General features: G+C 34.7%; 174 protein-coding genes and 2 pseudogenes (2 of these 176 running past the window's edge). 92 read left to right on the forward strand and 84 right to left on the reverse strand.

What is annotated here, in order from left to right; genetic code table 11:
• On the forward strand, nt 1–357 hold the final stretch of the coding sequence (locus NEF87_RS15385) for a hypothetical protein (RefSeq protein ID WP_457916503.1). It extends 777 nt beyond the left edge of the window; 357 of the gene's 1,134 nt are visible here — the last part of the coding sequence; its start codon lies off the left edge, out of view; its stop codon occupies nt 355–357.
• A gap of 181 nt (nt 358–538) precedes the next feature.
• Here the strand turns inward: NEF87_RS15385 and NEF87_RS15390 are convergent, their stop codons facing one another.
• Nucleotides 539–2,992 carry a GH36-type glycosyl hydrolase domain-containing protein gene (locus NEF87_RS15390; protein WP_457916504.1) on the reverse strand — a complete coding sequence of 818 codons (2,454 nt, stop codon included), beginning with the start codon at nt 2,990–2,992 and terminating at the stop codon, nt 539–541.
• A 212-nt stretch (nt 2,993–3,204) separates the two neighbouring features.
• Between NEF87_RS15390 and NEF87_RS15395 the strand changes: the two genes are divergently transcribed.
• From NEF87_RS15395 to NEF87_RS15425, 7 genes are all read left to right on the forward strand, one after another.
• The gene (locus NEF87_RS15395; protein WP_457916505.1) at nt 3,205–5,136 is read left to right on the forward strand and encodes an ABC transporter substrate-binding protein; all 1,932 of its coding nucleotides are present in this window, start codon (nt 3,205–3,207) and stop codon (nt 5,134–5,136) included.
• A 124-nt stretch (nt 5,137–5,260) separates the two neighbouring features.
• Nucleotides 5,261–6,325 (forward strand): ABC transporter permease, encoded by a 1,065-nt coding sequence (locus NEF87_RS15400; RefSeq protein WP_371802287.1) that lies wholly within the window; start codon nt 5,261–5,263, stop codon nt 6,323–6,325.
• A 2-nt stretch (nt 6,326–6,327) separates the two neighbouring features.
• Nucleotides 6,328–7,266 carry an ABC transporter permease gene (locus NEF87_RS15405; RefSeq protein WP_457916506.1) on the forward strand — a complete coding sequence of 313 codons (939 nt, stop codon included), beginning with the start codon at nt 6,328–6,330 and terminating at the stop codon, nt 7,264–7,266.
• Between the two features lie 35 nt (nt 7,267–7,301).
• Nucleotides 7,302–8,891 carry an ABC transporter ATP-binding protein gene (locus tag NEF87_RS15410; RefSeq protein WP_457916507.1) on the forward strand — a complete coding sequence of 530 codons (1,590 nt, stop codon included), beginning with the start codon at nt 7,302–7,304 and terminating at the stop codon, nt 8,889–8,891.
• Complete coding sequence (locus tag NEF87_RS15415; protein WP_371802290.1) at nt 8,881–9,681, forward strand: ABC transporter ATP-binding protein; 801 nt, start codon at nt 8,881–8,883, stop codon at nt 9,679–9,681. Before NEF87_RS15410 ends, NEF87_RS15415 begins: the two co-directional genes overlap by 11 nt.
• An 87-nt stretch (nt 9,682–9,768) precedes the next feature.
• Nucleotides 9,769–12,735, forward strand: a complete 2,967-nt coding sequence (locus tag NEF87_RS15420; RefSeq protein WP_457916508.1) for a GH36-type glycosyl hydrolase domain-containing protein — start codon at nt 9,769–9,771, stop codon at nt 12,733–12,735.
• 322 nt (nt 12,736–13,057) lie between these two features.
• A complete protein-coding gene (locus NEF87_RS15425) occupies nt 13,058–18,241 on the forward strand; it encodes an outer membrane protein assembly factor BamB family protein (RefSeq protein ID WP_457916509.1) in 5,184 nt (1,727 codons plus the stop codon).
• A 129-nt stretch (nt 18,242–18,370) separates the two neighbouring features.
• Here the strand turns inward: NEF87_RS15425 and NEF87_RS15430 are convergent, their stop codons facing one another.
• The 3 genes from NEF87_RS15430 to NEF87_RS15440 all read right to left on the reverse strand — a co-directional run bounded on the left by NEF87_RS15430 (nt 18,371) and on the right by NEF87_RS15440 (nt 23,125).
• Nucleotides 18,371–20,962 carry an FtsX-like permease family protein gene (locus tag NEF87_RS15430; RefSeq protein ID WP_457916510.1) on the reverse strand — a complete coding sequence of 864 codons (2,592 nt, stop codon included), beginning with the start codon at nt 20,960–20,962 and terminating at the stop codon, nt 18,371–18,373.
• A gap of 118 nt (nt 20,963–21,080) precedes the next feature.
• On the reverse strand, nt 21,081–22,397 hold the full coding sequence (locus tag NEF87_RS15435) for an ABC transporter permease (protein ID WP_457916511.1): 1,317 nt from the start codon (nt 22,395–22,397) through the stop codon (nt 21,081–21,083).
• On the reverse strand, nt 22,397–23,125 hold the full coding sequence (locus NEF87_RS15440; RefSeq protein ID WP_457916512.1) for an ABC transporter ATP-binding protein: 729 nt from the start codon (nt 23,123–23,125) through the stop codon (nt 22,397–22,399). The genes NEF87_RS15435 and NEF87_RS15440 overlap by 1 nt, the downstream gene beginning before the upstream one ends.
• Before the next feature lie 237 nt (nt 23,126–23,362).
• On the opposite strand from NEF87_RS15440, the gene NEF87_RS15445 reads away from it, so the two are divergent.
• The 4 genes from NEF87_RS15445 (at nt 23,363) to NEF87_RS15460 (ending at nt 26,220) form a co-directional block, all read left to right on the forward strand.
• Nucleotides 23,363–23,662: a hypothetical protein gene (locus tag NEF87_RS15445; RefSeq protein ID WP_371802296.1), complete on the forward strand. Its 300-nt coding sequence runs from the start codon at nt 23,363–23,365 to the stop codon at nt 23,660–23,662.
• A 21-nt stretch (nt 23,663–23,683) separates the two neighbouring features.
• Nucleotides 23,684–24,430, forward strand: a complete 747-nt coding sequence (locus NEF87_RS15450) for a hypothetical protein (RefSeq protein ID WP_457916513.1) — start codon at nt 23,684–23,686, stop codon at nt 24,428–24,430.
• Between the two features lie 120 nt (nt 24,431–24,550).
• Nucleotides 24,551–24,895, forward strand: coding sequence for a hypothetical protein (locus tag NEF87_RS15455; protein WP_371802298.1), 345 nt, complete (start codon nt 24,551–24,553; stop codon nt 24,893–24,895).
• 152 nt (nt 24,896–25,047) lie between these two features.
• Nucleotides 25,048–26,220 carry a hypothetical protein gene (locus NEF87_RS15460; protein WP_457916514.1) on the forward strand — a complete coding sequence of 391 codons (1,173 nt, stop codon included), beginning with the start codon at nt 25,048–25,050 and terminating at the stop codon, nt 26,218–26,220.
• On the opposite strand, the gene NEF87_RS15465 is transcribed toward NEF87_RS15460, so the two are convergent.
• Entirely contained in the window at nt 26,217–27,080 is an 864-nt protein-coding gene (locus NEF87_RS15465; RefSeq protein ID WP_457916515.1) for a hypothetical protein, read from the reverse strand. The two genes, NEF87_RS15460 and NEF87_RS15465, sit on opposite strands and share 4 nt — an antisense overlap.
• A gap of 96 nt (nt 27,081–27,176) precedes the next feature.
• On the opposite strand from NEF87_RS15465, the gene NEF87_RS15470 reads away from it, so the two are divergent.
• From NEF87_RS15470 to NEF87_RS15515, 10 genes are all read left to right on the forward strand, one after another.
• Nucleotides 27,177–27,701, forward strand: coding sequence for a gamma carbonic anhydrase family protein (locus NEF87_RS15470; protein WP_457916516.1), 525 nt, complete (start codon nt 27,177–27,179; stop codon nt 27,699–27,701).
• Nucleotides 27,702–27,997: 296 nt separating this feature from the next.
• The gene (gene hisC / locus NEF87_RS15475) at nt 27,998–29,179 is read left to right on the forward strand and encodes a histidinol-phosphate transaminase (RefSeq protein WP_457916517.1); all 1,182 of its coding nucleotides are present in this window, start codon (nt 27,998–28,000) and stop codon (nt 29,177–29,179) included.
• Nucleotides 29,180–29,184: 5 nt separating this feature from the next.
• Nucleotides 29,185–29,772 (forward strand): imidazoleglycerol-phosphate dehydratase HisB, encoded by a 588-nt coding sequence (gene hisB, locus NEF87_RS15480; protein ID WP_457916518.1) that lies wholly within the window; start codon nt 29,185–29,187, stop codon nt 29,770–29,772.
• A complete protein-coding gene (hisH, locus tag NEF87_RS15485; protein WP_457916519.1) occupies nt 29,773–30,363 on the forward strand; it encodes an imidazole glycerol phosphate synthase subunit HisH in 591 nt (196 codons plus the stop codon). It abuts the gene before it with no gap.
• Entirely contained in the window at nt 30,357–31,121 is a 765-nt protein-coding gene (gene hisF / locus NEF87_RS15490) for an imidazole glycerol phosphate synthase subunit HisF (RefSeq protein ID WP_457916520.1), read from the forward strand. Before hisH ends, hisF begins: the two co-directional genes overlap by 7 nt.
• Nucleotides 31,121–32,344, forward strand: a complete 1,224-nt coding sequence (hisE, locus tag NEF87_RS15495; RefSeq protein WP_457916521.1) for a phosphoribosyl-ATP diphosphatase — start codon at nt 31,121–31,123, stop codon at nt 32,342–32,344. Before hisF ends, hisE begins: the two co-directional genes overlap by 1 nt.
• Nucleotides 32,344–33,339 carry an ATP phosphoribosyltransferase gene (hisG, locus tag NEF87_RS15500; protein ID WP_457916522.1) on the forward strand — a complete coding sequence of 332 codons (996 nt, stop codon included), beginning with the start codon at nt 32,344–32,346 and terminating at the stop codon, nt 33,337–33,339. Before hisE ends, hisG begins: the two co-directional genes overlap by 1 nt.
• Nucleotides 33,340–34,602, forward strand: coding sequence for a histidinol dehydrogenase (gene hisD / locus NEF87_RS15505; protein ID WP_457916523.1), 1,263 nt, complete (start codon nt 33,340–33,342; stop codon nt 34,600–34,602).
• A 39-nt stretch (nt 34,603–34,641) separates the two neighbouring features.
• A complete protein-coding gene (locus tag NEF87_RS15510; RefSeq protein WP_457916524.1) occupies nt 34,642–35,133 on the forward strand; it encodes a GNAT family N-acetyltransferase in 492 nt (163 codons plus the stop codon).
• A 165-nt stretch (nt 35,134–35,298) separates the two neighbouring features.
• Nucleotides 35,299–50,016: a hypothetical protein gene (locus NEF87_RS15515; protein ID WP_457916525.1), complete on the forward strand. Its 14,718-nt coding sequence runs from the start codon at nt 35,299–35,301 to the stop codon at nt 50,014–50,016.
• A 531-nt stretch (nt 50,017–50,547) separates the two neighbouring features.
• On the opposite strand, the pseudogene NEF87_RS15520 reads toward NEF87_RS15515, so the two are convergent.
• From NEF87_RS15520 to nadE, 6 genes and pseudogenes are all read right to left on the reverse strand, one after another.
• Nucleotides 50,548–51,204 (reverse strand): annotated as a pseudogene (locus NEF87_RS15520) (peroxiredoxin).
• 1,255 nt (nt 51,205–52,459) lie between these two features.
• A complete protein-coding gene (locus NEF87_RS15525; RefSeq protein WP_457916526.1) occupies nt 52,460–53,374 on the reverse strand; it encodes a 4Fe-4S double cluster binding domain-containing protein in 915 nt (304 codons plus the stop codon).
• Nucleotides 53,375–53,740: 366 nt separating this feature from the next.
• Nucleotides 53,741–55,672, reverse strand: coding sequence for a tetratricopeptide repeat protein (locus NEF87_RS15530; RefSeq protein ID WP_457916527.1), 1,932 nt, complete (start codon nt 55,670–55,672; stop codon nt 53,741–53,743).
• A gap of 170 nt (nt 55,673–55,842) precedes the next feature.
• Entirely contained in the window at nt 55,843–56,322 is a 480-nt protein-coding gene (locus NEF87_RS15535) for a winged helix-turn-helix transcriptional regulator (protein ID WP_457916528.1), read from the reverse strand.
• A gap of 35 nt (nt 56,323–56,357) precedes the next feature.
• The gene (locus tag NEF87_RS15540; RefSeq protein WP_457916529.1) at nt 56,358–56,957 is read right to left on the reverse strand and encodes a class I SAM-dependent methyltransferase; all 600 of its coding nucleotides are present in this window, start codon (nt 56,955–56,957) and stop codon (nt 56,358–56,360) included.
• A gap of 404 nt (nt 56,958–57,361) precedes the next feature.
• On the reverse strand, nt 57,362–59,332 hold the full coding sequence (gene nadE / locus NEF87_RS15545; protein ID WP_457916530.1) for an NAD(+) synthase: 1,971 nt from the start codon (nt 59,330–59,332) through the stop codon (nt 57,362–57,364).
• Between the two features lie 161 nt (nt 59,333–59,493).
• On the opposite strand from nadE, the gene NEF87_RS15550 reads away from it, so the two are divergent.
• A complete protein-coding gene (locus tag NEF87_RS15550; RefSeq protein ID WP_457916531.1) occupies nt 59,494–59,919 on the forward strand; it encodes a hypothetical protein in 426 nt (141 codons plus the stop codon).
• 36 nt (nt 59,920–59,955) lie between these two features.
• On the opposite strand, the gene NEF87_RS15555 is transcribed toward NEF87_RS15550, so the two are convergent.
• Nucleotides 59,956–60,312 carry a hypothetical protein gene (locus NEF87_RS15555; RefSeq protein ID WP_457916532.1) on the reverse strand — a complete coding sequence of 119 codons (357 nt, stop codon included), beginning with the start codon at nt 60,310–60,312 and terminating at the stop codon, nt 59,956–59,958.
• A gap of 62 nt (nt 60,313–60,374) precedes the next feature.
• Complete coding sequence (locus tag NEF87_RS15560; RefSeq protein WP_457916533.1) at nt 60,375–61,466, reverse strand: cobalamin B12-binding domain-containing protein; 1,092 nt, start codon at nt 61,464–61,466, stop codon at nt 60,375–60,377.
• Nucleotides 61,467–61,879: 413 nt separating this feature from the next.
• Between NEF87_RS15560 and NEF87_RS15565 the strand changes: the two genes are divergently transcribed.
• Nucleotides 61,880–62,467: a DJ-1/PfpI family protein gene (locus NEF87_RS15565; protein ID WP_457916534.1), complete on the forward strand. Its 588-nt coding sequence runs from the start codon at nt 61,880–61,882 to the stop codon at nt 62,465–62,467.
• Between the two features lie 74 nt (nt 62,468–62,541).
• On the opposite strand, the gene NEF87_RS15570 is transcribed toward NEF87_RS15565, so the two are convergent.
• Nucleotides 62,542–67,020 (reverse strand): carboxypeptidase-like regulatory domain-containing protein, encoded by a 4,479-nt coding sequence (locus NEF87_RS15570; protein WP_457916535.1) that lies wholly within the window; start codon nt 67,018–67,020, stop codon nt 62,542–62,544.
• Between the two features lie 569 nt (nt 67,021–67,589).
• Here NEF87_RS15570 and NEF87_RS15575 point away from each other — a divergent pair.
• The gene (locus NEF87_RS15575; protein ID WP_371802322.1) at nt 67,590–67,799 is read left to right on the forward strand and encodes a histone; all 210 of its coding nucleotides are present in this window, start codon (nt 67,590–67,592) and stop codon (nt 67,797–67,799) included.
• A 260-nt stretch (nt 67,800–68,059) separates the two neighbouring features.
• Nucleotides 68,060–69,133, forward strand: coding sequence for a DUF4079 family protein (locus NEF87_RS15580; RefSeq protein ID WP_457916536.1), 1,074 nt, complete (start codon nt 68,060–68,062; stop codon nt 69,131–69,133).
• On the opposite strand, the gene NEF87_RS15585 is transcribed toward NEF87_RS15580, so the two are convergent.
• The 4 genes from NEF87_RS15585 to NEF87_RS15600 form a co-directional block, all read right to left on the reverse strand.
• Nucleotides 69,120–69,635 carry a hypothetical protein gene (locus tag NEF87_RS15585; RefSeq protein WP_457916537.1) on the reverse strand — a complete coding sequence of 172 codons (516 nt, stop codon included), beginning with the start codon at nt 69,633–69,635 and terminating at the stop codon, nt 69,120–69,122. The genes NEF87_RS15580 and NEF87_RS15585 overlap by 14 nt on opposite strands.
• 184 nt (nt 69,636–69,819) lie before the next feature.
• Nucleotides 69,820–70,581, reverse strand: a complete 762-nt coding sequence (locus NEF87_RS15590; RefSeq protein WP_457916538.1) for a hypothetical protein — start codon at nt 70,579–70,581, stop codon at nt 69,820–69,822.
• A 98-nt stretch (nt 70,582–70,679) separates the two neighbouring features.
• Nucleotides 70,680–71,792 (reverse strand): aminopeptidase, encoded by a 1,113-nt coding sequence (locus tag NEF87_RS15595; protein WP_457916539.1) that lies wholly within the window; start codon nt 71,790–71,792, stop codon nt 70,680–70,682.
• Nucleotides 71,793–71,896: 104 nt separating this feature from the next.
• Complete coding sequence (locus NEF87_RS15600) at nt 71,897–72,376, reverse strand: hypothetical protein (RefSeq protein WP_457916540.1); 480 nt, start codon at nt 72,374–72,376, stop codon at nt 71,897–71,899.
• Between the two features lie 98 nt (nt 72,377–72,474).
• Here NEF87_RS15600 and NEF87_RS15605 point away from each other — a divergent pair, with 98 nt between their 5' ends.
• Nucleotides 72,475–72,810, forward strand: coding sequence for a hypothetical protein (locus tag NEF87_RS15605; RefSeq protein WP_371802329.1), 336 nt, complete (start codon nt 72,475–72,477; stop codon nt 72,808–72,810).
• A gap of 123 nt (nt 72,811–72,933) precedes the next feature.
• On the opposite strand, the gene NEF87_RS15610 is transcribed toward NEF87_RS15605, so the two are convergent.
• The 7 genes from NEF87_RS15610 to kynU form a co-directional block, all read right to left on the reverse strand.
• On the reverse strand, nt 72,934–76,266 hold the full coding sequence (locus NEF87_RS15610) for an FtsX-like permease family protein (protein ID WP_457916541.1): 3,333 nt from the start codon (nt 76,264–76,266) through the stop codon (nt 72,934–72,936).
• A gap of 20 nt (nt 76,267–76,286) precedes the next feature.
• The gene (locus tag NEF87_RS15615; protein WP_457916542.1) at nt 76,287–77,327 is read right to left on the reverse strand and encodes an ABC transporter ATP-binding protein; all 1,041 of its coding nucleotides are present in this window, start codon (nt 77,325–77,327) and stop codon (nt 76,287–76,289) included.
• A 16-nt stretch (nt 77,328–77,343) separates the two neighbouring features.
• Nucleotides 77,344–80,721, reverse strand: a complete 3,378-nt coding sequence (locus tag NEF87_RS15620) for an FtsX-like permease family protein (RefSeq protein WP_457916543.1) — start codon at nt 80,719–80,721, stop codon at nt 77,344–77,346.
• Between the two features lie 42 nt (nt 80,722–80,763).
• A complete protein-coding gene (locus tag NEF87_RS15625) occupies nt 80,764–81,021 on the reverse strand; it encodes a hypothetical protein (protein WP_457916544.1) in 258 nt (85 codons plus the stop codon).
• A 23-nt stretch (nt 81,022–81,044) separates the two neighbouring features.
• On the reverse strand, nt 81,045–82,568 hold the full coding sequence (locus NEF87_RS15630) for a hypothetical protein (protein ID WP_457916545.1): 1,524 nt from the start codon (nt 82,566–82,568) through the stop codon (nt 81,045–81,047).
• Between the two features lie 385 nt (nt 82,569–82,953).
• Nucleotides 82,954–83,457, reverse strand: coding sequence for a tRNA (N6-threonylcarbamoyladenosine(37)-N6)-methyltransferase TrmO (gene tsaA / locus NEF87_RS15635; protein ID WP_457916546.1), 504 nt, complete (start codon nt 83,455–83,457; stop codon nt 82,954–82,956).
• An 85-nt stretch (nt 83,458–83,542) separates the two neighbouring features.
• Complete coding sequence (gene kynU / locus NEF87_RS15640) at nt 83,543–84,847, reverse strand: kynureninase (RefSeq protein WP_457916547.1); 1,305 nt, start codon at nt 84,845–84,847, stop codon at nt 83,543–83,545.
• 154 nt (nt 84,848–85,001) lie between these two features.
• Here kynU and NEF87_RS15645 point away from each other — a divergent pair, with 154 nt between their 5' ends.
• Complete coding sequence (locus NEF87_RS15645; protein WP_457916548.1) at nt 85,002–86,174, forward strand: hypothetical protein; 1,173 nt, start codon at nt 85,002–85,004, stop codon at nt 86,172–86,174.
• 25 nt (nt 86,175–86,199) lie between these two features.
• Here NEF87_RS15645 and NEF87_RS15650 read toward each other — a convergent pair whose 3' ends face one another.
• The 4 genes from NEF87_RS15650 to NEF87_RS15665 all read right to left on the reverse strand — a co-directional run bounded on the left by NEF87_RS15650 (nt 86,200) and on the right by NEF87_RS15665 (nt 89,313).
• On the reverse strand, nt 86,200–87,468 hold the full coding sequence (locus tag NEF87_RS15650) for an MFS transporter (RefSeq protein ID WP_457916549.1): 1,269 nt from the start codon (nt 87,466–87,468) through the stop codon (nt 86,200–86,202).
• Between the two features lie 67 nt (nt 87,469–87,535).
• On the reverse strand, nt 87,536–87,709 hold the full coding sequence (locus NEF87_RS15655) for a hypothetical protein (protein ID WP_457916550.1): 174 nt from the start codon (nt 87,707–87,709) through the stop codon (nt 87,536–87,538).
• A gap of 152 nt (nt 87,710–87,861) precedes the next feature.
• Entirely contained in the window at nt 87,862–88,680 is an 819-nt protein-coding gene (locus NEF87_RS15660; RefSeq protein ID WP_457916551.1) for a class I SAM-dependent methyltransferase, read from the reverse strand.
• 108 nt (nt 88,681–88,788) lie between these two features.
• Nucleotides 88,789–89,313, reverse strand: a complete 525-nt coding sequence (locus NEF87_RS15665) for an N-acetyltransferase family protein (RefSeq protein ID WP_457916552.1) — start codon at nt 89,311–89,313, stop codon at nt 88,789–88,791.
• Between the two features lie 185 nt (nt 89,314–89,498).
• Here NEF87_RS15665 and NEF87_RS15670 point away from each other — a divergent pair, with 185 nt between their 5' ends.
• A complete protein-coding gene (locus NEF87_RS15670) occupies nt 89,499–90,680 on the forward strand; it encodes an aldo/keto reductase (RefSeq protein ID WP_457916553.1) in 1,182 nt (393 codons plus the stop codon).
• Nucleotides 90,681–91,149: 469 nt separating this feature from the next.
• Here NEF87_RS15670 and NEF87_RS15675 read toward each other — a convergent pair whose 3' ends face one another.
• The 3 genes from NEF87_RS15675 to NEF87_RS15685 form a co-directional block, all read right to left on the reverse strand.
• A complete protein-coding gene (locus NEF87_RS15675) occupies nt 91,150–92,706 on the reverse strand; it encodes an acyl-CoA dehydrogenase family protein (RefSeq protein WP_457916554.1) in 1,557 nt (518 codons plus the stop codon).
• A gap of 201 nt (nt 92,707–92,907) precedes the next feature.
• The gene (locus NEF87_RS15680; protein WP_457916555.1) at nt 92,908–93,885 is read right to left on the reverse strand and encodes an MASE3 domain-containing protein; all 978 of its coding nucleotides are present in this window, start codon (nt 93,883–93,885) and stop codon (nt 92,908–92,910) included.
• Between the two features lie 90 nt (nt 93,886–93,975).
• Entirely contained in the window at nt 93,976–95,058 is a 1,083-nt protein-coding gene (locus tag NEF87_RS15685) for a DUF5700 domain-containing putative Zn-dependent protease (protein WP_457916556.1), read from the reverse strand.
• A gap of 136 nt (nt 95,059–95,194) precedes the next feature.
• Here NEF87_RS15685 and NEF87_RS15690 point away from each other — a divergent pair, with 136 nt between their 5' ends.
• The 4 genes from NEF87_RS15690 to NEF87_RS15705 all read left to right on the forward strand — a co-directional run bounded on the left by NEF87_RS15690 (nt 95,195) and on the right by NEF87_RS15705 (nt 99,001).
• Nucleotides 95,195–95,974, forward strand: coding sequence for a winged helix-turn-helix domain-containing protein (locus tag NEF87_RS15690; RefSeq protein ID WP_457916557.1), 780 nt, complete (start codon nt 95,195–95,197; stop codon nt 95,972–95,974).
• Between the two features lie 554 nt (nt 95,975–96,528).
• Complete coding sequence (locus NEF87_RS15695) at nt 96,529–96,693, forward strand: hypothetical protein (RefSeq protein WP_457916558.1); 165 nt, start codon at nt 96,529–96,531, stop codon at nt 96,691–96,693.
• A 226-nt stretch (nt 96,694–96,919) separates the two neighbouring features.
• Nucleotides 96,920–98,161, forward strand: a complete 1,242-nt coding sequence (locus tag NEF87_RS15700) for an MFS transporter (RefSeq protein WP_457916559.1) — start codon at nt 96,920–96,922, stop codon at nt 98,159–98,161.
• 138 nt (nt 98,162–98,299) lie between these two features.
• Nucleotides 98,300–99,001 carry a hypothetical protein gene (locus tag NEF87_RS15705; protein ID WP_457916560.1) on the forward strand — a complete coding sequence of 234 codons (702 nt, stop codon included), beginning with the start codon at nt 98,300–98,302 and terminating at the stop codon, nt 98,999–99,001.
• Nucleotides 99,002–99,208: 207 nt separating this feature from the next.
• Here the strand turns inward: NEF87_RS15705 and NEF87_RS15710 are convergent, their stop codons facing one another.
• On the reverse strand, nt 99,209–99,691 hold the full coding sequence (locus NEF87_RS15710; RefSeq protein ID WP_457916561.1) for a hypothetical protein: 483 nt from the start codon (nt 99,689–99,691) through the stop codon (nt 99,209–99,211).
• A gap of 427 nt (nt 99,692–100,118) precedes the next feature.
• Here NEF87_RS15710 and NEF87_RS15715 point away from each other — a divergent pair, with 427 nt between their 5' ends.
• The 4 genes from NEF87_RS15715 to NEF87_RS15730 all read left to right on the forward strand — a co-directional run bounded on the left by NEF87_RS15715 (nt 100,119) and on the right by NEF87_RS15730 (nt 102,792).
• Complete coding sequence (locus tag NEF87_RS15715; protein WP_457916562.1) at nt 100,119–100,742, forward strand: DUF2202 domain-containing protein; 624 nt, start codon at nt 100,119–100,121, stop codon at nt 100,740–100,742.
• 155 nt (nt 100,743–100,897) lie between these two features.
• The gene (locus NEF87_RS15720; RefSeq protein ID WP_457916563.1) at nt 100,898–101,305 is read left to right on the forward strand and encodes a hypothetical protein; all 408 of its coding nucleotides are present in this window, start codon (nt 100,898–100,900) and stop codon (nt 101,303–101,305) included.
• Nucleotides 101,302–101,598, forward strand: a complete 297-nt coding sequence (locus NEF87_RS15725) for a hypothetical protein (protein ID WP_457916564.1) — start codon at nt 101,302–101,304, stop codon at nt 101,596–101,598. The genes NEF87_RS15720 and NEF87_RS15725 overlap by 4 nt, the downstream gene beginning before the upstream one ends.
• 18 nt (nt 101,599–101,616) lie before the next feature.
• Nucleotides 101,617–102,792, forward strand: a complete 1,176-nt coding sequence (locus NEF87_RS15730) for a hypothetical protein (RefSeq protein WP_457916565.1) — start codon at nt 101,617–101,619, stop codon at nt 102,790–102,792.
• Nucleotides 102,793–102,838: 46 nt separating this feature from the next.
• On the opposite strand, the gene NEF87_RS15735 is transcribed toward NEF87_RS15730, so the two are convergent.
• Both NEF87_RS15735 and NEF87_RS15740 read right to left on the reverse strand, forming a co-directional pair.
• Nucleotides 102,839–103,258: a hypothetical protein gene (locus tag NEF87_RS15735; protein WP_457916566.1), complete on the reverse strand. Its 420-nt coding sequence runs from the start codon at nt 103,256–103,258 to the stop codon at nt 102,839–102,841.
• Nucleotides 103,259–103,337: 79 nt separating this feature from the next.
• A complete protein-coding gene (locus NEF87_RS15740; RefSeq protein ID WP_371802357.1) occupies nt 103,338–103,823 on the reverse strand; it encodes a MarR family winged helix-turn-helix transcriptional regulator in 486 nt (161 codons plus the stop codon).
• 186 nt (nt 103,824–104,009) lie between these two features.
• On the opposite strand from NEF87_RS15740, the gene NEF87_RS15745 reads away from it, so the two are divergent.
• The 5 genes from NEF87_RS15745 to NEF87_RS15765 all read left to right on the forward strand — a co-directional run bounded on the left by NEF87_RS15745 (nt 104,010) and on the right by NEF87_RS15765 (nt 109,600).
• Nucleotides 104,010–104,825 (forward strand): ABC transporter ATP-binding protein, encoded by an 816-nt coding sequence (locus NEF87_RS15745; RefSeq protein WP_457916567.1) that lies wholly within the window; start codon nt 104,010–104,012, stop codon nt 104,823–104,825.
• The gene (locus NEF87_RS15750; RefSeq protein WP_457916568.1) at nt 104,809–107,148 is read left to right on the forward strand and encodes an ABC transporter permease; all 2,340 of its coding nucleotides are present in this window, start codon (nt 104,809–104,811) and stop codon (nt 107,146–107,148) included. Before NEF87_RS15745 ends, NEF87_RS15750 begins: the two co-directional genes overlap by 17 nt.
• Before the next feature lie 223 nt (nt 107,149–107,371).
• Nucleotides 107,372–107,917: a GNAT family N-acetyltransferase gene (locus tag NEF87_RS15755; protein WP_457916569.1), complete on the forward strand. Its 546-nt coding sequence runs from the start codon at nt 107,372–107,374 to the stop codon at nt 107,915–107,917.
• Between the two features lie 110 nt (nt 107,918–108,027).
• Entirely contained in the window at nt 108,028–108,777 is a 750-nt protein-coding gene (locus NEF87_RS15760; RefSeq protein WP_457916570.1) for a DUF6790 family protein, read from the forward strand.
• Nucleotides 108,770–109,600, forward strand: coding sequence for a hypothetical protein (locus tag NEF87_RS15765; RefSeq protein ID WP_457916571.1), 831 nt, complete (start codon nt 108,770–108,772; stop codon nt 109,598–109,600). The genes NEF87_RS15760 and NEF87_RS15765 overlap by 8 nt, the downstream gene beginning before the upstream one ends.
• Before the next feature lie 127 nt (nt 109,601–109,727).
• Here NEF87_RS15765 and NEF87_RS15770 read toward each other — a convergent pair whose 3' ends face one another.
• Nucleotides 109,728–110,162 (reverse strand): SRPBCC family protein, encoded by a 435-nt coding sequence (locus NEF87_RS15770; protein WP_457916572.1) that lies wholly within the window; start codon nt 110,160–110,162, stop codon nt 109,728–109,730.
• Nucleotides 110,163–110,434: 272 nt separating this feature from the next.
• Here NEF87_RS15770 and NEF87_RS15775 point away from each other — a divergent pair, with 272 nt between their 5' ends.
• The 3 genes from NEF87_RS15775 to NEF87_RS15785 are packed head-to-tail and all read left to right on the forward strand — an operon-like array spanning nt 110,435 to nt 115,599.
• A complete protein-coding gene (locus NEF87_RS15775; protein WP_457916573.1) occupies nt 110,435–112,978 on the forward strand; it encodes a hypothetical protein in 2,544 nt (847 codons plus the stop codon).
• Nucleotides 112,979–113,018: 40 nt separating this feature from the next.
• Nucleotides 113,019–115,073 carry a tetratricopeptide repeat protein gene (locus NEF87_RS15780; protein WP_457916574.1) on the forward strand — a complete coding sequence of 685 codons (2,055 nt, stop codon included), beginning with the start codon at nt 113,019–113,021 and terminating at the stop codon, nt 115,071–115,073.
• 25 nt (nt 115,074–115,098) lie between these two features.
• Complete coding sequence (locus NEF87_RS15785; RefSeq protein ID WP_457916575.1) at nt 115,099–115,599, forward strand: ADP-ribosylation factor-like protein; 501 nt, start codon at nt 115,099–115,101, stop codon at nt 115,597–115,599.
• 376 nt (nt 115,600–115,975) lie between these two features.
• On the opposite strand, the gene NEF87_RS15790 is transcribed toward NEF87_RS15785, so the two are convergent.
• From NEF87_RS15790 to NEF87_RS15825, 8 genes are all read right to left on the reverse strand, one after another.
• Nucleotides 115,976–116,836 carry a hypothetical protein gene (locus tag NEF87_RS15790; protein ID WP_457916576.1) on the reverse strand — a complete coding sequence of 287 codons (861 nt, stop codon included), beginning with the start codon at nt 116,834–116,836 and terminating at the stop codon, nt 115,976–115,978.
• Nucleotides 116,811–118,184 (reverse strand): MFS transporter, encoded by a 1,374-nt coding sequence (locus tag NEF87_RS15795; protein ID WP_457920132.1) that lies wholly within the window; start codon nt 118,182–118,184, stop codon nt 116,811–116,813. Before NEF87_RS15795 ends, NEF87_RS15790 begins: the two co-directional genes overlap by 26 nt.
• 78 nt (nt 118,185–118,262) lie before the next feature.
• Complete coding sequence (locus NEF87_RS15800) at nt 118,263–118,586, reverse strand: TIGR04076 family protein (RefSeq protein ID WP_371802366.1); 324 nt, start codon at nt 118,584–118,586, stop codon at nt 118,263–118,265.
• A gap of 61 nt (nt 118,587–118,647) precedes the next feature.
• On the reverse strand, nt 118,648–118,977 hold the full coding sequence (locus NEF87_RS15805; RefSeq protein ID WP_457916577.1) for a TIGR04076 family protein: 330 nt from the start codon (nt 118,975–118,977) through the stop codon (nt 118,648–118,650).
• Between the two features lie 29 nt (nt 118,978–119,006).
• Nucleotides 119,007–119,858 carry an L-2-amino-thiazoline-4-carboxylic acid hydrolase gene (locus NEF87_RS15810; RefSeq protein ID WP_457916578.1) on the reverse strand — a complete coding sequence of 284 codons (852 nt, stop codon included), beginning with the start codon at nt 119,856–119,858 and terminating at the stop codon, nt 119,007–119,009.
• 16 nt (nt 119,859–119,874) lie between these two features.
• Nucleotides 119,875–120,186, reverse strand: a complete 312-nt coding sequence (locus NEF87_RS15815) for a TIGR04076 family protein (RefSeq protein WP_371802369.1) — start codon at nt 120,184–120,186, stop codon at nt 119,875–119,877.
• A 212-nt stretch (nt 120,187–120,398) separates the two neighbouring features.
• Nucleotides 120,399–120,773 (reverse strand): nuclear transport factor 2 family protein, encoded by a 375-nt coding sequence (locus NEF87_RS15820; RefSeq protein ID WP_457916579.1) that lies wholly within the window; start codon nt 120,771–120,773, stop codon nt 120,399–120,401.
• Between the two features lie 37 nt (nt 120,774–120,810).
• Nucleotides 120,811–121,317, reverse strand: coding sequence for an L-2-amino-thiazoline-4-carboxylic acid hydrolase (locus NEF87_RS15825; protein ID WP_457916580.1), 507 nt, complete (start codon nt 121,315–121,317; stop codon nt 120,811–120,813).
• A gap of 117 nt (nt 121,318–121,434) precedes the next feature.
• Here NEF87_RS15825 and NEF87_RS15830 point away from each other — a divergent pair, with 117 nt between their 5' ends.
• Complete coding sequence (locus tag NEF87_RS15830; protein ID WP_457916581.1) at nt 121,435–122,163, forward strand: ArsR family transcriptional regulator; 729 nt, start codon at nt 121,435–121,437, stop codon at nt 122,161–122,163.
• A 43-nt stretch (nt 122,164–122,206) separates the two neighbouring features.
• Here NEF87_RS15830 and NEF87_RS15835 read toward each other — a convergent pair whose 3' ends face one another.
• Nucleotides 122,207–122,800 (reverse strand): hypothetical protein, encoded by a 594-nt coding sequence (locus NEF87_RS15835; protein WP_457916582.1) that lies wholly within the window; start codon nt 122,798–122,800, stop codon nt 122,207–122,209.
• A gap of 96 nt (nt 122,801–122,896) precedes the next feature.
• Complete coding sequence (locus NEF87_RS15840; protein ID WP_457916583.1) at nt 122,897–123,499, reverse strand: hypothetical protein; 603 nt, start codon at nt 123,497–123,499, stop codon at nt 122,897–122,899.
• A 66-nt stretch (nt 123,500–123,565) separates the two neighbouring features.
• Here NEF87_RS15840 and NEF87_RS15845 point away from each other — a divergent pair, with 66 nt between their 5' ends.
• Together NEF87_RS15845 and NEF87_RS15850 are read left to right on the forward strand one after the other, a co-directional pair.
• Complete coding sequence (locus NEF87_RS15845) at nt 123,566–124,513, forward strand: DMT family transporter (protein ID WP_457916584.1); 948 nt, start codon at nt 123,566–123,568, stop codon at nt 124,511–124,513.
• A 50-nt stretch (nt 124,514–124,563) separates the two neighbouring features.
• Complete coding sequence (locus NEF87_RS15850) at nt 124,564–126,012, forward strand: MASE3 domain-containing protein (protein ID WP_457916585.1); 1,449 nt, start codon at nt 124,564–124,566, stop codon at nt 126,010–126,012.
• 67 nt (nt 126,013–126,079) lie between these two features.
• Here NEF87_RS15850 and NEF87_RS15855 read toward each other — a convergent pair whose 3' ends face one another.
• Together NEF87_RS15855 and NEF87_RS15860 are read right to left on the reverse strand one after the other, a co-directional pair.
• A complete protein-coding gene (locus NEF87_RS15855; RefSeq protein WP_457916586.1) occupies nt 126,080–129,868 on the reverse strand; it encodes a cobaltochelatase subunit CobN in 3,789 nt (1,262 codons plus the stop codon).
• Nucleotides 129,869–129,955: 87 nt separating this feature from the next.
• Nucleotides 129,956–132,145 (reverse strand): VWA domain-containing protein, encoded by a 2,190-nt coding sequence (locus NEF87_RS15860; RefSeq protein ID WP_457916587.1) that lies wholly within the window; start codon nt 132,143–132,145, stop codon nt 129,956–129,958.
• A 301-nt stretch (nt 132,146–132,446) separates the two neighbouring features.
• Between NEF87_RS15860 and NEF87_RS15865 the strand changes: the two genes are divergently transcribed.
• The 3 genes from NEF87_RS15865 to NEF87_RS15875 all read left to right on the forward strand — a co-directional run bounded on the left by NEF87_RS15865 (nt 132,447) and on the right by NEF87_RS15875 (nt 136,601).
• Nucleotides 132,447–133,073: a class I SAM-dependent methyltransferase gene (locus NEF87_RS15865; RefSeq protein WP_457916588.1), complete on the forward strand. Its 627-nt coding sequence runs from the start codon at nt 132,447–132,449 to the stop codon at nt 133,071–133,073.
• Nucleotides 133,074–133,462: 389 nt separating this feature from the next.
• A complete protein-coding gene (locus tag NEF87_RS15870) occupies nt 133,463–133,810 on the forward strand; it encodes a DUF5320 domain-containing protein (RefSeq protein WP_457916589.1) in 348 nt (115 codons plus the stop codon).
• 307 nt (nt 133,811–134,117) lie between these two features.
• Nucleotides 134,118–136,601: a M1 family metallopeptidase gene (locus tag NEF87_RS15875; protein ID WP_457916590.1), complete on the forward strand. Its 2,484-nt coding sequence runs from the start codon at nt 134,118–134,120 to the stop codon at nt 136,599–136,601.
• Between the two features lie 161 nt (nt 136,602–136,762).
• Here NEF87_RS15875 and NEF87_RS15880 read toward each other — a convergent pair whose 3' ends face one another.
• Together NEF87_RS15880 and NEF87_RS15885 are read right to left on the reverse strand one after the other, a co-directional pair.
• Nucleotides 136,763–137,980, reverse strand: a complete 1,218-nt coding sequence (locus NEF87_RS15880; RefSeq protein ID WP_457916591.1) for a M24 family metallopeptidase — start codon at nt 137,978–137,980, stop codon at nt 136,763–136,765.
• 72 nt (nt 137,981–138,052) lie between these two features.
• Entirely contained in the window at nt 138,053–138,571 is a 519-nt protein-coding gene (locus NEF87_RS15885; protein ID WP_457916592.1) for a DinB family protein, read from the reverse strand.
• 53 nt (nt 138,572–138,624) lie between these two features.
• On the opposite strand from NEF87_RS15885, the gene NEF87_RS15890 reads away from it, so the two are divergent.
• A complete protein-coding gene (locus tag NEF87_RS15890; protein ID WP_457916593.1) occupies nt 138,625–139,230 on the forward strand; it encodes a histidine phosphatase family protein in 606 nt (201 codons plus the stop codon).
• A gap of 87 nt (nt 139,231–139,317) precedes the next feature.
• Nucleotides 139,318–139,854, forward strand: a complete 537-nt coding sequence (locus tag NEF87_RS15895) for a hypothetical protein (protein ID WP_457916594.1) — start codon at nt 139,318–139,320, stop codon at nt 139,852–139,854.
• A gap of 45 nt (nt 139,855–139,899) precedes the next feature.
• Here the strand turns inward: NEF87_RS15895 and NEF87_RS15900 are convergent, their stop codons facing one another.
• The 6 genes from NEF87_RS15900 to NEF87_RS15925 form a co-directional block, all read right to left on the reverse strand.
• The gene (locus NEF87_RS15900; RefSeq protein WP_457916595.1) at nt 139,900–140,652 is read right to left on the reverse strand and encodes a hypothetical protein; all 753 of its coding nucleotides are present in this window, start codon (nt 140,650–140,652) and stop codon (nt 139,900–139,902) included.
• 9 nt (nt 140,653–140,661) lie between these two features.
• Complete coding sequence (locus NEF87_RS15905) at nt 140,662–141,990, reverse strand: hypothetical protein (protein ID WP_457916596.1); 1,329 nt, start codon at nt 141,988–141,990, stop codon at nt 140,662–140,664.
• A gap of 43 nt (nt 141,991–142,033) precedes the next feature.
• Nucleotides 142,034–142,867 (reverse strand): ribonuclease H-like domain-containing protein, encoded by an 834-nt coding sequence (locus NEF87_RS15910; RefSeq protein ID WP_457916597.1) that lies wholly within the window; start codon nt 142,865–142,867, stop codon nt 142,034–142,036.
• 113 nt (nt 142,868–142,980) lie between these two features.
• Entirely contained in the window at nt 142,981–144,303 is a 1,323-nt protein-coding gene (locus NEF87_RS15915; protein ID WP_457916598.1) for an MFS transporter, read from the reverse strand.
• Between the two features lie 236 nt (nt 144,304–144,539).
• Complete coding sequence (locus NEF87_RS15920) at nt 144,540–145,391, reverse strand: MBL fold metallo-hydrolase (RefSeq protein WP_457916599.1); 852 nt, start codon at nt 145,389–145,391, stop codon at nt 144,540–144,542.
• Nucleotides 145,392–145,610: 219 nt separating this feature from the next.
• A complete protein-coding gene (locus tag NEF87_RS15925) occupies nt 145,611–145,772 on the reverse strand; it encodes a hypothetical protein (RefSeq protein ID WP_457916600.1) in 162 nt (53 codons plus the stop codon).
• A 124-nt stretch (nt 145,773–145,896) separates the two neighbouring features.
• On the opposite strand from NEF87_RS15925, the gene NEF87_RS15930 reads away from it, so the two are divergent.
• The 4 genes from NEF87_RS15930 to NEF87_RS15945 all read left to right on the forward strand — a co-directional run bounded on the left by NEF87_RS15930 (nt 145,897) and on the right by NEF87_RS15945 (nt 152,720).
• Nucleotides 145,897–146,310: a winged helix-turn-helix transcriptional regulator gene (locus NEF87_RS15930; RefSeq protein ID WP_457916601.1), complete on the forward strand. Its 414-nt coding sequence runs from the start codon at nt 145,897–145,899 to the stop codon at nt 146,308–146,310.
• A 268-nt stretch (nt 146,311–146,578) separates the two neighbouring features.
• The gene (locus NEF87_RS15935) at nt 146,579–150,835 is read left to right on the forward strand and encodes an acyl-CoA dehydratase activase (protein WP_457916602.1); all 4,257 of its coding nucleotides are present in this window, start codon (nt 146,579–146,581) and stop codon (nt 150,833–150,835) included.
• A 105-nt stretch (nt 150,836–150,940) separates the two neighbouring features.
• Nucleotides 150,941–151,906, forward strand: coding sequence for a NosD domain-containing protein (locus NEF87_RS15940; RefSeq protein WP_457916603.1), 966 nt, complete (start codon nt 150,941–150,943; stop codon nt 151,904–151,906).
• A 160-nt stretch (nt 151,907–152,066) separates the two neighbouring features.
• Nucleotides 152,067–152,720, forward strand: coding sequence for a class II aldolase/adducin family protein (locus tag NEF87_RS15945; RefSeq protein WP_371802395.1), 654 nt, complete (start codon nt 152,067–152,069; stop codon nt 152,718–152,720).
• On the opposite strand, the gene NEF87_RS15950 is transcribed toward NEF87_RS15945, so the two are convergent.
• Nucleotides 152,717–153,550, reverse strand: a complete 834-nt coding sequence (locus tag NEF87_RS15950; protein ID WP_457916604.1) for an EFR1 family ferrodoxin — start codon at nt 153,548–153,550, stop codon at nt 152,717–152,719. The genes NEF87_RS15945 and NEF87_RS15950 overlap by 4 nt on opposite strands.
• A gap of 101 nt (nt 153,551–153,651) precedes the next feature.
• Here NEF87_RS15950 and NEF87_RS15955 point away from each other — a divergent pair, with 101 nt between their 5' ends.
• A complete protein-coding gene (locus NEF87_RS15955; RefSeq protein ID WP_457916605.1) occupies nt 153,652–154,593 on the forward strand; it encodes a hypothetical protein in 942 nt (313 codons plus the stop codon).
• Between the two features lie 138 nt (nt 154,594–154,731).
• A complete protein-coding gene (locus NEF87_RS15960; RefSeq protein ID WP_457916606.1) occupies nt 154,732–156,126 on the forward strand; it encodes an alpha-amylase family glycosyl hydrolase in 1,395 nt (464 codons plus the stop codon).
• A gap of 70 nt (nt 156,127–156,196) precedes the next feature.
• Here the strand turns inward: NEF87_RS15960 and NEF87_RS15965 are convergent, their stop codons facing one another.
• From NEF87_RS15965 to NEF87_RS15980, 4 genes are all read right to left on the reverse strand, one after another.
• Nucleotides 156,197–156,556 carry a hypothetical protein gene (locus NEF87_RS15965; RefSeq protein ID WP_457916607.1) on the reverse strand — a complete coding sequence of 120 codons (360 nt, stop codon included), beginning with the start codon at nt 156,554–156,556 and terminating at the stop codon, nt 156,197–156,199.
• 551 nt (nt 156,557–157,107) lie between these two features.
• Nucleotides 157,108–158,256 (reverse strand): hypothetical protein, encoded by a 1,149-nt coding sequence (locus NEF87_RS15970; RefSeq protein WP_457916608.1) that lies wholly within the window; start codon nt 158,254–158,256, stop codon nt 157,108–157,110.
• A gap of 41 nt (nt 158,257–158,297) precedes the next feature.
• Complete coding sequence (locus NEF87_RS15975; RefSeq protein WP_457916609.1) at nt 158,298–158,771, reverse strand: hydrogenase iron-sulfur subunit; 474 nt, start codon at nt 158,769–158,771, stop codon at nt 158,298–158,300.
• A 1-nt stretch (nt 158,772) separates the two neighbouring features.
• Nucleotides 158,773–160,776, reverse strand: a complete 2,004-nt coding sequence (locus tag NEF87_RS15980) for a 4Fe-4S binding protein (RefSeq protein ID WP_457916610.1) — start codon at nt 160,774–160,776, stop codon at nt 158,773–158,775.
• Between the two features lie 100 nt (nt 160,777–160,876).
• Between NEF87_RS15980 and NEF87_RS15985 the strand changes: the two genes are divergently transcribed.
• Genes NEF87_RS15985 through NEF87_RS16000 form a run of 4 tightly spaced genes read left to right on the forward strand, consistent with a single transcriptional unit; the run spans nt 160,877 to nt 167,398 of the window.
• The gene (locus NEF87_RS15985; protein ID WP_457916611.1) at nt 160,877–162,112 is read left to right on the forward strand and encodes a (Fe-S)-binding protein; all 1,236 of its coding nucleotides are present in this window, start codon (nt 160,877–160,879) and stop codon (nt 162,110–162,112) included.
• 43 nt (nt 162,113–162,155) lie between these two features.
• The gene (gene nuoE / locus NEF87_RS15990; RefSeq protein WP_457916612.1) at nt 162,156–162,668 is read left to right on the forward strand and encodes an NADH-quinone oxidoreductase subunit NuoE; all 513 of its coding nucleotides are present in this window, start codon (nt 162,156–162,158) and stop codon (nt 162,666–162,668) included.
• Nucleotides 162,665–164,479, forward strand: a complete 1,815-nt coding sequence (locus NEF87_RS15995) for an NADH-quinone oxidoreductase subunit NuoF (RefSeq protein WP_371802408.1) — start codon at nt 162,665–162,667, stop codon at nt 164,477–164,479. Before nuoE ends, NEF87_RS15995 begins: the two co-directional genes overlap by 4 nt.
• Nucleotides 164,480–167,398, forward strand: coding sequence for a molybdopterin-dependent oxidoreductase (locus tag NEF87_RS16000; RefSeq protein WP_457916613.1), 2,919 nt, complete (start codon nt 164,480–164,482; stop codon nt 167,396–167,398). It abuts the gene before it with no gap.
• A gap of 163 nt (nt 167,399–167,561) precedes the next feature.
• Here the strand turns inward: NEF87_RS16000 and NEF87_RS16005 are convergent, their stop codons facing one another.
• Both NEF87_RS16005 and NEF87_RS16010 read right to left on the reverse strand, forming a co-directional pair.
• A complete protein-coding gene (locus tag NEF87_RS16005; protein WP_457916614.1) occupies nt 167,562–168,911 on the reverse strand; it encodes a 4Fe-4S binding protein in 1,350 nt (449 codons plus the stop codon).
• Nucleotides 168,912–168,926: 15 nt separating this feature from the next.
• Nucleotides 168,927–169,409, reverse strand: coding sequence for an FAD-dependent oxidoreductase (locus NEF87_RS16010; RefSeq protein ID WP_457916615.1), 483 nt, complete (start codon nt 169,407–169,409; stop codon nt 168,927–168,929).
• Nucleotides 169,410–169,758: 349 nt separating this feature from the next.
• Here NEF87_RS16010 and hdrB point away from each other — a divergent pair, with 349 nt between their 5' ends.
• From hdrB to hdrC, 3 genes are read left to right on the forward strand one after another with little or no spacing between them, the layout of a single operon-like run.
• Nucleotides 169,759–171,519 carry a CoB--CoM heterodisulfide reductase subunit B gene (hdrB, locus tag NEF87_RS16015; protein ID WP_457916616.1) on the forward strand — a complete coding sequence of 587 codons (1,761 nt, stop codon included), beginning with the start codon at nt 169,759–169,761 and terminating at the stop codon, nt 171,517–171,519.
• Nucleotides 171,520–171,526: 7 nt separating this feature from the next.
• The gene (locus NEF87_RS16020) at nt 171,527–172,288 is read left to right on the forward strand and encodes a 4Fe-4S binding protein (RefSeq protein WP_457916617.1); all 762 of its coding nucleotides are present in this window, start codon (nt 171,527–171,529) and stop codon (nt 172,286–172,288) included.
• 11 nt (nt 172,289–172,299) lie between these two features.
• Nucleotides 172,300–172,851, forward strand: coding sequence for a CoB--CoM heterodisulfide reductase subunit C (gene hdrC / locus NEF87_RS16025; protein WP_457916618.1), 552 nt, complete (start codon nt 172,300–172,302; stop codon nt 172,849–172,851).
• A 53-nt stretch (nt 172,852–172,904) separates the two neighbouring features.
• Here the strand turns inward: hdrC and NEF87_RS16030 are convergent, their stop codons facing one another.
• From NEF87_RS16030 to NEF87_RS16070, 9 genes are all read right to left on the reverse strand, one after another.
• The gene (locus NEF87_RS16030; protein WP_457916619.1) at nt 172,905–174,278 is read right to left on the reverse strand and encodes a TldD/PmbA family protein; all 1,374 of its coding nucleotides are present in this window, start codon (nt 174,276–174,278) and stop codon (nt 172,905–172,907) included.
• Between the two features lies 1 nt (nt 174,279).
• Nucleotides 174,280–175,722 carry a TldD/PmbA family protein gene (locus NEF87_RS16035; protein ID WP_457916620.1) on the reverse strand — a complete coding sequence of 481 codons (1,443 nt, stop codon included), beginning with the start codon at nt 175,720–175,722 and terminating at the stop codon, nt 174,280–174,282.
• Between the two features lie 227 nt (nt 175,723–175,949).
• Nucleotides 175,950–176,804, reverse strand: a complete 855-nt coding sequence (locus NEF87_RS16040; protein WP_457916621.1) for a hypothetical protein — start codon at nt 176,802–176,804, stop codon at nt 175,950–175,952.
• A 10-nt stretch (nt 176,805–176,814) separates the two neighbouring features.
• Nucleotides 176,815–178,923: a hypothetical protein gene (locus NEF87_RS16045; RefSeq protein ID WP_457916622.1), complete on the reverse strand. Its 2,109-nt coding sequence runs from the start codon at nt 178,921–178,923 to the stop codon at nt 176,815–176,817.
• A gap of 103 nt (nt 178,924–179,026) precedes the next feature.
• Complete coding sequence (locus tag NEF87_RS16050) at nt 179,027–180,067, reverse strand: serine hydrolase domain-containing protein (protein ID WP_457916623.1); 1,041 nt, start codon at nt 180,065–180,067, stop codon at nt 179,027–179,029.
• A gap of 327 nt (nt 180,068–180,394) precedes the next feature.
• The gene (locus tag NEF87_RS16055) at nt 180,395–180,742 is read right to left on the reverse strand and encodes a toxin-antitoxin system TumE family protein (protein ID WP_457916624.1); all 348 of its coding nucleotides are present in this window, start codon (nt 180,740–180,742) and stop codon (nt 180,395–180,397) included.
• Nucleotides 180,742–180,987, reverse strand: coding sequence for a hypothetical protein (locus tag NEF87_RS16060; protein WP_457916625.1), 246 nt, complete (start codon nt 180,985–180,987; stop codon nt 180,742–180,744). The genes NEF87_RS16055 and NEF87_RS16060 overlap by 1 nt, the downstream gene beginning before the upstream one ends.
• Before the next feature lie 85 nt (nt 180,988–181,072).
• Nucleotides 181,073–182,059, reverse strand: a complete 987-nt coding sequence (locus NEF87_RS16065; RefSeq protein WP_457916626.1) for an alpha/beta hydrolase — start codon at nt 182,057–182,059, stop codon at nt 181,073–181,075.
• 10 nt (nt 182,060–182,069) lie between these two features.
• A complete protein-coding gene (locus NEF87_RS16070; protein WP_457916627.1) occupies nt 182,070–182,771 on the reverse strand; it encodes an HTH domain-containing protein in 702 nt (233 codons plus the stop codon).
• A 147-nt stretch (nt 182,772–182,918) separates the two neighbouring features.
• Here NEF87_RS16070 and NEF87_RS16075 point away from each other — a divergent pair, with 147 nt between their 5' ends.
• Together NEF87_RS16075 and NEF87_RS16080 are read left to right on the forward strand one after the other, a co-directional pair.
• Entirely contained in the window at nt 182,919–184,337 is a 1,419-nt protein-coding gene (locus tag NEF87_RS16075) for an NAD(P)H-dependent oxidoreductase (RefSeq protein ID WP_457916628.1), read from the forward strand.
• 269 nt (nt 184,338–184,606) lie between these two features.
• Nucleotides 184,607–185,101: a leucine-rich repeat domain-containing protein gene (locus tag NEF87_RS16080; RefSeq protein WP_457916629.1), complete on the forward strand. Its 495-nt coding sequence runs from the start codon at nt 184,607–184,609 to the stop codon at nt 185,099–185,101.
• 94 nt (nt 185,102–185,195) lie between these two features.
• Here the strand turns inward: NEF87_RS16080 and NEF87_RS16085 are convergent, their stop codons facing one another.
• Nucleotides 185,196–187,199, reverse strand: a complete 2,004-nt coding sequence (locus NEF87_RS16085; protein ID WP_457916630.1) for a hypothetical protein — start codon at nt 187,197–187,199, stop codon at nt 185,196–185,198.
• Between the two features lie 129 nt (nt 187,200–187,328).
• On the opposite strand from NEF87_RS16085, the gene eda reads away from it, so the two are divergent.
• From eda to NEF87_RS16115, 6 genes and pseudogenes are all read left to right on the forward strand, one after another.
• On the forward strand, nt 187,329–187,979 hold the full coding sequence (gene eda, locus NEF87_RS16090; protein WP_371802426.1) for a bifunctional 4-hydroxy-2-oxoglutarate aldolase/2-dehydro-3-deoxy-phosphogluconate aldolase: 651 nt from the start codon (nt 187,329–187,331) through the stop codon (nt 187,977–187,979).
• 5 nt (nt 187,980–187,984) lie between these two features.
• Nucleotides 187,985–189,025, forward strand: a complete 1,041-nt coding sequence (locus NEF87_RS16095; protein ID WP_457916631.1) for a PfkB family carbohydrate kinase — start codon at nt 187,985–187,987, stop codon at nt 189,023–189,025.
• A 49-nt stretch (nt 189,026–189,074) separates the two neighbouring features.
• A complete protein-coding gene (locus tag NEF87_RS16100; RefSeq protein WP_371802428.1) occupies nt 189,075–190,217 on the forward strand; it encodes a Gfo/Idh/MocA family protein in 1,143 nt (380 codons plus the stop codon).
• A gap of 111 nt (nt 190,218–190,328) precedes the next feature.
• Nucleotides 190,329–190,616: a hypothetical protein gene (locus tag NEF87_RS16105; RefSeq protein ID WP_457916632.1), complete on the forward strand. Its 288-nt coding sequence runs from the start codon at nt 190,329–190,331 to the stop codon at nt 190,614–190,616.
• A gap of 194 nt (nt 190,617–190,810) precedes the next feature.
• Nucleotides 190,811–192,136 carry an MFS transporter gene (locus NEF87_RS16110; protein WP_457916633.1) on the forward strand — a complete coding sequence of 442 codons (1,326 nt, stop codon included), beginning with the start codon at nt 190,811–190,813 and terminating at the stop codon, nt 192,134–192,136.
• 475 nt (nt 192,137–192,611) lie between these two features.
• Nucleotides 192,612–193,904: pseudogene (locus NEF87_RS16115) on the forward strand (CPBP family glutamic-type intramembrane protease).
• A gap of 471 nt (nt 193,905–194,375) precedes the next feature.
• On the opposite strand, the gene NEF87_RS16120 reads toward NEF87_RS16115, so the two are convergent.
• Nucleotides 194,376–195,938, reverse strand: a complete 1,563-nt coding sequence (locus NEF87_RS16120; RefSeq protein ID WP_457916634.1) for a hypothetical protein — start codon at nt 195,936–195,938, stop codon at nt 194,376–194,378.
• A gap of 314 nt (nt 195,939–196,252) precedes the next feature.
• Here NEF87_RS16120 and cysS point away from each other — a divergent pair, with 314 nt between their 5' ends.
• Both cysS and NEF87_RS16130 read left to right on the forward strand, forming a co-directional pair.
• Complete coding sequence (gene cysS, locus NEF87_RS16125; protein ID WP_457916635.1) at nt 196,253–197,641, forward strand: cysteine--tRNA ligase; 1,389 nt, start codon at nt 196,253–196,255, stop codon at nt 197,639–197,641.
• 66 nt (nt 197,642–197,707) lie between these two features.
• The gene (locus NEF87_RS16130) at nt 197,708–197,860 is read left to right on the forward strand and encodes a hypothetical protein (protein ID WP_457916636.1); all 153 of its coding nucleotides are present in this window, start codon (nt 197,708–197,710) and stop codon (nt 197,858–197,860) included.
• A gap of 120 nt (nt 197,861–197,980) precedes the next feature.
• Here the strand turns inward: NEF87_RS16130 and NEF87_RS16135 are convergent, their stop codons facing one another.
• Nucleotides 197,981–198,838 (reverse strand): helix-turn-helix transcriptional regulator, encoded by an 858-nt coding sequence (locus tag NEF87_RS16135; RefSeq protein ID WP_457916637.1) that lies wholly within the window; start codon nt 198,836–198,838, stop codon nt 197,981–197,983.
• Nucleotides 198,839–199,067: 229 nt separating this feature from the next.
• Between NEF87_RS16135 and NEF87_RS16140 the strand changes: the two genes are divergently transcribed.
• Nucleotides 199,068–199,853 (forward strand): ABC transporter ATP-binding protein, encoded by a 786-nt coding sequence (locus NEF87_RS16140; protein ID WP_457916638.1) that lies wholly within the window; start codon nt 199,068–199,070, stop codon nt 199,851–199,853.
• Between the two features lie 22 nt (nt 199,854–199,875).
• The gene (locus NEF87_RS16145; RefSeq protein ID WP_457916639.1) at nt 199,876–202,365 is read left to right on the forward strand and encodes an ABC transporter permease; all 2,490 of its coding nucleotides are present in this window, start codon (nt 199,876–199,878) and stop codon (nt 202,363–202,365) included.
• Here NEF87_RS16145 and NEF87_RS16150 read toward each other — a convergent pair.
• From NEF87_RS16150 to NEF87_RS16160, 3 genes are read right to left on the reverse strand one after another with little or no spacing between them, the layout of a single operon-like run.
• The gene (locus tag NEF87_RS16150) at nt 202,362–204,365 is read right to left on the reverse strand and encodes an FAD-binding protein (RefSeq protein ID WP_457916640.1); all 2,004 of its coding nucleotides are present in this window, start codon (nt 204,363–204,365) and stop codon (nt 202,362–202,364) included. The genes NEF87_RS16145 and NEF87_RS16150 overlap by 4 nt on opposite strands.
• A 9-nt stretch (nt 204,366–204,374) precedes the next feature.
• Nucleotides 204,375–205,157, reverse strand: a complete 783-nt coding sequence (locus NEF87_RS16155; protein WP_457916641.1) for a 3-ketoacyl-ACP reductase — start codon at nt 205,155–205,157, stop codon at nt 204,375–204,377.
• Complete coding sequence (locus tag NEF87_RS16160) at nt 205,154–206,551, reverse strand: oxidoreductase (protein ID WP_457916642.1); 1,398 nt, start codon at nt 206,549–206,551, stop codon at nt 205,154–205,156. Before NEF87_RS16160 ends, NEF87_RS16155 begins: the two co-directional genes overlap by 4 nt.
• Nucleotides 206,552–206,848: 297 nt before the next feature.
• On the opposite strand from NEF87_RS16160, the gene NEF87_RS16165 reads away from it, so the two are divergent.
• The 6 genes from NEF87_RS16165 to NEF87_RS16190 all read left to right on the forward strand — a co-directional run bounded on the left by NEF87_RS16165 (nt 206,849) and on the right by NEF87_RS16190 (nt 211,027).
• The gene (locus NEF87_RS16165) at nt 206,849–208,444 is read left to right on the forward strand and encodes an alpha/beta hydrolase (RefSeq protein ID WP_457916643.1); all 1,596 of its coding nucleotides are present in this window, start codon (nt 206,849–206,851) and stop codon (nt 208,442–208,444) included.
• A gap of 60 nt (nt 208,445–208,504) precedes the next feature.
• Complete coding sequence (locus NEF87_RS16170; protein WP_457916644.1) at nt 208,505–208,738, forward strand: hypothetical protein; 234 nt, start codon at nt 208,505–208,507, stop codon at nt 208,736–208,738.
• A 143-nt stretch (nt 208,739–208,881) separates the two neighbouring features.
• On the forward strand, nt 208,882–209,106 hold the full coding sequence (locus tag NEF87_RS16175) for a hypothetical protein (protein WP_371802444.1): 225 nt from the start codon (nt 208,882–208,884) through the stop codon (nt 209,104–209,106).
• The gene (locus NEF87_RS16180) at nt 209,107–209,361 is read left to right on the forward strand and encodes a type II toxin-antitoxin system RelE family toxin (RefSeq protein ID WP_457916645.1); all 255 of its coding nucleotides are present in this window, start codon (nt 209,107–209,109) and stop codon (nt 209,359–209,361) included. It abuts the gene before it with no gap.
• A gap of 38 nt (nt 209,362–209,399) precedes the next feature.
• Nucleotides 209,400–210,350, forward strand: a complete 951-nt coding sequence (locus tag NEF87_RS16185; protein ID WP_457916646.1) for an rRNA adenine N-6-methyltransferase family protein — start codon at nt 209,400–209,402, stop codon at nt 210,348–210,350.
• A gap of 215 nt (nt 210,351–210,565) precedes the next feature.
• Nucleotides 210,566–211,027, forward strand: coding sequence for a hypothetical protein (locus NEF87_RS16190; RefSeq protein WP_457916647.1), 462 nt, complete (start codon nt 210,566–210,568; stop codon nt 211,025–211,027).
• A gap of 136 nt (nt 211,028–211,163) precedes the next feature.
• Here the strand turns inward: NEF87_RS16190 and NEF87_RS16195 are convergent, their stop codons facing one another.
• Nucleotides 211,164–211,508, reverse strand: coding sequence for a hypothetical protein (locus tag NEF87_RS16195; protein ID WP_457916648.1), 345 nt, complete (start codon nt 211,506–211,508; stop codon nt 211,164–211,166).
• 413 nt (nt 211,509–211,921) lie between these two features.
• On the opposite strand from NEF87_RS16195, the gene NEF87_RS16200 reads away from it, so the two are divergent.
• Entirely contained in the window at nt 211,922–218,653 is a 6,732-nt protein-coding gene (locus NEF87_RS16200) for a right-handed parallel beta-helix repeat-containing protein (protein ID WP_457916649.1), read from the forward strand.
• Between the two features lie 202 nt (nt 218,654–218,855).
• Here the strand turns inward: NEF87_RS16200 and NEF87_RS16205 are convergent, their stop codons facing one another.
• Together NEF87_RS16205 and NEF87_RS16210 are read right to left on the reverse strand one after the other, a co-directional pair.
• A complete protein-coding gene (locus tag NEF87_RS16205) occupies nt 218,856–220,559 on the reverse strand; it encodes a hypothetical protein (RefSeq protein ID WP_457916650.1) in 1,704 nt (567 codons plus the stop codon).
• Nucleotides 220,560–220,622: 63 nt separating this feature from the next.
• Complete coding sequence (locus NEF87_RS16210) at nt 220,623–221,933, reverse strand: MFS transporter (RefSeq protein WP_457916651.1); 1,311 nt, start codon at nt 221,931–221,933, stop codon at nt 220,623–220,625.
• Between the two features lie 604 nt (nt 221,934–222,537).
• Between NEF87_RS16210 and NEF87_RS16215 the strand changes: the two genes are divergently transcribed.
• From NEF87_RS16215 to NEF87_RS16225, 3 genes are all read left to right on the forward strand, one after another.
• Nucleotides 222,538–222,852 carry a hypothetical protein gene (locus NEF87_RS16215; protein WP_457916652.1) on the forward strand — a complete coding sequence of 105 codons (315 nt, stop codon included), beginning with the start codon at nt 222,538–222,540 and terminating at the stop codon, nt 222,850–222,852.
• Nucleotides 222,853–223,027: 175 nt separating this feature from the next.
• Nucleotides 223,028–225,256 (forward strand): right-handed parallel beta-helix repeat-containing protein, encoded by a 2,229-nt coding sequence (locus tag NEF87_RS16220; protein ID WP_457916653.1) that lies wholly within the window; start codon nt 223,028–223,030, stop codon nt 225,254–225,256.
• A gap of 166 nt (nt 225,257–225,422) precedes the next feature.
• Entirely contained in the window at nt 225,423–225,923 is a 501-nt protein-coding gene (locus NEF87_RS16225) for a hypothetical protein (RefSeq protein ID WP_457916654.1), read from the forward strand.
• Nucleotides 225,924–225,946: 23 nt separating this feature from the next.
• Here the strand turns inward: NEF87_RS16225 and NEF87_RS16230 are convergent, their stop codons facing one another.
• Together NEF87_RS16230 and NEF87_RS16235 are read right to left on the reverse strand one after the other, a co-directional pair.
• The gene (locus NEF87_RS16230) at nt 225,947–226,579 is read right to left on the reverse strand and encodes a class I SAM-dependent methyltransferase (RefSeq protein WP_457916655.1); all 633 of its coding nucleotides are present in this window, start codon (nt 226,577–226,579) and stop codon (nt 225,947–225,949) included.
• A gap of 21 nt (nt 226,580–226,600) precedes the next feature.
• Nucleotides 226,601–227,542, reverse strand: a complete 942-nt coding sequence (locus NEF87_RS16235) for an FHA domain-containing protein (protein WP_457916656.1) — start codon at nt 227,540–227,542, stop codon at nt 226,601–226,603.
• A 120-nt stretch (nt 227,543–227,662) separates the two neighbouring features.
• On the opposite strand from NEF87_RS16235, the gene NEF87_RS16240 reads away from it, so the two are divergent.
• Nucleotides 227,663–228,181 carry a hypothetical protein gene (locus NEF87_RS16240; protein WP_457916657.1) on the forward strand — a complete coding sequence of 173 codons (519 nt, stop codon included), beginning with the start codon at nt 227,663–227,665 and terminating at the stop codon, nt 228,179–228,181.
• A 138-nt stretch (nt 228,182–228,319) separates the two neighbouring features.
• Here the strand turns inward: NEF87_RS16240 and NEF87_RS16245 are convergent, their stop codons facing one another.
• On the reverse strand, nt 228,320–228,727 hold the full coding sequence (locus tag NEF87_RS16245; RefSeq protein ID WP_371802462.1) for a hypothetical protein: 408 nt from the start codon (nt 228,725–228,727) through the stop codon (nt 228,320–228,322).
• A 161-nt stretch (nt 228,728–228,888) separates the two neighbouring features.
• Between NEF87_RS16245 and NEF87_RS16250 the strand changes: the two genes are divergently transcribed.
• The 3 genes in view from NEF87_RS16250 to NEF87_RS16260 are tightly spaced (at most 58 nt apart) and all read left to right on the forward strand, a layout consistent with a single transcriptional unit that may run on beyond the window.
• On the forward strand, nt 228,889–229,794 hold the full coding sequence (locus NEF87_RS16250) for a hypothetical protein (protein ID WP_457916658.1): 906 nt from the start codon (nt 228,889–228,891) through the stop codon (nt 229,792–229,794).
• A 58-nt stretch (nt 229,795–229,852) separates the two neighbouring features.
• The gene (locus NEF87_RS16255) at nt 229,853–230,617 is read left to right on the forward strand and encodes an ASCH domain-containing protein (RefSeq protein ID WP_457916659.1); all 765 of its coding nucleotides are present in this window, start codon (nt 229,853–229,855) and stop codon (nt 230,615–230,617) included.
• 56 nt (nt 230,618–230,673) lie between these two features.
• A protein-coding gene (locus NEF87_RS16260) for a hypothetical protein (RefSeq protein ID WP_457916660.1) crosses the window boundary here: on the forward strand, nt 230,674–230,686 show its start. 239 nt of this gene lie beyond the right edge of the window; the window shows 13 of its 252 coding nt (coding positions 1–13); it begins with the start codon at nt 230,674–230,676; its stop codon lies beyond the right edge, outside the window.

The following is a 230,686-nucleotide window of genomic DNA, read 5'->3' on the forward strand; positions in this document are numbered from 1 at the left end:
TCCACTTCAGGACTTCTATTATTTTCAAAATCATTTCGCAAAGATATAACGCAAGATAATATGTCTCTTTTTTCAGGTGCTTTTTCAGCGATTACCATTATGTTGAAAGAAACGACCAAAATTGATGAGTCCATAAAAATGATTCAGTATGAAAATAAAGAAATGCATGTTGTCACTAAGGAGCATTTTATATGTGTTTTAATGCAAGATTACTCCACTCAAGCTTCTCAGAATGCATTGAAAGAATTTGTAAACGATTTTGAAACTAAATTTGCAGAAAATCTTTCAAATTTTACAGGAAATATCACTCCTTTTTCAGAATCTAAGATAATTGCCGAGAAATATTTTACCTATTAAGTTGATTCAATCCTTTTCTTTATAATTTTTTCATTTATCAGATTAACTCAATATAAAAATGAATTTTGTCTGTGATTAAATCTCTATTTTATGAAAATTGAAAAAAAAATCCAAGTCAAAATATTAGTGGTGCAATGATCTTGACTTGGAATAGAGTGAATAGTTGAGGAATTTTGCAGCATTAGGGAATTTTTATTAAAACTTTTACTTCTTTTTTTGACACATCTGGCAAGGGGATTGTTGAGGAGTTTACTTGGATTCCATCGACTTCACATGAAGGATTTTCTCCCTCTTCCACTCGCTTAACTTCTATTGAATATATTACTCCGCGGAAGAGTCTAGATACTTTGTACTCTAACCAAGTTTGGGGTACTTTAGGTTCAATCGTTAATCCATTAAAAGTGGGGTGAATTCCGAGAATATATTGTGAAATTGCAACAAAATTCCATGCTGCCGTCCCAGTAAGCCAAGAATTCTTAGCTTCACCAAACGTTGGGGCATCATAACCTGCTATTGTTTGGGCATAAATGTAGGGTTCACACCGGTGAAGATCACTAAGGTGCTCACGAGCTGATGGATTAATTCGTAAATAATAATTGTAGGCTTGTTCAGGATTTCCATTCATTGCTTCAGCAATCATAATCCATGGATTCGTATGACAAAATATACTCCCATTTTCCTTATAACCTGGTGGATAGGAAGAAATTTCTCCTAATTCTAAGTGGTATCTTGTATAGGGAGGATGATGAAGCATAATTCCATGAGGAGTAGCTAAATGACGGTGTACAGATGCCAATGTTTTTGTTGCCAACTTCATTTTTTTTCCAACTTCAGCCATTAGACACATTCCTTGGGATTCAATGTAGATTTGACCTTCATTATTCTCATGTGAACCTACTTTATGGCCCCTATCATCATAAGCTCTCAGAAACCATTCTCCATCCCATCCATGTTGTACTATTGCTTCTTCCATTTTTTGAATCGCACCACTATAATGATTGGCTTTATCAACCATCTTCAAATAAATAAAAAGTTCATTCATTTGTTTTGCTGCATACACGAATTGACCAGCAATGAAAAGTGATTCGGCAATTTTTCCCTCTTTATTGGCGGTAGTCTGAAAAGATTGGTTTGGTTCTTCAGAAAAACAATTTAAGTTCAAACAATCATTCCAATCTGCTCTTCCAATTAAAGGCAATCCATGGGGTCCAAGTCGATCGAGTGTATATTTTAAACTCAATTCTAAATGAGTTAACAGTGATTTTTCACTATTTTTTTGATTTTCAAATGGAATGTCTTCTTTTAGGATATCAAAATCACCTGTTTCTTTTAAATAAGCCACTGTACTTAAAATCAACCACAAAGGATCATCATTAAAATTACTCCCCAATTCATGATTTCCTCTTTTGGTCAAAGGTTGATATTGATGATAGGCACCTCCACTAGGCATTTGGGTTGATGCAAGATCTAAAATTCGTTGACGGGCTTTTTCGGGGATTAGATGGACAAATCCTAAAATATCCTGATTGGAATCACGAAATCCCATTCCTCGCCCTATTCCAGACTCAAAAAATGAGGCCGATCTTGATAGATTAAATGTAACCATGCATTGATACTGGTTCCATATATTCACCATCCGATTTGTATGGACATCAGGAGTATCAATAGTAAATTTACTTAGTAACTGATCCCAATATCTTTTCAATGCAATGAACGCATCCTCAACATTTTTTGGATCCTTGTAATAGGTGATTTTTTGATTGACTTTTTCTTTGTTTAAAATCTGTGAATCAGGAGGAGAGAATTTTTCTGACTTCTTATTTTCTGAATAACCTAATATGAAGATTATTTCTTTTGTTTGTTCAGGCTCCAAGGTCACTTCTATATGATGAGAACCTATTGGAGCCCACCCATGAGCATGGGATTTTAAAGAATTTCCATTTTCAACAACGACTGGACTTTCCATACTATGATAAGATCCAATAAATTTTTCTCTTTGCGTATCATAGCCTTTCAAGGGTTCTGAACATGAGAAAAAAGCAAAATGATTTCGGCGTTCGCGATATTCGGTTTTGTGATAAATAGTACTTGTTGCTGAATCGATTTCTACTTCTCCTATGTTGAAATTGCGTTGGAAGTTAGTTGCATCTCCTTGAGCATCCCACAAGCAAAATTCAACAAACGAAAACAAAGAAAGATCTACAGTATGAGTGTGATGATTGGTTATTTTGATCTTCCAGATTTCCAAATTTTCATTCAATGGGACAAAATAAGTGACGTTGGAATGAATTTTTTCAGCTTGGGATTGAATTGTTGTATAACCCAATCCATGTTGGCATTGATACATTTCCATTGTATGTCGTGTAGGTTGCCAAGTTGTTGACCAAAATTTACCGGTTTTATTTTCCCGAATATAGATATATTTGCCATTAGAATCAAAAGGAGTATTATTGTATCGATATCTCGTTAGTCGTCGATATCGAGCATCTTTATAAAAAGAATACCCTCCTCCAGTGTTTGAAATTAAGCTAAAGTAGCTATCCGTTCCAAGATAATTAATCCAAGGAAGGGGAGTATCGGGGTGAGTAATTATGTATTCCTTCCGCAAATCATCAAAATAACCATATTTTTTCATTAGAATCTCTTTCTCCGAAATTTCGTAAAAATCCTTTTAATATAAATTGCAATACATTTGTTTTTCATTTAAATATAAGACGTAATACGAAATCACAAGCTTTATATATTAATTGTAATACAGATAAATATAAGGTTTTTGAATTCTCCTTTTGGAGAGTTTTTTTTTGGATGATACTTTTTTCAAAAAACAATTGGTTGTTGGTAAAAAAAATGAAATTACGACGAAACTTATGGATGGCATTGTTTATGATGGCCTTCATAGTTCCAGTGATTGCCTCTGTGAGCGCTACAACCGCTCCAGAACGGGCAACAATTGTCTGGTCCACTGGCTATGATACTCAACATGACAATTACAATCCTTGGACAGGTTCTCCTGCCTTCGGAATTGCTCTAATGTATGAACCTCTTTTTGGTTTAAACGGAGCTATGAACGATACTTTAATTCCTGTCATTGGCACCGAATATTCTTGGAATGCTGATGGTACCGAATTGACTGTAAAGATTAATGAAAAAGCCAAATGGTCTGATGATGAAGTTTTAGATGCTGATGATGTTATTTACAGCTATGAAATCGCTCAATATCAACCACGATGGACTGGTATGCAAGATATCATTGCTTCTATGGAAAAAATTTCTGCAACAGAAATGAAATTTGTTATGACAGCAGAAAAGAAATTTTCCTACCGTATGGAACAATTCTTATACACTGAAATTCCAATCGTTCCTGAACATGTATGGTCAGAAATTAATGATGGAAATGTCACCAAAGATTTAGATCTCTTTAAGAATGATTGGCTAAATGCCTCCTTCAATGAAGATTGGAAAGTCGCTTCTGGTCCATATTTCCCATACTTCCGTGATTTAACCGCGGGAGAAGAAATTTATAAATTACGTGATGATTGGTGGGGTATAAATACTCTACACATGGATATTCCTAATTACTCTGGAACTCCTGAAGCAGAGTATATCGGAATGCGAAAATATGCAGATAATACTGCTAAAGATGCAGCTATTTTAACTGATGAAATTGATTTACATGCTGGATTTTACTCAAGCGTTTGGACTGCCTTAGGTCGAAATGATAATATTGAAACTTGGTTTGGAAAAAGCTTTGATGAATATTACTTAGCCCTCGGGGCTATTATTGAAGTGGCTCCAAATCACATGAAATTTCCATTCAATCAGTTATGGTTCCGACAAGCCTTAGCTTATTCTATTGATTATGATTCAATCGAGGTAGCTGCTTCTGGTGGATATTGGAATCGAGCTCGACAAGGAGTTATTGATAATCGTTCTGCAGGTCATAAATCACTTTACAATGAATCCATTCAAGAAGAATATGGTATTGACTTGGATGTAGCAAAAGCTATTGATATTCTTAATGAAAGCTGTTATCAAGTTGATGGTGTTTGGTATACTGATGATGTTCCAGTAGAATTCCAAGGAACATTAGGTGCAGAAGCTGATGAAGATTCTGGTCATGCTGGATTCAATATTGCCTTAGGGGGCTATGAAATTTTAGTTCCAGCTGGGTGGACCGATGTCTGCATTGCAACATCTATGTGGGCAGGTGATTTCTCTGATATTAACATTACTACCACCAAGCGGGAAGTAGATTTCTGGAATGGTTGGAGAGTGAAAATTATGGAAGGCGATTTTGATATGGTTATGCAATGTTGTACTCCTCATTTAGTAAATGATCCATACACCGTTTTAGGTGGGTGGAGAGGAACTGCCAACTTACCATGGGATAATGCTTCTCACTGGGAAAGTCCTGAATATGAAGCACTCTATCAAGAGTTTGATACCGCCAAAGGAGATGAGCGTGTTGCTGTTGCTTCTCAAATGCAAGAATTATTAGCATCTGAATTGCCAACAATTGTTTCCCATGCAAATGGATTCTGGTATTTGACCAACACAAAGTATTGGGATAATTGGCCAAGTGCAGAAAATGAATATCAAGATGCTCAAACTGCGTATTCAATAAATCGAATGGCTTTGAAACAACGAATGTATTTGGGTTTAATTCAATCTGAATCTACCGGTGCAAGCATTCCATGGAATGGATTTACAGCTTCCTTAATTGTCGGAGTTCTTAGTGTGCTCTCAGTTCAAATAATTCGAAGAAGAAAACAAAATTAATTTAATCAAACCAAATCTTATAATTTATTTTTTTTCATTTTTCACCACTTTTTTTTATAGATTTTTTTTTCTTAATTAGCATTAAATAATGGTTAGTTAGCTTACACAATATAAGGTTTTAAAAATGGAAACGACTGGACTAGAAATCACCCCGATGCTAACCGACAATAAGTTGGTTGATGAAAAAAGGGGATTTAGTATAAAATCAATTACATCTAATTCATACTTTAAATTCATACTACGAAAAGCATTGTTTTATGCTTTTGTATTCTTCATCGCAATTTCACTTGCATTTTGGATACCAAGAATGCTACCTGGAGATCCTATTGCTGGATTACTTACTCCTCCTGCAACTGTAACTGATATTGAAGCGTGGAATGAACGTAAGGCTGTTTTAGAATCATATTTAGGATTAGATTTGCCGCTGTGGCAGCAATATCTTAACTTTTTAATCAACTTTCTTAAAGGGGATTTGGGTTATGAATACATTAATTTAATACCTGTTAGTGACATTGTTCGTCCACGCTTGATGTTTAGTTTAATTCTTGTTGTTCCAACAGTTGCCCTTACCTTCGTTTTAGGCAATAGTATTGGTGCAAAAATTGGGTACAAACCAAGTAGAAAAAATAATATTATCTATTATGTCTTCGTTTTTCTGCAATCTGCGCCTTTTTTCTGGATTGCGTATATATTTTTTGATATTTTTGTTTTGGGGTTAAGATGGGTTGTAGCTGATCCACCCTCTGCCATTGATCCCTTTTTTTCAAAGTTTAAATTATTTTTAATGTGCTTTATTATTCTAACCCTTGCATTCACTGGAGGTTGGGCAACAGGGGCTCGTTCAATGATGATTTATGAAGCTGATTCTGATTATATTCTTTATTGTCGAAAGTTAGGTTTCACAGATGAGAAAATGCGGGAATATGCTAAACGTAATGCAATGTTACCTCAACTAACGGGCTTGAATCTTCGTTTTAATGAAATTTTAGGTGCTACTTTCATTATTGAATTTGTATTTAATTGGCCTGGGTTAGGTTGGACAACTATTGAAGCTATGACTCAGCAAAATTATACACTGATTGTAGGTACTTTTGTTGTGAATATTATGATAGTCGTTATCGGAAATTTTTTCATTGACATATTATATGGATTTATAGATCCTCGAATTAGAATCGGAGGAGACAAGTAAAAATGACAGAAATTGCAGCAGAAAAAATAATACAGCCAGATCCAAACGCATTAACAATTAAAACCCTCAAAACTGAGAGAAAATTTGAGTTATTTTTAAAGAGATATAAAAAGCAAATTATCCCTCTGTCTATATTTCTTTTGGTAGTCCTTTTCGCATTCATTGGTTCAGCAGTAGTCGGAGATCCTGAATATGTTTACGAAGTCATCATTGACGGTAGATCCACCGGTCTTCCTTTATTTTTTGCAGAACCGCAATCAGGATTACCTCTTGGAACAAACCAACAAGGATATAGCTGGTTTGCTGTACTCCTTCATTCCTTTAAGAACTCATTAAAAATAGGATTCACGGCAGGGATTGTTTGCGTAGTCATTGCAGTCTTCGTCGGTCTAATTGGTCCATTTTTAGGTGGTGCTATCGATGATTTCTTTGTTTTTATTACCAATATTTTCTTAGTTTTTCCAGTAATTCCATTTATTTTGCTTTTGGGGACAATGATGGAAAAAACGAGTGTATTGACTATAGAAATTGTAATTGCTCTATTTAATTGGCCATGGGCCGCTCGATCAATTCGTTCTCAAGTATTAAGTCTCCGGGAACGGGATTTTGTTAAGGTATCCAAAACATCGGGCCTTAGTGAAGTTAAAATCGCAATAGTGGATATAATTCCAAATATGTTTTCCTATATCTTCTTGGTTTTCACTATTTTAATCAATGTTGCCATTTTAACGGAAGCCGGTATCGCTATATTGGGATTAGGTCAAAGTGATATGTGGACATTAGGACGAATGTTAGATTTGGATAGGAAGGCTCATATTATTCCGGGTTATTACCACCTATGGATACCTACTGGATTGTCATTAACGTTGTTTTTAGTCTTAATGTATGTCATTAATACAAATCTAACGGAAGTATTTAATCCTCGATTAAGGGAAAAATAAGTTGGAGAATAGAACAATTAAAAAAGGTAAAAAAAATGGTTCAAGAAATATTAAATGTCAATAATCTCGTTGGTTGTTATAAAGGCACATTTGGAAAAGTATATGCAGTAGATCATGTCTCCTTGAAAGTAAATCGAGGGGAAATAGTGGGCATTGCGGGAGAATCTGGTTCTGGCAAATCCACTTTAGCTGAATTAATTTCAGGAATGCCTCGACCTCTCCTTCACTTTGAAAGTGGGTTAGTTGAAGTCAAAGGTTATGATATCTATCGAATCGATCAAAACACTTTGAGATCTGAAGTGTTAAGCCAAATTATTGGATATGCACCTCAAGCGTCTATGAATTCCCTTAATCCTGTCCTCAAAGTTAAAAGATTTCTATTAGATGTAATGAAACAAAGAACAGCTCAACAGTTGGGAATTGGAAGAAAAATTCGATTGAGTAATTCAATTTTGTTGGAAGGCATAAAAAACAAGGATGCAATTGGAATCAAGGATGCAGAAATTCATAACTTTATTGAACTCTTCTTAAGATATTCCAAAATTGCGAAAAATCCTACTTATGAATTCTTACTCTTCTTAACCAAGATTTTGGTAAAAGATTTCGAGTTTCATTCATTCAAATTATTGAAGGATAAAGTACCTCTTCATATTCAAAACAAAATGAATAATAAAATTGATCTTGAAGAAGATGAAGAACTTTCGGCATTTCTAACCAAATTAATTAAAAACGCTAGCTCAACAACAATCCATGATCTGTTTTTGAATTGCATTAAGAATCTTAAACAGTGGGAAATCGAAGAAGATTTCATAAAAATGCTTCACATTTCGATTAACAAGAAAGTATATAAAAAAATTCAACCAGCGATTGATCCCATGCTTACAATAGTATTTGCAAATCAAGATGATGTACGAATCAATCCTAATTGGGGAGAACTCTTCCCAGAATCTATTTCGGGGGTTCCTCCTATTCCATTGAAATCTGATGCAGAAGTTCTTCAAGATGCTATCGTTCATATGGAAAAATTAGGATTAGATCCAAAAGTTTTAGACCTTTATCCCCATGAACTGAGTGGAGGGATGAAACAAAGAACAGTAATTGCTATCTCGACACTTTGGAATCCGAAATTATTAATTGTTGATGAACCTACTAGTGCTCTTGACGTTTCAACTCAGAAGAAATTATTAGATTTATTTGTTCAATTACAAAGGGATAAGATTGTTGAATCGATCTTGTTTATTTCACACGACATTCCGACTTTACGTCAGTTATGTACTCGATGTATTATAATGTATGGAGGACAAATTGTTGAGGATGCAGATATGGAAACAATTATCAACAATCCGAGCCATCCATACTCTAAAAGTTTGGTTGGGTCAATTGTATCCTTCAATCCTGATGGGTCAGTAGAAGCAGAATTATCTCGAATTGAGGGTGCCCCTCCTGATTTGAGGGAACCTCCATCAGGTTGTAGATTTCATCCGCGATGCAAACGTGCCATGGATATTTGCAAGAGGGAAGTTCCTAACTCATATTATCCTAATGGAGAAAACCATCCTGTAAAATGTTGGTTATTTGATAAAAAAATTCGAGAGAATCAAATGGAGAATGAAAATGATGAGTAAAGAAGCAAGTATTTTGCGATTTGACGGAGTGAGTAAAATTTTTACCTCTGGATTAATCAAAGTATCTAAAACTACTGCAGTAAACGATGTTTCCTTTGAAATTAAAGAAGGTGAAATTCTGTCTCTTGTTGGAGAAAGTGGAAGTGGGAAATCAACCATCGCCAACATGATTCTCCGAATAATTAAACCTAACCTTGGTCAGATATATATTAATGATCAAGAAATAGAAAAGATACCAATAAATGATTATTATAAACAAGTACAGATGGTTTTTCAAGATCCATTTAGTTCCTTTAATTATTTCTATAAAGTAGATCGGGTTTTGCATCAAGCAGTCAATTTCCATTATGGAAAAAAAATATCTGATACTGAAAGAACCAAACATATACATAACGCCTTGAAGTTAGTTAGTTTAAATCCTGAAGAAGTTTTAGGGAGATATCCTCATCAATTAAGTGGAGGACAACTTCAAAGATTTCTTTTGGCTCGTATTTTAATAATTGAGCCATCTGTCTTAATTGCAGACGAGCCTACTAGCATGGTAGATGCATGTGCTCGAGCAGAAATATTAAATTTACTTAAGAGATTGCGTAAAGAAATCAATATATCCATTATATTTATTACGCATGATATCGGACAAGCCCAATTTATATCGGATAGAGTTATTGTAATGGAAAATGGGTTGTTAGTTGAACAAGGTCCAACAAAAAAAGTATTTTTGGATCCTCAACATCGATACACTCAAAATCTTTTGGCGAGTGTTCCAAGTTTGTATCGAAAATGGAATTAATTTTAAGTTCACTTTTTTTTTTAATATCCTGTTTTAATGCTCATATAATTCATATAGGAAAATCCAAAAAAATTGTTGAGAAATATAATGGACACACGAATAGCTACTCGAAATTTAAAAAATTCTCCAGAATCTCAAGCACAAAATATATTTTCTTCAATTATAAAAGAAAATTCACAAATTGATGCTATTTTTACCGACAGTCGTTTTAATCATGTTTTTGCCGCTATTAACATTCCTAAAAAAGCTCCAATTGTCATTGAAATATTGAAAAGTGAAATTTTTACATATTTCTTTGATCCAAACTGTTCATTACTATTCAAATATTCAGATCGTGGTAGAGATGTTTCGTTGTATCAGTTTAAACTAGGAAAAACAACCCATTTGGCATTGAACACACCTCAAAAGCAGATATTGCTTACTATTTATAATAAGGTATCTTCATGGGGGGGCAAATTAACTACAAAAGGGGAATTGGTTGTTGATTTGCTCTCGCCGTTACCAGGACCTCATTATTACACGAATTTATTGATTGGAAATCGAATTGGGTTTGATTTTCCATTGCAAAGTACTCCCAAAGGAGTTGTGGATCGCTTGGGTCGCGGTAGTTTTCGTTCACATGCTGCAACTCAAGTTTTAGCCACTCGTTGGGATATGCTTCCTGAAGAGAATGGATTCCCAGCAAATCGGCAATTTTATCTACTTGAAAATGGCAAACAAATCTTTTTTTCAGCTAATCCTTCGGATGACAATATACTCGAAGCAAAGTGTGTTCACTCCCAAAATTATACAACAATTTCATATTCTACCAAATGTGGAATAAAAATTTTGCGAAAAATTTGCATTTTGCCACAAGAAAAGGGAATGCCTTTAGCTACTGAATTGCAGCAAATTTATATTGAAAATAATTCAGATTCAAATCGAGACTTAAAATTAATTTATGTAGGCATGTTTGGTTCTGCCACTCCCCATGCAATGAAGGAGGATGTCATTTATTCTAATATTATAATGCAATCTCAATTAGTAAGGAATGAAGATGGTAGTATTAAAGCTGTAGGGTGGGATTATTATCCTGAATTCTGTCGTGAGGATCTTCTTTTTCATTCTTCCATTGCTCATATTGATAAGCAAGTAATTTATCCGACTGAATTTTGCTTTAATTATAACGATTTTGTTGGAAATGGAAATTTAAGTCATCCTCAAAATATTTATCCTCTTAACAATAAAATGCAACGAAAAGGTCCTGGTTTTTTTGCAGTTGCCTCTAATTTGTTAGTATCTGCAAAATCTTCAGTTTATATTGATAATTTTACTGGGATTGTATCCAGCAAACTTAATCCGAAATTTGATGATCTCCAAACCTATGAGAAAGAAATCTCAAGTTTAATCCATAAATATTCGCAGAATGGGGCATCTAATTCTGTTCTATCATCAATTATTCAATTTCAAGAAAAGTTCTCTGAATATCTTCAAGTTGAATCAGAAGATAAATATTTTCAATCTTATTTCAACAAAAATTTACCATTTCAAATTGCGTATCAGACCTTTGTATCACGTTCGTTTGCTCAAACTCAGAAAGGATATCGGGAAATTGGATTCCGGGAAATTCAAGATTTATTTGCATCCATGTACTATTTTAGTGCCATGGGTCAAAGTGAATTTGTAAAAACACTAATAAAAATATGGGCTAGCAAGGTTTTTGAATTTGGATTTGCTTATCATAATTTCTTTTGGAATGGTAAAGAACCTGGAAAATGGTCTGATGATGCACTTTGGTTATTACAAGCGATTGATCGCTACATCAAATTAACTGGTGATAATTCTATTTTGGATGAAAAATGTGCCATTGCTGGAACTAACCCAAAAAAAAGTCGATCGATTTATGAGACAATTCAGGCAATAATTCAATTTTCTGCTGAGATTTCTGTGGGCCAACATGGTCTTCCCTTGTTAGATAAAGCAGATTGGAATGATTGTCTTCAGTTAGAAGGAAACCCAATAGATGGACCAACAAAAGAAAAACTCTATAAGAAACAAATTAGAGGAAATCCCACCTTAATAGAACCTTTGGAAAATAATTTTGCTGAGAGTGTTATGAATGCTTGTTTATTACAAATTGCACTAGATATTTCCATTAGATTTGCAGAATCACGTCAAGATGATAAAATACTCCAGAAATGGACTAATCTATCGACTAAACTTAAACATAATATTCAAACACATGGTTGGAAAAATGATTTTTATGCGCGTGTATTGTTTAATCAAGATTCAACTCATAATTATTCTTATTTAGGTGCTCAAAAGGATGGAATTTCCGCTGATCCTCATATTGATGGCTCATATTTCCTCAATTCATTTAGTTGGGCAGTAATGGCAAATATTGCTTCCGAAGATCAAATAGATATCATGTTAGATCGAATTGAAAAGTATTTGAAATCCCCTTTTGGAATAAAATTAGTCACTCCCACTAATTTAGAAAAAATACATAAAGGAACTGCTACGGGACATTATTTTCCTGGAGATCGAGAAAATGGGGGCGTTTTTAAGCATGCATCAATGATGTTTACTGCCTCCCTCTTCAAAGCGGCAAATAATGTTGAAAAGGAAGAACTTGCTCGTAAAATGTGTCGATTAGCATATTGGATGATAGATTTAGTCTTACCTTACTATACAATAGAAAATCCATTCGAAATCTGTGGAAATCCACGGTTTTGTACTCAATATAATAATAGCCAAACAGGTGAAAATATCGGACCTATTTTAAGTGGGACTGCAACTTGGTTGAACATCAGTTTGATCTCAGCCTTTGGTATAAATTATTCAAAAGATAAATTGCAATTAAATCCAATCCTTCGAGAACAAGAAGAATATTTTCATTTTACGCTTAATACTGGGTCAACCATTTTAAATGTGAATATTTCTAAGCCCAAAGGATTTTATCGGATGAAAAATGCACAAGTTGAAATCAAATTAAATGGTAAAATTCAGAAAGGAACAATTTTCCCTTCCCTTCATGATCATCAAGAACATTTAATTGAAATAATATATCTATAACTTTTTTTTCCCTTTTTTTGTACATTTACACACTGTTATTTAGTTTGGCTATCCTAATAATACATCACTGATTATCATGGTAATTTAATTCGTTGAAAATACTCTTAATATTTTGTTGGTTATATAGGTTCTCTAACGCTCCTTCATGCTAGAAAAAATGAGGGTCTATCCTGCAATTCTTCTTATGTATTTCAAAATCTCGTTCTTTTTAAATTTCAGTTCCATATAAAAATTCAAGAAATATTTAAAAAATACAAAATTTAAGTAGTGATCAAAGCATTTTTGAAAAATTTAGACAAAAAAGTTGATATGTGAAATTCTAATGAATAATAGAAAAGTTTTAAGAAAACCCCAGAAATTTGTATATTTTATGATTTTGATGGGTTGTATCTGTAGTTCTTCTTTAATAACCAGTCGTTTAATAATTAGAGAAGAAATTTCAATGGAAAAAACTAACCCAATATCTATTGAATTTACTGAAGAAGAAATGTCATTTTCATCGATAGCAAGTTTATCTGCAAGTGATATAACACTATGGGATGAAAAATGGGCATTGAATTTATTTGAGCCTGAAAATGAATATTTTTGGACCCGTTCAAGCCCTGGTGCTTATGATGTGGATAAGGATGGAGTTCTAGAAATAATTATGAATTATGAGGAAATGTATTGTATAAATGGAGAAACTGGAGAGATTGAGTGGATATTTGAATCTTTTTCACATTTGTATTATTCAAGTCCTGTTATCAACGATATTGACAGTGATGGTACCTTTGAAATTGTAACTGGTTCAGGGGGGAATCAAATCTATTGTATTAATGGAGAAGATGGATCACTTCAGTGGGCGAATTACGATACTCATAGTGGTGCACAGACGGTTCCAGCTCTTGGAGATATTGATGGGGATGGAATCCAAGATGTACTCGTTGGTGTGAATGATGATAATCTTTATTGTTTGAATGGAAGTGATGGTGAAGTATTGTGGTCATATTCAGGAAAGGATATGATAAAATGTAACCCCTCAGTAGGTGATATTGATGGTGACGGATATTTAGAAGTGATGTTTGGGGATGATTCTGGTGTTTTATATTGCGTAGATCACGAAGGCAAATTACTATGGACTTCTTCATTCAATGAGGAATTTAATTGGAACTCTCTTCTACTTGGTGATATTGATTCATCTGGATATTTAAATATTATTTGCTCGGTAGGTTCGCTAACTTATTGTTTGAATGCAAATGATGGTTCAATTTTATGGGATTTTAATCATGGTTATTCAAATTATTTTGGAATTACTCCAGTTCTTGGAGATGTCACAGGAGATGGTAATTACAATGTTGTTATTCCTGGCCAAAACTCTGTTTATTGCTTAGATTCTTCTTCTGGGGAATTAATATGGGAGCATAATGTTGATTGGAGTGATAAAACCTCTCCTGTCCTATGTGACTTCGATGGAGATTCATTCATCGAAATTATCTATGGTGATGAAACTGGGAGTATAATCAGTCTAGACGGTTTAACTGGAAACGAAGAATGGAATAGTTTAAGTTATGGAAGTATACATTCAAGTCCAATTGTTTGTGATGTTGATTTTGATGGGCTTGCAGATCTAGTCTTTGGTACTGATTTAGGTGATTTATATTGTTTAAATGGTTTAGGTTCTCCGCGTTCACAACCAATTCCATGGCCATGTTATGGCGGTTCATCCTTACATTGTTCAAATTTAGTTGATTTAAATAATGACTTCATACCAGATTATTATGAAATGTCATTAGGACCTCTAGATAGTGATCATGATAGATTAAGTGACAACGATGAAGCCATATATTTCACTGATCCATTAAATCCTGATACTGATGGAGATGGAATGATTGATGGTTGGGAAGTCCGATATTTTCTTAATCCTTTAGTAGATGATGGATTACTTGATAAAGATAACGATGGTCTGGTAAATATTGATGAATTACTCTATGAATGTGATCCGACAAATCCAGATTCGGATTTCGATCAATTATTAGATGGACAAGAAATATTCATTTATTTTACAAATCCACTGTCACCAGACACTGATCAAGATGAATTAAATGATTATTTTGAAGTAAATTACTTTGGTTCAAATCCAAACTATTTGGATAGTGATTATGATGGAATACCCGATGGTTGGGAAGTTGATTTCGGTTTTAATCCTTGTAATATAAGTGATGCTACTACTGATGATGATAACGATGGCTTAATTAATTTAATCGAATTTATACTCAATTCTGATCCATTAATATCAGATTCTGATAATGATGGAATAATTGATGGAAATGAATATTTCAATTATGCTTCTTCCCCAATTATTTATGATACCGACAATGACAATCTTGGAGATGGACAAGAAATTCTTAACTATTTTACTTCACCAGTGAATGAAGATACAGATAACGATGGTTATCAAGATGGTCTGGAAATTAATTTGGGTTTAGATCCACTTAATTCGCATGACCCAATTGTTGGATTTTCTGGAGATATTGGAGAAGAAGCTTGGATGTCCCAAGTTTACTATACCAATGATGAAAACTTTTGGACACGATCAAATCCGGTGATTTTTGATGTTGATAATGACGGTCAACTTGAAGTTATTATCAATTTTGAGAGTGTTTATTGCTTGAATAGTTTAACAGGAGAAATTGAATGGAAATTTGATGGTGTTTTGCATATGCAATATTCAAGTCCCGTAATTGATGATGTTGATGGAGATGGGACATTTGAAATTCTAACTGGCTCTGGAGGCAATCAAGTTTATTGCATCAATGGTGAAGATGGTAGTCTTCAATGGCTAAATTATGATACTCAAAGTGGTGCTCAAACAGTTCCAGCTATTGGCGATGTCGATGGTGATGGAATAAAAGAAGTATTTATTGGAGTAAATGATAACCGTTTATATTGTTTAAATGGAGAAAACGGTGATTATAAATGGTCTTTCAATGGATTTGGGATGATTAGATGCAATCCATCCTTGGGAGACATCGATAATGATGGCTATTTAAATATTTTATTTGGCGATGATTCTGGAACACTATTCTGTTTAAATCCAGATGGTTCTTTAGTGTGGAATAAATATTTGGGTAATTCCTTCTCTTATAATACAGTTATTTTAGGAGATATTAATAATAATGGGATGATAGAAGTAATTGTTTCTGTTGGATCAAATACATATTGCATAGATGGTCATAATGGAGATACCAAATGGGTCTTCAATCATCAATATCAAGATTGGATGGGCATTGACCCAGTGATTGGAGATGTAGATAATGATAACAACAATGAAATTATTATTGCTTCGCCTGGAACTATCTTCTGTGTGGATAGCGAAACCGGAATTCAAGAATGGGAACGATCTGGTTCTTGGGCAGAAAAAACTTCTCCTTTCATAGTAGATGCTGATAGTGATGGCATAGTTGAAGTTTTGATTGGAACTGAACAAGGGGAACTGATGTGTCTAAATGGGATAGATGCTAGTTTGGAATGGTCCTTTTATGTTCCAGGATCTATTCAGTCATCCCCTATGGTTGCAGATTTAAATTCAGACGGATATGGAGAGATTATTTTTGCTTCTAATGATGGGACGGTACATTGTATTAATGCACGAGCAGATATGAATTCGATTGGTCTATTATGGCCTTGTTATGGAGGTTCTCTGATTTCTGGATCAAATATAATTGATCTTGATCATAATTCTATACCAGATCGAATTGAAAGGACAATTCCGCCTCTTGATACTGATCATGATGGTTTAAGTGATATTGACGAATCGAAGTATTTCACTGATCCATTAAATCCTGATACTGATGGAGATGGAATGACAGATGGTTGGGAAGTTCAGAATTTTCTTAATCCAATAAATTCTTCTGATCAATACCTTGATTTCGATAATGACGGATTATCTAATCTTTTAGAATATAGCATTAACACTGAAGCAGATAATGAAGATTCAGATAATGATGGACTTTCTGATGGCGACGAATATTATATTTATTACACTGATCCTGTTGATAGTGATTCAGATAATGACTTTGTAAGTGATGGGGAAGAAATAATCGATCTTCAAACAGATCCTGCTAATTCTGATTCAGATAATGATTTTATTTTGGATGGAATTGAATTATGGATATCTACAGATCCTTTGAATCCAGATACTGATGTTGATGGTCTTTCTGATGGCTGGGAAGCATTTAATGGTTTAGATTATCATGATTTTGATAGTGATGCTGATGGTCTTTCTGATGGTTGGGAGATTACTCATGGTTTTAATCCTAGCAATCCTGATATGGATGGTGATAGTTTGATAGATGGATGGGAAATTGTTAACAATTTCAATCCATTTAATCCTTTTGATGCGGACTATGATCTTGATTCTGATGGCTTATCTAATATTGAAGAAATCTTGATTGGAACAGATATGAATAACAACGATACAGATTTAGATACCCTCTCTGATGGTTGGGAAGTAGCAAATGGTTTAAATCCCCTATTATTTGATACTGATAATGATACCCTCTCTGATGGCTGGGAAGTAGCAAATGGTTTAAATCCACTCGCATTTGATACTGATAATGATACCCTCTCTGATGGCTGGGAAGTAGCAAATGGTTTAAATCCACTCGCATTTGATACTGATAATGATACCCTCTCTGATGGCTGGGAAATAGAATATGGATCAAATCCTTTACTAGAAGATAGTGATTTTGATGGATTATTTGACAGCTGGGAACTATATTTAGGGACCGATTTAATTTGTAATGATACGGATCAAGATGGAATGGCTGATGGTTGGGAATACTTCAATAATTTATCCCCTCTAAATCCCATTGATGCCAACATTGATCTAGATGGAGATGGTTTTTCGAACTTGGAAGAATTTTTAGCTGGGACGAATCCTCATGTGGAGCAATCACTACAACCATATGTTCAGTTTTTATCATCTTCAATCGATATAATGGATGATAAGAAGAACAAAGACTATAGTTTGAAATGGAAGGTTGATCGAAACAATGTTGATATTCTACCATACAAACTTGCTATATTTAATCAAGTGATTTTTGAAAATGTGGATAATTCTTCTAATCAAGAATTTATTTATGAAATTGAAGATGTGTCTTATAAGATGAATTCCAAATCAATCGTTGTTCATTGGATGCTAAATGGTCAAGAATGTGAACTTACGATTAATGATGAGATTGTAATTCTAAAGATCGAAGAAAAATCATATATATGGGAACCCGACCAGTTTACCTATTTCAATTTTGAGACGAATGTACTTGATTTATCCTTTACATTAGCTGTTGGCGACTCAGAAGTGAGTGAAATTGAAAGTTCGTTGTCAATTTCGTTCGAAATAAAATCAAATTTCAAGATTTTAGAAGATTCTATCAATGCAAATATTTTAGCCATCATTAATATCTTTGGTTCAATAGGAATTTTTGCATATACACTTTTTAAACGAAGATCAAGAAATAATCTCTAATTTTTTTTTTATCATTTATTTTGAATTGCTCATCATCCCTATAATTGATCTGGGTTAATTCTCATGGATATTGAACATTTTTTTTACACTAAATAAATATAAAAAAATATTGAAGTAATTATGCAAATATCAAACTAAAAGTTCTGATACTGTATCTGATTTTTGATGGGATTCAATCGATTTCCCTTTTTTGACTCCAATATAGAAAATAAGTGATGAAATCACAAACAGAACCGCTAGCTGAAGAATCAATGGAACATATGTGATAGTTAGAAAATTCTGCCAGATTAAATCTGGGGAGATCATCAGGTTTTCTACTTTGATAACAAAATCCATAAAGAAAATGAGAATTCCAAACAAAGTACCAAAAATTATCCCAATGAATACTCCGATCACATAAATTATTGTGGTTTCAAAGAACATTATTTTCCAGAAAGATTTATTGTCCAAACCTCGAATGAAGAGGGTTTTATTAATCACTTGGTTTTCTTGAAACAACAAAACCTCGGCAATACCAACTAAAATTGCGATTATAATTAGTGAAAATTGTAAAAATTGTGCTAAAATTTGATAGAATTCATAGGTTCCTAACATAGCTTGTAATGAGGCATCCGTTTCAATTTCGGTCAAAAATGTTACTGAAAGTCCAAATTTTGAGTTGAATAGTATACTGATTGAAATAAGCAACGCAGAAATTGTGCTAATCGACATCAAAATATTTCGCCATTTCCTTTTTCCAATTATCTCCAAACTCACAAACACATTAAGATCCTTTAGAAAAACATAGGAACTCGTTTGAATTAATTTAGCAAATATCTGAGGTTTCTCCTCAATTATAATCCGGGAAATTCCAACAATAAGGCATATCATTCCTAGTAAGGGTAATAATTCGAGGGCTGGTCCCCAAAATATGAAAAATCTCACAATATCCTTAAAAAAATCCGATAGGGTAATGTTGTAAGAAAGGTAAATAAGAAGATAGACTAAAAGTGAGAATATTCCAAGTAGAAATAGAGCAAATGTTAGTTTAGTATAATTTGATTTGATTTTCAAGGGGGTTTTTTGAAATTTGGATAAATTATGGTAAGTTTCGAAAGGGTTATCTAATTCATTCGAATCATCTGTTTGGTCGGGTAAATCGTTGTCATCTCCCAAATCATTAAAAATTTCATTTTCTTCACTATTTTTCGAAGAATATCGCGAAGTTAAAGTTCGGTTAAATCCATCGTAATGGGTTTTTTTAATTTTTCTTAGAAGGGGGGTAGAAATAAGCATATTTAGAATGATCCCAAAGAGAAATGAGAGTAAAATAGTTCGAAGGGTTATAAAGGGTAACAATATTGAAGGGGTATCATTATAAAATTGCTCTCCGACGATAAACCAATACCCGTAAAACAAGGCAAACCCAAGAATATCCCCCAATATTGCCTCTCCGATACCTACGATGCACGATTCCGATAAAATTTGATTTCGAATGGTTTTAATGGGGACTCCTTTTAACCGAAGGAAGAAAATTTCTTCCATACGTTTTTTTTCAAATGAGTTCTGAAAACTTAATCCAAAAATAATAGAAAAACAAATAATAGGTAAATTCATTAATTGCAGAATCGTCCTGGTTTGACCAACATCCCGCAAAAAATTGTCAAGATTCATTCCTAATACAAATTGGATTCCCATGTTAATCGGAATTTGTTTAGTTATATTGGCAATCTTTACATCCAAAACCTTGGTTTCAGAAGAAATTTTCCTATATTGAATGTTCTCTCTATCATAAATTAAAAAATAGCCTGATTTGGTGATCACTCTGTCTAAATACCCAAAATATGACGTATTCTTGATTTCCGCAAATAAATTTTGAACCGGATGCCCTATATCTGGACCCGAAAAATTATAATATGTGAAAATTGCGGGTTTATCAATCAGCGCATTTTCTTGATAGGGTTTTTCAACAAGGTAATCATCTTGGGAATAAGAATATCGAAAATCTTCTTGATTAAGTGAGAAGGTGTATTCTTGAGGAACATATATTCCCGCTATGGTGATTTTATCGAGTGAAAAATTGCCTAAATTGATGTACAACCGAGCATACCGCCAATAGCGAACAAACATAGAGCCAATTCGGATTGATAAATTAGTTGTATCACCCGCGTTTAAACCATATTTTGTGGCTGTTCCGTAGTCTATCAAAATTTCATTTGGTGATTTTGGACTCGAACCGTTTATTATTTGGAAGTAATTAGTAAAACGTGATGAATTGTATAAATCGGTATCAGCAAACACAAATGAGAGTTCTGTCGCATTGGATCTTTTCTTATATCCTAATTCTGAAGAAATATCTGTGAAGTTGAGATCAGGATAATTCGGATCAGATATAAATGCTGCATCCCAAATACTTAATCCATACTTACATGTTTTTATAAGATCCAACTCGGTTTCATTTAAGATCGTATCAATTCTTTCATTGGTTTCATTGAAAAGATTAGTATAATGCATATTGGTGGTGCAATACCTTGTTCCTTCTAGATCATACCAAATTGCGTGAGAATGCGAAATCTCAATATCAGAGATATCTTTGAAAAAGGAATCATAGTTATTTTTTAGACTGTCTTCATAAAAGTAGTTTAAACCCGAAACCACTGCAATAGAGAGAATCAAGCAGATCGCTGTAGGGATATGAATTTTCTTTTTTAACGAAAGGAGCTGGAATTTAATTGCTTTCACCTGGTAAAAATGTAACCTTTGTAGAAAACAAAGATTGATTTCTTATTAATTAACCATAAAAAATACTCACAATTTTGAGAAAAAAAAAATAAAGTGTATTTTTTTATATCATTTAAGATTACTCCATTCTTAAGGTTTCTACGGGGGGTTTTTGGGAAGCCCTATAGGCAGGTAAGAATCCAAAAATAACCGTCGTACCCAACCCGAATCCAATTGCCGAGAAAACTAAGCTCAAAGAAAGTGTGATGGTAATTCCTCCTCCCCCACTCAAGTGGCCTAAAATTCCCGAAGTTCCATCTACACTTCCTAGAAATGAACTAGCAACGTTTCCAAATATAAAACCCAATCCAATACCTAAAATAGATCCAAGAAGCCCGATGAGAAGAACCTCAGTGAGAAAAATACTCAAAAGGGTCCTGTCCTTCATTCCTAATGCCTTCAATATTCCAATTTCTCGAGTGCGTTGCATCAGGGAGATCGTCATAATATTCATAATACCTATTCCCGCCACAAATAAGGATATGGCTGCAATTCCTGTCAAGAAAAGCTGAATAGTTTCAAAGGTTGATGCCATTGTACTAATGATTTGAGTCGCAGATAAAATTCTGACCTCATTATCAAACATAGTTTCAATCACTTCAATAGTACTTGCAATTACTTCCTCACTGTCTGAATCCAATTTAATTAAGTAGTAGGAAACAATTTCCGTATCTTCAGGATCAAATAAAAATCGATAATAATCAAGCGGAACATAAATCCCTAAATCTGAGGTTCCCCCAATAAAGCTAGAACCTCCTATTTCTTGCAGCGATGCTGATATATTTAATGTAATTTCTTGGGATTGTATTCCTGTTTCTGTAAAAGTTTGGACTGTAAATGTGATATTATCTCCTGCGCTATAGAATGTAGTTCCATTTTCCCAAGGATCATGAAGCGTGTTTCCAATTATTGCCTCTGTTGCATTATTTTCCAATGGTATTTCTCCTACATTCGCTTTAAATGAAGAGGTGACAGTAGAATAATCCTCGAAATCGAAGCCGTAAATAGTTACCATCTCATCAATCCCATCCATGGTTATTTTTCGCGTAATAACTGGTACTACTTTTTCAACATGAGCGATTTCATCCAATATATCGCTAGTGTTCAAATATAGTTCAAAACTTTCATCAACTGTCTCTGTTGCACTTGATGGGGGTTTTCCTCCACCCCCCATTCCTCTTCTATCACTGATTGCAATAGATTTACTCATAACAAGGGTGTCTGCATCCAAAGTATCAAAATTTGATGCAACATTACGTTCAAACCCGGCTCCAAGGGATTGCAATGAAACAATTGCAGCAATACCAATGATTATACCAAGCATGGTTAGGAAGGTTTGACGTTTCCGAGTTTTTAGTGTTTTCAAAGCACTTTGAAAAATATCCGCGATTAGCATTAGATTTTTTCCTCCACATGCAACAAATCTTTTGGTGTTTCAAATTCTTCCACCGTGATATCTTGGCTGATTTTTCCATCAAGAAAATATATTGTCCGATGTGCATATTTTGCCACGATTGGGTCGTGAGTAACGATGATGATTGTTGTCTGAAATTTGCTATTCAAGTTATTAATGAGGTTCATTATATCATCTCTTGTACGGGTATCAACATTCCCTGTTGGTTCGTCGAGTAACAAGAAATATGGATCTTGAGCTAAAGCACGAGCGATAGCTACTCTTTGCTTTTGGCCCCCGCTCAATTCGGATGGTTTATGGCTACTTCGATCCGCCAAGCCAACATCGCTCATGATTTTTTGTGATTTGAGTCTTCGTTCTTCCCTTGGAATTTTCTGGATACTCATAGCCAGTTCCACATTTTCCAAGGCATTCAGCCTTTCTATTAAATTATAAGATTGAAAAACGAAACCGATCCGCTGTCTTTGTTCTGCGAGTTCATCTTTCGTCATCTTAGATATATCTTTTCCAGATAACTTAATTACTCCCTCTGTTGGTTTGTCCAATGCTCCGATCATATTAAGAAACGTAGATTTGCCTGATCCGGAAGGACCAAGAATGGCCACAAATTCTCCTTCGTTTATTTGAGCGTTAACACCCGCTAATGCTTGTATAGATATTTTGCCTTGGGAATAAAATTTTTTTAAATTAATTGTTTCAATAACTGCCATTGATTTACTTCTCTCCCTTTTTTTACCAAACCGTACTCTTTGTAATATTAGGTTGTTTTTTTTAGCCTTTCTAACACCATAAACATAAATTTATTCTTTTCTATCAAAAACCGATGATTTTTGAGGAATCCTAGATTAACATAATTGGGATCTCTATTTAAACAGTGTCGGACCAAAGGTTCATTTTGGAGGAACAATGGTCCCGATACAATTAAATTGGTTCGCGGGATTGATCGTATGGGAGCCACAAAATATCGCACATCAAATTTGATAATTCAAGATATTTTGGAGGGAATTCTTCGAGTTGAACAAGAAAACTTACATGTAAAAAACGGGATCATCAAATCGCATCTAATTAAATATACTGCTCTGAAAACTGCTACTGCCGAAAAATATCTCCAAAAAATGGAGAAAGCAGGTTATATAACATCTCAAGAAGAAGCGTGGGGAGAACGAAAAATAATCGTCTATCATACCACCCCCACCGGTCGCGAACGCTATCAATGGTTTGTAAAAATTAATGCTGAAATCGAATGAAACAAATTGGGAGAAAAATCAATGTCTAATCCAACTGAAAAGGTGCAACCAAAAATTGAAAACTCAGAGGAAACTAGCCCTAATCTCAAAGACTATTTTTCTACGGGGACTTATTCGAGAATTGAAAAGGGAGGTTTAGACTATATTCAAAAGAAGAAATGGTATCTTATTATTTCCGCAGTTTTCCCGATCTATATTTTTATTGTTGAAATTCTCACTACTCTCTTCTATTTGAGATCACTAAAAATGGAAGTGGAATTTCATGGAAGAGTGATATCCTATATACTTACTTCAAGTTTTGGAACGATGTTCATATTAATTCTGTTATTATTTCAGTTTCTTTTTCTTCTGGGTTGGAGAAAAAAATTACAGCAATATTTGGAACAAAAAGAGGGTAATCACTCACGGGATGCGGATCCAAATATTACAGATGGGGATTTAAACCAAACAACAGAACAAAGAGTTTCCTTAACAAAACTCTTTTATGGTATTGTGAATCACATGGAAAAAATTCGGACTTTATTTTTCTTCCTCAATTTCTTAGCTCTTTACATGATTTTTTCCAGCACCCGGATTTTCTGGCTTAACAAACGGCCATTTCAAATGGATAATCTCCAGTTTGGGATGATGAAATGGTTGAAAATAACATCATCAATCTTGCTTCTCTTCTATTTAGGCTTTGAATGGTTTCATTTTCTCAAATGGAACCAAAAATTCTCTCAACTTCGGGCTTTTGAAAAACGTGTGTATGAAGAATTGGATCTTTAATTCGAGCCATTTTCTTCATAACTTTTTCTGTGCTTTTCTTTTTAAATTGTAAGGTTTAACTCATTTAGGGAAATATCTCGTAAATAGAACACTTATATTGAAAAGCGACAAAATTAATTTATGGCAGGTAAATATTTATCTTTGTCAAAAATTCTCTCCATTATCGGAGGGTTGCTCATGCTTATCATTGGGGTTCTTAGCCTTTTGAGCCATTTAAATATCTTTTCCTATTCAGTACCTCTAGGCTATGCTGGTTTGGGCTTATTGGGGGCACTTGTGGGTGCGATAGTGCTTATTGCTGTAGGAGTGCTGACGTTAATGGCAACTGGAACAGTAAAAAAATCTAGTTCAAAAGTTGGTTTTAATGGTGTAACGATCTTAATTCTGGGTATAGTAGGCCTTTTATTTGGTGGTGGAGTTTGGGCTATTTTGCTTATCATCGCTGGAATTTTAATGTTAATTTAAAATTGATTCCATTTTTTGTTTTTTCTTTCTCTTCTCAATCTGGATATATTAATTTTTATGGGGAGAACTATCCTTTAGACTTTATATAGTGATCACACTAATTCTTTCTTAACTCCCCAGTAAAACTAAAATTGGGAAGAAAAGTGATAAAAATGAAAAAAATTATAACAATGCCTCTTATGGCTTTGATTATTGTCAGTATGTTTAGTTCAATGGCATTTATATCTGCGGATGAGGTCGGTGTAAATCCAGAAAATGGCAACCGTTATCAAGGCACTATAAAAGGAAATGAATCGGCTCAATTTAAATTTCAAAATCGTCTAACATTTCAAATTCGCACCAATATGAGTCTTGATGTGGATATAACCTGTGACTGCGAAAATCCGCAGCTGAAAAATATGACTATGCTGTTAAATACGACCCAAAATCGCAAAATGACCATGAATATTTCCAATAGTGAACCAGAATTAGGATTGTATAATGGAACAATTGTCATGGCCCAAAATCAACACCAATATCAATTTCGAAACCAATATATCTACAATATCTCTTTGAATGGGACCGATGCCGTAAAAGCTCAACTTCGAACTCAGTGCGATGATCCAATGGCCACTTGGGCTTATTTAAATGAAGAAACCAACGTATGGGTACCAGTGCAATCCCAGTATGAAAATGGTGAAGTATTTGCTGACACCACTCACTTCTCTATTTGGACTGTGCTTTCCTCTTTACCCCAAGGGCCAAAAGATGTTGATGTAGATCACAAATTCAATGGTAAAGTTAATGCAAATGAGACCAATCAATTCAAATTCAAGAACAATTTCCAATTCAATTTTCGTGCCAATAATAGCATGGAAGTAGACATTGAATGTGATGAAGCAGTTCAAGCAAAAACCATGGAAATGAATATGAATACCTCTGAACAAGTGCGATTACAAATCCGAATTAATAATTCTAACAGCGATTTGGGATTGACGAATGGGAGCACAATAAAAACACAAAACCGCTATCGATATCAGTTTATGGAAGGAGCAATCTTTAATTTCAGCTCAAATGCTACAGATCCTTTTATGGCTCAATTAAGATATCAAGTAGGAGAACAAAATTGCACTTGGGCCTACTATGACGAAGATAAAGGTGAATTTGTGATGGTACAATCTCAATTGGAAGATGGATATTTAATTGCCAACACCAATCACTTTTCAATCTGGACAATTCTAACCATCAACGAAATTGAAGATGAATCTACCATTCCAGGATATGCTTTCTTAGGTGTTTTTAGCATCTTGGGCTTAGCAGCAATAATTCTAAAGAAAAAACACTAATAAACAAGAAATTTTTTTTTTTTTCTCTTTTCTAAACTGTGTTTCATGATATTATGATTGCGAATGGTTTGAGGATCATGATACGGTGTGATATCATCAAAAATAACATATAGCCCAAAACGGATAGTACTATTGGAAGAATTTAAATCGATGATATCACAAATCCCTTTGCCCCCGTATAGTGGAGTAACGAAATAATCTAAAAAACTCTCGAAAATCCCTGCTTGTATGAAATAATGTGCGTATCCGTTTCCATTTATAACTTCTTCTCCCAAATAGGTACCTTGTAAAGAAATTGTGGCAACTAATTGTGTATAAGGATCTGGAAAGCCTGTCTTTGAATCAATTTTGGATTCTAAGTGGTATTCCTCCAAACATTTCAGCTCTCCAAGTAATTGGCGAATATAAATGAAGAGATCCTTTTTGTGAAGTGTATCAAGACTCAATTCGTTTAAATTTGTATAATAATGCTTTAATTTTGGGAATATTGCTTTTCCCAGCTGTTTATATTTATTTTGTCCTTCTATTGTTTGAATATTCCAATTTTCTCCCCCAATTTTTGCGATTCCTTGTAATATCGCTTGATATTGATGTCCGGAGACGCGAGATCGTAATCGATTGTGATGAATTGAATATATCTTGTCAGGACCTCGTTCAATCACTTTTTCTAGTTCAAGTTGATTGAGATATTTATATAATGTATTTCGAGAGCAAGGAATATTATTATTTAAGTTAGCAAATTTTAATCCATCGGGATTTCGATTGAGTGTGGATAATATTTTTTCACGAATTAAAAGACCTTTGGGAGTATGCACAATCAAAAAATAGAAAATTATCGTTTTAAATATTACTATTTTCATTTTTTAGTAATTCATATTTACTATATAAAAAATGAAGTCACATCCACAAAAAATCAATTTGCAAAGTTTCTAAAATTATTCCGTGATATGCTCCTTATGGCTATTTACAAATATGGTGAATTTACTCCCAAAATTGATCCATCAGCATGGATTTTTCCTTCAGCTGATATTATTGGAAATGTGGAAGTCGGAAAAGGGGTGTATATTGGAGCTGGTGCGGTATTGCGCGGGGATTATTGTAAGATAATTATTGAAGAGGGTGCGGCAATAGAAGAGCAAGTTTGTATTCATGCATCGCCAGGTAGCGAAACGATTGTAAAAAAAAATGCTGTAATCGGTCATAAAGCCATGTTGCATAAGTGCATAATTCATGAAGATGCTGTCATTGGAATGAATGCGGTTGTAACTAATAATGCAGAGATTGGTGAAGGTGCCATCATTGCTGAAGGTGCTGTTGTGAAAAATCGCGATATAATTCCCCCTCATATGATTGCTGCAGGTGTTCCAGCGAAAATAAGAGGCCCGGTACCAAAATCAACTCAAAGAGTGTGGTTGCAAGCAGGAAAAATTTATCGCCAACTCGCCATTGATTACAAAACAAAATTGATAAAATTGAAATAACTTGTTATTTTTTTCTATTTGGAGTTTATTGTGATAGGTAATCAAATTAACCAACTTTCTACTTCTGTTCGCCCCTATTCACAGATAGTTTTCTCCGAGCATCATCATCATATGCATCATCATTGTTAAATGATGATTAGCTGCAATGCAACATTCGTTCGTTTCTGATTTTCCGTAGTAATTCTATTCAGCTATGACATTTTTACAAAGAAAATCAGTGATTTTTTTTACACAAATTAAAACCAACTCTTGAAAAATGGAGGTTAAAATCATGCAAAATACAAACCCAGGTGAATATGTTCACCTCAAATTCAAATATGCAAACCAAGCCTAATACCCCGACAATTCGTCCAAGATCTATTATAGATCGAATCGTAGATTACGTCCCTCCCATTGAAAACCGGATGGGAAAGTTACGATTGGACTTTAATGAAAATACGATTGGTTGTTCTACCAAAATTTTGGAAGCCATACGTGAACTAACTGTTGAAGATTTCGCAGTATATCCGAATTATTTGCCCTTTAAACAGAAACTTTCAAATTATCTTGAAGTTTCACCAAAAAATCTTCTGTTAACCAATGGAACCGATGAAGCGATAAAACTTGTCCTAGAAACTTATCTCGAAGCCCAAGATGATATTATTCTTCCCTCTCCGACCTTTTCCATGTTTGAAGTTTATGCTTCAATAGTTGGGTGTAAAATTACGAAAGTCCTTTACAAAAAAGATTTATCGTTCCCTTTTGATCAAACAATTGCCTCCATTACTTCGGATACTAAATTAGTAGTGTTGGTAAATCCAAATAACCCCACAGGTACTGCAATATCCGAGGAAGAAATTTCTCAAATTCTCCAATTTACTCAAAAGAGAAATATTTTGGTGTTGATTGATGAAGCTTATTATCAGTTTTATGGTAAATCGGCTATAAAATATTTGAATGAGTTTAAAAATCTAATAATATTGCAGACTTTTTCTAAAGCATTTGGATTAGCAGGTATTCGATTAGGATATATAATCTCCAATCCATCCACAATCCAAACCTTACAAAAAGTACTATCTCCCTATAGTGTAAATAAATTAGCAATAGTTGCTGGTTCTGCAGCATTATCCGATTTAGAATACATATCTGCATATACTAGGGAAATTCGTAAGAATCGACTATTTTTAGCTTTAGAAATTCAAAAACTTGGATTTAGTACTTTTCCATCTCAAGCTAATTTCATAGTGGTGAATTTCAAAGAGAAATGTGAGTTTTTATGTAATCAGTTAAAAATGGGTGGAATATTGACCCGAAATCGATCTAAATATCCTTTATTACAAAATTGCTTGCGAATCACTATTGGAACCAAGTACCAATGTGAGTTTTTACTAAAAGAAATTAAATTTCTCTTAGATCAATGGGATTTTTTTACAAAAAAAGGGTATTCCATCCCTGATAATTTAATTAAAATACGAAATCAAAATGGTGCATGGAGATAAATAAAATGAGAACAACCAAATTAACACGAAATACAAATGAAACTCAAATTGACATATCCATTAATTTGGATGGAACCGGAATTTATGATGTCAAAACACCAATAGGATTTTTAACTCACATGTTAGAATCTTTTGCAAAACATGGCCTATTTGACTTAGAATTAAATTCTATGGGGGATTTGGAAGTCGATCAACACCACCTAGTGGAGGATGTTGGAATTGCTTTAGGGGAAGCTTTCGATCAAGTTTTAGGGGATAAAAAAGGGATCAATCGAAATGGATTCTGTATTTATCCTATGGATGATTCTCTTGTCACTGTAGCTTTAGATCTCGGAGGAAGGCCTTATTTCTCTTTTTTGGGAGAATTCCGACGAAGATACTGCGGAGAGTTGGATCTTGATTTACTTGAGGATTTCTTTAGAGGTTTTTCGAGTGCATTGAAAATAAATTTGTTTATTGAGATAAATCAAGGTACAAATGATCATCACAAAGTAGAGGCGATTTTCAAAGCCCTTGCCAAAAGTTTGATGCAAGCATGCAGTATTAATTCTCGTATCAAAAATATTATTCCGAGTACAAAAGGTGTGATCTAAATGGATGATAACATTGCAATAATTGATATTGGGAGTGGAAATCTCCAAAGTGTTCAAAAAGTCCTCAAATACTTAGGAAAAGATTCAGAAATTATCGTTAATCCAGAGAAAATATCCAAGTTTGACAAAGTGATTTTACCTGGCGTAGGAAATTTTGGAAAAGTGATGGAGGGTATAAGATCAAGAGGATTTGAGACGCCAATCAAAGAAATTATCAATCAAAATACAAAATTCCTTGGGATTTGTGTAGGGATGCAAGTTTTGTTTGAAAGTAGTGATGAGAGTCCGGGATGTCCAGGGCTATGTTCATTCAAAGGAAAAGTCCTCAAATTTCAAAAGGGAAAAATTCCCCAAATTGGATGGAACCTCCTTGAACCACGCGAATCTAAAATAATTTCTAAAGGGTATGTGTATTATGTCAATTCTTATTATGTTCAGCCTGAAAATGAATCCTTAATCTCTGCAACATCAGATTATTATGGAGAATTTACTGGTGCTATTCAATTCAAAAACCTCACGGCAGTACAATTCCACCCAGAAAAAAGTGGGGAATATGGTATTGAATTTTATCGGAGATGGTTATCGTGCTAACTAAACGCATTATTCCTTGCCTTGATATTAAGGACGGCAGAGTAGTCAAAGGAATCAATTTTGAAAACTTCAACGATGCAGGAAATCCTGTAGAACTCGCAAAGTACTATAATAATCAAGGTGCGGATGAGTTATCAATCTTGGATATCACTGCTTCATATGAAAAACGAGATATCATATATGATATTGTTGAGAAGGTAGCCAATGAAGTTTTTATTCCTTTATCTGTGGGGGGCGGTATTAAGTCATTAGACGAAATACGAAAACTTCTCTCTCTTGGGGCCGAAAAAGTCAGTCTTGGCAGTAGTGCTGTTCAAGATCCTAGTTTAATCAAGAAAGCTTCCGAAGAATTTGGAACGCAAGCGATAGTTACTTCCCTCGATGTGAAAAAAAATCATTTCATGAAAAATGGGTGGGAAGTCTATATCCACGGAGGTAGAACTGCTACCGGGTTGGATGCTCTGAATTTTGCCCAGCGAATGGAGAGATTTGGAACAGGAGAAATTTTATTGAATTCCATAGATAGTGATGGTACGCAACAAGGGTTTGATTTAACTCTAAATCGATTATTTAGTGAAACTTTAAATATTCCGATTATTGCATCTGGTGGGGCTGGATCTGTTGAGGATATCTACAATGTTTTCACAGCCGGTAAGGCAGATGCGGCCTTAGCTGCCAGTATTTTTCACTACCACAAAATTACAATCAAAGAGGTTAAAACTTTTTTAAAAGAAAAAAACATCGAGGTCCGAATATAATGATAATCCCAAGCATAGATTTAATGAATGGAAAAGCAGTGCAGTTACAACAAGGAAAAAAACTGATCTTAGAAAGAGAAGACATTTTTGAATTAGCTAATGAATTTAAAAAGTATGGTGAAATCGCAGTTATTGACTTAGATGCTGCCCTAGGTAAAGGAGATAATATAGATATTATCAAAAAACTTTGTTCGATTGCACCTTGCCGTGTGGGTGGTGGAATCCGATCTTTGGAAAGAGCTAATGAATTATTACAGGCTGGAGCTCAAAAAATCATCATTGGGACGGCTGCGACTCCTGAATTTCTACAAAAGTTGCCAAAGGATCGTTTAATTGTTGCAATTGATACTAAAGGGGATAAGGTGGTGAACCGAGGATGGCAAAATAAAACCAATATCACCCCTCAAGCAATGATTGCTCTTGTTGACTCTTTTTGTTCTGAATATTTATTTACGAATGTTGATGTCGAAGGAATGATGCAAGGTCTCGAGTTTAAGATTGTAGATGAACTTCAACAACTCACAAAAAATCCCATGACCGTTGCAGGTGGAACAACAACAATCTCCGATATAAAAGATCTTGAAAAAAGGAACTTGAATTCACAAATTGGAATGGCAATCTATACAGGAGCTATAGAATTATCAGAAGCTTTTGTTGAAATGATTGATTTCGATAAAGGTGCTGGATTAGTACCCACTATTGTCGAAGATGATAAAGGCCAAATTCTAATGCTGGCTTATTCTAATCGCCAATCGTTGTTGCAAACGTTTAAAACGGGTTTAGGCACCTATTTTAGCAGATCTCGAAAGGAAATATGGATCAAAGGAAAAACTTCTTCCAATATGCAAACTTTCATCACTGCCCGATACGATTGTGATCGAGATACTTTGTTGTTTCGAGTAAAGCAGGAAAACCGAGCTTGTCATTTGGAGCAATATAGTTGTTTTGGAGATCAACGTTTTTCGTTGTCAAATCTTTATGAAGTGATCACTGATCGTATTGATAATCCTTCGCCACAATCCTATACCTCAAAAATTGTTCAACAAGAATCCTTAATTATGGCAAAAATTCAAGAGGAATCTGCAGAAGTTGTGAATTATGTTGATAGAGATAATTTAGTGTGGGAAATTTCTGATTTGACTTATTTTCTGATGGTTTTAATGGCAAAAAAAGGGATAACTCCTGCAGAAATTAGAAATGAACTATGGAGGCGACGACGATAATGCAAATACCCTCAAATAAAATTCGATTTGCTTTACCTTCTAAAGGAAGAATGGGCAAATCTACTCTTGAATTTCTTGAAAAATGTGGGTTGCGAATCCACCGAAAAAATAGGGATTATATTGGTTCTATTGCGATGTTTCCTGATGTTCAAATTGTGTTTCAAAATCAATCGGATATTATCAGAGGTATTGAGGGTGGTTCTCTTAATTTTGGTATCGTTGGATTTGATCTGGTGAGTGAATTGATGAATTCATATAGCTCCGAAACGGTTATTATTCATGAAAATCTTGAATTTGGGCGATGCAATCTTGAACTTGCTATTCCAGAAGAATGGAGCGCGCAATCACTTGAAGAAGTTTTCGTTTCAAATAAAAAAATTCGTATAGCAACTAAATTTCCCCGGTGTACCGAGCGGTTTTTAGAAAATTATAGAACACAATTTGAAATTATTGAAGGTAAAGGAGCTCTTGAAGTGTATCCTGCCCTAAATTATTGTGATATTATTGTTGATTTAGTATCTTCTGGTGAAACTTTGCAAGCCAATCGATTGAAACAAATACAAAATGGTTGTATTTTGTCTTCACAAGCCGTGTTCATTGGAAATCGCTTCAGCCTGGAACAACCAGAAGTGTTGGAAATTGCACGTCAATTATTAGAATATTTTGAAGCTTATTTACGGGGAAAAAAATATGTACAGATATTTGCTAACATGAAAGAGGCCGATCCACGGGAACTTACGCGAAAATTATTTGCTCTCCCCGAATTAAGTGGATTGCAAGGACCAACAATTTCTCCTGTTTATACTCCTTCAGGACAAACATGGAATGCTATTCACATCATTGTGCCTAAAAATCAACTACAAAAAGTGATCCGTGCTTTGAGATCAATTGGTGGGAGTGGTGTAATTGTTTCTCCAACCCTCTATATTTTCGAAGAAGAACCATTATGTTATCGACAATTGCTCCTAACTATCAATGGAAAGGGTGTTAATTAAATGGAAATATGCCGAAATTTAGAGGATCTAGATCACTATATTCAGAAGAATCAATTATCTGAAATTGATTCAGTGAAAAATATTGTATCAAAGGTGAAACGAGAAGGAGATGCTGCAGTGAAATATTTCACTTCTCTCTTTGATCAGAAGACTATGGATCAATTTGAAGTTGAAAAGATAAAGATTGAAGAAGCATATTTAAAAGCCGATAAATCGACTATTTCTGCAATAAAGAAAGCAGCGAAACGAATTGAAATATTTGCAACTAAACAAATGGGTTGTTTTCAGGATTTTTCCTATGAAGATGATGTTTCAGAGCTAGGCCAAAAAATAGTTCCTTTGGATTCAGTTGGATGCTATATTCCTGGAGGTCGGTACCCTTTATTCTCTACTGTTTTAATGACTGTAATTCCCGCAAAAGTTGCAGGTGTTAAAAACATAATTGTTTGTTCTCCAAACATTCACCCTCTAACATTAATTGCTGCAGATATTGCAGGAGCATCACAAATTTTTCAAGTTGGTGGTGCTCAAGCAATAAGTGCGATGGCTTATGGAACAGAAAGTATTCCAAAAGTATGTAAAATAGTTGGACCTGGTAATCAATATGTTTCTTATGCTAAAAAATTAGTTTATGGAGAAGTAGGAATTGATTTTATCGCAGGACCAAGTGAAGTATTAGTCATTGCAGATGAAACCGGGAATTCTTCCTACATTGCAGCCGATTTACTTGCTCAAGCCGAGCATGATCCGTTAGCAATACCTATTTTGCTAACTACATCAGAGAATATAGCGCAAGCTGTGAATAAAGAAATCAATTATCAACTCAATGAATTAAAAACCAAAGCCGTTGCAGATGTTGCTCTTTTAAATGGAAAAATTTTTCTCGTAGATTCGATAACAACTGCAGTCACAATATCCAATCGTATCGCTCCAGAACATTTAGAGCTTCAAGTCCACGACATTGATAAGATTGTGCCACTGTTGACAAATTATGGCTCTTTATTCATTGGAAATAATTCTGCTGAAGTGTTTGGAGATTATTGCTCTGGGACAAATCACGTTCTTCCAACGAATGGCGCTGCCAGATATTCTGGAGGTTTGTCAGTAAAGGATTTCCTAAAAATTCTTACTTATCAAAAAATGAAGGAGAACATTTCTACGGATTTTATCGAAATTGCTACGAATATGGCTAAACAAGAAGGATTGGATGCGCATCATAATGCTGCATTTTTGCGACAAAAACATAATCAGAATCTTAAATAAATTAGCAATTTTTTTTAGGTTCCATTTTTTCCTAAATATATGAAAATAATACCTTATGAATCTAGTTTGGAATCACAGATTGTAAAACTAATGGCCGATTTCCGTGTTACTCTGTCATCCTTCAAAAATGTTAAACGAAATCCAAATCTCATTATTGCCAAAGAGGAATTATGTGAGTATCTTTCTAATAATTTTCCAATTTTTATTGCAATTGATAATCAAGGTATACTACATGGGTACATCGTCTGTCGTATTCAAGATCAGGTTGTGTGGGCTGAATCAATTTATGTTAAACATAATTCTCGTAAACAAGGTATTGCATCTAAGCTCTATTTAGAAGCAGAAAAAATAGCTGTTTCGTTAAATTCTGATACTGTTTATAATTGGGTGCATCCAAACAATACCAAAATCATCCCATTTCTAAAATCCCGAGGATATAATGTCTTAAATTTAATCGAGCTCCGGAAACCACATTTAGGTGAAAATCTATCTATGCATATCTCAATTTTAGATAATGTATTTGATTACTGAACAATCCATTAAATAAATGAACTACTTAGTTTTTCTCAATGTTCAATTGATTTTACTTATTTGCGGAGAATTTTGCTACATGATTCAATATGCGGAGATATTTTCCATACCAATTTATAAAGAATCCGACGAAGAATTATTTATAAAAAAATCCAAATGAGAAAAATGCAAAGTCAAGAAAAACCTAATAATGAGCAACCTCAGCAATTTGTAAAATGGACTAATATTATTACAGAGCTCGCATTTCTTTTACTATTCCTACTTGCACTTCCAGGTGTCGCAGGTCTTGTTTGTTCTGGTATCTCCTTTCTTTTTATTTCAGGAAATGAACTTTTTTTTGCGGGAGAAATAAATCTTGGCATGTTTATTTTAGGATTTTTAGTCAGTTTACCCATCTTCTTCTATTTGTATCTTAAAACTCGAAGAAAAAAGATATACAGTTTCATAACTCCCATGGTTTTCCGGAAAAAACTATCCTTAAGTTTAATAATACTCTATTTCCCTGCGATATTTGCTTCTACAGTGTTTTCGATTCTTGGGACTACCTTAGGCTATGATCTTTATCTAACTACATTTCAAATTGCCATATTTACCATCTTTCCGTTAATTTCAATATTTTTCCAAAAATTCTTTCTCCTTCGTGTTCGAGTTACTGATTCATTGAAGGAAAATCTTACCGTTCCAATTAATTCAAAATTTATTACCGAATTAAAAAATGGGCAAATATTTCTTCTTTTCTTGAAATCTGCAGTTATAAATATTGCTGTCAATCTATTATTGCTCATTCTTGGTGGTTTGTATTCAACCGTTCTTTCAATAAATCTAACCTTTAGTATTCTTTCCTTAATTGCTGTTCAAGTTATTGCAGTTAAATTTAACGAAGCCAAAGCTTTAGGTTTAGGAATTTTGGTGAAATTGTTATCAACTTTATTAATTCTTGCTAGTTTTATCTCCTTATCTGTCTTAGTTTACTCTGAAACTATACCTATTGCCTTATATGTGACATTGGTTTTACTATTGACCATAAAACTTGCGCTACTCAATTTCAAATTCTCTATTCAGAAATTCCTTAATCAGATCAGCTATACTAAAAATCTCACTTGGTTAGTGGTTCTTAATACATGTTCGTCTATTATTATCAATCTGGGTATCATTATTACTTCCTACGTTTTAATTGATAACCCTTTTATCCAATTAGTCATTCAGATTGGATTGATCATTGAAAATCTATTTGAAAGTAAAATGGGGTTGATTCATCAAAAAATCTCACCTCTATTTTTAGTTGCGCAATTGCTTCTTGCTAATATTCATCTGTCATTTTTTATTGTAATGGACCTTTCTGAAATATTCTGGGCTGGACTTCTCACTTTTACTGCACTAGGGATTGGTATTCTTGAACTCCTAAAATATCAGAATTTTCTTTCCCAAAAACAAACTTATATTTTGCGCAATTGTATATATATTGCAATCTTATTAGAATTAGCATTATTATTTTCAACATTGGCTGTAGCTAATGATTTAAACATCAACAACGTACCCTTTTTAACGTATCTCTTTTTTATATCTGTGTCAACTCTTATTTCTTCTTTTCTTCTTAATAAAATCTATTTTGCAGACAAACCCTCCAATATCTTTACTGGTTTCTTGTATTGTAATCTTGCAATTATCTTATTTTGCTTTTTTGTCATGATTCAGAATATTATTCTCCCATTTTCAACAGATTTCGTATCTGGAGGTAAGAGATTTTCCAGAATATTCTTATTCTTTTCACCAAGTGGTGTTTTATCTAACATTGAAGAAGTTCTTTTAAGTATTTTTGATGGTATTGGAAGTTTATCTAATGACCAGAGTATTTTGTTTAAATCTAGTGAAGGGATGGTTAGTTTATTTAATGTATCTCTTTCCTCTCTTCTTTCTGTCGGATTGAATCTCGTTATTTTCAAATTTTTGAACGGTTGGAAACTAATTTCCAACGAATTATATAAAAAACTTCAAATTATTCTTCAAATATTATCTATTGTTGCAATTTCCAATCTTATTGTTCTTATTACATTAGATCTAACGGGATTCGTTTTTTCCCTGATCGTGACCAATGTCTTAGTTAAATTATCGATATATTACCTTTACAAATCACACACGATCATTAAATATCCTTCTGTTTATCATGATCTTCAAAATAATTTCTCTTGTGTGATTTTAGGGCAAGTTATTCTTTGGTTTGGATTCTTATTAGGAGAATCTTTCAACGTTCCTTTTCTCTATATCATGGTTGCATGTATTATCTTGTTTCTGCTTGCCCAAAACAATATTCACCTTATAATAAAAAAATATGAATCGATAAAATCTCCCTATCATATTCTAAAAGTAAGCAACGCAATTTTATTTGGAATGCTCGCTTTGCTTGTTATTTTGATTCCAGTGATTGAGTTAAATTACATATTTGAAGATACGGGTATTTTTGTTCTATTTTTTTCCGGTATTATATCTTATGTAAGTTTACGCTTTCTCTATAAAACAGGACAAAACCTACATCAAGGATTAGTAATTCCAAACAAGTTATGGAAAAGAATTCAATATATACTCTTCAACTTCAGACTTCTCTCATTATTCGCATCTCTTATTAGTTTCATTCTTGTCTCTGGTATTTTTGATTTTCTTTATGGGCTTTTTAGAAATGCTGAGAATGTGATTCCTGAGATTAAATTTGCTATATTCTTCATCTCACTTTCCTTGTTTATATTTTCCCTTAGATTGAAGCCTCTCCTAAATCGATCGAACGAAATTGAAGATAATCTTCTTAGTAAAATTACCATCTTGCAAGTTATTATGGTGCAGCAAATGAGTGTGCTTGGAATTCTTTTCATTTTTCTTCCAGTTTCATCATTCAAACTTACGATAACTGCATTTCTAATAATCTTGCTTCTCTACTCCTTCATGTTTTCAATTAATCAGTACTTGAAACATTTTAATCGTTTTTGCAAATTTTTAGAGTCCATCAATTTCGTAATCTATAATTTTAATGGACTTTTATTCTCTTTCTTCTTATTTTCCATAATAACAATAGATTTATCCCAAAATTGGATCTTAGGATTATTGGTGGGGATTCTTGCTCATTTTGTAATTAATAATGTAATTCAATGGGTTAAAAGCAATTATTCGGAAAAAATCCTCCATATTATTAATCTTATTGAACGAAGCTTGGTGTTGATTCTTGCTTTTCCTGCTTTATATCTATTTTTTAGTTCTCTCTCTTTCCCTAATGAATCAAACATAGTTTTACTCTCATATCTATTTGAATCAAAATTTGTTGTTATTGCATTTTTGTCCCAATTTTTATTCATTATTACCACAGTCCTAAGTATTTCAAGGGGTCTGCATAAACTTGGTCGTATTAAATCTACGATGCATGAAAACATTTTGATTGCTTCTATTGAATCGTATTTGCTATCCATTGCCTCCATTTTTGCTTCAGGGATACATCTTATTTTTAGAGCTGCCTTTAATCATCGATATGCTGAATATATTAACCTGATTTTGTGCTTTGTGGTTTCTACAGCTATTTTAACTGTCATGATTTTCTCAAACTTCTATAAAAAACGGATTTACGGCGTCCACAACTCAAAATGGAGAGGTTTTTGGACTCTTCAACATCTAATTTCTTGGACCCTTTTCTGGATCGCTTTATCTTTTGGCTTTGTTTTCTTATCTGAATATTCACTTACAGTCATTGTTGTATCAATTTCTGTTAATTTACTCGCCTTCAATTTTACTCTTTCCAGCTTTTCAAAACTCTATCCTGAACTTGCCTTAAAATTCCAATCGTTAATTTACGGAATTCAAATCACCATTTTTATCCTAATCGCAGCTTCGGGTGCTGTTTTATTCTATGATCTCTTCCAATTCATTTTACCCTTGGTCGTTCTTATTGGTTGCAGTTTATTTTTAGTAGAAATTCACGTTGTTCCTTTGTTTTCCAAAGGTCTCTTCAAGAATCGCAAGCATCTCATGAATAGCATAATTGGAGTAACTAATGTTGGGTTAGCAGTTGTGACTATTCTCCAATATCTTGCAAGATCTGATATATATTTATTCGCTATAAATCCATCTGCTACAATTTCTGGGATATTGGGAATTTTTGCTCTTGGATTGATATTTGCGAATTATCAAGTTTTCTTGGGTAATCGTATATCTCCTGAAACTAAAACAACGAATAATTTTATCCTCGTTAATGGATTTATTTATGCTTCTTACTCTTTGGTGGTGTCTATATTTATCCAAGTGACCCAAGTAGAGCATTTTTATTTGTTTAAGATTGCGAACTATCTTTTTATTTTCTTCCTTCCCTTAATTCTTCTTTATGGTGTCCTCAGAGTCATGGTGTATTTTAAAGCCTATGAGAGTTCTCCTAAATTCTTCAAAATTCTCCAATATCAAGAATTTGCCCTCTGGACTGTATCTTCCAATTTACTCTTAGTTTTAATATTGGTGTTCTTAGAATTCAATCCTGTGATAAGGGGATATAATGTGGTTTTAATCTGCTATAGTTTAATATATTCCCTCGATATCTTACGAACAATCAATCCGCATATTTCCAAACATACAGAGTTTTGGAAAAATATCTTGAAACAAGCATCTATTGTGATTATGGCGTATTCATCTTACATAAATTTCAACCGAGTACTTGAATATAGTCCTGAAATATCCTTAATCCTGACCCTCAGCTCCCAACTTTTCTTTATATTTTTATTAAAACCATATCGGAAGTTACTCGCAAAAATATTAATTCAACTCACTGCAATGGTTACTTTCATAATTTCGGTATGTGCTGCATTCGAGCTTTATGGTTTAGCGATTCATTTTGGACAATTTAAAGCATCTTATACGTGTTTGCTCTTGTTGATACCACTTGTCGGATCTTTTATCACTATTTTAATTCTCTCCAAATTAACTTCCATTAAAAGGATTGCATCTCAGATCCATGCTTTGCTTTACAGTCTGGTGATTGTCGATTTAGCGGGTCTAGTATATTTTGCTGCAGTAACTTACTTTTTCCCAATAGATTCCATTTTCTTCGCTTCATTAGTCATCCCGGTGTTGTTAATTGTTGATCGCTATACCTTCCGGTTATTAATGACTGATAAATTATTTATTCTTTGCTTAACCATCACTTATTCTATTGTTTCGAGTTTATTTTCAATAATTCTTGTTAAAAATGTAGTGGATCGTTTGAAATATCAAATTCCTATTGCATTCATCTTAGAAATATTATTCGTTACTGGTTTATTGATCTATATTGTTTGGCATTATGATAAGAATGAAGAATACGAATTTGTTACCGAATCTGATACACAACCAAATAATGACGATGAAAATGGAGATGAATTTGAAATTCCATTCATTCAGGCACGTTCTGAAAATCCTAGTCAGAAGTTGTCTCACTCTATTTTTACTCATCTTTTCCAAATTAAAGTCGCTTTAATGATTGTGCTATTCATCAATACTTCTTTGATCGTCATATTCAATTCTCTTGACTCTGAAATTGCCCATACTCCTTTCAATGTCGCTTCCCTCGGAATTTTAGCTCTCTATGCTCTATCCATGATTCCCAAGCAACAAGTTCAGCTTTTGAAATTTTATATCATTGCCGGATTAACTGTATTCTTAAGTATCCAATCTTATTGGTTTGGAACAGGAATACTCTCTTCAATTCTTATTATTAGTAATCTTATCGCAATTAACTGGGTTGTGTCTTCCCGAAAATCTACTTCATTCAATGGAAAACTGTTACTAAATCTTTTAGTACTTGGGTTGTACTTCTTCAACTTCAAGTCTTTTAACATTGATTTCTTTACATTGAATGGCAATAACATGCTAGAACTCTCTATTCTCGCCTCTATTATCTGCTATGAGTTGGGAACTACCAAACATTACAAGAATTTAATGTTTAAATCTTTGAAAAATGGAGCCATAGCTTATTTCATTTCAATTCTTACCCAATATTTTCTGGAACCTTCCTTTAAAAATGAAGTACTTGTTCCCATACTCGTTCCCATTGCGATTTTTCTAACCATTTTTGCAACATTGGAATGGTTTCTGGTTGAAATTTCATATCCTGGATACAAATCAATTCCCAAATCTATTTGTGGATATGTTTCCCTCATCGGGATATTCTTTGTATATAGTCAATTTTACAAAACTTTTTCTACCGTTTTTGGATATATCACCGCTCCCGTTCTACTATTCGTCATCATTGGGGCGATCCTCTTAAAAAATGTCGATCGATTACGACATCGGAAAAATTTATTAAATCAGGTTGTTTTAGTTGCCACCTTTGGATTTTTCTTGTTCAGTGGATTAAATTATATTTTCACCAGTTTTGAAAATCCTCTTATTTTAAGTATCCTATTGAGCACTGCTATTGGGGGATATTTATATACTTTTATGTATAATTGGCTTGAAATAAAGACATCTAAAAACTTGATCATTACAACCCTGACTTCTGGAGCAGTTTCCGCAGGGGCATTCTTTTATTTCTTTTTAACTGATCTAAAAATATATTTTAAGCCCACTCACTCCTTCGCGGTTGCAATCGATTTTTGTGTATTAATGTTTTTCATCGCCCTTGGAATTTATTATAAGTCTTTTCAGAAAGTCTGGTCTATTGGAGCTTATGTGTGGATAATTGTGCCCATTGCAAACTTCATCATAATATCATATAGTCTTCAAGATATTGACTACATCATTGAGGCGATTCATATTGGTTCAAACTCGGTCAATGGATCAATAATTCTTGCCGTAGTTGTTTGTTCGTTGTTGTACTTGCCTGTGTTATTAACGAAGTTGAAAAAACATTTCAACAAAATTATCTATATTTTCTGGTTGGAAATGTTTATGTGTGCCTATTGGGCCGCTACAAATATATTTCCAAGTGAAACTCTTCTGCAATGGGTTTTTGCAGGTGCAATTGGCCTAATTCTTATTCTCCCGATTTTGTATATCTACAAAAAATGGAATTGGATGTCCTTGGCATGGCCTTCGTTATGTGCGACGAATATTGTTTTTATTTCGAACTATTTATCCTACCTTCCTCCTCACTATTTGATTCCTATTGATGTTCTGATTGGAGGGATTTTCTTACTTTCCTTAGGATATTTCCCAAATATCAAGAAAATTAAATCCAACTGGCAAAATATCATAATTATTTCCGGATATATGACTATCCTTGGCGGTTTATTTGCATTGATTAATCCTGCCATGATTTTCTTACTTGAAGATAAGATCATTTCGGCTGCTGTGACCACACTGATAATGTCTTTTGTCCTTCTTTCTGGTAAACAATTCCGAATTCGAGATGATATTGTAAAACATTTCCATGCTTATATCTTGATATTAGACATTGCCGTAATCATCTGGCGTACTTTTTATCTTGTTGGAGTGTCTTTATTATCTCCTGAAGCGATTGTGATAACCCATTTTAGCGTATTTGGACTTTTATTGGGTTTATCTTTTGCTTTTGGAACCGCTCTTTCCTTCCAAGCCAGAAATTATCTAAAGAAAAGTTATCACTTTGTGCTCTGGTTTTTCATGGCTTTATTCTTTGGTTTATCGGTATTTCAATTATTGTTAGCTATTTTTGAAGTAGGTCCTTGGGCTTCAACAGGTGTTTTGATTCTGGCCACATCGCTAATATGTTTCAATTTCTTCAAAAAGAAAATTGCTTTATTCAATATGGTGATGCTTTCTGGTACCAGCTTAGTATTAATGAATTGGTTAAGTCAAATTGATATTTTCCAAAACTATATTGGCTTGATTTTCATAGATTTGGTGGTATTGCTTGAATTCATTTATCTGTATTTAACACAAGATTCTAAATATCAACTAGTTAATCAAACAACACTGAATAAACAATTAGTTGCCAGTGTATGGTTAATCCTTAGTATTGCTTTATCTATCACTACCAGTCTGATATTAACAAGTATCCAAGCTGGGGGAGTTCCATCGAAAATACTTCTCGGAATCATTGTTTTCAACTTTCTGAATATTCCAACTTATAATTACATTCAAAAGAATAATCTCTTTGCCATGTTTACTCGGATGAATGAGATTTTAAAAGGGATCAAAATTTTCCTCTTTCAGAGCATTGTTTTATCGGGCACTCTCTTAATTTCTCTCAATATTCCCTTTTTGATTCAACCGAATACAAGTCATGCACTTTTCCAAACCTTCCTTCATCATACTGGGCTATTCCTCCTGCTTCAATTCATCTATTACGAGTTTGTTGAAAAATATTGGGTTCATTTAATTCCTGAAAAAATCCGGCTGCAAGTGAGTTCGGGGATCTTCTTGATATTCTCCTTAAGTTTTTATGGTAACTTGTTATATATTCCCGATTCTTGGCAACTATCAACAATTATTCTAGGAATTTTATCCTTTTACACCATTGAACTAAATGTTAAAGCTAAGAATATTCAAAATTCAAAAGTTTTCCGGGTTGTTGTTCTTTCTGCTATGAATATATGTCTCTTTTTCATGCTGTGGGATCCTTTAATGATCGGATATTGGCTATCCAGAGGCAGATTTGAGTCACTTTCGCTCAGTTTATTTATTATTGCACTCATTTATTTTGTGGGAATGAAAATACACTTCATTTCTTCTAAGTTCGTTATTCCTGCATATGTCGTTACCAACTCACTCTTTGGGATATTTGTCGAAGAAATCCTTCGAAATGTTAGTAAAGCCTCGATATTTACAATATTGGGTACATTTTTCATTATTCTCTGCCTTTCAAATTTCTTCTTAATTAAAAATCCGAAATCAGTGCATCTATATTGGTTAGTTGCCAGTTTTGCCATTACTTGTCTAATTCATGGAGGAATACAAAATTATCTAATGTCTGATTTTGGAAAGAGTCTATTTTTCTTCTGCACTCTAGGGACTATTTTGACTGTTATTTATTATATTTTAGCTTCACAATCCCATACTCCCGCTTCTTTATCAAATCTTGATATTGGGGATCAACAGGTTTCAAAATCAGAAAAAAGCCTTACTGCTTCGAATTTATTAAGGATTCCAATGAAAAACCGTTCGCAATTGTGGTTTATCAACACCTATCTTATTAGTTCTTTTTTAATCTCAATCGGGATAAATCAAGGCTGGTATTCTTTACTCACGAAACAATTAATTGAGCTCAGTCCATTATCAAGTTTCAGTTCCTTCATTTTATACAGCTGTAGCGCGATGATTGGATTTCTTCTTGGTTTAATCCTAATAGCTCAATATATTGAAAATGAAGATCAAAAATCTCAGAAACACCTTCAAGCTCTATCAACTAAAAGTAATCAAATTGCTATCCGTTATGGTGTTACCTTCGTTACGGCTTTAACAATCTTTATTGATTTATGGTTCATTTTAGACATTTGGACCTCCATTCTCGATAGAAATTTCGATTTACTTACATTAAATTTGGTAATTGCCTTAGTACTTGTTTATCTTTGTATGCGGTTGAAATTTATTCCTAAGAAAGGAACGGCTCTAGTTACCTTAATTATTTCAATCCTTATTTCCTTGTATATTGAAGAACTTGTCCGTATTAATCTTTCGATAGGTCCAATCTTTAATAGTTCTATTTTTAAATTCCTGTTCAATAGCTCCGTTTTCATTGTCCTTTTTATCCTGTTTAATTGGCAAAAAACATATAATTCCATTTTGGCTTATACGTTCTGGAGTTTGATGTCATATTCACTCACTACGTTCATCAATACTTTGATTCGCTTAGTTTTACCTTCAAGTTTTTCACCCTTCAATGAAATAGTGGTGTTTTCATTCATTTTTAGTATCCTTACAACGATAATATTTGGTCGCTTAGCGATTCCGAGAAATGATAAATTGGATGTGTCTTCCCCTTCAAATTCTCTCCCAGATGGAGATCTAAACACATCCACTGAAAATGATAGACAGAAAATCCCAACTCGTACCTACTTAAAATATGGACATCCAGATCAACGGATTTCACAACACATTTTCGTTTATTGGGTGGTATTAATTGCGAATCTCGTCATCAGTTTTACCTTAGCTTATGCATGGAATCAATTAACTCTAACGAAAATGTTTTATTATGAAGCGTTAAGCGGGTTTATGAATTTTATTATCAGTTTTACCTTAGCTTTTGCAATTTTTGCAGGTATTTTCCGCTTAGTTATAAAATATACTCGCAAAAACTCAATATCTTTCTCCAACCGTTTTGAAACAATAAACAATCCTGTTCTAGATGTAATTCTGGGGTATTTGGGCACTCTGTGCTTTAATATTACACTTTTCATTCATCTTTGGTACCAATTTGATACTGCTCTATCTTTAGAACAATTGAATTTCATGAGTTTATTGCTTAATGTCACTATAAACACAATGATTGTCTCTTTGTTGATGAAATTCGCAGTAATCAAACCTTTCAAGCCAGACTTTTTTAGTTTTATTAATTCCATTGTGTTTTCTCTATTGATTGAAGAATTAATTCGTATGGTATTTGCGGATACTCTGTTTAATATTTCCGTCTTCCTCTTTTTATTCACGGTAATCAATTGGCGAAAAACTTACAATTCAGTTCTTGCTTATATTTTCTGGTCGGTGCTCTCATTCTCATTCTCTTCATTCCTCTATACATTTATCCGTCTTGCATTACCTGAAAGCTTCTCACCCTTCAATGAAGTGGTTGTTTATTCATTCATTATTTGTATCTTCACTTCAGTTATATATGGACGTATGGCAAACCATCCGGTTGATAATCCCGATGTTCCGTATATGATAGGCCCCACTATGGAAGAAAAAACACCTCAGTTCTCCGAAAATAACAATCAGAAAGTCCCTAGTATTATATTCTTAAAATATGGTCATCCTGATCAACAGATTTCAAAACGACGTTTTGTTTATTGGACTCTATTCGCAAATTTCATAGTTAGCAGTATTTTAGCTTATGCCTGGAATCGATTAATACTCACCAATTTATCATTTTACGAAGATTTACCCTTGTTTATGGAAGTACTAACATGTTTAACTCTTGCTTTTGCGATCTATGCAGGGATAACTCGGTTAATTCTGAAATATAATCGAAAAGAATCGGTTATTTTTGCAAATATTTTTGAAAACATGAACAAACCATTAGTAGACATTGTTTACGGATATGTAGGAACTTTTGCAATGAACGTTACTTTATTTATCCACTTATGGTACTTGTTTAACACTGCTTTTTCACTCGAAAACTCCAATTATACAAGTTTATTATTCAATCTTTCAATTAACACACTAATTGTATCTCTTTTGATGAAAAATGCCATAATCAAACCATTCAAGCCAGCAGCATTTAGTTTCATTAACTCAATTGTATTTTCACTATTCATTGAAGAACTAATTCGCACGAATTTAGAAACCGAACTTCTTCTCAATATTTCAATCTTCGTGATTTTGTTCACGGTAATTAATTGGAGAAAAACTTACAATACTATACTTGCCTATGGATTTTGGACTGCAATCTCCTTTTCTCTCTCCACTTTTCTGTATGAACTGCTTAATTTAACATTTCCCGCATCCTATACAAGATTTAATAAAGTGCTTGTGTTTGCATTCATTTTCTGTTTAATCACCACTTTCTTATTTGGAAGCCTCGCAAATCGCTTTGTTGATCGATTGAATTTCAAGGTCCTTTCAGTTTCTGATTCTGAAGATGAAAACAAGCTTGCTTTAACAACTACTTCCAATCCTAACAAGGAAATTCTTTTATTGAAATACGGTCATTCAAATCAATTGATAGCGCAGCGTATTTTTGTATATTGGTTACTGTTGGCGAGTGTGATTAATACATTTATTTTGACCTATGGTTGGAATCAAGGAATTCTATCTCAACTTTCCCTTTTTAGTGATGTGGGTGGATTTATGAATTTTGTAATGAATTTCTCTCTAGCATCTGCTATTCTAATGGGATTTTTACGCTTGATTATCCAATATAACCAGAAGATGGAAATAACTCTTAATCGAAACTGGAATAAATTGAATTCACCTATTACGGATGAATTATTGGGATATTTAGGGACTTTTGCGTTCAATATTTCCCTATTCTTGCATATTTGGTATCTGTTAGAGATCAATTCTTATCTCATTCTATTAGATTTCACTGGTCTTGTTTTCAATCTTGCAGTGAATTTCCTCATTATCACATTATTAATGGAGTTCAATGTTATCAAACCGTATAAGCAAGTACTTGCAAGTATATTTACAACACTCTTATTCTCGCTTCTCCTCGAAGAAGTGGTAAGAATAAGTAATCCTGATATTAACTGGGCTCTATTGGTTGCAATTACCACACTTAGCTTTACCATACTCAACACACTTAAAATTAAAACTTCTAAGATGGTTTATAGTTATTGGGCAAGTCTGATATTGTGCATTACTGTGTTCATTATGAATTCGGTGATTCTCAATAATCCTGAAATGATGCCTTTGACTGTGCTTTATTTCTCAGTAATCATCTTTTCATCCTTCGCCTTGATTGTGTCTCTTTCGCTCGCTCACCGCTTCTGGATCAAAATCGCACCTTGGATTGGTGAAAAATATAATTCCGTCAATAATAAATCCAGTAACCAAAAAGAATTTCCCTTTAAATTAGAAACCTCAATAGAAGCTCCAAAAGAAATTCTCTCCAATTCTTCTCCAGAAAATGAATGGGTAGAAAGTCATCCCAATTTTCCCCTTCTCTTATTGGGTAATCGATCTCACTTACCTGTCAAAAAAATTTTCTCCATTTTGGTTTTTGCAGAAATTCTGTTAACCATTCCATACCTTTCTCACCTCCTTAATGGAGCCTATATCCATAGCATCAAAAATATTGCATTAGAAAGTATATATTCTGACTTTTCGTTCCTGTCTCTCTTTGCAGTGTTTATTACTTTCAGTTTTACCTATCTTTTTGGAAAGCTCGGAAAATATATTCAAAAATATCAATTATGGGCTGAAAATCCTAAACTCTATAGTAATATTCAACGATTTTTTACGCTTAGTGGGATCATTTATTATATTATTCTTCCGTTAATGTTAATGGGCTATTTGAATCAATTATTTGGATTAATCCCAAACTTGACGCTTTTCATTCGTACCGCATTAGATATTCTAATAGTTGTGTTAGGACTTTATATCGGAATTTATCTCCTTGATATCAAGAAAAATCACTTCATCCCTCAAAAAATTGCTTTCAAATGTACTATTATTCTGTCTATACTCATGGCGTTAGATATAAGTACTTTGTACATAAGTATTTTGTGGGGCAAAATTCCACCATACTTTGTTATTGCCTCTGCTCTCATTATATTTTCACTCTCTCTAAATATATTGCATATAATCAAGGAATTTTCAGAGGATTTGAAGGGAAAGATCAGAGTGGGTGTCATCGGCAGCCTTTATATTGAGATACTTCTTCTCTTAGGAGGTCTATTCGCGAATTTTGAAGATGTTGCTAAAATATTCAGAAGCGTTCTGATAATAGTTCTTGTTATCTACCTCGCCATCGAGCTGGAACATCATGTAAAATGGATCAAACCAATTACTTCATTTATCACAACTATTCGACCTTACAGTTACATCATAGCTACTGGTTCAATTGCCATTTTAATTGGATTTTGGGGATTTACCGTGTTTAATCTCTCTTTAGTTATCTTTTCACTCATGTTATTCACTGCATCATTAATATTGTGGAGCTATCTTGAGTTTAGAAAGGATAATCCTGAAAAATTCCTAAAAAACCGAAAAGTTCTTGGAATTGCTCTATATGCAGAAATTTTACTTCTTATCAATGCTCTCACTTTAAACTTGTATATAGATAAAGTTATTCGCTTTGATATTGTTAAATCAGATTTACTTGCTGTATTTTGTGCCATTACTCAATTTTTCATTGTAAGTTATCTTATTTTACTTGTTGATCACCGGGTTCTCAAATTAATCAAAGAATCGGTTTTGAAAATATTAGAATTAGGTTGTTTCTTTGTTTCAATCATTTTGGGTGCCTTTGATATTCTTTTTTATATTATATCAAAAACTAGCTCTCGACCCAGCACACCCTCTTCTGGTTTTGCAATCCCAAATACTTCCATTTTAATTCCAATCTTAATTGTGAGCGCCATTATTGGATTTGTATTGCATTTACGATTCAAAAATAAGATCGTCAATCAAGTCTCCTATTTTGTTGGATTTTTCGAATTAGCACTAATAATTTTCAAGTTTGGGGAACAAAATAATAATAGCAATAATATTTTGCTTGCAATTTGTATTTTTGTTGCTCTTCTCTTATATCCATTTATTTTCTTTATGGATAAAATGCGAGTTCTCATAAAAAAACTTATAATGGATCTCAAAAACCTAGTGATTCGCATTAAAAACTGGTTCATCCAAGCTTGGCACACTTTGGTCCATTTATATCACAAGTATCGAACGATTGTGTTTGTAGTCATTGCAAGTATCATCGGTGCTATTCCGCCCATCATTCTTGCTGAATCTAACCTCATTATTGGATTATTTATTGGTGGCTTAATCTTCCTAATTGTTGTTTATCCAGTATCACCCGAAAAATTAGATGATATTTCAGCAAAAACGTTTACGAAAAAGATAATTTACCGTTCCATGATATTACTCTCAGCTTTCGGAATAATAATTAGCTTATTTGAAGATCCAGAATCATGGATATTTTCATTGTTAGTTTGGGCTCTATTTGGGTATATTCTTGTAATTGTAAAGCGTCGCGAAGAACTATATAAATTGCCTATTTATTGGCGCTTTTTCAGCGCATTAGCTACAATATTGCTATCAATTCTGACTGTAGTTTTAGTAATTATTTCCTTTATTTAATCTTTAAAACAAAGGTTTTTTTTTCTTTCTCGCTGTCTTTTACCCATTTTAGATCTGTAAATAAAACATTACTAGATTTCGCTGGATTAAATCAAAGATGCAGAAAAAGTGGGAAATATGCTCGTTTTTTTTCAAACTCACTTGTTTTTTTTATAATAAAAAAATTATAAAAAAAAATTGAAATTCCTAAAAAAAATGAGCACATATAACTTAGCACGCAGCCTATCTTTAAATCTAAGTGAATTCTATATCAAATAAGAGGCTAAAACAAATGAACTTCCAAAAACTCAAGTGACATGGAAACAAGAATTTTTAATATTTTAGTATAGTTTTAGTTGTTCTAAAATGATAAACTATTAAACAACTATTCCGTTTTTCAAAATTATATTACTAAACAAACTCAAAATCCAAAAATTCTCTACTCAATGAAGAGCGGAACTTCTTGATTAATTTATCGATATCCTAAAGTTGTAAAAAAAAAAAAATTAGATGCAATCAATAGTGTAATATTATATTACTATATTTGCAAATCTATTCTTCTAGTTTCTTATGGCACAACCACCAATCATAGCATTCATGATCTTTTGATTTCAGGCGCTCTTTTGCCGTTTTAACATCCTTTGCAGGAGGTACGATTACATGATCTCCAACCAACTCACTATTTGGCCAATTGGCGGGGATAGCTACTTTATTTTTGTCTGCTATTTGAAGAATTTTAACAATTCGAACAATCTCATCCATATTTCTTCCAATCTCTTGAGTATAATAGAGGATTAATCGTATAAATCCTTCAGTATCGACAACAAATACTGCTCTGACTGTATTGGATCCTTTGCCAGGATGGATCATTCCTAAGGTTTTACCAATCAATCCATGGTCCGCGATAATCGGAAATTGGATTTCCTGATGTAGATTTTCTTCAATTCACTCGGTCCATTTGATATGACTAAAAACTTGATCAATCGAAAGTCCCAAGAGTTCACAGTTGTAACTTTTAAATTCTTCGTAATGCTTTGCGAAACTATAAAATTCGGTGGTGCACACAGGTGTAAAATCGGCAGGATGAGAAAATAACACAAAATATTTTCCTTTATAATCTCCCGGAAGATTTTTCATCCCGTGCGTGGTTTGTACTTTCATATCGGGGAATTTGTCCCCAATTAATGGAAAACTTTGATTTTCAGACATTTTTTTCACTTTTTAGTTTTTCAATTTAATTTTCAATGATAATTTCAAAACTACCATTGAGTATTCAAATATCTATTCACAATGAATGTTAATTCAATCCTTAAGACTTAAAATTAGATTTTAAAAAATTCTTTAATTTTATTATCACACTTTCGTTTGCATCCTAAATCAAAGTTTTACATGAAGTTCCCGGTGAGAATTCCTCTATTTGGAGATTTAATCATGGAATTTAGGTTCTTTATTACGCAATTTAGTTTTCTAGGTAGTAGATTAAATATAATACTTCAATCCTTGTTTTTTGAAAGGCTTGGGTTTTTACTTTCGGTTGACTCCTAGGTTTCGCAAACAATGGGCAAAAGTGATCTAACATATAAACATCGATTGAGACGAACTTTTTTCACTCAGTAGAGATCTCACTACATAATAAAGAATTGTCAATAGATATGAAGAAATCTCTATTCTGTGGGCTTGTTGTTGATTTATATATTAAATTCGGGTTAAATCATTTTATGAGAAGTAAAAGGTAGGTTTGAAAAATCAGAAGTATAGTTGGTTGTGAATTTGATTCCAGATTGATTGGGTTGTTTTTTTCATTATACTCTGTCATCTCCTGATAATTTTCTTGTTGGTTTTAATAAATTTTAGTAGTATTGGGTTTGGGTTGAGACTAAGCTCCAGATATTTTCCGTTTTTTGAGTGTGAGTTTTCATTTTTTAGGTTCTCCAGGGGGTTAGTGTGTGAAAAAAGTTTAGTAGTATTGGGTTCGGGTTGAGACTAAGCTCCAGACATTTTCTGTTTTTTGAGTATGAGTTTTCATTTTTTAGGTTCTCCAGGGGTTTGTGTGTGAAAAAAGTTTAGTAGTATTGGGTTCGGGTTGAGACTAAGCTCCAGACATTTTCCGTTTTTTGAGTGTGAGATTTCATTTTTTTTTGCACCGTATTTTTTATGTATAAGAGATGTGTTTCTAATTATATTAAGGTGTATCTAATATATAAAGATATGTATTTTTAGTGTGTATCATTTTTCTAAATTTTCTTGGTTAATTCTCTAATATCCCTAAAATCATCCAATTGTTGTAAAATAATTTTTTCTGAACAAATGAACAAATTTATTAATAGTTCAATTCCATTTAACTTATGAAATTGATGAATAAGGAACTATGGTGAATAAGTTAACATTCAATGTTAGTGTGTATTCTATGATTCAATAAATGTACTAAAAAAAAGCGAGAAAAATATATGCTACGAACAAAAACTTACTTTAAGAGTACTTTAAGATTTCGACTAATTATTGGAAGCATGGTCTTGGAATGTTCAGGTTTAAACATCTTCAATTTATTACAGATATTCTGCAGTTTATCTTCTGGTATTGATTGATTTAAAATCATCCGGGTTTCTTCGGCCGATAATTCTCCTAAATTTATTAAATCCTTTGCAGCTATTCTATTACCTGGACATTTATACTGACATCGTAAGCATCCCATCATAGCATTGTGTACTGAAGGTTCAATCCATTTTGGAAACTCTCCTTCTACTTCATTATACAATGTTACACATTTTGCCACATCAATTACAAAATTTTCTTTACGAATTGCATTTGTGGGACAATTATCAAGACAGAAATTGCACGTTCTACAATATTCCATCAGCTGTCGTTCACCCCAATAATCATCCAAAAATTCATGCTCGGTGAAAAAACCTAAAAGGGTTATAAAACTTCCCATTTCGTCAACATAACAGATATTATTACGGCCATATTTTCCGAGCCCACTTCGAACTGCTGCATTTTTCATTAAAACGCCATTAGCGCGTATCAACGGTTGAGTTGAATCTTTCAACACATCTTGCCTCAAAGAATCTTCGATCATTTCAGCTGTCACTCCATCATAATAATATTGGGGAGGTATGAACATTGGCTGCTTGCTTTCATTATAATTAACCGTGATTCGTGCGAGCTTCGTATAAGATGCTACGATTATCAGAAATTTTGCGTTTGGCATTTCATCAGGTAATTCAAAGGTTTTGTTTTCAATATAAGATAAAAATGTCTCATTATGGCTGAGCTTATCGTCTTGCTTTAATTTGTCAATATCATCTCGTAAATCTTTTAAATGTTTCACAGAGACTGTAGTATATTTGTATTTCATGGGAATTTTTTCGATTGTTGGCATGCTATTGTCACCTAAATATGAGATAGACCATTCAATATGTTAAAAGTGTCAATAAAATAAAATGATTGTCCAATTTAAGAAAAACTCTTATGAAATATCACAAGTTCAGCCAGATTAGCCCTTCAATTTATCTTTTCTAGATCCTTTTTCATCATTCGAGGTATTATTGTAGTCCTGCTGCTAATTTTCTCAAGAATTACTTAATATTAGAATTGGTGCGAGTAATTACTTAGAAAACAGAAATTATTCTTTAAACAAATCAACCTATTAGTTAACCAGAATATTAAAAATTCAAAGATGACCTGTGTAAATTGAAGAGCATCGTGGTTAATTTAGCAAAACTATAAGTGCTAGCTTGACGTTTTTCTAACGACTAAATACTCGTTCAAGTATTTTTTCCAGTTGAGGAACTTGATCTGGCTGAAGAAGATTGTTAGATTCTGTCGCAAAAATTAATTGCTGCCAAGTTTCGCGAGAAGCGAATACATCATTAATAAATTGCTCTAGGTGTTGTTGGGCGGCAAATGTTGGACCCATATACAGATATATTATGATTATTGGAGAATTGAAGGAAACAATTACATTGTACTTCCCAAAACGTGCTCGATCAAAGGATTCTTTAAATAGATCATTGCAAAATGAATGAAATGCACTCATTAATCCTCCAAATAATTGATCGTCATAATTCCAATCTTTTAAAAATTGGTGCGAATATATCGTTGGACCTGATTCATTGATGATAGACAATAAGACTGGGGTTTCACTTGGATATTGTTCATTTTCTGCAAAATTTTTCCGTAGAATTCGATCAACATGCTCTCCTAAATTTACTTTTTGGAGGCGTTTACTTAGGGGCGCTTTTTCTGCTTTCAAATTTCGCCAAAATAATTCTTCTTCTAATAAAGAATCATGATAATTAGATATATTTAGAGCCAACCGGGTTAATCCATGGGATTGGGCGATCTTTTGGGCTATGGCTAAAAATCTTCGAGAATTGTCAGGATTTAATTGAATTAGTTCTACTTTGGCCTGCAAAAAACGTGTTTCTGCCTCAATATAGTGGGAATGCTGCTGATTCGTCTTATTAAGCAATTTATCAATTATTTTTTGAATATCATCGATAATTTCAAGATTCTCTTCAATCTTCAGTTCTTCAATGTATAAGTCACATAAATTAAGCATAACCGACAGTATTTTTTCATGTTCGAGAACATTATCTTGAATTAATTGATCAAAAATCTCTTGAGCCTTGAATCTATCCCGCGGACGATTACTTCCTTTTAATATAAGTCCTTTACTCAGAAGAAATCTCTGTTTCACCCGCGGATTTTCCGTAGATTCACAAATTTTTTCAAATTTTTCAAAATATGTATTCGCTTCTTCATTCCTTTTTATTTCAACCAATACCTCAATTAAATTGAGGAGAACCGTTGAGATATCAAAATCATTACCATGGATGATATTCAACTCGAAGCTTTCTTCCAAATATTCCAAAGCCATCTCCGGATCACCTTTTTGCCAGTATACTGCTCCAATATTGTTTAGAAGCGATGCAATTCGGTATTTATTTCCTATTTTATGTGCAATTTCGATAGCGTTTTGAAATTCAACAAGAGCATATTCTAATTCTCCGATTTGGCGATAAAGCCATCCAATATTATTATGGATGCGCGAAATTTGAGGTGGATTTTTTAATTCTTCGGCTATTTTTAATGCTTTATTAAAATTATTCAATGCGTCCTGCATATTTCCTTGACAAGTGTATAAAATTCCAAGATTTGCCTGATTTTTTGCTAAATCTGATAGAAACCCATATTTTTGAAGGATTCTCATGCATTCCTTGACCAGTTCAATCGCTTCATCGATTTTTCCTTGTTGCCAGAAAATTCCTGCTTTGGTATTGAACAATTTGGATTTTTTTAACGCATATTCTTTGGAATCAATGTGTGGCAATGAATGGAGAACAGTGAAACTCTTTTCAATTTCGGTTAAAGCTGCTTCAAGTAATCCTTGACGAAACAAATTATCCACTTGAATTGTTTTTATTTCCATCAAAGTTAATAAGTCTTTAAGAACATAAGTCAAATCTGCAGCCTTTTCTAACACATCTTGCGATGGGATAAAGAACCCTAGTTTATTATAAGCCGATCCTTTCATCACAATTAATTTTAAGTACTTCGGGAGATCTTCATTTTGATAGATGGTTTCAATGCTGTTAATATGAGAAATTATGCCTTTGAAATCCCCGTCTTCATACAATTTCTCTATCTTCTGGAATTCCCCTTCGAAATTTTCCATTACCATCCCTCATCGTTTTTAGTAAAACTACTCAACTCATTTAAGGTATTTAGGCTATTTAAGTTCTCTCGACAGATTCAGCGGAAAACTAACATAAATAGGAATTCGACTTTCACCCTTGGGATTTACTTTTTTGGAACTATATTGAAATTAATTGAGTGTGACTGTCGTCATGTTGGGGAAAAAGACTCGTCTGTTATTTTATTTATTTTATTTTTCATATTCCATTGTTCCTGGGAAAAGAAAAACAGTAAGGGAAGAACAAGTTCATACACTCCAGTCCCTATATCCGTTAATTCGTAGCTCACTCGAATAGGTTGAGTGTTTTCAATTTTTCGATTAACGATTCCAAGATGTGCAAATTCTTTCAGACGTGTAGTTAAGGTACGAGAATTAATCTCTGGTAGTGCACGCCGAATATCATTAAAAAAAGATTTTCCTTTAATGCGGATTATGTAAATTAGATCGAGAGTCCACTTCTTTTGAAGAAATTTGAGGGCATTACCAAGAGAATCTCTTTCTTCGCGAATTCGTTTATCATCATGAACGAAAGCTGTTAAATCTCTTTTGAGTCCTTTCGCCACCGCTTTTCGCATAACGGGGATAGTATCCCATACTTCTTTCCAAATTTCTTCCGAATTTTTTTCCATATTGGTTCTTATCCTGCTAAATGAGGTAAAAAAAACTAATTCTTGATAAATTCTATGAAATAGACAAGATCGTGGATTTCTTTCTGTTTAACGGTAAAACCACGTTCTTCTGCAAGTGAAATAAACCAACTCATCTTTTGACGGTGGATTTTTGCTCCATAGCCTGTACTGATACTGTTACCATTTGGTAAGTTGACTTTGAGATATGAAGCAATCACTTGTTTTTCAATCCCCTCAGGATAATCGAAAACAATATCCCATAAAAAGAATTTTCCTCCTGGTTTTGTAACACGGGCGATTTCATCCATTGTTTTATTGATATCCTCCTTAGTATGGGCAATATACATTAATGTGAAAAATGCTGTAACTGTTTCAAATGAATTGTCTAAAAATTGCATATTTCGGGCATCCATAGTAATTTTTAAAGCTTTATTATCTGTTTCTTCTAATTCCTCCTTACGAAAATCAATTGCGATAACTTGATCTCCTTTAATCTGTCCAATTATTCCTTCTCCTCCTCCTCCAATATCCAAAATCCATCCATCTTCACATTCAAAGTCCTTAACTGTTATTTCCTGCTTTTCAATGAAATAAACCTTTTCCATTTCCTTTTCTTCCTCTTCGTGGTTTGACATGTTTTTCCCTTAGTATATTTTTTATGTTAGGTGTATATTTTAAACCTACTTTCATTATGATGACTTTCCTATAAAAACCAAAAAGTGTTTTGAAATCCACTAAGTGAAAAAAAGTAAACTTACTTTTGATAAATCAGTTTCCGAGGACTTGTTTTTTTAAACGTTGGAATGCAATATTTTTTCGAATAGAAGGCATATTACTAGGTATAGGCTAGTTAAGATTTTCAAATCGCCATTTTTCATGAACCCATTGTTTTCGATAAGAATAAAAATATTCGGAAAGATCTCCAAGATCAGGGCCCAAATAATATAACTCCCTTGATATTAGGGTTGCTTAACACGAATTTAAAATCGTTAGTGATTTGCTCTATTAATTCTGAGCTAGCCATATCTCAATTTCCTCTTTAAACATGTGTAATATTGCCATTGATTCCAAAATTATCTAATATTTGTTTTTTTAAACGTTGGAACGCAAATGATGGCGTCCAAACAAATTGGCTCTCCCTAATATCAAATCCGTATGCACTTTTACTCACAAGTACGATAGGAGGTGATTGAATTCTTTTGAAAATATTTTTTCGAATCGTTTTTGTGAACCATTCCAAATCGGCAATGAATGCCTTGACATCTCCCAACTGATATTTTTCAAATAAAGTAGGGGTAATTCCAAGTTTTTCGCAGAAAAATGGCTCTCCCTTTTGATACCATCGTAGAATATCTTCTGGTGTCTTTTTCTGATAATCGGTGAATGCTACTAATAAGGCATCATGATATCCGAACTTCATGGGATCGAGTTGATTATGCTTCAGTTCTGCCGTGGGGGGTATTCCATCTTTGGTAAATGTGAAATTTTCATCGGGAATGACTTCTGGAGGGATTAATTCTCCAAATTGCTGATTAATATCTCGAGCCATTTGAAATACTTCAGTTTTAGTTAGATCACCTATGGGTGCAATCGCTCCGTTTACATCTCCATACAATGTTGCATATCCTAAGGCTATTTCCAATTTATTTCCATTATTTGTCATTACGCCATTATGCATCCCAGCTAAATTGGATAGTATGGATGTTCCACGGATTTTCGCTTGTATATTTTCTGCCGCCAGGGAAGGGATGGCCCCGGTTTTTTCTAACAATTTTGTATTTTCCTGAACCAACTCGGATATTGGTAATTCATAGTATCGATTAATCTTTAGATTTTCAACCAACTTGGCCGCCGAACTGCGAGTTTTGGCACTATTGTATTCCGTAGGGAGATTTGATGCAATAATTCGATCCGATCCCACTGCATGGGCGACTAATGTAGCAACAAGACTGCTATCGACACCTCCGGAGAGACCAATAATATAATTTGGTTTCCAATCCATCATCTCATCAAAGGATCGAATGCCCTGTATTATTGCTTCATATTTTTGGGTGAGTTTTGGTTTTCTCCTGTGGTAATGGATACCTCTATCTTTAAGAGTTATGGAATGATCCACGGTGATTAATTGTTCTTGAAAGTCCTCCGCCCGATATTCGAATATCTGGCTACCAAATTGATTATAAATCGTTGATCCTCCATCAAAAGTTATAATGTTTTTTCCATTATTTTGCACTCCACAAGCATTAACATAATAGACTGGAACAAATTGCGAGTTTAAATCTTTTTGAAGTGATTGAATTCGATTATCACGCGCTTGTTCTTTTCCAAAGGTCCAAGGGGAAGAAGAGATATTAACTATGAAATCGGCTCCATTCCGAACCAAGGTTCCCAGCGGGTTATAAGGAATTTGCCGGTTCTTATTATAAATTCTGGAATAATCTTCATACCACATATCCTCACAAATACTTAAACCAATATTGTAGTATTTACCATCCACAGACAACTTGAATGGTTGATAAGCTTTTTCGATAGATACGCCCATTTCCTGAACTAAATCTATGAAGGGGTAAAAATATCGTTTATCATCGAAGTATCGATAATTGGGTAGAAGAGACTTAAAGGAAACTCCATTCGGAATTCCCAATGTGGAGTTTACGGGATGATTTATCGGTTGTTTGTTTTGAAAGATATATGCTGCATTATATTTTCGAAATCTCCCATCGGTATTTCGTTTCGATTTGTCAATGAAGATATTTCCATATATAAGAATAATTCCCTCGGATGCCTCCTGTAAGATAGAATTGCATTCCATCAAATAGTCACACCATGATTCTTCTAACCAGACATCTCCGACCAGATACCCTCCCACAGCCATTTCGGGAAAAATTATCATATCTATTTGAGTACTTTTCGCTTGTTCAATCAATTCCAGCATTTTTTGGAGATTTTTTTCGGGACGACCCGCTTTAACATTTAATTGACATAACCCGATTTTCATTTTTTTATTCATACATCCCTATTTTCCAAAGATTGATAGATATAAACGCCCCATCTGGTTAAAAAAATTTGGGATCGGATAGGAAAATTGGAAATTGAGGGGAGATTAGGTACGGAGACTGATAATCATATTTATTACAGAAGTAGTAAATATCACTTGAGGAATAAATATTTATGTCAAATGCAACAGTTAGCACCATTACAGCAACCCTTTCTACAATTTTGTTAATAATTGGGATGATATTTGTGATTCGGAAAATAATTACTAGGAAAACTCAGAAATCAAATTCTGAACTATCTGCAATTAAATCAAAAAAAATTCTTTATAATCTTCACATGTCTACTACCGCTCTCGCCACGATCTTGGGATTTGTCCATGGGTTTACCGTTGAGACAATTAATCAAACCTATGTTATCACCGGATGGATTTTGGGTTTTTCCATGATAGTGATGACAAGTCAAGGCATCTTTCTTGGATTTCAAAATAGATGGCACCCATTTTCGGAAGAAGAAGATCAAAAATATAAATATAGTCGAATAATTAAATGGATTTTAACATTTATAATGATTATTGCCTTGGTTGGGCATTTCGTTTTCTAAGAATGGTTTTTTTTTTTTTTTCCCCACTGGAGATTTTTACTTCTTTTTTCTTTCCTCATTCTCCCTTTCTGCAATGATGTCTTCTGCCATATCTGGAAATAGTTTCCTTAAACATGAATCACAATAGCCATGACTGAACCCAGTATCCGTTTTCTCAGTAATGTATTGATCAATTTGCATCCACGCGCCTTCTTCGGTGAAAACACTTTTACAATTCGAGCATATCACTAAGAAGGATTTTAGAATCTTGATTTCTGAATTTTTTTTCTCCAATTCATCATTTAGCAATTGAAGATGTTGGTTTTTTTTATGTAAATCTCGTTGGACATTCACCAGCTCGTTATTAAGCTTCATAAGCTCGGTAAGATATTCTTCTTCAGTTTTTTTTGGCATCAAGCAGTCATTCCTAAATCATCATTAGATGATCTTTAAAATATTGGAAAAAAAAGTAACGATTATGACCCCTTTTTTATCAGTTCATCAGCAATCTGCAATGCAGATTCAATGTCTTTGCCCATTCCATCAGCTCCCACTTCTTTCCATAAATTTTTATTTACCATGAATGGAAATCCACCAACCATTATTTTGATGTTTGGGTTCTTCGATTTACGAACATTATTAATCAAGCTAACCACTAAGGGGATATTTTGGAACATAGTTGCAGAAATACATAATAAGTCATGATGCTGTAATTCTATAATCTGAATTAAATCCGGGGTTGGAGTGTTGGCTCCTAAATAATACGCATCCCATCCATGTAGTTCAAAAATATCTGTCATCAATCGCAATCCCATTTCATGTAATTCTCCAGAGATGCATGTTGCGATCAGCGATTTTTCTTTCTTCTGGGGTGTAAAAATATGGAAGTATATCTTTGAAATCACCAATTGAGATAAGGATGATGCATAGTGCTCTTGAGCTACTGAAATTTTATTGATCTGCCATAATCTCCCAATTTCATATTGTACTGGCGTAATTACTTGAAGAAATATATCTTCAGCAGGAACTCCTTCTTCAAGTTTCGTCATAACTAATTCTATCAATTCATTTTTTTGATTTTTTAAGACTAAATCGAGATAATGTCTCGCCAAGTCATAATACTTTGTCCCTTCTTTAAGTACTGTTTCTTCTCCATCATAAGGTTCCTTCGTTTTTTCCTTTCCTAAACGTATATAATTTTCCAATTTCTTATGATAAGAGACGGGAAGAATTCTTTTTAGTACTTCTTCTAGATATTCAAGGCTTTGGAGAAGGGTGTCTTTTGGAACTCCTCGATAAACAAGAAGCGATTGTAACCATCCAATATAGTGCGAGAAAGAATTGGGTACATTAAATTCCAATGATTCAATTAGATAAATAAGAGTACGTTTTACATCGCGAAAAGCGAGATCACGGTCCAGTTTTGAAAAGGACTGCAATAATTGAGGATAATCTTTGTATTGCAACTCCAATATTTCTTGCGAAATTTGATTTAAATTTTGTAAATGCCCTTCTAAATATTGTGCGATAGATCCTTCTAATTTACTTTCGATGACAGTTGATTCCATTTCACTCATTTTTTTTGATTTTTATTATCAATATCTATTTGGTCAAATTTAATTCGGTATATATGGAATATACTCGCTATATCCAATCCGAAACAAAATACAATAGTAAGAAAGTTCAATTGAACCTTAAAGAATTGTCATCTGCTAAAAAAAAATGAAAAATGTTGAATGTTTCCAACAATCTACTATTCGATAACCAAAAAAAGGGGTATTTGGTAGATCCTTTTGTTTACTTCTCATGTTTACTCAAAGTATATAGGTTAAACCTATGTCGTTCAAATACTTTTTAATAAGAAATACCCATTGCCTCAATGAATATCAATAGAGAACCTTATTTTTAATGAATTCCCTCCTGAAATGAAATCAATTTAGTACTAAATTTTAAAAACTTTCAAAATTCAATTTGAAATATTATGAAAAGAATCTTACTTCTCTTGCCAGAAGGGTTTGAATTTCTTGAAGCCAGTGTGTTTATTGATGTCTTTGGTTGGAATCTCGTGGATGGAGATGGAACAACCAAACTATTTACTTGTGGAATGACCAAAGAGGTTACTAGTGCTTTTGATCAAAAATTAATTGTCGATTACTTGATTGAAGAAATAAATATGGATGATTTTGATGCACTCGCAATTCCTGGGGGATTTGAGCAATGCGGATATTATATTGACTCTTTCAAAGAACCGATACTGAACTTAATTCGGGAATTTCATTCGAAAGATAAATGGATTGCATCCGTTTGTGTTGCAGCTATTGTTTTAGGAAGAAGCGGAATCTTGAAGGGGAAAAAGGCTACGACCTATAATATGAACCCTGAAAGACAAGCAATGCTGTCCAAATTTGATGTAAATGTTGTTCAAGAACCTATTGTAGTTGATGGAAAAATTATCACTTCGTGGAATCCCTCCACAGCTATGGATGTTGCACTCACTTTATTAGAATTTCTCACGTCATTACAAAACGCAGCGTATATTCGAGAAATTATGGGATTTAAAAAAATTTAGACTCAAGTGAGGAAGATCTCGTTTAAATTCAGTATAAATAGTATTATTTGGAGAAAAGATAAAAAAAAAATAAATTATCTATCAAGTGGAACTATAATTCCTCCTCCTCCTCCACTCGGAGTCTTTAGCAGGGCAAAATTCTGTGCATAATTTGAGGTTGTGCTTGAAATTGTTGCAGATTTAGAAAGATACCCTGGTTTTGATACATATATGTTATATGAACTCGTTAAACCTGCATCAATCGTAACAGAATAATATCCATTACTTGATGTTAATACACTCGCAAGTTGAGAACCACTTGATGTTTTTATTCGTACTGAAGCCCTATATAAACCCGAACCGTATTTATATGATACATATCCTCGGATGGTTATTTGACTGGTAGTTCTTAAGACAGTGTTATATCTACGACTTCCGGCATCTGCATCCACAGATTTTGTTTGTGTCTTATAGCCAGATTTAGAAATTCGCATTTGATAATTTCCATTCAATATCGATGGGAAATTTTTTGTAGCAAAGTAGCCTGAGCTCGCTGTCTGAACTGTTTGAAGAATAGTTCCTGATGGAGAGATAATCTCTACTTGTGCACTATAAATCTTACTTCCAATAATATTGCTAACATATCCATTATATGAAACAGGAGTTTTACAATAAACTGAAATAAAATCTAGTTCTACTTTCTGATGCCAATTTGTGCTCCAAGCATCGTTAAATCCCCACATTAATTTTACAGATCCTTGTCCTGGAATTAGCCCTTTACTTCTAAGTGTTGCTTCAGAAATGATAATAGAACGAGATTTCCATCCACTATCTTTACCACTTTCAAATCCATCCCCACCGTAATTAGTAGATCTATGTTCATAGTGTTGGAACACATTGAAACCTGAATTTGGATCTGTCGTTAATCCGACAGCAAAGTTTGTTACTGAGCTAGAAGCATAATTGGATGTGGCACGAATTTTGAAGTCAATTTGAATATCTCCACCACACCAATTACTTAAATCTATTGTATTATAAGTATATCCTTGGCGAGGTGAACTATATCCAGAGGATGTTTCCTCCATTTTCAGAGAGATATCAGTTTCAGATAGTGAATTCCGAGATGAAGTTCTTAAGGACCAACCACTTGTTGAATCTCCAAATTCACTTAATAACAGCGATAAACTTCTATCATCTTTTACAAATATCCAATAAGTTTTTTCTTGAATGTTCCCAACTTTATCTCGAATAGATGTTGAGACATAGTATTCCCCTGTAGACAATGTGTTGAAGTCAAATTGTGCATAATAATGAGTCCAATCACTCGATATTGAAGAAATACTTCCCTTTTTACTCATTAATTCATCACCAGTAGTGCTCATAATGGTGATTTGGAACCCATATTCAGAATCAATTCCCGAATCTATTCTATACGTTGTAGGATTCCCATTATTAAACTGAGGAAAATAAACAACGGATTCAGCAGGATCACATACCATAAATCTCAATGTGGTTAATCCATATATTGGATGCGATGGATCAAGAGTTGATCCCAGCACAAATTCTTGTATACTCATTTCTTTTTCAATAACAGGAGCTATTGAATCAACAGGGTTTTCAATGTAAAAGCTTGCTGAATGTGTAGACTCCAATCCTGCATTATCTAACGCGGTAAAATATATTTTATGCCATCCATTCTTTAACCCATAATATTCACGGGCATAATATAATCCCATATGAGCTTTCCATGATGCAAAATAATCTTCTGTTGCACTACCAGGTGTGACTGACATCTGTTCAATATATCCATGAACATCTGATTGATCATCATCTGAAGAATAAATTACCGGAGTTCTATATTCCACAGCTTTTATTTCAAAAGAATCATCACCCACCATTTTAAAATGAGATATTCCTGATTCACCATCTATCCATGGAGTCCAAATATAAACATCATCGAGTGTAATAGCATCATATAATTCTTCGAACTCTTCACAATCTATATCCATAAGCATGTTTAAAGCAGATATCAGATTGTTACGTTTAACGGGATCTTCCCACATGCTATAGCTAAATCCAAAGTACGGATCATAGTTATTTGTAGTAATCAAATAACTATACATCTGTTGATATAAAGCCTCGACTTTTTTGATACTATATTGAGGTAGAGCTACAGATAATGGATAAATCGTCCCATAACTATGTTCATCATTACCTTCTATTGAAATATAACTTCTAAAATCATCAATATGAAGTTTAAGTAAGTATCGAACCATTACGGACTGTGATTTTTCAGGTAAATTTATTTCCGTTCTACCAACATAATTAGTTCCAGAATATGAATAACCACTCAATTGATCTCGAAATTTTAATTTATTTGGTGCTGCATCAATACTAACTGTTACTTTCTTCACGCTCGAATCTGTGTTGTAAGTATTATGATCGTCTGTAGTCTCGAAGGTCAAACTCTCCTCATCTCCTGATAATGGATTCACAAGCTTAATAAGTTCACAATCCAAACTCCCAACTTGAACAGATTCATCTGTTGTGAGATAATTTTGCCCTGTAGGGAGATTTGCATGAATTATTATATCACCAATTACTAAATCATTGGTTAAAGTTTGGGAATATATGTAATCCGTTGCTGGCATTGACACAAGATTAATTGATGGTGTTTCTCTATCAAATGCTGATCCGGGTTCAATCTCTCCAACACCAGATAAAACTGATTTAATTAAAGGTGGAAGATCAAAGTTTACAAACTCGGTTATAGAAGGTCCAATTCTTGCTTGATTAGTATAATCCAACAGAATATTTCCAGGGTGAATATCAAGATCTACCTGTGGGGAACCATAAGGTAAGAACCAGAATTTTTCTTTACTCGATCCATCATGAGCAGTCCATATGTTTACTTCATAATTGGGGATCATCGGAATTTTCGATTCATAACTCGCAGAGATTTCTCCACTGATTTTAGGATAATAGGCATATGCATTATCAATTCCAATTCCAAGAGTATCCCAAACAAGCAATGCTTGAACGGGCAATTCAATTCTTAAAAATACATTTGCAGTAATTTTTCCAATTTTAATGTCCAACTCATATTCGTCCCAACCGACTTGGCCATAAACGCTTCCTAATACATTTGCACTCAATCCATCTCCACCTAATTGGAATACTGAACTAATTCGGCCACCCATTTCTACAGGTAGCGTAACATTGGGAAGTTTATCCCATTTTTCTTTAAGATCTATACCTATTTCTCCCTTTATATATACATCTAATTTACCATACAATCGAAACCCTACAGGAATTCCCATTGCATAAGAACCGAAAGGTGCTTCTAGTACTTTATCTTCTCCAAAAGGACCTTCAGTTTTGACATACGCAATTAATTGGGAAGGATTTTGGTAATTATTATTGATTTCTATGCCAGTTAGATCATGTAAATTGTTTGGATTGGATGCATAATAGTCTAACAAAAATTCTAGGTTCATTTCTGCATCAATTCCAAAAGTTACTTCTACGGGTACACCCATAACAGTTATTTCTTGATCATATTCAAATTCAATTCCAATCTTAATTGCAATAACATCCGCAAAAACATCAAAGTCAATAGCAGAATGTTCTGATGCTTTATAAGTATGAAATTCCCTGCCAATCCAAAATGAAATTTTTGTATAGTTGTTTACTTTGAAGTTACCACCAATTCCGACAGAAGAATCGAAGTACTGTTCAATATCGAAGTCTGCTGAATCCCCAACTATGAGTTTAATTATTTCTTGGAGAAATGCAATACTCGGGTTTTGTGATGCTAGCTTGAAGAAATTTTCAAGTTGAGTGAATAAATCTTCAGCAGTTCTAACAATATTGGATTTATAGTGCAATGTATCCATTTTTTCTATGGGATTTAGAATTCTTTCCATAAATTGGTTTTGATCTTCTTCTACAAAATCAACCGCTCTGTTCAATATTGCTTTGCTTTTGCCATAATTAATCGATTCAAAAGTTGTTCCTACACTCATGGAAACAACAATCGATGCAACCATTTGATCTACAGTTCCCTCATTTCCTATAATCGTCTTTTCTTTTGAATTATAATCCAATGTTGCTGAGTAGCAAGAAGCAAAATAATGAAATTGGGAACTACTTGCAAAAACATAATTTCTAACTATTTCCCATTCTAAAGTGAGCTGATCATCAATAATCAATCCATTTTCATCTCCATGGAAGAAATATATTACAATATAATGTTCATTAACTGTTTCTAAAACATTTTGTAGAGATTCACTAGAAGCTATTGGTATTGTTGTTAATTTCACCTCATCTCCTATTATTACGATGAAATTTGAAAGGCTTTTTTCAATGATATTATCAAATTCTGTGTACAAACAGACTATTTCCATTGAATCCTGATCGCTATCTCCATAATTAACAGAATTATTAAACTCCATAAAATCAATTGAATCTTCTTTATAAGATTCTTGATAACCAGAACTATACAGTCCAGGTATAATCATTGAAATAACGAACACGAGAATAATTGAATTTATAACAATTTTTTTCGTTTGCATTTATATCACCAAAGTTAATTATTTTAATTAACTTATTATGGAGAATATATACTAATCCTTTATAAATAACTAAGCACTATTTGCACATATTTTCTGAATAAAATGTATAATTAACACATACTTAAATCGTCATGGGATTGATAATTGTAGAGATCTATACCGATTCAAAAAACGGAATTTATTTTTGATAATTTGGTTAATAATTTACCTTAAAGTCTATAATCTGATGTATCTTCCATTAATCATCATATTCATGAAATCAGAAATAATTATGGGGGGTCTATAACCAAGAAAGTGCTAATAATTCGATTTATTAATCTTTCAGTAAAATTTTTATCGCGATCTCTCAAAAATTCCCAAAAAATTTTCAAACGGGCAGAAACATCGAATCATAGCAAAATGGTCAGATCCTTTTTGTCGGAGAATATTGATTCCGAATTCAAAATACCAGCACAATTATTAATGGAATTGCCAAACATTTAAATATCTAACCTACCATATTAAAATTAGTAGTACTCAAATTTTCATCTTGAAGGTTTTGAGTTACTTCTATCGGAGGATTATAAAAAATGAAAGTATTCGCATGGTCTCCTATTCGAGAACTCATGAAAAAATCCGGCGCAGAAATGGTCAGCCGAGATGCTGTTGATGAATTAATCACCTACTTAGAAAAATACGCCAAAGACTTAACCAACAAAGCTTTAGAAATGTCCCGACACTCTGGTCGCAAGAAGTTGACCAAAGCTGACATGGAAATGGCTTTAACCTTAGAAATCTAAAATAAGAATTGGCATTTTCTCAAGTCAACACTTTTTTTTTCCCCTTTCTTATAACCATAACAAGCGACATTTCATTGCTTAAAAAATTTGAAGAGATACCCGATATTAATAGATGTATCCATTTTCATAAAAAATAGTTCAAATCATTCAAAGGATCCGTTCTTCTTAATAAAAAATATTTTTTCCACATAACTTAAAAGATCAGGAATCGCTATAAAAGATTAAACCCAAATTTATATAGATTGACCCTAAACTATTGTATGGGAAAAGTTTCTGATCAACGCAAAGGGATTCAATTATTTTTGGGATTAATTCTCATAGCTTCCATACCACTAATTAGCGTCATGATCATTGCCTATCGCCCTGAAAAAATAACTTCGAATGAAAACTTTTTTACAAATACCATAAAAGGGGATCCGGGAGTTGATATTGCAAATTATTCCCTAATTATCAACGGGGAAATTGAAAATCAGTTGAATTACTCCTATGATGAATTCAAAGCACTCCCCAATACTACTTTCATAGCAACATTGCAATGTGTTGAGGGACCTTCTTCCACAGCTGAGTTTACTGGAGTGTTAGTTAGTGATTTGCTCGATCTCGCAATTATCAATGCCACAGCCCATGATGTAATTTTTTATGGTCTCGATGGATATAGTTCTTCGTTAACTATAGAAGAAGTTTATAATAGTACGATTCTCCTTGCCTATGAAATGAATGGTGCTCCCTTACCCCCCGAAACTGGATATCCCCTAGGTATTGTGGCTCCAGGGCATTTAGGTTATAAGTGGGTCCAATGGGTTTATGAAATTAAAGTTACCACTGAAGATTATCATGGGTATTGGGAATCAAGGGGGTGGGCCGATGATGCGCAATACGATATCGTGTCAGGTTGGGAAATGCATGCCATATTATTTTCCATTGCATTCTTTTTTGGCGTTCTGGCTCAAAGTACAGGCTTGAAATTTACTGCAAGGGAATCAAGGATGAAAGAGCTTCCAAAATTTGTAAATTCTCAATTTCATCTGGTTGTTTCGATAACCTATATTCTCTCCATCATTGGGATCTTAGTCTATTGGAGTGTAGTCACTTATAATCGGCGGGGAAATCTGTTTTATACCTTGCACGGATGGACTGCCTTGCTTTCCGTGCTTTTTCATATAATCGGAGGTATTTTAGGAAGACAGCGTTCCATGAATCGGAAAAAAAACCGAGAAAAACACTTCAATTTTCATCTTGTTGGATTTCTTCTATTTTGCTTCACAATTTTTTTGGGAATCTTGCGAACTACTAACTATGGGGTATCCTTCGGCTCCTATTTTAATTTTTCTTAAAGGGGCGTTTCTTTTTTTTCATAAACAAGCTCAGGATTAGTGCAGACATACCTGCGAAAAATTGAATATATATTGAAAAACTAGGTGTGAAATCAGAGGGTCCCCAAAAAATGGAATACCCTCGATCCAGAATATGAAGCAAATACCAGATAGCCAAAAGTAAGACTGGAGTTGAAATCATTAAAATTCCGCCTATAATTGCTAATTTTCCGTTAAAATCATTTCTTGAAGATATTTTAAAGGTAGATTTAAAAATCAAACCACAACCCACCAAGATCACAATAACGGCAAAGAGTGCTGGGATTAAAAACTCCGTTTGAAAATTAGAATATACTACAACTTCGTCTGATCTTAATGCGGAACCAAATACTAAGCCAAATGCCCAAAAATGATATAAATAATTTGGACTTACATGAAACATCACCGGTGTTAAAACTGATATGAAGCCAATACATCCGGTTAAACTAAGAAGTATTTTTTGAATTTTGAATTTTTTTTCCATAATCAAGAATTATCTATGGGCAATTAGTATAAAATTGCTAAACCTCAATTGTTTTGGTTAAGCCAGTTTTTTATGAACAGCAAATTTAAATAGTATTCAATGCCCAAAACATGTCAGAATTGACCCATTTTGACGAATTCGGCTATTTATTGTAAAAAAGGAGAAATATATTTTTAAAAGCCCATTAAAAAAAACTCTGGGCAAGATATTTTTGAACCCGTTCTGGAGACAGAAAGGGACTATTTTGCTCTCGCAGTTTAGATTGGGCATCAATACTAAAATTTTTCCCAAAAATAATCTCTAAATCGGTCAGGCGCTCTCTTAATTTTTCACCTGACAATCCTCCAGCAATAATTAAATTGAATCCTTTCAATAATTGCTGAATTCTTTGCATTTGCATAAGGTTTAGGGAAATTCCTTTCCCTTGAGAATAATCAATCAAGATATAGGAGATTATTTCCTTGAGTCTATTCAAGTCTTCTGTTATAAAATACTCAAGGTCTAGGTTTTGATAAGTAGGATTCAGTTGAAATATTAACTGTAAATGCGGAAATTGTGCATGGAGGGAAGTATAAATTTCGGAATGAAATTGTTTCTGAGATATATTGAGTTGCAATCCACAATGAAGATGGGGTATTTTAGTGAAGAGTTTAGTAAAAAAGAGTGATAGGAGATCCACATCAACCACTTCCTTTTTCCGAATATTATAATGCAGAACTGGTAAAACCTCTGGAAACGATTGAAAACAATAAAGAAAGAGGTCTTTGGTATGTTGAACACGCTGAGTATCAGATTTAAGTTTGTATTGAGAGAGTAAAATTCCCAAGGCTAATTTTCGATAGGATTTATCTGACTTGGCTTTTAAAATTGCGAATTGATGACAGATGGTAGAGATTTCTTCTTGGGAAAAAATTCCAACAACACTAACGATTTCGGGTACTTCCATATATACTACCATTAGGAGATCTGGCCATAAATAGTTTCTATCAAATTGAAGTTGAAGGTTTTATAAGAGATGTTTAGAATAAGAAAAAAAGAGAAGGATTATATCTTCCATTTACCCGCTTGATAGATGACTTTACCATCTGCAATGATTTGTGATTCTTCGCTCTTCATATCCTTTAAAATATCCCAGTGGATAGGACATTGTAAATTTTCACTGCCTGTATCTGGAAATCCTCTCCCAATGGCCATATGAAGGGTACCGCCCATTTTCTCATCAAAGAGCATGTTTTTGGTAAATTGTTGGATCCCGTAATTTGTTCCCACAGCAAATTCTCCAACTAAATCTGTATTTTCAATAGATAATAAGGAGTCTAACAACTCTTGTCCTTTTTCAGCAGTGGCTTTAATGACCCGACCATCCTTGAAATCCAATCGAATGTTCTCAATTTCTTTACTCTGGTAAATACCAGGATATGTAAATCGAATATGGCCGTTAATGGAATTCTCAACAGGACTTGTAAATACTTCCCCATCTGGGAGATTATTATGTCCACAAGAATTTTTCCAGGGACGTCCTTTTACAGAGAGAGTAAGATCCGTATCTTCGCCTAAAACATGGATTTGGTCGATTTTATTCAATTGTTCTGTAATATTCGCTTGTTCAATTTCTATTTGTTTCCATACTTCTGCTGGATTTTCAGCATCAAGATGTAACGCTTTATAAACAAACTCCTTATAGGCTTCAGTATCCATTTTTGCATCTTGGGCTAGTACATCACAAGCATAGGGTATTATACACCATTTCAATTCCTTTTTACTTACTCTTTCTTGAAATACGCCCATAAACTCAATAAATTCTGGCGAGCTTTGTGACATTTTCAATTTTTCTGGAGGAATAAGACTCAATTTCTGGCGATTGTAATCTGCCATAATTTGTAAATATCCTTGGTAAGTTTCTACTCCTTTTTTTTGCATGGGGCTGATAAATTTAATTTGATCATCATTGCCATAACGAAGTCTCGCCACTTGTAATCCTTTTAATGCACATTGAACTGTAGGATGACCTCCTGCCTTCAACACTTCGATAAAAAGTGCTTTTAAGAGATCGTTCGCAATTTCAGATCCATCAAGAAGGATCATATCACCCGGTTTCACATCCAACGCATAGCGAATGGCAAGGATGGCTAGCTTTTCATTGAAATCATTTAACATTTTTGTCAAAACCAATTTATAATTACCTTAAGAGAATATGTGGTTATTATGCTAAAAAGCGTTTCTTTATCACCAAACCCTTTTTATTAAATAATTGACTGCTATCAGTCAATAATTGAATAACGGTAAAAGAAATCCTGCAGTAGAGCTTGAAATGCTTCTATGTGAGGACATGTAATCAATAACTGCGTTTGTGACTTCACAACAACACCCATTTCTGGATGGACATAGTTCAGATATTCAAAAACTAGTTTTTGAGTTAATTCTGCATACTTTTGATCAAAATGAAATTCAAAAGAAAACCCTCGATCAGGAAAATCTGTTAAATCAAAAGGAGGCTTTTGGTCTGAGACTTTTTCTTTCATTTTTTCTTGCTCCTTCGTTAAACTTTGAGTGATTCGGTGAAAATATTCAAAATTTTCGTAGATGAGTAACACTCCTTTTTCAAAGGGCTCAAATTCGATTTTCAAGTCTTCATGCAAAATCTTTTTTTGGGAATAATAATATGCTATTTTACTAAAGAAGGAGAGAATTTCGGCATTATTCACAATAATTTTGATAATAAATGGATTTTGCAAAGCCATATTATTAATTGGGATCTTAAAAATATTAATTTTGTCGTGAATCAGTAAAAAAAATACTGATTAATGGTTTGCATTCTGAGTTAAAGAGGAAGAAAAAAATGACTAACGTAATATCAACACGTTTAGAAGAAAACGAAATTAAAATTTTGAACGAAATTTCTCAAAAAGAGCACATTGATCGATCCGCTCTAATGAGAAAGTTTCTCTTATTGCAAATGCAAGAATATCGAATGAAAGAATACTCCGAAAAATATCGAAAAGGTATAGTTAGTATGGCGGAAGCAGCAACTCTCGCAGATGTTTCTATTTATTCTATGATGGAGTATTGTCTTCGGGAACAAATCTGTCCCCCTCCCCCTACTGAAAAAGAACTTCATGAAGAAATTCAAAATTCCCAGACTTTGTTCCAAGAATTGGATAATGAACAACAGTAAAATATTCTTTTCTGATACTTAGGATCTGATAGAATCTCGATAAAAGAAATCGTGCCTAAGTGATTGAAGCGTATCTAAATTAAGACAATAAATCATTAATTGCGATATAGAAAGGAGAAAAAATTAAAACTTGTAGAAATACTGATTGATCGGTTTCCGCATTCGGAAGTAAGTGCTGGTGAAATACAGTAGAAAAGAAAATCCCACTAAAACACCTAGTACCAAAGCAAGTTCTGGAAAATTGAACATTACTGGGAGGTTATATTTATATACGGACCACGACCCATAACCCCCTGTTATGGAATAACTTTTCATCCAGGCCCAAGAAGTTATGAATCCTCCCACCAGTCCAATGAATAATGAAAGACTGAAGATCACAACTAATTGGGTGATAACAAATCCCACTAATTTCTTTTTTCCAAATCCTCTGACTAACATAAGTCCATGAAATTGTTCATTTTCTCGTTGGAAATTTAAATTGGTGATAGCTAATCCGAGGGTGCATAGGAATCCGATGATTAATAGATTTATATATAACATGCTAAAATACGCGGTGCTTGTATATCCTGCTGATGGTTGAAGAGTGAAAGAGTTTTGGGTCAGGGAATTCCATTCATGATCATAAAAAGTGAAGGTAGGTGCGTGAAGATTTGGAGGCGCGATTTTACTAATTTCTTGGGTGAGGTTTTCAAGATTTTCTAAAATAGACATATCAACATCGAGAAAAACCTTCAATTGGCCTATTTGAACTTGTTTAAAGGAAGTATTTAAGAATTGACGATCAATTAACATCATTTCTCCATCAAAAGCACCACCTCCATACCAAGAACCTTGATCTTTGCTAGTTATGAAATCTGGGGTTATTCCTGGAAGTAAATTAACTTCCTGAAGTATTTTGACTTGAATTGGAATTGTTTCATTGAAATCATCTGACACCTCATAAGTATGTTGCTGAATTTCAATGACATTTCCAACTTCAACATTATGATTTTCTAAAAAATCATGATTGACAATGACACCTGGGATAGAATTGGCAGAATTTTGATTGAAATCGATTATATCTTGGATTTGAAGAACTAATTGTCTATTGGGAATGAGGTAACCATTTTCGCTAATCATTGCCAAGTATTTAGTGAAATCCAAATAGGAAACCATCCCTCGATCTTCAATTCCAAAATTCATCCACCAAAATGATTTTTGTTGATAATTATTGATGACAAGTGATACAACTGAATTTATAAGCAAATCTCCATTTTGATTTTGGATTTTTAATAGATTTTCTTCAAATAATTCAAGAGAAGACACATTTAAAATCATAGGTGTAAAACCATCTTCTTTATCAGATTGATTAAATGGAGAAGCCATTTTTATTTGAATATCCGCCCCAGTTTCAAAATTATCTTTTATTAAATCCTCACGATGCACAGTATTGATATTAACATTGGCAAAGACAAGTAATGAAGCGAAGAGACTTAACAAGAAGATCATCTGACGATATGGTTTTCTTCGAATCAATTCTAACCCAATTAATGTTGAATGCTCCTTCATAAAACAAGATGCAATTTTTTTCGATACCCGTGCAAATCTTATGGGTGATTCTACGACAAAATATCTAACAATACCAATGATCAGCAATACTGGCATCAAAAATGAAAGAACAGATAAAATTCCTGAAAATTCTTCAATCTTTGCGCTAATTTCAAGAAACACATCGGGAATACTTGGTATAGTTCCAATCAGATAAATCAGAGTTATTACAAAAGGAATTAATGTGGGTATGATCAGTTTTAATCCCCATTTGGATATTTTCTTTTCTGCCTTTTCTATTGGTGTCTCATATAGATTATGATCTTTTCCATTATTTTCTGCATCAAGTTTTCCACTTTCTTCATATATGAGCTCACTATACAGTGAATTCAAACCATTTTTATCCAACTCTGCCTGCATCTGATGAATTTTCAAGCGTTTTAATTTATAAAACGTATAAATGCTCCCTAGGGCTGCTAGCGTGATGCAATATAAGAAATTAGTTACAAATGTTCCAAATCTAAAAATTAAAGGAATAAGAGTTGATGGGGGTGCATCAATTTCGTTGAAATAATAATGGGTTATAGTTCCATAACGATCAATTTGGACATGATAATTATGTAGAAATTGTCCATTAAGCCATGGTTGAACAATATAAAATACTCCAATCGCAAGTAAGATGCTGATTAATGAAGCAACTATTCCAATCATTAAGGATTCTAATAGTAACTGATTTCGAATGACATTTTTTGGCATCCCCTTTGTTCTCATGTAGAGGAATTCATCGAAACGAGATTTAAATCGTAAATTTATTGCTATTGATCCCAAAAATAAAGAAAAAATTATCACTGGGATGGTTGTCAAAGCAATTTTTGCACGTTTTTCAATGTCCTTATCTAGATCTCCTGTGATCGCAGAATCGATATTGTTTCTAATTATAATATTTGATGGGATTTCATTGGATAAAGCATTCACTTGACTCCCGATTCGTTGAACTTCACTAGAAAGCGTGTTAACATTAATAGCTTTGCGATCATAACTTAAGCCTATGCCTTTTTCTACTTGATATGTGATCGAATTATTAATACGGGAATTACAATTTAAATTATTAAAAAATATGTTGAAAGAATGAAATTCTCGTTGAGAATCTTGTTCATAGTCAATCAGACCAAAAATTGGGGTCTTGACCAACCCATATTGATATAAATTTGATAGTAAGATATCATCGGAGGATGTGTAAGGAGTATTAAAAAATTCAGTAGTTCCAATTGCATAGGTGCTACGTTTTGGAGTAAAAATACCCACAATCTTCACATTTTCCCAACTAAAACTCGAAGTGTCATTAATCATAGATGTTTTAATAAAGATAGGGAGTGCCGAATAAGTCTGAACTTGAAGATTTAAATGCGATGCAAGGAGAGCATCGATGATAATCTCATTTTCATTTTGGGGTGCATATCCTTCAATAATCTGAAAATAATCTTGGAATCTTTGAGTTGCAAAAAAATCTTTATTAAACAAGGATAAAGACAGTTGACTACTCTCAAATTCTGCTAATCCTGCCGGAATATCCTCACTTTGAGAATAATTCTTAAAAAGTAGAAGATTTGAAGAAGAAATTGTAGTATATTGATCAATTGATTCGAGATCAAGTCTCGATCTACGTGCCTCTTTTAAATAGTCTGGCTCTTCCCCTTCAAAGCGGTCACTAAAATTTAAGGAACTTTCGGGATGGGAATATTGGTCTAATAAAGAAATATCATAAATATTAACAAATTTTTGAGAGAGATTGTAATAATTGGCTCCATTGAAATAAAGGGTAATGCCTGTAATTAAAGAAATAGCTAGACCCAATGAAATAATTGTAAGGATAGATTTCTTAATATTATTCGCTGATTGGTTCAAATAAAATGTTGCTGTGATATTCATGTTTTTTCCCTGAAATTCATTTACACTAAATCTTTTTTTACATTAAATATTGCTACGTTTTGGAAATTCATTGAATGACAATTTAAACATGCAATAGAAAGGGTCGTAATCATTTGAGAACCATGAATGTGGAACGCTGATAAATTTTTATCATATCCTTTGAGTATATTTTTTGAATGACAAATTGGACATTCAGTAATTGACTCCATCTTGAATATATCTTGAGGTTCCTCAATTAATACCTTAGATTGCTCATGCTTTGGTTTAATATCGATAATTTGGCTATTTTCATCAGAATAATCATACTCATTAGAATTCAGATCCTTCATTGCCATCTTACCAATTTCCCGTACGAATTGACCATCGCGAATAATATATGTACGATCTGCAATTTTACGGAACGCAGGATCATGAGTTACAATGATCATGGCCTTATCTGGATATTTTTCCATGTTTTGATGGAAGATTCCCATGATTTTTTCTGCAGATACAGAATCTATGTTACCTGTGGGTTCATCTGCCAGAATAAGTTTTGGATTGTTAGCAAACGCTTGTGCAATGGCGACTCGTTGTTTTTCCCCACCAGATAATGTAAAAGGACGGTGCCGGGTTCGATTCTTTAGACCAACATCATTCAATAACTCTTCAACCCGCGTTTTTCTTTCACTTTTCGGTTTCTTGGCCACAATCATTGGCATTTCTACATTTCCGGCAGCTGTTAAGCTTGGGATCAGATTGAAAAATTGAAAAATGATGCCAATATCATTTTGAAGGAGCTGTTGAATCCCTTCATCTTTCAATCGACTTATTTCCAATTCTTTTACCTTCACGCTTCCTGCATTAGGGCGTTCTAATCCTGCTATGATATTTAATAGGGTGGTTTTTCCAGATCCGCTCGGACCCATGATCACAACTAGTTCGCCTGGATAGACAGTTAAATCTATATTGTTAAGGGCAATGACTTCCAAATGGCCTTGTTTATAAATTTTGTAGACTCCCTCCAGCGATACAGCAGGGCTTTTTTGCTCGATGTTTTTTTCGTTTGAATCTTCTTCAGACATATGAATTCCTCGTGAATTATTTTTTTTCAAAATGTTTTGCAAGGGTTTTCTTTGTAATTCGGGAAAACCCAATAAACCAGATTACTAGTGTCATTGAAAAAGTGATAAGTATTATTGATCCGATTTCCAAGATATTGGGGTATATGGGTAAATTTAATTCATGCCTTGTATAGGCTGAACTCCACGTATAATATCCTAAACTAGACCAAGTTTCGGTATTTTGTATTAATTTTAGCATAATGTAGGTAGAAAAAAAAGCTGTTAGAATTGCCGGTACTATTGCTAATATAAAAATAGTAAGAATTTGAGTTAGTTTTATCTTTGTTAATTTACGGTTTCCGATCCCCTTTGATTTAAACAGGGCATCATAGGGGATATTATTCTTCTGAATCGCAATTAGAAATAACCCTAAGGTGATCCCAAAAAATATACTCACTATAAGTGATGCCATATATGCAATCTCAATCAAGGGTTCACTATTTATCGAAAATACGGAGATATCATTCCATTTTTGATTATAAAACTGAATTTTGCTATTTTGATCAAATATCGGAAAAGTGGTTGCAGTTCGATTTTCGAGTAATTTTTGAGTTATTTCAGCAGGTAATTCTCCTTTAGAATTCAAATTTAAATCAAAGAGGAAGGTTAGTTGCTCTGCTTTATGATTGTAGGTGGAAATTTGATCAATTTCTGAGGAATCTATGAAAATTAATTTCGAAAATATATCTGGGGCCAAATTATAATCTGGAAAAACACCAGGTAATCTTTCTACCGACCCTAAAATTTTGCAATTCAAAGACACAAAATTTGGGGTTCCATTCATATCTTTATAATATCTGTAAGTTACCCGAATTTCATCATCAATCATCCATTCACCAGTTAAAAATCCTGGAGTTACGAGTATGCCGATATTAGATTTATCTGGATTTGAGTTATATTCATTAATCGATTCAATCTGTTTCATTAACTTATGATTAGGTAGAATTTTGTTTCCTTCTTGTATAATAGTTTGATAATCCTCAAAATCAAACAACATCATGGATTTCTCATTATTTTCATATACTTCAGTATTTTTTTCTTGAAATAAGATGGGCATCCCATGGTTCACAACCGGATTTCCTTTAGTATCGGTAAATTCTTGCAACTCTTGAGACCAAGAGTTCCATTGTGTTTGGTTGAAATTCAATTTCGCTTCAGAGTTAAATTGGACCTTCATATCCGCTCCTATTATGAAGTTTTCATGAATTTTTCCATAATGAATGTAAGAATGGGTCCCAATATTCACCCCCACAAATAATGTTATAAAAATGGCAAATAAGGTTAAAATCCGGGAGAGATCTTTTCTTTTAATAAAATTGAGTCCGATTAGATAATCAAATTCTCGAATAAAGGGATGAGCTATTTTTTTGGCAACCCGTGCTAAAATAGAAGGTTTTTCCTTGCTGATTAATCGAAAAATTCCATATATTAGTGAAAGGGGGCATATCACTGAAATATTTACTAAGTAATATCGTTGATTCAATCTTGCAATGAAATACATGAAATTATCAGAGATTCCATCTATTAGGGATATTTGAACCAGGAAAAAGAATAATATTGGGAAAAATCCGACTATAATGAATAAATAAGACCATTTAAAAGTCAATTTTTCAATTTCTTCGATATCATTTTCATAAATTTGGTCATCGGAGGGATCTAACTGTGGTGCTGATTGGGAGATTTTAGTTTTTTTGCCATATTTGAGCCATTTTTTAAAGGGACTGAAGGCTTTACTTGACTTAAATTTATTCGTTTTTCTCTTAAACCATTTAAATTTTGATTTTTTGTCTTGTTTCGCTGTAAATAGTGTTGATTCATCATAAATTCCTGAAAAATCTTCAGACCCGTTCTCAGTGAGTAAATCTGTTAGCGCCATGTTTTTAAAAAATTTAGCAGATTTGTAATTAGATAACAAGGAAATCAAGATTCCCAATCCAAATGTTAGAAAAATAGATGGGATTCCAATCTGTGGTGAAATTGAAGCACTTACATCCAAGTCAAATGCATAAGGGGTGATCACTTTGTTAAGAATTGGGAATATTACAAGTCCTCCTAAAAGCGCTAGCGTGGATGAAATCATTCCTATCATCAGAATTTCAATTAAATTTTGCTTTTGAATGGATTTCTTTGAAACACCTTTACTTAATAGTAATAAAAATTCTTGAATCCGATCTTGACGGCCAATGTTCAATGAATTTGCCCCCAAAAGTAAACAAAATATCAAAATAGGTATGATCATAATGGCTGATATCTCTTGGATCGTGTAGCCAGCATAGTCAGTGTTAAGTAATGATTCTTCAATGTATGACTTTAAAAGTATATCTTCTGGCAATTCCCGACGTAATTGAGTTACCTTGAGGTTAATTTCACTAATTTCTGCTTGTAAGCGATTAAATTTCACTAGTGATTTAGGATATAGTAAGGATAAACCTGTAGAAAAAGGAACATCTATACCATTTGGAATGAATTTTGCTCGTAACGTCTCATTTGTATACAGCTCATTCAAATAATCTATTATAGGATAAGATTTTGTGAAATCTGTAAAATTATATGTCCAAAAACATGGAAGGTCTATTAAAATGTCGTTAGATAGTTGACTTGCAATCGAAACATCTGGGGAAAGATAATCGGCATAATTATATCGAGGATAGTATCTATTTCCAGTTAAGGAAAAATAATTATTTGAAGCCACGTAGATTCCAGCTACTGAATAGTTTGTGAACACAATATCTTCAAATTTATCTTGCACTGAGCTGTAATCAGAGTAATAATTATTAGCTGATAATCCCAGACGCATTGTCAAATCTATGGTCTTATTGACTCCAAAATCATATGATTTTGCCATTTCAACTGGAATCATTACTTCATTGGGGTTTTGAGGATATTTTCCCTCAACAATATTGATGATTTTTTTAAATCGGGTGGATTCATAGAAGTCTTCCCCCAAGAAATAGAAAGATATGGGAAAGCGTTTTTGATTTTCAGGTAGAGCATTTCCATCATCAAAAGATCCTTTAAAATTGGATCCTTGTGTGGAGTAGAGATATCCGTTTTGATCAATATTAAAGCGCCCGAAAGGATGAGATTCTTCTATCGGCAGTGGAGAATTCTCTAAAATTGAATCTAACTCGATTTGGGACTTCAAATAATGATCTGAGAAATGGAGTGTTGGATTTTGATAGGAAAGAAGAAAATCATCCATATAGTAAAAACTGTTATAAAAATTATATTCTTGCGCGGCTATGGTGTAATTTTGGAATCCACTAACCATCGACAGCCCTAAAGAAAATATGATTATAACTAAAATTGAATGACGAATTGAACAAAACGCTTGTTTGAGATTGAATGTGAACATAAATATAATTCCCTTTTTGATTTTGAAAAAAATAATCCAATTTTATTTTAATCGTTCTTTCATGGCTTCCAACAACTCAAAATAGAGTTTTTTGTAAAGAACAAGTTCACTTTTTACTCGTGTCAGTTCTGCTCGAAGATCTTCATCTTCTTCAATATCTTGTTGAAGGTCTTTTAGTTTATTGTTGGAAACACCCGATCCAAATTTCAATTTTAATTGAGTTTGAATGTCTCGATAAGGCATTCCAACACGTAATAATGATTTTGCATAGGTAATTTTTTCTTTTTTAGATATATTCATGTATAGATCTCCGTAAATATAAATTATATCGTGGTCGAATTTAGTGTAGAATCAGAATCATCTCTATTATTCCCAATCTTATTGAGTATCTTTTGGTGTTCTACTAGTAATTCTTTTTCATCTATAGTGAATATTTGAGGCTTGCGAATTTTCTCATAGCAATTTCTGCATTTAATAAATCCAATGAGACTCAATTCTTCAATTAACTTTATGTCAATTCTTTTCTTACAATTTGGACATATGAAATCAGATTTTTTTGGAATTTTTTGCTTTATTATTTGAAATTTACGGTATTTAAAGCGCATGGCTATGATAATTGGGCATAAAATTATGAAATGTATGATAAATATTAACCAAAAAATTCTTTCACCATAAACCCAGACAAGTAAGACAAGTAAATATTGAATTCCAAAAGTGATTACTGGAGTTATTATCATTCTTAAGAGAACCAATATCATTGAACGATTTTTAAAGGGTTTAGGGTTTCCAAAAAGTAGTATAACATTTATAAAAAGGGCATTTACTAGTAACCAGTATAATGTTGAAAAATCATAGCTCCTATTTGCGTAATTGTAGAGTATATAATTAGCGAAATACCCCCATAAGAATGAGATCAGGATTGATATCCCAACAAATATACTTGGTCTATTCCATTTTTTTTCCCCAGCTTTTATATTTTGTATGATTTTTGGATGAAACTCAACATCGCTCGAAAAGAAGTAAATTAAAAGGTTTAAGGTGACGAAATATTGAATTAACAATAAAATTATAACTCCAATCAAGAAAATTATAAAATTGGGTAAAATGTTTAAAAACAAATTATTCCATCTTCCTTCGGTTACAAAAATGACTGAATTGGTGATTAGGGATGCAACTAATAAGATAAGAACGATATTTTGATTCTTCGACCTATTTTGAAATACTCCAAACAAATTATATGCTCCAAAATTAACAATTATTACTAAAATTACACCAAAATATGATGAAAATATATCTAAGGTCATAAAAATGAAGGAGATTAGGTTGAGGATTCCCCAAATAAAATTTGAAGAGATTAATCTCCACTTCAAATCTTTGGAGAGTCCTTTGAACCCAAAATACCCCCCAAGTTGATTTATTTGTGCCTCGTCATCAATTCTATTACGGATCATATTTATTTTAAGATTTAAGTGCAACATTAACTCAATAAAAACGTTTATAATTAATAGTGAAATTAGGGGGACGAGCAGATATGATATTTCACTTGAACGAAGAAAGAAAATAGGATGAAAAATTGTGAAATTTAACATAAAAAAGGTCAGGAAAGTAAGAATAACATTGACTCCATTATTAGGATACGCATTTTTGAAGACAAAGTGAAATCCAATTGAGGAAATAATCTCTATCAGAATAAACATAAATATTCTAATAAACTGAGAACCATTAAAAGGGTCTGTTGAACTAGAATTTTCATTTAACATCAGAAATAATATGTAAAGGACAATATAATTCAGACTTACTCCAATATTTACAAGATATTTTTCAAAATTTTTTATGATTTTTGTCATTTCATATCAGCTTTAATATTTTAGTTAGTCATATTTTTTTAGCTATTTAAAATTATGGTATGTTATTTTTTTTTCTGACTTAAACTTATAAAATAAGAAAAAATGGCTTGAAATCAATTAAAAAAATAACGGAATCATAACAAAAAATAAATTCTACATTAATCGAATCTAACATTTTTTTTTCATGAAGTGAAAAATTAATCCTCTTCCTTATTTATGTAATTCATTTGTCGTTTCACAGATAAAAAACAGAGATTAGGATGTTACCTCCTGTTTTTTTAGACATTTTTTCCATTAATCATCTAAAATGTAATTTTGGGATGTTTAGATACAAAAACACGATTATTCGAGTGAAAATTTGAAAAGAAAAGAGAAAGTAGGTATATTATTGAAATCGACCATCATCAGTGACATTTTTGTGCGATTGGATTTTATTAGATAACCACCCGATTTTAATTTCCTTGTTTTTTACTAATGCACAATCAAACGGAGGCACGAAAGGTTTGATATCAAGCAATGGGGTTTGATCTAACATATCCACATGTTTAACAGATATAATATTATCATCAATCCCAACGAGTTCTACCAAGCTAAATCCAATGGTATTTGGTCGCGAAGGGGCCCGAGTACTGAATACTCCTCGAATTTCTGTGTCCAAATATGGTTTTACCTGCAAATTATGCTTAGTTATCCGATTAAAGTGATAAAATAAGAATATGAAGCTAAATTGATTCAGATCCTTAAGGCATGGTGTGAATTTGGGAAATATTTCTATCTTACCAACAATATTTGGTTTGGCTGAAGGTTGGATTGGTGCATCGGATCTATTTTTTAATGGAGAATGGATTATTCCAATGGGATCATAAGATATTGAGGAGTGAGAATTCATAAGTATATGAGAACAATGACACCTAATTATCTTGATTATTTAGTATGTCTCATCTTTTGAAAGAAAAGAAAAGAAATAGGTAAAATTAGGAAATTATTGACCGTTCTTCTGAAAATTGGAGATATTCTTTGGTATCAATAATTTGCTTGAGGGTGTGAACGAGATTCCAAACTTCTTCATAAGTATTATATAATGCAATTGGTGCAATACGGATTACATTGGGGGGCCGAAAATCGGGGATAAATCCGTGGTGAATTAATGCTTTGTTAATTCGGTAAGCATCTTTCTCACGTTCTAATGCAATATGTCCACTACGACGGGTAGACTCTAAGGGGGTTCCAATCATGAAAGAATAGGGATCTTGTGAAAGAAGTTCTTTAACGAGAAAAATGAGATATTCGGTCATATGGAGCGATTTTTTCCGAATTTGTTCTATTCCCGCGGCGAGAGTAATTTCCAATGCGCCTTCAACCCCTCCTGCAGCAATTATTCCAGGGGATGAAATCTGCCACCCACCAGCATTGTTCGCTTGTTCAAATTGTAATGCCATATCAAATTGTTTTTCTTTAATATATCCAAACCACCCGATCAAGCCATTTTTCTTACTAAAATGACGTTCATTGATATATAAAAACCCTGGAGCACCTGGACCACTATTTAGATACTTATAACTGCACCAGAATGCAAAATCGACGTCCCACTCATCAAATTTATGGGGAACTGCGCCAACCGAATGGCAGCAATCAAATCCAATAACGATGTTACGAACATGGGCTTCTTTTGTAAGATGTGCAATGTTTAATAATTGGCCACTTCGATACAACACTGAAGGAAGAATAATTAAAGCGATATCAGGCGTCATCATTTCGATGATTTTTTGTTCATCTAAGGTTTTACCATCTTCACTGGGAACTAATACCAAGTGATTTTGGAGGTTCAAACCCTTCATTTGAATCTGCCCGCCAAGAGCATAAAGATCATTCGGAAAATTCAATTCATCGGCTAATATTTTGGTTTTTGCTCCTTCAGGTTGATAAAAAGTGCTCACTAAGGAATGTAAATTGATTGTGGTGGTTCCCGTCATTACTACTTCTGAAGGTTTCGCCCCCACTATCGGAGCTATTTTTTCCCCCATCCGTTCGCTAAAATAAAACCAAGGAATTTGAGCATTTAACCATCCTCCAATACCCATAGATTTCCATTCATTTAAAACTCGTTGAATCGCTATTTCTGATTTTCGGGGCATTAATCCTAAGGAATTTCCATCCAAGTAGATTTTATCTACGGGTAGGAAAAATTGTTCCCGAAAGTGGTGTAGTGGATCTTTGCCATCCAAACTTTGTGCAAATTCATGAGTGGATACAAATTTATCAGCGCCAGGAAGAGCCATGAAAAAATTACGTCTTGCTGCAATATAAATGTTAAGCTTTCAAGAGCACATGATTTTAAAGGTTGAAAATTTTGTCCAATTTCGAATTAAAAACTTAAATGTAGAAAAAAGGGATATTTAGATATACATAAGCAAAAGTAGGTAAATCGGAAAAATGGTCAAAAATCATACTTTGTCTACCAGAAAACATTTGTTAATTACATTAGCCTTATTTTTTCTCACTTTTCCCTTTGTAACTGGATTGAAAGAGCAAAATATTCCAGTGTGGAGTCATTATATTGAACCAAATTATCTGCAACATGGAATAAAAATAATGAATGAAAATCAACATCCTACTTACAGTTATCTAAAAGAATCTCATCAATTAGATTTTTCCTTAGACAAAAACTTCTCACTTGCGTGTTCAGATGGTTTGTATGAATACAAAGAATTTTATAATACCTCAAACTGGGACGATGTGGATTCATTTTCCCCCTATCAAATTTCACAAAATCGAGATATAGAATATAGTATGGCATACAATATTTCAGATACTGCGCGAAATTCCTTCACTATATCGTTCGAAGATATGTTTCTCATATATCCTTCAGAAAGTGTAATAATTGATAATTCTGGCAGTGATCCTGTTATCAATAATCTCTTAGGATATTCAAAATCTCCTTATTCAGAAGCCACTTTTTCCTCAACTAATATTTCCTCTGAAAAAATATCCTCATCTACCATAAGAAATGGATGGTCTTCTAATTATGCTGGTTGTCTCATCGAAGGTTCCTCATATAATGGCAGTGACAACAAGATAAATGTTGCTATTCAAAATACCTTCGATATTTCATCTCAAAATTCATCCTTATATTTTTCTTTATTCCTATCAAACTTAGATCAGCTTGAACTGCTTTTTAATAATAGTATTTTACCAGACAAGACTCAATACGGTTTGGGAGTTAAAATTCATTTGCATACAACAAATCTTGGAGATTCAAGTTATTTCCCTAAATTTATAAGTGAATCTTCTTATAGATCTCAAGGTATGTGGAATCTTTTTCCATTGGATGAAGGATATGGGGTTGAAATGTTTCACTTTACAGATTATCAAGATCCGAACCTTGAAACCTTTTATTTTGTTTTTCCAAGATTAAAAATTGGGCAATATAACAAACTATTTTATAACTTTGAACTCAAATTGAATCATGATTCTATTAAAGTGGGGGGTTTTTCTCTTGATGATCTTGCATCTATCCCATCTTATTCTCCTTTATTAGTTTTAGTTCTATTCTGCACAATAACTGGATTAATCTATGTCGTCAATACAAAAAAAATTCAAAGTTAAAAGAAAAAAAGATTTAAGAAGGGAATTACTCTCCGGAAGAAGGAATTTCCTTCTTAGCTCCCAATTTACGATAATTTGCGATGAGGAATGGAATTAAGATCACAAAGGTTGCCGCTCCTAGCACTAGCATCGTTGATAAGAGGGAATTAAGTCCAAGTAAAGAAGAATGATCCATTGAGTATCCTGTAAGCAGTGCAAACCCCATATAAACCAAATTCAAGCAAAAATTGATAATAGAAAGGACTGTAGCCCGACGATCTGAGGGAATATGGTCATTAGCATATTTGTCCAAAATTGTCCACGTATAATCACGGGTGAAGAAGAATATAAACACAAATGCCAAACTCAATGGTGTAGTTAGTAACACCATCAAGAATAACATCACCCCGAAAATTATGGTAATTCCGTAGAAGGACCCTTTCTCCCCAAGTTTTTTTTCAATAGAAAACCGTAATGGGGCGAAAAATCCAATTACGCCGCGGGTAAATGCAAAAATGAGTCCGAAATAAATCACTGGGATATTAATCTCAACGAGATAAAAGGACTCCATCATATTGCAAAATAACATAGGAACAGTCAGCACTAGGACCCAAAAGATAGTGATGAATCGAACAATATGATTTTTCCAGACAAAACATAAGGATTTACCAATTAATTTGTATTGTGCAGCGACAGTTTTTGATTTTTCGAAAGTTATTGGCTCTTTCATTGTAAATGCGATTATTCCTGCGATTGTTAAAGTAATTCCATGTACCAAGTATGGTAATCTTATGTCAATTGTATAGAAAATTGCACCTAAGATGGAAGCCAGAATAATTGCAATGGATGTAATGATATCTCTTCGGCTAGTATATTTTATATATTCTTGATCTTTATTCATTTGCTTTAGTGTATCATAAAATAGTGCATTGATTGCTCCAGAAAGGAATGAATCACCAAAACCCATCAGAATTGCTGCAAAAACATATCCGTTGAAGGTTGTAAATACTGCTGTTAGGATTAAACTTAGACCCCATAGTCCCATTCCGAGACTTGTGGATAATTTTCTACCAAATATATCGGCAAAAGCACCGCTCGGAATATCTGTAAAGAAAATCACTGCAGAAATAATTGCTTCCAATAAACCAATTTGAGTAAAACTAAGTCCACGGGCTTGGAAGTATAGAATTCCGACTGGCATAGAAATCCATAAATTGCGAAAGAACATCGCAGCGAAATATTTTTTGACGTTGCTTTGCATAGCTTGATTGTGATTAGAGTCCATATTTTGTTTGGTTTCATCATTAGTTGTCATTAGTATCAGCGTTTATTGTGAGTAGATGGAAAAATGTAGTAGTAAAAGTGTGCTTCTTTAACTTTAGCTATTCGGATTGTTCTCCTCGGGTTAGATGCTGCTCTAAACCACAAGTTTTGCAGATGTATAGATTATCATGTAATAGGAAAAGTGGAGAATTACATTCTTCACATTGCCCTGCTTGCAAATGGATCTCACTTTTAGACCATTTAGCACACGATTTCCGGTTTGACTTAGTCATTTTAATTACCTTCTTTTTTTCAAATGTTTAACCTCAATTTAAAGTTAATAAGTTATGTTTGATACTACATAGAATAGTACATAATGGCACAATCTATGTTTTCTGAATATGCCATTCGAGGTAAAAAAAGAAAGGGAAGGAAAAACTGTGGACTATTCCGGTTTGAAAGCTTTCAAACTAAAGAGAAAAGGCATGTTAAATTTCTCCGGATGTCGGAAATACCAGTGCTTATCCTCGCGTAATTCCATATCGGGGTGAACTTGGAAAGAACTAAAGGGATGTTCGTTAAAATATTCCATGTGAAGACCAGATGTAAATAATCCATTTAAGAGTTCCATGAGGGTATGTTGCCACTCGTAACTCTTGGTATTTTGGATCTTTTCTTCTGTGTCTACATAAGTACGATCATTGTCTATAAGTTCTGGTTCTTTTTTCACAAAATAGGGCCCTCCAACTCTGTAGCTTTCATCATCCTCAACATCCATAAGCATCCCATAAGGATGAAATTCTGCCATGTACAGGAATCCACCCGGGTTTAATCGATCGGCAATAACTTCAAATAACTTTGGTAGATCAGGAAGCCAGCAAAGAAGTCCATAGGTCATGTAGACAATGTCAAATTTTTCTTCGATCAATTTTGGAACATCGTATACATTACCTTGCATGAATTTAGCGGATAACCCTAATTCCTCATTCGTTTTAGTTGCCATATCTACCATTCCTTGGCTAAAATCAACTCCAGTAACGTGGGCACCTTTTCGAGCTAATGACATAGAATCCAACCCAAAATGACACATCAGATGCAAAATCGATTTTCCCTCAACATCACCTAGCTCCCGTTGTTCAAGTCCATATAATGAGGTTTTTCCTTCCTTAAAGCCTTTTACATCATAGAACCGGGATTTTGAATGGATATTGGCCATTTCATCCCATCGACGTTGATTAATATCAAACTCAGAAGTATTTTTCATAAAGGGGAAAAGGTATTTTGATTATTAAGGTTATCTAAAAAACCAAACATTTGATAAATTACATTCGCAATCATACTATAATTTAGTTTATAATTTACTTTTTCTTTTTCAATACATTTTAGATGGTAATGTGCTCCATACAAACCCCGTTTCTTCATATTTTTCTTCAGCATGTGTTATGAAATCCACATAAGTTGGGATTCCTCCTAGTTTTTGATAAAATTCACACGCAGAATTTTGACTTAGTGCCCAGATCAGCATAGATTGATATCCTAGTTCTTCAAAATACTGGACGACTTTGAAAAATAGTTGTGTTCCAATTCCTTGCTGCCAATATTCTGGTAAAATGTACATGGCATAGAGTTCACCATCAACCACATCTGAATAATTTCTCGGAATTCCGCACCAAGTGTACCCGACAATCCTTAGATCCGAATCTTGAATAACAAAAATGCGACTTGGATCGATCTTGGTTTGATTAATCCGCTTTATCCATTTCGGAACCCGTTCTGGAATTGTTAAGCTATCCAAATAGTGATCCGAAATCAAATTACGATACGCTTTTTTCCAACTCAAAACACGTACAGTTGCAATTTCTAACGCATCTTCCAGTCGTGCTACCCTAATATTCATATCCATCAAAATGATTTAAGCTAAATGAATTTTATATTCTTTCATCGATTGAATCCAGTTTTGAAAATATTTTCTAATTACACCCATTAACCATAACACCATAATTGAATTTCAATGGGAGTAAATATTACAACTTGAAGGAGGCTAGTTTTTAGCAAAACATGTTTTATTATCACTTGATCAAAATGAAATACCGAAAACTGTTTGATGAAGACACTTCCATTTTAGGTTTCGGATGTATGCGTTTACCTACAATTAAAGAAGGAGACACAACTAAAATCAATCAACCTGAAGCGATTAAGCAAATTCGCCATGGAATTGACCAAGGGATTAATTACATTGATACCGCTTGGCCATATCACAATCAAGAAAGTGAAGTTGTGGTTGGAAAAGCATTGCAAGACGGTTATCGTGAAAAAGTAAAATTGGTTACCAAAGCCCCCGTTTGGGAATATAAGGTCCCAGAGGATTTTGAGAAATATTTAAAATTGCAGCTAGAAAAATTGCAAACCGATCATTTGGATATATATTTACTCCATGCGTTAAGCAAAATGCGATTTTCGAGGGTTCAAGAATTAAAATTATTCGAACAAGCCGAAAAAGCTAAAAAAGCAGGATTGATCAAACACTTTGGCTTTTCTTTTCATGGCAATTATGAAACGTTCATCGAAATAATTGATGCATATGATTGGGATGTGACTCAGATTCAATTCAATTACATGGATGTCAATTCCCAAGCAACTGAAAAGGGATTGAAGTATGCGGGAAAGAAAGGTATTCCTGTCATAGTCATGGAACCTTTATTGGGGGGAAAGCTTGTTCGACAAACTGATGAGGGCCTAAAATTCTTGAACGAAGCAAAAACACAACAATCCTTAGCTGCATGGGCACTCCAGTTTGTGTGGAATTATTCTGAAGTTAAAGTGGTATTGAGCGGAATGAATACGATGGAGATGATTGATGAAAATTGTGCAAGTGCTGATCGTGCGGGAATCAATTCTCTTTCGGATGAAGATCTTGCCACCATTGCTGGACTTAAAGCTTCCTTTGAAAAATTGATCTATATTCCATGCACTCGTTGTGAATATTGCATGCCTTGTCCTTCGGGAGTGAATATTCCAATGAATTTACGCGTCTTAAATGAAGCGGTATGGACAGGGTCTGCAGCTTCCATGCAAAGCTGGTTTGATGGGTTTGCTCAAACAGAAGAAGCTTTAGCCGAAAAACCCAATAATGGGGCTGCTCAACTGTGTATCGAGTGTGGTCAATGTTTGGATAAGTGTCCTCAATCGATCAATATTCCTGAAGGATTGAAAAAGGCAGCATCTGTTTTTGTTGATGGTGTAGATCCCAAAAGCATTGTCTAACCTGTGTAGAAAACCTTTTTTTTCACATTTTTAAAGTAGTATTTTTTTTTACACCAATGATTTTTTGAATGAGTTTTTGAATTAACGGATAAAGAAGAAGAAATTGAAAAAAGAAAAAATATGAAGGTATTTGTGATATGCGACTACAATTTCTTATAATCCCATGATTAAATGATGTGATTCGACAGAATGGCTCCAATTTTTGAAATAGGCGCGAAACAGATTGATCAATTTTTCGAACATTTAGGGGTCTCCAATATCTATAAGAAAAACACATTCATATATATCCCTTACATTAGAATAATTGTAAAATTGGGTTGAAATATTTTCGGTATTGCTAGGATATTGTGCTAAAATTCATGATTTGAATAAAAAAAGAATTTAAATAACTCGAAATTATTTGTTCATTCAGATGGTTATATTATCAACTAGATAATTATCTAGTATAAAAAAAAAGAAAGTATTGAAATTAGTTCTTTTTTGCTTTATAAATAGCCTTACCTGCATTGGAAAGGAGTTTTGGTAAAGCAGAACTATAGGCTCTAAATTCAATATCATTTTTCGTCTCAGCGGCATTTTTTAGTTTATTGATGGCATTCTGTAAGTTCAACTTATCCGATTCTGGGAGATATTGGCTTTCTTCAGTAATTATTTTTTCTGCTCGGGCGATATAAAGATCATTAAGTTTCGCATTGACTTTCTTTTGTTCCCGCTTCGCCTTTTTGATATTACTTCCAATAGCCATTGCAGTGGTCGCTTTTAGTCCCATTTCTACAATCATTAGTTGAATATTGCGATGACCTCCTAAAACTTCAGAAAGTCGGCTTAAATTTTCTAAACGATTAATTATATTATTTGAACCTGGTTCATTGATGGCTCCCCGACCGCCCATGACTTGCACAATTTCATAGGTCGCTTTGTGAGCCATCTTCGTTGCTAAATATTTTCCTTGGGCTGCTGAAACTGCTAAAGTGGCTTCGTCCATTGGATCTGGAGTTTCTCCCTTATGAATTTTAGATCCGACTCGTTTATCATAAAAATCAGCAATTTGCATGGCAAATGATGTGTAGGCAGATAATTGTGCATAGATGTCTGCTAAGACATGGCTGATTCCTTGGTATTTAAAGAGGGGTTTATTAAATTGATGACGAAGTTGGGTATAAATTGTCCCAGTAGCTAACGCATGCCAAAGACTTCCAAGAGAACTTGAGATGATCGTAAATCGTTCTGGCGTCAATCCTCGGAAGAGTCTTTTATACCCTTCTCCTGGTGGGGCAATCATGCGATCCTTTGGCACTGTTACATTGTCATAATTCACTTTTGCTATTCCTACTCCATGGGCAGCAGGAATATGTAATCGTTCAGTGGAGAGTCCTTCATCTTCCCGTTTGAAAAGAGATAGCATCATGGTTCTGCGAGGATTTGACACATCCAATACTCCATACGTGCTGAAGTAGTCGGCAACTGCACCATTAGTGGTATAGATTTTAGTTCCATTATAAGTAACATCACCGTTATCAGCAATTGATGCAAGCGTTTTCATATTAACTGCGTCACTTCCATGTTCCGGTTCTGTAATTCCAATTCCTCCGATTTTGGTTCCTCGGTAGATTGCATGCAAAGCTTTTTCCTGTATATCAGAGCGTTTAGGATTGTGATAAAGGGAGTTTCCCACTAAAATCGATGATGCACTCATGGACATATCTACTTCTGGAGCCATACCACCAACAGCTAAATTCAGTAGCATCTGAGTTTTGCAAGATCCGTAAATACCTTCGTAAGTATTCATACGTTGAAGCATGTAATGTTCTCCCAATTTTGGAAGAATTTCATAAGCATCTTCTATATTCACTTGAGGGGCCAGTTTCTTGCAGACATCTTGAAATCCCATAAAAGTGTCTCGTTCTTCTTTATTTAACAATGGAAAGATGTTGGAATTAATAAAAGAATATCGGTTTCCCAAGCTCAACCCTTTCTCATAGTTCTTCTCTAATAAATTACCATAAATTGCGTCATTTAACTTCATATTTTTCATTTCACATCTTGATTAAAATTCGAAACTTAGATTCACGTGAAAATGATTACTATTCCAATTTAAGCTTCTCACTGAAATAAGATTAGGAATAATCGCAAAAGTTTGAAGAGGATTAAATGATTGAACCAACTTGTTATTTCTACCATGTTTCTAAATTAAACAAATGTATACATGACTTTTGAGGTTGAAAAACTAAAAATTTAAATCACCATATAATTTTTTTACGCATTCTGGACAAATTCCATGGGTGAGCTCTGCATCGGTATGAGTATGCAAGTATTCATCAACTCTATGCCAATATCCCTTGTCATCTCGCATTTTATGACAGTTCGAACAGATTGGAAGTAATCCTGAAAGAGTTTTAATATGTTTAAGTTTTTCTTCCAATTCTTTTTCCCGTTGCTTTAATTCTCGAAAGATGATATTATATGGATTTTTTAAGCCGATTATGAGAATGGATTGCAAAAGGATAATATTCGCTAAAAATTTGAACAAATGGCCTATAACATTAGAGATGCCAAATACCGATATATAAAAGGTAAACGATAGCTCCGATAAAGCGGTCAATATAAAAAACAGATATAAATTCCATCGAATTTCTTGTGGAAATTCTTCTTTTCGCGATCGGAGTAGAAAAATGCTACCAATTAATCCTAAGGAAATGACGTATTCACTTATTTTCTTAAATGGTGTAAGACCTTCCCCTTCGATAAAACAAACAGGGAAAATTTTGAAAACGAAAATGGCTAAACTCACAAGAAGTGACACAACGGTATACAGAAGGAAAACAGTTATCTCATGATTTTTGTTTTTTCGTATTGTTAATGCGAGAATAATTGATATTAATTGTAAATAACGCGATGCGATCCATAATTGGGTAGGTAAATTTGCATCAAATCCTTCAAAGATATTCATTCCTTTGTACGACAGAACGTGTAATAAATCAATCATACCAATGAAAAATGATCCAATTCCTAAAAAAAGGTAAAAAGGATTTTCAATACGATTTCGGGATAACCAATAAAACATAAAGATACTAAATCCTGTAGCGATTGAAAAAATCTCAATTAAACTGTGAAACACTAAAAAAGAATATACACTCAGGAGATAAAACCCTACAATTGTTAAAAATAGAAAACTCCCATATTTGATTACTTTTCTTCTTTCCATCTATCATGGTTCAATACCTATTCACCTAAGTATTTTTTCAATTGATTGATGTTAAAATGCTGAACTACGATTTTTCCCTAAATTTATGCATTAAATCACATCTAAATTTAATTGTATTAGCGCTTTGTTCAGTAATGGCAAAAAAGCACCCATATTGTAAATGGTATTGTAGACCTTTTCAATTCCATATTTATCATGTAATAACCCCCAAATTTCGTTTCCAAAACTATAAAATCGACTTTGCTTTAATCGAGGAGACTCATCTGGAGATTGTTCTGCAGTTTTATCATTCATCCAGTATTTTTGAAAAAGGGCCATTAATTGATCTTGAGAAGTAATTTCTCCATTGCGAATCATTTGAATATGATTTCTGAACATCTGGAAAGTATTTTCAAAATCGTTATTCAAGTATTCCCATGAAAATCGATCCAATCCAATATTTTCTGGTAAATCAAGATATAATGGTTGGGACAAAATTCCCTTAGCATTATTGCAATATTTAACTGCTAATCCTTCACCTGAGAAAAGAAGGAAGAATAATTGCTCTAAAGGCATGTTCACAATATCAAGACTATCGTGGATTTCATTCATTGCGATATGATGAATTTCATGACCAATACAAAATCGGATTTGTTCAGGTGTAAATTCCTTGATTAATTGAATGAAATCAAAATGAATATATTTTCGTCCATCTTCAGTTTGATGGGGGTAACCAAATGACATACCGATTCCAACCGTAAATAGAAATGTGACTTTACCGAATTGAGTTCCCTTGGGTAATCCTTTTAGAGCGAGATCCCCTTGTTCCTTAATAATCTCGGGTGTAAAAATACTTTCAATCAAATCCAATTTAGACTGATAGTCATCTACATGTTCTATCAAGTATTTGAAGTGATCAAATCGCACTAGTAGATCTTCATTTTTTATAGAACTCTTCTCTATGGATTGGAAGTTAAGAATAAAATCGATTAATTCCGATTTTTGAACCCGATTTCCATATCGGGAGAATTCAACAACATAATCTGGGTGATCAAGAATCTCTTCTAGTTGTTGACGAATCGCTATCTTGTTTGCATTTGGCTTTCTTAAGTTTTTAAAAATTAGTATCATCTGTTCCAAGGTGGCCTTTTGAAACGAGATTTGTAATGGTTCTATAAGATTTATTTTTTGCATTTTTTTTTCCCTTCCATTTTTATAATGATAAACTAATAATATTCGTTTTTTATAATAAATAACGAATTTTTAATAATGATATATCAACACAAGTATTTAAATGATTCGTTTTTTTATAGTAAAGTAGAATCAAAATATGAATAAAAAAAAAAAAAGTTCTTCTGAAAATAAAGGACAATCGTCTAAAAAATTCAAAAAGTCGAAAGATGAGAAGACTCCCCTTGAATTGCTTCTTAGTAAGACAAAGTTTCATATCTATAGTTATCTTGAAATGTATCAACAATTAACCAGTGCCGATTTTGAAAGATTGCTAAGTAAAAGTAAATCCACGATTCACACTCACTTACAAGATCTGATAGAAATTGGTATTATTGCAGTTCCAGAAATGCGGGATATTAAAGGAAACATGATTTATCGCTTGGCAGAAGACTACAACGAAAAAATAGGGGATTTTGATTCAGATGTAGATTTTAGTTCCCCAAATACTTCCGAAAAAGATCTCCTTAAAATTATTCAAATTGAGAGTGCATTTGCAAAGATCAATCAGGCAAATAGTCAATATCTTGTGGATTTTGGCAAGAAAATAAATGAAATTGCAAAAGCTGGCCTTGATTCAAGTAATTTAGCTATGTTACGTGATATGACAAAACTTAAGCGAGATAAAAAAGGACATCTCATAAAAGATGATAAAGGAAATAATATTTCCCAGTTTGATCTTTTAAGCTCATTTAATTATATGTCACGTGCTGAATACCTAATTTTCCGGGAAGAGTGGAGCCATTTTTTAAATAGAGTAAGGAAGAAATATGAGGAACTTCGTGAATCGGGAGATGAATTGAGTCAAAACGATGAAAAAGTTATGCTCGTAACCACGACTGGAATGCCCATTAAACGGTTACTTGAATTTTTAAATTAATTTTTTCAATATTAAATCGACCAGGAACATTTGCATTTACGTTTAGGATATGAAATTAACATCCTCCTATATCCAATAAAACCAAACATTTAATTTTCACTGGTATACAAAACGTTTAAAAACCACATTTCACTTTATTTGAATACAACTATCCAAGTTGGAATTTCACTATGGTCTCATCTAAAAACTATCGCGGATGTATTCTCACTCACGGCGCAGATAATATTGCCGTTCCAGTGGAGACCATGTTTCCTATTTGGGAATAGATGCATATTTCTTTTTCCGGTTGTCTTTAACTCTTTCAAGATGAGACCACATTTTCGAGTTAAATATTTCACCTGATTCAGATATGATTATTGTCATCACTTTTATTCGGAAGAAAACCCCATGCACCTAAAAATCAAAAAAATTACTTATTACTCAATCGCTCAATATTAGTTTAGTGGCATTTAGATTCTTTCTTGTGCTAATTTGGGCAACGTAACCTTTATATTTGATTAATTCCTTATTATTTCATAACATTTTCATTTCTAATGTGAATTTAGTTGATTACAATGACTCGAAAAAATATCAAAAAATCTCGATTACCAACTCTATGCTTTATCGACGATAGTGCATGTGTGGGGGTAAATCCTGGCTTCCCGATGACTATTCGTGATCGAAGCCTGGCAGGGATGATTGGTAATTCGCGAGTGAAATCCACTAATCTTCCCTTCTAATCGTAACACCAATGGTTAGATGAACTAAAAAGTATTTTTCGATACCAAATTTCTATCGTTAATGCTTTTTGATTCCAATTTCTCTTCTTGGAGGAATTTGAGCTTCTTACCGATCATTCTTCAACCAATGAAAATTTTTTTTGTAATTCCTGAGGGCATCCTTGGGACCTGAGGTGATTAAACTCAAAACCAAAACAATGAAAAAATTATAAAAAGGAAAACCACTATGTCAAAAATTGAATTGGCTTCAAAACAAACGGAAACACGAGTGAAACAGGATGATAGTTCACTCAAAAAATACAAAAGGAACATCAATCTACTCCATGTGTTAAGTTTTCTCATGGGAGTGCACTTCTTCGGTGCAGTAATGATTGCATTCTTTGAAGGATGGGGAGGGATGACCTTCACCCAAATCATGTTACTTGAATCTATCTTCACAGGAGCAATCTTCCTATTTGAGATTCCTACAGGAACAATAGCTGATAAATTTGGAAGAAAATTATCTTTGAACCTTGGTAACGCTATAAATACAGTTGCTGTTCTGGTTTACATTGCATATCCAAATTTTTGGATCCTTGCCTTGGGTGAAATCATATGGGCATTAGCCGTAGCTCTCAACTCCGGAGCATACGAAGCTTTAGTCTATGATTCACTGTTGGAGCTTGGGCGCGAGAAAGAATCGAAGAAAATATATTCTCGAGTTCGTAGTTTAAGTCTGGGAGGCATGGTCATGGGAACTATTGCGGGAGGTTTCATAGCATCTACTTGGGGTGCTTGGTCTACTATGGCACTCTCAGCAATTCCATTGGCGTTGGCTGCACTGTTAGGAATGTTCCTAGTTGAACCAACCCAACATGAGCAATCCAAGAAAGACTCCCCTTGGCAAATATTCCAGAAAGGATTGAAAACAATTCGAAAAAATAAAGGTTTGAAACGGATCATAATGGATTCAATCATCCTCTCGGTGATTGCTTATTATTCGGTCTGGTTATGGCAATCTCGACTTATGGCTTTAGGTGTCAATATGGCGTATTTCGGATTAATCCATGCAAGTATGGTCATCATTCAGATCTTATTGCTGAACATGATTCAACCTTTGGAAAAATTGCTGGGATCCAAGAAAGGCCTCGTGGTTTTTACCGGAGTCGGAATGGGTGTAGGATTCGTTCTCTTTGGAATCACTGACAATGTAGCATTTGTGATCTTAGGTATTTTACTTGCCGCCGGACTCGGAATGAGCCGAAGAACGTTCATGACCAACTATATGCAAAAACACATCGATTCGGGACAACGGGCCACAACCCTGTCCACCGTTTCTATGATGCAAAAATTCTTGCTCATGGTGATCAACCCTTTAATCGGTTATCTGACAGAATACAGCATCACTGGTGTCCTATTGGGATTGGGAGTTCTGGCAATCCTTTGGAGTTTATTCACTCCAGTCAAAGAATCCTATTTGGAAGATTAGGTGTAAATTCATATCTTCTCTTTTTTTTGATTTAATCAATTAGTAGTATTGAGAAAGTAATAAAAAGCGTTGTTTTTGTGCAAAAAGTACCTTTTCGAGATATGACATTTAAAACCGATTAATGGCAATTATATTTTTATGGATTATGAAGAATTACAATTTTCACAGGATTCTCAATTTGAATTCGAGAATGTTGGAATCAGTGGAGATTTACCCATTCCTGTATGGTATGCTGCTGGTGGATTGTTTACTTTAGGGGGTATTTTCGTGCTATATACAATGATTAAGGAATATTTATTCGGTGATCATAGTTTTGACAGCTTCCTTATTGGGATTCTTATGATATTGATGCCATTACTCTTTTGCTTCATTGGTTTGAGTATAATAGAATTTTATGCCAATAAAAGTAAATATACGGATATTATGTGGGGATTAGCCCGATTTTCCTCACATTCAATTGAATTGTTTGATCCTGCCCATGAGCCGACGATGACAATTCCGATCGAAAGTATTCGCAAAGTTAATTTGGCAAGTAATGTCATGAAGACGTTTCTAAAAGAAAACCCCAAAAAATATCTTACTCAGTCAAGTGTGCATTATTATATTTATTTGGAATTAGTGGATGGGCAAAAATTACTTCTTGGAAAGGCTTATCGGCGAGGTGGAATTCAATTGGGGAGAGAAGTTAAGCTTCTGCAATCTTTTTTTGCGGATAGACCTCAAATGGACTATATTTATTCAAAAACTTTACGAACGAGAGGAATTTTTAGTAAATTATTAAAAATAACTGGAGCTTTGGTAGCGCTCTTTGCAATCATCGTATTCATAGTAGGTTCTTAATTATTTTTTTGTTTTGTTTTTCCAAATTACACATTTTTAACTTCTAAACAATCATCACTGCAGGTTAATTAGCTTCACATTAGTCTATTTCAGAAAAACAATAGAACTTAAATTTTGAACTTTGAGATTTAGTTACATTTACCTTTCACAATAGTAGATGAATTAATTTAGAAGACATGTTTCACAAAAAAGTGAAAAAAAATAGGTTTACTGAATTGTGCCATTCAAAATTCCTTTTACTCTTAATTCTGCCGCTTTATGAGCCTTTTTCTTTGTATTAATAAACATATAAAGGATTATCCAAATGAATGTTCCTCCAAAGGCTGCAAACATTAGAGGTCCACCTATCCATCCTTCTGTTTCTGATGTAAAGTAGTTATAAAATGGAATGATAATTATTGCCAAGAAAAAGGCAACAGCTAGACCAATTGGTAGATAACCTGAGCGAAATTCCATTTTTTCAAGATAGCAGTGAGGACACACTCGATATCTGCGCCTAATTCGAATGTTTCCTCTCTTTCGTGTAAAAGTATAAAGTATATTACATGAATCACAAACTTGTTTTTTGCAATAATGACATGTTTCTACAGCCAGCCGATCTGGGTGATTCGTACACATTTCGTCCATATGTTGTCCTAAACAATGATCATTAATATAATATTTATGTTGAAAATGTAGGAACAACACCATTTTTTGTGCAAATAGTACACCTCACTAAATTTGAAATTTTAAACAAGGAAAAAATTCATTTTCCCTTATGATTGAAATTAATTGAGTGTGATATTGAAGACTTATCTAAGTTGAAATACCGATAAACACTTCAATAAATCCTTCACGAACAAAATATGTAAAATAACTGGTTTTATAGTCTATATAAATTGTGTATTCAAGCGAGGACTTTACCAAAAATCTTTATGAAATTTCCTGATATTGTAGGTTACTTAACATTTGGAACTTGTTCACTCCAGTCAAAGAATCTTATTTGGAAGATTAGTAATTCCCAGTCTTCCCACTTTTTTTTCCTTTCTACAACCACAACTAAAATTTTTCAAGGGGGATAAGTGTCTAGAACTGTTTAAATTGTCATGTTAAGATTAGTCATTTGAGATGCACAACTATGAAAAATAAAAAACCCATGCTCATAACAATATCATTATTAACTATTTTAACTGTTTCTGTTATTGGAGTTCTTGCTTACAATTCCAATCTACTCAATCCTTCCCTTTCTCAAGACGAAGTGGATGATCTTCAGTTTAATCGTGAAGAGGAAAAACTCGCACGTGATACCTATCTAACTTTATTTGCAACATGGAATATCTCTGTGTTTGAAAATATTGCCCGAAGTGAACAAACTCATATGGACTCTATTGGAGATCTGCTTGTTCAATATAAACTCGAAGATCCTATTGTCGATGATAGTATTGGGAATTATAACAATTCCATATTAACCGATTTGTACTCAGATCTGATTGCTCAAGGAATTAATTCAACCATTGAAGCTTTAAAAGTGGGTGCCTTTATCGAAGAGATGGATATCAAGGATTTACAAGATTTCATAAGCCGCACCGATAATACTGCTCTTATTGCCACATATGAAAATTTGATGCGGGGCTCCCGGAATCACTTGCGTTCTTTCATTAATACCCTCGAAATTTATGGTGGATCATATCAACCCACTATTCTTTCAGAAAGTGAATTCAACTCCATTATTTCTACTCCAAATGAAAAGGGTAACATTTAATTTTTTTTTTTTGAATTATTTTCTAATTGCATGATCTATAAATTGAAAGAATTTATTTTGACTAAGCATTAATTGATCCAAATGGAAACAAAACTTTCATCTTATCTACTCAAATTGAAAAAAATACTAAAATTTCGAAGTCAATTGATATAGCCTTGGTTGCGGAGAGTCTGGAAATTTCCAAAAAAGAATTATTGGAACTATTGATAGGGTGGGGAGAATTTCTTTCTTTCAAAATTGAAAAAGATCATATTGTCGTCGATGATCTTGGGAAGTTTATTGAGAGTATTGATTCTCAATTTGCTACCTGGGGTGAAATATCATCTTCAGATCGCAAAGATGGGAAAATTTATGAACATATCAATAATCAAAACGAAATTGAAGAAACCAATGAAATATCCAATATAAAGCAATCAAATTATCAACAAACTATATCAGAAAGAATTATTCGAGAGACTGAAATTGTTTCATTCCATCAAATTCCATTGATTCGGCGGGATGCAGAAGTCTTATCAAAGATAGAATCAAGACTTCCGATTCGATACTTTCTGCTCCTCATATGACATGGGATACCTTTGGATTTATTGATAAAGAAAATCGTGTAATTAAATTAGGACTTTACCATAATTCTCTCACTTCACTTCCAGATATTATAGGAAACTTAACATTACTTGAAGAATTATATTTCAGTAGTGATCAGATCCCCTTTCTCCCTGAATCGATCAGAAACTTAATATCACTAAAAGAGATACATCTCAGCTTCAGTTCATTTTCCTCCATTCCTGAAAAAATTAAAAAATGGCTTAAAGAACTTAAAAAGATGGGTTGCATCATCTACTATGAATTGAAAAGCTAAAATTGGGAAGAAAAACGAATGCAAGATAAATTGAATAAAGAATTATGGAATAAATTACTCAAAATCCGTGATAAAAAGCGACGCAGAGCAGTTTTAGTAAAAATAGGTTATTCTCCCATAGAAATCGAACATATTTTAGCTGATCTCCACATTCACAGTCGGGCGAAATTAAAATACCCCCGCGCTGAGCAGATGCAATTTACTCAAGCTGGATTGGAACAAGCCTCTTCTAAATGGCTGGCGGAATATCGCACTTTGAAGATGAAGCAAAAAATTCCCAAGATTTCCCAAGTGTTAGAAGTATGCTCTGGGATAGGGGGAGATACTATTGCTCAAAGTCTTCGATGGAAGTTACTCACTGTGGAAAAAGATCCTGAGATCATTGCATTGCTAAAGCATAATCTAAATGTGTATAATCTCCTCGAGAAAGTGCAGATCATCGAAGGTGATATCTTAGAATTACTTCAACAAAAAAAATTCATGGATAAACTCACCAATATCGATGCGATTATTTTTGACCCTAGTCGTCGCCATGGCTCTGATCATACTGTGAAGATTGAAGAATATCTCCCTCCCCTCTCGATTTTATCTGATTTAGAGCAAATTTCACCCAACATTGTTGTGAAAATAGCACCAGGAGTGGATTTTTCTCATATTCCTTATACTTGCGATATTGAAGTCGTATCCTACAAAGGGTCCGTCAAAGAAACCATGTTATGGTTTGGCAAGTTTATGCAGTCTGAAAAGCAAAGCATTATTGCTACCAAGTTACCTGAGAATATTTCAATAATAAAACAAGACTCAGTTAGCGTTCCAACTCTAACTGGTCCCAAACAATATATTTACGAGCCGGATCCTGCTTTCATTAAAGCTCATGTTATCAATGATATTGCCAATGAACATAAATTAACACTTCTTCATGAAAAACTGGCGTACTTAACTAATAATGTTTTTGTTAAAACTCCAATTTTGAAATGTTACCAATACATTGCTCACTGTGATCTCGATTTTAAGAAAATAAATAATCTCCTAAAACTCCATCAGATAGGAAGGCTAGACTATAAATCCCGGGGGGTCAAAATTGATCTCAAAACCGTCCATAAATCTATTGAATATCATGGCAAAAGGCAAGGTATCCTGATTTTTACCCTCGTGTCTCAAAAACCTTCAATAATTTTGTGTAAGTATTGTTAATTATGCGAATGACTTAAATAGGGTATGTATTAAAACTGAATCCTTCTTAACTAATGGATTTGAGTTTTTTTTCCAAGTATTTAATTTCACTTTCCTTTGTTTTGAGCTTGAAATTTTGATCCGTGTCCAGATCTTTAAGCAGCTTCTTCTTCTTTTTTTCGTGCCCTGTTTTTGCCTCTTTCATAGCAGTGCTAATTTTTTTGTGAGTTTCTTTTGCTTCCTTTAATTCTGCTTTGACCGCAAAGTAGTGGGTTTCTGCTTCTTTTAGTTTTTGTTGTTTAAGGGTGATATTTTGATTCGCTTTCTCCATAACTGAGCTATAATTGGTATTTAGTCCATTTAGCTCTTTTTGCAAATTAGCCATTAGTTTATCCTTTTCAACGGCATAAAATTCTTTGATTTTAAGGATTTCTTGCTCGAGTACTTCTTTTTGTGAATTGATTTGGGTAACTTCTTCTTGACTCATTATAATTTCAGATCCTAGATTACATTTTGCAGTTAAAGTTAAAAAAGGATTAGGGAAAAATTAACTCCTTCTTTTTTGACTACTTCTTAGTGGTTCGTTCCTTGATAATCAAGGCTTTATTGATTTTCTTCAGAATTCCTTTCAAGTTGATTATATCTGTAGGATTCAAGGCATCAATGACACTCCGAATCTCATCCTTCTGGATATCAATCGCTTTGGCATAAAGATTATTTCCATGCTCTGTTAGAACAATTTCCACTTTTCTTCGATCCTTAGGGTTGGTTTCACGCTTCAAAAGACCTTTATCAACGAGTTGATCAATAATTCCGGTTGCAGTTCCTGCTTTTAGCTTGAAATGGTTTGCAAAAGTTTTCATTGTGGTTCTTTTTTTTGTTCCAATATACAGGACTATCTGAAAATATCTACCGAAGGGATCACGAATTAATTTATAATTATCATGCTTTACAAACTCAAGTAATTCCGGACGATTTACTAATAAAACATCTCGAACTTTATGTAAAAGAGTAAAAAATGAGGAAAGAATCTCATCTTCATCTTGATTCATAATAATATTTAGTATAAAATGACTATTAAATATTTAATTTTCCAAACATTCAATTTTTTTAAATTTTAGAATTACGAATAGTTCGGAATACGAAGTATTTTTATATTAGTTTTGTCATTAGAATCTTACTATAGATACTTCTATAAAATTAAAAACAATATATATTAGGAAATAATTGACTCACAAATGACAAAAACGGCTAAAGGTTACAGCAACACTATTTGGAACGGTGTTTTACGGGATGAATATGCCCATAGTACTTCCATAACTAACATTTCACAACAACAAAGAAGCATCATTTCCATTACCGATGTAAAAAAAATTTATAAACTTGGGGATATAGCTGTAAATGCACTGGATGGGGTTTCCTTTGACATATTTGAAGGAGAAATTGTTTTCATTCAAGGTCCTTCAGGGTCGGGAAAAACCACTCTTCTTAATCTTATTGGGGGTATTGATACTATTTCTGAAGGAAATATCAGAGTGTGTGATGATACCCTGCGTTCTATGTCCGCAAAACAGTTAACAATGTATCGAAAACAGCGCTTAGCATTTGTTTTTCAGTTCTATTCTCTCATTCCCACCCTTACAGTTTTGGAAAATGTGGAATTGACTATGGAACTCATGAAATTTCCACAGAAAAAAATTCGAAAGGATGCGGAGCATTTCATTGAAATGGTTGGTTTGAAAGATCGTCGGAATAATTTTCCATCCCAACTTTCAGGAGGGGAACGTCAACGCGTGGCAATAGCCCGCGCCTTGGCAAAAAATCCCGATATTTTATTAGTCGATGAACCAACTGGACAATTAGATCAAGATTCTGGGGTCAAAATTGTGGACTTAATTCGGACTATTGCGAAAGCCCAAAATAAAACGGTGATTTTGGTCACCCATGATTTGGAAATTATTAAATTTGCAGATCGGGTCATAAAATTACGATCTGGTAAAGTAGTGTCCGATAGTCCGCTGGAAGGGAGTGCCCAAATTGAAAGCTATATATAAGGCAGTATTACGGGATATTTACTTTCACAAAGGAAGGAGTTTTATTACCTTCTTTGCGTTATTTTTAGTGATCGCTTTCCCAATTGCTATGTTTTCAACTAGTCCTTCAATCGAAAACTCGATAGAAACAAACTATGAAGAATATCATCTGGCTCAACTCGATCTTTTTCTGGGCCCCGTTCATGAAGACCTCACCGATAATATTTCTGACACAATTTTGGATACCATTGGGACTTCTCCAGAACGAATTCAAGCCCGTTTAAATACCAATACAAAACTCAACCATGAGGATACATGGTATTCAGTCCATACGCTTGGGGTTGATCCAAACAAATCCTACGATATCAATGAAGTAGAAGTTATAGAGGGGCATTTTGCCATGAAGGAAGGCGAGATTGCTATTTTAGATACCTTTGCTTCGCATCTGAACGTCTCCCTTGGAGATTCACTGACCTTTAATTTGAATGAAAAGAATGCAACCTTTTCCATTGTGGGATTAGTGAAAGCAATAAATTACTTGAGTTATGAACTTATACAAGAAGGGGCCGTCTATCTAAATGAAGCCGATTTACGGGACCTAATGGGATATCCAGAAAATTATTACAATGAGGTTGTGATATATTTTTCTGAGAATACCACTGATGATGAAATTGAAGAATCCTCCATTGATGTTAGAGATTTCTTGGAGGATAACCACATACCCGTATACTTAGTTTGGCATACTCGTGTTGTATCTTATAGTGCTGTGCTTTCCGATGCACTCAGCTTAACTTCGAGTTATTTAGCCACTTCAGCGATTCTAATAATCATAATTGTGGGTATCGTTATTTTTATTATCACAAAACGCTATGCTATCGAACAACGAAAACAAACTGGGATGCTGTATTCTTATGGATTTTCTTCTAAAACTATTATGCTTGCGTTCCTCCTCCGAACTTTTATTCTCTCGATATTTGCTATCATCATTGGATCCGTTGCTGGTTGGAATCTGCTCAAACTTCTATCTTCCTTTTTAGGGAATTTGTGGGGTTTGATGGATGTGACTGCTATATTAACTGCAGGGGTGCTCATCGAAGTGATAGTCTCCACATTTGTGGTATCGTTGCTATTTACTTTCCTTGCTGCACGCGAAAATGTATCACTCACACCTTATGAAGCAATCCGAGGAAAGGCCAAAGAATTTTCCCAAAAACTAAATTTCAGCTCCATGCTTCGTTTTCCAATGCAGCTGAAAGTTCCTATGCGAAATGTGTCACGCAGTAAAATGCGCAGTATTTTGACTGTCTTGGCATTTAGTGGATCAATTATGCTATCATTCTCTCTCATTAATACTCAAACCTGCCTTTCGGCCACTCAAGAGGATTATTTTTCCAAACTCACATGGGATGTTCAGAGTGTTTTTAATACGCCCGATTATTCAGATAGTATTTATGAAGAGTTGAAAGAAAATGAGGCCATTGTCACCAGTGAACCGTTTCTGAAACTTAATGTCCAATTTTTCGAACAAGTCGAACAAATGACAAATCTTAGGGGATTCTTGTCAAATAGCACTTTAAATGAAATTGATCTTCAAGAAGGGACTGGTTTTTCTGAAGATATTAAGAATGAAGTAATCCTCTCCCAATATAGTGCGGATAATCTTGGATACACCGTTGGGGATAATTGTAGTTTTTGGTTATTTGATCGTCAAATTAATGTGACCATCGTGGGTCTTAGTCGTACCATGGATATGCCAATCGCCATGTATATACAGTTGGAAACCTTGGAAGATATCTTTGGTTTTATGCCGATTAATGGCATGTTGGTGGATGTACAAGATGATGAGCTTGATGATTATATGGATGATCTTAATGAAAATCCTGATGTGCAATTTGCTATCAAAAAAGCTAAATTTGTTGTGCAAATACGACAAGTGATAGCGTCTCAGACTGTGATTGTGAACATTATGGTTGTTTTAGGACTAATCGTCTCTTTCCTCTCAATCTTTTCCACCACATTAATCATTGTAATTGAACGGGAGCGGGAATATGCCCTGCAAAGGGTATTTGGTTTTTCAACGTGGCAAATTCTGACTCAAATTTTCCTTGAGCTGATGTTCTTAGTGGTAATCGCTTTAGGACTTGGCTATCTCTCTGGGAATTATCTAAGTATCTATTGGAAAAATTTAGTAGCTCGAAATTTCTTTTCAGTGGATACCTATTTCATATGGACCGATTATGTTCTTCTATTTATCTTCGCCCTCGGCGGCAGCTTATTTTCCCTATTTCCAGAGTATAGGTCCCTCCAATCCCAATGTTTGGCCGAAGGAATTAAAGAAGAATAGGAAGATTTATTGGATCTTTCGTTTTTTTATTCCAATTGTTAAACAAAACCCATTTGAACCAAACATTCTTTCAGAAAACCATGGTATCAACCAACTGAAATATCTTAAACATCCAAATTTAACAACTGGTCATCCAACATAGTTTAAATTGGAAAATACCTTTTTTCACTTTTTCAATCTGTTATATCAAAACGGCTAAAAATTTGGCCTCGTTTTTTTATCTATGATCGAAATTCCAACCCTCCCCTCGGCGAGGTTAGTCTTAAGAAAACCAATGGAAAAGGATGCCATCGATCAATTGGAGTTATTTCGAGATCCAGAGGTCATGCGTTTTCATGGAGAAGAACCCTATCAATCTCTCCAAGAAGTAAAAGATGAGATTAATGCTTTTGTGGAGCTTGCTGAAACGGAAGAAGGGATGATTTGGATGATCATTTTAAAAGAAACAGATCAATGTATTGGAGATATCGGATTTTTTAAGTGGGATAAAGCCAATTTCCGATGTGAAATTGGGTTTAAACTCAAACGAGATTGTTGGGGGAAAGGGTTAATGTCAGAGGCAGTCACAACGATTCTTGATTTTTTGTTTAATGAACTTAATTTAAACCGGGTGGAAGGATTGGTAGATCCGAACAATCTGCCATCTCAGAAGTTATTACGTCGCTTAGGTTTTCAAATGGAAGGGGTTCTGCGTGATTATGAGTTTGAAAAAGGTCGATTTGGCGATCTCCAGATGAATTCGTTATTAAAACGCGAATGGAATAAATAAGGAGTTATAATTTTATTCTTCACCTATACTAAATATCTCTCTAAGTTTTTTTAAGAAATTTATAATTCATAATCATTATCCTTAAGATTTACTTCATCTTCACTGCTTTTATGAAGTCAATTCCCCATTCAATGTTAAAAATTAAGAAAATTTATGATATTATTATCCCCGCTGGGAAAATTCTGCAAGATATTGATAAAAATCATCAATTTAATGACAATCTTCTCGAAAATCGAACAGTTAAACCCCAGAATAAGGAAGTATTTGCGATAATCGGAATTTTAATGTGGATGTTCATGATTAAATACTTGCTTGACTTCTTAGGTGTTTTTGGGGAGATTTTATTTTTTCTATTAATCCCCCTAAGTGCGTTAAGCCATTTAGTCGGTGAAGTCGATGAATTTCAAAAAAATTCTCCTGCTCCAGAAGAAAAATTTCCTCGGGCTCGCGTTATTGAAATTTTCCTATTGCAGATAATTTATATCGGGTTTGCGTTTTTCAGTCTTCGCGGATTTATTGGACACACTATATTAGCAGACACAGTAGCAATGGATATTGGATGGCCGATTGGGAGTCCTTTTCAAATTGAACTTGCATTTTATCATCTTGGTCTTGGAATAATGGGTATTCTGTGCATTTGGAAGCGAGATTCGATCTGGATCGGCTTAATTTATTCGAAGTCCATATTTCTTTTGGGAGCAGCGGGTGTTCATTTTTGGGACATTTTTGCAAATCAAAACCATTCCCATGGGAATACAGGAACGATATTGTATCTTCACGACTTAGCCTTACCGATAATTTCAATAATACTTCTACATATCTATTTAAAGTTTCAAGGTGAATGGAAGAAAAATGAATAAAAAGGACCGCTTGCTTGATCTTCTAACTCCCATTTTTGAGAAAGCTATTAGAGAGAATAATAGCAATTCTTTATACCAATTTCTCATTCAGAATTGTGAACTCCCTGGAAGGAGAGCTAACTTGGAATTGGCTCATGCCTTCAGTATCTGTGTAATGAATGATAAAAAAGCACTTTTAAAATCAGCAAAATGGCAATTATTAGAAGGGTTGGTCAGTGTTTCTGAAGCAGTTGCTCCTGTTAATTCGCCGAAAGAGTTCTTACCCTTTAGTGGTTATATTGGGATGGGGGGATTTGTTAAAAAGAATCCCGAATATTTGGACAAAGTTTTGCAACACTACAAAAATGCGGCTGTTGATGGAAGATGGCGGGTAAGGGAAGCGATTGCGCAAGGAACCAAGTATTTTATTGCTGATCACGCCGATTCTATCTTTATTGAATTCAAAAAATGGGTGGATGAACATGATTTTATGTTAATACGTGGGGCTCTAGCAGGGTTAGCAATTCCTTCTTTTTTAGAAGACCAAAAGTATTCTGTAAAATTGCTCGATCTACTCGGTGATGTAATTACAATTGTCCAGCAAATTGAAGAAGTCCATTATAAAGATGATAAATTTATTATTCTTGAAAAAGGATTAAAATTTATTATTAGCGTGGCGGTAGCTTCCAATCCACGGTATGGATTTGAATTGATGTTCCATTGGACTGATGGAGCTTCCTCAAAACTAACAAAAATATTAATGGAGAATTGTAAGAAAGCACGAATCGCAAAAAAATTTCCTCAAGAAGTTCAAGCGGTTATGAAAATTTTGAAATCTAATTAAGGATTACAATTGTTTTTTAAAAATTAATTTTTTGTCTCGAATATCCATGATAATTCAAATAATGCATCGTTCTCGCTTGGATTTTTACATAAATTCTATTTGAGTCCATTTTTTCTTATTTTATAGGTTATTGGCTCTCCACATAGGTCTTGAAAAAGTTCATATCCTTCAATGTTTGTTTTGGAAACGAAGTTCTCATGAAAAATCCTATAAATTTCATGACTCCTGAAAACTGAAATACATTGTGATTCACCCATTTAGTTGTATCAGGAGTTATAGCAAAAAAATGGTTTTCTACTTCATTATAAACTCCTTTTGCTTCATAGGTCGCAGTGAAAATATCCGGAAAATTTCTATTCAAAATAGTTTCAATCATTTCTACATTCCTTCCATTTTCCAAGTATATTAATTGTGTTTTTGCCCCTTTTTGACCAGGTATTCCTTCTAAATGTTCAACTTTTTGTAAGCCCGGTTGCCATTTTTGAAGATGTTCATAACTATCAAAATATTGAATTACTTCAGTTAGGGGACGATTAATAATGATTTCAACTTGATATTTCATGAAAAATTAATCGAATATAAAAATATAAACCATTTTCTTATTTTTATGAATAAATTTAAAGAGATTTCCTATTTTAAACAAATCTTCTAAAATAGGAACAGTAATTAATCAAACTAGCTTAAAAAAAAAAGGGAGAAATTTTAAACATCAAAAAATGATTAATATTGGGGTTTCCTAGAACAAAACATAAAACGTAATGAAATTCTAGTCAAAATACCTCAACTCATTCCTTCCTAACTAAATTTCTCATCAAATCTTCCTAATGAATCACTATGTCAGAAAACACCATACTAATCTATAAGCTTAACACTGAAGGAAATATCATTGAAATCGATCCAACAAAGTTATTGGATGAATTTATTTCTGTTAATATCATCTTCTTCTATTTTTGGGATGAAAAACATCTATATGTGTGGATTGGCCAAAATGCTGGCAAGGAAATGCGCAAATATATTCCCCCCGCGGAAGAAAAAATTCTGAAATCCAATGATCGAGTTCGGATTCTCCGCCATTTTACTGTAGATCAAAATCAAGAATCTCGCGAATTTCTCGAAAAAATTCATCTCGATAAGAAGGATATTAAAAAACGGTCGGATGATTATTCCAAATATCGCATTAGTGTCTATCAAGAAATTCAAGATCTCCAAGTCGAAAAAGGGTCTAATTCAATGGTTGGGAAATTTGATGATGCGATTATTAAGGCGCGTGAAATAATTGAAACAGCCAAAAAAGTTAATGATGCAGATGTAATCGAAGAAGAAGAACGATTTATTAAAGAAATGGAAGGAAATAAGGCGATTGCCGAAAAACGTAAAGAAGCTTCCAATAAAATCGCCTCGCTAACTGAATTATTGCAAAGTCATATCGCTTCCAAAGATCCACTTGAGGCGCATACAGTTGCAGATGAGATCCGCACCCTTTATACCACATTAATTAAACGAGCAATACCCGGGACGTTGAAGCAACTCCTTTTCAAAGAAGAAAAGTTCTATGAAAGTTTCCGACATCAACAAGATGAAATTAAAGCGAAAGTGAATAAATTTGTGCACCCGATTGATCAAGATATTGAAACTCAAGATTTTGCGGATGCAAAGGAAAAATTCCAACAAGTATTTGAACTTCTTAAAGATTCAAAAGATGAAACTTTAATTCAAGAATGGCAAGCAAAGCAGAAATATTTAGATGAACAGAAAGATTCTTGGGAAAAAGAACAAGAAGAAATTCGGAAACGGGAAGAAGAAATTGCTCGAAAAATTTCCGAGTTAAAAGCTGAAATTACCAAAGCTTTTGAAGCAAAGGATTATGAACAGGTGCAATTCTATCTCGCTGGATTAGAAAGTGTAAAAGAAGATACTACTAAAAAAGACGTGTTAGAACAAACTCAAACTTATTCCTCCGAAATTCAAGAGAAATTGGCCCATATGCTTTTAATTGATACAAAAGTGGAGAAAATTACTACTAATCTTGCTGAAAGCAATCAGTTTGCCAACCAAAAGAATTATAATGAAAGTCTCGCTAAATTAGAAGCCACGCTTGAATTAGTTACATTACCTGAATTGGAAGAGTATAGAGAAAAAATCGAATCAGAAATTCTACGAGTTAAAGGAGAAAAAGAAGTTTTCCAAAAACGGCTACAGACTTTTGACAAGTTAACCCAAACCGTTGTTGAAAATCAAGCGAAATTACAATGGAATGTTGCGATTCAAAATTGCACTAAAATTATCGAATTGGCGAAGGATTGTGATAAACTTGATGAGATTCCTAAATACCAAGCAATACTCGATACTGTCACTGAAAAATATAATCGACAAAAACAACTCGCCTTAGAAGAACAGGAAGCATTACTACAAAAAGCAAAAGCGATTGAAAATATCATCGAAGTTGATGAAGGTGTACTCCCAATGGTAGATGATTTTGCTATTTCCGATTTACTTGGGGATCTGGATGCGGATGTGGATAATATGATGGATCAGTTAGGCTCCCTCTTGGAAACACAAAGGGTTGAAATCAAGACCGATCTGAGCAGTAAATCTGTGATTCGCAGTGCATCTGGGGAAGTTTTGGAATTAAATACCACAACAAATATTAAACAGGATGATTCACCTGCTAATGGTGATGGGCATCAAAAACCAATTTCGTTTTCAGTGGAATCAGGGTTAGATAATCCTTTTGATGATTTCATAGAAGAGGCGATTATTGAAGATATTATTCCATATAATTTTGAAATCTCCGAGATAACATTGAACGGTGAAATTCCAATAGAAAAACCCGAACAAATTCTCTTAAAAGATGGGATGCAATTACACTGGGTTGTGAAAGATATTGCCCCTAAAGAATCAGTCAAAATAAATTACGATTTAAAGCGACGAGTTTCCCGTACCATTATTTTGCCCTTAGAAGATCAATTGAAGATAATCAAAACCCATACTAATGTGCACCAACTCCATTTAGAGGGTTTATATGATGCGCAATTAAAATTTGCCAACCAATTTAAATCCGTACTAAGAGGTGTTGTGATAGAAGATATTGTCCCACAATTTTACGTGTTTGAAGTAAAACAACCTGATAATATTAATCCAGACTCACAACTGGAACAAAGTGCGGGATCCTTAGTAAAGTGGAATATTACTCAATTAGAACAAGAACATTCCATGTTGCATCGCTATCAGTTGCTTGAAATATTTCGTTTTGAAGATTTGAAAATTTCTATTGATCAAATGAGTAATGCGGCCTTTGAGGAATTAGAAAAAGGTAAATTAGGGGCAAGTCTTCAAAAATATTCCGATCTCATGAAATTACTCGACGAATATAAGTAATCTCTTTTTTATCATTATCTCACTTCGAGGCAAAAAACCAATGGCTCAGCTTTCTAAAGATGAACTCTCAAATATTACCCTTTTTCTGGCTGAATGGGATGAAGCATTAGGACCGACGGTAAAAGATTATTTCAATACGCTGGTCGAACTTGGTGATGTGGATATGATCGCCTTGAACATCTTTTCCACTTTTCAGATGGTTTTTGGGGAATCTACAGATGTATCATTCAAACGCACTGTTTTAACCATGCCCATGAATTCTCAAAAGGTAATTGCACGCATCGTTTTAGATATTATTCCTGATACTGATGTCCGAGGGGGATTTATGCCCTTCATTGTCGTGATATTAATCCCAGATTTCCTTCCCGAAGATAAGATCTCTTCTTTTGATGAGATATTGGCAAAAATCGTCTCCAATTATAAAGAACATCATGGAATATCTCTCTCAAATTATAAAGGGGAGATTTTAAATGCGTTTTCCTTGGCTCAGCAAATTATTGAAGATCATATTTCAATAGATGTCTCCTATTCTTTAACCAGTGCAGTAGATGATTTTAAAAAAGGGGTAGGGTTATACAAACAGAAAAATTGGAACACTGCTTACATGCTCTTTCGTAAAGCTCTTCTGAAATTCCAGCAAGACAATCAAACTAAAATGGTTATGGAAGCAACATACCTCATTTCATCAATTTTAGTCCAACTGAAAAAGTTTCAACCCGCCTTGATCTATTACACCAATCTTGTCCCCCTTGCTACTGAAATGTCTCATCAGAAGTATAAAGAGTTGGGATTGTTCATGCAGGGATTTTGTCATTATAAAATGCGAGATTTCATGGATGCGATGGATACTTTTAACCAACTCCCTATTTTTCAATCCCAATTCGTGAATAAAGTTCAATATTTTTCTCTCAAAGGGCAAACCCAAGCGAATTTACAAATGCATCAAGAAGCGATCGAAAGTTTAAGCCAAGCCTCCCTCTTGCTAAGTCAACAACCGGTGACCCAAATGTTGCAAAAACAACATGCCCAAATTTTGAATGATTTAGCTCTCCAATATTATAAAAGTGTAATTTCATTGTTAAAAACACAAGGCTTTTTTCACCATGCCCAAGGCGATGAATTACAAGATCAATTAAAAACCGCGATTTCGTATTATATTCGTGCTATATCTTTGTGGGATTTGCTGGGAGATTATAAAAATTCTATTCGAGCGCATCAAATGGTAGGAAATATCTATGGTTTTCTTCTTAATCCTTCCAAACAGTTGGATCATCTATTAACTGCTTTGGATAAGGTCGATCAGCTCAACAACTATGCTTTGAAACTTAATATTGCCTTCCAAATCGTGGAAATATATGAATCCTTAAAGGAATATGATGCAATAATTCATTTTCTGCAGAATTTAGGAGCTCAACTCACAAATAATGCTTTTGTGGATTTACTCTCGATTGCAAAAATTCATTTTCTAATTGGGAAAGCATTTATTGCTGTAGATCAACGAAGAAATGCGGCGGGGGAGCTGATTATGGCTATCAATAACTTAAAAAAGCTCAAGAATCCCGTTCCAGAAGAACTTGAAGCCCATTCTTTATTGATTGAACTATATAAAGAAGAACAAGACGAAACAAAGGTGGCATACTATACGGATCGGTTTGAAAAGTTGCAAAAGAAATACCACGCCATTCAACCCGTTTCTCTGAGTCGACTTGGTGTAATCAAGGATTTTTGGGTGTATACTACCTCGGGATTAGAACTCTTCTCGCATGCTCCAGAAATAAAATTTGATCCCACCCTCTTAGGTGGATTTTTAACAGCCATGCAGTCCTTTTCCATGGAACTTAGTCAAACCGAATTACAGTCTTTGGTTATCGGAGGGTCGATTTATTCGTTTTATAACGAAGCAGGATCGGAATTCTATATCTTAGGCCGAACAAAATCCAACATCCCTCCCCACACCATTGAAGCTGCATTACAAAAGATTTACCACGCGTTCTCAAAGGAATTTAAGGCAGATTTGGTGTCTTTTTCTGGAAATACGATTGCCTTCAGACGTTTTAAAGATGTTCTTAAACAATTAGATTTAAGCTTAATTTAATTCAATATATGTGGGGGAAAATTCAATGAAACGACTTAAAATTGTTGTATTAAGGTTGGATCGCGCAGGAAAAACGGTGTTAGTAAACTATTTGATCTCAAAAAAGGTTGAAACTCAATTTCGACCCACTTTAACCTTTTCAATTAAAAGACTGAAATTATCTGACCGCACAATTGTTTTTTGGGATGCTCCCGGTCAAAAAAATTTACGAGGAACTTGGATGGATAGTTTGAAAAAAGCGGATTGCTTGATATATTTAGTAGATGTCGGTGATTTAGATCGGTTGAATGAATCGGTACATGAATTTCATCAAATTGCACAAAATGTTGATAGTTTAGACATACCTCTCATTTTCTGCTATCATAAAGTGGATCTTCCTTACATCGAGGAGAATTTAGAAGAATGTAAAAAGGCATTTGATCTTGAAGGGCTCTATAATGGTAAAATATTTCAATTGAATACTTCAGTCCACAATTCTGATTCGATTAGTGCAGTAGAAGAAATCTTACTCACTTTTGATCAATAAATCTTCTTTCTTGGGTTTGTAAGTTAAATATATTATACCACACACCATCTATAATATTAGATCTAAAGCTAGTAATGATATCATCCCAATAATCACTGTTTTTTCATTGAAAAATAGGATGGATCCCCTAAATCCAAAAGCGCATATAAGCAAGATAAATAAAACATTTCTAATAGTGGGGTTTAACTTTTTGCTGTTTGACTTACTATCATAAAAAATGAGCTCATTAATAGAATTACATAGCTTTATCTTCTATTAAAAAACTTTTCAGTAATTCATACTAACTATCCCCCAGAATTCATAATGCTTTAAAATAATGGGGTTGTATGTGTATTTCTAGTTAAAGAGGAAACCAAATAGAGATGAAAAAAGCTTCTCAGACCTTTTTTTGATTACACAATATATTATTATAAATAAAATCGATATTGGCTTGCAGAAGCTGCGCATCTTGAATCTCTCCATGCCCTGAAATGATTGTTTGAAATCCTTCCCTCTGTAACTGTTGTAATAAATTTATTAATTTCTGAGGATTTGTTGAAAATGGCATCATAGCTGTTTCTAAATTGAGGTCGTTTAAATTAGCAAAAGTGATATCCCCAGCAAATAATACCCCTTGATTCCGGATTTTCACAATAATATCTTCCTTTGTATGGGCTTCCCCCACATTGCAAATTTCCACATTAAAATCTTTTCCATGAATAATGAGGGTACCTTCTAAAATCCAATCGGGGGTGCGTAGTTGGTAATCCTTTGCATCAATCATATCTAAAAAAGCCAGATCAGATTTCAATTTCTGCCTTTTATTTGGATCATTTTCATTCTGGAGTTGTTTACAGTCTTCATTTCTTTCCTTTGCACTTTCTATTCGCCATTTGGTCAAATTGTTGTGGGTGTAAGTTTGAATTTGGTTAACTGTGTGGTTTGATCCGAGAATTGGAATCGAAATGGGAATAAAGCTATTTCCTAATACATGATCAGTGTGGAAATGCGTAGAAACCACCATGAATGGGTATCTTCCGGAGAATTTTAAACAGGCTCGTAATAAATCCTTGGTTGCACCTTGAATCATCCCTGTGTCAATTAATAATGTTTGCTCACCAAGATCGATGAATCCTCCATTTGCTCCAGCATACATATTTGGTTTTGTCTGAGTGGCATAAATCCCCTTCGCGATTTCACTAATTGTGAAATAGGGGGAATTAAATTCCATACTAGTGATGCCAGTTTTTAGTTTCATTTTTCTTGCCTCGCCAGATTTCTAGTCCTAAAAAAACTCCAAACCCGATAGTAGAAATGATAGTGCCGATCACAAAAGCTAATCGATAAGCTTCCACTTCCAAGGTTCCTTCTGATATTAAACGATCTACCAACGGTCCAGTGATAATCGTTCCTGCTAATCCTGAAGAGAGGAAGAATGCCATATTATAATATGCAAATAATTTCCCCCGTTTTGTTTCTGGGATCAATTTTGCTACATATCCATATGAAGCCGTTGACAAAAGAACATATGAACTTCCCCAAAGAAAACTTCCCACAAAAATTAAAACCACTTGAGTCGTGAACGCGGTTATTAACATAAAACCGATCAACATCAAAGTTGCCATAATCAAGGTCAAGGAATCTCCGAATTTTTTACTTAATATCCCTGCCATGAATCCTGTTAAAACTACTGCAAGAGATTGTGTGTTCATGATATAACTAAGAAGCTGACTACTACAGTTAAATCCTGATTCCAAGACTAAAAACTGCGAGAAGATCGCAAAAATCGAATTTCTTCCCAGATTAATTAGCAATAAAGAAATTAAGAAGGTGGTAAAAATCTTTTTTTCCTTAGATGAAAGAGATCGAGAGGAATTGCTTTCTTGTTGATTTAATTTTGGATCACTGAATGTCTGCTTATAATTAATTCCACCTTCTGGAACCAAAAATCGCATTGGGATGATCGATATGAAGATGAAAATCACAGTGATATAAAACATGCTACCTTCCCGAAATCCCCATCCTTTGTAGAACTTTCCAAATCCATTGTAGAGATATCCCCCAAAGAATACACCGATCATTCTTCCAACCCCACTTAAGGTTGTAATTCTGCCCAAAATCGTACTACGTTCTTTTTGGGGGTAAAGGTCACTTAATAAGGCAGTCCATCCGATATTGGACATCGACCAAAATATCTCGGTGATCGTTAATCCCCCTATGATAATATACCCCGCTAAAACCAAATTTGTTTGGAAAGCATGCAATATATAAAGGGATAAAATGAGAATTCCTGCAAATATTTCACCTGCAATGATTAGAGTTCGACGTTTTTGGAGACGATCTGATAATCGTCCCCAGATAAACGTTTGGAATATGGCACTAAACAGCATAGGGATTGTCACAAATAGTGTAGTTGCAGTTACGCTTAATCCTAGATAATTTCGCAAGTAGATCGATAAGTAGGTATAGAAAATCCCCCTTCGAAACATTGCTAAAAACTGGAAGGAGGAGAGTCCTAAAAAGACAGAATCGAATTTTTTCTCGGTTTCGGGTGACTTTATGATTGGAATTTTAGTTAAAGATTTGGATGTGAGCGCAGTTATGATTTAATCCTCCAAAGGATAAGAAAAAAAATCAGGAATCCAAGGGGCACTTTCTAATATGTTTAATGCTATGACCGTTGTTTAGTTATCAAGGCGTTCCAATGTAAAAGAAACTGGTCTTATACCGTCTGTGCAACAAGAAATCATTTTTGGTGATTCTACCCAAGGAGAATGATCTCCTCCTAGGGCTAGCACTCTCACATCAGAATGGATGTCTTTCCAAGCATAAGAGCAGAATTTTTCGGGGCATTGCATGTTCGGTTCCACCATATACTCTTCACCCTCCTTGAAAGCTGTGCAAATCGTATATTTCTCGCCATTTGGTCTCGTTGGTACATCTCCATCAAAGATATATTCTGGAGTCACTCGTTTTAATACCGTTATTTTAACTCGATGTCGTGTCATTGTTTTTCACTTCAATTTGTTTTTCAAAAAAAAAAAAGTTGCATTTTCTATATATTTTTAATTACTCATCTAATCGTTCTAGTTTAAAAGAAACTGGTCGAATTCCATCTGAACAGCATGCAATAGCGGTCCCTCGTTCAAGCCATGGATAGAAATCTCCTCCTCCTCGGATGGTAAGATATTCTTTGAAGAGATCCATCCATGCCCAATTGCAAAATCCTAGAGGACATCGACTGGAATTATCAGCATCGACAATAAATTCTTGACCATCTTCAAGGGCTGTGCATATTTCATATTTTTCACCATTTGGCCGAGAGGGTACATCTCCATTAAAAATTATTGATGGATCGACTCGTTTCAATACGGTGATTTTTACACGCGAGTGTGTCATTTTTATCAGTTTTATTTTCTATCAAAAAATTAAATGCCTTCTTTCATTGAATCATAAAATTCTCTTGAAGGATGGGTAAGATTACCCGCTATTCTGGTGTCATGTAAACAGCAAGAACAATATGGATCACCTTCCATTATTGTGTGCTCCATGGTTAACCGGAAAGCAGGGTTACTATTATTATATCCCTGAAAATCTCCATAACACGCCACTAAGTATTTTAATTCCTGATCCGGTAAATCTTGGATAGCATCTTTCCACATACATGTGTCTTTGCGTTGAGGAAACTTTCCATCTTGGATTTTTCCGTGCAATATCACCCACCCAATGTTTGGTTTTTTTTTGTTACTTTGGATTGTTGCTGATCGAAATTCTTCCAAGCTTTTGATAGGGGGATTTTGAGGAGCAAAGCTTTTGACGTATTCTGTTACAAATTCTTTGTAGAGGGAAATTCCTCTCACTCGATCTGTACTCTCAATTATTGACTGGACATTATAATAGCGAAATATCAGATAGGAACGTATATTGGCTCGATTTGTGGTTTCAACTTCTGTGTTCAGGTCCATAATCCTAACAGGTATGTTCAAAATTTCTAAAGTCCGCCTTATTACTTGTTCTACGAGAAAAGGAAAATTCTCTAAAACTGGAAATTTCTGAAAAATTGGGGTTATATTGTAGGAGATTATTGATTTATCCATTGAAATTTTATCAAGTAAACTATTAACATATTTTTCTTTAAGAATGGGACTTTTTTTTCCCAAAAACTGAATTAAATAGGCAACACGGTTGAGAATATTCTCTTGCAGTTGATTTAATACATTTATTTTCTTCGAATCAGCTAAATTTGAAATACTGTAGCTCCCAGTTTTTATTGTGCTCATAGTTATCATCAGAATGTTAAGTTGAAATTCTTTCGACTTTAAAACAAACGGGTCTAATTCCATCGGGACAGGCGGTATAGATCATGTCCTTTCCTGTCCATGTAGGAAATCCACCACCGCATTGCAAGATATTTACACTCTTATATAAACCATACCAAGCATGATGGCAAAAGTCTTTTGGCATATCTCCCGATTCATCGACCAAAAACTCGCTTCCTTCCTCAAGCCAACAAATCGGAATGGGTCGTCCGTCTGCGCGAATGAAATCCTCGCCAATAACATCCTTCGGAGAGAATTTTTTCACAACGGTTATTTTTATTTGACTCATATTGATATTCTTCCTATCCTAACGGTATTTGGAATTTTTCGATAATTTACGAAATATTCAGTACTGTCGTGAAGATGATTATAGGAAGGAAAGAAAACTGTCTATAAAAATGTTTTGAAAAATTAACATTATTTTCGAACGTATCAATATAGATGTTAATTGTGATCAATCAAAAATTTTTATTTTTACTTTTTTTGGAAATTAAGGAAGGATCAGAAACGATGGGCATTTTTACTTACGATTTTCCATCCAGATTTTGTTTTCAACAACAAAATATAGTTAATTTCTCCGATTTTTGTCTCATCTACTGAGTGCCAAGCAATTTTGGCGAAAGCTGCCGTTCCGGTATATTCTACTGAAATGATATCAGCAGTGAAAGAAGGACCGGAAGAATGCTTGATTGATTTAATCACATCCTCATGAGAAGCACTTAGCATTTTATAGGGTTCTTGGGTATCTGGATCAATGATCCACCGATGTCCGTCAGTATCCCATGCAGATCGAACTAAATTGAAATTCATGGTTTGGACTGCTGTAATGTAGTTTCGTATTACTTTCTTTATATCATCGATTTCATTCTCGTTCATTTTCCATCTCCCATCTCATCATTTTCATGAAAAAAAATCACACATTGTTTTTTCGCAATTGATATGTGTGGTCACAACAGTCGTGGCCTTGCATCAGTGTTTTTGTCCTTGTAAACTCAATTTTTGGATTAAAACCCTCGACGATTGCATAATCACTCATGCAATAGAACTGGTATCCCCACTTTTCCAAGCCGAGTTCTCTCGCCATATCTGCAAAAGGACATTTTGTGACATGCATTTGCGTAATCTCCCCTCGTGTTGTCACATCATACTCAATTCCACCAGGTGCGCACATTTCTACCCACAATTTTTGGACAAGGGCACCAACATCAGGAGTGGATACATTTTTGCTGATATTTTGCCAAAAGCCCAAATTGTCTTCTCTTACATGAGAATCTATGATATCATCGACAGCATCACCTAAATTTGTCTTAATTTTCTGAAGAAGTTCGATTTTATCTTGAAAAAAAGATTTTCGGGCTGATTTCTTCCAGTTTTCCAATTGATCTATTCGTTCTTTTAGTTCGTTGTAGGTTTCTTCCATTGTAAATTCACACACATTTCTATGTATTCCGAATATTTAAATACATATAGATCGTTTATATACTCACCGAACGTATCATAACGGTTGATTTTTTTTAACTTCCCTTTGGATGATTTTATGACCCCTAAGAAAGATAAATCTGCCCCTCCACTGTCTATAAGTGAAATTCTTCACAGCAAGACACGCTTTCTCATTTATTCGTTACTTTCAGTATATAAAGAATTGAGCCTTTCTCAATTAAGTAAGGAATTGAAGCGAAATAAATCCACTATCTCCCATCATTTAAAAAAAATGATCGCCTCAGGCTTAGTTACTCTATCTAAAGAGGAACAATCTCGATCCAATATCAAGTCGAAGTTTTATTGTTTGGTTGACGATGCGGATGATTTAATTGGCTTCATGCATCCTGATGATGAACGCATGAAGTTGAAACAAAAGTTAAAAAATGGAACACTGAGTTTTGAAGAACGATGTCAATTGGAAGCAGAAAAATTACGAGATCACATCGGTTTTACTCAAACTAAAATAGAACTCTACCAAAAATGGGAAAAATATATGCTTTCGTTAGAGAAACGAATTTTGAGCTCCAATCCTAAAGTAGCAGAAACGGCTTTAACAGAATTGCAAATATTTGGGAAACGATGGTCTTCAATTTCATTCTATTCTGAGACCTTAGCCAAGGAATTCAATACGCGTTTTTCAAAATTATATCAAGAAATGGAAGGGTTAATCAAACAAGAAGTATCAGAAACCGGAAAAGGAGCTAGTGAACGTCCTTACGTGGCAAGTATGACTTTGTTTCCAGTCAAAATTGTTTTAGACCAGATGCAAAAAGAAGAAAACTAAAAAATTATTTATAAAATGCTTGTTCTCCATCTTCTTTTTTTCATTATTTGAGATACGAACGAATAATTTCAAGAAATTTCTGGATGCTGGGATGTTGGATGTCAATATCGAATAATTTGAATAGATTGAGCCATTTCCCTACCTCATCACTCCCTACTAGTAAAGCTTCAAAGTCTTCCTTGGTTCTTATAAAACGAATAAATCCATCTTGCAATTCTTCATTTCTTACTGTAGATCCAAATATTTCATTAACTCGATAAATTAATCGATAATTTCTTCTCATTGGGGTGAGATGGTTTGATTTATAGCGTAAAACTATATAGTTTTCAATGTCTCCATTGTTTTCAATCGTCTCCATAGGAGATTTGAAGATATTCGATGGAAAATCAACTTCATTTCGGATAATTTCATCATAAAAATAGGAATAAATTCGATAATCTTTTTCGTACATGGCTTCAAAATCATGAAGTGATGAAAAAGTTAGTAGTAATGTATTTTGGGGGGTTATTATCGCTGTCTCAGGCGGAATGGGGGGATAATCCATCAAATTTTTTAGAATTGTAGTCAAAATGCTTATCGTTTCTAAATTCTCATCGGATTTTGAGATTACAGAAATTTCGAGAAACGGTTTTTCCACAGCTTTTCACTCCCTCTAGACAATATTTTTTGTTAGTAGTTAAATGTCTTGTGTTTATGTAAATAATAAGTCGTGATACTTGAATATGTGAGTTCTTCATTTGAGAGATTGAATTATTTCCATGAATTTTTGAATAGTAGGGTGGGATATATCTATATTGAATAGCTGAAAAACTTCTGTCCATTGAGCAACTTCATCACAACCGATAAGCATGCCCTCCCAATCTTCTTTAGTTTTTAAAAATCGTAAGTATCCATCTTGAATCTCTTCATTGGTAATTTTAAATCCAAATATTTCATTTACTTTATCTATCAGTCGATAATTACGGCGCATCGGGGCGAGATTATTTGATCTATAACGAAGGACGATGTAATTTTGATAATAGTCCTCATCCTTAATCGTAGTATTCTTCAATTTTTGTTGCTCTTTGAAGAAATTTTCATCAAGATCTATATGTCTTCGGAGAATTTCATCATAAAGATATTCGTATACTTCATACGTGTGGCTATATGCTGCATCAAAATCTGCTAATGATTGGAAAGTTACTAAAAGGGATGGCTTGGATGTAAATTCTATTGATTCTGGAGTTTTCGTCCATATTTCAATCAAACCTTCTTTGATTCTCTGTAATAATTGAATATCATCCAAATTTGTATCACTTTTTGAAGCAATAGAGATTTCTAAAAAAGGTTTTTCCATGTTATCCCACAATTTCTTAAGTAACAGTTTGTCCACAATTTTTAAGAAATTTAACTTTTATAATATATGAAAGGTATTTCTCAAAATCTTGTTCTTCGCTCCTACTTGCTGGCAACGCTTACTTTTGTTATATGGGGTACTTCATTTGCTATTGGTAAATTTGTGACTCCCAGTCCTCTTTCTCCTTTCAATATCACATTTTTCAGGACAGTTATTGCTGCTCTCACTTTATTTATAATTATCGCTTTGAAAGGTCAAATAAAGGCATGGTTTGTTGTTTTTCGGCAAGAATTTCTGAAGTATCTTATTATTGGAGTATTTTTCTATGGGTGTGGGTTTATTTTGGAATATTGGGCCCTTGCCCGAACTGAAGCCTCGAATCAAGCGATGTTGAGCAATACCATGACATTTTGGGTGGTCTTGATCAATTTTTTTGTTTTTAAGCAACAAATAAAGAAAAATTTTATAGTGGGGCTAATTTTAGCGTTTATTGGCGTTATACTCATTCTGCTGACCGACGAATTTAACTTTTCTTCTGCTACCATTATTGGAGATGTAGGAACTCTAATTGCCTACATCATTTGGGGGATGTACAGTGCATTCACAGCAAAAATGAATGAAAAATATAATCCTCTTTTCTCGACATTGTCTATTTTCATATCTTCTTTGATTTTATTACTTCCGATGGCGCTGATACAAGGAGGATTTCAAGAAATTACACAAATGTCATCTATCAATTGGCTTGCTTTACTCTATTTAGGCATAATATGTGGTGGAATCGCCTTTTGGATATACAATATCGCCTTATCTAATGAACAGGTTTCATCGGAATATATTGTCATCTTTTCTCTACTTAATCCCATAATTGGGGTTGTAACTGGTATTATTTTGCTTGGAGAAGGGCTGGTTATACGGGAAATAATTGGTATCATAATCATTCTTTCAGCCATTGTACTTGCAAACTGTCAACCAAATAATATGGACTCAATTGAAATAATCTCAGCTAAATTATAGGATATTTGCCAATCTTAAACTTTTTAAATTTTTAGATTGAAATTCATATAATGCAGATAAAAAAGGGATTTTTTACATTGGAAATGATTTTTTTAGGGTTATTAGGCGTAATTTTGTTTGTAGTAATGGAATTTAATTATCTTTTGTTTCACTCATTTATTGAGATTTTTGCGATTGTGATTTTTTTTACCACCTTTTTGATCACTGTTATATCTCGCAAGATTGTGGAAAGCTCTCTTTTACTCCTTATTGGAATTTCAAGTATTTCTTATGCCTTTTTAGATTTATTGCATCTGTTAACTTACCAAGGGATGGGGGTTTTTATTGCAATTGATACAAATATTCCCACTCAATTTTGGATTGCGGCTCGTTATTTTCAAAGTATTTCGTTTCTAATTGGTCTTCTTTTTAGTCGGAAGCACGTCAACTCAGTATTAGTGCTTGCAATTAATATGGTTCTTGTTACTTTTATTTTGTTATCGATTTTTACATTTTCTATCTTTCCTGATTGCTACGTTGAGGGGGATGGATTAACCTTATTTAAAATTATAAGTGAATATATAATTTCGGGGTTCTATGGCCTATCTATTTATTTATTATTTCGAAAGAGAAAAAAAATTGATTCCCACATCTATATATTTTTCCAAACCGCTTTAGTGTTGAACATAATTTCCGAACTTCTATTTTCATTCTATACTGATGTTTATGGGCTGACGAATTTCTTTGGCCATGTGTTGAAGTTCTTTGCATGTTATTGTTTTATGAAATCGATCATTATGACTTTTTTAAAAAATCCGGTAAATTTACTGGTCTTTAGCTTAAAAAAACATGAGCGAGAACTTAAACAAGAACTCCTTTCCAAAGATATTCTAATAAAAGATATCCATCACCGTGTGAAAAATAACTTACAAATGATTTCAAGCCTAATTATTTTACAATCCCATGAAATCCAAGATGAAGAAACATTAACAGTTTTCCAAGAGTTACAAGATAGAATTCAGTCGTTTTCTTTATTGCACCGACATATTTATCAATCTCCTGATTTATCACAAATTTCCCTTGAATCTTATCTAACACAATTAGTCCAATATTTGAAAGAATCGATTAATGTGAAAAAAGAGATTTTAATGGAAATTGAAATCGCAGATGTGATGGTTTCTACTAAAATTGCAATCAATTGTGCTCTCATAATTACGGAGCTGTATTCAAATGCAATGAAACATGCGTTTAATCACCAAGAATCAGGAAAAATATCAATTTGCATATCTCAACTCGAATCCAATCATCTAGAATTGACTTTCAAAGATAATGGAATGACGAAAATTGCCTTGGATTCTCTCTATAACTCAAAAAATTTGGGTTTCCAGTTGGTATTGGCTGGAGTGGAACAATTAAGAGGAAAATTAGCTCTTGTTGTAAACGATGGATTACAAGTTATCATCAAATTTCCTTTAGATGGAAAAAACAGCAAAAATCTTTCTAACCATGTTGATTTTTAAAACTTTAAGGGTAATTCCGTGTCTGTCTGTTTATTAACAGAATCGATCCTGATAAAAAAAAGGAGATTTAATATTGTTCGACCCAATTTTCAAGTTCCAAATACAATCTCTTTAAATTTTCAAGTTGTTCAGAAGTAGCTTCCCAATAGGAACGACGGTGTGCTTGGAGAAAATCTTTAATCATGGACATCATTGCAAAGTGATTATTTTCAACCAATGCAGATTTAATTTCTTCATTGTCAATATATTGTGAATAATACCGATTCCAAATTTGGCTATTCACACTATCAGTTGTAGCAGATAAGCCAAGTACATTTTCAAGTCGTTCAGCAACTTTTTGCCCTCCATGGAAAGGATGTGCCAACATACCTTTTATCCATTTGGGATTTAATGATCTGGTAATGGAACCTTCTAGTACAGTAGATTGAAGAGTATCTAACCTGATTTCTTTTGAAGTAGTGTCGGCAATCAGAGTAGGTATTTTTTTTTTTTGCACTTCTTCAGCGGATCGCGAGAGACCTCCTGCAAATTCATAATAGTGATCAAGATCAGTAATATGGTATTCGGTTGAATCTCTTACTTGACTGATGACGTCCAACTTCTTTAGTGAATGAATGAAAGCTTTTTTTTGTTGGGACACAACTTGGTTTTTTTGGTAAGTAAAGCTCATCGAATTGATATAATCATCTACTAATTCGGTTTCTTCCGACCAAGTTCCCGCAGAAATCATAGTGGTCAAGTTTGTATTATATTTCCCTGGAGCAGGACCAAAAACACGGGCAATTGGACATCCTGTTCCATCCAATTTTTGTTCTAAAAACAACTTTCTAACAAAATTAAAATCAGTTGGCTCATCTAAATGGGCTACCAATTCGAAAGCTTCATTAAGTAGATTGACAAGGTTTGGAAACGTATCACGAAAAATTCCACAAATTGTAACCAGAACATTGATCCTAGGATGCGTCATTTCATCCCTTGGAATAACTTCCAATTCGGTGGTCCATATTGAGGATTTTTTTACTGGTTTAACTCCAAGATAATGTAAAATTTGAGAAATTGTTTCCCCGCCAGTTTTCATTGTCTCAAATGCCCAAAGAACCACACTAGTCGATTCTGGGTATGTGTGATTACTTTGATAATAATTGGATAAAATTTTACCCGTTATCTCCTTCCCTCGACGAAATGCCGTTGTACTTGGAATCAATCGAGGATCAAATCCATAAGAATTCCTGCCTGTGGGATAAATTGAAGGATCTCGAATCGGGTCACCGCCTAAACCCGGTTCTATAAACTCGCCGCTCAATCCCCGCAAGAGATTCTTCATTTCACAAGATTGCCAATACTGATCTAAAAACTCACCCAACCATCGAATTAGGGGGAAATCAATGTCAGTATCAGATACTGAAAGATGATACTGATGATTTGAATAGAATTTTGTCAAGAGATCTTGAATTTTATTTAGCAGAATTGTATTTTGCACCTTTTCATCACTATCTATTGCTTCTTGCGGAAATATTTCGTGAGAAATACTCCCCGAATGTAATAGGATTTGTGCAATCATATCGCTTAACTCTTCAAAATTTAAATCTTGGCCCAAAATATGTAATCCCATAGGTATAACTTGTGTTTTATATTGATATATTTGCTCTTCAAGAGCACTTATAGATGAATATTCAATGGGAAGATGGGCAATTGATGTTTTGATTTCTTCTTCTAAGATCTGTAGTTTTTCTAAAGAAGCACTATCTCCTGAATTTTGCTGCATGGATGACAATTCATGGTATTCTGCAATAAATTTTTCAATCTGAGCAAATTCTTGATATAATCCAGAAGGTTTGAATGAAGGTCCGGCATGATTAATAACTACTGCGTTTGATCGACGTTTTGCGATTGCTGCTTCACTGGTATTTGTGATGTGATAATAATATAAATGGGGAAGCGTGCCGATTAAATGAATTCCATAATCATCGCTGCATCCGAGATTTTGTTTCCCTGGCATGAATTCTAGAGTTCCATGAGTTCCAAAATGAATGAGTGCGTTGATTTTCAAGAGATGTTCAAGGTAATAGTAAAGAGCTAAATACTGATGGTGAGGTGGGATTTTTTGATTATGATAATCTTCAGCATCACCTTTGACGAGTGTGCGTGCTGGTTGCAAGGCGATTATTATATTTCCAAAAATTAGAATTGGCAATTGTATATGATTCTCGATAATATTTATATTTCCAGGCGGTGCACCCCAATAATCTGTAATTTCTTGTTGAAATTGGAGAGGAAGTTGTTGAAAATATTTGAGATAGGTGCCAATTGGAAGTTTTACTCCAAAGAAATGCGATCTATTTAGGTACTTGGCCTTATTGATTGCTCCATTCTGAAAAAAGAGATCACTTAAATGGATATTCTCCAAAAATGATGTTGTAGAATATCCTTCTTTAATAAGGGTTGGAACTAAGTTGGTTAATGATGCAGAGACATCTAGATATGCTGCATTCCCCAGTTTATCTTCTCCAGGAGGATAATTATAGATCATCACCGCTACTTTTTTTTCTGCATTGGCTAATTTTCGTAGTTTTAGCCATTTTTTTACACGTGCACCTATCAATTCGATATTTGGAAGGAGTGGTATAATTTTTAGGATCTCATTATGAATCAAATCTGAATATCCATGTGAATACATGCATCCCACAGTCATCATTTCAATTTTTCCATCCAATTCTGGCATGACTACTGATATTATTTGATTAATCGGAATAGTTCCTTGATCTGATTCAAGATAGTCATTCAAGAGAAGATCAAATTGAATAACAGGTGTTATATGGGGAACATTCATTTCTCGATACAAATCAAGCGTTATTTTCGAATCTCCACCAAGTGGTCCTCCATTTAACTGGAAATATTGGAAATTGAGAACAATATCAACAATACATTGGCGTTTTCTAAAAAAATAGTTACGATGTGCTTCCACGTTCTGTAAAACATCTGAAAATACCGGAATAATATTATATTCCTCAAAGCGAATAAAAAATTCTCGAATAATTGGTAAAGATTGTTCAAAATATAAACCACCATAAAAAAACAAACCAATAGTTTGCTTATTAGCATCTAAAGGATGTTTTTTAAGAAATTGAGGTAATGAATCGTAGTATTGGTTTTCAATAGGATGATAAATCCCTTGTTCGGGTATGAGAGCAGGAAGAGAAACTTTGAGATTTGAATATCCCATATAAGATTTGAGAAGAAAGAGAATTAAGTTCTTATGATTTATGGGTATACCCGCTAATCCATTTATCCAATATTGTCGAAAATAAACCCAATTTCGAATATCTCGTAATGCCTTGAAGGGAAATAGTTTTGAAAACACTCCGAGAATTGCATCCATTTTTTTACCTTTTCTTACAGCATCTGTTATATCGGGAAATTCATCAAAATTGAGTTCTTGGTCTTTTTTTGAAGAATTACTTGCCGGAATCATTTTCCCTCGGAAATGACCTAATTTCGTCAGTCGCATTAATCGCGGGCTTCCTGCAACTATCGTTATAACTTGCATATTTTCATAGCGTTCTGGATCAGAAGTTTCCATACGGGAAAGTTCTTCTTCAAGAATTTCTACCGCCAAACAATAACCCCTGATATCTAGTAAAAGAACATCTGAATTTGAAATAGCAGAACGAAATTTGTCTTGGGATATTTTTTCTTTATTGATGTCTTGAACCATATAAATATATAAAGAAATATTGTATCCGTATGTTGCGTTAATCTCAGCAAGGCCTTCGGTCAACCATTGTAATGAGACTGAAGCTGTTATCAAAGAAATTACGGGTTTAAAACTGGATTCACTTGTAGAAATCTGAGTCATGGATGGATTCCTTCCTATTAATATATATAAATTTAAAAAATGAATATCTCTTGAGACCATAGATATTTTAAATTGGTGTAGTTATATTCAAACTGGAACTTTAAGTAATCCTTGCTCTTTTAAGATAAATTCCAACTGAGAAACTGTGAGATCAGATAAATGATAATATGCAGCGTTTGCCAATTCCGAAAAATCCTTGCAAAGTTGTAAGGGTACCTCCGAATGTTCTGTATCTATGACGAGGGTTTCAATTTCATCTGCTGCTAATTTTTCCGCGAGGTAAAGAACATCTGAAAGTGCATCGCGAAAGAACACATTCGCTCGAGCGTCTGTGATGAGCACCAGGAGAGGGATAAAACCTGTTTTCTTCCGTTTTTCTTCATCAATCACTTTGAAAGCTTCTATTATTCCCGCAGCCAAGGGTGTTGTTCCACCCGTAGGAATTTCATGAAGTAACTTGTACGCTAAATCCACACTACGAGTCGGAGGGAGAATAATTTCAGCCTTTTCTTTTCGAAAAATAATAAGACAGACTTTATCGCGATTAATGTAATTATTTTGCAGAATACGATAAATAGCACCTTTCACAGATGCCATTTGGTTTTCAACACCCATTGAAGCTGAAGCATCAACACAAAAGATGATAAGGTGACTTGATTTCCCAATTCTTTTTTTTGTATGGATGTTTTCATCTTTAATTACTAATTTATTCCCATTTTTGATGAACTCACGATTTTCTGGGTTCAACGCAGCAGAGTTTAATGTTTCTGTCAACGAGATATCAGTGGAAGTGGGGAGATTAATTTGCTGTGAAGAAACACCTCCGACATACTTACCTTTACGGTCTGCGGTAGGATGAGTGATTTTGGAACCAGAAACTTTTAGCATCTTTCGAATTCGTTTTTGGTGAAGTATTTGAGGACTTTGAATATCATAATTTACGCCGAACACTTGATCAGGAGTAATAATTTGTGAAAAATCAGGAGAGCCATTTTCTGTCACGTTCTGTTCTGAATTTTGCAAGAGTTCTTCTTCTGATTCAGATACTGCTTCAGACTCGGATTCAGCTTCAGCTTCAGGTTCAGATTCAGCTTCATCTTCAGGTTCAGATTCAGCTTCAGGTTCAGATTCAGCTTCAGGTTCAGATTCAGCTTCAGGTTCAGACTCATTTTTAATCTCTGGTTCTTCAGATTGTGCAGAATCTGGCTCTTCTTCTTCGAGTTGTGTAGAATCTCCTTTTTCTTGAAATTCTTTTATCAACCTATCAACAAAATCTTCATCAAAAGCATCATCTTCAAAAGGAAGACGGTGCAATCTATGCGTAATAGCCAACTTAGTGGCTATTTTTATATCTTGAGGTAAAACTTTCAAACGATTTTTATACGCTGCTAATGTTTTTGCCGTTTCTGCGATGGTGATATCTGCTCGATGTCCATCAGTTTTGAAATGGATACAAATTTGTGCAATGAGAGCCAGTAAGTTATCAGAAATTTCTGTTAAATGAAGGATGCTCCGTCCATGAATAATCTGTTTCTGTAGTTTTTTTTGCAGAGTATCAAATTGAGCATGGAATTTCTCTGGATCTTCACGATATGCCGCAGAATATTTCATTATCTTCACACGTTGCTTTATATCTGCAATTCTTTCAATTGTTGTGCTCAATCCAAAACGATCCAACAACTGTGGGCGAAGATTTCCTTCTTCAGGATTCATTGTTCCAATTAAAATGAAGTGGCTTGGATGATGAAGGCTGATTCCTTCTCTTTCAATTACATTGATACCCATTGCAGCACTATCAAGTAGAATATCAGCAACATTGTCTGCAAGCAAATTGATTTCATCAATATAGAGAATGTTTCGATTCGCTGTAGCCAAAATTCCTGGTTCCAAAGATTTAATTCCTTGGGTGAGGGCTTTCTTAATATCAATGGTACCAACCACCCGATCTTCGGTGGAATTAATGGGTAGATTGATTACTTGCATCTTTTTGTATACAATATCTTGATCGGTGAAACTATTGGTGCGAATCTTTTCTTGACAGACATGACAAGATTCTTTGGGATCATCTGGATTACAGTTGAATTTACAATCTTTAATCGTTTTAATATCTGGTAATAGGTCAGATAACGCCCGAACTGCAGTACTTTTTGCAGATCCCTTCATTCCTTTAATAAGAATTCCGCCAATCTTTGGGTTGATTGCATTCAAAATCAACCCCAATTTCATCATTTCTTGACCAATTAGGGCCGTGAAGGGATAAGGTTTGTAATGTGTCATGCACTTCAAATCTTTGTAATTCTCTACAATCGAAAATAAAATAATTTATAACAATAATCTCAATTAATAATATTTTCGAAATGAGTATTACTGATAAAAATGACCCAAATCATAAAAAAATTTCCAATGAATTCAAGGCACTTTGGGCATCAATGAAAAAGCGGTGAAAATGATTATCCTAAGTGGAAAAATTTTCCCTTAGTTGAAAAAAAAACACATTTAAGTTTATATAGAAAAACTCATTTCGTTAAAGTAGGTTTAAAACATACACCTAGCAAAAAAAATACACTAAGTGAGAAGAATGTCACAACCATACATACATCGTCCACCGCTTTATCGGTTTTTACGGAACATTATAGATGTCCCTTTAGAAAAAACCATCCTTGATTGTGGAGCTGGCGGAAAAGTTCCACCTCTTGCATTATTTCAGTCATATGGATTTAAAACAACTGGAATTGATATTTCAGAAGAGCAAATTAAGAGAGCCAATGAATATTGCAAAAAAAATAATGTTGATCTTAATATTCAATATGGAGATATGACCAAAATCCCGTTTGAAGATGAGTCCTTTAGCTATGTCTATTCTACTGGTTCTATATTTCATTTGACAAAGAAAGATAGTGGCATTGCAATTCAAGAAATGTTGCGAGTTTTAAAGAAAGGAGGATACCTTTATGTCGATTTTCTTAATACCGATGATGGTGAATATGGAAAGGGTGAAGCTGTTGATCCAATAAACTCACCGGGTGAATTTCATCAAAAAGAACGTGGGAATGAAGTTCTTCATTCCTATTATGAGGATAATGAAGCCGATAGATATTTTAATGGGGTCTTGATTGAGTTAAAAAACAAAAATAATATGGAGATTCTTCATGAAGGAACAGTCCATCAACTTTCCTTCATTGAATATATTATCAAAAAGATCTGAATTACTTTCAATCTGATTTTTTCCAAATTCCTCCCTATTTTGTATCGGAATTGATAATCAATACTCATGACGATGATCTTGCGAGTCTAACTCTATTTTTAACTCAGTCTTCCCTTCAAGGATCGTTGGTTTCCTTTCTAGTTATAGTTTTTAATATCGTGTGCTTTTTCAGTGCTAATCTGACTCAAAAATGATTGTTAAGTTGAAAAGTGAAAAATTTAATTGCATAAATCATCCTAATTCGTGCTATTTTATTCAAAAAGATTGGATAGTGCTTTTGATGAGTCTGATAATCAAACTAATTAGAGATGCCTTATAAAATATTAGGTCTAATTTTATATGTATGAATACATATTCATATCGTAACCAGTAATATTGGTGGAAAAATCATGCCAAGTGGAGATGGAACGGGACCCAATGGACGTGGTCCGATGACAGGTCGAGCTTTAGGGCCTTGTAATGGAAATATCGTACCTGGATATGGTCGAGGTTTAGGATATGGACGCGGTGGCGGTTTTGGCCGCGGTCGAGGTATGGGATATGGTCGAGGAAGTGGCTATGGAGGAGGTTACGGACGAGGTCGAAGCTTTGCTTACCCTCCTGTTCAATATACACCTTCGATAACCCCTTTTGATGAAGAAACTCAATTAAAAAATCTTGAACTTCAAAAAAATCTGCTTGCGAACGATATGCAAGCCCTCGAAACTGAAATTGAAAGATTAAAAAATAAACAATAATTTTTTTTTCTTCATCCTATGCTCATTCGTTGAGTTTTTTTCTTTTTCATCATCTACTTAATCAGAATAATAATGGTAGAAGTACATTCTATTTTGATCAAAAGTTTAATTTTTAAATAAATTTTTCAGGAGATAAAACACCATGGTTATTTCTTCAGTAGAATCAATCATTGTTTGATCAACGCTGTTGAAAGAAGTATAATTTTTTTTTCTCCGAATTTTGAAGTCAAAAAGATGGTTATGTACCGACTAAAACTTTAAATCCAACCTATCTAAATGTTAGTCAAACAAAAATGGAATTAAAATCATGAAACCGATTCATTATAATTTAAGTTTAGAACCCGATTTGACCGCCTTTACATTCAAAGGTAAATCTCAAGTTGAGATTGATCTCGAGGTTCCTGCATCCACTGTGTGCATTCATGGAAAAGATCTCGAAATTCAAGTGTGTAATTTACGAAAAGAAAATGCTACTTCTCCCGTCTCCCGTTGTGACTTTGATTTTGATCAAAAAAAACAAGAAATCATCGTAAAATTACCTTCTGAAGTGTCCGGGAAGATTTGGCTAGATTTTGAATTCACAGGTATATTAAATGATATGCTTGCAGGTTTCTATCGAAGTCGTTACATTGTGGATGGGGAAACGCGGTATATGGCCACCACTCAATTTGAAGAACGAGACGCGCGTGCTGCTTTTCCCTGTTTTGATGAACCTGCTTTGAAAGCTACTTTTGATCTGGAATTTATTGTGGATTCTCATTTACAAGGGATCGCTAATACTGCAATTAAGGAAGAAAAAGCCCTTGAATCAGGAAAAAAATCTATCAAATTTAATAGAACTCCTCGAATGAGTACCTACTTGTTATACTTTGGAATTGGGGAATTTGAATTTTTAGTAGATGATACGAAATCTCCTATCCTTCGTATTGCTGCCCCTCCTGGAAAAGCACAATTTGGGAAATTTGCTTTGGATATTGCTCGAAAATCATTTGACTATGGTGAAACAGTTTTAAAAGCCCCTTATCCGATAAGTAAGTGTGATTTTCTTGTAGTGACCGATTTTGCTGCAGGGGCGATGGAAAATTACGGAGCAATCACCTTTCGGGAAAACTTACTTCTTACTTATGAAGGAAAAAGTTCTAAACTCGACTATATTCGAATAGCTCAAGTTGTAGCCCATGAAATTGCTCATATGTGGTTTGGGGACTTAGTGAGTCCGTTAAAGTGGAAATATATCTGGTTAAATGAATCTTTTGCCACATATTTCACTTATGCCATTCCGGATTATTTTTTCCCAGAATGGAAATCTTGGGAAACTTTAGTTGGTGATCGCGGTTTAGGAGGCATGAATCGGGACTCACTTATTTATACTATTCCCGTTGAACTTCCAGGGGATGACGAAGTTAATATTGATGCTTCTACTGCCCCGATAATTTACGCTAAAGGGGCTATCATAATTCGAATTCTCGAAGAATTTTTAGGTCAAGAGAAATTTTTCGAGGGAATTCGCCATTTCTTGAAAAAGTATCAATATGACTCCGCTTCGAGTGAACAATGTTGGGAAGCTTTTGAAGAAGCCACCGGAGAACCCATTATTGATTTCGCACATTCATGGGTAAATCAACCTGGCTTTCCTTGTATCGAAGTAAGTCAAGAAGGGGCAAAAGTCACTTTAACTCAATCACGATTCACTTATCTTGAAAACCAATCTTCAAATTTATGGGTAATTCCGGTTCATTTGAATCTGTATATGAAAGATGGTTCCAATCAAACTATGGCTGTCGTACTTAAACAAAAATCGATTTCATTCGATTTACCTGCAGATACGCTCTGTTTTAAATTGAATAAGGATCAAGTTGGCTTTTATCGAGTTAAATATTCGTTGGAACATTTGGATTGCTTGGGAAATATGATTCAGAAGAAAGTTCTTTGTACTCTTGATCGTTTCGGAGTTCAAAATGATTTTTATGCTTTAACTTATCGTGGTGATTACCAAATAAAGGATTATATTACCTTTATTCAGAAATATTTTTCAGAAGATGATTCTGATCTCGCTTTGGTCAATATTATAGAAAATATCGGGCGATTAATGCTGATTTCTCCGAAAAATCGAACCTTTATTTCCGAAATTTCTAAATTATTTGCTGAATCCGTGCTAAAAAGGATAGGTTTAGATCCCCAAGAAGATGAAACGATGTTGCGAGCGGTTGTTCGTAGTGACTATTTGCACATTGCAGCAGAATGTGGGTCTCAAGTGGCTAAGGACTATGCTTTCAAACAGTTTGAGTTGTTACGCGAAGACAAAGATGTGCCTGCAGATAATTTAGGGTCTATTTTGCGAATTATTGCTGCTAACAAACCAGAAACTTGGCAATATATGGTGGATCAAAGTTTAAACCCTGATCTTCCAGAAGGGAAAAAGGTCCTCTTTTTAACTGCCTTAGGTGCTTATAAAACTAAGGAATTATTAGATAAATCCTTAGAATTTAACATAACTGATGTTCCAAAGCGAAATAGGGTGTACATCATAGCAAATGTGGCTCGAAATCCGGAAGCTACCAAATGGATTTGGGGGTATTATCAAGCCAATTTTCAAACCTTTATGAAAGAATTCCCTATTTCCGTTCTGGGGAATACGCTTGCCATAGTTCCACCGATTGGAGGGATGTATCATGAAGAAGAGGTTTTGAAATTTCTGGAAATGGTGCAAAATATGGATCCTCGGGGGAAAGGAACCGCCAAAATGGCGGCCGAAATGGCTCAATTGTATTCCAATATTAGTAAACGATAGTAACTATATTCAAAGTTTTTTTTTTTATATTTTCCTCGTTCTAATTTAAGGAATCAGTAAAACCATCCGAGGTTGCATTCAATAAAATAAAAAAGAGATTTTGCATTACAAATTTTAATTTCTTTTGATTCTTTTTTCCTCAATGAATCATTCATATAGGACTATTCAATTGTAATCCATTTATCCTGGGGAGGAATTAAAAACCGACAGCCATCTTTGGTCACTACAATCATTTCTTCCAGTGAAACCTGCCCATAATGCTTGGTGCGCACTTCTAATTCGAGAGTAAACACATTATTCTCCTCGACGGGAAGATCGGTCTTTCCTTTGTAGATCTCCCATCGGGCTCCCAGATTCACGCCTCCATCATGAGCTTGTTTTCCGACTTGATGTCCTAAGGAGTGCATATATTCTTCATAGCCCCGTTCAATAACATAATCGCGGGCTGCTTTATCCACTTTATATGCTTGAATTCCAGGTTTAATCACCTTGGATGCTCGAAGAATTGCTTCTTTAACTGTGTCGAATGCATGGTGGAGTTCATCTGGGATTTCGTCGTACTTGCCAAAATACCACATTCGTTGAATGTCTGAACAATATCCTTTCAAACGCACTCCAAAATCGTTATGTAAGGTATGTCCTTTTTGAATGACTAAATCTTTTCGTGGAAAATCATGTCCTAATTCCTTATCGGGTCCAGCATCCACTGAAGGACAGCCTTGTTTTTGCCATGCGGCTCCAACTCCATGGGCATCCATTTCCTCAAAGAATTTTTCTTGTACTTCAAATTCAGACATACCTACTTGAAATTTCTTCGCCATACTTTGATTGATTACTTCCGTTAATTCACACGCTTTGGTAATCAACTCTACTTCGGTAACAGTTTTCCTACCTCTTAGAGCGTTGATAATTTTAGTAGAACTACAAAATTTGTCTGTATAATCTGCCAGTATATCTTGTAAAATTAACCACATTCCATAAGAAAGACCATCGGCTGTGACATCCGTTTTTGAATAATTGAGGGCAATCTTTTTGGGTTTCAGTTTTTTCATTAAGTTTTGAAGAGGTTCAGCAAGTCCTTTCTTACATCCAATAACTTCATCCCAAAGTCCTTTACCCCGGGTGGCATTTTCATCAAAATATGCCACAATCGCTGTTTTTGTTAGAACTCCATCCTTTAGGGAAAAAACAAAAGCTGATTGTCCTACTACATCTCCTCCTACTACCAATTCCATCGCTGGATCTGGCGTAGAAGCTGTTTCGCGCACAAAAATCATCCAACAATCAATATCCACTTCTTTTAATATTGGAATTAATTGAGCATGCTTTTCATTAATAATCGAATTTAGTAATTCTGGATTCGGATATTCTTGACTCATAGTATTTACAATAATAGAAGGGGAGTAGAAAAAAATTTGGAATAATGATGATTTATTTTGTAGATATACAACTTATTCTTGAATCCCATGTTTTAACATGACTATTGTGTCCATCACTCGACTCCAACTGTATGTACTATCCTCAATTGGGGGGTTTTCCAAAGCAAAGCGAATATAGGCCATTTGTGCAAAATGATGCACTGCATGCATCGAGGTTCGCCAGATCATCCACCCTAAAGTGCCCATCTGTATTGTTTGTTCCTTATCCAACACATGGGGGATAATTTCCAACTGCTCTCCCTCAGATTTCTCGATGGTTTTCAATAAATATTCTTCCATCTTGTCATATCCTTCAATAATTATGTCCATGGGATTATCCGGTCCGATGTATTCCAAGTTTTCATGCCCTTGCTTTAACAACCAAAATATCTCAGCATTTATGATGTGCAGGAAATATGACTTAATTGACCTTCCCTTGGTATTTGGAGGTGTCCAAGTTTGTTCTTCTTCCTTTAAATCCACAATCATACGGTGTCCATAACCGCGCACTAGTTTTACCAGCTCAATTAGCTCATTTTTAGAAGTTTTCATTGTGATTGAAATAAGTAGACAAACCATAAAAATTCGTATTTATTGATAGCTATATGAAAATTTATTTTGTGCGCCATGGACAATCTTATGTTAATATAACACGTGAGTTTTCCTATAAGCTGGTAGATAAGCCTTTGACTTCTAAAGGAATTAAGCAGGCTAAGGAAGTCGCTCAAACATTAGCAAATTTACAAATTGACTTTATTTATTCTTCTCCCATGAAAAGGGCATTGGAAACGGCCCATTGGATTGGAACTAAGACTAAAAACCAAATTGAGTCTATTGAAGATTTTCGAGAATTAAATGTTGGTGATTTGGAAAGACATCCTCCGTCCGATGAAAGTTGGGAGCAATTTTTTGAAGTGTGGCATGCTTGGGATAGTGGAAATCATGAAAAATCATTTCCCGAAGGCGAAAACTACAATACTCTTCTTGAACGAATGAAAAATGGTTTAAAATTGGTTCTTCAATCATCTTATCATACCGTTGTTATTGTGGGTCATGGGGGAATATTTTGCCAGTGTTTACCCGCTCTTCTAACTAATTTAACTCGAGAAGATTTAAAACATAAAGATTGGCCAAATACTGGAATTATTGAAGCAAAGCTTGACCTAGTAAATAATAATGTACAAGGATCACTTATATCAATGAATTTCTAATCCACTTTTATTATTTCTCTTCCATTACTGTCAAAATCATCGAATGAAGTGAAATGATTTAATTACTCAATCAACCTTATTATTTTCATGCGAAAATTCGGAAAGTTAAAGGTATTACTTACAGTATTTCTGTGTCTTACTGCTATTTTTGGACCCATGCTTTTTGCAGCTGCTGCTGAAGAAAGTTTCACGTTGTCGACCGGGGAACATAAAACCATTGCTCTCGGTGAATTAAATACGAAGCATATAATTTCTGTTTCATTTGTTTCTGATAACAAAGTTCACATATTTCTCATAGAAAATCGGGAAATTGCAGACTTTTTAGCAGATAAATCCAGTATGAAGGAAGAAACCGATAGTGGGACCACTGGGGGATTTGAAGATCATAAGATAGAGTATAATTCTGATTATAGTCTTATTATTAGAAATTATGACACACTTTCGGCATCTGGCTCAATTACATATGAAATTTCTGGAGGAACTGATTTTACTATTATTGGGATCATCGTAATTGTAGTTTCTGCTTTAGGGACCATAGTTGCAATAGGTATTCGGGCTAGTCGTGGAGAAAAAGTTAAGTTTAACAAGGATCACAAAGGAAACACCCGAGTTACCTTTGAATAATCAAAAAAAAATTTTTTGTTTTTTTTTTTTGTATAGAAACTAATTTCATTTTTTTGGCTTGGTTATCAGGAAAATTAAAAGCAGTAACAATGAGAGAAATATCCAAAATCCTGCACATCCATAAAGGAAAATTAGGAGATATTCGTTGTAAAAACTGGTTCCAAGCAAAAAGAGACTTAATGCTCCCACAAATATGAGATAACCAAAAAAAATCATCATCAATTTCATGCCCAGAGAGATCGATTTTGAAAAAGATTTTATCTTTCCGCTAAGATTTCCTGAGGAAAACAAGGTTTTAATCCGTATATTATCTTTGTAAAATGCTTTTAACCAGACAAAATAAGCCATGATTCCAGCGCCTAAGAGACTGAAAAAGGCTTCCGTGAATCGGAAAGGATCTTCAGTTCCAATTGTTAGATTCAAAAGATATTTTATCGAAATAATCATAATATTCATCCAAAATAGATATAAAGTGATTGAAATGATTCCAATAACGAATTTAAATGCACTTTTCAAATTTCCTTCTTGGGCGGAGTCACCTAATTTCTGATTTACTCGATGCATCAGTGAAAAATGTCTCCGAAGAAGTGGTAATTGCTTTAAAATCTTCATTTTATCATCCGGTATATCTACGGCTACTGCTAAAAATCCAAAGAGGAAGAAAATTGAGTAGGAAATGAATGCAGGAATTTCAAAAAATAAACCGATAATATATCCTATTCCCAAAAAAAAACCGTAAGTAATGATTGAAATAAGGATTGAGTAAAATGGCTTTCGTTTTTCCTTTTTTTTTTCCATTTTTCTTTCCTACTTTGACTTTTTCTTCTTATCTTTCTTTTTTTTGAACATTTTTGGCCAATATAATTTCCCTATTAAGAATACTAATAGGGCTCCAAAACAACCTGCAAAGATTGATTTTACCGTGGTTAATAAAGATTCATTATTGGTAATAATAAAATCTAGGATTTCAAATACAATACTCGCTCCAAGAATTAAATTGACCATGTTGAGTATTTTTTCTTGCCGTTTGTTCCCTTCTTCTTGTTTATCTAAAAAGATTGAGTTGAGTTCTTCAGTATTACTCTCCAACTTGTCGGAAATCATTTGCCAATTCTTTTCAATATCATTAATTTCGACACAGTGTTTTAATAAAGTATGGTAATGTTGTCGATGGCTACGTGAAAGATCTGTAAAGAAAGGTGCAAGAGTTTTTTGAAGGATCATTTTCAACCGGTTTGTTTTATCTAAATCATCTTTAATAAGGGCGGGTTTTTTGTCTGTGAATTCTTTCGTAGTGAGCTGTTGTGTATCTTGATCAATTTCAGCATTCACTAAGACCATCGCAAATCCTATTGTTCTGATCTGAATTACAGTTTTGATCACCGTATTATACATATAACCTGTAGAATCTGGAGTGTGTTCATCTTTAATGAAATATTTTGGATAATTTTCTTCATTCATAAAGACTAAGCCCGAATTTCGATTGATAAAATGCATCTCTGAAGTTCTATTACTTAAATTGAATTCCACTCTTCGGGCATACAATTCATCATGATAATCGGGAAATTGGCCTGAATAGAGTTCCACCCATTTTCCAATTTCTTGTTTGTTTTGATCAATTGTTTTTTTAGTCCACTCTATTGTAGAGTCCGAGGTTGTGTTTGAAACAACATTGATTGCATAGGGGACTGTGTGTTCATCAAACAAGAATTTCTTTTCAAAAGCTTTAACTAAGTCATACCATATAAGGAACACAATTTGTTGCATCAAATCAGGGCGTAATTCTTCTTTTCGACAATTCTCTACATTATTTTCCTTTAATTGAATCCGCAATAGCAAATAACCCAATTTCTTAAAAATTAAATCTTCCCTCTGATATTGAAAATCCTCAATATAATTATTCCATTTTACGGTAATATCTAATGAATGTGCTATTTTTACAATATTTTCCCGAGTCTGAATCTCTGGAACAAACTTTTGATTAATCATTTCCAGTGATATACTTTGACATCTTTGATTTACATGCTTTTCAATCTTAAGGATCTCGTCATCCAATTCCTTCCCTTCTAAAGAAGTGAGGGTGGAAATTCCAAGCCATTCTTCATGGAAAATAAGCTTTAATGTTGAATCACTCATAGACAAAGTATTGGCAATTTGAGTAATAAGTTTTTAGGTGAACCTATTTGAATCTGGTGACTTCTCGCACTATCTCTCGGGAAGCATGATAAGGTTGAGGAATGGCTTTTTTGGGAAGAATTAATTTGCTTATTTGAATGTTTTCTCTTAATATTAACTGATTATATGCATAATACAAGAGAAATTCTAAATTAATGACATCATCGTTATTGTAGGCAAGTAGCGTCTCCAAATAACGTAAATCTTGTGTTTTTCGATATTTTCGCCATAAAATAACTGCTGTATATCCATCCACACCGTCCGTCTCTTCACGGACAAGACCCACTTTCTTTTCAATTTTCTTTAGTCCTCCTCGTAATCCAATCCTTCGGAGTAAAAAACACAGGTCAAAATGAACTTGGGGAAGTTTAATGCCCATTTCAGATTGAATAAAGGGAACATCAAACCCTTTTCCATAGAATGTTGCAATGGCTGGAAATTGAGCAATGAAAGCAGGAAAATCACCTAAGTTTTTATGTCGAACAAAATCATGTACTTTCACACCATCATAGACTGCAATGGTCGTTATATGGCTTGAAGGAAAGGATAATCCCGTTGTTTCAATATCGAGATAGGCTATTTTCCCTAAGAAATTTGGGATAAGTTGCCAGTGAAAGTCCGAGGAAATAAATTGGTTTATTGATCTAATATCAAAATTTTGACATGCCTGTTGAAATTGGGGAATAAGTCGTTTCATACGTTCCCAAATTGATCGTGAGATGGAAACTGGTTGGGGTTTTTGGAGCACATCTTGCCACGTATGAATTTTCGCCATTCGTAATTTCTGTTCCGTTTTAATACCTACCGAAGGAAAAATTTGGAAATTGTGCTCGATCATAGCTATATGTTGTATTTTTTCTAAGTTATTAAAAAAACTAGGCAATTTTGATTTAGTAAAATCTCCTCAAACAAAAAAATTGTGAAAAAAAAAATAAAACAAATATGGTAAATTTAACTTGCTTCTAATTCAGTTTGATAGTCGGTAAGGAGATCTGCTTCAGCTTCAACCACTGGTGTTTCTGAAGATTCTTCTGCTATTGACTCATTTCCATAAGATTCGCCATAGTGCATCATGGTGGTGAATTTAATCAAGATAAAATAGACTATGATAGAAATAGCCGGACTGATGATGAAAATGGCCACAATCGGGGTAAATTCCCCGATTATTCCCCAAATTATTAATCCTACAGGATTGAGTGATTTAATAATAGTAAACATTGAGGCAAACACTCTTCCTTGGAGTTCTTTTGGTATTGTTACTTGAAGTACAGACATCAGTTGGGTGTCAATAAAGGCAAGATCAATTCCCAAAATTGCACAAGCGATATAAAACAACCACCAAGTGCCTTGCGGAACTAAGGCTAAACCAATTAATACAACTGATAGGAACATACCGCTAGTAATTACTGATTTCATCGTTGATTTTCGCTTGGACGACATCAATAAGATAGAGCCACCTATCATTCCAACTTGAAACAAGACTTCAACCCAACTATAGTTGGTCACTGTGCCTTCATGATGTCCTAAGATTAAAAGAGGAAACAATGAGAAAATGGGAACCACAATAAAATTGGCGGTTGCAAACATAAAAAATACGGATGTCAAACCAGATTCTTTGATATAACTTAACCCTTCTCCAAATTCTTTTTTGAATGAAATTTTATCACCCTTTTCATGATTTGTGACTGATGGAATTCGAATTAGGAATAAAATAACAGCTGTTGGAATAAAAGTAAATACATCTAACCAATATATTTGTTGAATCGTGAATGTTGATACAGCTATTGCTCCAATTGCTGGACTTGCAATGTTGATTAACGAATTGAAGATTTGATTTATTGAATTGATTTTTTTGATTTTTTTTTCTGGAACCATTAAAGGTGTTAGACTTACTGAAACTGGGTTCTGAAAACCTTGACATGTGCCCCTTATCCCTAATAGGACCAAGATGTGCCACAATTCTGCTACATTAAGTTGAAATAAGATAATTAAAACAAATGTTGCTAATGCTTGGGTAGCATCAGAAATAATTAAGATCAAGTTTTTATTAAATTTGTCCGCAATCACTCCTGAAAATGGCGATACGATAATCATGGGAACAATAGATGCAATACTTGCAATCGAAAGAATCAAACTACTTTCAGTTGATTCAGCGAGGTACCAAATAACAGCAAAAGAAACAATCATTGACCCGATCATTGAAATAAATTGGGTAATGAAAATGATAATAAATCCTTGGAAGGATTTTTCGGAAACTTCGTTGTAGGAGATCATAGATAATCAATCATTTTTTTTTTACTACTATGTAATTTTAGTGTGTATTGCTAATAAACCTTTGTGATAAATGTGTATGTTTTTTGCATACTTCTTTAGAAATATCATTAAATGATTCTCAAATCTTGTAGAATTGAGATCAAATTATTACTTTTGTGTGTAATATAAATATGTCAAAATTGAAATTGAACAAAATCAAAAAAGAGGTAGCATATTTGATCTGTCGGAAAAATAAATTATAAATCTTCGACAGAATAGAATTTGATCCATCGCTTGATATTTTTCTCTCGGCATTGTTGATATTTCTTTTCAATCATTGGATAAATTTCTTGAAAATTTTTACTTGTTTCCAAGGAATCAAGTTTTAGTGAATTTAGAACACTAGTTCTCATTCCTGTGAGATAATCTAAATAATGCTGCATATTTTCATACTTGATTGGTTTTCCATGGCCTGGTATATACCATTCTGCTTTGAGATCGATTATTTTTTTTAGTTGTGTGATCCAACCATCTGGGTTACTCCATGTTCCTGTTGAATTGGGGATTCTGTTTTCCCAAAGTAAATCTGCTGCTATGACCACTTTATCCTCTGGAATATAAATAAAAGATGAACCAGGAGTATGTCCTCCTGCGAATACAAAATTGATTTCTATTGAACCATTATGAATTGTAAGTTGCTTTGAAATTCCAAGATCAGGTATTCTGACTTTCATATTCTGGATTTCTTCTGCTCTCTCTGGAAATTTATTGATGTATTTCTTTTTATTTTCCTCAATTTTGGCTGGAATTTCAGATTCCATCATTTTTTGCAAGATTGATGAACTGATAATGGTTGTATCGAAGTATTCCTGCATGCCACCAATATGATCTGTGTGAAAATGGGTCAAAAAGAGATACTTAATTGGTAACTTATATTTTTCTTCAACTGCTTGCCGAAAAGCTTTACCTTCCGTAGGAAGTAAGTTGGCATCAACAATTATTGCGTAGTTCTTACATAGGATTGCTGCTTGATTTACTTGTTCGTAAAAGTTGCAATTAATATCTGATATCACCACATGTTCAGAAATCTGATTTAATTTAATGACCATTTTTTCTCCTCTTCAAAATAATAACTATGTAGAAAGAAAAAAAATGGTTATTTGAATGAGATCAAAAATGTTTTTGGATGCTTTTCCATCGTATTTTAACCACAAATCGAAAATTTCGAAATGATTAGTTTATTTATCAAAAAAGTGATCTCAAGCATTTTTAATAATATTCAAAGAAAAATAGTAAAAAATGGGGTAGATTTTGATAGGATCAAAAAATTATACAATTTTACCTTCTTTTTCTAGCTTAATGACCATTTCATGACCATGGCATTTTATTATTTGCTCTTTAGAGCAATTTCCGTCCTTAAATGAATCTCTTACTTCTGGTAAATCGCATTCACAATCATTTTTATGATCTTTTGTTATTTTTTCATTCATTTTTTATCATCCTCGTAATCTTTAAGAAGAATACATATATTATATTTAATGAAGTATTTAAACTTCAAAGAGTGAAGTGTAGAAGTAACTTTCCAATTGGGAAGTATTGGAGTGAAATTCAAAGATGGATATAAATAATCAAAAAATACAAGCAAATGATTCTGTTGAAAAACATCAATCCTTAGCAGATGCTCCACTTGAATGGCATTGTATATCTAGCAAAAATAATCCTGCTTGTCAAAATAATTGTTTTACAAAGAATATTTTATCTTTATTTGGGAAAAAGCATACTTTACAAATCATTCGGCTTCTTCTGGATAATAAACAATTGAGATTCAATGAAATTCTTAATCAAATTGGTGGAAGTCCAAAAACGATTACAGAACGATTGCGTGATTTAGAAAAAAGAAAACTGATTATCCGGGAAGTGTTTAATGAGATCCCAATGCGGGTTCAATATTCTTTAACGGACGCAGGGAAAGACTTGGAAGATATTTTTGAACGTATTTCGCTCTGGGCTAAAAGATGGATGGATTAATAAAACGCTTAATAAATTTTTCAAATAAATCAAAATTTCATTCACTTTTAGAATTATACCATCTTTCATGTTTCAGTCAAACTGCTTTCTCCCTTAATCAATTTTATATCAACTATGCATTATTGAAAATAAAACTATGTAGATTTAACCTATTTACTATGTATGCTTAACAATTAACAGACAACCTATTGTCTAAGTAGTTTAATTCATGAACTTCCCATTCTGTTTTAATAGCCAAAAATGTTAGTGACTTTTGAATATGAAAAGAATGAGTGACAATGCCCAGTATGTTGGAATTAACATCGGGTCTGTATCAGTCAATGTTGTAATTTCTGATGGTTATGGTGAATTAGAATCGATTAAGGAACCGCATTTAGGAAATCCACAAAAAATATTGGCTGAAATTTTGGATAGTCGTGTATCAGCCGAAGAATCATTTTACGAAGTTTGTGGAACTTTTGGGTCTATTTCGGATAATACTGCAATTGAAAGTGGATTGGTTTCTTCCAATAAAAAATATGATATAGTGCTTTCTTTGGGGGGAGAGTCTTTTACACTTTATATTTTAGATGATCAAAGTCATATAGTGAATATTTTATCTCAAGACAAATGCGCTGCGGGGAGTGGAGAATTCTTCATCCAGCAAATAGAACGGTTGAATCTGTCTTTGGAAGATGCAATTGAATTAGCCGCTAAAGGAAAAAATATTCGTTTAGCTTCTCGATGTTCGGTGCACTGTAAATCCGATATAACACACAAGTTGAATAAAGGTGAAGCTCCATTAGAAAATGTTCTGAGTTCTTTGTTATCAAACATGGTGAACCAAGCCTTAGGGTTAATCAATCAATCAAAAGTAAAGGCTAAGAATATTTTATTGATTGGAGGTCTCTCATTAAATAGTACATTTGTAACAAAACTTCGCGATCGCTTACCGGATGTAAATGTAGATATTACCAAGTTCAGTCCTGTTTATGAAGCCTATGGAACAGCACTTCTTGTTCAGGAAAACCCTCAAAATTTAACCCCCAATCTGAAAATTGCTCATTCTTTTAGCACTTTACCCAACCTTAAAGATTTTGGGCATCTTGTAAAACTAATGGAAATGCCCGAATCTTCTCTATCGAATGATGAGAATAAAGAATATATTTTAGGGATTGATGTTGGATCTACTACTACTAAAGCAGTGGTTATGGAAGAAAAGACATCTGCAATTCTTGGTTCTTTTTATGGAAGAACTAATGGAAATCCTATACAAGCCACCAAAGATTGTCTGCAGGAGATTATTGGTCAAATCGGAGATAAAAAAATCAAATTGGTTGGAGTCACCGGCTCCGGACGCCAAATGGTTGGGGCTTATCTGGGTACTTCAGGAATATTTAATGAAATTTCAGCTCATTCCATGGGTGCTGCCTACTTTGATCCTGAAGTCGATACAATTTTTGAAATCGGCGGTCAAGATGCAAAATATATGTTCTTGCAAAATGAGGTCCCAGTGGACTATGCGATGAATGCTTCGTGTTCAGCAGGTACAGGGTCATTCTTGGAGGAAAGTGCTAAATGCGATTTGAATGTGAAGGTTACAGAAATTTGCGATGTGGCTCTAAATGCTACACATCCCGTCAGATTCAAAGCCGACTGTGCTGCCTTTATAAATTCCGATATTCGAACTGCATTGCAAGAAGGATATGAGCGCGATGATATTATTGGCGGATTAGTATACTCTATATCTAATAATTATCTGAATAAAGTCAAAGGTTCTCGTCCAATTGGAAATAAAATCTTTTTCCAAGGGGGAGTGGCCAAAAATAATGCCGTTGGTTATGCTTTTGCCCAAATAACGGGACGTGAAATAATTATTCCTCCTTTTCCAGAATTGATGGGTGCCTTTGGGATCGCTTTAATGTCTGAGTTCAAATATAACAATCACTTAATCTCTCGAATGGAAGCTTCCACTACTTTATCTTCATTAATTGATACCGAAATGCGACACATTGGACAATTTGTGTGCAAATCTTGTGAAAATTTTTGTCAAATCGAACGATATCAAGTCGGAGAACGTAAATTTCCTTTTGGAGGGAAATGTACAAAGTGGGAACATAGTTGGAAGAAAGATGATAATGTTATTGAAAAAGAAGACTTGGTGGCATGGCGGAATGGGTTCATGTATAATCCTGAAGTTGCGTTAACTGAGATTTCCGGAACACAGAATATCGCAATAAAAACACAAATTGGTATTCCACGGGCTCTTTTGACCCATGCGCTTTATCCTCTTTTCTCTTCCTATTTTACCAATCTTGGTTTTGAAGTTGTCCTCTCAGATATAGAACCTGATGTAGAACTTTTGCCAAATGCTCCATTTTGTTATCCTATTCAAATCATGCATGGGGCAGTGGCAAATTTAGTGAAGCGCGGTATACAGTTGCTCTTTATTCCTTATATTCATAAGTTAAAACGAAGTCAAAAATGGGTAGATTCCACTTTTTGTCCGATTACCTTATCTGCTCCGTATTTAACTTTACCCATATTTGATCAATCCACATTTTTAACGCCTGAATTGGACTATTCCGATGGTTATTTGGAAAATGAAGCCCTCATCGAGCTTGCTCATGACCAATTCAACATCCCTATTGAACAATGTCACAAGGCGTATAAAAAAGCTGCATTGTATCAAAATTCCTTAGAAGCCCAAATTAAAGAAAAAGGGCGGGAGATATTGGATAGAATCACCAACTCGGATGAAATTGGGATTATCGTTGTTGGTCGCAGTTATAATGTCTATCCTGCCGAGACATCACAATCTATTCCAAAGAAGTTGGTGAGTATGGGAGTAAACGTGCTTCCTTTTGATTTTCTTGAACCAGTTTCCAAAACCGATATTTCATGGTATTTCGCGAATTACGTGAAAGAAGCAGTCAATCTGGTACAACAGCACGATAATTTATTTTTACTCTACATTAATAATTATAGCTGCACGGTAGATGCATTCATTCAGAATCATGTACGTAGTGAAATGGCTTCAAAACCGTATCTTTTATTGGAATTGGATGCTCATGTTGCTGATGCGGGAACCCAAACTCGATTGGAAGCCTTTTTAGAGATTATAAAAAACTATCAACTCTCACGAGCGCCAAAACCAATTAATGATTATCAATTATCCAAGGTATTTGAAGAAAATGGAAAACCAGTTGTAATCACATCCGATGGGGAACGAATGGACTTCACCGACGAGCGCATAAAAGTCTATATGCCTTGTTTTTCAGAAATTCATACAGCCTTAATTGAGAAATTTTTGGTAAATGCCGGAATCAATATGGGACATATTGGTGATATCCAACTAGAATATCCTATTGAAGGATTAAAACATTGTTCTGGAAAAGAATGTGTTCCTTTGCCAATCGTTTTGGGACAAATTTTACATATTGTAAAAAATCGAAAACCCGGTGAAATTTCTGGCTATATGATTTTAACAGGAGGAGAACCTTGTGTCGTATGTCAATACAAACAATTTATGACCGAATTTTTGATTAAAAATAAAATTAAAGATGTCTTCTTCTTTGGAATTAACAAGGAATACCATTACATTGGGTTCATGAATAAGGATTTCATCCAATATGCTCCAAAAATGATGGCTCTTGGGGATCTTATACATGAGGTTTCCAGTACTCTCCAAGTTGTAGGAGAAGATGGAGCGATGGATTTGTTCCAAAAATATTTAGATGAATTTCTAGCTGATTTTACAGAAATGCAAAAATCAAATCGGGAAATTGATAAATTTGTTCAAAAGATTAAAACCATTCCCACAAAAATGTCTCCCCAAGATTGTCCTAAAGTGTTACTCGATGGGGACTTCTTTGTTCGATACAGTCCTTTCTTTTTGAAGGAAATGAAAGCTTTGTATGCCCAACACGGAATTATTGTTAAATCGAATGATCTCTTTGAAATTTTCGTAGCGGCCATTCCATTTGGTAGCGTTATTGCGGGACCCAAATATCGAGATAGATATGTAAAGAAAATGCGTGATAACGTCCAAGGAAACCGTAATCTTTGGGATCCTCTAACTCCTGGATTTTATGCGAGTCAATTACTCTATAAGTTAATGACTAGCATTGAAAAAAGACTACGGAAGAAATTTGAACGTACCGGACTCATTGTGTCAAAACCATCTAATGTATTACATGCTTTAAATAAATGTGATAATGGATACAATTCACTCATCTTTGGAGAAGCGACATTGTCTGTTGGACGTGGGATGGAAGTGTTGGAAGATCGTAGTTTTGACGGATTAGTACTAACCGGTCCTCAATATTGTCTTCCTTATAAAATTGCTCAAGGTATTTTGAAACCTCGATATTTGGAACAGCAGCATCCGCTCATGGTATTTGATGCGGAAATTTCAGCTATGTCCCCAAACATGAAACGGTTAATTATTGCTAATATCGAACAAATTAAGCGTCAATTTGCAAAATCCCACCGAAATTTAGTTGGGGAAAGTCCAAGATTGAAAGACAAGAAAGCTATCAAATAAATCTATATACTAAGATGTAGTTGAACTTTCTCAAGTTCATTTTTTTTAGTACTTTATTGTAATACTTAGGTCAATAATGTTATAAATTTCAAAAGAATGACATTTATGGTTAAGGAAGTGATGTTAACGTTCAAGCTAGGATATCCAAGAAAACAACTATTTAATATTATTTTATGTGTATTTTTTGCAATTTTTACCGTTGGGTTCTATTCAGATTTAAATCAAGTTAATGGAATCGTCGAAAAATCGACTACATCTCCAATTTTACACTCTAAAATTCACATCATTGGAAATGAAGGATGGTCAGAATTCAAAAGTGCTGGTAATTGTACTGGATCTGGAACTGAAGCGGACCCTTATTTGTTAGCTGACTGTACAATAGATGGCGGGAATAATGGAACAATTATTTTACTTGAAAATTCAACAGTTTTCTTTAAAATAGAGAATATTACTTTTCAAAATGGAGGAAGTTCCTATCGAGATGCAGGAATTCAAATGTTCCATGTGAATAATGCAATTATTAAAAATAATCGGTTTTTTAATTTCAGTTTTGGAATTTATGCACAATACAGTAATGATACCTTAATCGTAGGGAACGAGTTTCTTGGAGAGCATGGAATTTCTTTAGAATATTGTTTTGAAACAATGATTTATTTCAACACATTCAACACTAATCGTTTTTTTATCTTTTCTTTAAAGCACCATTCCCTCACACATCAGATGTCTAAGGAAGAGTTTGATTATTCCTATGGGGGACAAAATTTTACCAGTCGTCTGGGAAATTATTACTCAAGTGAACCAAATACGGATCGAGACAATGATGGGATTGGAGAATCTTCAATGGTGTATAAAGATGAACATGATGGCTATATTGAGTATGCTGACGATTTTTGTTTGGTAAAACCAATCAGTTACTACACTTTATATGGACCTGCAGCGAAATCTATTCCCGGGTTTTCTGTGTTTCAAATCCTTGAATTATTGGCATTAACGACGATTCTTAGTGTGAATTCTAAAACAAAATTTGCAGTAAAAACTAGGATAGATCGAATCGAGCAAAAAGAGATGTAATTCTGCCAAAATTACTTTATTCCTTTTTTTTTCTTTGCATTTTACTTGGTTTAATCGATTTGGCAAATTCATTACTTTATTGATATGCGGTTATCTAAAAGAAAAATTCTTCTTCTTCTCCAAAACTATTAATTTCAATAAATCTTGTTATTTAATTAAAATGTCCAATGAAATCAGCCAGTTAAAAGTATCTCTTGCTTCCATATGTAAGAAAATCTATCTCGAAAGTTTGGTAAAACATGGAGAAGGGAATGTAAGTTTACGAGTGAAGGATACCAATGAATTAATTATTACTCCAACTGGAAATAATTATAGTAAACCTGAGCCTGAAAATATGGTTCACATGAAATTTGATGGAGAAAAGATCGATGTAGGATTAAAACCTTCTAGTGAATTTTTAATGCACAGCATTATTTATCAAAATCGACCTAAAGTGAAATGCATCCTTCATACGCATTCCCCGTTCGCAGCTTCATTGGCTGTATCTCATAAAGATTTACCTGTCATCATTGAAGAAATGGCTCTATTCTTAGGGGGTGGGGTTCCATGTACAGAATTTGCTAGTGCAGGGACTGATAAAGTTCCTATCGAATCTCTTAACGCCATGAAAGATCAAAATGCTGTGCTAATTTCCAATCACGGTGTTTTAGTGGTTGGAAGTACTTCAGATTATTGTATTAAGACTGCTGTAATTATTGAAAAAATGGCGAAGATTTACATTAATGCATGCCTAATTGGAGAGCCACATGTGATTCCCGATGAAAAAATATTCCATTTGAAGGAGATCTTTCGGAAACGCTATTCTACAGTTTAAAGATTAGTTATTTCTTTTCGATAAGTTACAAATGGTTGTTTGGTTCGGCTTGATTTAGTCTCGATTGCTAAAGTTGGGCAGAGATTGATGCACCCCTGACATCCTTGGCAGAGTTTTTCATTAAATTCGGGATATTTGTCTGAATTCAAAGTTATTGCTCCAGAAGGGCAGATTTTATTTGCACATAGGCCACATTTTGTGCATTTGTCTTGAATCAGTTTTTTTTTTCCAACTAACATTTGCATTTGCCAGCGATGGCTTGAAACTGTTCCTAAAACAGACCATTTAAAGTATTTTTGGGGAGGTATTGATGCAAATTTCGGCCATTCTTCTGTTTCAGTGGATGTTAATTGTGAACACATTTTAGTTGCGAATGCTTTTGCCTTTTCAATGTCTGCTGGATTCACAAGATTTTTGGTGTCTTCAGGTTCAGAAAGGTTTGCCCGCCAAGATCGAATGTTATTTGCGCCCATTCCGACCGTATCACCCAAATAAATCCCGTTATTATGTTTTAAAGATTTATAAATGCTCCATTGCGCATTTCCAGGAGTACCTCCGCAAGTTTGGAATATGAAGTAGGGTTTATTGTTAAGCTTTATGTTTTTTAAGAAATTTGTGAAAACTCTAGGAGACCGCCAAACCCAAACGGCTGCTCCAAATCCGATCAGATCATATTCGTCAAAATCCGTATGGTTTTGACTTCTGTATCGAATGAGTGTGACTGTATGTCCATTATTTTGCATCGATTCAGCTATTTTTTGGGCAAAATAAGCTGTAGCCCCTGTTCCTGAATAGTAAAACAATCCAATTTTTAAAGTTGATTTTAACATAAATAAAACAAATAAAGCGTGAATAAAAAAAAAATTTCTTCATTTTCAAAAAAAAATATCCAATTACAAAAATTTTTTTGTTCCAATGAAATAACTACAATGTGCCAGGTAAACGAAGGAAATCAAATTATGGAATTTGCAATTCATGTGAGCATTTTCAACTTGAAGATCTGGAAAAATGTGCGCAAGGGATTGACAACGCGAAATTTAATGCTCAAACGAAGACCTGTGATATGTATCTTATTAAGCCGGAGTTTGTAGAACGTCATGTGTCCCTTGAAATTCCATTGAATACATCCATGGAATCCCTAACCCCTGAATTTTTCTCTAATAAAATTATTTTTCATGGTATATCAAATTCCAATGATGTTCCTGAAAATCAGATATGGTTATCCGAATATCAAGCCGAAATTGCCCAAACTTATCAGCTCATTGCAAAAACGCTCCTTTTAAATAAATTTCCTCCCTCACTTATCAACAAATCGATTGCTTCTTTAGATATCGAAACTACAAGTTGGATGCCGTCGGCTCAAAAGGGCTACATTAACCATGTGAGTCAATCATATTTGCAATATAAGGCTGATTCATTTCTTATCGCCACTTATCAAATTATTAATATGAATCGGAAACCCGAAAATGTGGGATCTATGTTATTAAAAACATGGAAATTTCTTGAAAATGGTCAATTTCCACAGAAAATTGAAAATTCTGAAGACATCCCCAAAGATAATTCATTAGACATTCAATTGGTTTTTAATCAAGGCTTCGATATTCGGATTCTCAATAACTGTTTCACGAAATTTAAGCTTAATTTGCATTTTCCAGAAAAAATCGTTGATTTAATGAAAGTTCATCGAAATTTAGCCGCTCTAGAAGCATGGTTGGGAAATGAAGTGCAGTTTTCACGAACGATTACTGAGAAGGGAAATTATGGCGAGTATTATACTCTTTTTAAAAAAAAGCAAATTGAACCCATTTCAACATACAATATCATCGATACTTTAACCCCCCTTCTAGCATATATTTTGAGAAATAAAGATTGATCATTTTAGCTCAGAAATGGATTTAGGGTGATACTTTTTTTAATTTGATTTGTGAAATTATATATGAACAAGCAAAGATTGAACTTTCCGAAGTGAAATTTTTTATTTAATATCAGTTGCTTGGTTAGAGGTGTAGATTTGGAAAATATCAATTATATTCCTGATTGGGCAAAAAATGCTGTGTTTTATCATATCTACCCATTTGGATTTTTTAACACCCCAAAATATGGAAAAGATGATCCAATCACAACCCCTCGCCTAGAACTTATTCGGGATTATTATGATCACTTCGTTGAATTAGGAGTGTCTGTCATCCAATTTGGGCCAATTTTCGAATCTGTGCGTCACGGCTATGATACAACAGATTATATGAAGATTGATCATCGATTGGGTACGAACGACCTTTTTAAAACCATTGTAGATGAACTCCATGATCGAAATATTCGGGTGATTGTTGATGGGGTTTTTAATCATGTAGGGAGAGAATTTCCTTCCTTTAAGGATATTCAAGCCCATGGGGAGACTTCTTGGAGGAAGCATTGGCATTATGTCGATTTTGCAAAAGATAATTCCTATAAAGATGGTTTTGATTATAAAAATTGGGAAGGTCATTATTCGCTTGTAAAATTAAACTTGGAGCAGCCGGATGTGTGCAATTATTTATTTTCCGTCGCTCAATATTGGTTGGGGGAGATTGGAATAGATGGATGGCGGCTGGATGTGGCCTATATGATTCCCAACTTTTTTTGGTATGATTTTCGAGACATTTGTAAGAGAACCAAGCCCGATTGTCTCTTAATTGGTGAGATGATCCATGGGCCCTATTCCAAGTGGATTGGTCCGAATACTTTGGATGGAGGGACAGGTTACGAAGTCTATAAATCACTTTGGAGTTCCTTCAATCATGCTAACATGCATGAACTTAAATCAAATCTCGAACGCTCCTTTCATCCTGAATGGGGCTTAAATAAAGATCTTACTCTAGTGAACTTCTTAAGCAATCATGATTCGAGTCGAATTTTGTCACAGTTGGATGAGTATTTGCACATTTACCCTGCTGTCTTATTACTATTCACACTTAATGGAATCCCAAAGATCTATTATGGCGATGAAATTGGATTACGTGGAATAAAAACAGCAATTTCCGATGAGGCTGTCAGGCAACCAATGCCCAAGGTTCCCTTCAATATAACAGAGGAAAATCGTGCTCTTCTAAATCATTATAAATTTTGTATTCAAATTCGAGGGGATCATCATGCGTTGAAATATGGAAATTTGATTCCTCTGTACGCAAATGAACACATTCTTGCATTTCTCCGAAAATCTTCGCGTGAAACTCTTTTAATAATCATCTCCAGTGCTTTTGAAACTATATCGTGTAAAATTCCCTTACATAACCTTGGAATGGAAGGATATCGATTTGTGGAACAATTAGAACAAGGAGGGTCACAAGAATATTTGGTAGTGAATAATCAATTAAGTCTCCCGGAAATATATTCATGCTGGGGTCGAATTTTGCAGTTACGACAGTAATTCCCAAGCGAAGAATGTTTTTAATTCAACTAAAAAAAAGAATATGTGTTGTGAATAATAGGGATTTGAACTAGTTTAATTGAGCTCCACAGTATGAACAAAATTTGATATTGGGATCCTCAATCATTTCTCCACATCCAGAACAAGTTTTTAGGGTAGATATTGAATGTTCTTGATCAGAAGCAATGGTAGCTCCAGAGACCATTGTTTGATTTTGGAGTTGAGTAGTTTGTTTTTGATTATGCAAATAGTTGGCTGTTTGCCGAATCGCACCAGAGAATACCCCAATTAATGGAAAATAGGCCCACCATACAACCCACCATCCAAATGCTGTCATAATTACAAGCCAAATCGCCGCACCCGTCCAAAATCCTATTATTTTGCTTACAGGTGATTCTTTCATTTCCGCCATATGTTCATCGAATAACATATCGCAAGATCTCCTAATAATTTTATCTAATTCAATCACGAGGCAGAATGTAGGTTTGGGTGCATTTTTTGCTCTTTTCTTACTTCTCTTGATCTAACAATAAGTTTATAGGTTTGCTTAAGTAGATTTGGATTTAAAATCTGTGTTTTTATTGGCTGATTTGCAAACTTTGCATACATACTTTTCTCTTTTAAACTTCACTGGATTTACTGAGCCACATTTTGGACAAATTTGACAACTTTTCTTCACTGGTCCACCATCAATAAATGATTTAGTTGGATTAAACCAAAATTTTATTTCCCGCCATATGTTTACCATTCAATTAGTCACTACAACTAATATCTCAGTTATTAATATAAATTTTTTCGACCAACTTTTGAAACTATATCGCATAAGATTCCCTTAAATAACCTTAGAATGGAAGAATATCCATTTGTGGAATAATAAGAACAAGGGGGGTCACAAGAATATTTTGTTGAGAATAGTCAATTGATTCTCCCGGATTTATATTCATATTGAGGTCGAATTTTGCAGTTACAGTTATATTTTTTTCAATTTTGGGTAGCGAACTCTTTTCCTGAAAGAAATTTTTTTAGAGAGAAATTTTGAATATTACGTTGGTCAGCAACAGACTTTCCAAGATTGTTTACCATGTATAAAATTCCAAATCCAGCAAATATTAATGAAAGCATCTCGGAAAAATCGTTTAATGTAAATCCATCTTCGGCTCCAAATAGCGCATTATACTGAACAAACGCAGTGATTGAATAGCTCCATAATATTGAAGAGTAAAATTTGGAAGTATCAATCTCTTCCCTTAAATCGATTTGATTTCCAATACTTTTCAATAATTCCCAAAGCGCTAATAATGAAAATACAATTAGATCCAAAATCAACGGTAAAGATGATCCTTCAGGTGTTAAAATGGACAAGATATCTTGAAAAATGATATAAATATTGTAAATTTGTAGTATTGGAATAATAAAAAGAAAGAATCCCTTCATTTGCCGATAAAATGGAGTATCTTTTTTTCGGATAACAAACAGGATTAGGATTGCAACAATAAGAAATGAAACTGTGGTCCATGCCCAAAATTTGTAGGCATAAGGAGAGATCGTGTTAAGTTCATCTGAAAGTATATAGTTTTTAACATAAACAATTCCGAATATTACGATGACACTTTCAATGGTAATAAACCAGAAGGGTTTTACTTGACGATTCTCAAAATGAAAAGGTTTGCTTAATTTTTGGACAATGGGGGCACTGTTTCCAATAATAGATAAATTCTGCAAAATATAGGCTCCTATACCGAATAATGGTATAACAATAATACTGTAGGGGATGAAGAAATAAAATATGAAGGCACAAACTGCTGAAATTAAAAGAAACAAGAAGAAAACTAATTTGTTTTCCATTTTTTTTTCTAATAATTGATGTATTATCGTGAAGAAGAGTAGGGTTAATTGCAATAAGGAAAATATTAGATCTATCAAAACACGAAGGACTTCGTCCAAATGAATCCATTGGGATTCATCAGTATAAATGGGATTCCAAATCGGAAAATAAATAAGTAGGACTAGCCAGATTAAAAATAGTAGTTTCTTTGAAAATCCTTCCCACATAAAATTTCGGAACACGAAAGCGATTTTTTTCGGTTTTTCTTTAATGTCAGATATTTTTTCCCGCAAGCTTTTTCCCATTTTCTTCTCACTTTTCCATTACCAATGACAAGCAACTGGTGTTATTTATTTTTTTTAAAGGGATTTGGTCCTATTTTTTTAAGAATCTTGACATACTCATGAACAATTTCAGTCAGTTCTGCACCTTCACTTGCAGAAATATGTCTTAACCAAACTCTGTTTGGATTAATTCCAAATTGTTGGATATACTTAGAAATCATTGGAATCCGACGCACCGTTTTGTGATTTCCATTAACATAATGACAATCACCAATGTGACACGCTCCAACTAATACTCCATCGACTCCTCTTTTCAGAGCAGCTAGCACCATTGCAGGTTCTACTCGGCCTGAACACATTACTCGCATTACACGTAAATTTGCGGGTCGTTGCATTCGAGAGGTTCCCGCTTGATCACAGCCTGTATATGTACACCAATTACAAAAAATCCCCAAAATGAAAGGTTCAAAATCATTATTCAATGCTGGATCACTATCTGAAACTGTCTCCAAGTTTTTCCCTATTGTGTCGGTCATTTTAAGTATCTCCTAGAATAGAGTTAATAATAGCCATTAGTTGGGGGGTAGAAAAATGATTCTGGGTTATAGCATTGCTTGGACAAGTACTAACACAAGTACCACAACCTTTGCATTTAATGCTATTTATTTCTGCTTTGTTTATTGATTGATTAAACGATATTGCTCCAAATGGGCATTGTTCGATACAGGAACGGCATCCCGAGCATAATCCCGTTTCTACAAATGAATAATAGGGTTCCACTTCAATTTCCTGTTGAGCCATCAAGGAAGCTGCACTCGCTGCAGCAGCTTTTGCTTGAGCCACCGCATCTGGAATATCCTTAGGGCCTTGAGCAGCTCCTGCCATAAAAATACCCTCAGTCAAACTATCAACCGGTCGCAATTTTGGATGAGCTTCCAAAAAAAACCCATCTGCTGAACGTTGAATGGTAAGCTGCGTACTCAGCTGTTCTGCATCATATCTCGATTCCAGACCAACGGATAGAACCACCATATCTACTTGAATTTCGAGGGGTTTTCCAAATAAAGTATCTTCTCCTCGGATTATTATTGATTTATTCTCTGGATTTTCTGCTAACTCTGATACTCTTCCACGAATGAATTTTATTCGATAATCTCGGGAAGCACTTTCGTAAAACTCTTCATATCCTTTTCCAAAAGCGCGAATATCTATATAAAAGATATAAATCTCCGCTTCTGGATGTTTTTCTTTATATTGACGAGCTTGTTTAATTGCATATAAACAACACACACGGCTGCAATAGGGGTGACAGCCTGCTCGTGTATCTCGGCTTCCCACACATTGAATCCATGCTATAGAGTGAGGTGCTTTATTATCGGAAGGTCGGGCAGGTTTTCCCAATGTGGGTCCTGTGCTACTAAGAAGACGTTCCATTTGAAGTCCATTAATCACATTTTCATATTTGCCATATCCATAATTGTGCAAGTATTGCGGATTAATTACATCGTAACCCGTCGTTACAATGATTGTTCCAACATCGAGGTCTAATATATTATCGTTATCATCAAAGTTAATTGCTCCAGGCTCGCAAACATCTGGTCGAGAACAAATTCCGCAGTGAATACAATGGTTGAGATCAATCGTATATTTTCCCGGCACCGCTTGAGGAAATGGTATATAAATGGCTTTACGGGCATTCATTCCCAGATCAAATTCATTTCCTATCGAAACGGGGCAGTATTGGACACAAGCTCCACATCCAGTGCATTTTTCCTGATTAACATAATGGGCTTTTTGCCGAATAGAAACTCTGAAATTGCCGACATATCCATCGATTTTTTCAACTTCTGAGTATGATAAGATTTTAACTTGTGGATTTCGGGAGATTTCAACCATCTTAGGTGTTAAAATACATGCAGAGCAATCCATTGTTGGAAATGTTTTATCAAGTTGTGCCATATGTCCTCCTATCGAGAGATCTCGTTCCACGAGGTAGACTTGGTAACCTTGAATTGCCAATTCAAGTGCGGAAAATATTCCCGAAATTCCTGCTCCAATAACAAGGCACGATGGCAAAACTTTAACCTTTTGTGGGTATAGCGCTTTTAGTGCAGCTGCTTTTCCAATTTGCATGCGTAAATGGTCTTTTGCAATCCGTGTTGCTCCAGGAACATCATACATATGAACCCAAGTCGCATGTTCTCGAATGTTGGCTTGAACAAAATAGTAAGGATTTAATCCTGCTGAAGCCAACACTTGACGAAAGGTTGGTTCGTGCATTCGCGGACTACATGCTGCAACTACTACTCGATTGACTAAATCATCTTGTATATCTGATTTAATCATATTTTGTCCCACTTCAGAACAAAAAAATTTGTATTGGCGAGCGACAGAAACAAAGGGCAGTGTTTTTACAAATTCAACTAAGAGATCAACATTAATAACGCCCCCAATGTTCAAACCGCAATGACAGATATATACTCCAATTTTTATCTCCTTCTGAGTAAAATCTTTCTGAGCAGATTTCTTCTTCGACAACACATATAAATGTTGAAGTAGACGTTAATAAATGTTCAATTACCTTACTGTTAAATAAATAAAGTTCGATCAATAATTTTCCCATTTTGGAGGACACACAAATTTGATTCATAACATTTCTTCGCTTGATTTAAAAAAACTGCTTGATATATCGATCTATTGTTATACGTGCAATGCGTGTAGTATGGTATGTCCTCTAAATCTGGTAAAAGATTTTTCTCCTCGCTATTTCTTATCCCAATTGAGGTTAAACGGGTTAAAAGATATGGATTCTTTTTTAGCTGATAATGAAGATATCTATAAGTGCATCACTTGCCAACAGTGTATGACAGAATGTCCAATGTCTAAACCAGGTGAAGGGATGAATATCGTAGAGATTATCCGTATTTTACGGGAATACTCATTCGAAAATAAGCTCAATGCGAAAGAACTTCAACAACATTGTACCCATCAGTCAATGATGCAACTAAATTCCACTCTCCATAGTCAATCCGCATCAGTTATTAATCGCATTGATTATATTAGGTCCGATCCTTCACTAAAATTTACTGATACAGGTGAAATTGGTTTGTTCTTAGGATGTTTTCAATTTATGGAAGATCTGTTTGAAATACCTAATCGTGAATTTACTGATATCGCCCGAGGTGCTATAAAGCTTTTAAATCAAAATGATATTGTCCCTGTTATATTAGAAACAAAGTGTTGCGGCCATGATCTATATTGGATGGGAGATACAAACAATACAAAAAGATTAGCCGAATTCAATGTGCAAAAATTTAAAGACGCGGGAGTCAAAACCATCATTACAGAATGTGCTGAAGGATACTACATGTGGAAATATGTGTACCCCAAATTGGTGATTGAATGTGATTTTAAAGTCATCCATTTCAGTGAATATATTATCCAGAGCGAGTTACTCAAAAAAATGTTTATGCATCCATTAAAAATGAAGGTTACCTATCATGATCCATGCCGTCTTGGACGCTTAAGTAATATATTTGAACCTCCACGACAAATTTTATCCATTCTACCCGGAATTACCTATTTAGAAATGAAACACAATCGCACTACCTCATTATGTTGTGGTGTATCAGCCTTTCTTGATTGTAATGCAGAAAAGAAAGTGTTCAGAGAGCTTCGAATACAAGAAGCAATGGATATAGGTGCAGATTATATCGTCACTACTTGCCCAAAATGTATTGTTCATTATAATTGTTATCTGAAAGAAGTATCCACAAATATTCAAAATAGCCAGAATCCCAATGACCAAGATTCAAGACCATTGCCCAAATTGATCGACTTATCTACTTTCCTCGCCAAATATTTTATGTTAATATGATCAAATCACCAAGAAATCCCTAAAAAACCACGGAGCTAAACAAATGAGTCCCCAAGAAAAACCAAAGACAATAACTAAGCCAGGTATTGATACATCAAAAGTTGAAAAAATCATTCAAAATTATATAGAGAACAATGGAAATGCGCTGACAATTTTGCAATCCGTCCAAGAATCTTTTGGTTATTTACCCTTCGAAGTTATTGAACATATTTCCGAAAGAATTGGCATTCCCCTTGGAAAAATGTATGGTATTGCCACATTTTATGCCCAATTCAAATTTCATCGAAGAGGCAAATATATTATTCAAATTTGTGATGGAACGGCTTGTCATGTTAAGGGATCAATGTTATTGGAAGAATTCATTACTAAAGAATTAGGGATTAAACCCACAGAAACTACCTCGGATAATTTGTTTTCTTTGGAAAAAGTGGCCTGTTTTGGATGTTGTGCAATTGCTCCAGTTGTTTTCATTAATAAAGATGTCTATGGCAATCTAACACCAGCAAAATTAAAGAAAATTTTTAAAAAATATCGTAGAATGGAGGCCACTCCTTGAAAAAGCAGAAGATTGAAATTATAGTGTGTTGCAGCACAGGTTGTAATTCCCTTGGGGGGCAAGAAATATATGAAGAATTAGAAAAATGTATTAAAGACTACAAACTCGACAAACATGTGAAAGTTAAACCCACTGGTTGCCATGGATTCTGCCAAACAGGTCCTAGGATGTTGATCAATCCAGAAGGTGTGCTGTATGTATATCTAAAAAAAACTGATGTTAAAAAAATCATTGAACAACATCTCATTGGGGGTAAAATCGTTGAAGAACTCACGTACAAAGATCCTGTGACAAAAAAAACCGTCCAAAAACGAGATGATATCAATTTTTACAAGTATCAAGTATCAATAACAACAAAAAATTGTGGTAAAATTAATCCTGAAGACATCAACGATTATTTAGCTGTTGGAGGGTACGAATCCCTAAAAAAGATACTTCAAATGAAACCAGATCAAGTTATTAAAGAAGTCTCAACCTCACGACTTAGGGGAAAGGGAGGGGCTGGATTTCCAACAGGAACAAAGTGGTCCTTTCTTGCTCAAGAAGCAAATACTCCAAAGTACTTGATATGTAACGGTGATGAAGGAGATCCTGGTGCATTTATGGATCGCACAATTATGGAAAGTGATCCTCAATCGGTGATTGAGGGAATGCTTATAGGTGCGTATGCAACCGGAGCTTCTTCTGGATTTGTGTATGTTCGAGCAGAAAAACCCCTTGCCGCCTCTCGGATGGCGAAAGCTATTGAACAAGCTCAAGAACACGGTTTTTTAGGCTCTAATATACTAAATTCTGGGCTGGATTTTGATCTTCAGATTAGAAAAGGGGCTGGTGCATTCGTATGTGGAGAAGAAACCGCTCTTATGAGTTCCATTTTAGGAAATAGAGGTAGTCCGCGCCCACGCCCACCATATCCCGCTAATTCTGGATTATGGGGTAAACCTACAAATATTAACAATGTGAAAACTTGGGCGACTATTCCGAAAATTTTTGCCATGGGGGCAGAGAATTATGCAAAAATTGGAACTGCAGATTCATCGGGAACTGCTATTTTGTGTCTCTCGGGGAATATCAACAACGCGGGATTAATAGAAATTCCAATGGGTACCACTATCCGCAGAGTTGTTTATGATATTGGTGGGGGGTGTCCCAATGGAAAAAAATTTAAGGCGATACAAATTGGAGGACCATCCGGGGGATGCATTCCAGAACAATATCTCGATGTGGAAATGATCGATACACAAATTGATTTCAAATCGATCACTTCTTTAGGTGCAATCATGGGTAGTGGTGGGTTAATTGTCCTTGATGAGTCTACTTGCTTAGTTGATATGGCCCGCTATTTTATCCAGTTCACTCAAAATGAATCCTGTGGAAAATGTGTCCCGTGTCGTATAGGTACACGCAAGATGCTTCGTATTCTCGATAGAATCGTCACGGGGCAAGGCTCTTATGAAGATTTAGATGAATTAGAATCTTTGGCATATACTATTAAAAATGCCAGTTTATGCGGCTTGGGGCAAACGGCTCCAAATCCCATTATTAGTACTCTTAAATATTTCCGTGATGAATACGAAGCCCATATTAAAGGAATATGTCCTGCTTTAGTGTGTAAAAATTTGATTACTTATCACATTTCTGATGAAAATTGTATCGGATGCGGATTATGTGCCAAAAATTGTCCAGTAAATGCAATTCAAGGGGAATTGAAGAAGAAATTCCACATTGATACTAATCTCTGCATTAAATGCGGATTGTGTTTTAGTTCCTGTCATAATAATGCAATCTATAAAAAAACAGGGGGAAAGTAGATGGAAAATCAATCACTTATCATAGATGGGAAAGAAATCGAGTTTTTTAAAGGGGAAACTATCTTGATGGCTGCCGAGCGTGCAGGAATTTATATTCCTCGATTATGCTATATCGATGGAATGACCCCTTATGGTGGATGTCGCTTATGTATTGTTAAATTGGTCGGGGATCTTCGTCCAATTCAGCCTTCTTGTTCAACTCCTGCAAAAGCAGGAATGAATATTATTACAATTGATGAAGAACTTCAACGTATGAGAAAAGATATTATACAATTGATGATCAGCGAACACCCGAATACTTGTCTGGTTTGTGGTCATAAAACGGTTTGCGAAGATTACCAAACTCAATTCAAAAAAAACCCCGAGAAACGGGTATTTGGCTGTTATAACTGCTCTCAAAAAAATAAGTGCGAGCTCCGAGAAATTATCGACTACATCGGAGCGAGTGATTTGACTCAAGAATTTGAATATAAAAATTATGAAATTGAAAATTTGGACCCTTTTTTTGAAAGACATTATAATTTGTGTATCGTTTGTGGGAAATGCGTGCGAGTTTGTGGAGAACTGCGGGGAATCAATGCGATAGATTTTTTTGGTCGGGGACATGATCTCAGGATATCCACTCCAATGAATATGCTTCATATTGAAACTAACTGCCAATTTTGTGGGGCATGTGTAGATATCTGTCCTACCGGAGTCCTCGTCCCTTTAATGCAGACTTGGACACGAACACGTGAGATTTTCACCAAATCGATTTGTGGACATTGCTCGATTGGCTGTGGTTTAAACTACTACATGGAAAATGAAGAACTTGTGGAAACTATTCCGAACAAAAGCGCAAAGATCAATAAGGGTCAAGCGTGTGTTTTTGGACGGTTTTGCATTCCTGTTTTTAATAGGCGAAATGAAACTCAGTTTCACACTCCTTTGATTCGTTCTGACAATATTCTAAAACCAGTCATGTACAATGAAGCATATTCCACTTGTATCACGATGCTTCGGAAATATTCTCCCGATGAAATTGCAGTGCTAGCATCTCCAGACCTATCAAATGAGAGTGCTTTTATTTTAAATCAATTTGCATCAAAAGTATTAAAAACATCCAATATAGCAACCATTTGTGATAACAATTGCTTAGAAAATTTTCAATTATTAACAGCGATTCCTCGATCACTTGATCATATTCCAAAATCTGATTGGATTTTATTGGTTGATGCAAATCCTCAAGTATCCCACCCTCTCATTTTAATTGATATAAAGAAGGCTAAGGATCTCAATAAGACGATAGTAAGCTTAAAACATTCGCCATTGAAAATTGCGCCAGAAACAAAATGGTTGCTGGATGAAGAGTTGCTATTATCAGAAGATAGTCTAATTTCTAAGCTTAGTGAATTTCAAGAAGGAATTGGGAGTATTCTGGTCGGACCTCAAACAACATCAAATATTTTCATTAGTCTAATCAATCTTTGCCTTAAAAACCCGAATATTAATTTGATTCCATTACGATCTCGAGCCAATTTGGATGGCGTTTTCCAATTTATCCCTCAAACAGAAGATCTTGTATACAATGCCATAAAGGAAAAAAAAATTAAAGTATTGCTAACCACTGAAAGAATCTCCCCCACATTGGCCAAATATGTGGAGAACATCATTTTATTAGATATTTTTCCCTCGGATTTTTCCAATAAAGCGAATATTATTTTTCCAGTTACGACATTTCCCGAATCATCAGGAACTCTTACGAATATTGAATTTGACAACCAACGATTTTATGCAAGCGTTACACCCTTTCGCGATGCAAAACCCGATTGGCAAATCATTTGTGAACTTGCTCAACAAATGAAGACAGAAGGGTTTAATTATACCAATGTGCAGGATATTATGGAAAATTTACCCATGATCCCAAGTGTTCAAATTACTGATCTAAATCTTCTCCTCCTAAAAAAAATGTCCCTCCAATATGGAAAACCAATCAGTTGGGATGATTTTGTCTATAGAGGAGAGAAAATTTCAAATCGTGTTCCAGATTTGAAGAAAATCATTGAATATCGAAAAACAAAGAATCCGGAGTTAATTGCTGGAGTCCTAACTGCAAGTCAGGATGAAACAACTGGTTTAATTGAGATAGAAATTGATGGGAAAGGTATGGTGAAGGTTGGGACGCAATTCTTCGGGTTGGATTCTATTAAATCAATCATAAAAATTGCGCATCTTTCAAATTATCGTTTGAAAATTATCGTTGATGCATCTAATCCTAATTTCAGATATGTAGATCGCCATAAATTTTGTATGTGCAACAATTACAAAGCAAATTTGAACGAATCTCATATTTTAATTGATTTTGCTCCATCGTTGTGTGATATGTATCTTCGAATTCCCCAAGAAGGGGATGAAATCCTAAAGAGTGTGGATGGACTTATTATGGTTGATAGTAGATACACAAACATTACTGAAGAAGAATATCACGAATTTGTTCAAATTGGCGATAGTAAAACCAAAATGCAAGAGCGAGCACTGCATCGAGCCCATCAACTTCTCAAAGATGAATCTATCTATTATTCATTGAATCATATTCAGACCCAAGAAAAATCGATGCTTCGACCAACATGGGGCGTTTGGAATAAAAAAGTGCCGGAATATAAAGAAACAACTTCTTCTATAATACAACAAACTCAAAAAGTAGTCCTTGTTGATCAAGATTTATGCATGGGATGCAGAACTTGCGAGAAATATTGTAAACACGAAGCAATTTCGTATGTGTTGATCAACCAAGATGTTGGAATATTTAAGGGAAAAGAAATGCAAAAAGCAACCATCGATGGCACAAAATGTTATAACTGTTCGAAATGTATTTCCCACTGTCCAGTAAATGCCATATATATTCGTGAATGGCCGGTAGAAGAAACATCCTTGAAATAATGTAGTAGAAAAAAAAGAGTTTGGCAATTAGCTTCATCGTTGCAAGATGCATCATGTTTACTCGAAGTTTTTAGTAAACGGTCATCTGACTAATTGTTCATTTATTTTTTGCAAGTGGTGGTGTAGAGGTAGTTTTGTTGAGATTTGATAAAGAATTTCTTCTTTATCGCAGAGCATTGACCAAAATTCCATCGATTAAATCGTTGTAATGTTCTCCTCGATAATATCTAAGAGTGATCGCTTCATTCGCGCACACAGATGCACATAAACCACATCCTCGACAGATAATGTTATCCACAATCGCTCCTTGTTCAAGATCGATCGTGATGGCTTGATATGGGCACGTTGCAGCGCACATACCGCATCCAGAACATTTCTCTGTATCAGTAATTGCTCGAATTAAATCGATTCGATATTCTCTATTGGCTAACAATTTACACATTGATGAAGATGCGCCTTTAGCTTGCATAATCGATTCTGAGATGTCTTTAGGACCATGACAAGCTCCTGCTAGAACGATTCCGGGAACATCTGTGTCAACTGTATTTAATCGCTGATGGAATTCTTTCAAAAATCCATTCGAACTTAATTGCAACCCAAGCAATTCATTCAAGGAGGCAAAGGATTTAGAGGGAACCATTGAAGTTGACAGAACAATCATATCAAATTCGAATTTCTTGATTGTATTATTTGGATCCAGAGAATCTTCCATGATCACAGTTAGTACTTTGGATTGGGGATCCTCCTCAATGGATACCACTTTGGTTCGAATAAAGTCAACCCTTGCTTTTCGTGCTTCAAGGTAGTATTCTTCATAACCCTTTCCTGCGGCACGAATATCTATATAAGATACTACAACCTCCATCTCCGGATTGTGGGATTTAGCTAATTTTGCATTTTTGATTGAAACCATGCAGCAGACGCCCGAGGAACAATAAATATTTCTTTTCATATCCCGTGAACCAACACAGTTGATGAAAAGAATACTCTTTGGCGGTTGATTATCACTTGGCTTAACGAGATGACCAACTACCGGCCCGTTGGGGGCCAATAATCGTTCAAAGGTCACTTCCGTAATAACATTGTCATAAATCCCATAACCTAAATATCCTATTTCGGGGATGAATTCATCCCATCCTGTAGCGACAATAACGCCCCCGAATTTCTTGGTTATTTTAGTTTCCGTTTGGTTGAAATCTATTGCTTTTAATTCACATACATTCACACAGTTTCCACATTTGATACAGACTTTCATATCAATTTGTGCTTTTGAGGGAACGGCTTGTGCAAATGAGATGTAAATTGCTTTTCGTGGATCCATTCCTTGGTTAAATTCACAAGCACCAATTGTAGGGCACACTTCAAAGCAAGCACCGCATCCATTGCAATCTTGAGTCGTATATCGAGGTTTTTGAGTGATTTCCACTTCAAAGTTTCCAACATATCCACTAAACTTAGTTATTTCAGCAAATGTATACATTTCAATGTTTTTGTTCCGTTGGGCTTCCAACATTAACGGACCCAAAATTCAGATAGAGCAATCATCAGTGGGAAATGTTCTGTCAAGCATCGCCATCTTCCCCCCAATTGTAGGTTTTTCTTCTACTAAACACACTCGAATTCCTTGATTGCCTAAATCTAGCGCTGATTGCAAACCTGCGACTCCACCTCCTATCACTAAAACTGAATCTGTGATTGGAACTATAAGTTCAGGGATATTTTCAAGTTTGTGGGCTCGAGAAACACCTGCAGAGATTAAATCCTTCGCTTTTTCCATTGCTGCATCTTTAGTCTTTCGATGCACAAAGCTACAGTGTTCTCGGAGATTTATAAATTCTAAAAACGCTGTATCTATGCCTATCTCATCTAAAACGGCTCTAAACACGGGTTCATGTGTTTTAGGTGTACAAGCGGCAACAACAATTCGATTTAAGTGAAAATCATCCACATTCTTTTTGATGAAATCTGCCCCCCCAGTCGTGCACATTGATAAATATTCATCTGCCATCATAACATTTGGTAAATTCTTAGCATAGTTGGCGAGTGTGGCACAATCAAGTATCTCTGCAATATTAATGCCTCAACGACAAATAAACACACCTATACGAATTTCTTGCTCTTCCAAAGGTAATGTTGACATTCATAGCACCATGAATTTTTCATTTTCAATCATTCTCAAAGGTGAAGTTTACTTCTTTCGCTTGTGCGACCAATGTGTGAAGTATATTCATCTCATTTCATTGAATTACAAAAATGATTTTTATTCACAATATTGATATACTCTCACTGAAAAGGTTTTTAAATATTTGGATAGAAAGTATAAACTGTTACAATTCCTCACAAACGAAGTTGATCAGCAGATGACTTTTACCCCCCTTGAAGCCCGGAGTTATTACCAACATCTAATTAATCAAGATCCACAAGATCCAAGCGGATATCTTGGGATGGGTGATCTTGCGTTTTATGGTGGTTTTTATCAAGAAGCTATCTCATATTTTACTCAAGCAATTAATTGTGACTCCCAAAATTTTGCCAGTTGGGTCGGTTTAACAAAAATTTTTCTACATTATAATAGTATTCAACAAGCAGAAGAATGTCTCATCGAGGCTTTGAATGTAGATCCTATAAACCATGAAGCTCTGATTCTCGCAACGATAATTAAAATCCGCTTAAATGAATATGCTAAAGGATTAGATTTCCTTGATAAAATTGGGGAAGACAATGAAAGCCCTTATGATTCGCTATCTCTATATTTGCGTGGATATATCGCATGTTTGCTTGGTGATTTTGAAGATGGGTTAGAACATTTAAAATCTTGCGAGGTGTTGCCTCCCTTTAATGATAAAACCAACTCAAATTATCAAATTTTGTGGAATAATTTGGGGGTCGCAAATTTTCGGTTTAAGAGATTTACGGAAGCCGAAAATTATTTACAGAATATCACTCAAAAATTTCCTTTATGTGATTCCATTTCGTGGCTAAATCTCGCCATGGTTTATTGGGCTCAAGACAAAATCGATCAAAGTATCATAATATTCGAAAAAATCCAATCTTTACAACCAAAACTATGGCCCTGGTTAAAAGAAACCAAAGAATATCGCAGTCGGGGTCAAGAATGGTTACACGAAGCGATTCAAAATTTGCAAACCGAATCTACAATTTACAATGTTGGATTGTATTTAGGCTGCGTGATTCCTAATCGATATCCTTTTATTGAGGCTGCTACTCGTCATGTATTTGATACTTTAAATATAGGTGTCGTAGATCTTGAAGGTGCATCTTGTTGTCCCGCTCCGGGGGTATTTCGATCATTTGATATTGAAACTTGGTTGACATTGGGTGCCCGAAATATTACAATAAGCGAACAATTGCAACGAGATCTCGTAACCATGTGTAATGGGTGCTATGGAACGTTGAATGATGTGAATTATGAACTTAAAACGGATTCAGAAAAACGAACGCTTGTAAATGATAATTTGAATAAAGTAGATCGTGAATTCCAAGGATCCATTAACGTCCGTCATATTATTGATGTACTTTTTAATGAAATTGGTCTTGACGCACTCAAAAAACGAATTACGCATCCATTGACACTTAGAGTGGCTGTTCATTATGGGTGTCATCTCCTAAAACCGATGAAAACTAAACCTTGGACCGAAGATTGGGAAGAGCCGACGTTTTTTGATGATTTGGTGGAAATTACGGGGGTTACGTCAGTTCCCTATAAGGAAAAAATGATGTGTTGCGGGGCTGGAGGTGGAGTTCGGGGTGCCTTGAAAGAAATTTCATTGGATTTTACCCGAGAAAAATTAATCCACATGCGAGATGCAGGGATTGATGCCATTGTGGTATGCTGTCCATTCTGTCATCTCCAATTTGACATTGGCCAATTGGAAGTAAATAATATCTTCAAGAAACAAATTCGAGATCCCTTTAACATTCCCGTAATTTATATCACTCAATTACTCGGGTTAGCAATGGGATTTGATCCCTTTCGAATGGGCTTGCTAAAAACACCGCAAGAAAAAGGAGTTCCCCCCATGAATAAATTTGAACTTCTCTTCACAAAATATAAACCATTAGATCTTCACAATACATCACTGTTTTTGCCCAGGACTTGAAATCACTATGTTCCCAAAACTCATAAAGCATGTTAGCTATACTCAAATCAGATTAGAGCAAAAATTTGTTGGTAGAAATGTTGAACTAATCATCGATCGTTTACGATGTGTAGGCTGTGGTATTTGCAGTCGTGTTTGTCCTCAAGATGCGATTTCGATTGGTCCTAAGGTTACTTCCTATGGAAAAGAAAAGCAATTTGATGAAAAACTAATTGATAATTCAATTGATGAAGATAAATGTGTTTTTTGTGGTACCTGCAGCATTTTATGTCCATTTGATGCTCTTCACTTATTTAAAGATGGTAAAAAAGTTGAACCAGCTGAAAACACTTTAGTGACAAAACAAGCGATACCAAAATTAGAAATACAGTATCTTCCCATGACTCGTATTAATCAAACCGCAATGGTTTATTGGGAAGGTGAAATAAAAACGAACTTCGAATTTCCTACCTCAGAAAAAGAATTTCACCAGCATTACATCAATAAATGTCCGGGTGATTGTAGAAAATGCTTAAAAATTTGTCCTAATGAAGCCATTTCATTTCTTCCTGCTGAAAATGCATGGAAATCCAAAAAAATAATTGAAATCGATAACACAAAGTGTATCAAGTGTAGAGCCTGTTCAATAGTTTGTCCACAAAGTATTTTCGAAGTGAAATGGACAAAAATTCATTTTTTGGGACCAGTTAATGAATGTTTCTGGACTCCTCTAGTCAATAAGCTTCTAAAAGTAAATTCTTCATTAACCGGACAGAAAGAACTGTCTTAGGTGTTTAAATTATGGAATATTTAAAAAAAGATATAATTCAATCGTACAGGGGAAGTATTGAAGAAGAAATAATCAAAGATCACGCTTTGAAAGCAATTAATGCGTGTTTTCAATGTGGGACATGTAGTGGTGGATGTCCCTCGGGACGACGAACGGCCTTGGTTACTCGAAAAATTATTCGCAAAGCGATTTCGAATATGGAGGATGTGTTAAATGATAAGGAGATTTGGATGTGCACAACGTGTTATACCTGTTTTGAGAGATGTCCCCGATCCGTACCAATCACTGACATCATAATCAAACTTCGCAATTTAGCCGTTAGGAAGGGTAATATGCTTGAATCACACAAGCAATTATCGCATGTTCTCATACAAACGGGTCATGGTGTGCCTCTTGGAAATGCTGACAATCAATGGGCTAAATTGCGTATGTCCTGTGGATTATCTCCTCTGCCCCCAACCACCCATATGCACCCCGAAGCTATTGAAGAAATTGCTATTCTGGTAAAAAAAACTCACTTTGATAAATTAGTTGGCTATCCTCGAATAATTACTACGGACTAACCTTGGAAAACATTTGAATTTTAATGAAAAAAAAAAGGAAAAACAATTTTAGCCTATTTTGTTGCAGCCGTGATATTACAATCTTTTACCTTTATTGTAGGAATGAAGGTTGGTGTTGGCACTTCCCACCACTGAACTTGCTGGATATCCTTTCCGACGGCGTCAATATTCTTTAACATACGAAGCAAATTATCACTCAGGCGTAAATTGCGAACCGGTTTGGAAATTTCTCCATTTTCAATGACAAACAATCCATCCCGCGGAATGGTCGAAAAGGTTCCTTCCATATAATTGGTGAATCTTGTATACCAGTTTGATGTGATATAGATGGTAGGTTTAATCGAGTTGGCAATAATTTCATCTAAGGATTGTTCTCCTGGAGAATAGATCATGTTTGTTGGAGCAGGACTTAAAGTTTTGGACCCTAATCCCATATCCATAAAATCAGAATTGGCGGTAGATTGGCAGCCATATTGCTTCGCCGAAGATGTATTATGGATTAAATTTTTTAAAATTCCCTTATTTAAAATCGGTGTTATTTTCGAGGGTTTCCCTTCGATATCAAAGGGTCGGCTGGCCAGTCCTTCACCAATTGTTGCATTATCAACAATATTCAATGTATCTGGGGCAATTTGTTTATTCATGGATTCTGCAATTGGACTCATACCGAACATGATCATTATAGGATTTGCATTGTCCGTTATTTGTCCAAGTACATTACCGGCAACAGTCGGGGATAGAATGACATCATATGTGCCTGCCTTTCCTTGTTTCGCACCCACGGAGAGATTCGCCAATTTACCCGCATTTGTTCCCGCCTTACTTAAAATATTTTCAACCTTGGATAAATCTCGACCGCAAGCAAGATCTTGACCACTACTTTCTCGATCCACAAACGATCTTACAGTCATACGGTAGTAAGAGTCCTTATAATCTCCAGAAAACTGATGGCTGGTGAGTAATTCGGTGTAAGTATTACCAAAGTACAATACTCCTGCTACTTTCTTAGCTCCAGCTTCTTCACTCGAATTGATGGTTCCATTCACATAATCTGGGGCTTTATCAGTAAAAGCGGAAATTCGAGGATCAAATAATCCATCAATGGATGAATACTTCTTGGGCTTTTCTTCCATTCCCAGGTAAAGGGGATTCTTTGGAATTTGGCCTAATAATTTAACGGAAAACTTAATTCGTTCCTCAATCAAATCCAAATTTGGGTTCAAAATATCGATCTGGGTCGTCCTTTGATCCTTTACAAAGAACAATTCCAATTTTTCTTCTTCCCACTGCTTGACAATGTCAATCATAGAATTTGAAAACCGAACTTGATGGGAAGTACCGCTCGTTATTCGTGCGATCGTTTCATCCATACCATTTTCGTCAGCAATTTTGATGGTTTTTTGCAGTAAATCTTCGAATTGTCCCATTTTAGATTCCTCCTAATTGAATGTTTCTCATGCGTAATTGCGCGCCACCCATCCAGACTGGCACCCCTTGCATGGGATCGCACTTACCGCAAGTGCCATGGGGATTTTCAAAATCGTTGCTTACTGCATCGACGCTTCCTAAAATCCCAAAGGTTGTTAATTCCAAGGTTGGGCGACGAATCATTTTATCGGTTATGACACCATCCTTAATGTAGAAACACTCCATGCCAACATATTTACTTTGAAATCGTCTATCATCGATGTTCCATTCGGTAAAGCTTTTCATATACATACCTTCTTTAACATCTTCCACCATTTCCTCAAGTGTGTAGGAACCTGGTTTGAAATACGTGTTGGCCATTCTCACAATTGGTTCCCGATTAAACGCTATAGCTCGAGAGGATCCATTTGAGGGGATATTATAGCGGGCAGCAAATTCTCGATTGAGCAATAATTCGTTTAACATTCCATCTTTAATTAATTCACGTGGTCGAGCTTTGACACACTCATCATCATAGAGATAGAAACCCGAACTTCCTTTGATAGTCGGATCGTCAATAATCGTCACTTCCGGATTTCCCATTTTGATCTGTCCCATTTCTCCTTTATCTAATAAATCTAAATAGAAAGACTCACCGGCTTGGGCCCCTTCTCGTCCTAAAATGCGATCGCTTTCACTAGGATGACCTACATTCTCGTGAGCCATAATTCCTGCCACTTCACTGGAGACAATGACATCGATGACTCCAAGTTTCATGTCGGTTGCATTTTTCGCAGCATTTACTAATGCTCGATTGTCCTCCATTACCACTCCGATGACGTCTTCGTCTTCAAACCACTCCCAACCGCCTGTACCTCCTTTTCCCATGAAACGTTGCTCGGTTCCAACTTTGGCTACTGCTGTGTTAAAAGTGTGGAGTATGGGGTTTGACAAACTGACCTTCATTTGAGAGCCCTCGTTATTAACGATATATTTGTTTTCCGAAGTGAGGCTTAACATGAGCATTCGATTTGGGAGATCTTTGCCGAAATTCTCGACGAGTTGTTTATCCATCTTTACCAGATATTCTTGTTTTTCTTCAACACTAACATCCTCAAAACTTCGTTTGACTTCCACTCCCCATTTGGTTTGTACCGGTTTTTCCTCGGAAAATTCTATAGGGTTCTGTCGGTTACAGGATTTTGCATATTTAATCGCATCTTCTACTGCTTTTTCGATCGATTTTTGAGTTAATTTGGCTGTTGAAGCAAATCCAACCCCTCCGTCGGTCAATACACGGATTCCGATTCCTTTGGTGGGCGTAATTCCGGCTCCAAACAGTTCTCCATTACGGGTTGTATATCCTTCCTCCCTTTTTTCAACATAGCGAGCTTCTATATATTTAACTTGATGGGAACTCCCATAGTTGATTGCATGATCTGCTAAATCTTTTCCATTATTCATCTAAAGTCACTTTACCTTCATTTCTACATTGTAGTTTGAATTTTTCCTTTCTTCCGCTCTAATAAATGCGAGATTTTTGAAAAAAGTGTGTACTTTTTGCTATAGAAATGATTAATCTACTTGGTTTTTGGATGGCTATTTTAAAAAATTTGCTCCTATGATTTTTCTTTTTAAATGATTTTACAAAGTTCAATTTTACTGGTGGAAAAAGAGAAGAAAAAAGGAGTTTAGACACTTCCCAAAAATAAAGTTAGATATTGGAACAGAATGGCGGTTTTGAGAAGGGAATTCACAGTCATTTTATATTTTTCACCCAGATCAATTTTCCAAATGACAAGGATCGCAATAGCCATTAGTAAAACGGTTATTAACATCCCGAACAAGAAGAGGAAAGGATTGGGTAAATTGAGAAATTCGGTCACTACCATACATACAATCGACACGGCCAGATAAATCATGACATGGACCTGAAGTCTATGAGGTCCAAGTTGAGCAATGAATTTCGCATCATCCTCATGGGCCGTTGGTAAAAGTTTGAATTTTTTGATGACATCTTTCGAAAACTGCAGCCCAAAGGTGGCTAGAACTAACAAATATACAAAAGCGGGGATTATTACTCCACCTAAGGATGCACCATACAACAATCCAAATGCGGGAAGAATACTATTCCACAAGGGTTGCAGTAAGCTTTGATATTTCCACGTTTTTCCATAGTTGATAATCATACTTTCAATTACTCCGACAAGGAGCACTGTAAAAATCGGAATGAAACCTAAATTGTAACGAATCGCATGAACAATAGAAAAAGTAATTGCTGCTATGAAGGCAACTCCGCTAACTATTAGATATTGGATGGCTTCTTTAAATTTCGCTTCTGGTTTTCCTACAATCCGTAGTATTAGGGAACTGAAAGTCCCACTAATCGCCACTAAAAAGAAAATCAGAGGTCCAAAAATCAGATTGGCTCGAACCCGTCCCGCTCCTACCAAATACCGGGTAAGAATGATCCCGAAAACTACCATAATCGCGCTTTTAACCCATGTCCCTGGGCGAATTGTATTGTGAAATGTTTTATATTCCATTGTATTTTCCTCACGCTGCTATATAAGTTCGTGTATTATCCTCGAAGTTCAAAACTAATGTTTGTCCTTCATAGGTTATGGTGGTAATCTTAGTTCCAAAAGCTTGGGTACAATAATCGTTTTCAAATCGTTCATAAGGCCCCAAATCGACTTTATCGCCATCAGCATACATATCACCATCCCAAGCCACCGTCATTAGGCCTCGGGAAGGGGAGTCATAGCTAATATCATACCCCATGACCTTTTGTTGTACTTCTACTGTCGCAGCTAAGATGGCGGTTTGGAAATCTTCAAAGGAATCATAATCTGCAGTGCTGGCTAATTCAATTATGTAGGCATTTTTCTTCCCCGTAGATCGGAGTTCAAAAGGATTGTCTGGATCATCGGTATTAGGCATCCAACGGGTACGTTCGAAGGAATATAGAGCAACATAAGTATCACCTTGCAATCCGAAAGTCCATTTTCCTTTTTGGGTCACTTCCTCAAATGCCCACTGTGGGAAGTAGGCATGGGTATACGATTTCGATCCTAAATATGCAATTACCGCTTCACCCAATAAAGACTGACAGGCGCGATCGTATTGGAATATGCCTACATTTTTATACATCGTGGCTCGAGGTTTCCATCCTCCAACAAATTCCCGATCACTTACACCTCCCGGTGAATTCGTATAGACCATGGCTTGATGATCAATGGTTGCTTTCCATATAACTTCCTGAATGCCGTTTTTTCCTTTCTGATAGTCTTGGGCTCCCGAGAGTTGGTAATAGGAGGTACGATAAGTGTATGTGCTTGCTGACTCTAATGTCACACCTTGGGTGATGTCACCAAGAATTTCACAATATCCTGCAATATCTGTCCCTGTTATAGCGGCTCCAATGTTAAGAACATCTACAAACATTGGATCGTTAAATATGAGTCTTGATGAAAGATCGTACTTATTTTGGAAGGCTAATGTCGTATCAATAATTTGAGTTGCCGCAGTAGCACTGGCTCCCCACCAAAACATTAAATCCTCTTCTGTATAATCAATCCCATAGTCTGGACCCTCTTCAAGATTTAGACTCATGCGTTCTTTATGCTCATTATTTAATTTTGCCGCTTTGGCGATATCTTCTAAAATAGGTGGAATTGTATATCGGGCACTGGTAGCAATTGATACCGCTCCTCGATTTCCGGCATCATTGAAATTTAAATCATTATCTCCCACTCCAATTAAAAGCCATGCTGCTAACATTGGGGATTCATTATCCGCAGGAGTGTCTGCCGATGTACCCATTTGTAAATTATCTGCTGTTCTTCCATGAGATGTGGCATATCGACTCTTATATACATTATTGGCAAAATCAAAGGCAATTTGATCTGCGACCATCATGGCTTTACGTGCAAGATCTAAATCTTCCGAAAATTCGATGATATTGAAGATTGAAGCCAAATCTAACGAATAGTAAATATTTGAATGGAATTCTGAAAATCCAAATGTCCCACGCCAATCCAACCATCGATGAATTAATGGTGTCGCGTGATCAATATGTTGCTGTCCAGTCATGTTAGAACTTGGAAAGGTTTCGTTTCGATATAACTGACCCGCCAATAATTCGGCTGCGTGGAACAAGTTCATGTGGTTTTCAGTCCAAAAATACATCTTATCGTTTTTTGGGAACCCATCGGATAGCGATTCATCCACCCAATACGTAAAATTAAGGAAAGTGTTTTTTAGCTCCGTTTCCAAAGCGGTACTCATAACATGGGTAACATTGTTAAAATACATCATGCGTAGATACGCATTTACTTCAAAATCTGAACAATCTAAGTAGGCATTAACCTTTCTTGCGATATCCTTTCGGATCACCTCTTCATTGGGGGCTAATCCGGAGAATATTCGGGTGGCTTGTGCATAAAGGCTCGTATTACTAGTTATACTGATGTTTAAAAACATTTCTTTGCGTTCCTCAAATGACATGGATTCATTATATTCATACTGAGAAACATTCTGCGGAGATGCAATCTTTGGGAGGACTTGACTGGCTATGATCTGCGTTCCCAGAGTAAATATCATTGGAATTAGAAACATGAACATGAACAAAAGCGATTGGGTTTGTTTTTTGTATAGCTTCATAGAAAAAATTTATCCATTTTTCTATTTAATAATTAAGGAAAAAAAGTAAAAATGACCATTTTTAGTCCTTTTTCAGAACTAATATGCATTTTCTATCATATTACTAATTATTTGCACTAATTCTGACTATTCGCTTATACATTATTTCCATTTTACCCCAAGAATCTACCCCACTTGTGTTTATAAATATAATTATAACTCGATCGGATTCGACATCATATTTCGCTATACTTTGATATCCGGGTATTAGTCCTGTATGTTCATATACATATATTTCAGAGTAGATTTCTTCTTCCGAATCAGTTAGGAGAATCCCATCATTTAATGCACGAATAAATACTCCCACATCAGTTATTGAAGCAACCATTGAACCACCGGGAATAAAATAATCGCTTGGTTTTAGATCTGGCTCATATCCTACATAATACCCGCTCATAACATCCTCAGGATTTACTTCACTATAATAATAATACGTATCATTCAGTTGTAGTGGTATCAATATTTTGTCATTGATATATTGATTATGGGGATATCCTAGACTATCATCCATAATTTTAGCTAAAAGCAAGTAGTTGGTGTTGGAGTATTGATATCTAGCATCCGGTTTAAAATTGGCGTCTTCACCTAATATGAGTGCTAAGGCATCATCGACGTTAGTAGGCAAGTTATTCCAAGAAAAATTGGGATCATCTACAAAGTTTGGTATGCCACTTCTGTGTTGGATCAACATTTGTAATGTTATTTCATCTGCATATTGAATATCATCTTGATATTCCGGTAACATTCTACTTAATGTATCATCTAATGAAAGATTCCCCTCGTCTATAAGCTTGGCCGCTGCGACTGCCATGTATAGTTTGCTAATACTTGCAATCTTAAATAATGAATCTGGATCCGCCTTTGTCTTTTCATCTCGATCATTATATCCTGCGCTATATGTTGAAACTTCTCCTGCTTCGTCTATGTATGCAATCACTCCATCTAATCCATGCTGAGACACAGAGTTTTCGATTTCTGCTTGTACTGTGTCGGGTAAAGGAGATAATCTCATGCTAAGTAAATTCCATGGGATAAAAAATGCTGAAATAGCTAAAGAAACCGTCACAAACATAACTCCAATCACTTTTTTTCCTCTTTTCTTCATACAATCAGTCCTTCATCTGTGATGACAAATTAGTTGTGACGATATTAGTAAATAAGACTACTGATTTTACTTCATAACTTCAATTGTTCAAATGGAACTAATTTATAAGATTCACCCAATTTCAAGAAATTTCTTCTTCCATTATCACATCCAAACAATTAAGCAGATATATCCGCCCAATAAGCTAAATTAGAGTTTGAATTTGCATATGAGTGTATGTTAAATCTATCAAATCAATATCACTTACGGAATGCCTCCCCTCAGAGCCGCCAAAAAACGATTTAACTCGTTTCGAAAATTAAGTCAAGATACATACAATCAAAATAATTAATTCAAAAAACCCATTAATATTAATATATCTTTCGAAGGATACCCACACATAGGGCTTCGAGAAACCTTTTTACTCCCCCGATCATGTTTGTGATGGGGTTTTGTATCGATATCCCAATGATCATCATAATTATCAAACCTAATTCGATCATATTCACTTTGTGAATAAATTATTTGATATGAATATTCGGAATAATCGTTGTACCTAATAAACAAAAGAATCCCAGTAATAAATCTAATTCTAAGAACAGGTCTATTAGAGTCGTGTCGGATAGAAAATATAAGTTCACTTTTGTGATTTTGAATTATTTTTTGTGCAATATCCAACTTTTCATGGCATTTCATTATTTTAAAACACCAATTCTTTCAAGCAGAACTTGCATCTCTTGTTCTTCTTTAACTAATTGATGTAAATCAATCGCATCATCTTCTGCTTCTTCATACGTTCCATTTTTTGCTTTTTGTAAAAATGTTTGGACAAGTTCTTCATTCCATTTGTGCAAGATTTTTTCGATTTCTGACTGCAGAGAAAACAATTTAAAACGAACCAAATTGACAGCTGTTGATTTTTCTAATGAAATTTCAGTCATACTATTAATATTAATTCACTGAATAAATTTAAATTCATTCGATTAAATATGAAATACTTGAGTTTTCTTAAGTAAGAAAAAAGAATTATTCTGCTTGATCCATCATTATTTTTATAGTTGAGATGACATCAGCGTACATTTCCTTGCCCATAGGTAAAGAATTGTGAGCGGAAAGAAAACCATGGGCAGTCGGTTGATAGTTTTTAAAAATTAACTGATTTCCCGCAGTATGCAATTTTTGGGCAAAAGCATAACCTTGATCCCGTAAGGGATCATGACTGGCGGTGATGAGAAATGTGGGGGGTAAATTCGTGCAATCCTCCAACAAAACCGGAGAAAAATCGATATCGTTTAGTTCATCATCATTATTTTTGTAAGCATCCCGGAAAAATTCCATTAGCGAATAGGAAAGGATGTACCCGTTCTCAAACTTGCGCATTGATGGGTAGGCATCAAAATTCCCATCTAACCATGGGCACACCATGATCTGTCCTGCGAGTGATATGTTCTCATCATCTCGGCTTTTATAAGTCATGACTGCGGAAATTCCTCCCCCAGCGCTTTCACCCATGACATAAATCTGAGATAGATTGATATGAAATTTTTTATACTGAGCAAATACCCACTGAACTGCGGTCCATCCATCATTCGGTGCATCTGGATATTTATATTCCGGAGCTAATCGGTAGTCCACGGAAATAATAATCGCTTCGAGATCCCGAGCCATTTTCCGGCACAATCTATCAAAGACCTTAACGCTTCCAATCACATATCCGCCCCCATGGAAGAATATTATGGCAGGTAAGTTTGTTTTCTCTGTTGGGATATAGACCCGAATATTTAAGTTTGGATGGGTAGCAGGAATATTCCTGTCTTCCACTTTCCATAAAGGGATTTTTTTTCCATACATAAATCGGGCCATGAGGGAGGTCGCCATTTTATTATCCAATTCTCTCATTTTTTTTGGATCGTCTTTTACTTTCGGGGTTATCGATCGGAGAATAAATTTCATAATACTCGGCATATCGACGTCGTGACTTGTTAAATCGCTGGTATATAGAGGTATTTTCATGAGATTCACTTCAAAATTGAAATTTAATATCGACGATATTGTTTTGTGGGTCGATTTGATGAATGCTTACTTTAACAGGAATATACTTGCTCATTTCTTCCTCAATTATTCCAGAGAAGATTTGAAAATGAGCCGGAAGGGAAAGATACTCTGAATTTTTCATCCGGAGAATCAGTAATCGTTGTTCTTCTAAGATTACAGGGGTAGACCATTGGTATGAATCAAAAGTAGTCAAGATGGAATCAATGATATTCATAATTTTGTGGGATAAAAATTCTAAGGGGAAAAATTTGGTCGGATTTTCATTGGGTTTGATTGGAGATGATTGAGTTTGCTGTTGGTTTACCATTATATCCGTCATCTCGGAGAAATTCAAATCGTTGGCCATTACTTTTCCGAGTTCTTTTAAATCAGATGGATTTTGAATAAATTGGGGGATATTCCGAAGCATAGAAAGGTAAAAAGGTTCATAAAATGTTGAAAGGGCCTCTCTTCGTGTTTTATTTTTGAGATATTTCTCCTTCTGATGCCACAGTTTGTATTGCCCAATATCTTGAACAAAGGCTTTATCTTCGTCTTCCAGAATTTTGAGATATTTTGAAATTGTTGTCCGACTCGCCCCTAATTGGTGTGCCAACTTGGAAACACTTAAACCATATCGAGTTTCTTGCAATAAATGGACAATTTCATCCTGGAGTGAAGCTTTTACCATTCTCTAAATCCCTATATAACAACAATCGGGTATTATATAAAAATATTTTTAATACATGTGTCACATTAATTATTCATATCTGCCATTTTTATTGTCAGCATCGTCAATTTAAAATGACTGATATCACTTCTCTCGAGATAATTAAAAATGAAAATAGCAATTATTAATGGAAGTCCTAAACACGATAAAATTAGTTCTACTATGGCCTTTATTCGCTATATTGAACGCATGTATCCCATGCACACCTTTGAAATCCTAAATGTTGGTATGAAACTTGTTCGCATGAAAATTGCCGATAAATCCTTTATGGATATTTTGAATATCATCAAAAATGCTGATGGCGTTCTCTGGACCTTTCCAGTCTATACTATGCTTATTCCCGCACAACTTAAACGATTTATTGAATTAATTACGGAGAAAGGCGTTGATGACTTCTTTACAAATAAATATGCGGCAGTTTTATCAACATCTTTGAATTTTTATGATCATACTGCTCATAATTACATGCAGGCTATTTGTGACGATCTGAACATGAAATATGTTGGGTTCTATAGTGCAAAAATCGATTTTCTGATGGATATCAAAAAACGGAAAAATTGGTACAAATTTATGGCCAATTTTCTATTTCATATTGAAAATAAACTTCCTGTTTCAAAACGTTATCCTCCCTTAATCTATTCCAATTTTGAATATCAACCTACGGCTGTAAATCCTACAGTTGACAATTCGAAGACGAAAGTCACCATTTTAACTGATGTGAGGGATTCATCTTCAAATTTAGCAAAAATGATTTCCCAACTAAAAAATGCCTTTTTAGATCAATCCAATGTTGAAATAATCAATTTGTATGACATCAACATTAAGGGGGGCTGTCTTGGATGTATTAAATGTGGCTTTGATAATAAATGCGTTTACCGGGATGAGTATGTGACCTTTTTCAAGGAAAAAATTATGAACCAACCTATAATGATTTACGCTGCTGAAACTACAGATCGTTTTTATTCCCATCGTTGGAAGCTTTATTTTGATCGCATATTTCATAATGGTCATACCCCAAGTTTGAGAGGTACTCAAATGGGCTATCTAATTTCAGGGCCATTAACTCAAATTCCAAATCTACGCCAATTGATTTCCGCTCAAACTGAGTGTGGTCAGGCGAATTTGGTGGATGTAATTACTGATGAAAATGAAAATTCTGAACTCATCGATATTTCAATTCAAACCATGGCATCAAATTTAATTCGCCTATCTCAATTGGAGTATGTAACTCCTCCGACTTTTCTTGAGGTTGGTGGATTTAAAGTATTTCGGGATTTAATCTATGGGATCGGCCGAATTCCTTTTCCTTCTGACTATAAATTCTTCAAAGATAATGATATGTTTGATTTTCCTTCTAAAGAGCATACTTTGATTGCCATTGGTCGCCTATCTTCAATTCTCTTTAAATTCAAGAAAATACGAGAAAAATTCCGAACAAAAATTGGTAAAGTGATGATTTATCAACCCGAACGCATGCTGAAGAAATTAGATGTTGAAAAGGAAAAAAAATTCATGATCAAGGCTTAGTTTGGAAATAACTTGGAAATAATAAATAAAAAAGCGAATTAGAGAATGTATGAGAATGTATTAGCAATTTTCCGAAACCAATCCAAATAGCATTTTCTTGCGACAATCGAATCTAGTTTCAAATATTGAGCTCGCATGAAATTTATTAAACTCAAAATGTAATAAAATATTATCACGATAAGGAATTAACAAAATGGCATTTTGACTTTTTTTTCAAGAAATTAAAAAAAGAAGAAATACAGACAATTTCCCTCTTGAGGTGGAAAAGTATGAAAATGATTGAAAAATTGAAAAAAGCTATGAACTTAGAAATTCCCATGGTGAAACAAGTCCTTTGGAATACCTATGGCTATTCTTGTTCTGAAGACAAAATTACTGGCTTAGGGTTCTATGGACAACCACTGACAGAAATCCCCCCAGATTTTTTTTTGTTCCAAGAATTAGAGGTTCTAGCACTAACCAACACAAAATTACCAAACCTTCCTCAAGATATAGGATACTTAAAATCCCTAAAAGAACTGTATCTTGGAGGAAATTTATTTAGGTCCATTCCAAATGAAGTTGGGGAATTAAAAAAATTAAGAGTTTTGTATATTTTGGAAGACAATTTACAACAGATTCCAAATACAATTCTGAAACTGTCAAATTTGAAAGAATTGAGCATTACTGTTCCTTTCAAGTTAGATAAATCTTGGAATTGGCAAGATTTGTCCAAAAAAGGATGCAAAATTTACTGGAACAATAAAGAAATCTTTCAAAACTGAATGAAAATTAGAAAATTGTACTTTTTTTTGATTTACATCTTTCTCTGGACTAGTTCTCTATGAAAAAAATTTTCTAATGACTATTATGGCTGAATTATTTTTCAAATTCTAAATCAAGATGCTGTTCGGAATGTTCAATATGAACTTTTTTGGCCCCAAAAGAGGTGTGGCTGTAAGGATTCTCATATCGAGGGTAATTCTTAAGGGAGACATTTTGACCATTTTGTTTGAGGTCTCCTTTCCATCCAAATTCAAGAAGCCCTTGACTCGGGGATGTATATTGGACTGATAATTTACCAAAAATAAGTTTCGAGGTTGTGACAGAATCAACAAAATTAGAAAAGCTTTGATATTGATCTTTTCGACCTAACTCTATTATCCAGATATTCTGCCTTCCGTCAACAATTAAATCCTTATCCTTCTCTTCTCCTTCAACTTGCCATTGATATGTGTTTTGAGAAAAGAGAGCTAGGAATCCATCTTGGTATCGAGCACAAACCCAACCATTTTTTTCAATCACCTCGTCAAATTTACTTTTTGGGAACCATGCATGGGTGAATCGCAAATTTTTCGAGAGTAAAATGCCTCCCATCCGTGGAATCTTGTAAACTGCAATTAAAACATTTTTCACCTGAGCAACCCGCGGTAAATAACCTGATCCTAACCAATATCCTTCTGGTGAGGTATTTCCAAATCCTCCTGGATGTGTGGTGAAACAGACTGCTTCTGGACCTAGGCTTGCTTGCCAGATGTGTTGCTGATCTCCTCCATATCCCTTACGATAATCTTGAGACGAACTGAGCATATAGTCTGGTGTTCGATAAGTATAAATATTATTTTCTTCCCGTGTGTTGCGGGTTAAATCCTTTTTGAACATATGCGCTAGTGCTTTGGTTAGGCCAAAATATCTTCCGATTTGCAAAACGTGTTTAAATGGCTTAAATTCTTGGAAAAACTCATTATCCCACCAGCGAAATCGATCCAACATTTTTACCATAACATTGATGGTCTTAGGATGCACATAGGATTCAAAAGAAAGGAGGATTAAACCATTATCTACATCTTTATAATTAATGCCCCATCTACGTGCCTCTCGAATATTAATACTCACCCGTTGTCGATTTTCCATTTCTGCTCGACTAATATCCTGTGCAATGTCCATAATTACTTCAGGAGGTGTATATTTTTCACTTAAAGCAAGGGTGACTGCACTCATATTATCCTTATTTGCGAAAATTCCCATTCCAAAGACAAGTTTCATCGTATCAATTGTCGATTCGACTAATGCATTTTTCTTCTCCGCCGCATAACACCGTCCATGGGTCGAAACAAATTGTCCATAATACGAATTCAAAGCCATATCAAACAACATCAAATCCATGATAATTTTTGCCTTCCTTACGATTTCTTCATCCTCACAAAAATCGATTAGATTTAAAAGGGCTGTCATATCTTCATCATAATAAATGTTGGATAACCATTCATTGAATCCGGTATAGAAACGTAATTCAAACCATTTTAAAATCCGTTTGCGTGCTTTAACCATTTTTTCTTTCCCAGTCATTTTCGAATTGCTAAAGAATTCATTGGGATATAATTGACCAGCTAAATATTCATTGGATGCAAACATTATGTGATGATTCTCCGTCCAATAACACATGGAATCTGTGCCAGGTTCATCTGGCCAATATTTGAAGGAGAGAATGGTTTTTTTTGCGTTTTTGAGTAAATCAGGAGTGACTAGGGGATTTTTACTGAATTGGTAACATAAACGCATGATTCCTAAAAGAACAAAGTCAGAACAATCAAAACGGGAATCAATATAAGATAATGCACTTTCTAATAAGCCTAACCAGATTGGTCCTCGAATCTCTGAAATTCGGACAAGTTCATAGAAATATCCTTTAATCGCATCACTACCGGGGTTTTGGAGACAGTGGGAGATAAAAGCTTGTTTTCGTTCGGAATATTTCTGTTTAAAGGGTTCTTTTGAATAAATATCTTGGGTTTTCTGTACATTATATCCTGCAGGAGGGTGTCCAATATTTTTCAGTTTGAAATCATTTACAGAGGTTGTTTTAAAAAAATCCTCACTCATACTTTCCTATTATCTCCAACCCATAATAAAATATTTAGAATAAGTTTTGCAAATTTCTCCTTTCATTAAAAAATGAATCAAATTTGATTCATTCTGGGGATTTAAAAAGAATCGAGTTCAAATTAAATTATGAAAATGGAGCAATTACTATTAAAACTAAAACAATCGTTACTCATTCCAGTAGTTGCTGTTGATAATTTAGAATCTGTAATTCCCTTAGCACAAATCTTAGAAAAAGCAGGAATCAAATTTCTCGAAATTACCTACCGCAATGAAAATGCTGGGAAGGCACTTCAAATATTGAAGGAACAACACTTTGATCTAACCCTTGGAGCTGGCACCATTCGAACTCTGGATCAAGCTAAGGATGCGATTGAGAACGGGGCACAATTTATGGTCAGTCCGGGCTTCAATCGTGAAATTATTCAGTACTGTCATCAACAAGATATCCCTTTTATTCCAGGTGTCGACTCAACTTTAAGTATTGAACTGGCTGTTGCTGAAGGTCTGCGAACCTTAAAATTCTTCCCTGCAGGAATATCGGGCGGTTCAAAGTGGTTAAAAGCAGTCAAAGGCCCTTATTTTGATATCAAATTTATCCCTACGGGCGGTATTTCCATAGAAAATTTGGGTGATTATGCGAGTTTATCTAACGTTGTTGGGATTGGGGGATCTTTTCTCGCGCCCAAATCTCTGATAAACCAAAAGGATTGGGATCAGATCTTCACTATATGCGTTGAAGCCTTAAGCATTGTTAACAAACTAAAGAATAAGGAATGAAAAAAATGGGTCAAAACTATATAGTAACCCTCGGAGAAATCATGCTCCGACTGAAATCTCCCGGACACGAAAAACTCTTGCAATCACCATCCTTGGAAGCTACCTTTGGAGGGGGTGAATCAAATGTTGCGGTGTCTTTAGCGAATTATGATTTGAATGCACGCTATGTTACAGCTTTGCCTGTGAATTCCATTGGAGATTCTTGTGTGCAATTTTTACGATCGATGAATGTGGATACATCCTGCATTATACGCCAAGGGGATCGAATAGGAGTTTATTTCTTGGAAATAGGTTCGGGTCCCCGTCCATCAAAAGTGATCTATGATAGATCCCATTCTGCCATTTCAGAAGCGGGGATCGCAGATTTTGACTGGGATGGTATATTTAAAAACGCTAAATGGTTTCATATCACAGGCATCACTCCCGCTCTCTCTCAAAAAAATGCTGATCTGTCTATTTTTGCGGTAAAAAAAGCCAAGGAAAAAGGATTGACTGTGTCGTGTGATTTGAATTTTCGGAAGAAACTCTGGAAGTATGGCAAATCCGCCCCTGAAGTGATGGCTCAGTTGATGCCCTATATCGATGTGGTGATTGCCAATGAAGAAGATATTCAGAAATCTTTAGGAATGTCTATAGATCAAAAAATTGGAGGATCTAAATTATCAGCAGAGAAATATGAAAATCTAGCTCGCCACTTGTTAACTTCGTATTCAAATGTGCAAACTGTCGCTATTACCCTAAGAGAAAGTTATTCTGCTGATCATAATGGATGGGCCGCTATAGGTCTCTCCCGTGGGGATTCTCACGCAGTCTTTTCAAAAAAATATGATCTTAAGGATATTGTAGATCGCGTTGGGGGAGGGGATTCTTTTGGAGGGGCTTTAATTTATGGATTATTTTCCAAGAAGCCTCTTCAAGATGCTCTTGAGTTTGCTGTAGCGGCTTCCGCTCTAAAACATACTATTCCTGGGGATATTAATCGGGTATCAATTGCGGAAGTAACTGCATTGATGCAAGGGGATAGTTCTGGGAGAGTCCAGCGATAATTTTTTTTTATTTAATCAAAAATAATTCATTAAATTATTGGGAATCGCAATGGGAACTAGAAAAATTAAATACGGTTTAGCTGGGTTTGGTTTAAATGGTTGGGGACACATCATGGAAATAAAATTTGGGCCCCTTTTAAGAGGAAGGGCGGAATTTATTGCTTGTTTTGATCCTAATCCAAAAAATCAACAAAAACTCTCAAAACATAAGAATGTAAAAATTGCACAATCCTTTGAAGATTTACTTGATACTCCGGGGATGGACGCAATCATTGTAAGTTCACCTCCCCAGTTTCATGCAGATCAAGTCGTGGCTGGTTTAGAAGCTGGAAAACATGTGTATTCTGAAGTTCCTATGGCTTTGAATGAAACTGAAATTGAACGGATCATAGCAGCCGAAGAACTATCAAGAAAAAAATACCAATATGGAGAAAACTATACTTTTTTCTCTGAGGTGTTATACGCAGGAAATTTGATCTCTTCGGGGAAGATAGGTCCAGCGGTTTATGCAGAGAGTGAATATCTACATGATGTCACCTATCGGTGGCGACAAGGCTTTATGGGGGGTCCTGAAACACCTCGAATTGAATCCTGGTATTCATTGATTGAGCCTATGCAGTATGCTCATACAATTGGTCCCGCACAAGTGGCTCTTGGCGGAATTGAATCTCCCGCTCCATTTATTGAAGTAAAAAGTTATATTAATTCAAATGGGGGCTATCAAGGGGATCCGATTTGTCGGCCTTCGGGTTCTTTCCAAGTGGCATTGTTTCGAACCGAAAATAATGCTGTCGCAAAGTGTGCTAATGCTTTTGTGATCGCTCGTGAACCGACTCGGATGATGATACAAGTGATTGGAAGAACCGGTTCCTATGAATGTTATCAAATTGGGAAGCCTGGTCGGCAGTTTATTGCTGATGGGCATAAAATCACCCGTTTTCGTCATCGAAAAGGAAAAGCGAAACGCGTGGGTAAATTCCAATTGTCAAGAAATGTTCCTCTTCGCTTAGGAACCTATCATGGAGCCCAACCCCGAATTATGGATAATTGGTTTACTTCCATTGAAAAAGATTTGATACCCGCACTAAATGCAAAGGTGGCTGCTAATATGTGCATGGCGGGAATATGTGCTGCAAAAAGTGCTCATCAAAATTCTTCAGAATCTATTCCGGTCTATAATTCGAAGCACTAGTTTTTTTTCTAAATGAACGTTGATTTATGAGGATGCATTTCCCATCAAGTAAGTTTTAATAGGTCAAATTTCATTTTTATGTTGTATTAAGTATATGGAGTTAAATGATCTTTGTCCCAACCAGTAAAAAATTCAAAGAAGGAATCTCTGAAATTGAAATCCTCGATTTTAGGACCATTTTTAATGGGATCTATTATCTTAGTTGCCCTAGTTTTGATCCTTTGTAATGAATTATTCTGGGTAGAACAAGTAAATGCGGATATTCGACAACTTCCATTGGAATTGTGGTTTGTATTAACCCCTGGAATCGTAATGATGGGAATTTTATTTATTTTAGCATTAACTCGGTTGAAATCTACCCATAAATCCGAATCTTCAATAAAAATTGACTCGTTATAACCCATTTCAAGCTATAATTAAAAGAATGATCAATATAAAATTGCTCTTCAGTTTTGAACAAATTTGGTCCTTTTTCAAATGGATTAATCAAACTTATCAACTTAATCATAGAATTTGATGAAAATTGATTGATTTTTAATACATAATTAATAAAAAATTACATTTTAAATAGTCAAGGATTGAGATTTATAGTAATGGAAGCTATAAAAGAACCTAAACAAAGAAAATTCTCTCGGTTCCTTCTTTTGCAAGCCCTTGTGATTGGGTTTATTAAAATGGGTGAATCAGTATTCTTCTTTTTTGAACAAAATTATCTCAATCTCTATTTAGTTCAGGTACTCAATAAAGAGGCAATTTTTGTTTCAATAATGGTTTCAGTCTCGGCAGTTATGGGATTGATTCTCCAATTTGTATTTGGAATTATCAGTGATAATACTCGGACGAAATATGGTCGTCGACGACCTTTCTTTATCTTTGGTGGGATCCTTGCGGGGATCTCCATGATTACTTATGCATTTTCAGGCAGTTATATTTTGTGTTTGATTCTAGACGGCATTATAATTGCTATTGGAACTAATTCCTATCTCGCAGCCGAAAGATCTTTGATACCTGATGTTTTTGAACCCGAATACCGAGGTCGGGCAAATGGGATAATTTATATTCTTGGGAATATAGGATTGGTAATTGCGTTAGGGCTATTTTTAGTGTCTGAAGATCTTTTCGGATACGATATCGAGGTCGGAAGTCAGACAGTTACATACATCAGTCAAGCAGGGTTTATTGCTTTACTTTCAATTGGGGGCGGTTTTATTATATTGGGAGGTATTGTTGGCTTTCTTTTTGTCAAAGAAGCAAATGTTTCGTCTTTTCCCCCCAAGAAAAAGATTAGTGAGGAACTTAAAGAAACTTTTCGTATTAGTGAACTGAAAAAACACAAAGAATTCGGTAAAATTATTATCGCAATAGTCGTATTTCGAACGGGAATTTCTGTAATCATGCCTTTCCTTTTCAATTATATCTTGGGTTTACCAATGGATGTCGTTCAGTTATTAATAGCAATAATGGTATTATCTTTTCCTCTCGTGTTTGTCTTTACGTATCTAATGGGCAAATATAGTGATAAATTTGGAAGAAAGAGAATGATTCCATTTGCTATTTTATTCGTTGCCATTGGGACTGCCGTTACACCATTGATTGGATTAGGAGACAATTTTAAATACTGGCTTGTATTGCTTTGCTTCCCCTTTGTCATGATCTCCATACTTGGTTTTGATGGGTCTATGGATACTTGGTCCCAAGATTTGCTGCCAGAAAATAAACGGGGTCAATTTAATGGAATTCTGAATATAACTTTTACCGTTTCACAGATCATCGGGGCTTTTATTTCTGGATTAGTTGTCGATACACAAGACCCAACTACTTGGGGGTTGATTTTCCCCATTGGTGCGATCTTCTTTGTCCTATCTATTCCATTATTCATGAAAGTTAAAGATACTTTGAAGAATGAAGATGAAATTTAAGTTATTCCTTCTCAGAAATTTTTATTTCCTTTTTTTTGATCCACTTTTTGTTTATGCAAAATAATTAGAAAAAAACTTCACAGGATTCTCAATCTTCATTTATCATTAGTTTCTAAGGATAAAATGAGGTCCCCTTATATTTTCTTGTGCTTCTTTATTAAAACTCCAACTGTAACAATTATTTTTGATTACATAGACATGTTGGATCATCGCGATTCTTCTCCTATGAAGTATTGGGTAGCCTACTCCGAGTGTTCTTGCATATCGTGAGCAATCTGGATCTGATCAACCAGCATTCCAAAAATGGCTTCTAACCTCATATAATACACCTTAAGATCGCTTATCGGAGATATATTCCGAGAATGTGAAATGTTGGAAATTAGTTTGTCTGGACAATCCTACTTGAAAGATTCGTTATTCAAAATTAATAGTACAGCAAGACTTAAACCAAAAAGAATTTACACTCAATTGATAAATGGCGAAAAAATGTCAGTTTTGCGGAAAAGATTTAGAGATTATCCCCTTTAAATGCAATTATTGCAAATTGGAATACTGTACAGAACACCGTTTACCAGAAAAACATGAATGCTTCGGAAATTTTAAAAGAAACGTTGTTTCTCTTTCAGAAAAGCGACACAATTCGCCTCGAAAAGAACAAAAAAGGCTCTATCAGAATGAATTTGGCATCTCTAATCAATATACTACTTTTAATAGGAGAGAATTGATTATACCTCTAATTATTGCTTTTCTAATTAATCCTCTAATGGATCTTGCAGCAAGTGGATTTTTTTTGTGTATAACTCGGTTTTACCCAGTTTTTATTTTAAACCCCATTTTTTCTAATTTAATTCAAATTATATCTCAGATTTTTTCATTGATCATAATTTTGCTTGTAACCAAACCCGTATTTTCTATTAAATTCCGAAATGAAGAAGAATTTACTCCAAAAACATTAGGAAATTCTCTTAAATTCTTTCTTTCGATGATCTTCATAGCCACATTCTTACTTTCAAATCCAATTTCGAGTAATAACATTGAAACAGATCCACAATCTACTTCGTTAATTCTGGATTTTCTATCAGCAGTGATTCTCGCGCCTATTATGGAAGAATTAATTTACCGTGGGATGCTAATTCCTTCCCTAAAACAAAATGGACTTAGAAATACAGGTGCAGCGTTTTATTCTGGTTTTGCTTTTGCATAGATGCATTCACCAGGTGAAATTCTATCAGGATACTCAATTTATTTCGTACTTTTGGGAATGTTAAGTAGATTTGTAGGGGGTGTTGTAATCAGCTTTGCGTATATTCATACAAAGAATCTACTTTCCCCAATACTTATTCATTCATGGTGGAATTTAGTTGTATTGATAAGAACTTTTCCTAGTAATTACTCATCTTTGATTGATGATATTAGTTTTTTTATGCTCATTTATAGAATCTTGTTGATTATTAATATTGCATCCATTATTTATTTTATATGGATGATAATTGCACGATTTACACATAGAAGAACCGTTTGGAGCGATTTGGATATTAATTTTATTCATCCACCAAATTCTCGACGTTACTACATCAATATTTTGGGTTTAATCACCCTTACAACTATTTGGATAATAATTTTAAACAACTTATTCGATCTGATTGAGAATTTTGAACAAAAATTAGTATTTCAAATCATTTTTCAAGTGATAATACTTCTAATATCAATGATTATTCCTATATTGATAAAAGTAAAACAAAGAAAAATGCAATCAATGTTCTTATGATTATTAGAAAATTTATCAAGCAATAATTATCTTAATAAAAAATCTTTTTTTCATGACATCAAAATAGATTCTGAGTGATTAATTGATTCACTTCAATTTCTATGAGAATTCAAATTCGCATAACATTTTTTTTAACAATTCTAATTTATAATTGGTCAAAGATACGTAGAAAAGGCGTAAATTATACCTTCCAAATCACTTAAGGGATAACGAATTTAAAGGAGTTAATTTTTTTTCATTACATTTCTTCAAGACAGTTTCAAACCACCCTTGAGGTGATTTTAGGGTTACGATTTTAGGGGTCCTCGTTCAACAAAATAAATCACTGTTTTTGATCACTATTCATGAAAGCTAAAGATACTATGAAAAATGAAGATAAAATTTAAGTAATTCCTTCTCAAAAATTCATATTTCCTTTTTTTTGTTCCACTTTTTGTTTATACAAAAAAATTAGAAAAAAACTTGGTCGTCTTATATCTTCTTGTTCTTCTTTATTAAGACTCCAACTGTAGCAATTATTTCAGCAATTATCAAGAATGTTGCTAAATAACTCGGTAGACCAACGCTTTTATTTGATACTGTCACCATGACATTGTCTGTCGCAATATTCCCTGAGGTATCATTCACCCGTAATTCATATATATATTCTCCTACAGTAAGATTCTCCAAGATGAACGAAATTTCTCCTTCAGTCCAACTACTTTCAAATATAACAATTCCGTCTTTCAAAATCTGATAGGAATCGGGGAGATAATCTGTTACGTTCCATAAAAGTTCAAATTCTACAGTTTTTTCCGAAACAATGGTATCGTTTGGTCCTGATATGACAGGTGCAGTAGTATCAACGATTGTGACAGTTATGCTTTCGGAAACAAATTGTCCCATAGCATTATACACGGTTAAGCTTAATACATAAATGCCCGGAAGATAGTCTTGCATATCAAAGGTTATATTTTCCATGTTTATCCATGATGAATTCATAATTAGTGAGCCATTACACTCTAAAATGTAGTTTGTGGGGTCAGCGTCTTCCGCCCACCAAGCAATATTGGTGGGCGTGACCCCATACTCCATGTCCATATCTGATGGGCTTGTAAGATGTGGAATTGATATCTCAATCATATTTGTGTCTGTTAATTCAACCATCAGTTCATTTGTTGTAGAATTAGTCATAGTAAGTAGAACTCCTGTCTCTTTATGATAATAAAAACATATTCCATACCATTCACCTACCCATGCATTTAAAGTCATTTCGTTATAATTGAACTTCGTGTCATTAGTTATTTCGAGTGACGATAAAAAAAAAGGAAATTCACTCCCAATTGACACATTCAGTCCTATTTGCCAATAAAAAATCCCAAACATATCCGTAATTGGGTTCTCACTCAAAAAACTTCCATATTTTCTAGTGTAAGTATTTAAAATGGGTGTCGACGCAGTTCCATTTTCAATTATTTCCAATCTCACGTTGAAATCATCAATCTCACTTTGGTAAGTAATATCTAGTTGTATGGGTGCTTCTTCAGTGAATAATTCCGAATAATGATAGGACATGAAATCTCCTATGTTATACTTTAATACTGGTTCCGAAACAACCTCAATCCATTCAGTATTTGTATTATCTTCCCAATTTTCATCTTCTCCACTTGTAGATGAAACAAATGCCGTGATATTATAAATTCCAGGTGCAGTAAAATTAAAATATCCAAGGGTTACAGTAGGTATTCCAATCTCCACCGAATGGCTACCTTCCAAGATTTTTGAATTATTTACCCAAATGGAATATTCAGCTGTATCTGTAATGTTTCCTTTATTTTCGATCTGAAAATTATATGAAGAATTAACGTTAAGGTATGCAATATTAGAAACACCAAGACTGATACATAAATCATGAAAATCTTCTGCAGAAGATGGCCATGTTAAATTTGACATCACTTCATTTGTTGAGAAGTTACTGGGTGAAAAATTCGGAATTATTCCCAATAAGAGCCCAAGAATTATTACATTTATGACTTTTATAAAACGATTTCGCATAATTAAAATTCTTGAAAAATCTATATAAATTGATCGTCCGATAATTGGAAAAACCCAAGAGAATTGACTTTTTATAAAAAAGTTTTTAGAGTCGAGTACATTTTTTATCTTGGACTGATATTAATGGTAAAATCTTGTTGTTGTTGAGTTTCACTTCTTTTATCTAAACCCTCCATTTTTCAAATCCACATTTACAACACATTATTCGATATTTCTTGATATTTGTTTGAAGTGGTCTCAAGGAGGATGAATTAGACAATACAAAACCCTTTTTTGAAATCACGAATGAACAAATTAAATAAGAATGTGAAGACATGGAAATACAACTATTCAATACAATGGGACGCCAAAAAGAAATTTTTCGCCCCATTCATGAAGATCACGTAGGAATGTATGCATGTGGACCTACAGTGTATGATTATCAACATATAGGAAATATGAGAACTTATATCTTTGAAGATATTCTCCGACGAATTCTGGAATATAATGGATATTCCGTCAAACATGTTATGAATGTAACCGATGTTGGGCATCTTACATCCGATGCGGATGTCGGAGAAGATAAATTGATGAAGAAAATTCGCGAATCTGGTCTTTCTCCTTCTGTTGAAACGATGATGAAGCTTGCTCAGAAATATGAAGATCGTTTTTTTGAAGATTGTGCGAAATTGAACATTCTCAAACCTACCATCGTCTGTAAAGCTTCAGAACATGTTCCCGAGATGATCCAGTTCATAAAACGCATCGAATCTAACGAGTATACCTATCCTACTTCAGTTGGTCTCATTTTCAATTCCCGAAAATATACCCATTATTCTGCTTTGGCTAAACTGAATCTTGACAAACAAAAAGCTGGTGCCAGAGTAAAAGTTGATCCCGAGCGAAGAAATCCTTCGGATTTTGCTCTTTGGGTGTCAAACCAACCTTCTCACTTGATGCAATGGGAATCTCCGTGGGGACGTGGTTTTCCAGGATGGCATATTGAATGTTCCGCTATGTCGATTAAATATCTCGGTGATCATTTCGATATTCACGCTGGGGGGATTGATCATATTCCGGTTCACCATACAAATGAAGTTGCTCAGTCAGAAAGTGCAACGGGGAAAAAATGGGTAAATTATTGGCTTCATGGGGAATTTCTGGTGTTAGACAAAGAAAAGATGAGTAAATCTGCTGGTGGTTTTATCACTTTAGAAAATGTGGTAAAACAGAAGATCCACCCACTTGCCTATCGGTATATGTGTTTAACGGCTCATTACCGATCGACATTGTCTTTTTCATGGGACAATCTCAAAATGGCCCAAAAGGCTTATAATTCCTTGAAAAACCGGATTGAACTAGCTAAACATGAAGAAGGGTCTGCCAATCCTACTCTAAAAGAAGAAATTGCGACAGAATTCCTAAATCATATTAACAATGATATGAATCTTCCCCAAGCTTTAGGTGTGGTGTGGACAATGTTGAAATCAGATTTAAGCGGTGTAGAAAAAATTTCACTGGTATCAAAATTCGATGGTGTGCTTGGGTTAAACCTAATTGAAGAAAACACTATTTCGATAGAAGCAGAGCAATTGATTAAAGACCGCGAAAATGCTCGAAAAAATAAAGATTGGGAAAGATCTGATTTCATTCGTGATCAATTACTCAAACTTGGGATAGTGATTGAAGATACTCCAAATGGGACTCGTTGGAAAACGAAATAATATTTTTCTTTATTTTTTCTTCTTTTTTTGATTTTATTGTATAATGCACATGGATATATTCCCAAAATGTTTTTACAAGGTTATGGAAATAACAAAAAAACCCGTGTTTATGATGTAATCAAAGACTATGGGGATATTGCAGGAGTAATGAAAATTTTTGGGGTTAAATCTGTAGATCTTCTCTATTCGCAAGATAATCACTCGATTTATCGATGTTGAAAAGGCTACCAAAGTGCATAAGAAACCTTTAGATCGGTTTTTAGCCAATTTAAAAGAAACAATAAAACTACAAGAAAATCCTCTAACCGCCGAATCATAATATTATAAAAAAGGACACTTTTAGGAGAGTTTCTCAAGAAGTAGAAATCTTATTCCTTCCATTTTTCGATCTTGAAGGATGGAGATATTCAATTTTTCAATTCGTTTCAATAACCCGGAAAAATCCATTCCAATTGTGAGATGATTAGGGATTAATTCTTGCACGAAAGTTTGAAAGAAGAAATTAGGATACAATTCCATTTCTACGATAGCCATTTTTCCACCCTTCTTCAGTGAACGAATACCTTCAGTGAGAATCCAATCACTTCCGATCTCATGAAACGAAAATAAGGCTACGACATAATCCACGGTTTCGGAAGGAAGGGATATGGATTCATGATCAACGGTTAGAATTTGAACATTTTGTTCAATGTGTAGATAATCGATTCGATCTCGGATGATTTGGGCATGTTCGTTATCACTTGCTTTCAAGAAATAATGCCCGGTAATCCCAGTTTTCAGGGAAAAATCTTGAATAACACTATCAAATATTTCTGTGGATAAATCCAAAACATTCATTCCTGCCTCTATTTCAATCCCCTTGCAAAGAGGTTCAATTAGTACTGCCATTTGATCAAAGATCATCCGATAGAAGACATTGAGAAAATCATAAATGTAATGTTTAACAAGGTCTTTACCTGCTTCAGTTGTAGTATAATATCGTTTAGTTGAATTGTTTTCCGTGACATTTCTCACTTTTAAGGCACCCGCTTCTGATAATTTTTTTAAAGCGGGATAAATTTGAGATGACTTCATATTATTTCCTTCAACGTTCAAATGTCTGAGTATTTCTAATCCATATCGCTCGGTATTCCATACAAGTGCGAGTATGGACATCTGTAACCATCCTAATCTGTGGGCATTATAGTGTATATTCATATTATATCACAACATTATAGATAATTGCTTTAAATTGAGAAAGTGATTAAATAATCTTAATACTCTCATATTAGTTGACTATATAATAATATATTATATAAGATTCAAATCTTAAAGATTTATGATTTGAACGAATGTGTTTAACTTTTAGCTAATTAGAGATATTTAGGTTGAATAATCTGTTCCTAATCTCAAGAAACAGATATTTACATATTAGGGTGGTAAAACTATGAGTTCGAATTTAAAATCAGTTCAAAAACCGGATATAAATAAAAAAAGATCAAATGTGTTAAAAGAAAAATCTCAAGATCAGGGTATCAATTTAAATGAGGTTAGCAAGACCTATTATCTTGGATCAATCGTTGTAAAAGCCTTAGAATCGGTTTCTGTAACCATTCCTAAGAACAAGTTTGTGATAATACTCGGTCCGAGTGGGAGTGGAAAAACTACACTACTCAATGTCATAGGTGCATTGGATGTAGCATCCGACGGAAATGTAAACGTTCTCAATAAGGAAATAACAAATTTCTCTCGAAAACAATTATCTAAATTTCGACGGCAACATCTGGGATTCATTTTTCAATTCTTCAATCTTATCCCTTCCCTAACGGCACTGGAAAATGTCGAATTTGCTTTGCAAATTCAAGGAAAAAAGAAAACAGAGCTTATTGCTCAAAATGCATTAAAATCAGTGGGATTAAAGGAACGGATGGGACACTTTCCTAGCGAAATGTCTGGGGGGGAACAACAACGAGTTGCAATTGCCCGTGCTTTAGCCAAATCTCCCGAAATTTTACTCGCTGATGAACCTACCGGAGAACTTGACTATGAAACAGGTATCAAAATTCTTGAACTATTGCGAAATGTTGTTACTAATGGAAAAACTGTACTAATGGTGACACACAATGCGGAAATCGCCAAAATTGCGGACGTAATTATTCGGCTTCGAAGTGGAAAAATAATAGAGACGCAGATTAACGAAAATCCAATTAATCCAATGGATTTGAAATGGTAAAAAGCAAAGGAGATGCAAAAAAATGACAACAAATATATTACTAAAACGGTTAGGGAGAGATCTGAAACGTCATAAAGGTCAAGTAATAATTTTAACTTTAATTCTCTCTTTTGGGGGGACGGCTTGGATTGGAATGGGTTTAATGTTAGGATGGAGGGAAGACAATATTAATCACTTCTACCAAACAACGAATTTAGATGATGGGTTAATTGATCTTTCAGAAACAGGGGGAGTTGATGCTTCCTTACTCCTCTCAACTCTTGAAAACTTTTCAAAATATGATCAAATGCAAACTTTCTCGATTCGTCTACGAATCTCTTTAACTTATGAGATGGTGGATTCTAGTAGTGACACCAAGAATTACTATCGCGGATATTTGTACGGTCTTCAAGATTCTCTCATTTTAGATGGGGATATTGATACCCTATTGTCCAATCAAGGGGATTTTTTAAAGATCCCTACCAACAGCTCAGAGATCACAAACAAAATCGTTCTCAATCAAATGTTTATGGATGAAATTGATCTCCAATTTCCCCAAGAAGTACTCGCCCACTTAGGGGCGCAGAACAAGTATGTCAATGTCGTTGGATCTGTCAATTCTCCTGAATGGGTGACCACCATGGATCCTGAAAGTACATCTTTGGGATTAAGCCGAAATTTCGCAATAGGATATTGTCGTCTTTCAGAGCTGCAAACTTGGATTGGCCGCCCTACTTTAGTCAACGAAGTAGTTATCATCTGGAAAGAAGGTTTTAATACAGATGAGATGGGAAATGAATTAGAATCGTATTTGAAATCTCAATCTATTGATGGCACATATGAATCACGAATGGAACATCCCGTTTACATAATGATTGAAGAAGATATTGAAACTGATCGACAACTGTTTACATTCTTAGCTGCATTTGTCTTCCTTGTTGCCATTTTTGCCATACAGATCTCGCTAAATCGAATTATCACCCAACAACGTCGTGAAATTGGGATTTCTTTATCCTTGGGAGATACGAAGGGGAAAATTTTGCTCCAATTTCTATCCTATAGTGGTTTAATCAGTATCTTTTCAATTGTGTTCAGTTTAGTGGGAGGATGGTTCTTTGGCCAATCTATGGATGTCATCAATCAGCAATTTTATCCCCTTCCCAACTGGGAAAACATGATCATTACACAACCATTCTATGAAGCCTGGCTTCTTTGCTTAGGTGCTGCCTTTATATCATCCATCATTCCAGCCGTTCGCGCTTCCAACTTGCTTCCGATCCAAGCTATGCGAAGTGATCCTTCAGTTGATGCAAAGGGGGGATCAGAACGGAAAATTTTCTCTCGGGTGATCATTGCGATATTTGGCTTTACCATGACGATTAAAATGGGCCTTCGAAACATCCTCCGTTCCCGTAAACGATCTTTAGGTGCTATCATTGGGTTTGGCTTAAGCATAGGGTTAGTTTTGGGCACAATTGGGGTATTTTCTTGTTTGGATAATGCTGTGGAAATCCAGAAGAATGAAATGGGTCAGTGGGATGCTAAAGTAGAATTTGCTTTTCCAATCCCGCTAGCGATGATTGATCATGAACTGGAAGAAATCAAAGAAAATTTCACTATTACTTCCAATTTCACCAGTCTAAGTTACTTCTCATCATTACAAGAAGGTGGGGATATTACCCCTGAAGAAGATCAGTTGATTCAAGTGACATCCTATTCGACATTTCAGCAAATCCCAATTACAGTCACTGAAGGCCATTTTCCTTCTGCAGCGGATGAACTATTAATTTCTGCGCGATTTGCGGAAGAGCAAGGTATTTCTTTAGGCGAAGAAATAACCATTGAGCATATTCAATTTAATGGCACCGAAATTAATATCAAAAACACATCTCTCACAGTCGCAGGATTTCATTCTATGGGGATTAAAATAATCACATATTTTGAATGGGAAACAATGCAAGATCTATTTAATCTTAAAGATTCCGCAAATGTCTTATATCTTTCGTTGGATAGTTACAATCGAACAGAATTATTGGATGAACTTTATGCTAATCCCTATATGAAATCTGTGAATTTTCAAGAACAGCTTGGAGATGAGTTTCGAGCGGTTTTTAACGATTTCACAGGCCTCATGGATATGATCCGGTATCTCTGTTATGCTGTAGGATTGGGAGTTATTACTTTGACTTCCATGATCTCTCGGTATGAACGCGAGCGTGAAATTGGAACCATGGTTACTTTAGGGTGTCCAAACTACAAAATTTTCAATCAAATGTTATTTGAAGGAGTAATTTTGTCGCTGTTAGGAATTGTATTTGGGTGTGGGTTGGCTTGGGTGATTCTGGATGGGATTCTTGTACCCCTGATGGCAAATATGTTTGATGTGATTGTGATAAACGCGTTTATACCAGTAAATTTATGGATAAACACCATAATCACGGCCCTTGGGTTAAGTGTGGCATCACAATTCCCTTTGATTTGGCAATTGAAAAAAATTAATTTGGTTAAAGCCACCAAAATTCGTGATTTTTAGTAAATCTTTTTTTCATTAAATTTTTTCCAGACGGTTTCAAACCAACCCTGAGGGAATATTAAGGGCCTTCTTTCCACCCAATCTATTTGGAAGCCCCAGTTTTTTGCGTCTTCTTGGATCATTGATATCTCTTGGATTTTGTTTGTAAGCTCTTGATTCGCTTTCTTGATGTGATACTGATCTAATTTTGGATGGGGAATAAAGGTGTCCTCGCTGTTTTTGTCTCCAATAATGACGAATGATCCGCGACTTCCTCCACCTTGGGTTAAATAGTCTTGATAGGCGGTGAGAAAAGCAAATTGGGTGACTAAAGCATCATACAATTTCCAAGAGGATATTAGTTGTTCTCCAGAAAGGATTGAAATATGGGAAAAGAAATTGGTCAATTCTTTTTTCACATGAATTAATATTGAATCAATTTCTTTATTGTTACGAATATATGCTCCAGCTTGCATCATGCGGGACTGAATTTCCTGTAATTGTTGAGAAATTTGGGAATTCTGAGGAGAATCAGTTTTTATTGAGTGGGAAAGAGTCTCGATTAAACTCTTTTTACTTGATTCCAAGGTGAACAACCTTTCGTTTCTCTCTGGAAGTTGGTTCCAGAGTCCAAAAACAATTTTTTCTGCTGCTCGAAGGGCTCCAACCTGTCCTGCATTGAGTGCTGAGCCTCCAGGGCGATGAACTCCATGGGTTCCATTGACTTCACCAATTGCAAATAAGTGGGGGATTGAGGTTTGCCACCAAATATCTCCAGTGATGCCTCCATTGCAATGTTGCGCACATACTCCAATCTCAAGGGGTTCCTTCCATAAGTCAATTCCATGCCTCTGATATAAATCAATGGCTTTAGGATTCATATGATGTAATCGTTCAATTGGTCTGGCTTGTATTCCTCCAGAATTATCCAAATATTTTTTTGCTTCTCCTTCCAGTTGCTCCCAAGTAAATGTTGCGGGATTTTGGCGAAAATCCATATAAACTCGACGTTTCCGGATAACAGTTTCAATATGAACTGCCATGTCAATGAGTGAAGATCCATAATTTTCGATACGTTCGGCATTAAAGGGCCATTGATACCCCTTAAGAAAGGTTGCAGTCAAGAGTTTGGTGTTGGACGGGAAATAATCACGCAAAAATTCCACGCATTCCGTTTTGGTATCCAACGGATCTTGTTCTGGATCGACTGAAATATAACGGGGGAGTACTTGTTGGTAAGTTCCACTCACATTCCAACGGAATTTGAGAGATGCCATCCCGTACTGGGACTCAGTTAGATTTTGCAATTTGGCTCCTGCCAAAATTGCTAAGCTAGTGGCACCCCATTGAGAAAGTGGGTATACTGATTTTCCATACATTCCGGATGGTCCTCCAGTTGCTAATACAATGAACTCCGCTTGAAACGTTTGAATGTGGGATTCTAAATCTTCTTGGGTTAAAGCGGAAATTGTGTTCATTTCTTCTTTATCAACTGCAATTATGCCTTGGGCCCGTCCTTGTGAATCCTTGACGATTTGTATGACATAGTGGTGATTTAATATTTGTATTCCTCGAGCTTGAACCTCCCGAAGTAGATGGGTTCCCATTAAGTGAGAAGTCAAGGGACCTGCCGATGTTCCTCGCTGTAGGGGATCATTATCGGTTTTATACCCTACAAAGGTTCCAAATTCATCATGGGGAAAAGGCACTCCGAGACTTACCAAGTTCATGAACGCTTGGGTGGAACACGTGGCTTCAATTAATGCTATATCCCCATGCATCGCCCCTCCATCAAAGAGGGTATGCGCCATGGCTATCGGTGAATCAGAAGAATTTCCCGCAATGGATAATTTATAATAGGTTTGCTTATCGGATCCGGCATCAAAACTAGTTCCTCCCCCCAAGTTTTCAGTAATGATCAAGATGGATTCAGGAGGGATATTTTTTTTTACTAATTCGAGGGCGCAGCTTAATCCTGCCGCTCCACTTCCAATAATTATTGTATGGTATTGTGATGCCATGTTTAACACCTATAAACGATGGATGTGGAATCCGCCATCAATATTTAGAACTTGGCCGGTTGAATAGGGGATTTTCCCTTCCGCTAGTGCTACCGATGCCATACCAATATCTTTGGGAGTCCCCCAACGCTTGATTGGGAGCAGTCCTTCCTCAATAAGACCATCATATTTTTGCTTTACTCCCCTTGTCATGGGGGTAGTAATGATTCCGGGTTGGATTTCAAATACAGGTATGTGATATTCGGCCAGACGATCGGCATAGAGCTTTGTCATCATAGAGAGTCCTGCTTTCGAAACACAATATTCTCCGCGTGCGGGGGAGCTTGTGTAGGCAGAAATACTAGAAATATTGATGATTGATGGGTGATAATCTTGCTTCTCATAATTCTTCTGTAGTTCAATCATCCAATTTACGAGAGTTTGCGTAAGAAAATAAGGCCCTTGTAGATTAATTTTCATAACCATCTCAAAACTTTGTTCGGTGGCTTCAAGAATATCCTTTCGTTCCGGAGGGGCAATTCCTGCATTATTCACCAATACATCTATGTGTCCTACTTGAGTTTGGATGTTCTTAACTAATGTTTCGCGGGATTCAGTAGAAGATATATCACAATGGAGAAAAAGATATTGATCTTCAAATCCTGGAAACAATTCCCCTTGGGGTTCTCGACGAGCACAAACAATCGCGAAGTATTTAGCTTTTAAAAATTCTACAGCGATCCCATGTCCTATTCCTTGAGTTCCCCCCGTGATAAGTACTACTTTTTTCTTTGTCCGTTCTGCTTTGCTCATATATTTCCTTCCTTCAATAACTCTTCCCGTGATTGTCCCTTAAAATAAGGGCGATAAGTTTTTGCATCGCGGATCATACATCCCGTAACAGTTCCCTTTCGCATTAATTCGGTGCATTTAGAGCAGCTAATACAACATTTCTTCGGATCCAATCCACTTTGTTCGAAAATTTGTTGGCCAAATTCGGGATTAGCAAAAGCCATTCTTCCATAACCTACCATATCTACATTTCCAGCCTCAATTTCGGCCGTTCCAACCAATGCGGAATATTCCCGTAACCATGAATAACCGGTCCCTATTATTTTGACATTTTTAGGTATTCCTTGGCGGATGGTCCGGGTTAGTGAAAGAAATCGGGCAACTCCCTCTAAAGGATGTTCTTGAGGTAGAGATCCTCCTGGGACTGTCTGATCAAAAGGGCGGCCCAAACTTGGATCAAAATAGGGATTTCCTAAACTAAGATTGAAGAGGTCCATTCCTAATTCATGTAAATCTGTAATTAATTGGATCGGTTCGGTCAAATCTGGCGTTGGGGGGTAATTTTTTTCAACCTCTTTTTTGACTCCCCAACCATAAGGATAAGGGATACCATCATAAATGTTCACTCGACTCGCTATTAGAAAATTTGGACTCCCGAATTTGGAAGAGACCCGTTTAACAATTTCTTTTACTAATCTTGTTCGATTTTCAAAAGATTCTCCCCCATAAGGAGAATTTTCTCGTGTGAATGCACTTAACGATTCATTTAGAAGATATCGATGGCACAATTTGATGTCCACTCCATCAAATCCAATTTCTTTGGCCAGGGCTGTGGCTGTTTCATAATCGGAAACCAGATTAGATAGATAATCATCAGAGAGTATAGTGCCATCGGATGTTTTTTGGTGATATCGCTCATCTAAAGGGGCGTATTCATACATGCGCTGAGGATACTTGCCTTCCGGTCGTGAATATCTCCCCGAATGGTTTAATTGTAGGATTTTAATGGATTTTCCATAATTCGGATTTCGTTTCTGATTGATTTCTTCTGCTTTTTCTGCATCTATGATCAATTTTTGGACGGAGTGTTTATTCTCTTCAGTTAGCATGAGTTGGTAGGGGTTGGAGCGGCTTTCCTTACTGATTGCGGTGGATTCATACCATAGGAGTCCAGCCCCCGATGTCCCAAAGCGTCGATATCTCCGTTTTGTTAAAGAAGTTGGTGAACCCGTGGTTGTTGAATCACATCCTTCCATTGGATGGATGACTAAGCGATTTGGGAAAGTTAAACTCTTGATTTTTAAAGGTGATTTTAGAGAATTTAATGATTTTGCTAAGTGGATGTCCAGTTTTAATGACGATATTTTATCTTGCAGATCTTGCTGTGATTTGAATCGAAAGATTTCATGCACCATTACCTTTTATTTATCCCTTGAAATTTTTAAACCTTTAATCAAAGTTGAGAAAAAGTACAAATTTGAATAATTCCCTAGAAGCTGAAAATCGCAATGCAAAGGAATAAAAGTTTATAAAATGTATTCGTATATGTGGCATATCTTAGGAATTTTCCCCGAATAAAGATCTTTGGACTCATAACCTTATGCTTAAACAGTGTTTCTATCATCCTTGCTCTCATTTATCTACTTTTACAAAAGTCTGCTTTTGCTTGGAATTTTGTAGGTGTATTCTTCCTTATTAATCTGTTAAGTACAATGGTGTTTTCTGTTTGTTTAGCGTACCATACCCAAAGAAAGTTGAAATTGGGCTATCATCTGAATTTATGGTGTTATGGATATCTTCTTTTTGTTATTGGAGCCGTTTTTATAGTTTTTCTGGCCATTTTTATCGGGTTTAATGATAGTCTCTTTGAGAATCTTGGCTTAGGGCTTTTACTCTACGGTAGTAATTTTGGACTCCTTCTTTTTGGAATAAAATTATCACTGTTTAGCATTCTACCAAAGTATCAACGGGCCATTTCTACAACGGCATTTAATCCCCAATTAGCATGGACTTTGGGCATGAAATCCTTAAAGAAACTATGGATTTTAAAGAAGGGTTGCATTATAATGTGTTTGTTTGGATTAATATTCGGCGGTATAGTTGTGTTTACACTCTTCTTCGGAATCCATGGAGGTTTTCAAATTTTCATGCTTGGAGTGTTTGCCGGGCAAGCAGGGCTCTTTTTTGGGATTGTGTTTCTAAGTACATCACTAATTCTTCTCAGAACAACCTATTCATATTCGAAGATCAAAATTCCATCCCGTATCATCGGTTTAATTGGCATTCTCATTTCGGGAATATGTTTTTTACCTCTCCTCTCCACACCCCAATTTGCCATAAATGCTGAAAATTCTTTTTCTGAACGATTTGATCCTGTTTTTTCCGGAGATTGGAACGCTAAAATCTTGAATTCTGGCCATGATGCTTATTTTTTACAGACTCCTTTTTCTCTGGCGGGATATTTTCTTGGCTCACCAAATTATGACTGCATTGTAAATAGAGATGTGTTATATTTGGATGGAGACACTAGTAATTATTCGGTGGATGCAGGAGTTCAATTATATTTTGATGCATATCTCCCAACTGAGCCTGCAAATAATCTTCCTGGGAACTATTCAACTCTAATTCGTATACATGGGGGTGGATGGACCATTGGAGATAAAGGACTAGGCAATGTAATTACGATGAATCGTTATTTCGCGGCTCAGGGATATTGTGTCTTCGATATTCAGTATGGTCTCAACAATGGCCCCGAAAACATGGGTATTCCTTTCATCACTCCCTCGAATGTGCTTGGGAATTTTTCCTTAGATGATATGATGCGGCATATAGGTGCCTTTACTTTCTTTTTAGAAGATCATCAAGAGGAATATGGTGCCAATTTGGATTCAGTATTTATTTCTGGTGGATCTGCGGGCGGACAATTGGCCTCCGCAACTGCTTTAAGCATGCAAAATGGAAGTTATGGAGAAACCTTTAGTGATGCCTTTACCATAAAAGGTTTAATCCCCTATTATCCCGCAAATAATGTCACCATGGATTTTGCTCGTGAAAGTCGACCTGAATGGAAGAATCCTGAACTTTTAGTTTCGGAACAAAGCCCTCCCTGCTTGATTTTCCAAGGGGAACAAGACCATTTGATATATCGGGCAAAGTCATTTGAAAACACGTATTTAGATCACAATAACCGGGAAATTTCTGTCCTACTCTTTCCCTTTGCAGGGCATGCGAATGATTTGTATTTCCCGGGCTATTATAATCAAGTCTTTTTGTACTATATGGAGCGATTCATGTATTTATATCGTTAAAATATGTTCGAAATTTATCCCTCATCGTTTATATTGTAAAGTTTCACTTTATTTGACAAGATGTTTCCAAAAAATCTGAAAAAAAATAAAAACATCGGCATGATTGTAGTTTCAGCCCTATTAATTGTAACTATTCAAATTCCGTTTGGTAATTCAAATCCAATAGCAAATACTCGCTATAATGTTCATGGTCCTTCGATTGAATTAAATAACTCTATCTATCTGGATACTGCAAATGTGGTGATAAACTGCTCCAATGGTAAACATCAATATGTTGCAACTGATATCAACTGATATCAAAGAAAATATTCTCAGTGCTCAAAGCGTGTTAGGTTTGTCTGGTCTTGGGATTGGGATCATAATTTTCTTAAAAAAACGATTCAAAAATTAATGCAAGATCCAAAATTTTTTTAATCTATAATGTTCTATAGACTATTATGGGTGAAAATACTTCAATTCAAATCAAGAAGGATACCAAGATCAAGCTTGATTCCCTTAAATTATCGAAACGCGACTCATATAATGATGTTATTGAAAATTTACTTGAAGATTCTAGCGAATTGAATGAAGAAACACTGAAGGATATCGAGGATGCTTTGAAAGAATATAAAGATGGTCAGACATCCTCTCTCGAAGATGTAAAGCATCAATTGGGATTTTAAATGTTTGAGATCCAATTTTCTAAAAAAGCTATAAAGGCTCTTAAAGATCTTCCCCGCCCAATATCAAAACGAATATTTGAGAAAATTTCTGAATTGAAAGAAAGCCCATACCAAAATTCCATTAAAAAATTGGCAACTCAACCCTATTTTCGACTGCGAGTTGGTGATTATCGTGTAATATTTGCAATTTTAAAGAAAGAACTAATAATTTTAGTAATTAAAATTGCTCATCGAAAAAAAATTTATAAACGTTAAAAGAATTTATCTGAGAATCATATGGAGTAACAAACACAATGCCCTTTCTCTCCCGAACCCAACTCATAAAGCTCTTTCAATCATCTAAATTTATCCCCGAATCAATAAAGGGACAAAATTACATCGCTGATTATGCCCTGTGTCGGAAGATTGGAAATTGTGCAAAGGGTTCCGAGCAATATAAATGCATTTTAGAAATTGGCCCTGGATTTGGGGCTTTCACAGATTTTTTATTCCCCTTGTCGGAAAAGGTATGCGTGGTAGAAAAAGATCCAAAATCCTCACAATATTTGATGGATTATTATAAATCTCGTATTCCCACCCAAGTGATCAATTCACGGGAAATTCAATATTTGGGTTATGTGCCCTTGAAAACGCAATTAACCATAGTTGAAGATGATTTTTTTTCACTTCCTACTCCTGACGCGGAATTAATAATTTCTAACATTCCCTTTACCCATGTATTTGAGTTCATATTAAAACTAACAGAATCCTGGAATTCCCGGCGCGCGCTTCTTATTCTACAAAAAGAAGTCATGGATCATATTCTGGCTCGACCTAACCAATCGGGGTACACAATTCTTTCTGTCATTTGCGGTTTCTTTTTCGATTCTCAAATCTTGCTTGAAATTCCATCAAAATCCTTCTATCCTAAACCAAAAGTATCTTCGCTGCTAATTGAACTTCTTCCGAACAAAAATTTGAATCTTGAACTGATTTCAAAAGAAGAAAGGAAAAATTTCCTTGTTTTTCTAAAAACTGTTATGCAATTCAAGGAAAAACATCTGCAAAATACTTTTCTTTTAATCCAAGCACAGAATCCCTTGTTTTTTGAAAATTTTCCACATTTTAAGGATGCCTTAAGAGAACTAAATCTAAATCGGTCCGTTTTACGGGAAATGACCCCTGCAGCGATATTTCATCTAATGCAAAAATCGAGAAAAAAAATGAATGATTTACGAGCGAATTGTGAGCCGATAGGCTCGTAATAGTGAATAATTTCACTCGATTTCCTTTCCATAATGTTAAGGATAAGAAGGGTGGATGGTTTAATGAGAAAAAAGGTTAAAACGTTATTTGTGGGTCAAATATTCGTAATAGATGGTTTTAGGATGCCTTTTTTTATGAAGCTCATTACGCATCATTATCTATAAAAAATACTTAAACCCGAAAAAAAATAAAAGAACGAGTCAGATATTCATGTATGACCGATTATACGGAATGGTCAAAAGATATTGGCAGGACGATGCAAAAAGCTTCCGATGAATTTGCCAAACTTTCCGTGCGTTATGATATTACATGTGGAGTTTGTGGTACGGTACATTCCGGCGTTTCTTATATCTATTCGACCTGTTATTATTGTGGAAAAAAATATGCCAAATGTTGCAAAGGGCATTATGGCACGTGTAGTAAGTGTTGGCCCGATCTCTCCAAAAATGAACAAAATGCCCAAAAAAAGAGATATCAGCAAGTTGTGGGAAAAGCAGTGGGGTTTGGATTGCTCTTTCCCGTACTTGCGATTGGTTTTTTGATCGTGGGGCTCGTACTGAATCGAGTAAATCGAATCCTTGGGATGAGTGTATTTTTAGTAGGATTGCTGGGATCGCTAGCATCCTTTATTCTTCTGGTCGTGAAAATGGATAAACAAGGCAAATTCCAACATTAACACCCACAACCATAATCGTTAATTTCTAGTTTTTTTACTTACTTATCTTTAATATGTGATGATTTGTTTGATTATTTTTGGATAATATATCAATCATTCCCATTACCTTGTTTTTGGCTTTGAATATAAGTGAGATTCAGTGTTTCTCTTCATAATGAGGAAATTCCACATTGGCAACCTCAATGATCTCTTGGAATTGGTGCCGAGTAAGCGGTTGGGTTGAATCAACTTTTCCCGCACTTTTCTTCCCCCACGCATCCGTAAACGAGAGCATAATTCGGTGCAAAGAATCGAAGGCTATTTTATGATAATCGGTTAAAAACATGAGCCCCATAAACTCTTCGTAAATTTCTAAGACAATCATCTTTGATCCTAGCTGAAATAAACGAAATAAACGAAACCTAATGCACAGATTTGACAGAAAACTATGATGAAGATTATCCACTGAAGCATCATTCTCAATTCCCTCTTTTTCAGTCATTGGCAATCAAACCATATCAATAGGATATATCTATATAAGTTTAAGTCTAATGTTGTACGAAGAGCAATTCCCGTGCTTTATTAAATCTTCTCCTAATTTTCTCCCGTATTCCTTTTAATTGAGTTGAGACTTGATATTTAGTTAAAATGGGTTCCTATATACAGCATAAAAGTCGCTTTAAGGTAAAGGCCAAAATTTGTCTTCCAATTTACCCTAAAATTCATAAATGAACCCAAAAGAACTCATCGAACCTTAAGTTTTTCAAATTTCCATTCAAGATCATCAAGAGGGGAAGAGAGTGATTTCTAAATTGGAGTAATCAATAGTTTTATATACATGGTAGGTGAAGTACCTTTGTCATACATTTTTGTCAATTCATAACAATTTTGGTCGTATGACAGAAGGTTATTATATTGAAATCATTAATTCAAAGACAACAAACTAAGAAGCTCATGATTATTTTTGTGTTTTATTCCCTCATCTTTACTCAACTATATCCTTTTATTGATTGGAACGCTTTTTATGGAAATTTTTCTGTATCAGAGACTAAGCTCCCCATTCACATTCCACAGTCCGGCCTTGATGATCCGATTCAAGTCTTCCATGATGATTGGGAAGGTTTTAGCGGATCGGGCGGATCAGATTCTCCCTATCTTATTGAAAACCTTGTTATTGATGCAGGGGGAAGTTCACATGGGATTGATATTTATGATTGCTCGTTATACTTTGAAATTCGAAACTGCACAATATATAACGCAAAAAATGGTATTTGGTTGAATACACTTTCACCAGGTATAGCCAAAGTGTATAACAACACAATTTATACATGTCGAGGGATTTCTGGTCAAATCAGTGGCAATGGAATAGGGTTATACTCAACGAATGGAATTGAAATATACAATAATACCATTTATGATATCGAAGGATATTCTGAAGCTTTTAGCGGAAATGGTATGTTACTTTATATTTCTCATTATAATGAGGTTCACCACAACACGATTTATGATATTTGGAGCGGGGCTGTTGCTTCAACAGCTCATAGTGGAAATGGAATTATGCTTACATCAGCCCAATATAATAATATCAGTTATAATCAAATTTCCTCATGTTCGAGTGCTACAACCTCAGATACTTATGCAGGGAATGGCATAGACAACTACCACGGAGATTTTAATCTCATTTCACACAATACAATTGATGATATAAGAGGTGGCCTCGGAAGATATTCCGGGAATGGAATCACGTGCAATAATTATTACGGTATTACCGAGGAGAACATCATTGAAGAAAACACCATTTCGAATTGTTATGGAGGGACGAATTATTATACTTCAAATGGGATCTTAGTGCATGGAGAAAGCGAATACTTGGTTGATTCTACCCAAGTATTGAATAATTATATCATTAATTGCACCGGAGGAGATGATATCGCGGACGGAAATGATGCTCATTGCGGATGTGGGATTAATTTAGATCGGACTATTCACTCAATGGTCTCGGGAAATGAAATTTATAATTGTAAGGGAAATTCCGGTGCGAGATATGCCGGAAATGGAATCATGAATTTCAACTCGGAGTATACAACAGTTACACAAAACATCATTGAGAATTGCTCAGGGTATGGAAATTGGGCTGGTAATGGGATTGCCAGTGCGTATGAAAATTACAATACCATATCTTTCAACAATATCAGCAATAGTTTTTGTAAAGGAACCGGAGCGATACTTTCAGGAAATGGTATAATAAACTATCAAACGGATAACACGCATATCGATTATAATCGAGTTTCTAATGCCAATGCAGGAACCGGGACATATTCCGGCAATGGTATATATCTCTGTTATGAATTCGATTATAGTTTTGTGATTGGAAATATTGTGCGCGATTGTGTTAAGTTACCACAAGCTGGAGCAGGATGGAGCATTTTAGGAACCAAAGATTTCGATATCAATGATGTGTTTTATAATGATGCAGGGGATGGATGGATCGGGGTGTGTTATCGAGATAATGTTGATAATCGTAATGATAACAATAATTATGTTGGGAATACCGCGGATGTGATTTATGTTGATTATGGTGACAGATGGCTAATAGAAGATAATACGGTGAATACGATATGTACGTATGGTTCGAAAGATAATTGTATTGTCGGGAATTTTAAAAACGATGGAAATGCCCCTCAATTTAACTGGTATTCAAACAATAAAGCAGAGAATTATTTTCTGAAAATCACCTCCCCCGAAGAATGCAAAAATTATAAGGGATGTGGCGGTATTCGGGCCGAATACAAATGGCAATACTTTGGTTATGAATTAGATCAGTTAAATATGTATCTTGATGGAGCGCTTGATATTATCCATCGACCAGATAAGGAATTCTATATCCCGTGGAAAGCAAATGGATCACATTCTCTCTTATTTCAGGCTTCAGATACCAGCACTACATCTTTTGAATATGAATCCAAACCGATAACCTATACATTAGAAAATATGGCCAGCACTGAAGTTGTGAATATTGTACGAAATACCCAAGAAGGAGGTATTGATGATCCCTTAGCTTTAAGTTACTGGGATACCAGTTTAGACGGAGATGGTACTCAATTTAGCCCTTATGAGATAAAAAATCTCAATATTGAAATTCCAGCAAACTCTCCCATAGGAACAGCAGGAATCTCAATCTCCAATACAGATGCGTTCTTTGTTTTGAAAGATTGCGTAATCGTAGGAGGAGTGGGACATTATGGAATTACCATTTCGAACGTGCAAAATGCCCGTATCGTAAACTGTACGATTATCGGCATTCCCACTACTTATGTTCCAAATGACATTAGTGCAACTAGCTATCCTATTGAACGAGGGATTTTCCTGGATGAAGATTGTGTAAATAATTCGATTGAACAATCTGATATTTACCGGACCCTTTCATCAGGGATTAAAGTGGATGGAAATACAAATTGGATTCAAAATAATGTTATCGCAAATGCTCAGAATAATGGAATAACCATTTCAGGGAATGGAAACACACTGTTGAATAATGAAATTGTTCCATTTGGAGGACCAGACTATTCCGATTATCATTTTCTAAAAGGAGAAACCGATCACACTTTAAACGGAATTCTAATAGAAGGGGGTGGATCAGAAAACACGATTGAAGATTGTATTATTGCAGGGTATCCGGTTTCGGGAATCAATATTTCAACCAGTATCTGTGAGGAAAATGTAATCGTAGGAAATAGGATTGAAAATTGTGCGGTTTTGATACATGATCAGGGAGCAAATACGCATTTTGCTAAGATTACGACACCACTTGATGGAGCATATTTCACGGGCAACAATCCCTTAAATGAAGGATATTACTCAGGAACAGAAGGATTCCAAGATGTCGCAGATGGGGATTTACCAGTAGACTGGTCCATAGTGACGAATACTCCGGATGCAGTGGCCTTAGTGATGGATGAAAAAACAGATTTATATGGATATACTCATAAAAAAGTCTTGCACTGTGACACTGGTCAAGGCGAGGAAGCCAATATTTCTCTCGTGCATGATTTTAGTGCGAATCAATCCCAAGGTACCATCGAATTTTGGGTGATGAAACAAAGTACCGCCACCGCAACCATGAATTTTACCTTCATGGGAACTTCGGGAAATCTCTTTTCACTCTTTCTCGAGAATGGGGAATTTTGGTTTTCGGATAACACCACTATCAACAATACTCACCAAGAATTTCACGATCTCTTCTGGTATCGGATCTGTGTTGACTTTATGGATAGCGGAACCTATCTCGGACTTGGAGATCACAGTTATCAATTCCAAATTTTTAATAGAGAAGGAGATGTGCTTCTTTATGCCTCGGATCCTGCATCATTTACCACAACGGGTAATTTTACAGGATTTGACACCCATATCGCAACGCACAACAGCTCTGCATCCAGTATCTATTTCGATGCTTTTGGCTATTCTTGGAGTCCGGATTATCGCTTAGGGAATAATGCCTATGAAGGAATGTTGATCTCCCGGTCACTGCAAGAAGGGTTTAAATCTTGGGATTGGCAAGGTTATTCCCTAAATGATGCTGAAATAATAGATTTGCCATTCTTTAGTGATGTCGTAATTCCTTTACCAAACTCACTTGGTATACAAACTCTTCAGTTATATGCAAATGACACGAGTGATTTTCAAACAATTTCACCCGTAGTTCATTTTTCATATTATTTTGATCGAAAACTCAATATAATAAAACACACCGAAAACGATGAAGTGGTAGCGGAATATACCATGTTTACCGGGAGCGGAATTATTAAGATGGATCCAGCTACGGCTTTAAATCTTACATTAGAGTATAATACTATGAAAAATGATGATTTATGTAATACCAATGCGTCTCTATATTATCGAGTGAGTCATGATTTCTGGAAAAAAGCATATAGCACGGGGAGTCTTTTTGGCGAAAACACCCTCAATTACCTCATTGGCCCAGATAATTACGACTTAGGTGATTCGGTAGACTATTACTTCGGATTCCAACAATACGATTTAAGTGGGCGATTCGTTCAACAATATTATTGGACTCAAACGGGAGTTAAATATTTCAACGAAACGGCACAAATGGATGCCTTTCATAAAAAAGTAAGTCCGGTCCCCTATCAACTGACGTTGAATTATAGTGCCTATTTTCAAGCTGAAAAGACACAAAATTTTACCACAGTTGAAGGTCACGAAGTATCCATGACAGGATTTGCACCTATTGCCATCAATGACTTTTCCGTCAAATTTTACAACACCACTGACGATATGACCGCATTTCAAGCCCTGTTTGATGAGCACGTATCCGCACTTACACATAAATTTAAAGAAAATTCCAGTATTATTACGGAAAGTAACTCCTTCCCACCAATCACGGAAGAGAATGAATGGATAAGTCCCTTTATTCTTCCAATCGGGGGAACATATGTCGAACAAGAGAGCACTATCCTTATCCCGAACATGCTTTATGAAACAAATGAAGCAAGTGAGGATAATAAATTGATGTTTACCAGAGAAGCCCTCAATCTTACCTATAAAGGAATCAAGATGGATTGGTTTAATGGAAAACGTGCCTTACGCGAATTTGAAACCTTTACCGGAGAGAGTTTTACGTGTATTCGGTTCGATTATTATACGGGAATCATGGTCTATTTCAATTATAATGATTTCACAGAGGGTGCAGGAAAACGAATCTTCTTTGGGTTAAAGGATAACAACCAAAGTTACCCAATCAACCTTAAGATTGAAATGCGCGAAGAACTCAACGATACGGATCAAGATTTTGTGAACATGACTCTAGATGGGATCCTCTATGATCCGCCTGGAGATCGAAGCTACACCGAAATGTCTGCCGGAACTTCCATTACCACCGGTTGGTCCTTAGAAACCCAATCGGGAACAGATTTTCAAAAAGAACATCAACATCTCTTCGTAGGGTTTGGCTTTGAATCGGATGAATATAAGATTGATACCGAGGGTGATATTTATGAATTTGAACTCACTCATACGTATACCCATACGCTCAGTTCTTCCAAAGATTATACGAACTCAGAGTTGATAGGTCCAGGAAGAGGTGATTTGTATTTTGGAACTGGAACCTATATTTTCTATTATTTCTATGTAAATAATTATTACTTTGTGGTCAATCAATCTGATCCGGTGAATTTCCCCTATGATGATATTTTGGTTCTGACGGTTGGTTCCCGAATTGAATATACAATTACACCAAATACCTCGTTTAGTGTCTTAGGATCTCATTTAGAAGATCTCGGAATGTCCGAGCTCGCATACGAAAATATTTTTGAAGATAATGAAATTTCAGGAGCTGAACGGAACTATGTGCAAGAATTGGAGTATTCCCCTCTACTATGGACTGCAGGAGGCGTGAATGAATTCGGATATTCTAGTGCCAGGACCGAAACGTCTTCCTTCCATTCCTATATGGAATACAGCAATGACACCTTTTTCACGTGGAGTCAATGTTTGACCATGGGTGTCGGAGGTTCTTTTGGAGTGGGTGTCGAGGTGGACTGGTCCACGGGATGGAATATGTTTGAAACCTCCGGGAAAATTGCTACGCTTAATACTTGGTCCCGAGAATTTCTCAGCTATGAGTCAGTCGTCGGAGAAGAGCAAATCCTAGTACATTTGGAAGATGATGATGGTGTGCCTCTGGGACACCATGATCAATTCAAAATGCGGATTTTTAACGATACTCGCTATAGTTCAATAGGTTTCTTAATTGACAGTGATGCGAGTTATTCATCAAGTCCGCATGAACCGTTTACTGGGGATCGGCGACCGCCCACTTTGTGTGATTTCTGCGGTTTGCCACCATATCTCAGAGATTCTGTCTCGTTGAATGTCCGCGCCTTTGATGGAGAATTAGATGGCATTAGCGAAAACAACATTTGGAAAGTAAATTTCTACTATGATGATGATCCCACCTTTGGATCGGATTCAATCTTCATTGGAGTCCAAGGAGAAATGGAAAAAACCGCGTTGGACGATCCGGAAGAATTTGGACTGACTTGGGATTGCTCTCTTCTCGAAGGCGATTATTTTATCTTTGCCGAAGCCTATGATTATGGAACCCCAATACCGAATAAACTGGTATCAGACCCTCAGTTGGTGCATATTGATAATACCGCTCCGTCAGAATGTCATCTAATAGCCTATGAACCTTATTATGATGCAATTCCTTTGTATGCCACTGCGACCGATGATGAAACGGATATTGCGTATATTGAATATTGGGATGGAGATCCGGTAACGGAAGGAAGTATCTTACTGGGTTGGAGTGATGTGAGCAGTGATTCTTATCGTTTCATCTGGAGTACCGATCCAAATGGTGATGATAATGGGATCCACCAAATTTACGCAAAAGCCTTTGATTTGGCAGGAAATTCGAAAGTATCATCCGGACTCACCCTAAATGTCACCGATAGTCAAGCCGTGAGCGATCAATCGGATCAAACCGACCAAACGGATCTGCCCGATCAAGACGATGAATCACCTATCGATTGGCAAAACGCGCTTCTCGCAGGGGGAATGTCCACTGCCGGGATCTTGATCATTGGCTTAATCGTAGTCGGCGGCAACAAATTCCTAAAAAAATGATCATATATATCGCTCCAAGGGGAAAATCACCCTTTTTTTTTCAAAGCTTCCGTCGGACTCCGCATTCAGATTCAAATGACCACGCATCTTAGATTATTCTGACTAATGCTTATTTTTTCTTTTTTATTTTAAGGAACACTATAGTGTTTATTTTAGGGAACACTATTTTAAGGAACACTATAGCAGTTTCTTTAACTGAAAACTATTTTTTCTTCTTTCTCATTCGTTTTAACTTCGCATTATAAGAACTCCGAGACCGACTTTGCCCCATGGCAGCGTAGAAAGATTTTTTATCACTTATTTTTTGTTCTACCGCTTGTGCCTCTTCCGATTTCCATTCATCCATTTCATCTTGAACAAGTTCATTCAATTCAGAGATATCCATATCATATTGTCCGCCTAAAGAGACATTACGAGCCATGGTTTGGTGGACTTGCGCCTCGGCAAATTTAATATCACCCTTGGATCGTAATTTGGATGCCTTGGAGAGCTCAAAAGCCGTTGCAATTTTTGGGCTGTATGCTTTCTTGAAATTTTCCATATCCGGTGCTATTTCTATTTCTTGACGATTGATGCGCATTTTTCGATTTCCTTGGGTATCAAGGTACTCTAATTGGATTTGAACAGGTATTTTGGTCCCTACGGGCAATTTGGTATCCTTTTGCTGAAATTTTAAATAAATTTCCCGATCGGGATAAAAAGCCCCCAATTTGATTGGATCTCCTCTTTTAATCTTATCTAAGGATTGAAGCACCTCCGCACCTTGAATTTCTTCCAAGACTAAAAATTCTGGAGAATAGATCCGCATCACTACATTTCGAGCAATGTAGTTGGTTCGGTGAAAACTTCCGAAGGCGGATTCAACCTGATCTGCGGTAATGAATAACATTTGTCCCCCAGTATAGTCGGTGACTTTTCCAATCACATCTAAAGCAACTGAATTACCTCCTCCTTGTTCACGTACCCCCACCATATCAACAATAATATTATTTTCTAAGCATCGTTTTGCAATATTGGAATAAAATCCTGCATCTTTTGAATCCTTGCCCAAACTATTTTCAATTGATCCTAAACCAACATTTGCGAGTCCATCTGTCAATAAAATGACTTTTCCACCTGTTTTTTTCGCTTGGGATTTCTGACTGGCAATGATGGTTTGAATTCCCATAAAAAGCCCTGGTCCGAGTGCAGTCATACTGCGATCAGTCATATTTTTGACGATTTTCGTCCAACCTTCATATATTTTTTCAATAGGTTGAAATGGGTATTTTTCAACTATTCTAGCAATTTCCTTCTCCATTTTGTTTTCTTTGAAGAAAAGAGGCCCATCCTCTACAATAATTTGTTTTTCTGGTGTGGGATATATGAACACATCGGATGAAAAAGGGATCAGAACAAATTTGGTTGCTGGAAAATCTGCCGTCAATTGGTGAATATTCTGCACCAACGCGTGTTTGACTGCTTCTAACTTGCCACCTGCCATCGATCCGGAAACATCAATAACAGCGACTTGGATCGGAAAACCAGATATTGTCTTCTCCATTTTCATTTTCGAGAGAGCGTCATCTTCCTCCTTTCGTATTTCTTCAAGTAAAAATGCCATGTCTTCCATAGAAGAAACATCAGTGGATTCAGGTTCTATTCCATCCTTTAATAGATGAAGAGCTTGATCATGCGAAACCGAATTTTCTTTCAGGCAAAATTCGCATTTATATGTAAAATTTTCCCCACTTTTTTGCAAGTGAGATTGATTGGTTAAAATTGAATTACAGAAACTACAAATAATCGGTTGATCTTGGATTTCTTTAGCAGTGGATAACTCACCAAAATTTAATGCGGTAATTAACGGAAAATCCTCGGGTTTTTCCACTTGTCGGGACACTTTACCAAAACTAAATTTGAACATATTGTTACGAAATCATAAATCCCCCTATATAAAATTAAAGGGAAAAAAAAAAAATTGAAGTATCTATATTTCAAGCAAACTCTCGATCTTAGGCTTGCTTTCGTTTTCATTCCCGATTTTTTGCCCTATTTTCTCTTCATCCTCAAATCTATGTCCGAATTTCACCAAATACATGACAATTAATACTATTCCGACAATACTAACAATGAAGGGTGTAATAAAGTGGACACTTCCCATTAAAAACCCGCCAATCGCTCCGGTTGGTAATGCCCCAAATCCTCTAACAAACGAGACCATTCCATAAGATTCCCCCTTTCGAGATTCATCTAAATCTGTCAGTATCATATTTTCTGAAGGAATGAATGTAGATGCAACTACTCCAAATAGTATTTGAGTTAAGACCATTGAAATTATTACTATTGATGTACTTCCTCCAGACCATAGTAGTGCAGTAATAATATGAATCGCGAAAATGAGAATACCTGTCGCTTCACTCACGATCAAGATTTTCTTTTTACCATACTTATCGGTTAATTTTCCCGCTGGAATTTGGAATAACATCGTTGACACATTAAACCAAATACTTAAGAATGCAAGGTTTTCCAATGTAAATCCATAATAACTTTGCAATCCTGCATTAAGGACGGAGTTGGATACATCCCAAACGAAGAAATCAAGTGTAAGGAATATGATCGCAGTACGAATTTTTGAATTACTAAACACTTCTCTCCAACTTTTTTTAGTTCTGGAAATTTCTGTATTTCTTTTAGGCAGATATGTAGCAATATCAGTGATGAAAAGAATTTCCATGATCCAGATCATACAAGTTATTCCTCCAAATATCATAAAATACGTGACAAAGGAATAACCTGTTTGATTGACAAACACCGCTCCTCCGATCGTTGAACCGAAATATAAAAATGCCATAATACCGAAAATACGCCCTAAACCATTTTTAGAATCACTATTTGATTCCGCAATTAAGATCTGGCGATTTGTATTGCTTGACATAAAACCAATAGCTCGAAGGAAGATACTAACGATGAGGAGATACAGATTATTCTTGTTTACAAAGAACAAAATCCCCAATCCAACAAGTGCTATAGGTTTTGAAATGATCATCATCTTCTTACGACCAAACTTATCTGACAGTTTTCCAGAAATTGGTGCAGGAATGAACCACAATACGGTAAAAAGTGTGGAAAACAATCCTGTTATGAAGAGATTGTTGTCTGTGACTTCATAGAGAAAGGGTATATAAGCTATATTAATACAACTTTCACCAAAACCAGAAATTAAATTTCCGATCATAAATACCCAGAGATTTAGACGCTTCGCTTTTTTGCTTATATCGAATTTTTGAGTTTTATTCATATTTTTCACCTGTTTAATTCCAAATCAAAATTTATATTGATGGAGAATTTGGTAATACACTTACAAAGCTTGTTAATGGATTTAAATCTTCTGTAATGTTATATAATTTGTATATATATGACCTAACCTATGTTAAATAGTTGATAACATCTCTTATATTTATTTTAAATGTATTTATTTTTTTTACTCGTATCTTTTCCATTATATCATCTCAAATCCTAAAAATTAGGCTAATCTCCTTATAATTATTTATTAGATTGAACATTTTTTGAAAATTATATTCGCCTTAGAAGAACAAAGTAATCAATAATTTTTCAAAAGAAAATAGACCTAAATATCACAGATTTTCTAGAAGCCTAAATGGCAAAAACAGTTATTGGTATTTTATTGAGAGAGAAAATCTGGTTGTGGCTCATAATAATCCTATCTAAAAGGATATTAAATCAGATATTTAAAGTTTCCACTTTTGTCGTTTGATCGATACAATTATTTCATGAACTCAGATAAAGTTATAATTTATTTTTATCATCTTCAAATCTATCTCCGAATTTAACAGAAAATTAAAAATCGTTAATCTATTTATATATGGATCTACTCAATATTCTTGGGGATAAAAATTCGAGAACAAGGAACAATGGTGGACTGTGTTTATTGCAAATATATCAAACCAGATCTAAAGGGGAGCAAATTTTGTCCCGAATGTCATGGCAATACACCAACTTTTAAAGCGATGCGGATGATGGATCGCACAACTTCCGAGCAAGAATTACTATATTCTCTTCTAAATATGCAATTTAATGAGAACTATGAAAAATTACGAACCTCACTTTTGAATTTGCTAACTCAAGTTGATATTTATAATTTTGATATGAAATCTGCTTTAATTAATTACCTGCAGATCAATGAACCACTGGAATAATAACTTCTATTTTTTTTTTTGAATATAGACATAGTCTCGCAATAATTGATTATATAATTCTTACAAAGATTTTCATTCCAAAAGTAATAGATGTAGGACATTCTTCCTCACATCAAATAATTGGAGAAGAATTTTGCTATAGATATTTATATGGGTAAAATAATATAATCCAAATATGAATCCAAAAATTCAACATCACAAATTTATCTTTGTTCTTTCGTTTCTCCTAATCATTGGAGGAAGCATCTTTTTAAAAGAACAATTTAAAGCAAATTCTAATAGCTTCGATATTCTTCCTGTATCTGCTCAAAATACATCAAAACTTGAGAATAGGGAATCTATTGAAATTGACATGTTAGAAGACTCTCTTTCTGATTATCCTTTTATTCTAGGAAATGGGAGCTTCTCTGATCCCTATATTATTCAAAATCTCTCCATTTCTCCAGATAATGGTGTTTGTATCAAAATTGAAAATAATAGAGATTATTTCTTGATTAGTAATTGTGAGTTTCTTATTTTTAGCTATGGAATAATTATATTAAATTCAACCAACATCTTTATTCATAATTGTATTTTTAGCAATCTTGAATTTGGAATACATCTTGTGGAAAGTCAAAATACTACAATCCAAAACAATTTATTCAGCCACTTACGAGAAGGAATTCTCCTTCAGGGTTCAAAAATCAATTCCATATGTACAAATACATTTTCTCACATCAGATTCGATGCGATTTCAATGATTGGGGCATGCTACTCGAATTTAATTTCCTTTAACGCGATCTTTAATTCTGGGACTGGTATTCTAATGGAAAGAGGTAATGATAATAATCGAATTATTTCAAATAATATCTCAAATCAATACCGAAATGCTCTTTCAATTGATGGATGTTCAAATACCTTAATAAAAAACAATTTTATGTCGAGAAATGGTGAATTTGCGATAAATTTCCAAGATAATGAGGAAGAATCTACTAATACTACGATTAACAATAACACTTTGCATTTCAACCGCAAAGGTGCTATTAATTCGGCTTCAGAAGATAATCATCATATTTCTGAAAACGATATAAAGAAATCATTCCGTCAAATAGCTATCCTTACGTGTTTATATGTGTTGGCTCCTGGAGTAGGTATTTTCTTCCTCGTACTTATTATCAAACGAAATTTCTCTTCTCAAGTGTTGGAATTTTGTTCAGAAAACGCATATCTGAGCGGTATTCTATTCTATATTGGAGCAAATATTCTGTTTATTGTACTTTATCTTAATGGGAGACTTTACACGTTATGTAATTATTGCATAGATCCAACTTCTGAGCTAGCAATTATTTTCAATATCGTGGTATTTATTCTCTATATTCCAATAGTATCTAACAAAATAAGTCGTAAAAAAGAATTTCTAACAGGGATGTTAATTTCATCCCTATTTTTGAGTTTCATCCATGTGATATTATACTTCATATCTTTATCCACCATTGAGATTTCTGCATACTATAGGTATATATTCCAGTATGGTCTACAAATTTCAATTTTTTATTTGTTTCACACAGCCCTTATACTTTTTTGTTCCTTGGGGTTAAAGTTTAATAAGTCATCAAATGAAATGATGCTAGATAAAACAGTAAAGCTACCGAATATTTGGATAAAAATTAATTCAATTTTTCTAATTGTGTTGAATTTAATCCTTTTTCTTGTTCTTTATTTTGATCTTACCTTTATGTTGTCTGGGATATTGATATCCATTAATTTACTTCTTTTCAAGAAGAACTTAAGAGTGACTCTTTATCTTGTCATTCTAATAAATTTAATTCGAATGATATTTACTGTTTTTTGGGTGAACCACCAATTCTGGCCTTATTTTGACTATCTAAATACTTATGGTTCCATATTCGTTATTTTATTTACAATTTTTGAAATTGGCTTAATATCAAGACAAAGAAATGAACTCACATCAGATTCAATGTTAATTTTTTTTGGAATTATTATTGCCTTATTTCTTCTGTGTGTTCCAACTTTTCTTTTAACTTTACCCAAAGTTGTAGAACCACCTATATATCGCCCTGTCGATGAACGTGTCTTCTTTCGTTTGTTTTCAATTATTCTAAACTCGTTGTGGATTATTTTGGGTTTGGCTTTTTCTATAGAATTATGTCAAATTTTAAATCTAAAAACGAATCGTGTTTCAAGAAATATCATTAAAATTGGGTGGTTGTTAATGTCTATGATCATAGGGTTTGTCTTGATGGTTTCCATTGTAATTGCAATAAAATATCTTTATGAATCAGGGACAAGTACATCAGAAAGGCTAACAGATATTCTGATATTTTTGTTTCCAAGTTCTATTTTGTCAAGTCTATTTTATATCAAGTCCTATCGGAGTAAAAAAATACTCACCAACGATACTTAAATCCAAATAAGATATCTTTTTTTTTCAATGCTGTTTTACTCGATCTTTTAATGCTAACTCTGTAACTATCTAATATCAACCAACATTATTTTCCTATGCAATCTTAGTATTATTTCTACTCATTGAACAAAGGAAAAATCTTGTTATTTCAAGGATGTGGAGAACTATGGGAAAAAAAAGCAAAGAAAAGTCTGAAACCAATTCAAATGACACATTTTTCGACGATTCCAAACCAGAGATATTTGCCCATAAAGAGCGAAAATGTTTGTGTCGGGGCTGTTATATGACCTTAAAGGGTGCTCATGAGCGGTTATTCGGGAAGAAATTGGGATATACAGCGGAAGATAAGTTGTCCGTCTATCAATCCATCGACGATTTTCTTCATTATACGCAATTTTTTGACTTAGCCCATTTTACTGAAGAAAATCAGGCTGATGTTCCCATCATCTTACATCTGATTTATTCTAATCGGGAAAAGGAAGAACAGAGTTTATGTGATTCTTCAATGAACGATGTAACGGATCTCATTTTTGAGCGCATTATCTTACCTTCTATGACTCCTGAAGAAAGAATGCGTCATTTTGGATACAAAGAAAGTCATAATTTGCCCAATTCATCTCTTTATGGACCAAAAGATGGATTACCCTCGTCATCGTTTTATATTTGAAATGAAATACCAAAATTCCATACTTAATTTCTTTTTTGAGCAATGATATACCGCAAATCATGGATATGTTCCCCTCGTCTGCCATGATTTTCTTTTTCTTTTATCATTCCAATATCCCTTACCTCAAAATCATCAAAATGAGTCTTTAAATCTGCTTCTGAAAAATAATGAACGGGACGTCCAGGTTTACTTTCAAATGTATTGGTTTCTATTTCTTTCCCTGTTCCAAAGGATGATTCTTGATCGGAAAACACAACAAAATACATTAATCCTTTGGAATTTATGGTGTTGGCACACAATTTAATAACTTTTTTTCGGTTTGATTCTGTAAAAAGATGAAGAACGTTAAAACAATAAAGAGCATCATATTTTTCGGTGATAAAAGGAAGATCAAACACCGAACCGAGCGTGATATCTGATTGAGGATCAAAAACCTGTGCTAAGTTGAACGCTACATCTGAAATTTCAATCCCTCCGGTTTTTAAATTGTTCGAAGAAAATAATTTTGTATTTCGTCCATACCCTGCACCTGGAACAAAAACCGATCGAATATTATGCGCTTGGAAATATTTTAATGCATTTAACGCTGTTTTACTGGGTGAATCTCCCCAAATCAGCCCCCCTTCGGAAAAACGACTGTTCCAATAATCCTGCATAGTTGAACAAATCTTAGCTTCTTAATTAGATTTACCCTTATGAAAAGAAATGGCTAAGGATGATAATTGATCATTGATTGAAACTGGCAAGATAAAGGAATCCCCTTCATTTAGTACTACCCCTTCAGCATCAACGAAAGCGCCATTATAATAGGTTTTTTGTTGAGCAAAGCGATCTTTTAAAACAAACACTCCTCGTTCGGGCTGTTCTATCACACAATGTTCTGAAGGTTCCGTTAATGGGTTATGTTCCAAAATAGGGTCAAAGAATTTTTCAGGTACAATAACAGGGAAATCGCGATTAAGAAATTCTTGGCGCCCAAAATACTGGATATTTTCCTTAAAAGGGAGATCCATGGTGATCTGAAGCTGCTCGATCTGTAAATAGGCTGGATCCCATTTAGGTTCTTCTACTACTTCAGTTACTGTAGGTGATGGAAATGGCTTTGGAGCTGGAAAGGGTGTCGCTTCAATCGATTTTAACTGGCCTTTTTTAATTTTTGAAGGATCTTGGGTTTTTTTCTTAACCGATTTTTTCTTTGTGGTCGCTTTAAGTTGTGTACGCGGTGAAAGAGGTTGTTTATTGCTTAATCGTCGAAGAATTGGACTACTGGATGGATCAAATGAAGATATGGTTACTGAATCTAAGGCTTGATGGGTGGGTTGAGGTGGCATATATCCTCCGGAATTATATTGATTTGATGGTGAAGAGCCATGCATGCTTATTTTATTTTCCATCGGTTGCACATCTGTGATTTTTTTTAAATCCTTTTCAGTTTGAAATAAACACGTCTTAATTTCTTTTTCGAAAGCCTCATCGGGATTCGATCCCGCAAGAGTGGTGGCACAAAATTCTTTCAAATATTGGAGAAGTGCTTTATTCTTTTGATGGGTTCCATCTACAAAATCAAGTTTAGCTTGAATTTCTTTTACCTTGGCGGAAAATTCTTTCTGTGTGGTCATTCCTTCTTCAAAGTAATGATTAATTTGGATCATAAATAGTTTCTGACTGAGGGAGAAAACCCAATTTAGAAAAATTAGACCCAAGTCGACTTTTTAAAGAAATGGGAGATAAATTAATTAATGAATTCACAGCAAATGTTTCTAATCATTTTCGTGAGCATCATCGTGTTGGTGCTGGCTTTTGTTCTTTTGCTCAATTTTTTGAGAGGAAAATATCAAGAAGAATCGAAAGCTTACCGTGCCCATTATCCTTCCTCCTACCTCTGTAAAGATGGGGATAAAGTCAGATCCTTATCAGAGTTAGTTGTTGATGATTTTTTCTACCTTCATCGAATTCCTCATACTTATGAAGATGTTATTCTCAAAACGAGTGAGAAAAAATATAAGTATGATTGGTATTTTCCAGAAGCGGATATCTATGTGGAATTTTTTGGTTTTTCGGGAAAAAAATATAAAGATACTCAACGGGACAAAATTAATTTTTATCGAAAACACAATTTAAATATGATTGCTTTAAATCCCAGCGATTTGGATGATCTCGGCACGAAAATCCCCGCAAAATTTGGAAAACATTGGGATCATTTGATTCACTCACGTCACTGCCCCCATTGTGGAGATGCTTTAGACAATCGTGTTTAATTTCTTTTTCCTATCCTCAAATTTCTGAGACTCCAGAATATTGGCTCCTTCTTCATCATAATTTAAATTCTATTCACCCGATTCACAAACGGAATTACATTTCATTAACAGATTCTTTCTGAAATAAATAGTAAAAAACTATTTAGCTTTATCTGCAATTTTCTTCAAAAGCCAAACAACGAAAGTTACGGTAACAAACATGAAAAACATCGATACCATTTGTAATAAAAGCGTAATTGTGAGTAAAGCACCGTATACGATTACTATAGGCAAATATTTTAACCACCATTCATTACCGAGAGACCAGATTTCCAATTTACGAATGATACCAGACATGGAATTCCCTACTTTTTTGTTCAATATAGAGTTTGGGGAAAAGGCAAAAGGAATATAGAAAATTGCAAATACCCCTGCTGGAATAAGGAAGTAGAAATTGAAGTCAAATTTGTAAAATAATGCCCCAAAAATGGTCAAAACTGCCAACAATATTTCAATATGAAGTATATTTCGTATATTTTTTTGGGAAGCTTTGCTCAAAGAATACATGATTATAATAATAGAAAAAAATGATTAAAACCTTAGGATAAAAATTCAAATTTGAAAATTTAAGATTACGGGTTCATTTTTTTATGAAAAATAATAGTAAATAATGGAAATTTTCAAGAAATTAGCTAAAAAATTTATAGAAAAAAAAATTTCAATATGGTATGGTAAGACTTTCATTATTTGAAACAAAAAAAAGTCGCTTTGCCCCCTCACGTATCGGCGAAACATCAAATCCGTTAATGAAATGGGATATGATCTTTAATTTACTATTTATTACGGCGTTCGTTTGGGTGTATGACCAACCTGTACTGGCTATATGGATTTTCATCCAAATTTTTATCTTTTCATTCTTTTCTTTCAATTATCGGGGACTAAGTGTGTCCCTCCTATTTTTGATCTTATCTGGGATCCCCTTTTGGCTCTATATCAGTAATCCCCAAAGAAATGGTGCCGATATTATCTTGTTTGTTGGGATCATTTTAGCTGTCTATGGAGTCTTTTGGATCTTTATTGCCCTTAAAAATAATAAAGCCTATTTGGATTCATTAAAACCCCAAACTTGCCCTATTTGTGAAACGGAAAAACATGAATTTGTGCAACATTTAGGTCGTTTCATGTGTACGGATTGTTTTTACAAAGAAGCCTTTGAAGTAGTCGAACATGATGGAATTGAAATTTTCAAATGGGATTATAACTTTTTGAAGTTTCTGGAAAACCAAATTGAAAAGCCCATTCCATTGTATAAATCTACAGATCGAGACGAGATTGATTGGGAAAAGTTACCTGAAGAAGAGTTTTTCGGTTATATCATTGATGAAAAAAATATTAAGGCATTGTCCCTACCAAAAGCTGGAATTAAAGCAATTCCCAATGAAATTGGTTTGTTAACACATATTAAATTTTTAAATTTACAAGGAAATCAGCTGGTTGATCTCCCTCTTTCTATTGAACGAATTGCTTCTTTGCGGTACTTAAACGTTCAGGGAAACATTATGGAAATCATTTCCCAAGATTTAGAATACGTCTTTCGTTTTTTAAAAAAACGTAAGTGCATCATTCTTGAATAAAAGTTCATCCCTTTTTTTGCAAACCTTTTTTGGGTCGTTAAACAGATAAAGCCTATAAATGAATCTTTTAATTATTTTAGATCAAACTCATCATGTGCTTTTATTTAAGAAGGATGATGGGGCCAGTTCGCCTAAATTCCGACTGCCCGATGCTTCTCTTCTTCAAATTTGTCAGGAAAAGTGCATTCATTTTAAACATATAACAAATCCAGCTCAATTTCCAGAGTATGATCAGATTGACATTTACATTTATCCTGCGTTTATTAATCCCTGTTTTCCATCATTGGAGAACAATTCGATTGAATGTGTATGGATTCCTATTTGGGAAATATCGGAAAACATGGACTTTTCTCCTATAAATGGGCAAACGTTGCAGAAAATTTATACTGAAATTATATTAGAAGGTTATTTTCCCCCCAATTTTAAATTTGATGTTTGGTATTTTGGAATGGAAGAAACTTTGGCTAATGAATTAGTAAAATTGGTTGTGTCTGGGAAAAAAACGGCAACCGCCAGTTATTTTGATGTATATTCAAAGGAAGAAGAGAGCTTACCTCAAGCGGGAATGGTGTCAGTGATCGTTAATTGGCCAGGAATTCCATTGGTAATTATTGAAACTACAGATGTGCAGATTCTCCCCTTTAATCAAGTTTCTGCGGAACATGCGGCTTTAGAAGGGGAAGGCGATTTGAGTCTTTCGTATTGGCGCCAGGTCCATGAAGAAGTTTTTCGGAAAGATTGTCAAAATTTCAAATTGCAATTTTCAGAAGAAGCCAAAGTCGTTTGTGAACGATTTCGTGTGTTAAAAAAATTGAATGAATAATCATATGGTTCATAAGGAGTTTGTGTATTACCTTTGGAAACTGATACATACTTGATATGAATAAAATCC

It is taken from the genome of Candidatus Lokiarchaeum ossiferum (genome assembly GCA_025839675.1).
GTDB lineage: Archaea > Asgardarchaeota > Lokiarchaeia > Sigyniarchaeales > Promethearchaeaceae > Lokiarchaeum > Lokiarchaeum ossiferum.

What these genes read in the sequence shown, in the direction of transcription:
- NEF87_RS15390 (WP_457916504.1), bottom strand. Translation starts at nt 2,992, where the DNA reads ATGAAAAAATATGGTTATTTTGATGATTTGCGGAAGGAATACATAATT.
- NEF87_RS15395 (WP_457916505.1), top strand. Translation starts at nt 3,205, where the DNA reads ATGAAATTACGACGAAACTTATGGATGGCATTGTTTATGATGGCCTTC.
- NEF87_RS15400 (WP_371802287.1), top strand. Translation starts at nt 5,261, where the DNA reads ATGGAAACGACTGGACTAGAAATCACCCCGATGCTAACCGACAATAAG.
- NEF87_RS15405 (WP_457916506.1), top strand. Translation starts at nt 6,328, where the DNA reads ATGACAGAAATTGCAGCAGAAAAAATAATACAGCCAGATCCAAACGCA.
- NEF87_RS15410 (WP_457916507.1), top strand. Translation starts at nt 7,302, where the DNA reads ATGGTTCAAGAAATATTAAATGTCAATAATCTCGTTGGTTGTTATAAA.
- NEF87_RS15415 (WP_371802290.1), top strand. Translation starts at nt 8,881, where the DNA reads ATGATGAGTAAAGAAGCAAGTATTTTGCGATTTGACGGAGTGAGTAAA.
- NEF87_RS15420 (WP_457916508.1), top strand. Translation starts at nt 9,769, where the DNA reads ATGGACACACGAATAGCTACTCGAAATTTAAAAAATTCTCCAGAATCT.
- NEF87_RS15425 (WP_457916509.1), top strand. Translation starts at nt 13,058, where the DNA reads ATGAATAATAGAAAAGTTTTAAGAAAACCCCAGAAATTTGTATATTTT.
- NEF87_RS15435 (WP_457916511.1), bottom strand. Translation starts at nt 22,397, where the DNA reads ATGCTAATCGCGGATATTTTTCAAAGTGCTTTGAAAACACTAAAAACT.
- NEF87_RS15440 (WP_457916512.1), bottom strand. Translation starts at nt 23,125, where the DNA reads ATGGCAGTTATTGAAACAATTAATTTAAAAAAATTTTATTCCCAAGGC.
- NEF87_RS15445 (WP_371802296.1), top strand. Translation starts at nt 23,363, where the DNA reads ATGGGAGCCACAAAATATCGCACATCAAATTTGATAATTCAAGATATT.
- NEF87_RS15450 (WP_457916513.1), top strand. Translation starts at nt 23,684, where the DNA reads ATGTCTAATCCAACTGAAAAGGTGCAACCAAAAATTGAAAACTCAGAG.
- NEF87_RS15455 (WP_371802298.1), top strand. Translation starts at nt 24,551, where the DNA reads ATGGCAGGTAAATATTTATCTTTGTCAAAAATTCTCTCCATTATCGGA.
- NEF87_RS15460 (WP_457916514.1), top strand. Translation starts at nt 25,048, where the DNA reads ATGAAAAAAATTATAACAATGCCTCTTATGGCTTTGATTATTGTCAGT.
- NEF87_RS15465 (WP_457916515.1), bottom strand. Translation starts at nt 27,080, where the DNA reads ATGAAAATAGTAATATTTAAAACGATAATTTTCTATTTTTTGATTGTG.
- NEF87_RS15470 (WP_457916516.1), top strand. Translation starts at nt 27,177, where the DNA reads ATGGCTATTTACAAATATGGTGAATTTACTCCCAAAATTGATCCATCA.
- hisC (WP_457916517.1), top strand. Translation starts at nt 27,998, where the DNA reads ATGTTCACCTCAAATTCAAATATGCAAACCAAGCCTAATACCCCGACA.
- hisB (WP_457916518.1), top strand. Translation starts at nt 29,185, where the DNA reads ATGAGAACAACCAAATTAACACGAAATACAAATGAAACTCAAATTGAC.
- hisH (WP_457916519.1), top strand. Translation starts at nt 29,773, where the DNA reads ATGGATGATAACATTGCAATAATTGATATTGGGAGTGGAAATCTCCAA.
- hisE (WP_457916521.1), top strand. Translation starts at nt 31,121, where the DNA reads ATGATAATCCCAAGCATAGATTTAATGAATGGAAAAGCAGTGCAGTTA.
- hisG (WP_457916522.1), top strand. Translation starts at nt 32,344, where the DNA reads ATGCAAATACCCTCAAATAAAATTCGATTTGCTTTACCTTCTAAAGGA.
- hisD (WP_457916523.1), top strand. Translation starts at nt 33,340, where the DNA reads ATGGAAATATGCCGAAATTTAGAGGATCTAGATCACTATATTCAGAAG.
- NEF87_RS15510 (WP_457916524.1), top strand. Translation starts at nt 34,642, where the DNA reads ATGAAAATAATACCTTATGAATCTAGTTTGGAATCACAGATTGTAAAA.
- NEF87_RS15515 (WP_457916525.1), top strand. Translation starts at nt 35,299, where the DNA reads ATGCAAAGTCAAGAAAAACCTAATAATGAGCAACCTCAGCAATTTGTA.
- NEF87_RS15525 (WP_457916526.1), bottom strand. Translation starts at nt 53,374, where the DNA reads ATGCCAACAATCGAAAAAATTCCCATGAAATACAAATATACTACAGTC.
- NEF87_RS15530 (WP_457916527.1), bottom strand. Translation starts at nt 55,672, where the DNA reads ATGGAAAATTTCGAAGGGGAATTCCAGAAGATAGAGAAATTGTATGAA.
- NEF87_RS15535 (WP_457916528.1), bottom strand. Translation starts at nt 56,322, where the DNA reads ATGGAAAAAAATTCGGAAGAAATTTGGAAAGAAGTATGGGATACTATC.
- NEF87_RS15540 (WP_457916529.1), bottom strand. Translation starts at nt 56,957, where the DNA reads ATGTCAAACCACGAAGAGGAAGAAAAGGAAATGGAAAAGGTTTATTTC.
- nadE (WP_457916530.1), bottom strand. Translation starts at nt 59,332, where the DNA reads ATGAATAAAAAAATGAAAATCGGGTTATGTCAATTAAATGTTAAAGCG.
- NEF87_RS15550 (WP_457916531.1), top strand. Translation starts at nt 59,494, where the DNA reads ATGTCAAATGCAACAGTTAGCACCATTACAGCAACCCTTTCTACAATT.
- NEF87_RS15555 (WP_457916532.1), bottom strand. Translation starts at nt 60,312, where the DNA reads ATGCCAAAAAAAACTGAAGAAGAATATCTTACCGAGCTTATGAAGCTT.
- NEF87_RS15560 (WP_457916533.1), bottom strand. Translation starts at nt 61,466, where the DNA reads ATGGAATCAACTGTCATCGAAAGTAAATTAGAAGGATCTATCGCACAA.
- NEF87_RS15565 (WP_457916534.1), top strand. Translation starts at nt 61,880, where the DNA reads ATGAAAAGAATCTTACTTCTCTTGCCAGAAGGGTTTGAATTTCTTGAA.
- NEF87_RS15570 (WP_457916535.1), bottom strand. Translation starts at nt 67,020, where the DNA reads ATGCAAACGAAAAAAATTGTTATAAATTCAATTATTCTCGTGTTCGTT.
- NEF87_RS15575 (WP_371802322.1), top strand. Translation starts at nt 67,590, where the DNA reads ATGAAAGTATTCGCATGGTCTCCTATTCGAGAACTCATGAAAAAATCC.
- NEF87_RS15580 (WP_457916536.1), top strand. Translation starts at nt 68,060, where the DNA reads ATGGGAAAAGTTTCTGATCAACGCAAAGGGATTCAATTATTTTTGGGA.
- NEF87_RS15585 (WP_457916537.1), bottom strand. Translation starts at nt 69,635, where the DNA reads ATGGAAAAAAAATTCAAAATTCAAAAAATACTTCTTAGTTTAACCGGA.
- NEF87_RS15590 (WP_457916538.1), bottom strand. Translation starts at nt 70,581, where the DNA reads ATGGAAGTACCCGAAATCGTTAGTGTTGTTGGAATTTTTTCCCAAGAA.
- NEF87_RS15595 (WP_457916539.1), bottom strand. Translation starts at nt 71,792, where the DNA reads ATGTTAAATGATTTCAATGAAAAGCTAGCCATCCTTGCCATTCGCTAT.
- NEF87_RS15600 (WP_457916540.1), bottom strand. Translation starts at nt 72,376, where the DNA reads ATGGCTTTGCAAAATCCATTTATTATCAAAATTATTGTGAATAATGCC.
- NEF87_RS15605 (WP_371802329.1), top strand. Translation starts at nt 72,475, where the DNA reads ATGACTAACGTAATATCAACACGTTTAGAAGAAAACGAAATTAAAATT.
- NEF87_RS15610 (WP_457916541.1), bottom strand. Translation starts at nt 76,266, where the DNA reads ATGAATATCACAGCAACATTTTATTTGAACCAATCAGCGAATAATATT.
- NEF87_RS15615 (WP_457916542.1), bottom strand. Translation starts at nt 77,327, where the DNA reads ATGTCTGAAGAAGATTCAAACGAAAAAAACATCGAGCAAAAAAGCCCT.
- NEF87_RS15620 (WP_457916543.1), bottom strand. Translation starts at nt 80,721, where the DNA reads ATGTTCACATTCAATCTCAAACAAGCGTTTTGTTCAATTCGTCATTCA.
- NEF87_RS15625 (WP_457916544.1), bottom strand. Translation starts at nt 81,021, where the DNA reads ATGAATATATCTAAAAAAGAAAAAATTACCTATGCAAAATCATTATTA.
- NEF87_RS15630 (WP_457916545.1), bottom strand. Translation starts at nt 82,568, where the DNA reads ATGACAAAAATCATAAAAAATTTTGAAAAATATCTTGTAAATATTGGA.
- tsaA (WP_457916546.1), bottom strand. Translation starts at nt 83,457, where the DNA reads ATGAATTCTCACTCCTCAATATCTTATGATCCCATTGGAATAATCCAT.
- kynU (WP_457916547.1), bottom strand. Translation starts at nt 84,847, where the DNA reads ATGGCTCTTCCTGGCGCTGATAAATTTGTATCCACTCATGAATTTGCA.
- NEF87_RS15645 (WP_457916548.1), top strand. Translation starts at nt 85,002, where the DNA reads ATGGTCAAAAATCATACTTTGTCTACCAGAAAACATTTGTTAATTACA.
- NEF87_RS15650 (WP_457916549.1), bottom strand. Translation starts at nt 87,468, where the DNA reads ATGACAACTAATGATGAAACCAAACAAAATATGGACTCTAATCACAAT.
- NEF87_RS15655 (WP_457916550.1), bottom strand. Translation starts at nt 87,709, where the DNA reads ATGACTAAGTCAAACCGGAAATCGTGTGCTAAATGGTCTAAAAGTGAG.
- NEF87_RS15660 (WP_457916551.1), bottom strand. Translation starts at nt 88,680, where the DNA reads ATGAAAAATACTTCTGAGTTTGATATTAATCAACGTCGATGGGATGAA.
- NEF87_RS15665 (WP_457916552.1), bottom strand. Translation starts at nt 89,313, where the DNA reads ATGAATATTAGGGTAGCACGACTGGAAGATGCGTTAGAAATTGCAACT.
- NEF87_RS15670 (WP_457916553.1), top strand. Translation starts at nt 89,499, where the DNA reads ATGAAATACCGAAAACTGTTTGATGAAGACACTTCCATTTTAGGTTTC.
- NEF87_RS15675 (WP_457916554.1), bottom strand. Translation starts at nt 92,706, where the DNA reads ATGAAGTTAAATGACGCAATTTATGGTAATTTATTAGAGAAGAACTAT.
- NEF87_RS15680 (WP_457916555.1), bottom strand. Translation starts at nt 93,885, where the DNA reads ATGGAAAGAAGAAAAGTAATCAAATATGGGAGTTTTCTATTTTTAACA.
- NEF87_RS15685 (WP_457916556.1), bottom strand. Translation starts at nt 95,058, where the DNA reads ATGCAAAAAATAAATCTTATAGAACCATTACAAATCTCGTTTCAAAAG.
- NEF87_RS15690 (WP_457916557.1), top strand. Translation starts at nt 95,195, where the DNA reads ATGAATAAAAAAAAAAAAAGTTCTTCTGAAAATAAAGGACAATCGTCT.
- NEF87_RS15695 (WP_457916558.1), top strand. Translation starts at nt 96,529, where the DNA reads ATGACTCGAAAAAATATCAAAAAATCTCGATTACCAACTCTATGCTTT.
- NEF87_RS15700 (WP_457916559.1), top strand. Translation starts at nt 96,920, where the DNA reads ATGTCAAAAATTGAATTGGCTTCAAAACAAACGGAAACACGAGTGAAA.
- NEF87_RS15705 (WP_457916560.1), top strand. Translation starts at nt 98,300, where the DNA reads ATGGATTATGAAGAATTACAATTTTCACAGGATTCTCAATTTGAATTC.
- NEF87_RS15710 (WP_457916561.1), bottom strand. Translation starts at nt 99,691, where the DNA reads ATGGTGTTGTTCCTACATTTTCAACATAAATATTATATTAATGATCAT.
- NEF87_RS15715 (WP_457916562.1), top strand. Translation starts at nt 100,119, where the DNA reads ATGAAAAATAAAAAACCCATGCTCATAACAATATCATTATTAACTATT.
- NEF87_RS15725 (WP_457916564.1), top strand. Translation starts at nt 101,302, where the DNA reads ATGACATGGGATACCTTTGGATTTATTGATAAAGAAAATCGTGTAATT.
- NEF87_RS15730 (WP_457916565.1), top strand. Translation starts at nt 101,617, where the DNA reads ATGCAAGATAAATTGAATAAAGAATTATGGAATAAATTACTCAAAATC.
- NEF87_RS15735 (WP_457916566.1), bottom strand. Translation starts at nt 103,258, where the DNA reads ATGAGTCAAGAAGAAGTTACCCAAATCAATTCACAAAAAGAAGTACTC.
- NEF87_RS15740 (WP_371802357.1), bottom strand. Translation starts at nt 103,823, where the DNA reads ATGAATCAAGATGAAGATGAGATTCTTTCCTCATTTTTTACTCTTTTA.
- NEF87_RS15745 (WP_457916567.1), top strand. Translation starts at nt 104,010, where the DNA reads ATGACAAAAACGGCTAAAGGTTACAGCAACACTATTTGGAACGGTGTT.
- NEF87_RS15755 (WP_457916569.1), top strand. Translation starts at nt 107,372, where the DNA reads ATGATCGAAATTCCAACCCTCCCCTCGGCGAGGTTAGTCTTAAGAAAA.
- NEF87_RS15760 (WP_457916570.1), top strand. Translation starts at nt 108,028, where the DNA reads ATGAAGTCAATTCCCCATTCAATGTTAAAAATTAAGAAAATTTATGAT.
- NEF87_RS15765 (WP_457916571.1), top strand. Translation starts at nt 108,770, where the DNA reads ATGAATAAAAAGGACCGCTTGCTTGATCTTCTAACTCCCATTTTTGAG.
- NEF87_RS15770 (WP_457916572.1), bottom strand. Translation starts at nt 110,162, where the DNA reads ATGAAATATCAAGTTGAAATCATTATTAATCGTCCCCTAACTGAAGTA.
- NEF87_RS15775 (WP_457916573.1), top strand. Translation starts at nt 110,435, where the DNA reads ATGTCAGAAAACACCATACTAATCTATAAGCTTAACACTGAAGGAAAT.
- NEF87_RS15780 (WP_457916574.1), top strand. Translation starts at nt 113,019, where the DNA reads ATGGCTCAGCTTTCTAAAGATGAACTCTCAAATATTACCCTTTTTCTG.
- NEF87_RS15785 (WP_457916575.1), top strand. Translation starts at nt 115,099, where the DNA reads ATGAAACGACTTAAAATTGTTGTATTAAGGTTGGATCGCGCAGGAAAA.
- NEF87_RS15790 (WP_457916576.1), bottom strand. Translation starts at nt 116,836, where the DNA reads ATGAAACTAAAAACTGGCATCACTAGTATGGAATTTAATTCCCCCTAT.
- NEF87_RS15800 (WP_371802366.1), bottom strand. Translation starts at nt 118,586, where the DNA reads ATGACACGACATCGAGTTAAAATAACGGTATTAAAACGAGTGACTCCA.
- NEF87_RS15805 (WP_457916577.1), bottom strand. Translation starts at nt 118,977, where the DNA reads ATGACACACTCGCGTGTAAAAATCACCGTATTGAAACGAGTCGATCCA.
- NEF87_RS15810 (WP_457916578.1), bottom strand. Translation starts at nt 119,858, where the DNA reads ATGAGCACAATAAAAACTGGGAGCTACAGTATTTCAAATTTAGCTGAT.
- NEF87_RS15815 (WP_371802369.1), bottom strand. Translation starts at nt 120,186, where the DNA reads ATGAGTCAAATAAAAATAACCGTTGTGAAAAAATTCTCTCCGAAGGAT.
- NEF87_RS15820 (WP_457916579.1), bottom strand. Translation starts at nt 120,773, where the DNA reads ATGAACGAGAATGAAATCGATGATATAAAGAAAGTAATACGAAACTAC.
- NEF87_RS15825 (WP_457916580.1), bottom strand. Translation starts at nt 121,317, where the DNA reads ATGGAAGAAACCTACAACGAACTAAAAGAACGAATAGATCAATTGGAA.
- NEF87_RS15830 (WP_457916581.1), top strand. Translation starts at nt 121,435, where the DNA reads ATGACCCCTAAGAAAGATAAATCTGCCCCTCCACTGTCTATAAGTGAA.
- NEF87_RS15840 (WP_457916583.1), bottom strand. Translation starts at nt 123,499, where the DNA reads ATGGAAAAACCTTTTTTAGAAATCTCTATTGCTTCAAAAAGTGATACA.
- NEF87_RS15845 (WP_457916584.1), top strand. Translation starts at nt 123,566, where the DNA reads ATGAAAGGTATTTCTCAAAATCTTGTTCTTCGCTCCTACTTGCTGGCA.
- NEF87_RS15850 (WP_457916585.1), top strand. Translation starts at nt 124,564, where the DNA reads ATGCAGATAAAAAAGGGATTTTTTACATTGGAAATGATTTTTTTAGGG.
- NEF87_RS15855 (WP_457916586.1), bottom strand. Translation starts at nt 129,868, where the DNA reads ATGACTCAGATTTCTACAAGTGAATCCAGTTTTAAACCCGTAATTTCT.
- NEF87_RS15860 (WP_457916587.1), bottom strand. Translation starts at nt 132,145, where the DNA reads ATGACACATTACAAACCTTATCCCTTCACGGCCCTAATTGGTCAAGAA.
- NEF87_RS15865 (WP_457916588.1), top strand. Translation starts at nt 132,447, where the DNA reads ATGTCACAACCATACATACATCGTCCACCGCTTTATCGGTTTTTACGG.
- NEF87_RS15870 (WP_457916589.1), top strand. Translation starts at nt 133,463, where the DNA reads ATGCCAAGTGGAGATGGAACGGGACCCAATGGACGTGGTCCGATGACA.
- NEF87_RS15875 (WP_457916590.1), top strand. Translation starts at nt 134,118, where the DNA reads ATGAAACCGATTCATTATAATTTAAGTTTAGAACCCGATTTGACCGCC.
- NEF87_RS15880 (WP_457916591.1), bottom strand. Translation starts at nt 137,980, where the DNA reads ATGAGTCAAGAATATCCGAATCCAGAATTACTAAATTCGATTATTAAT.
- NEF87_RS15885 (WP_457916592.1), bottom strand. Translation starts at nt 138,571, where the DNA reads ATGAAAACTTCTAAAAATGAGCTAATTGAGCTGGTAAAACTAGTGCGC.
- NEF87_RS15890 (WP_457916593.1), top strand. Translation starts at nt 138,625, where the DNA reads ATGAAAATTTATTTTGTGCGCCATGGACAATCTTATGTTAATATAACA.
- NEF87_RS15895 (WP_457916594.1), top strand. Translation starts at nt 139,318, where the DNA reads ATGCGAAAATTCGGAAAGTTAAAGGTATTACTTACAGTATTTCTGTGT.
- NEF87_RS15900 (WP_457916595.1), bottom strand. Translation starts at nt 140,652, where the DNA reads ATGGAAAAAAAAAAGGAAAAACGAAAGCCATTTTACTCAATCCTTATT.
- NEF87_RS15905 (WP_457916596.1), bottom strand. Translation starts at nt 141,990, where the DNA reads ATGAGTGATTCAACATTAAAGCTTATTTTCCATGAAGAATGGCTTGGA.
- NEF87_RS15910 (WP_457916597.1), bottom strand. Translation starts at nt 142,867, where the DNA reads ATGATCGAGCACAATTTCCAAATTTTTCCTTCGGTAGGTATTAAAACG.
- NEF87_RS15915 (WP_457916598.1), bottom strand. Translation starts at nt 144,303, where the DNA reads ATGATCTCCTACAACGAAGTTTCCGAAAAATCCTTCCAAGGATTTATT.
- NEF87_RS15920 (WP_457916599.1), bottom strand. Translation starts at nt 145,391, where the DNA reads ATGGTCATTAAATTAAATCAGATTTCTGAACATGTGGTGATATCAGAT.
- NEF87_RS15925 (WP_457916600.1), bottom strand. Translation starts at nt 145,772, where the DNA reads ATGAATGAAAAAATAACAAAAGATCATAAAAATGATTGTGAATGCGAT.
- NEF87_RS15930 (WP_457916601.1), top strand. Translation starts at nt 145,897, where the DNA reads ATGGATATAAATAATCAAAAAATACAAGCAAATGATTCTGTTGAAAAA.
- NEF87_RS15935 (WP_457916602.1), top strand. Translation starts at nt 146,579, where the DNA reads ATGAGTGACAATGCCCAGTATGTTGGAATTAACATCGGGTCTGTATCA.
- NEF87_RS15940 (WP_457916603.1), top strand. Translation starts at nt 150,941, where the DNA reads ATGGTTAAGGAAGTGATGTTAACGTTCAAGCTAGGATATCCAAGAAAA.
- NEF87_RS15945 (WP_371802395.1), top strand. Translation starts at nt 152,067, where the DNA reads ATGTCCAATGAAATCAGCCAGTTAAAAGTATCTCTTGCTTCCATATGT.
- NEF87_RS15950 (WP_457916604.1), bottom strand. Translation starts at nt 153,550, where the DNA reads ATGTTAAAATCAACTTTAAAAATTGGATTGTTTTACTATTCAGGAACA.
- NEF87_RS15965 (WP_457916607.1), bottom strand. Translation starts at nt 156,556, where the DNA reads ATGTTATTCGATGAACATATGGCGGAAATGAAAGAATCACCTGTAAGC.
- NEF87_RS15970 (WP_457916608.1), bottom strand. Translation starts at nt 158,256, where the DNA reads ATGGGAAAAAGCTTGCGGGAAAAAATATCTGACATTAAAGAAAAACCG.
- NEF87_RS15975 (WP_457916609.1), bottom strand. Translation starts at nt 158,771, where the DNA reads ATGACCGACACAATAGGGAAAAACTTGGAGACAGTTTCAGATAGTGAT.
- nuoE (WP_457916612.1), top strand. Translation starts at nt 162,156, where the DNA reads ATGAGTCCCCAAGAAAAACCAAAGACAATAACTAAGCCAGGTATTGAT.
- NEF87_RS16000 (WP_457916613.1), top strand. Translation starts at nt 164,480, where the DNA reads ATGGAAAATCAATCACTTATCATAGATGGGAAAGAAATCGAGTTTTTT.
- NEF87_RS16005 (WP_457916614.1), bottom strand. Translation starts at nt 168,911, where the DNA reads ATGTTGGAAGCCCAACGGAACAAAAACATTGAAATGTATACATTTGCT.
- NEF87_RS16010 (WP_457916615.1), bottom strand. Translation starts at nt 169,409, where the DNA reads ATGATGGCAGATGAATATTTATCAATGTGCACGACTGGGGGGGCAGAT.
- hdrB (WP_457916616.1), top strand. Translation starts at nt 169,759, where the DNA reads ATGACTTTTACCCCCCTTGAAGCCCGGAGTTATTACCAACATCTAATT.
- NEF87_RS16020 (WP_457916617.1), top strand. Translation starts at nt 171,527, where the DNA reads ATGTTCCCAAAACTCATAAAGCATGTTAGCTATACTCAAATCAGATTA.
- hdrC (WP_457916618.1), top strand. Translation starts at nt 172,300, where the DNA reads ATGGAATATTTAAAAAAAGATATAATTCAATCGTACAGGGGAAGTATT.
- NEF87_RS16030 (WP_457916619.1), bottom strand. Translation starts at nt 174,278, where the DNA reads ATGGGACAATTCGAAGATTTACTGCAAAAAACCATCAAAATTGCTGAC.
- NEF87_RS16035 (WP_457916620.1), bottom strand. Translation starts at nt 175,722, where the DNA reads ATGAATAATGGAAAAGATTTAGCAGATCATGCAATCAACTATGGGAGT.
- NEF87_RS16040 (WP_457916621.1), bottom strand. Translation starts at nt 176,804, where the DNA reads ATGGAATATAAAACATTTCACAATACAATTCGCCCAGGGACATGGGTT.
- NEF87_RS16045 (WP_457916622.1), bottom strand. Translation starts at nt 178,923, where the DNA reads ATGAAGCTATACAAAAAACAAACCCAATCGCTTTTGTTCATGTTCATG.
- NEF87_RS16050 (WP_457916623.1), bottom strand. Translation starts at nt 180,067, where the DNA reads ATGAAGAAAAGAGGAAAAAAAGTGATTGGAGTTATGTTTGTGACGGTT.
- NEF87_RS16055 (WP_457916624.1), bottom strand. Translation starts at nt 180,742, where the DNA reads ATGAAATGCCATGAAAAGTTGGATATTGCACAAAAAATAATTCAAAAT.
- NEF87_RS16060 (WP_457916625.1), bottom strand. Translation starts at nt 180,987, where the DNA reads ATGACTGAAATTTCATTAGAAAAATCAACAGCTGTCAATTTGGTTCGT.
- NEF87_RS16065 (WP_457916626.1), bottom strand. Translation starts at nt 182,059, where the DNA reads ATGAAAATACCTCTATATACCAGCGATTTAACAAGTCACGACGTCGAT.
- NEF87_RS16070 (WP_457916627.1), bottom strand. Translation starts at nt 182,771, where the DNA reads ATGGTAAAAGCTTCACTCCAGGATGAAATTGTCCATTTATTGCAAGAA.
- NEF87_RS16075 (WP_457916628.1), top strand. Translation starts at nt 182,919, where the DNA reads ATGAAAATAGCAATTATTAATGGAAGTCCTAAACACGATAAAATTAGT.
- NEF87_RS16080 (WP_457916629.1), top strand. Translation starts at nt 184,607, where the DNA reads ATGAAAATGATTGAAAAATTGAAAAAAGCTATGAACTTAGAAATTCCC.
- NEF87_RS16085 (WP_457916630.1), bottom strand. Translation starts at nt 187,199, where the DNA reads ATGAGTGAGGATTTTTTTAAAACAACCTCTGTAAATGATTTCAAACTG.
- eda (WP_371802426.1), top strand. Translation starts at nt 187,329, where the DNA reads ATGAAAATGGAGCAATTACTATTAAAACTAAAACAATCGTTACTCATT.
- NEF87_RS16095 (WP_457916631.1), top strand. Translation starts at nt 187,985, where the DNA reads ATGGGTCAAAACTATATAGTAACCCTCGGAGAAATCATGCTCCGACTG.
- NEF87_RS16100 (WP_371802428.1), top strand. Translation starts at nt 189,075, where the DNA reads ATGGGAACTAGAAAAATTAAATACGGTTTAGCTGGGTTTGGTTTAAAT.
- NEF87_RS16110 (WP_457916633.1), top strand. Translation starts at nt 190,811, where the DNA reads ATGGAAGCTATAAAAGAACCTAAACAAAGAAAATTCTCTCGGTTCCTT.
- NEF87_RS16120 (WP_457916634.1), bottom strand. Translation starts at nt 195,938, where the DNA reads ATGCGAAATCGTTTTATAAAAGTCATAAATGTAATAATTCTTGGGCTC.
- cysS (WP_457916635.1), top strand. Translation starts at nt 196,253, where the DNA reads ATGGAAATACAACTATTCAATACAATGGGACGCCAAAAAGAAATTTTT.
- NEF87_RS16130 (WP_457916636.1), top strand. Translation starts at nt 197,708, where the DNA reads ATGTTTTTACAAGGTTATGGAAATAACAAAAAAACCCGTGTTTATGAT.
- NEF87_RS16135 (WP_457916637.1), bottom strand. Translation starts at nt 198,838, where the DNA reads ATGAATATACACTATAATGCCCACAGATTAGGATGGTTACAGATGTCC.
- NEF87_RS16140 (WP_457916638.1), top strand. Translation starts at nt 199,068, where the DNA reads ATGAGTTCGAATTTAAAATCAGTTCAAAAACCGGATATAAATAAAAAA.
- NEF87_RS16145 (WP_457916639.1), top strand. Translation starts at nt 199,876, where the DNA reads ATGACAACAAATATATTACTAAAACGGTTAGGGAGAGATCTGAAACGT.
- NEF87_RS16150 (WP_457916640.1), bottom strand. Translation starts at nt 204,365, where the DNA reads ATGGCATCACAATACCATACAATAATTATTGGAAGTGGAGCGGCAGGA.
- NEF87_RS16155 (WP_457916641.1), bottom strand. Translation starts at nt 205,157, where the DNA reads ATGAGCAAAGCAGAACGGACAAAGAAAAAAGTAGTACTTATCACGGGG.
- NEF87_RS16160 (WP_457916642.1), bottom strand. Translation starts at nt 206,551, where the DNA reads ATGGTGCATGAAATCTTTCGATTCAAATCACAGCAAGATCTGCAAGAT.
- NEF87_RS16165 (WP_457916643.1), top strand. Translation starts at nt 206,849, where the DNA reads ATGGTGTTTTCTGTTTGTTTAGCGTACCATACCCAAAGAAAGTTGAAA.
- NEF87_RS16170 (WP_457916644.1), top strand. Translation starts at nt 208,505, where the DNA reads ATGTTTCCAAAAAATCTGAAAAAAAATAAAAACATCGGCATGATTGTA.
- NEF87_RS16175 (WP_371802444.1), top strand. Translation starts at nt 208,882, where the DNA reads ATGGGTGAAAATACTTCAATTCAAATCAAGAAGGATACCAAGATCAAG.
- NEF87_RS16180 (WP_457916645.1), top strand. Translation starts at nt 209,107, where the DNA reads ATGTTTGAGATCCAATTTTCTAAAAAAGCTATAAAGGCTCTTAAAGAT.
- NEF87_RS16185 (WP_457916646.1), top strand. Translation starts at nt 209,400, where the DNA reads ATGCCCTTTCTCTCCCGAACCCAACTCATAAAGCTCTTTCAATCATCT.
- NEF87_RS16190 (WP_457916647.1), top strand. Translation starts at nt 210,566, where the DNA reads ATGACCGATTATACGGAATGGTCAAAAGATATTGGCAGGACGATGCAA.
- NEF87_RS16195 (WP_457916648.1), bottom strand. Translation starts at nt 211,508, where the DNA reads ATGACTGAAAAAGAGGGAATTGAGAATGATGCTTCAGTGGATAATCTT.
- NEF87_RS16205 (WP_457916650.1), bottom strand. Translation starts at nt 220,559, where the DNA reads ATGTTCAAATTTAGTTTTGGTAAAGTGTCCCGACAAGTGGAAAAACCC.
- NEF87_RS16210 (WP_457916651.1), bottom strand. Translation starts at nt 221,933, where the DNA reads ATGAATAAAACTCAAAAATTCGATATAAGCAAAAAAGCGAAGCGTCTA.
- NEF87_RS16220 (WP_457916653.1), top strand. Translation starts at nt 223,028, where the DNA reads ATGAATCCAAAAATTCAACATCACAAATTTATCTTTGTTCTTTCGTTT.
- NEF87_RS16225 (WP_457916654.1), top strand. Translation starts at nt 225,423, where the DNA reads ATGGGAAAAAAAAGCAAAGAAAAGTCTGAAACCAATTCAAATGACACA.
- NEF87_RS16230 (WP_457916655.1), bottom strand. Translation starts at nt 226,579, where the DNA reads ATGCAGGATTATTGGAACAGTCGTTTTTCCGAAGGGGGGCTGATTTGG.
- NEF87_RS16235 (WP_457916656.1), bottom strand. Translation starts at nt 227,542, where the DNA reads ATGACCACACAGAAAGAATTTTCCGCCAAGGTAAAAGAAATTCAAGCT.
- NEF87_RS16240 (WP_457916657.1), top strand. Translation starts at nt 227,663, where the DNA reads ATGAATTCACAGCAAATGTTTCTAATCATTTTCGTGAGCATCATCGTG.
- NEF87_RS16245 (WP_371802462.1), bottom strand. Translation starts at nt 228,727, where the DNA reads ATGTATTCTTTGAGCAAAGCTTCCCAAAAAAATATACGAAATATACTT.
- NEF87_RS16250 (WP_457916658.1), top strand. Translation starts at nt 228,889, where the DNA reads ATGGTAAGACTTTCATTATTTGAAACAAAAAAAAGTCGCTTTGCCCCC.
- NEF87_RS16255 (WP_457916659.1), top strand. Translation starts at nt 229,853, where the DNA reads ATGAATCTTTTAATTATTTTAGATCAAACTCATCATGTGCTTTTATTT.